The organism is Sporosarcina sp. FSL K6-1508 (assembly GCF_038007465.1).
Taxonomy (GTDB): domain Bacteria; phylum Bacillota; class Bacilli; order Bacillales_A; family Planococcaceae; genus Sporosarcina; species Sporosarcina psychrophila_B.
In genome coordinates this window covers 2110343-2341028 of sequence record NZ_JBBOXF010000001.1, presented here as the reverse complement: position 1 = coordinate 2341028, position 230686 = coordinate 2110343, and the positions used below count along the sequence as shown (strand labels likewise).

The window sequence follows — 230686 nt, the reverse complement described above, 5'->3', positions numbered from 1 at the left end:
TAGTAGATCGCTTCCCGCTATAAAAGACTGAACAGCTGCTTCAGGAATTGTATATCCATTCGCAATCGCCCCCATCGATAAGTCGTCTGTTATGATAACCCCTTCAAATTGCATTTCTTTCCGAAGCAATTCCGTGATAACAGCTTTAGAGAGCGAAGATGGATAATTAGGATCCAATACTGGGAATAAAATATGAGCTACCATAACTGCATCAACACCCTCGTCTATTGCTTTTTGAAATGGAACTAGTTCTATACTTCGAAGCCTTTCCATAGTCGTTTCCACTTTTGGCAATGCCTTATGTGAATCGACAATAGTGTCGCCATGACCCGGAAAATGTTTAACAACAGGAATAATGCCATTGTCCATCATTCCATGCATTGTCGCTATGCCTATTTTAGCAACTTGATTGGAATCTGATCCGAATGAGCGATCCCCGATTACTGGATTTTTCGGATTACTATTAACATCTAAAACAGGTGCAAAATTCATATTATAGCCGAATTCGTTGAGTACCTCAGCCAAATAGGCGCCTGCTCGATAACTTAATGATTCATCATTAAGTTTGCCGATTTGCGCACTAGTTGGTAATTTGGCGATGCCGGCCGGCAGTCGGGAGACACGTCCCCCTTCTTCATCGACAGAAAGAAATAAAGGATTTTTATTCGATTCGTTCGCTTCTTTGATAGCGTTAATCAGTTCTAACATTTGGGGTGTTGTCGTTATATTTTGTCCCATTACTATAACGCCACCCACATGATAATTACGAACGAGATTATCCATTTTTCTGCTAAAGGAAGTACCTTTCACGCCAATCACTAATAACTGTCCGACTTTCTCTGCCAGTGTCATTTTGTCAATCATTGAATCGACTATTGCTTCCTTATTTAATGGTGCTGTAGTCAGCGGGTTTTCCGAAACTTTTTGTCCGGTATGCAAACATCCTGACATCACTAAAATGCTACAGAGAGCTAACAAAATGAACTTGTAGTTACGATTCACCGTCACTCCCCTTTTCCTGCTGTTTCATTTCCAACGTTCAATCGCAGCCTCAATATTCCTAAGCGATATAGACCCTTTCTGCATAGGAGGCGGACAGGATTTATTGTATTCGAATACTTTTTCGTTTATACTTTCTATCCGTGATTCCAAGTCTGTTGTACTATCGGCTGCATGAATAGCTGCAATTTCGATTACTTCATCGCGAATTTCATGCTGCAGGTTTAGCCAATGCGGCTTATAACCTGCATCTTTTGCGATTCGTTGAAAATGTTGGAAGGTATCACCAGAAAAGTACTCTTGCGATAATGGTTTCCCTTGTCCCGGTAAATTATCCATGCCACCTTTTTTTGTATACTCTTTCAATATGTCGCCGATCAAATCGTTGTATGGCGGGTTTAATTTATCGTCGCTCATACTCATTCACTACCTTTCCTCTATATTTTCACAATTTCATTTTTCCCAGATGTATAGTCGAGTTTCATTTGTTCCAACTCAATTTTCATCTTTTCTGTTTCCATAATAAAATTTTGTTGTTTTAGCTTTTCCAGCTCGATTTCATCGCGCATAAATTCTCCTTTGATTTTCACAACTCTACGATTATGATCTGTAATAATTGCAGTAATCGGCACACTCATGACAATTCCAACTATCAGTACGGCAGTCAACATTATTATCGCCCCTTATTCATGTAGTTAGTTCAATTATACATTATTGCAATTGTCTGTCATGAAATTTCAATTCACTTTGTTCAACTTTCACAGGGTACGATAAGAATAATTGGGTATACTTTCAGAATACGTTGTAGGAAATGAGGTTATCCAATTGAATTTCACACTTGAGGAAGCCGTAAAAAAGTATGCACTTCCTTTCGACTCCGAGGATGATCTTACATCTATTCTCGAAGCTATCGGGGATGCAAAAATTGTCCTGTTAGGAGAAGCAAGCCACGGAACCTCGGAATTCTATTCAGTCCGAGCGAAGCTGTCCAAGATGCTGATTGAACAGAAAGGTTTTTCAGCCATTGCAGTTGAAGGTGATTGGCCATCTGCTCAACATGTTAATCGTTATATAAAAGGATATGGTGAAAGAAAAGAAAATGTCCAAGAAGTATTGAAGGCTTTTGGTAGATGGCCGACGTGGATGTGGGCGAATGAGGAGATTGCAGCGTTCATTGATTGGTTAAAAATACTGAATGACAATAGAATTCCCGATCTAAAAGTAGGATTCTACGGGATTGATATGTATAGTCTCTGGGAATCGATGGAAGAAATCGTACGCTACTTAACGAAGTCCAATCCAGCGGGAGCCGATCTTGAACTGGCGAAAAAAGCTTTTTCCTGCTTCGAACCTTTCAATGAAATGCCGGATCATTATGCCATCTCCACAGCACATTTTTCACAAGTATGCATTGATGAAGTGAGTGAGTTATTATCGTCAATTCGTTCGCACAAAGAACGCTACGAGGATAAGCATGAAACTAATCTAAATTTAAAAGTGAATGCACTCGTGACTAAAAATGCTGAAGAATATTACCGTACCATGCTTCAGGATAATGCATTATCTTGGAATATTCGCGATGAGCATATGGTTGAGGCAATTAATGAAGTGATGAATCACTACGGGGATGAAGCGAAGATTATCGTCTGGGAACATAATACGCATATCGGAGATGCACGGGCAACAACTATGAAAGATGATGGAATGGTCAACGTCGGTCAACTACTTCGCGAACAGTATAAGAAAGATGAGGTCTATGCAGTAGGATTTGGCACGCATCGTGGTACCGTAATCGCGGCTGAAGAATGGGGAGTACCTTTCAAGAAAATAGACGTTCCTCCCGCCCGGCAACATTCATGGGAAGATCTATTGCACAAATCAGGTGCTTTCGATAAACTATTCATTTTCAAAGAAGAAAACCGAAAATATTTCACGGATTGGATTGGACACAGAGCAATTGGAGTTGTCTACAACCCTGAGAACGAGCAATTCGGTAATTATGTACCGTCTCAAATTGGTAATCGATACGATGCGTTTATATTTATTGATCAAACAAAAGCGCTAGAACCGCTGAATACTGGCGTAATGGTAACCGATAGTTAACGTTATGATATCTGAAATAAAAAAATATGATTGACGAGTTATAATCTGCATAGGTTATAACTCTTTCCTATTGGTATATCGGGTCAGGATATTATTTGCCAAGAAAAAACATCAAACAATTAAGTTCAGTGAGTTTATCCCTTATTAAACTAAATGAAATAGGGAAATCTTCTTTACTGTTCAATAAAAATTGTGAAGCTAAGTTATTGATTCCATTCTAAACCGCTTCGATGCTTTGTGGATGCCTCCCGCGATAAGCCAGAAAGGAGATTACTTTCAGTCTTATCGCTCCGGCTACCACGTAGTCGCGCCTTCGCTGGATGGTGGTCAATGTGAGAAAGTCCATTTCGTTATCGGGGATGAGACCTGCAACCTGGAGTGCCATAAATCGATCGAATGTGATCAACGAATGTCCCAATACATGAGGAATGAATCAGAAATCCTGCTAATACCGCTTCGACGCTTTGCGGATGCCTCCCGCGATAAGCCAGAAAGGAGATTACTTTCAGTCTTCTCGCTCCGGCTACCACGAAGTCGCGCCTTCGCTGGATTGTCTATGTGAGAAAGCGCATTTCGTTATCTGTGATGAAATCTGCAATCTGGAGTGCATATTTCTTGAGTATAATTAGTATCAACTAGTAATCACATTAAAATCTCGGCATATACATCTCAACATCACATTTCTCTCAATATTGAACACCCTAGCGCAGGCGCGGCAAAGGGGTCGCCGAAGCCGTAAGACTGGATGCGAAGCGCCAATCCAGGCTTACGGTGAAAGGCATCCCCAAAGCGCCAAGCGATCTACTATCCCCCCGAATTACAACTCCCGAATTAGTGAGCGCCACAGCATATTCAATGAGATTCTTTAATTCAACATATAAAGTGAAACAAATCAAAAAGACTCTTCTAATAAAATAACAATAGTTTTAAATGATGAAGGGCTGCCGACTTCAATGTATTTATTCCTCGCTTTGTTCGTTTTCAATAATGTCTTTAAGCGTGGAGAGTTTATTGCCCCAATATTGTTCATAGAAGGTAAGCCAAGATTGTAATTTTTTCAGCGGCTTAGCTTCCAGACAATATAACTTTTCACGGCCCCTTTTTCTTGAAATAACGAGTCCAGCCGATTCTAATACATGTAGATGCTTTGTTATGGCAGTTCTACTCATCGTAAAGTGGTTACTGATTGTTGAAATTGACAATTCTTCACCTGCGAGCAGTTCAAGCAATTTACGTCGAGTCGGATCAGCGATTGCTTGAAAAACATCATATTTTTGAAGTTCTTCAGCCATTTACGCTTCAACTACGTGCTTCAGTTTTAATACAAGACCATCCCATCCGCCGGACATACGTGAACGTACCTCTGCATGGGACTCACCAAACTCTGTCTGATTTTCATCGTTCCATCCCCCGTGAATCAGTGTTAATTCGGTCTGACCGTCTACTTCTTTCAACTCAAACGTGATCAGCCATTCCTTCCCCCACTCGAAAGATAGGCGATTTGGTGGATTCACTTCTGTCACTTTACATGCCGAGTTGCCCCAAGGTCCCGCTTGTAGTATAAACTCTTTCCCTTCAATTGGTTGCATATCATTTGGCATGAACCAGGTACCAATTCCTTCAGCTGTAGCGACATATTCCCAAACTTTTTCAATTTGAGCATTGATGAGTATATTCTTTCTTACTTCTTCGAAACGTTCGTTTTCATTAATTGGCACATACATTCCTCCTGAATAAAAAGTAAAACCATTTGGTTGCATGTATAATTATATAAAACCAAATGGTTTCATGTCAACGATTCATAGGAAGATCGTTTAAATTAATTCAATAATTTCACTATCGAACAATATGAAAAGCAAAAAGCGGCACAACGAATTTAATCGCTGTGCCACTCGATATATGATTAGATGCTTTTACTTTCAAAGCTATTCTTGCGCAACTTAAAGATCTCTTTTTCATTTCTAACTGTTTTATGAGAAGTGAATTCCAGTTCTTCTTTAATAGTTGCAACGGATCCAGTTAACGCTGTCAAGTCGCCACGCATATGATGAACGTCCATAGCTAGATTCTCAAGTTTTGCATCACTTTCTTCTTGACGATCACGGATAACTTTAACAATTTGCGTATTTTCATTAAGCTGTGTTTTCACACTAGTCATTTCTGTCTTAATGTCTGTTATTTCTATCTTGATTTCTTTCATTTCAGCTAAAATTTGTTCTAAAATTTTTTCATTCATAATTGTTTCCTCCCACTCGTTTTTAATTACGTTTCACGATTTTTTTCTGGACGAGGAAGTTTTTATCTTTAGTCACTCATTGACTCTTATATTCATCTCTAAATTATAACATACGTTCGTATAACTAGCAAAAATTATTTCATATTTGAATTGGATAAATAGATTTCCAAGTTTACTCTTAACTCCCTATTTTAAAACCGAAAAAGCTGACTGCACGCGGCAACCAGCTTTTCACTCTCTTTTATTTACTTGCGAAGGTTGCTGGCATGACAACAGCAACGACTTCCCCCGTTGCAACCACAGTGTCATCCGCAAATACTTCGACAGCCACTTTAAATTTTTTCGGATGGATTTCTTCCACTTTTCCAACTGCTTTTAACAAAGTTCCTTGCTTAGTCGGTTTCAAATAATTCACGTTTAATGACGCTGTAACGAATCGCGGCGGTTCTTCTCCGCTTCCCGGCTCATGCCCATTTTTCCGGTGCAGTGCAAGTGCAGCCGAGCCTGTCCCATGACAATCAACGAGCGAAGCGATCAACCCGCCATAAACAAAACCTGGAATCGCGATATGCTTTGACGACGGTTCATAGTATGTCACCGTCTCTTCCCCTTGCCACCCCGTACGGAAATGGTAACCGTCTTCATTTAAGCGGCCACAACCGAAACACCAAGCGAAATCATTCGGATAGTCGTCTTGAATTGCGTTTACTAATTCTTTCTCCATTCCACTCTTCCCCCATTTCAAAGTTCCACATAATCATTGTAACATTCCGACAATCCATTAATCTTCTAAAATATCTTTTAGAAACTTTTCTCGATGATCCAGGAAATATTTCGTAATCTGATAGTGCTCGGTCATTTCATATTGAGTTTCTTTTATTTCTCCTTCATCAAAACTTAAGATTGTCGCATTAGGATAGCCTAAAATAATTGGTGAATGTGTTGCGATAATGAACTGACAATCTTCGTCCCGAACTAGGTCATGCATAATCCGCAAAAATGTCAATTGCCTTTGTGGTGATAGTGCAGCTTCAGGCTCGTCAAGGAGATAAATCGCCTTTCCAGTAAACCGATTCAAGAACAATGACAGAAAAGATTCGCCATGTGATTGTTCGTGTAACGATTTGCCGCCATAGCTTTTAAGTACGCTTGGCCCTAATTCATCAATATGCGAAGCAAAATGATAGAATGATTCGGCTCGTAAAAAGAATCCATTCGTCACTTTCGGCATCCAAGACAATCGAAGATGTTCACTTAATGCACTTTCGGCTGCATCCACGTTATATGTATTATTCCTGCCACCTCCAGCAGAATTGAAACCGCATAAATCTGCAATTCCCTCCAATAATGTCGACTTTCCCGAACCATTTTCTCCAACAAAAAACGTAACTCTTTCCGTTAAATCTACTTCCGTCATTGATTGAATTGAAGGAATAGAAAAAGGATAATCCATTTTTGACGTAGTCTTATTATGAAGAAGTGTTATTTTTTTTAAAAACAATTGACGATACCCCCTCTCTCCAAATTTCCTCATAGGATTTTGCATAGATTACTAAAGGACAAGCCTGATTTCCTACATCTTCATCCGCGTATACTAAAGAAATGAATTACAGGAGGAATAGAACATGAAAATAAGAGCAATATTATTGATTGCTATTATGATTATGGGCACATATGCAATGATCCAACTTTCCCTGGGCTATGACAAGAAAGAGCTTACAAAGGTTCTTGGAGTCACGGAATCTCCGTTTAGTTTACTGACCTTTTCGGAACCGTCCCTTTCAGGTGCCGACCCCAAAATTTGGAAGGTTGATGATGAATCTGAAATTGAAAGCTTACTTGAATTCCTTCAAGATTATCATGTTAGAAAATTAAAGCCAAAGAAAATCAATAAGATTGATGACATCAATCAGTTCATTATTAATTTAACAGATAAAAATGGAGACAACTTTAGCATTATTGTGAATGAAAATCTAATCATCCAAAATTCTTCGCTATATTATGAAATCGTCGACGGTCCATTAGACATGGATTGGATTGTTCAATTTTTCATCAGCAATAAAATTTAAACAATCTAACACGAGGACAAGAAAGTTTTTCTATTCTTGTCCTTTTTAATTCATTTATTTAATTGGATTAATAATAAATAGCCAACATTAAATAAAAAACAAGAAAAATTAAATACTTTTTGCTCGGTCGTCCATTGTATTTGTCCTTTTTTTTTGTTATATTCAGCATCCTTTTCAGACACCGCTCCCTCAACGTCCTGCGATAACAAACACAATACCACTGATAATTAGTTCTTTCATTTATCCCATGCACCACTTTCGTAAAATCAACTAAAAATATTGTACAAATGAATACCCATATTAGCTGAGCAAAGGCGCCTTACAAGGAAAAGCGAATTTAATGGTATTCTTTATTTCTAGATATATAGTCTATCATTCATTAATAAATCACTGTTCCTAGTTTTATATCCCTAAGAATTTTCCCATTTCGTATATACTTAATGAAAGAGGACTTAAAAGGAGTTGATTACATGGAATTTAAAAGTATTGATGCGCAAGTCATTCAAAAATATCAACAAGATGAACAATTGATGATTCGGTTGTTTGTACAATGGTGTGCGAATAATGAAGTGAATCCACATGACTTATACAGACGCGCATACCCCGAACAACAAGAAAATGAGACGATGAAGAAAATAATAGAGGAAGCTAAATACGAAGAAGAAATAGAGATTGATAATGAAACGATGCTTGATGTCCTGCAACTTTTCGGCAATGATAACCTTTCCTTTATCCTAACAGATGAAATTGAACGTCTTTCAAAAAATCAAAAATAACGCAACCTATCTGAAAGTTACCAAAAAAGGGATTTGTTTTTTTACTTTTACTCTATTGTACTATATACTATTATTTAGTTCGACATCCGTAATAAAAGGGAGAGATTATATTGGTTAAAAGTATGCCGCCGCGTTCAGAAGTAAAGACAGAAGAAACATGGAATCTGCAAGATCTTTTCAAAACGGAAGAGGAATATGATGCTGCGATAATTGAATTGGTAAAAGAAGTCGATGCATTTTCCGAAAAATTCAATGGCAACATTAAAGATGCTAAATCCGTAATCGAGGCATTGAAAGGCTTTGCGGCTGTTTATGAAAAAGTGGTTCCTGTTGGCACGTATACGAGTTTGTCGTCAAGTACAGACCAAACAGATGACGAAGCACAAATGCGTTCAAGCAAGTTTGGTTCCACTGCCGCGAAAATAAACAGCAAACTATCATTCGTCAACAGTGAGCTTTCTGAGTTACCCGTAGATGTTTTGGAAAATGCAATGAAACAATCAGGTGATTTTAAAAATTACTTGGAGAAATTGATACGCAAAAAAGAGTACCAATTACACCCTGAAGTTGAAAAAACATTAGCTGCTTTCTCTTCCACATTCGATGGTCCATACGGCTTGTATAACACGACTAAAATGGTTGATATGTCATTCGATGATTTTGAAGTAGATGGGGAAAAGTATCCGCTTAGCTATGTGTCATTTGAAGGTGATTGGGAGGGCGAAACGGATACCGCCAAACGTCGTGCAGCATTTGATGCATTTTCCGCTAAGCTAAAAGACTACCAATATACAACAGCAAAAACATATGACATGCATTTGCAAACTGAAAAAACCACGGCTGATCTACGCGGTTATAATACAATTTTTGACTACCTATTATTCAATCAGGAAGTTGATAAATCCATGTATGACCGTCAAATTGATTTAATCACGAAAGAACTAGCGCCCCATATGCGGAAGTACGCAAAACTTCTTCAAAAAGTCCATGGACTCGATAAAATGACGTTTGCTGACTTAAAGATTTCGCTCGATCCGACATATGAACCTAAAATTACTATAGAAGAATCGAAAAAGTACATTGATGATGCACTCGCTATAATGGGTGATGATTACATGGATATGGTGGATCGTTCATACAAAGAACGATGGATTGATTTTGCTCAGAATAAAGGAAAATCAACAGGAGCATTCTGTTCTAGCCCTTATGGCAACCATCCCTATATCCTAATTTCATGGACAGGCAGTATGAATGATGTATTCGTCTTAGCTCATGAATTAGGGCATGCGGGCCATTTCTACAATGCGAACCGTGAGCAAAACGTATTCAATGCACGCCCATCCCTATATTTCATCGAAGCACCTTCGACGATGAATGAAATGCTCGTGGCTAACCACCTATTAGAAAACTCAAATGATCCGAAATTCAAGCGTTGGGTCATTTCATCAATTGTTGCACGCACGTACTACCATAACTTCGTGACACATTTACTAGAAGCCGCATACCAGCGAAAAGTTTACGAACGCATTGACGCAGGAGGCAGTGTCAACGCAGGTGTACTGAACAACTTGAAACGCGGCGTTCTTGAAGAGTTCTGGGGGGATGATGTCGAGATTAATGAAGGCGCTGAACTTACATGGATGCGTCAGCCACACTACTATATGGGCTTATATCCATACACATACAGTGCCGGACTCACTATCTCCACGCAAGTGTCTAAACGTATCTTGGAAGAAGGTCAGCCAGCCGTCGATGAATGGCTTGAAGTATTGAAAGCTGGCGGTACAAAATCCCCTGCTGAACTTTCAAAAATGGCGGGTGTTGATATTACAACAGAAAAACCATTGCATGACACAATTGCTTATATCGGTGATTTGATTGATCAGCTAGTTGTGTTGACGGAAGAAATTGAGGCAAGCGAAACGGCTAACGTTTCACAATAAGGACAAAAAAAGCTGATGAAACCGTAATGGTCTCGTCAGCTTTTTGACGTTGCTAGCTAGATTTCACTTCATCCACGCTGGTTTGCCAAAGCCTTCAAAATCTGAATCAATTACTTTTTCAAATTCTGCAGATTCTACTACTTCAATAATATCTTTAGCAAATTGCTTTTCAATATTTTCTGTTTTTACAGCAACCACGTTTCTATAAATATCAAGCATGTCCTCTAGTGCCAGCGCATCCAATAAATTCATACTTGCAGCCAAGGCAAAGTTTCCAGGAACTGCCGCTAAATCAGTACCATCAACTGAACGTGGAAGCTGACCCGCTTCGATAGGTTGAAACACCAAGTTCTTCTTATTCATTGTTACATCTTTTTCAGATACCTTTAGCACTTCTGCATTTGGATCTAATTCAATTAGTCCTTCATCCTGTAATACTAAAAGCGCGCGGGCTCCGTTAACTGGATCATTTGGCAGAGTAATTTTCGCTCCATCTTCAATGGCTTCAATTGTCTTGAATTTATTCGAATAAATGCCCATTGGAGCTGTTGGAACGATAATAAGTGGTGATAACTCCTCTTTCGTTTCTTTAACGACATTTTCTAAATAAGTCGTGTTTTGGAACAGGTTTGCATCAATATCGCCACTTGCTAGTGCATTGTTCGGCTGAATATAATCACTAAACTCAATTAGTTCAACTTTATAACCTTTTTCTTCAAGTCCAGGAATAATCGCCTTTTTCAACATATCACTATATGGACCAGCGGTTGCACCAATTTTCAAGGATTTGTCATCCGAAGCTTTTTCTTTGCCACCGCAAGCAGCAAGTGCGGTTCCAAGTACGAGTACTAATACGACTAATAGAAACTTTTTCATAATTTTTCTCTCCCCATCATCTTTTATCAATTACTTTTGAAATCCGATCTCCTGCAAATTGAATAACTTGTACAAATAGTATTAATATCACCACGGTCACTACCATTATTGTATTGTCGTAACGGTAGTAGCCGAATCGAATTGCTAAATCCCCGATTCCCCCACCACCAACAACACCAGCCATAGCTGAGTAGGCAACCAAACTAATTACTGTAAGTGTCACGCCTTGAATAATACTTGTTTTTGCTTCTGGCAATAGTACATCTTTGATAATCATCCACGGAGTTGCACCTACAGCGATTGCAGCTTCGATAACACCTTTATCAATTTCCCTTAGTGAAGTCTCCACAATTCTTGCGAAAAAAGGGATTGCTGCTGCAGATAACGAAACACTAGCAGCCCCAGGGCCTATCGGAGTACCTACTATTAGAATCGTTAAAGGGATTAACGCAACGAGTAAAATAATAAACGGTACAGAACGGACCATATTGACGATAAAGCCAATAACTGAGTTCAATGCCCGATTTTCTAAAAATAATCCTTTATCGGTAGTGAACAGCAAAATCCCTAGCGGAAGACCAATAACAAGTGCAATAACGAGAGAAATACTTATCATATAAAGCGTTTCTCCAAATGCTTTTGTAATATCAGGCATTAACTCTAAAACGTGTTGAAAATCAATTTCCATTGTCGATTACCTCCACTTGAGCAGCTCGTGATGACATATAGGCAATTGCCTTTTCTATTTCGTCATCTTCTCCTTTTAGTTCCATCAGGAAAGTACCAAGTGGCCTTTCTTGAATATATTCAATGGAGCCGTGTAGGAAATTACCTTGTATAGTAAATTGCTGCACGGTATCTGAGATAATTCCATCGCCTGCAACATCACCTTTAAACATGACCTTGACCAGTTTGCCCGTGCACTTGCTCAAAATCATTGCCGGTACATCAAATGACACAACACTACTGATAAATTCTTTCGTTAATTCTTCTTGAGGATTTGAAAATATATCATATACTTGTCCTTCTTCGATCACTTTTCCATCTTGCATAATTGCCATACGATCACAAATTTCTTTCACGACATTCATCTCATGTGTTATTAGAACGATTGTAATCTGTAATTCTTTATTTATTTTCTTCAACAGCCTTAAAATAGATAGCGTCGTATTTGGATCTAATGCGGATGTTGCTTCATCACACAGTAACACTGAAGGGTTATTCGCTAGTGCCCGGGCAATACCTACCCGCTGCTTTTGACCACCACTTAGCTGTGCAGGATAGACATCCCGTTTATCAGAAAGACCTACCATTTCCAGTAAGTCCGTTACCCGGCTGCTAATTTTATTGGTAGGTGTTTTTGCAGCCCGTAAAGCAAATGCAATATTTTCATATACAGTCTTTTGGCTGATTAAATAAAAGTGTTGAAAAATCATTCCTATTTTCAAACGTGCCTGACGGAGATTATTACCCCGTAACTTCATCAAATTTAATCCATCTACTAAAATCGTTCCGCTCGTTGGTTTTTCCAACAAATTTAGACAACGGATAAGAGAACTCTTCCCTGCACCTGAGTAACCTACGATTCCGAAAATTTCTCCCGTGTTAATGTCTAGTGAAACATTATCAACACCAGTCACGATTCTTTCTTTTGTTTTGTATACTTTTGACACGTTTTGAATTTGAATCATGCAATTCTCCTCTTTCTATAAATAGAAGTACGAAATCTCAGATGTCTGACCATATAAAAATGCTTCTCTCATATATGAAAGAAGCACCGAAAAATAAAATGGTTTCAGCTCATCTTTCAGAATGAAGTTCACTCTGTAGGAGTTAGCACCTTCCTTACATTACGCAAGGGGTTGCTGGACGTCATCGGGCCTATCCCTCAGTCTCTCTTGATAAGTACTATTATGTAATTGTTTTGATTGATAAGTTTCATAATAGTATGTCCCCATAAGATTGTCAATATAATAATATATTTGAAACTTCAAAAGTCATTATCATTTTCTTTTCATTCCATGTATACTGACATTAAGAAAAGTACTGGAGCCTAGACACTGCTCCAGGTGATAAATTTATACTTTCTTACCTTTTAAAATAAAAGTTGTGAGTACATAGAAAAGAGGTTATTACATGACACTATCAAATCGACTAAAGAATTTACCACCGCATTTTTTCGCATCACTTGTTCGAAACGTTCAGGAAGCACTTTCGGAAGGGCGTGATGTTATTAACTTGGGGCGTGGAAATCCAGATCAACCGACTCCTCCACATATTGTAAAAGCACTTCAAGAAGCAGTTGAAGATCCAACAACACACGGATACTCCCCTTTCAGAGGGACTGCCGAATTAAAACAGGCCGTTGCCGATTTTTATAAACGTGAATACAATGTTCATATTGATCCTAAAATGGAAGTAGCAATTCTATTTGGAACAAAGCCGGGATTGGTCGAGTTACCCCTCGCGATTATGAACGATAATGAATTACTCTTATTGCCAGATCCGGGATATCCAGATTATTTATCGAGTGTAAGCTTGGCCAATATTAAATATGACTTAATGCCATTACTTGCAGAAAACGATTTTTTACCTGATTACTCTGCTCTCTCCGATGAACAAAAAAAGCAAGCAAAATTAATGTATTTAAACTACCCAAATAACCCAACGAGTGCAACCGCAACGCTTCCATTTTTCGAAGAAACAGTTACTTTGGCAAAAGCCAATAATATTGCAATTTTGCATGACTTCGCCTATGGTGGAATCGGTTTTGACGGGGCAAAACCTATCAGCTTCCTACAAGCAGATGGTGCAAAAGAAGTTGGAATTGAAATGTACACATTGTCAAAAACCTATAACATGGCAGGATGGCGGGTCGGTTTTGCCATAGGAAATGCCGAAATCATTGAAGCAATCAACTTATTACAGGACCATTTATTCATAGATATATTTCCAGCAATTCAGCGTGCAGCAACAGAGGCATTATCGGGAAACCAGGACTGTGTGGATGAGCTTGTCTCACTTTACGAAAGCCGTCGAAATGTCTTAATTTCCGAATGTAAACGAATCGGCTGGGATGTCGTTGCGCCTACTGCCTCCTTCTTCGCTTGGCTTCCTATCCCAGAAGGATATACAAGTGAATCTTTCACCAAATTACTATTGGACAAAGCAGACATCGCTGTAGCACCAGGCCACGCTTTTGGAAAGTATGGGGAAGGGTATATCCGTGTAGGCTTATTGGAAAATGAGGATCGCTTAAAAGAAGCAATAGTACGGATTGAAAAACTCAATATTTTTCCACGATAAGATAGCTAGAACCGGATTTCACATCAAAAAAGCCTGGAGTAGCAACTCCTGGCTTTTTTGAATTAACTCTAGAAGAGAAATCAATTGTTCACTTTCTTATCAACCTCTTCCGCTTTCTTTTCATAAAAATCCCGTTCAATTTTATGATTCACATCTTCTATCTGAAGCCAAGCTGTACAGAATCTGCAATTCGTTTGTAGCCAATCTCCTGGTAGATTTTATTTGCTGTCGGATTCATTAGATCAGTATAAAGCACACAAAAATCATATTTTTTTAGAAGTTCTTTTGTTCCAGCAGCGACCATTGTTCGAGCATAGCCCTTCTTTCGCTGTTCCTTTGGTGTAAACACTAGGGAAACAGTTACGCCATGATTCGTTGGACGAGCTTTTTTCATCATCGAAACGACAACTTTATCATGCTCCCACAAAAATATTTCTTGGTTGGCCACAAATGATTCAACTCGTTTTTTTACATCTTTCTTTGCAGTAAGTGGCAATCCCGCGTCTTCTTCAAACAAATTGAACCACTTTTCGATAAGCGGACAATCTCCCTGGAGCGCAAACCGCCACGAACCCGGACTGGGCACCAATGTTTCATCGACTGTATCCAATCGATACAAACCTTGATCCATTAACACTTTACGAGTCATACCTGTTTTTACTTCCCACTTCTCGCTAAAAAGGTATGCCCATGGTTTTAAGCTAATGATGGAATTCATTTCAATTTCAAGTTCCAATAGGTTTCTTATTAACAAATCCATACATTCTTCCAAACGTTTGTCATTCGTAAAAATAAGGTTCAACGGATGTGGAGGAGTCATTTGAAATAAGGCGAGCACCTGCCCCTCCTCTTCAATCGTTGCCATAAAAGGGGTATCGTATCGACCTGCTTTAATTGCCTGCAGTACACCGAAAAAAAGACTGTATACATCTTCCCTTTCCGATACAACCGGTTCTGCTTTCACTGCAAATTCTTGCACATCCTGATAGTGTCTAAATTCCATCCCTACACCCCATTCGCATAAAAATAATTGCCATCAAAATAATATAACAATTCTACCACATTTAACCTATATGCTGTATCCCTGTTTGAAATCCATCGGTTAGTGGAAAGCTTTCCTTATTGAAAATAACATTAAAGTGAGCTGAGATTAATGCCTGACTTCTGTCCCAATATACTGTTAGAGGAACCAACCCCTGATCACCTTAAAAATTGCCGGGATTGCGGCCTATACGAGCAAGGGACACGGATGGTATGGGGTGAAGGCAATCCGAAAGCGCCGATTATGATTATTCTAGATAATCCTGGGGCACGTGAAAATCGTGAGGATGAGGCATTTCTTTGTGGAACGCGGCAAACACTGCAAGAAGTTGCGAATGAAGCAGGCTTGAATATAGATGATCTGTACGTCACTTTTATCCTTAAAAGAAAACCTGTGCGTGCATATGACAAAGACTTGGTGCGGCAAATTTGTATGAGGCATTTGGAACAACAGCTTCAAGAAAAGAACCCCTCTCTAATTCTTTGCTTAGGGAACGTGGCGGTCCAAGCTTTTTTTCAAGATCCCGAAGCCGAAGTCAAATCATTGCGAGGCAGTTGGCACGATGTACGAGGGTTTCAGACTGCAGTCGCCTACCATCCGCTTGCGGTTAGGCGTCGTCCTAACTTACGGCACTTATTTTTGGAAGACTTGGCTTTCATTGCGAAGCGTTTTCATAATTTGAGCTTCTAACTACGATATAAAGTTTTCAATTCCCGAAATTACTATTTAAACAAAGCTATATGGGTTCATGATTTAATCAGATAGGGTTGGGAGAATTCAAAAAAACAGGACATGCTCTTGAGCATGTCCTGTTACCGAATCAGATAGTAGGCTGTTTAGATGTATTTTCTATATCTAGTTCTTCTTTACTTCCTACGTGATCAAGTTCTTTATTTTTTTCAATCTCATGCATGTCAAGAACATGTTGGGTAGGCGGGATTAATAAACTTACCACGACAATTGTAATCCCGGAAAAAATCACACCCGAGAAAACAGGTGCTAGCCATAAATCGCCCAATAAGCCCAAAAACCCATCCGATTGAATGTTTGGCCCCGGAACATGAGTAAGTGACGTAATAACATAATATACGAGTCCAACAGATATACTAGCCCATACAGCCGGAGTACTTACACGTTTCCAAAACGGTCCTAAAACAATCGGCCAGAACAACGTAACAAATACAACATCCCATGCTAAATAAGCTAAATCGATAACTTTTTGAGCACTTAGCGCTAGGATTAAACCTAACAAAGCACTTGCAAGAATCACCATTCTGGAAAAAAATAATAGTTTTTTCGGATCAGGATTTTTATTAATAAAATCTAAATAAATATTTTTAGTAACAATTCCCGAGGTTGCTACATAACATGCCGCAACAGTCGACATACCCATCGCAGCCATCGCCGTTAAAAAGATAGCAGATAAAATCGGTGGGAAATAGCCTTGTGCAAAAACAAGCATTAATGTTTCGGGATTGGAACTGTTCGGGTAAATAGATTTAAATGCTTCCCCTAACATTCCAGGTATCCAACTAATAGCAATGATTACTGAACCTGCAATAATCATACTAAGCTGTGCGACACGCGGACTTTTTGCGGCTGCAACTCGTTGTCCTAAGTCCACTGCTGGAATATCACCAAGTGCTAGAACTAAGTAGAGCGTCCAGAATTCAACTCCGCCCCTACTAAATAGTTCATTTACATTCCACCAATCAGGGTTAAATGTAACATCGGGATAATAGAATAAAACAAATATGGTTATCCCAAGGATTCCTGCTACCGCTAGAGCCCCTTGGACAATTTCGGTATAAGCGACAGCCCATAAGCCTCCAATAACGGAGTAGAGCGCCGTTAATGAAACAAATAATAGTGCGGCTGGAAGAAAATCAATTTGGAAAAGTTGTTGGATAATATATGTCCCCCCAACAGTGAGAGCCGCAGCATTGAAAATACCAAATGCAACGGCCATCACGATTCCCGTGTATGCGCCTAATTTTTTACTGCCATATCTCAGTCCATAATAATCGGCTAAAGTCCATCCTCTTAACCGTCTTAAAGGCTTAGTCCAGATTAAAGCGCCTAAAATCATACATGTACCTAAGCCGCCCATTGTTGCTGAACCTTCAAAACCTCCACTTGTATAACCTGAGCCAACAGCTGCAAAAAAGAACGGAGCAGCTAATAACGCAGCAATTAAACTCCCTGTTACCACTGATAATGGCATACTCCATCCTGCTACGATTAGGTCTTCAGCTGTTTTAACACGCTTATACCCTTTATAACCAATGTAATATATAAATATTAAATACAAACAAAACACGACAATATTCATCAATTCAAGTGCCCCTCATCTATATCTTTATCCGTTCATAACTACTCCACCGTTTGGAGTCAATATTTGACCTGTATAAAAGTCTGCATTTTCTGACGCTAAAAACAACACAGTTTTGGCGATTTCCTCGGGTTGAGCCAAGCGCTTTAATGGGTATTTCGCTGACTCTTCTGCGATATAATTTTCGCCGAACGCTTCCAGGATGCCAGTATGTGTTCCGCTTGGCGCCACAGCATTGACTAATATATTCGGCGCCAATTCTCTTGCCAAAGCTTTTGTAAAAGCATTAATACCACCTTTTGCCGCTGAGTAATGGGTAAATTCTTCACACCCTAGACTTCCAATATCTGAAGAGATATTAATAATTTTACCTTTATTTTTTTCCTTCATTCTTTTCGCCGCTTCTCGACAATTATAAAAGTTTCCATAAAGATGAACTTTTATCATTTTGTCCCACTGCTCATCAGTTAAATCTGTAATCGGAGCATTCTGTGCAAACCCGGCATTGTTTACAAGAATATCAATTGCCCCTAGATGGTTGTCCATATACTGGAACATATCCTTAACTTGTTGAGAGTCAGATACATCTGCACAATACTTTAAAGCATTCACACCATGATCTTTCGCTTGTAGGCGGACTGTTTCGGCCTCTTGATCGCTGCCAATATAGTTTATTAAAATATTTGCTCCCTGTTCAGCAAAAGCCAAAGCAATTGCCTTGCCTATCCCCATACTCGAACCTGTAATGAGAACATTTTTACCAGTAAGCTTTAAATCCATTAATCTTCACTCTCCAATTTGAAGTTTGTAATTAGGGATTGCAACTTCTCTGCAGTTTGGCCTAATGAAGCAGATGCTTCTTTCACTTCCTGCATCGATACCAATTGTTCTTGTGTTGATTGTGAGACACTCAATGAAAACTCGGTAGATTGTTGAGATGTTTTCTTAATATTATTAACGGATGCCACGACTTCTTCAGACGATGCAGATATTTCTTGAGAAGCCGCAGAGATTTCCCGGATTTGATCTGCCACTTCGTCTGCAGATTGTACAATCCTTTTAAATATCTGACCTACTTCATTCGTATAATCCATTCCCACTCTTACGTCTTCTTTCCCTTTTTCCATCACAGTTACAGAGGCATTAGAATCTGTTTGGATCATATGAATTAATTGGAATATTTCTTTAGCTGACTGTGATGATTGTTCAGCTAATCTCCTTACTTCATCTGCAACAACAGCAAAGCCTTTCCCATGTTCACCAGCTCTAGCCGCTTCAATTGCAGCGTTTAGTGCTAACAAATTTGTTTGCTCCGCTATTGCAGTAATAATATTCACAATGTCGCTGATCTTGTTAGAATTAGCATGTAAACCATTAATAGTTTCTTCTATTTGCTCGACAGATGTATTAATTAATTGCATCTGAGCAATCACCTGTTGAACAACTTCATTTCCTTGTTCAGCAGCAAGTGATGCTGAAAGAGACGATTCAGAAGCAGTATTGGCTGAATCAGCAATTTGTTGTATACCGCCTGCCGTTTCTTCCATTGCAGCGGCTGTTTCTTCAGTCATTACCAAAGAAGTTTCAGCGTTTTGAGCGATATTCTTCATTTCTTTTGAAACGTTTGTAGAACTAATATACGATTCTGTCGCATTCATAGTTAGCTGATTAGCTGATGATGCAACGTGATCAGATGTATTTCTAATGTTTAATATGACATGTTGCAAGTTTGAAACCATTGTTTTTATCGATTGTGAAAGTTGTCCAACTTCATCATTTGTAATCTGAAGATCAACATCGTTCAATTCTCCATTTGCCACTTGGTCTGCAACAATGACCACTTTTTTGAGTGGTAATAGAAGCCGATCAATTGTAAAATACAGTAATACTAATAAGATTGAAATTCCGATTACTGCAATAATAATCTGTTTTGTAACACTTTTTTTAATGATGGTGTCAATATAATCCGCAGAGTAATCAATTCCTAACACGGCAATTGTATTTCCACTTTCATCTTTAAGAGGGCTGAAAACTGTTCGCCATGATCCAAATGAGTCCTCAAAAATGCTTGTTACCTCTGATTGATCATTTTTAATCGCGAGCTTAGCAGTATCTACATGGACAGGAGCAAGATCAGTAAACAATTCCCCTGCTTCATACGCTTCATTCAAATTTTCCGTATAGCCGATAGGAGTGACACCATCGTCCTCCATTTTCCATATATAACTCCAAAACATAATTCCTTGTTCTTCTCTTATTTCATCCAAGGTTCTTTGCATTTCTAAAAATTCAGAATCGCCTTCACCTTGAACTGTCAATAACCCATCTATATCTTTGGAATCGAGGTTCCTAGCTGTCAATAAGCCAACACTTTTCAATTCTTGTTCAAGGTCATTCTCTAACTGACCGTTCAATTGAGAGATACTCTGTGTCGTTAGAACAGCAAAAAGTGCTAAAACAATGACAGATACTGTGAGTAACAACTTATACTTCAGTGACATGTTCTTAAAAAAACGCATAATGATTATTTCCTCCACTTCTACTTATGTTTGTTTGTTTCTTTCTTTCAAAAAAAAAAGCCTATTTCACATTGAAATAGGCAAATAAAAAAAACTAGACTATTATCTAGCATTTCTTGAGCAGCTCAGCCGTCATAGTAATAATTACTTTAGACCCGTAGCTTTGCGTCCCTATTTTTCAATAAGTTTGCCTATAACCATCAAAAAATATACCACATAGTCTAATAGATGGCAATAAGAAGTACTAAAAGTTTCATAGATTACTATAATAACTCTTCATAATGCACTACTTAAAAAATGCCCAAAAGAGTATATAGTCATTGGTGAAAAAGAAGATGAGAGACTTTACTACCCCGCCCAATTTATGTTTCGTTATTTTTAATCGTTACATCAAATTCTTTTACAAAGACTGCATTACCAGTAATTTCAATATTAAATGTTTGATTATTTTTGATTACTTCAACTTGTACTCTTCCATCTTTGTCAATTTCAATACCTTGTTCAATTAACAAGGTTAATTTAGTGTCAAAGTCATTTTTAATATTTTTGGCATAATAAGCTCCCATTACACCTGAAGCAGTGCCTGTCACCGGGTCCTCTATTGTACCGGAAAATGGAGAAGAGAAATGGCGGGCATGCATATCTGCATTAGAATCATGCGTTTCAAGGCAGAAAGGGTGGACAGACGCTTTTGGCATTTCTTTTAAAATCGTTGGAAACTGTTTATTGTTGGGCTTCATCTTTTTGAATGCTTTAAGCTTTCTTATAGGAATTAACAAAGTCCATATGCCTGTACTTCCATATAAAATTGGTAAGTCAGTTTCTATATCATCTATACCAATCCCGATTGACCTAGCTAAATCTTCCTTGGAACCTTTAAACTCTTCAAACTGCGGAGATGCCTGTTTCATAGTTATGTATAGTTCATTTTCTATAGTCGAACTTATCCTTATTGGTAAAATTCCCGCTTTTGTTTCTATTGTTAACTCCGTTTTCTCCCCTATTAATCCTTTTGATTTTAGTGCATAAATAGTTGCCATAGTTGCGTGACCACACAAATCCATCTCTCTCCCTGGCGTAAAATAACGAATCCTAATATCGGCAACGTCTGAATGCATAGGAAAAGCTGTCTCACTAAAACCCATATCTAAAGCTACTTCTTGCATTTCAATCTCCGTTAGTTCATCGCCATCCAAAACTACTCCTGCAGGATTTCCTTTATTCGGTTTGTTACTAAATGCATCATAATGATAAACTTTTACAGTTTTCATTTTTAACAACTCCCTCTCAATTTTCATTCGTAATCTCTTGTGTATTAAATAGCTTCAATCGAAAATATATTGCAGATAAAGGTTTATAAAACTTGTACATTGATATCCTCATACTATGATTTTGGATATAACTAGTGTATACCTTATCAATAGTATTTCAGGAAACTTTAAAAAACAGACCATTCCATGCCAATTCGTAGCAATTGGTATGCTTAAATAATTCAATGCAGTATGTTTCAGAAGTAAGATTACTGCCTTCACTCTTGAGGAAGGAAGAAAGGAAGCCATAAATACAAATATTTCACTAATGAGGTAAAATAGTGGTAGGAGGGGATTATTATGTTAAAAGTTAGAGCTTTGGAAAATAGGGATTATGAATTAATTAAGGCTGCAGAAGACGTAATAGAAAAAAATTATAGATATGGACGACACCACATTGGTTCATCGGTCAGAACTACATCAGGTAATATTTTTGCAGCTGTACACGTCGAAGCAAATGTTGGCAGAATAACGGTATGTGGAGAAGCAATGGCGATTGGAAAGTCAATATCAGAAGGAGACCATGAGTTTGAAACGATTGTAGCAGTTGCTCATCCTCATCCACAAGAAGACATTGAAAAATGTTGGGTCGTTGCACCATGTGGCATGTGTCGCGAGTTAATAAGTGATTACGGTAAGGATACTGACGTAATCATTCCCTACAATGGTGAATTAGTAAAATGTAATGTAATGGAGTTACTACCGGAAAAATACTCAAGTGATTTAGAATAAAGAATACATCGGGATAGCAAAAGAAATGGTTCAGTCTTACATTTAAATAAAAAAGGAGGATTTTATGGACAGATTTCAAAATGATTATATAACTCCAGAGAATTTCGGAGATTCTTTTTTACATGGAAAACCAGAATCCATTTACAAACAATGTATTAAAGATTTTAAAGAGATAGTATCGCTCCAGCAATTTAAAGAACTAGTACAATCGATTAATAAGAACGTTGAAAGCTTCCAATTAATTGAGACATCATCTTTAGGGTATTATATACAATATTTATGGTTAGATAGCCATAAAGAAAAAGTGATTTGTGTTGTATTCGATTCGACTAATAATATCCATCGTCTTTTGATAAAACCTTATATAATCTTTCCAAAGAGTGACAGACCTTCTTCAAAAAACTTATATAATATGCCTATTAAAGATGAATGGTTTGTCTTTTGGGGCGGAAAAAATGAATTTCTAAATTATCATTATGTTTATGAATCACAGAGATACGCATATGATTTAGTTGTCATGAAAGATAATCAAACGTATAAAGATAAAAAAATGCGTAATGAAAATTACTATGCATTCAATAAAGAGGTTGTTGCACCAACTGATGGCAAGATCGTTAAAGTGATCAATAATATAATCGATAACGTCCCTAGTGAAATGAATGAATTACAGCCGGCAGGCAATTATATCGTTATAAAGCATTTCAATAACGAATATAGCTTATTAGCTCATTTCAAACAGTATTCTATAATGGTAAAAGAGGGAGAGGACGTTAAACAAGGTCAAGTTGTCGGATTATGCGGGAATTCCGGTAACTCATCAGAGCCACATATACACTTTCAGGTAATGGATTCGCCTGATATTAATAATTGTAAATCAATATGTATCCGTTTCACGGATGGTATAGTGCCAATTCAAGGCGATATAGTTACACAAGGTACTCCAAATAATAATACGGATAGTTCGAACTCGCGTTCATTAGATAAATTTGACAAAGCTGAACTTGCATTTTCTTTAACAGATGCTTTGTTAATAATTCCTCGTTTTATTGGTTCATTATTTAAGTGATATGCTAAAATTCTAATTAATGATCAACCAGGTGAGTTGAATTCTTCAATATATGAATTTTTTATTTAAATGAGTTAATTTCATAATTCTCAGCCCATACGCACCAATGCTTTCTAGACATTAAAAATAGAGTACCTCCCCAAATCTTGTATAATGTAGTCACCACAACAAACATTACAGACTGGAGAGATACCCCTATGTCTATTGTACGACAACAAAGCCTTTTTGACATGCATGAACTATATGATATTGAACCTACCCATCGTTTTAACGCCATTTTTTCAACGTTAAACCTTGAACCTGTCTGGACTTTGTTCGATAAAAACACAAATGTAGGTGCGCCGAGAGAATTAAATTATGGGGCCATGGTCTATTCGTTAATCGCTCGTGTGGTGGAGCGAATTCCGACGGTGAAGGACCTTGTGAAACGTCTTGGAAATGACCCTTTTTTTCGATATGACTGTGGCTTTCTCCATTCGGATACGGTCCCATCCGAAGTATCTTATTCACGAATGATTGGACTGATTAGTGAATCAGATGCGATGGTACGCGTGCATGATGAACTCCTTCTGCTTGCGATTGATGAAGGATATATTACTGAAGAAAACATCGCCATTGACGCAACTCATTTTGAAGCGCGAGATCGCGCTTGGCCATCGGAAAAGAAAGAAAAACCTGCACCGAAAAAGCGGGGACGTAAACCGAAAGCAGAACATGAACAATGGTTGAAGGACAAACAAGTCGAAGAAGCAACACGCTCGATTTATGAAAAAGAGATTGTTCACCAACTATCCGAATCTGTGGAAACGTTATATACAGAGGCCCCGATCGATCCAAAGTGGGGAATCAAGAAAAACAGTGATGGGAAAAACTTTTCATGGTTCGGTTACAAAGCCCACTTAGCTGTCAGCACAAAGAGTCAATATATTCTTGCGGGGCTGATGACATCAGGTAATCTAAATGATGGAAAAGCAGCGATTCCCTTATTAAAAAAGATTGAACAGGATCTTCCGGATTTATTTACCGCAGGTCTTTTCGATGCAGGTTATGATTTTAAAGCGGTTTATCAGCAAGCAATAGATCAAAACTTACAAGCCGTCATTCCTTATAATCCTCGCGGTGAAGGAGAGGTAATTGGATACGATGCCCACTTCGCGCCAACATGCGTCCTGGAACATTCCTATCGTTACGACAGTTTTGACGCGACATACAGCACGCTGAAATATACCCGACCAAAAGAATGTGCAACTTGCCCATTACAACATGATTCACTTTGTCAGAAGACGTATAAAATCAGGCAGTCCGTGGATATCCGGAAATACACTTCCCCAGCGAGAGGGTCAAAAAGATGGACTGAACTGTACAAAGAACGTACAGCCGTTGAACGTGTCAATGCATATTTAAAGGAATACTTCGGCCTTACTAATGTCCGGCATCGAACTGGAAAGAAAGCGAGACTACACTTCCAATTGGTGACGCTTGTTTATAATGCCTCAAGATTAGCCACGGATCGGATTAGAGTAGAAATGAAACAACAGTCGTTACAAGCGGCCTAATTAAATCGTAATTCTATTTTTTAAAAAACTGAATTTCATTAAGGGGTTACTCCACGTATTTTTAAAAACGGCAATTATGAAATTAACTCAAATATTAGAATTATAACCATTCTTTCACATAAGAAACTAATCCAAAAAACGCAGCTATATATGTTGAATAAATGAATACCACGTATACGCTTTACAAGGGCTTTTGGGAGACCACTGAAAAACTCCCGATATTTGGATTTAATTAAAATTCCCGCTAATATCGCTTCGACGCTTTGTGGATGCCTCCCGCGATAAGCCAGAAAGGAGATCACTTGAGAGAGATTGAACTGCATCCCTCCTTGCTCTTATCGCTCCGGCTACCACGAAGACGCGCCTGCGCTAGATGGCTTTTTTGAGAAAGCGCATTTCGTTATCAGGAATGAGAACTACAACCTGGAGTGCCATAAATCAATCGAATGTGTTCAACGAATGTCTCAATACATGAGGAATGAATGAGAAATCCTGCTAATACCGCTTCGACGCTTTGTGGATGCCTCCCGCGATAAGCCGGAAAGGAGAGCACTTTCAGTCTTATCGCTCCGGCTACCACGAAGTCGCGCCTTCGCTGGATGGTCTATGTGAGAAAGAGCATTTCGTTATCTGTGATGAAATCTACAATCTGGATTCTGGTTTTCTTGACTATAATTAAATATGTAGAAATATTGAATCCAGAGTATAAACTGAGCGAAGGCATCCCCTAGCGCCGTAGCGATTCAATGGGATTCTTTCATTCAACGTATATAGTGCCACACCCCAAAAAATTCAATAACTTGTTTTCGTTTTCATAATATTACAATTGTTTGAAGATAGCCAAGGAAATGCATCAGCAAACGCCAGGTGATTACCACTGCAAATCTTCATGTTGATTAAAGGTGAAACACCATACATATTCCGAATTACAAATGTTATGCTTGTTGTACTGATTTGATTAATTTCCAATAAGAACTGTCTTCAACAAACAGGCTTGATTATTGAATAGTTATTTTATAACTTAGATAAGTAATTCATTCGATAGGTAATAAAAATGAATAAGTCTAGAATATTAAGTAGGTGAGGTTGTATGGAAGTGTTACTTTATGGTGTAGATTCATCTTTTTGGTTGAATTTCTTTCTATTTTTGCTCCTTATAGGGCTATTAATGTTTTTATTTAATGCGATTGTAAGAAAGATCCTTAAAGTGAAAAAAAAGAAGGCGTTTTCATACAATCATTTGAATGAGCAGCATAAAAAGATTGACTGGACAATTAGAATTGTCTTTGTTGTTGCTATTATAGTTGGAGGTATTATCAATGCTTCAAGACTGCCATTGATTCCAATTTTGTTTTTGGAACCATATTTTTTATTATTTATAGTAATCTTTTTAACTGAAATCGTAACAGCGTTTATGGAGTGGAAATATGCAGAAAACAGAAATGCTTATATCTTTACGGTTCTTCAATTAATATTTATGGCAATACTCCTACTCTCGATATATATAACTGATTTTTTTGGCTTGTTTGGATAGGAATAGCTTATTCAATTGGTTTAACTATTCGGGTGCGATTGTTGTAGATCGAAAGCTTAATTCTACGTCAAAAAGAAGCGGGAATTAGGCTTTTTTATCGCCCATTATTTTAGTTATTCCCAATTAGTAAATGCCGTGGCAACAAGCGGTATGTTTTCTGACCATCATTGGTAAAAAGATGACAAAAGTGATACATTCTTATGACCGTAATTATTGCTACTTTTATCATTTATAATACTATCCCTACTTAATGAATTTATACTCTATACGATCATGAAAATCAGTTTTAATAAAATTAAAAAAAGGTGTAGTATTGAACGAATTGAATTTACAATTCCACATGCACCATAAAAAAATCTAGCTATCCAAATTAGAATTTTTTTCTGGTAGTTTTTATTCATCCTGAAAGCCGGAGTACTTTAGTTTTTTCTATATTAGTTTCGGGCTTTTTCGATGCTTTGTTGCTTGTTCAAATGCATAACCAAGTTTGATTAATATACCTTCACTAAAGGCAGCACCTGCAAATGTTATACCAAATGGCCTTCCACTATCTTTGTACCCAGCAGGGAGAGCAATCGATGGATACCCAGCTTTAGCAAATATTGTCGAACCTATATATGAAGGGAAAAGAATTGCATCAAGGTCATATTTTTTTAAGGCAAAATCAATTCCCGTCTGTGAAAAATATAAATCATCCAGTTTTGCATTCAAATAGTCAGGATTCCTTAACGTATTGGGTAATCCCACAATTTCCTCCAACTTATTCTGTCCATATTTCAATGCTCTATCTGCTGTACTCTTATTAAACTGAATCAGTTCGGATATAGAATGTACAGGTAATTGCGAAGGAAGTTTGACAAGATAATTTTCTAAGCTATGTTTTAACTCAGATAGTAATACTGTCCTTTTCCACTCTCTGTGAAAAGAAGGGATTTCTATATCTTCAATGACCAAAGCCCCTTCTTCATTTAAGGTCTGTATGGCATCCTCAAACAATTCCGCATTGTACTCCTCAGATTCATAAAACGCTTTAGAGCCATTTTGAAATACACCAATTTTTGCTCCTTTTAAACCCATAGAATCCAAAAAAGATGAATAATCCTGTTGTACCCTTCCTTCGCATTTATGGGTAGCAGCGTCAAGTTCATCAACACCAACTAAAGCTCCCAATAGAATAGAGGCGTCCGTAACGGTTCTAGCCATTGGTCCTGCCGTGTCTTGAGAATAGGTGAAAGGAATGATACCCGTGCGGCTAATCAATCCAACAGTAGGTTTTATACCGACCACGGCGTTTGTAATGGCTGGACTTAGAATAGAAGCATCTGTTTCAGTACCAACGGACAATACTGTAAAATTTGCAGCAACTGCCACAGCTGAACCTGAACTGGATCCCCCAACAAAAAGGTTAGCATCGCCATATGGATTTAATACTTGACCTCCTCTGGAACTATAGCCTGCCCACATTGTACTAGACATCCCATTCGCTAGTTCTGTCATATTAGCTTTGCCTAAAATGACTGCACCTGCGTTACGAAGCTTTTTAACAAGGAATGCATCCTGACTACTACTATGATTCTCTAATGCAAGTGTTCCTGCACTGGTATGCATTGAATCATTTGTTTCGATACTATCTTTGAGAAAAACCGGAATACCATGTAAAGGGCCCCTAACGCCCCTTGTTATCCTTTCATAATCTAATGCTTCAGCAATGAAAATTGCGTCAGGATTTATTTCAAGAATAGAATTTATTTTCGGTCCGTCTTGGTCATACTTTGCTATTCTGTGAAGGTAATACATAACCAATTCTTTTGAAGTTACTTTTCCATCTTCCATAGCTGCTTGAATAGCATGAATCGTTAGTTCTTCTCTAAAAAAATCATTAAACTTAATTTCCATATAACGCTCCTTAAATGCTACAGTATTTTCATTTATAAGATAGTATTCTCCATAAACCCCAAAATCCCTTGTTCAACTTGATGGTATCGAGTATACATAGCGATTAACATAACACTAGTTTAGGACTAATATTTACCTTTCACGCTTTTGTATGGTCGACAGTAAGTTGGACAACGGTTAGTAGATCTGCTCTCTATGCTTGAACGATCTTTTTAATTGACTGTTCCCTTCGTAGAATCCCCTAGATATGTTGAGATAAAGAATTACATTGAACCGCTACAGCGCTAGGGGATGCCTCCCGCCATAAGCGAAGCCACTGAAAAAGTTCTTTTTTTAGTAAGAACTAATTGATTGTAGTGGAGAGCGGCGACTCCAGCGGGAACAGCACGAGCTGAAGACCCCGCCGGAAGAGCCGTTACGAAGAACGGCTTTTGCGAGCAAAAGCGCTAGCGTTGGGAGCACGGGGCAAGAATGCCTTAATTTCTGCAAAGAACACAGAAATTAAGGCCAATCGAACCCTTCGTAGTTCGATTGGCTGAAGCCGTGCCCGCGGAAACATACTAACATTAGTAGCACAAACCATGGCCATGGTTTGTGCTACTATTTTTTATGGTAGAAGTGAAGCGAAGTCGTGCGGACGCTGGAATCTTTGAATTCGTATAAGGAAACCGACTCACTTCACATCCTTATTTGAATCAGTTTAGTATGTTGGATCTTCGAGATCGTGTATAAGAAAGTGGAATCGATAAGGCAATGTGAAGGCTTCTATGAAACATAAGAGGAGGATGTAGGATGAATAATGTAGTTGCTTTTGACGTGAGTATGGGAAAAAGTACAATGGTGGTGTACGATCACAATCAACATTGCCGATTCGAGGGCGAAATGGAACATACAGTCACTGGGTTCATGTGGCTAAAAGAGAAGTTGAACAATTTGAAAGAACAATCTGGCAGAACACCTGAGATCGTGTTTGAAGCTACCGGGGTCTACTCACAAGGACTGGAACGCTTTCTTAAGGAGGAATGTTATCCATACAAAAGGCTAAATCCCCTACAAGCGAAGCTGCAAATGGCCTCTATGCGCAGAAATAAGACAGACATTAGTGACGCACATGAGTTAGCCAAGTCCCATTTTAAGGTTGACCGTGAAGAAACGTATGTCCAGGAGGCCTACTTTGAACAAATGCGTGCGTTGGGGCGTTACTACGACGATGTTGAGAAAGAGATTCAGCAGTATGCGAATCGATTACACGCCTTTCTACAGCTGAGTTTTCCAGCACTGGAAAAGGTGTTCTCCAAAAGGTCGGTCTTGTTTTTAAATGTGGTTCAATTGTATCCCCATCCAGATTGTCTAAAAGGTCAGTCAAAGGAAGAAATTGCGAAAAACATCAAACAAGCCACTTATAAGCACCTCTCGATTCACAAAGCAGAAGAGAAAACGATGGAACTGCTCATTGCCGCAGAAGACACGTATCCAGCTATCAAACAGGACGATGTTCGGTGCCTGCACTTAAAAGAAGACGCAGCCCGTATAGCAGAGCTAAGACAAAAGAAGAATGAAATCATTAAGCAGATGGTGGCACTCTCCAAAGAACGTGTAGATTTCCAAGTACTTGTATCCTTTCTGGGCATCGGAACACCTACAGCAGTCCGGCTTATCGCAGAATTGGGGGATATCCGTCGCTTCAAGAATCCGAAACAGGTAAATGCCTACGCAGGAATTGATATCCAACGGTATCAATCCGGGAAGCTGCAGTACCAGGATCGGATAAATAAGCGAGGGAACCGTAGGTTGAGAAAAATCCTATATTTCATGGTGATGTCCATGATTTCTTTGCGACAACGAACGAAGAATACCATTGTAGACTATTATGATCATTTAAAAAAGCAACCTCAGAGGAAACCTCATAAGGTTGCGGTCATAGCTTGTGTGAATAAGTTCTTGAAAGTCGCATTTCACCTTATTCAACACAGAGTCCTTTTTGATTACGAAGCAGCCCAAACCAGTTCGTAATAAGGATATCCAAACTATAGCACAGAAGACCTTTCGAAAAAATAGATAATCGTCAGGTTTATTTGTGCTACTTAAATTCTCTAGCGGAGACCCCACGTATTCCTATCCTTTCTTGATTTCTCTCTTGTTGCTTGTAGTGGAAGCGCTCGACTCCTGCGGGAATAGCATGAGCCTTGAGACCCCGCAGGGAGCGAAGCGGACGAGGAGGCTCAAGCCATGCCCGCGGAAAGCGAGCGCTGGAACGAAAAGCAATTGCCTTGGGCTATTCTTTATTCCCCCACCAATTTTTTTAGAAATTACTTGACTAGAGGTAAGAAAGCGTCCGCTCGGAACGGAAATCAACGGGATTGAAGGAAATCGTACTTTTTCAGTCCCCTCCCATAAGCCAAGCAGCTTCACCGCCAGTCTTATGGCTTCGGCTACCCCTTTTAAGGCGCCTTCGCTCGCTTACACACCGGATTCAATACTTCAACTTTTATAGATTGTCGGTAAAATAGATTGAATTGTTTTTAATGCGTAAAACAAGACATAATACCATTAATTGTTTTATATTCTTTCGGTATTTCTACATACTATCTGGGTATACTGATGGGTACGAATTATGCTTCTTTGTTTCATTATCCATGTAACATTTCTAAAAAATTAATGCTTATAACCGTCTTTATGTAAAATTTCAAGGAGGATTTTTAGTTTATGTATGATGTTGTTATTATTGGCGGTGGCCCGTGTGGCTTATCAACGGGTCTTGCCCTTCAAGAAAAGGGATTTTCTTATGTAATTATTGAAAAAGAGGCGATTGTCAATTCCATTGTCAACTGTCCATTACATATGACTTTCTATAGTACTTCAGATCGTTTAGAAATTGGCAACATTCCATTCCTATCACAAGATGTACGACCAAATCGAACGGAACTATTAAAATATTATCGCCTTGTAGCTGAAAGACAAGAAATTAATATTAAGTGCTATCAAAAGGTTAATTCTATTTCAAAGAACGCTGCATCCTTTACTGTCCACGCAGAAGATCTCAATGGCAACACCATTCCCTACGAAGCGAAGATGATTGTTATCGCAACCGGAATTTTCGATACGCCTAGACAACTAGGGGTAGACGGAGACAATTTAGCGAAGGTCTCACATTATTATAAAGAAGGTCATCTTTATTATGGACAACATGTTACTGTTGTCGGCGGTAAAAATTCAGCAATTGAAGCAGCTATTGATCTTTATCGTAACGGAGCCCATGTTACACTTGTGCATCGTGGAGAAACTGTCTTGGAGGGTATCAAACCATCCTTATTATTAGATATGCGTAACCTTCTTAAAAAAGGAAGGATTGATTTTCATCCCAATTCCAGTATTGCTGCTATCGATGAATCAACCATTCGTATAAACTCTTCTGAAGGAACAGTTACACTTCAAAATGACTATGTATTCTCCCTTATCGGGTATCAACCTAATATCTCACTGCTTCAAAGCATCGGAATTCAAACTGACCTCTCTTCATTAGTTCCTTCCTTTAATCCAGAGACATATGAATCAAATGTTAAGAATATTTTTCTTTCTGGGGTTGTAACGGGTGGCATTACAAATCGTGTTTACATTGAAGACGGACGCTTTCATGGCATGAAAATCGCAAATGAAATTGCACAACGTCTGTCCTATGTTCAAAATAATTTATGATGTTAAAAGCTCTCCAAACCACAATTAATGTGATTTGGAGAGCTTTTTTCATAATACTTTCTATTTGTAGGTGCTGGTCTATATTTTTGGATTCCGCAGCCTATCATTTTCACACCCCCTCACTCTTACTAGATGACTACTTTCAAAAAGGTATCGAAAATATTAATAAAAGAATACGCCCACTGATCCCGGTAAGTAGTAATAGGTTAACTCGTCACAACAGCTCGCGCGTTTACAGTAAGCTATGTGAAAATAAAAATCAAAAAAGACATGCACCGGTTAGATGCACATCTTTTTCTATGTATCGTGGGTTATCTACCAAAGCATCGGTTTTTGAACCATGAGCCAGAGCATGATTAGCATAAGACCGATATAAAGCCATGAAGTATTATTTAAACGATCAAGTATCTTATTTTTATCAGCATCTGGATTTTTAAACTTCCGTAGTACAACCGTAAATCCCCTTGCTAGAAAAACTCCAGATAGCAGTAAAACAGCAAGCGTCATGATTACCCACGACGTATACCACGGCCAAGGTCCAAATATCAATAAGAGGACACCTGTGTAGACGAGGGCATGTCCTGCATGCATGACCAAGCGAATGATGGCATTGATAATAGACAAGAAAGCCTGCTCAATGCCTGTTTCAACGCTACGCAATCGCTTTATAATCGGCATTAATATAAATAATGGACCTATAGCGAGGACAGCACTAATAACATGCAAAAAGACAATCGCACCATAGACTCCTGAATTCATTCAGAACATCATTTCGCTACAGGGCTATATTCATGCACCCAGACACTCATCGTCGGTAACCATGGCATTTTATCATGCATCGCAAGAATGGATTGTTTATATTCTTCCATCGTTGTGTAGCCTTCTTGTTGTGCGTGTTCATCCGTCATTTCACCAAGCGTCTGTGAATAGATTGCATCTACTTTGAATTCTTTACCTTCAAGTACCATCACTTCTCCAAGATCTGCATAAACACCATTGCGGCGAGTAGCTGTCTTTTCGCCGTTCAGTACTTTTTCAACATCTTTTGGAATCGTAACAAGCCTCTCGATTGAACATGTTTTTTTAGGTAATACGACATTTGATTGTTCACTCATGTAAATCCCCTCATTTCATAAAATAGCATCCCTTCCATCATAACTATTTTCAACAAATTTAGCGAGACTTCCGATTATCACCTAATACAAAAATAACCGGTCCCTTACAGGCTAACCAATTATCTCACCTTGTTTATTAGTCATGAAATCAAATTCAAAAATTGTTTAGTTCGTTCTTCTTTTGGATTTGTAAAAAGTTCACTTGGTTTGTTTCGCTCAATTACCTTTCCCTCATCTATAAAAATGACCTCGTCGGCTGCGTCCTGTGCAAAACGCATTTCGTGTGTAACAACGACCATTGTCATGCCTTCATTGGCAAGATCTTTCATAACCTGCAACACTTCGCCCACTAGTTCCGGATCCAGAGCGGACGTAGGCTCATCAAACAACATTACTTTCGGCTCTAATGCCAATGCTCTTGCAATCCCCACTCGTTGTTGTTGACCTCCTGATAGTTGGAAGGGATAGAAATCGAACTTGTCACCTAACCCAACCTTCTTTAACAAACTCTCTGCTTTTTTGCGTGCTATATCTTTGGCTTCTTTTTTTACGATGACCGGCCCTTCCATCACGTTTTCAAGAGCGGTCTTATGAGGAAACAAATTATAGTTTTGAAATACCATACCTGTTTCACTTCTAAAATAGTCAATTTCCTTTTTCGCTACTCGTTTCGCGAAGTCCGCTTTATGACCATCAAGCGCTATACTTCCGGCTGTGGGGACTTCCAGTATATTCAAACACCTAAGCAGTGTCGTTTTACCAGAGCCCGACGGACCTATGACAACAACAACTTCTCCTTTTTTCACTTCCAAATCGATACCCTTTAACACTTCAAGTTCGCCAAACTTCTTATATAAACCTTTTATTGAAATCATGGTGTACACCTTCTTACAATTGTTTTTTTCAGCTCATCACTTAGCCACATATCGATCCAATCGATGCTCGACTCTGTCTTGAATTAAGGAAAGGATAAAACAAATGAGCCAGTAGATGATAGCAGCTTCAGTATAAAGAAGTAAGAACTCATAGTTTGCAGAAGCAATTTCTTGAGCTCTTCTGAACATTTCTGTCACTAAAATAAGAGAAGCCAGCGAAGTATCTTTCACAAGACTGATAAACGTATTCGATAAAGGAGGAATAGATACCCTAGTTGCTTGTGGCAATATGATTCGCCTTAATGTTTGAGCATAATTCATGCCAATCGTATGCGCTGCCTCCCATTGTCCTTTCGGAATCGATTGTATGGCTGCACGAATAACTTCAGAGGCATAGGCTCCTACGTTTAATGAAAATCCGAAGACAGCCGCTGGAAATGGGTCTATAATTATTCCAATCGTTGGTAATCCAAAAAACAAAATAAATAGTTGAACGAGTAACGGCGTTCCACGTATTGCGGATACATAAATTCTTGCAATAATTTGCAGCGGCTTGCTTGTAGATATTCTTGCCAATGCAGTTAATACTGCTAGAATAATCCCGAAGAAAAAAGAAATAAACGTTAATGGTAGCGTATAGTAAAGAGCTCCCTCCAGCAATGGCCGAAGGGATGTCAGGGCAATATCAAGTAGTTTTTGTACTTTTTCTGGGTCAGCTAAAATATTAGTTAAGTACATCTTCACCAAACCATTTCTCAGAGATTTTTAAGTATGTGCCGTCTTCAATCATTTCTTTTAATGCTTTATTCACCTCGGTAATGAGTGTTTCATTACCTTTTCTAAACATTAAACCGCTCTGCGATACATCATCTGCTGTATCTACAATCTCTACCGCTGCATCCGGTTTATGCTTTTTGAAATCTAAGAACGACATTTTATCATTTATTGTTACATCGACACGTTTAGAATTGATGAGCTCAATGGCTTGATTAAATCCTTCAACACCCACAATTTCTGCATCATACGATTTTGCAACGTCTGCATAGTTGCTCGTTAATGACTGTGCGGATTTTAACCCTTTAATATCTTCAAAACTTGTTACATCTTTATTATTACTATTCGCTATAAGCACAGCTGCCGAGGTAATATATGGTTCCGAAAAATCGTATTTCTCAATACGGTCCTTACGAATCCCTACTTGGTTAGCAATCATATCGAAACGTTTGGAATCAAGCCCTGCGAAAATTGCATCCCATTGTGTTTCTAAAAATACAGGTTCTACCCCAAGGCGTGTTGTTATTTCTCTTGCAATTTCTACATCGAAACCAGTGAGCTCCCCTTTATCATCATGAAATGTAAATGGCGGGTATGTTCCTTCCGTTCCGATTACTAACTTGCCTTCATCCTGTACTTTTGTAAGTAAGTCTTCAACTTTCTTTCCTGAATCACTGTTTCCTTTAGTTGCTTCACTACCGTTCGTATTTTCTTTATCTGTTTTCCCGCATGCCGTAAGCAAAACGATTGCAGTTATTAATAGAAGTAGCCGTAAACTTAATTTCTTCATATCTATTCTCCTTAATTCATATTAACTTACTTGGTTATTAGTATCATACAATATTTTATGCAGGCGGTCAAAATAAGTGCTGTCTATCTTGGATAACTGAATGCTATATAAACTGAGTGAATATGCCTTACAAGGGGTAGTCGTAGCGGATTCGATGGATTTTTTTATTTCAACATATATCTGAAAAACAGGACATCGCGCTAAGGGATAAATTTGAATTTGTGACATTTTGCTTGCCCCACTTCGTTCGGTCCCAATGCTAACGACTAAAACTAAGACAGAGACTTCTGCTAAAAACCTACACTTTCTTATCCTGCCCAAAAAGCGCTGATCCTAATATAGGATCAGCGCTTTTATACTAGTATTTCATTAGATTCTTTTCGTAAAGTTGTAGTGTAATTCTTTACATTAACCTATGACTTCATACTATTTAACCGCATTAATCCATTCAACAACTTCAGCAGTAAGAGCATCCCAATCGTTGTTTTCAATAAACGAACTGTTAAGTAATGAACCGCCCGCACCGATGGCAACTGCTCCGGCCTGCAAATAGCTTTGCGCTGTTTCCTTTGTAATACCGCCTGTACACATAATAGATACGTTGGAAAGAGGTCCTTTCACATCTTTAATGAACTGTGGTCCTAATACCGAAGCTGGAAATACTTTCACCATTTCTGCTCCGTATTGAGTAGCTTGAACCATTTCACTTGGTGTAAACACACCTGGTATAACTAATAGCCCAAGTGACACAGCATATTTAGTAAGATTCACATCAAAATGCGGAGAAACGATAAACTCAGCACCCGCTTCAATTGCATGATCACAATCTACTTGACTCATAACAGTTCCAGCACCCACTAGAATCTCGGCACCATATTTCATCTTTGTTTCTCTTATCATTTCAACAGCTTTGTCCGTATCCATCGTAATCTCAATTACTTTAATTCCGCCATCTATCAAGCTTTGAATAATTGCTTCACTTTTATCGTACGGAATTTTTCTTAACACAGGTATGATAGGTACTTTAGAAAACAACTCCATATTCATTCAATCCTTTTCCCTTCATGTACAGCTTATATTATGTCTATCGCTCGATTACATCCTTCAATCCTAAGAAAGCTTCTACCTCTTCAAAATAAGGTAATCCTTCGTTATCTCCATTTACTTGGACTACCATTGCGCCGATTGCATTCGCAAAATTTAATGACCTCTCAATTGGCCAATTATTTAACATGCCAAATAAAAATCCAGCATCAAATCCATCGCCTGCACCCACCGTATCGACGACTTTTTTTACAGGATGACTTTGTTGAAAAATCCACTCATTATTCTTCAAAGCATAGGAACCAGCTTCACCATCTTTTATTACAACTTGCTCAAAATTATATTCATTTAGCGCTGTAATCAGCTCATTCTGATTGGCTGTTTCAAATAGAAGTTCAAGTTCTTCTCTGCCGGCCAATAAATAATCAACATACGGCAAGTAAGTTAACAAGGTGCTCCTAGCTTCTTTTTCAGACCATAATTTAAATCGAATATTTGGGTCTAATGATACTTTCACATTATTTGTTTTCGCTATTTCCAATGCTCTCAAAATTACTGCCCGATTGTTTGCCGTAATAGCTGGAAAAACGCCAGTTATATGTAGTATTTTCGCATTTTTAATATACTCTTCGGGAAGCTGCTTGGGTAATAACATTTCTGTTGGAGACTTTTGGCGATAGTAAAATGTTTTTCCATCGCCCGATTCTTGTATTTCTTTAAAATTAATAGATGTGGGGTAACCCTCTTCTAATTTCACTTCTGAAATATCAATACCTTCACCGCGAACAGTATTTACAATATGACGGCCGAATTCATCTTTACCTAGTCTGCTGATCCAACCAGCTTGTAGGCCTAAACGCGCGCACCCGATTAATACGTTTAACTCGGCACCGCCTATTTTTCGTTCAAACTGATTTACAAATCGAAGAGGACCTTTGGTATTCGGATTAAAGGTAATCATCCCATCTCCTATAGAAATAACATCCATGACAACCATCCCCCACTTCTTAATTATCTACCCATCCATCCGCCATCTACAACGAGGACGTGGCCATTCACATAATCCGAAGCTTTGGAACTTAAAAATACAGCTGCTCCCACCATATCTTCAGCTTCACCCCAACGATTTGCCGGAATTCTATCTAATATTGATTTGCTTCGTGCTTCGTCTTTACGGATTGCTTCTGTATTATTCGTCTCGATGTATCCAGGTGCAATGGCGTTCACTTGTACCCCTTTACTTGCCCATTCATTTGCTAGTGACTTCGTTAAACCAGCGACTGCATGTTTACTAGCCGTGTATGCCGGCACGAACAGGCCACCTTGGAAAGATAGAAGTGAAGCGATATTAACAATTTTTCCGGCTCCATTTTCAATCATTTGTTTCCCTATTAACTGTGACAAAATAAATACCGAGTTAATATTTACATTCATAACACGATTCCACTCATTAATATCATAATCTGCTGCCGGCTCACGATAAATGGTACCAGCGTTATTTATCAAAATATCAATTTTATGCTTCTCAAGAACGGGAGCCAGTTTTTCTTTAATTGAATCGACTTCACTCAAATCAACAATTAGCGTTTCACATGAACCGTTAATTGTTTCAATTTGTTCTTTCGTTTCACCGAGGTTATCGCGATGTCCAAGCAATAATACATGGGCACCTGCTGAAGCCAGCCCAATCGCAATCGCTTGACCGATTCCCGTTCTCGCTCCTGTTACTAATGCCGTTTTGCCTTGAAGTGCAAAGAAATCTAATGTGAATGACATTTCATCCATCTCCTTATCTAATTTTCAATCATTATTTATTAAATTCGAAAAGAACTTTAACTGCTCCAGTTTGGTTAATCAAATCATCAAAACCCTGGGCCGCCTGCTCCGGTTGATAGACATGCGTAACAACACGATCGATTTCATCACTTTTCTCCAATATATTTAATGCGATTTTAAAATCAACAGGGGTATAGACCCTTACAAATTGTATCGATAATTCCTTGAACATTCCTTGTAACAGATTGATTTCTGCAGGATTTTTGTAGGCCGCAACAATAACAATTTCGCCTTTAACTTTCACAATATCAGTCAAATACGGTAATACTGAAGGATGTCCCGCGCAATCAAATACTATGTCTGCACCTTTGCCTTTTGTCCACGATTCTATTTCCTCAGAAACATTTTTGATTGTTGGATTAATCGTATTAAACCCAAATTCGCGTGCCTTCTCAATTCTTTTTTCATTTGTTTCTATCAACGTAAGATCCGTACAACCAAAGTGTTTTAAACAAAATGCAACACAAAGGCCAATTGTGCCAGCGCCAAAAACAACAGCCGAATCCCCAGGCGTATATCCACCTTGTCTAATTGCATGAATCGCAACAGCGATTGGTTCACTTAATGAACCTTTTTTCAAAGACACCTTTTCGGGTAAGGCAACAACACAATGACTTGGCACACTAACAAAATCCGACATTCCGCCATCGGAGTCAATGCCCACTAATTTAAGCGATTCACAAACATGGCTTTTCCCCTGCAGACATGCGTTACATTCACCGCATGTTAGTAACGGATTCACAGTAACCTTTGTCCCTTTAGATAAATGGGGATGCCCACTTTCCACTACCCCGGAAAACTCGTGCCCAAGTACTAAAGGTGCTTTCGCTCTAGGATGAGAACCTACAAAAATATTCAAATCCGTTCCACATATTCCTGCATAAGCAGTTTTTATTAACGTAAAGCCTTCAATTGTTTGCGGCATCGTGATTGTATTTAGATTCACTTTGTTCGGTCCTCCATAAACAATGGCCTTCATGATACCCCTCTTTCCATCACGTATTTTCAAACACCAATTCTTTATTTAATCAAACCTAATAACTCAGGTATGAACAATGAGATTTGCGGGATATATGTAACAATCATTAATACCAATACCGTTACTAAAAAAAATGGAATTAAAGGTTTAATGACATCTTCAATTTTCAAATTGGCAACTCTTGCTCCAACAAATAGAACTGGTCCTACTGGAGGAGTAATTGTTCCAATAGATAAGTTAAAGACCATCATAATTCCAAAATGCACAGGATTCATGCCAAAGCTTAAAGCAATCGGTAAAAAAATCGGTGTGAATATTAGTACTGCTGGCGTCGGATCCATAAACGTTCCTACAATCAATAAAACAATGTTCATGATAAGTAAAATGACTAATAGATTGTCAGTTGCGGCTAGTAATGCATCCGCGATAATCCCTGGGATATTTGTGAATGCCATAACCCAAGACATAATCGAACTTACACCTATTAAGAAAATAACAATGGCCGTCGTCCTAGTAGACTCCAAAAATATTCTAGGTAAATCTTTAACTTTAATCGTTCGATATACAAATGATAGAAAGAGTGAATAAACGACTGCAATTGCCGATCCTTCGGTGGCTGTAAATACACCTTTAATAATCCCACCAATTACAATCACAATAAGTAAAAGACTCGGAATCGCATCTAAAAATACACGAACTCCCTGTTTAAACGTTACTCTTTCTGCGCTTTTATAGCCCCTTTTTCTTGCCATAAAGTAAGCGACAACCATACAAGCTAGACCCCACATAATCCCGGGAATATATCCGGCCATAAAGAGTGCAGCGATAGAAGTTCCTCCACTTACTAAAGAGAAGACAATCAACGTATTACTAGGTGGAATTAACATACCCGTCGGGGCTGATGCAATATTTACTGCGGCACTAAACTTCCGATCGTATCCTTCTTTTTCTTGTAACGGAGACATTGTACTACCTACTGCAGCGGCTGCCGCAACCGCGGATCCGCTAATCGAACCGAATAGCATGTTTGCAACGATATTAGTATGTGCTAATGAGCCCGGCAATCTACCACTAAGAACCTTCGCGCAATTAATGAGCCTAATGGCAATACCACCGTTGTTCATGATAACTCCTGCTAGGATAAAGAATGGAATTGCCAAAAGTGTAAATGAATTCATACCCGAAAACATTCGTTGAGCTGAAGCTAACAAACCGTTATCAAAGCTCACAATTGAAAACATAGCTAGCGCAGAAGAAACACCTATACCCACACTTATGGGAGTCCCAATAATGAGGAAAAATGCAACACCTACAAATAGTATTAAGGCTGCCTGAACTGCAACATCCATTTGTTTAACTCCCCTCGTGCAAATTAATTTCTTCTAAAGGTTTCTTTTTCTTGGATATAATATAGATGTTGTATACGCAGTAATACATTGTGAAAATTCCACTTAGTGGGATTGCTAAATACAAATAACCCATCGGTAAATTTAGTGATGCATTCATTTGATTCCAAGCAAGTGAAGTGGCGGCGAAGCCGCCCTTCACAAGAATCAGCGCGGAAAAAGCGAATATGACAACTTCTATAAACACTTCTGTGATCATTTGTAATGTTCGTGGGAATTTGTCCTTTATGAAGTCAATCGCCATGTGACCGTTTTCTCCAAATACAAACGCCGCGCCAAATAGTACCAACCATACAAATCCATACTTCGCTAACTCTTCAGAAATAGCACTTGGATTATTAAAGAAGAAACGGGTGATTACTTGCCATGTAACAAGAACGACCATTCCGCTAAATAGAATCGTACATATTGTAGCTAATATTTTATCTAATGCATTTTTTATTATTTCCATATCATCACTCCACTTTTATTTAGCTGCGTCTCTAACCTTTTCATAAAGAGCTTTTGCGGAATCAGAAGTTAATTTCTCTTCTACTAGTGGTTTAACTGCATCTTGGAATAGTTTAATATCGGGTCTGTTAAATTTAGCTCCACCTTGTTCAGCGATTTCGATAGCTTTGGCAACTTCTTCATCCCACAGCTTAACTTCCATATCAATCGCTTCTGCCAGTTCTTTTTGAAGAATTTCTTTATGTTCATCGGACATATCGGATAGAATATCCTGATTAATTATTAGATAATCAGGAAACATTAGATGTTGTGTATACGAGTAGTAAGGTGCGATTTCACTATGTTTTAGGTTTGAATAAATAAGTTCGTTATTCTCCCCGCCTTCAAGAACACCTGATTGAATAGCCGTATAAACTTCACCTTGACCCATTGGTGTTCCAACTCCGCCCATGAGCTTCATCATTTGAACATTTGTGTCACTTTCAATAATTCTTATCTTCATTCCTTTTAAATCTTCTGGATTTTCAATTGGCTTCTTATCGTTATATACGTTCCGGGATCCTGAATGAAAAGCCCCCAAGACATTTATACCGTCACCTTCTAGCGATGTATATAAATCTCCAATGATATCGGGATTATTAACTACTGACATTTGATGCTCTGTTGAATCGAATACGTAAGGAAGATTGAATACAACAAAGTCTTCATTAAGATTTTCTAATAACCCACCTACTACAATCGACATTGCAATGGTCCCTGTTTGAACAAATTCAATTGTTTCACGTTGAGCACCAAGTAATTCATTTGGATAAAGTTCAATCTTATAAGCTCCATCAGTTGCTTCATAAAACTTTTCACTTAAATCTTCCATCGCTTGATATTGTGGATGTGTCTCCGGTTGATTAAATGCCATTTTCAACGTCGTTGTCTTAACCTTTACATCTTTTTTTGTTCCGTTCTCCTCACCAGAGGCATCAGATCCACAAGCAGAAAGAATAGCGAGCATCATAAATACAATTGTTAATAATGTTAAGCTTTTCATTTTCTTCATCTAGTTTCACTCCCTATTTTTTAATTTGTTTACAGGATAATGTAATAGTTGACCATCTAGAAACCTTACTGATTCTTCAGCCACTTTTCTTTTCAGTTCTTTTGCAGATTGTTCTGAATACCAGGCCATATGTGGTGTGCATAAGAAATTATCCCGTAACAATAGAGGTGACTCTTTTGCTATGGGTTCTTGTTCAGCAACGTCCAATGCAGCTCCAGCAATCCATCCATTTTCTAATGCAAGGTTCAAAGCTTCTTCATCAATAATCCCGCCCCTTGAAACATTGATTAAATATGAGGACGGTTTCATTTTCTGTAACTCTACTGTACTGATTAATTTCTGTGCCGAATCTAGAGGACAATGAATAGAAATCACATCAGACTCCGCTAACAATTGATCAAATGATACAAATTCAACTTGATTGTTAAACCCGTAACTACTATTCTTATTTCTATTCGGATCATAAACAACCACCCTACAACCAAGTGCAAGCACGCGTCGTGCAAATTCAGTTCCTATCCTACCCAGTCCGATAATGCCTATCGTTTGTGCAGAATGCCTATAAATCGGAATTCCTTTTTGATAATCCCATTCTCCATTCTTCACAGAACGATTCATTTTGGAAATCTTTCTTGTTAGAGACAACATCAATGCAAGCGCATGATCTGCGACTTCTTGCGTACCATAATCGGGAATATTACACACTTGAACCCCATGCTCTGTCGCTGCATCTAAATCGACATTATTAACCCCAACACCATAACGAACGACAAGTTTTAAATCCGGACAGCTTTCAATTACATTTTTTGTTATTGGGGCATACTGATTGATCCAAACAGATGCACCTTGGCATTCCTCAATTAAATCTGATTCTGTCTTACATTGCTTCAAGACGAATGTCTTGTTTCCAAAAGCTAATATTTCTTTTTCGATGGTTATATTTTCATGATCACAGTCCGTAATTACAATTTCAAAATTAGTCATACGCTTGACCACCACCTTACTTTTCGATTAACGAAGATCCTTCATCTCAACAAAATCCATATCATCAAAGTCTATGTTTTCTCCACACATTCCCCAAATAAATGTATAGTTCTTCGTGCCGATACCAGAATGGATTGACCAACTTGGTGATAAAACAGCTTGCTCGTTCTTCATGACGATATGTCTTGTTTCATGAGGTTGTCCCATTAAATGAAATACTCTTGTGTCTTCTTCCATATCAAAATACAAGTAAACTTCCATTCTTCTTTCATGCGTGTGACATGGCATCGTGTTCCAGCCACTGCCTTCTTCAAGAATCGTCATCCCCATACTTAACTGACAAGTTTCCAAGACATCCGGATGGATAAATTGATGGATCGTACGTTTATTCATGGATGCTTCTCCACCTAAAGGCCTCGCAATCGCTTTTTCCAAGTCTACTTTTACAATTGGATACTGTTTATGTGCAGGGCATGAGTTCAGGTAAAACTTCGCAGGTTTTGCAGGATCATTTGAGTGGAAAACAACTTCTTTTACACCTCTGCCTACATAAATCCCTTCCCGGTTATTTACTTCATACTTTTCACCATCCAGTACGAGGTATCCATTTCCACCAATATTAATGACTCCTAATTCTCTTCTTTCCAGGAAATAAGAGGCTGCCAGTTCTTTTCCGGCATCTAATGTAAGCGCTTTATCTTTTGGCATAGCTCCCCCATAAATAATGCGATCTACATGGCTATAAGTGAGAAGAACTTCGTCTTCCACAAAAATAGATTCCATCAAAAATTGTTCGCGCAATTTCTCAGTTGTATAACTTTTTACGTCCTCCGGATGATGTGCATACAATGTTTTCATAATTTATTACACTCCATTCATGATTTTTATTACTGTAAGTATTTTTATCCCCATCAACCGTTCCACATTGTGGGACGGGGTTCCATAATAATGATAACATGAGGTTAAATTTTTCACAACAGTAAATTTTAAGACTATTTACAAATCTATTAGGGTGCTATACCATTATTTATACATTCAAATACTTGAACCTTATGTGGAGGAGTTATCTTGTCAAATGTTCAATCAGTAGAAAGAGCATTAACTTTATTAAATGTCATCTCAGAGTACCCCGATGGTATTCAAATTGCTCGTTTAGCAGAACAAGTCAATCTTTCAAAAAGTACGATTCATCGACTGCTATCGACGCTTTATAATATGAATTATGTAGTAAAAGTACCTGAGACCGATAAATATAAACTTGGTTATCAAGTTGTTTATTTATCCCGAAATGTCTTAAAAAGTGACAGCGTGAAGCGCATTGCCCAACCCTATCTTGAAGAACTTTCAAGCGATGTAAATGAAACAATTCATTTATGCATTGAGGATATTGGCGAGGTTTTATATATCGATAAAATCGAAAGCAATCAAACTATCCGGATGTTTTCACGTGTCGGTAATAGGGCTCCAATGTATTGTACTGGGGTAGGGAAAATCTTACTATCAGGATTGCAATCCGAAGAATTTGATGAGGTTATACGTAATACAGACTTTATCGCGAAAACCGCGAAAACAATTATCACAAAGGAAACACTAATAGAAGAAGTTGAAAAGGTCACATTGCAAGGATATGCCTTAGACAATATTGAAAATGAAGAAGGTATACGTTGTATTGCGGCCCCTATTAAAGATTATCAAGGAAATATAATTGCTAGTTTTAGCATTTCGGGTCCTAGTAATCGAATTACTATGGAACGTGTTCACGATGAGCTTATTTCAAAAATCAAGAAAACTTCATTAGCTATTTCACAACAACTGGGTTTTACAAATATATAAATGTTTATATTTATTTTCACAATAAAAAACCAGCTATAGATGTTGAACAAATGAATATGGCGTATGCGCTTTACAAGGGCTTTTGAGAGGCTACTGAAAAAGTCCTAATACTTAGGAGGGATTGAGCTGTATACCTTCTTGTTCTTTTCGCTCCGGCTACCACGGAGTCGTGCCTTCGCTGGATGATCTAGTTGAAAAAGCTCATTTCATTAGCTGTGATGAAATCTACAACCTGGAGTGCGTCTTTCTGGAATATAATTAGTATCAACTAGTAATAACATTATAAAATCGGCATATACATCTCAAAATTACATTTCTCTCGATAATGAACACCCTAGCGCAGGCGCGGAAAAGGGGTCGCCGAAGCCGTCAGACTGGATGCAAAGCGATAATCCAGGCTTACGGCAAAAGGCATCCCCAAAGCGCCAGCGTTCTACAATCCACGCCCGAATAACAACTCTCTCATTATTGAGAGCCCCAGCAAATTCAATGGGTTTCTGTATTTCCACCTATATGTATTCTATTTTTATAAAACAAAGTATAAAAAAATCAGCTCAAAATAAATGAGCTGATTTTTCTTAGTTTCAATAATCGAACCATGCAACTAACTTACATCTGTTTCAACAAATTCGCCATCTCAATTGCAGCATTCCCTGCATCCCATCCTTTATTGCCTGCTTTCGTTCCAGCGCGTTCGATTGCTTGCTCAATTGTATCTGTCGTCAGGACACCGAAGATGACCGGAATGCCTTCTTGCAGATTGATGGCTGCAACGCCTTTTGCTACTTCATTGCACACATAATCGAAGTGCGGTGTTGCACCGCGGATGACAGTGCCTAGTGTAATGACAGCATCGTACTTACCGGAAGCCGCCATTTTCTTCGCGATTAGTGGAATTTCATAAGCACCTGGTACCCATGCAACCGCAACATCACTGTCGGCAACTCCATGGCGACGCAAAGCATCTTCCGCTCCGCCTAGTAATTTACCTGTGATGAATTCATTAAACCTTGCAACTACGATTCCAACTTTAAGCCCAGTCCCAACTAAATGTCCTTCATAAATTGTGCTCATTATTATTCCCCCTCAATTATGCAATAAGTGTCCCATTTTATTTTTCTTCGTTTCCATATAAACTTTGTTCTCCACTTTAACAGGCATTTCGATTTGAATACGCTCTGTTATTTCTAACCCGCGTCCCGCTAGTCCAGCAATTTTACGCGGATTGTTTGTTAAAAGGTGAATAGAAGTTAGGCCAAGATCCCGCAGTATTTGTGCACCGATGCCGTAATCTCGAAGGTCATCTGCGAATCCTAATTCTTCATTGGCTTCAACAGTGTCGAATCCTTCTTCCTGTAGCTTGTAGGCCTTCATTTTATTAACGAGACCAATGCCACGCCCTTCCTGACGCATATAGAGCAGGACGCCTCTACCGGCATTTTCAATCTGTGCAAGTGCAGCTTGAAGTTGCGGACCACAATCACATCGACATGAGCCAAAGACATCACCTGTCAAACATTCCGAATGAACGCGGACAAGGACATTTTCAGCGTCTTCGATATCGCCTTTTACCAGAGCAATATGTTCATGTCCTGTTTCTTTTTCAACGAAAGCGATCGCTTTGAAATCTCCAAAATCTGTTGGCAGATGAATATCTACAATACGCTCAACAAGTTTTTCATTGATTCGCCGATAAGAAATTAGTTCCTGAATTGTTAAGATAACAAGATTGAATTGATCAGCTATCTCTTTCAACTGTGGGCCTCTCGCCATCGTCCCATCGATATTCATTATTTCACATATGACGCCGACCGGTTCTGCTCCCGCAAGCTTTGCGAGATCTACAGCAGCTTCTGTATGACCTGAACGCTTTAAGACGCCGCCAGACTTCGCTATTAGCGGAAAAATATGTCCCGGTCTTCTAAAGTCTGTTGGACCTGCTCCATTCCCAAGCATCTTTAAAACTGTCTCCGACCGCTCAAATGCAGAGATTCCAGTATGGCAATCCGCGTGATCAATGCTAATCGTGAATGCCGTTCCGTGAGCATCACTGTTATTTTCTGTCATAAGTCCTAATTCAAGCTGTCGCGATTTCTCTTCATCTATCGGCACGCAAATCAATCCACGGCCTTCTGTCGCCATAAAGTTAATCATTTCAGGTGTAGCGAATTCGCCAAGTGCAACAAAGTCTCCTTCGTTTTCTCGGTCCTCGTCGTCAACGACAATAATCGCTTTTCCTCTTTTCAGCTCTTCGATTGCTTTTTCTACGGTAGAGTACATTTATTTTTCCCCCTTAACTGAGGAATCCATTGGCGACGAGGGCATCCATTGTTAAACCGCCAGTTGGATTCTCTTTGTTCGTAGTCAGTAGCCGTTCAATATATTTTGCGAGCATATCACATTCTACGTTCACTCGATCCCCGGCCCGTTTTCGGCCGATGATGGAGTCGTCTTGTGTAACTGGAATTAATGAGATGATAAAACCTTTACCCGTCACACCGAAGACGGTCAAAGAAGTTCCATCCACAGTAACTGAACCTTTTGGGATAAAATATTTCAATAATTCAGTTGCAATACTGATTTCCATATAGATTGCATTTTCTTTTTGTCTAACCGAAATGATTTCGCCAGTGCCATCAACATGCCCACTGACAATATGACCTCCAAAACGACCATTTGCCGCCATCGCACGCTCTAAGTTAACCGAACTTCCTGTACGCAATGCTTGAAGCGTTGTCGCTTTAACAGTTTCAGGCATGACATCAGCTATAAATTGATTGCTTGAGAAATCTGAAACCGTCAAACAGACACCATTTACCGCCAGACTATCGCCTTTTTTTACATCACTAAGCACTTTGTTACAACGGATTGATAGTTGCAATGAATTCGTCGCTGGCCTAACCGCTGAAACTGTTCCTATTTCTTCAATAATTCCAGTAAACAACTGCTGTCAATCCTCCTTTAGAAACCTGGCATGCAATCGGATATCAGCCCCGATTTGTCGCATATCTAAAAAACGAAGGGATTCGCCTTCTGCCATCAAGTTCCGAGTATCGTCCATGAACAAAGAAGCACCGTTGCCGATTAATTTCGGAGCCATATACAAATACAGTTCATCTGCGAGACCTTCATTGATGAAACTGGAATGAACTCTGCTACCGCCTTCAACGAACAACGTCATGATTTCTTTATCAGCAAGACGTTTTAAAACTTCGTTCAAAAAAGATACGTTTTCTGAAATCCTTTCAACTGAAACGAGAGGATGATCAAAAAAAGCAGTTTCCGATTCTGTTGAATCGAGTGTGAATATAATCGTTTCTGCAGCGCCATCTGTAACGACATTCGCTGTTTTTGGCGTCCTAAGATGCCGATCTAAAATAACTCGAATCGGGTTCTTTCCACCATGGGGCAAACGGGTGGTGAGGAAAGGGTTATCGTGAAGTACGGTTTGTACGCCGACCAAAATAGCATCATGGGTATGGCGGAGGTGATGGACATCGGTTCGCGATGCAGCCGAAGTTATCCATTTGCTGTCCCCGTTCTGCGTTGAAAGTCTACCGTCAAGAGTTGCGGCGGCTTTCAAGGTAACGTATGGTTTCCCGTATTTGATGAAATGAAAAAATGCTTGGTTTAACTGCTCTGCCTCTTCCTGTAAAATGCCGGTAATGACTTCAATTCCAGCATCCTTAAGAAGTCCAATTCCTGTTCCATTGACGGAAGGATTCGGATCGATAGACGCAACAAATACACGTTGAATTCCAGACGAAATAATGAGATCTGTACATGGAGGTGTTTTCCCAGTATGGGAACACGGTTCCAGTGTCACGTATAAATCCGCACCACTAGAAGCCGAACCTGCCATTGCCAGTGCATGCACTTCAGCATGAGGTGTCCCAGCTTTCAAGTGCGCACCAGTCCCTAAAACTTGGCCGTCTTTCACACAAACAGCACCGACAATTGGATTCGGCGAGGTTTGTCCTTGTGCGGTACGCGCCAGGTCGAGAGCAATTCTCATATAATGTTGAGGATTCATAAGCATTCCCCCTTTCGATAATGAAAGGGCAGAGCCTGCAAGCATAGCACGTATAGCCAAAACACTTCTCCCATCCAGACTGTAACTGTCGGTGCCGGAATTTCACCAGCTCCACCGCCTTCCAAACGAGGAAGGACGGGTCACGGACTGACGAGCTATGCTCGATCACCGCCGGTAAGGAATTTCACCTTGCCCCGAAGAGTTTGTTTATACGTGCCGCTTTAAAGTTATCATACTACTTCCAGTAAATCAAAAAAAGACTCAGCCCGATTGAACGGAACTGAGTCTACTATCTATATCAGATTAAACAATCCCATTGATTCCGCGTCGTAGCTCTGGGGCGCTCCCCTGTTTATACGCTTTCGCCTAGTACATATAAAGCAATCATCATTAATTGTTCAAGTCCTCAATTTTTGTGATACCCATATACTTCGGCACTACAAGACCGACTTTAACACCTTCCATATTAACACCAAGTTCTTCGAATTCACCTTCGAACTTATCGGCATATGTTTTAGCGGTCAACGGCAACCATGCTGCAAGAGATGCATCCGCGCTACCATCCGCTACCGCCGTCCATAGCGGACCACTTTCCACTTGCATCAAGGTCACTTTATGGCCCATATCCTCTAGAACGAGTTTCATAACATTATGACTTGCGATTTCACTATCCCATGCCACATAGACAAGTTTAATCTTGTCGCCATTTACTTTGTCCACACCAGCCGTCCATTGTGCAACTTTATCCGCATTGGCATCAATCCAGCTTTGCGCCGCCACTGCTTCTTTTTCGCCTTCTTGAATAGCCTTCATTACTTCACCCATGTCCGCTTCCGTCCACTTGAACTGGGAAAGAATTTGGTGTGCTTCTGGCAAGTCATCCGCTAACCCAAGCCTTCCAATTGTGCGAATTTGTTCTTCTCCCCCGTACAGCCCCTTCGGATCATCAAGGAAATTCAAATCAAACTTTGCAAATTTCCAATGCGGAGTCCATCCGATTACAACAATCGGCTGTTCTTTATCATAGGCTTTTTTCAAAGCCGCAGTCATCGTCGCACCCGTACCTGAAATAAGTTTATAGTCTTTCAACCCATATTCCTCAATCACCTTTTCTGTGGTGGTCATAATGGCTGCCCCCGGATCGATTCCTATAATCTGATAATCAAGCGATTCTCCGATTGATTTTTCTTTATCCGTTACGGCTTTTCCAGCATTGCTACCACAAGCCGTAAGAACGACCGCAAGCAAAACAATCGCTATAAGTCCACCTACTTTTTCTAGAAATCTCATGATGTTATTCCCCCTAGTTTTTCTTCCTATATATGTTGAATATATGAATAACAGCGTAGGCGCCTTTCAAAGGGTAACCGAAGTCATAAGCCAGGTGCGAAGCTGCCTGGCTTATGACGAAAAGCATCCTCATCCCCTTGCGCCGAAGCGGGTTCAATAAAGTTCTTTATTTCAACATCTGCAATTGCCATTCAATTGAATTTACAACATACAATAAACCCGGAAAATCACTGTGAATTCCAGCGTTCTTCCGGGTTTATTGTCCTAGTGCCCGAGCTTAAATAGCACTGACATTCTATTATTTATTTTTTCAAGTCTTCAATCGAATCGATGTCCATATACTCCGGCACAACAAGACCGACTTTGACACCTTCCATGTTAATGCCAAGTTCTTCGAATTTACCTTCGAATTTATCAGCATACGTTTTATGTGTTAATGGCATCCAAGCCGCAAGCGATGCATCTGCACTTCCGTCAGCAACCGCTGTCCATAAAGGACCTGCTTCAACCTGTGTTAATGTCACTTTATAACCCATATCCTCTAAAACAATTTTCATGACATTATGGCTAGCAATTTCACTGTCCCATGCAACGTAGGCAAGTTTGATCTTGTCACCGTCCACTTTTTCAACGCCTTCTGTCCATACAGCCACTTTATCTTCGTTTGCATCAACCCAGTTTTGTGCTGCTACGTCTTCTTTTTCACCCTCTTGAATTGCTACCATTATTTCGCCCATATCCTCTTCAGTCCAGTTGAACTGTGATAAGATTTGATGCGCTTCTGGCAGGTCTTCTGCTAAACCGATTCGTCCAATTGTACGGATTTGTTCTTCCCCACCGTATACGCCTTTTGGATCTTCAAGATATTTCAAATCGTATTTCGCAAACTTCCAATGCGGTGTCCAGCCAGTTATAATGATTGGCTGCTCTTTGTCATACGCTTTTTTCAGTGAAGCTGTCATTGCAGCCCCTGAACCCGTTGTAAGCGTCCAATCTTTAAGGTCATATTCTTTAAGCACTTTTTCAGTTGCTTCCATGATACCTGCACCTGGATCGATACCAGTAATTTTATAGTCTACTGATTCGCCTACAGATTTCTCAGAATCTCCGCCTGTTTCTGTTTTACCTTTGTCATCGTCATTGCCACATGCAGCAAGTCCTACTGCAAGCAGAGCGACCGCTCCAAGTCCTAATACTTTTTTAGTTAATTTCATCGTGTAATTCCCCCTTGTTTTTTCTTTCCTGCGTGCTGCGTGATGCGATCTAAAATAATTGCTACGATCACGATGGACAATCCGGTCTCAAAGCCGACGCCCGTTTTCAATTGTGTAACGGCCCGGTAAACTTCTTCACCAAGCCCAGGTGCACCAACCATGGAGGCGATAACAACCATGGATAGGGAAAGCATAATGCTTTGATTGACACCCGCCATGATTGTCGGCTTGGCAAGTGGTATTTGCACCTTGCTCAACCGCTGCCATGTCGTGGAGCCGAAAGCTTCAGTCGCCTCGATTAAATCCTTCGGAACTTGCTCAATACCGAGCATTGTCAAACGGATTGTTGGCGGCATTGAAAAGATGACAGATGCCACAACGCCTGGAACAACTCCGATATTGAAGAAGAAAATGGCAGGCAACAGATAAACGAATGCCGGCATCGTCTGCATTAGATCCAATATTGGATTAATAATTTTCCTTGCTGTCGCCTGTTGTGAACCCCAAATACCGATTGGAATACCAATCACCAAGGCAAAGAACACGGAGGTGAGTACAAGCGCAAGCATTTGTAGCATTGGATACCAATAACCCAAGTAGTCAATGAATAACAAGCCGATTAGTGTGAACAAAGCAATGCGTCGGGTGGAAATGAACCACGCGAGCAAGGCAAAAAGCACGGCAAGTAAAATGGAAGGCACCATATCGAGCCATTCTACCGATCCCTCAACAATTCCTTTGAGAAAATTTGAAATCCCGTCAAACAATGTACCAAACGTCACTACAAGCCAATCAACACCATTGTCTATCCAATCTGCAAATGGCAAACGAGGTATAAGCTTATCCATGCGCCTTCACCCCCGTATCCGTTTGTTCGTCGGAATCGATTGTTCCGTTATTATTAATAAACTGATTGTCACCTGATAACGCCCCAATCAGTGCACCACGAATAATAATTCCTTGAATTTTTTTATTATCATCTACGACGACAACCGGTATAGCAGCTGTCGATACGACATCAAACAAATCGGTCAGCACAGTATCCGAAGTAATCATCGGAAGATCAGAAATTATTATTTCTTCAAGCGACTTCCCTGTTTCAATAGCTGAACCTGCATCTTGGGCCGTGACCGCACCCATTAGACGGTTTGCTTTGTCAACAATGTAAATCGAAGATATCCCCAACTGTTTCATCATACGGAGAGCAACCCTCGCCCCACGGTCGACTTGAACCGTATCCGCTTTTTTCATAATATGTCCCGCCGTTAACACTTTGGAAAGATCCACGTCTTCAACAAAACGTTCTACATATTCATTCGATGGACTCATTAATATCTCTTCAGGTGTACCAACTTGAACGATTTCTCCGTCTTTCATCAAGGCGATCCGGTCTCCTATACGAAGTGCCTCGTCTAGGTCATGGGTAATGAAAATAATTGTTTTCCCCATATCATTATGAAGCTGTAGCAATTCGTCTTGCATATCTTTCCGAATTAATGGGTCAAGTGCACTGAATGCTTCATCCATCAGTAAGACATCGGGTCCGTTGGCAAGCGCTCTTGCTAAACCGACACGTTGCTGCATTCCACCACTTAACTGGCTTGGGTATTGATCTTCATACCCTGCAAGTCCAACTAACCCTAAGGACTCTTTTGCTTTGGCTTGACGTTCTACCTTTGCAACTCCCTGGATTTCTAGGCCGTATTCTGCATTTTCAAGAATCGTTTTATGTGGGAAAAGCGCGAAATTCTGAAATACCATCCCGATTTTCTTGCGTCTCACATTACGAAGCTGTTCTTTATTCATCTTAACGATGTCTTCACCGTCCAACAGGATATTGCCCATCGTCGGATCGATCAACCTGTTCAACAATCTGACCAGCGTTGATTTTCCGCTGCCTGACAATCCCATAATGACGAATATTTCACCTTCGTACACATCGAACGATGCATTCTTCACGCCGACAGTTGCGCCAGTCGCTTTCAAAATTTCATTCTTTGTTTTTCCTTCATTTAGCAGCTGCGAAGCCCGCTTCGTGTTTTTGCCGAAAATCTTTGTAGTGTTTTTCACTTCGATTTTCTTACTGGCAATCTGTTCACTCATACATACACTCCTTACGATTTCAAAACTTGCGAATGTCTACTAGTATAGTCGTAATATAAATGTAATACAACCGTATTTACAAATTAAATTGTTTGAACGGAAAAAACTGTTTGAAATACTATTGCTCCAAATTGCTTTTTCGATTAGGATATAATACGCTATAAGAAAATAGCGAAAAATAACGAAATCGGTTATTCTGTACCGATAGCAAGTGGAGGGGTGACGTTTATGGACGGTAATATAAAACTTGAAAAAGCCCGTGAGCGAATCATTGAGACAATCGCACAAAATATACATCTTTACGGTCTTACACCTTCTGCTGGGAGACAATATGGCACGATGTTTTTTCATAATGAACCCTTAACTCTGGATGACATGACAGAAGAACTCGGGATGAGCAAAACAAGTATGAGCACATCCGTCAGAGCACTATCTGATTTAAAGTTAGTGGAACGTGCTTGGAAAAGAGGCGTCCGAAAAGATCTTTATCAAGTATCAGACGATTGGTATCAAAGCTTTATCGATCTATTTTCAATTAAGTGGAGAAAATCCGTCTCCCAGCATTCGGGTGCCATTAGAAAATCATTGACTGAACTGAACGAATTGATGAATGACCCTGCAATTAGTGATGAATTGAAAGCAGAAGTAACGATAGATATAGATAAACTGCAGTATATGCGAGCTTATTATAAATGGCTAGATCGGCTAATCGATGCATTTGAAGATCATGATATTTTTGATCTCGTACCGATGAGCAATCAGCAAAAAGATCCTTCCGATAAATGAACTGATCAAAAACTCTTGCTAGACGATGGATTCTAGACGTGTAATCTCTATGTAGAAAGTACTCATAAATACAAGATTTTATAATTCCCATTGCAATGAAAAAAGACAGCATTCACACAAACTGTGTATGCTGTCTTTTTCATTACTTATTATACTTTTTTGAGGCTATTGTATCCATTTTCCCCGTATGGCTTTATCACTTCTAACCACTTATCCAACTGCTTTTCAAGAATTTTCTTTTTATTAGTCCCTCTCCAATCCTTTTCATCTATCGTTTCAAGTATTTCAATTTCAAAATTATCTTTTCCATGTTCACTCCAATCGGTTTGGAGTTCTTTATTGCTATGCCCACCGGTATTTAACATGAATTCCAATCCATTTAATGTTTTGAAATTCGGTGTCGAACTGACAAATAACTTCCCATTCTTCACATTCTTGATTTGAAAAATCCCGTAACTCGGTTTCTCTTCCTTCGCTTTCAACTTCATTTCTTTTTTAAAATCCATTTCTTCTCCATCTCCATTTTCATTTTTGCAGTAAAGTCGGTATTCACTGCCCTCAGTGTTTCGCGTCAACACACCACGGTCAACCATCTCCCGGCGCAATAACATATAATCTTCAAAAATCGGTTCTAAAATTACGTTGATTTCACTTTCTGTGTATACTTTTTTCGCATTTAAGAAAAGGGCAATTGCAGCCAATAAATGGTCTTTTTCTTGCTCATTTAAGCGGAGTGTTTTCAAACGACCATCTTCTTTTGAAAAATAGCGTGCTAATTCCGCCGGAGGTTCAAATGATTTCTCAATCGTCCCATCGTTATCCGGTTCTTCTGTTATAACTTCTTGTCGCTGTTTCAATAAATTCATTAAAACTAGAAGTGTTTTTGCTTGTTTTTCTTTTTTTCGTAAGGAGAAACGATGATTACGAATCGTCGACATGCTTCCGATTTTTAATTCTTTTTGAATTTCTTTGTCTGTCTTTCCTTCGTAAATCAAAAAAAGCAGTTTCGTTTGCTGATCGGACAAGCCCGTCTGATCCTTACCACCCGAAAGTAGCAGTTCAAAAACGGAACCATGAGCTTTCTCGATATGATGTTCCATAAAACGCCAATCTTCGAAAAATACGTCCCCTACAGGATAAATCACTCCTTTTTCAACCTCTTCGCCACAAAGTAAGCAACAATAATGACGATTTTCTTCACGGTAACCTTTCTCTATAACTTCCACCGGGTAATCTAGCGACATATTCATTTGATTATAAACACCTTTCAATATAGTTTAGTTTTATATAAACAAATATACGCTTCATCTATGAATTATTCAACATTATTTTTATCGCATGAAAAAACCGCACTCTATTGAGCACGGTTATCCATCATTTTATCATTCTATTTTGTTACAGTTGCGTCCAACTCAATTTCTACATTCCCTTTGACCGCACGACTGATCATGCAGGACGTTTCTGCTTTTTCCGCAAGCTTCAGCGCTAGTGCTTCATCCTTTTCAGTCGCATCCTGCTTCAAGACAATTCGTGGTTTATGGATAATCTTTTTGTATGTTATGACGCCATTCGTTACGTCGACAACGCCGACAGACTCCATGGTTAAGGCCACTTTCTCAAGTTTACTGCGCTCCATCATTGCGGCAAGCGTGATGATATAACATGTCGCCGCTGCTCCTAACAACATTTCATCCGGATTCGTACCAATTCCAGGTCCATCCATTTCAGGTGGGATAGACACTTCAGTCTTTAAATTCCCTGCATCAATTGTTCCACTATCATTCCGTAAACCCGGCCAATCCGCTTTTAAATGGAAGTAGTGTTCTGCCATCCTGATCTCCCCTTTAACTATGTATATTAGTTGAAATTAAGAATTCCATTGTATCGCTTCGGCCACACCCGATTCAATACTTCAACTTGTTAGTTACTTTTAGTATACAGTTTAACATCCACCCTTTCAGTAAAACGTAAAGCTATTCACGATGAATGTGGATAGCTCTTCAATATCGCGATGTATTCGAGGGCTTTATAGAAGTTGTTCAATCCAAAGCAATCCAAAAAGCAATTATACACGGAGTGTCTAGTAGTTGATTAATTTCATTTTGATTTTTTGGTAAATCATTACTCGAGCAAAAAAAGTGCCTTCTTAACCTAATTGTCAAGAAAACACCATTCACTCTATTATTTACCTACATTGATTGAACGCATTATTTTGTAAACCGAGCCCGCACGCTACTTCTTATTAGCTCATATAGATAGGTGATGAACAAACAGTTGCAGGGGGAAATTAATATGCAATGGCTGACTATATTATTAATAGGGGTTGCGGCTAACATTGATAATTTAGTAATAAGTGTTTCATATGGTCTTAAATTCAACAAAATTCCTTTACTATACAATATACTTATTTCCCTAACTTCTATTATCTTTGCGTTTATCTCGATAACAGCAGGTAGTTATTTATCCAATTACTTTTCACAATCATTCGCCAACTATATGGGAGGCTCCCTAATTATCGGTCTTGGTGTTTGGTTTATCATAACCTCACCCTTATTTGATAGAAATAAGTCAAACCGAATAACAGATACGCGCTCCGTATTTGTAAGTTTAAATAAAGCGAAGAAAATCACTTTAAGAGAATCTATTTTCTTAGGATTTGTGCTTGCGCTAAACTGCTTAACGATTGGTTTTGGTGCGGGTATCACAGGCGTCTCTCCACTTTTCACTTCCATTTCAATTGGAATATTCTCCGTAATTTCAATTGCACTCGGTGTTATGCTTGGCAATAGAATCGGCAATACGCTATTCGGGCAATATTCCAATAGCATCGCCGGACTCTTGCTAATCGTAATTGGCATTTATGAAATGTTTTTTTGATCCTATTTCAATTAAAAATGGAACCTCCCGCCTTGTAAGGCGAGCAGGTTCCATTACTTTTCATTTAACTTCTAGTGTATGTTCTTCATGTTCATGTAATTCTTTATCGTCTTCTACATGGATTTGAATTTTGTACGTATCCGCTTCCTCAAAAGTATAGGATGTTGCATATTCACCGGCAGTTGATTCGTCGACATCGACCCAATCGTGTTTTTCAGGATTTGTTTCGTTCCAGATTTCGTATCGTACACGCGCTTTTTCAAATGGTTGGCCATCTACTTCTAGGTGAACTACGAGTTTCGCTGATTCTCCGGACTTCATATTTTCAGGATTCATAAAATGCATTGAAAATCCATCAGCATGTTCATGTTCGTGTTCTACTTCACCTTCGTCAGCTTCTTCATAATGCCCGCCATTACCAACGATTACTTCTTTTTTCGGCATTGTATGTAAAGCTCTCGCTGATACATGGACTTGAACGTGAAAAAGACCATCATGGTCGAACGCAGTTTCAGCTGTATACAAACCGTCTTTTTCATTTGCAGCCTCAATTTTGAAGCTCTCGTCTTTTTTACTTTCTTCCCAGATTTCAAAAACCACTTCATCCGCATCTTCTATTTTTTCATCGCCCTGTGAAACAACCGCTGCCATTTCTACAGTGCCATCCACTTCGGCTTGTTCTGTCACAGTCAAATCCACCTCAAGCGGAAGAGGCATTTCTCCATCAGTATTTATCCCCTCTTCCTCTTTACCGCATGCTGCCAACGTTGCCAACATGAAAACCATAAGGTACAATCCAATTCTTTTTTTCATTAAGATTCCTCCATTGTCTTTTTACTTAACGTAATTCGTTATATTCGTTATGATTATAGAAGATAAGTTAGAACTAATTGTGAAGTGCTGTGCTTCACATGATTTTCACATCTATCCAGGAAAATGAGTACGATTAGCAATTTATAAGTGAAGTGAGGTTTTATCTTGAATTCAGCTACCATTATGATTATAGACGATGAACCGCAAATGAGGAAACTGATTAGAATGTTCCTAGAAAAAGAAGGCTACACTGTTGTTGAAGCAACGGACGGTATCCACGCACTTTCATTGATAGCCAAAGCAGCCCCTCAGCTGCTAATCGTTGACGTTATGATGCCTTATATGGACGGCTTTACATTCGCCAGAGAAATAAAACGCACATCAACGATCCCTCTCATCTTTTTATCAGCAAAAGGGGAGGAATGGGATAAAATACAAGGTCTAAAACTAGGCGGCGATGATTATATTGTCAAGCCCTTCTTACCAGGCGAACTTCTTGCCCGAATCGAATCCGTACTAAGAAGATCTTATCTAACTAAACCTGCTGCCGATAGTTTAAAAGTCGGGCCACTTCTCATTGATAATTCAGCACATACAGTGCTGTTAAATGGAAAACCTTTATCATTAACACTAAAAGAATTTGGCATGCTCTATATCCTTGCGAAAAATAAAGGACGAGTCTATTCTAGGGAACAGTTGCTCCATATCGTTTGGGGAGAAGATCATCAAAGTAGTGAACGGACAGTCGATACGCATATTAAAACACTACGGCTCAAAATGGGCACTGATGGAGAACGAATAGAAACAGTTTGGGGTATTGGCTATAAATTCGAGGTGTGAAGATGAGGAAACTTACATTAAGCAAAAAAATACTAGTGGTACTGATTTCAAGTATCGCATTTACGATTCTCTTTTCCTTTTTCTTTATTCATTATCTTTATTCTGAATTGTATATAGCAAGTATTGAGGATTCCATTGTGTATCAAGGTAAAAGAACGGCCTCTCACTATCACTACGGTGAATTAAGTGATGAAATCATTGAGAAAATCCAATGGTATAATATCGTTTCGGAATACGAAATTATTGTTGTTGATAACTTAGAGGATCTCACCTCCTATTTCCCTTATAAAATCAATTACGAAACACTTGTCGATGCAAGTGACCGGGCAACATTGGAAAAAGGATCCTATGTACTAAAAGAGGGATTCGTACAGGAACTTGACCGTGAAATTCTAGGAGCTATTTTTCCAATCAAAGGTGAAAATGGGCTCATCGGTTTTATCTATATCTATGTTCCGCTCGCAGCCGTACAAGATGTATTCCGGGGAAGTATCCCAATATTGTTAACCATCGGTTCATTTTTTTTCCTCACACTCTTTTTAGTCGTTAATCAAACATGGCGTTCCCTATTCAGACCACTTCAGGATCTTCAACAACTTTCTTATGAAGTATCCAAAGGGAACTATTCAAATCGGGTTAAAAGTGATCGGGATGATGAGATTGGCCAATTGACGAAGGCATTCAATTTGATGAGCCTTTCACTTGAACAACAGGAAGAGCGCAAGAAGGAGTTCTCTTCGAATATCGTTCACGAACTACGAACCCCACTGACATATATCAGCGGTTACACACATGTTCTAAAGAATAAAATATATTCGTCACCTGAAGAAGCACAAAGCTATTTGACGACGATTGAAAAAGAAACAGAACGATTGTCTAAATTGATTACTGACCTTGTCGAATTAAATCATCTGCAAGAAGAGTTGTATACGATTGACATGCAGCCCATTGCCATTGCTCAATTACTGCTAGATACGATCACTCTTTTCACAATTCACATCACAGAAAAAAAGTTACTCCTCGAATTAAACATCGAAGAAGAACTTATTATGACTGGAGATCCGAAAAGAATCCAACAAATCTTTTACAATACAATAGACAATGCCATAAAATATTCCGTTACTAGCGGCATCTTAGTAATTGAACTAACAAAAAAAAGGAACTTACTCCAATACCGAGTGACAAACGACGGGATCCTAATTGACGAAGAAGATATCGAACGACTTGGCGATCGTTTTTTCCGGACAGATAAAGCCCGAAATCGCACCACGGGCGGCACAGGCTTGGGGCTCTCTATTGTAAAAGAAATCATTCGACTACACAATGGAACGTTTGAGATGACCAGCGACACAGCAAGAGGTACAGTCGTAACTATTGGATTGCCGGGCTTATCCGGTGATGAAAAAGAAGAGGTGTAATTTGAAAAAAACACGATATCTACTTATTTCACTTGCCCTAATTATACTTATTTCTGCCTGTGGTTCTGAGCCTCAAAACTCAAAAAAGATTGTTCCCTTTTCTTATTCAGACCAAAACGGAAAACCATTCGGCACGGAAGAGTTAGCAGGTAAAGTCTGGATTGCCGATTTCATCTTCACAAAATGCAAAACCGTTTGTTCACCGATGACGAATGAAATGGCTTCTTTGCAGAAAAAAATCAAGGGAGAAGGCATTCAAGTCGAATTCGTATCGTTCACTGTCGACCCAACAATCGATTCACCAAAAGCATTAAAAAACTATCTTCTTCAGTTCACAGATGATGAATCGAATTGGCATGCATTGACAGGCTATACACAAGAAGTAATCGAAGTATTTGCAAGGGAGCAATTTCAAACAATTGTCCAAAAGCCCACCACATCCAATCAAGTCATTCACGGAACAAACTTTTATTTAATTGATCAGCATGGTCGTATTGTGAACGAATACAATTATGTAGATGCATCCTATGTTAAAGAATTAATGAAGGATATAAAAAAATTGCTTAAGTAACGAAAATCACCGAGAGTCTCCGTATACACGGAGACTCTCGGTGATTTTGATTTTGATTCTACTTCACAAACTTAAAAAACGGCGCTACTTGCTGATGAATTATAACTTAAAATACCTCCTGAGCATCATCCGCTCAAGAGGTATTTCCTTGTTAGCAATACATTCATTATTTCTTCAAACGGCTCTTTAAAACACCGATAATAGCAGGCAGAACAGACACAAATATAATTAATAAAAGAACAGTGGAGAAGTTATCTTTAATGATAGGAATATTCCCGAAGAAAAAACCTGCAATTGTGCATATTCCAACCCATAATACTGCTCCCACCACATTATAAATGAAAAAGTAGCGGTAATTCATGCGACTTGCCCCTGCAACAAAGGGTATGAATGTACGAATAAATGGCATAAAACGAGCTATCACTATCGTTTTACCACCATGCTTATTAAAGAAACCCTCTGCTTTATTCATTTTTTCTTGATCGATGACTCTACCAATCAAGCTATTAGGCTTAATTGCTGTTCCAACTTTTTTACCGATTTGATAATTTACTGTATCGCCAATGACGGCTGCAGTAAAGAACACGATAAGAAGAAGTACAATATTGAAAGCCCCCATTGCAGCAAGAGCTCCACTTGCAAACAGTAATGAATCACCCGGCAAAAAAGGAAAAATTACAAGACCGGTTTCAACAAACACGATTAAAAATAATAATACATATGACAATGAACCGAAATTTTGGATAATTTCAACCAAATGTTCATCAATATGTAATATGAAACTAATTATATTTTGAATGATAGTCATACATAAACTCGCTTTCAATAGTATTTATCAGCTAACTGATGGAAACAACCTTATTCATCATACTTCTTTCTGTGAAAGTTGTCACGAAACAGAAAAAATCGGTTGTACCGGACAGAAATCCCGTCTCCCTCTTCCGATTAATTATTCCCACTTCTTAGTAGACTTGTATATAATAGTTTTATGCTATGAAATGGAGGCTATAAGATGCTTACAGATGACCAATTAAACAAAATTGAAACCCTTCAAAATGAGTGTGAGCAAGTTGATGCCATCCGACTAAAGTTAAATTGGGACATGTTACGACAGAGAGATGATCAAAGCATGGATTTCTTTCATGAAGAACACGGAGAACTCGTCGCTTATTTGGCATTATACGGTTTCGGATCGACAGTTGAAGTGTGCGGGATGGTTAGGCCGTGCGAAAGAAGGAAACACCATTTTTCTGCTCTTTGGCTAAGGGCAATGCAATCAATTCAAGAGAAGGGGTTCCAAAAGATTTTATTGAACGCACCCGCTACTTCAATTTCCGCAAAAGAATGGTTGGCTAATCAGCCGTGTGCGTATACTTTTTCGGAGTTTCAGATGGGTTGGGAAGAACAACTTCTTGAAGAAAGCAAAGATATTTTCTTGCGCGAATCGCAACCGGAGGACTCCAATTTCGAAGTACAACTCGACGTTCTCGCTTTTAACATGACTGAAGCAGATGGAAAGCTTCACAATGAACGTGTTAAAAAAAATCCTGATGAACACCATTTCATCATTGAAGTGAATAGTAAAAAGATTGGTAAAATCCGAGTGAGCAGAAAAGATGAAGAAGCCTTTATTTATGGCTTTGCCGTGTTGCCAGAATTCCAAGGCCAAGGGTATGGCGGAAAAGCACTGCGCAATATTGTGAAGAAAGAACATGAAGCAGGATGCAGTGTCCAGCTTGAAGTAGAGACAAAAAATGAACACGCCCTTCGACTCTATCAACAAATCGGTTTTAAGACACTCCAAGGCCAAGACTATTATTTATGGGCTGAACAATGACCCAACATAGACAAGAGCCCCCTACTTAATCGGAGGGGACTCTTGTCATACGTTTATTTTCGTTTACGAAGTATTAGCATCATAGCTGTAATGAACGTAAAAGCAATGAGTGCCAAAAAAGGAATAGTTACAAAACCAAACCAATTAATATATTGCCCTGAGCATGGTACTCCGCCCGTACATGCACTAAATTCATGCAATGAGGGTATTTTTTGCAGCGCATAATGATAACTAGAAATAAGCATGCCTAGTATTGACATCGGAAGCACGTATTTGTAGATATCGCGGTCATTTCTGTAAAAAGCAATGCCTAGAAAAAGAACAAGGGGGTACATGACAATCCGCTGATACCAGCAAAATGTGCATGGTACAAAGCCCATCCGTTCGCTAAAAAACAAGCTTCCTACCAGCGCTGTAATCGATACTAACCAGGCAAAGAAGAGCGGTTTATTTACCACTAGCAGCCGCCTCTTCCACCATATCTGTGAAGTCTTTTAACGTTTTTCCTACGAATTGCTTACCGTCAATAAAAATTGTCGGCGTTGACGAAACACCTAAGTCTTTTGCCATTTTCATATCTTTTTCCCACGCTTCTTTTCCCTCGTTTTCTCCGAACGCCTTCATTACTGTTTTCGTTTCTTCTTCAGTTGCGACCTCTGCTAATACCTCTTCCAAAAACGACTCCGTATATAGGTCAACATTTTCGAAAGTTAAATCATCTGGTTGTTTACTAAATAATAATTCATGGAAAGACCAAAACTTTTCATTTCCTAGCTCTTGATAGACTGTTTCTGCAAATTGAGCAGATCGATTTGAATCGATATTAATAAAGGAATAATTCATAAAATAAAACTTTGCTTCCCCAGTTTCAACTACTTCCTTATTAATAATTGGCAAGAGGTTATCATTGAAATCTTTACAAGCTGGACACTTATAATCACCGAATTCAATAATCTCGACTGGCGCTGACTCTTCACCTAAAAACGGTTGTCCTTCTAAATCTATAACGACTGACTTTTGGTCAACATCCGTTAAAACAATAACGCCTACAATACAAATAACTACTAATCCAACAATCCAAAAGATTTTCTTTGACAAAGAAAAACACTCCTAATTTGAACTACGCAACGTAGTGTGATGGGTTAAAAATTTACGCTAAAGCGTAAATAAATAGTGCACAGATAAGACTGAAAATAGTTAACGACATAAGCGTAACGATTAAAGGGAGTTTTATTTGAATTTCCCTTACTGGATTTAAGATATAATCAATTCGATAATTAACGGATGTATCAGCAAATGACGCATAGGCAAAAGGCATTTTTTGATTTTTGCTCACTTTAAGCATTTTTAAAAGTGCACTCCCTAAATTTACAGACGTCTCTTGTTTTTCGATTGCATATTCATCTGCTAACAATTCCTTCATAATTCTATAGTTCTGATTAAACCATTTTAGAATCGGAAGATACCACATAGTGGATGAACAAAGTGACATCAAAAAAATGTTGAAAGGGTCTTTATTTTCTTTATGGTACATCTCATGAGAAATGACGGCTTTTAATTCCTCATTGTTTAAGAGGCTTATTAATCCCGTCGATAGTACAATTTTAGGTTGAACAAAACCCATTGTAATCGCAAGTGGTGATGGATGTGAAATCACGATGAATTCATCTTCTCCATTGCTATAAGTCTGATTCATTTCGATTGAGAGCCCATTTTCTTTATATTGCTCAAATCTTTTTTTCATTCGTGAAGCATAATACAGTTGTGATCCGATTTTCCAACTAGTAACTAACAATGTATAAACGACGAAGGCATCGAGTACATATTCAAGAGACGACAACCCGATTGTTCTCATCCAACCGTGGCAGACGACAACGAGATTATACCCAACATCCCAGCCTGCTACTATTGAAAGAAGATACAAGCCCATCTGAAAAAAAATTATTGCCGAAATTGCGAGTGATATGATAAACATGCTAGATGATTGGCGTTTGTACATACTACATACCCTTTTTCAATTCTTTGATTTTTTCCTCGAGCTTGGCGACGAGAGCATCATCTACGTCTTCTAGAGCATCCAGCATGTGGCTTACGACAACGTTCCCAAATTCATCCATCAGCTCATTTGTCATTTCTTTCGACTGCGTAGACAAAAATTCCTCTCTTGAAAGAACTGGTTTATATAAAAACGATCGTCCATCTGTTCTTTTTCGAAGAATTTCCTTGTCCACTAATCGATTCATAACCGTCATTACAGTGTTGAAATTCGTCGACTTTTCCCTTTCAAGTACCTGCTGAACATCTTTGATTGTCATTTCAACATCATTCCATAAAATGTCCATTATCTTAGCCTCAAGAGGTCCAAAAAAGCGGTTCAATCCACTTTCATTCAACTTGAATTTCCGAATTCTCACGCCCTATTCACCTCACATTACTCATTGTAGTGCGAGTGAATTATCCAGTCAAGAAATCTCTTTTGTAAAAGTTACAATTAACAATTCTGTAACATTTATTGAGCAAAATTCTCATTATTGATATTTGATTCTACTGGAATAATAATCCACAAAAAATCTCCCAAGCACATATGCCTAGGAGACTTTCAACACCATTTTACATAACCCATTCATTGGAGCAATACAGTAGTTATCTTTTATCTTCAAATTCAATTTTTGTTCCGTCTTTAAAGCGGATTTCCACCTCAAATTCTGTATAATCTTTTGGTAAATTGAATACTTTCATCACTTCTTGAATTGCATCTTGTTTGTTCGTTTGTTGCGTAATTGTCAATTGTTTCACCATTGGATAAAGTTCATTAAATGCTTCCGATCCCTTTTTCTTCACATTATTAAGCGAATCCTCTATTTCTGCATCGATCGAATCATCACTGTTCTTTTCAAGTTCCGCCTCATATTCTTGATGATCCGCATAATCAACCCCTAATTCAAAATCGACATACTCAAGGTCACCCATCTTTTTTTGCATATCATCTTGATTTGCCACAGTATTATTTTGTTCCGTTTTTGTACTCTCAGTTCCCTTGGGCTGGTCCGTTACATCATTTGTTGTTACATCATTTATTGCTCCATTACTTTTCTCACCCGTAACAGGTTCGTCCACTGCCTGATTATTATCCTTTTCAGCGTTCCCGCAAGCAACAAGTACGAAGGAAAATGCCAAGGTCAAGATGAAAACAGAAATTTTCTTCATCATATCTACCTCCTTATACAGTCCATTCCCCGTTGACGAACTTTCACACATACAAAAATTCCCGCTTTTAGTATTATTGATAAATACCTGTTAGGATGGGGATAATGATAAGTACAAATTGTAATCACGGAGGAATCTCAATGAAGGAATCAATCAAGCAAACTGTTGCCACACTTACATATATTTCAGTCGAACGAATTATGGGTTGGTATGACCAAAAGACAGAGAGAACCGTACATAGCATCCACTTATATGCTGACTCGATTTCAACTTCACGAAACACCTTCAAATTAGAACACGTACACGATATGTCCTATAAGCCGTTTTCCAGCGGAGCAGGCTTCTTCTATTTACATACAACCCAAGGTGTCTTCACTTATGAAGTCGATACAGACCCAACTTATTTCATCCACATCTATAAAAATTTACGCAGTTGATCAGCACTTTCATTTTTTTGTTTAGACCTTGCCTTTTGGAGGTATATAAAAAAGGAGATAAAAAAATGGAGGTAATTTTAATGACTGTACAAAAAACCGTTGAAAACGCCGTTCAGGCAAAGAAAGAAATCGAGGATTTGGTAACACAAGGATATACTCATGATGAAATTTATGTTTTTGCACATGACAAAAAAAGAGGAGACCACATCACGGATGCTCTCGATACAGAAAAAGCCGGTATGAAAGAACAAGGTTTCTTGGATAGCATGAAAAATATGTTCTCTTCACGCGGCGATGAACTACGCAGTAAGATGGAAGGCGCAGGTCTTTCAAAAGAAGAAGCTGCTACCGCTGAGGAAGAACTCGACCAAGGTAAACTTGTCATTGTCGCAAAAAAGTAATTAATGAATGAATAAATCCCGCTTTCCTAATTTGGAAAGCGGGATTTTCACATCCACAATGCTTTCATTGGCATAATCACCTCACTATTCGATATGATGAATAACGAAAGTAGGTGGGATTTATGTTAAATAGATTATGGAAGATTGGTTTTTTCTCCGGACTTACAAGTTTCGTCCTTCTTATAGTAGGTGTACGTACGATTCTAGGCCAAACACTGATTTTTAAAAACTACTTAACGTTTGGTGTTTTTGGATTAACCATTGGGATTTTCTCTTTCTTACTGTTGTTTTACAATTTGAAGATTGCTTTCAGAATTTTTATGGTTGGTGTCGTTCTTGCTTTTGCAGAGTTTTTCCGAAGTTTAATAGTGAACACGAACGGAATGGGAGATGTACTGGGAATCTTATCTTTATTCATCATTTCCTCCTTCGGTTTGGGACTGGCGTTCATTGTGCAATTCATCGTGATTTTAATGCGAAAGGATAAGTAACCAACTTTAATTGGCATTCGACTAAAAACTAAAGGTTAAAAAAGAACGTGTAGCTCCTATAGAATAGGAATTACACGTTCTTTTCATTTTATATACTGCTTTAAAAGTGGCTCAATACCTGGATAGCTTTCATTTTGTACCGTGGAGAGTAATTGTTCACTGTCAATAATATGGTACGTCATTAACTGATGTAGTGCCGTTGCTAAACATGTTTCAGCACTGATTTCTTCAACTACATAAAACGGTTCAGACTTCAATAATGCTACTATTTCAAAAAAATGTTCCGCCTCGGCTAAAGAAAACACTAAATTGTCTACATTTCCTTCTTGCACAAGCAGCTGAAGTGCTAAGTCTAAGCACTTTTTTTGGGCCTGCAACGTTGCATCATCTACAATGCGGATAACAGGTGGCTCCGGAGGGCGTGCATGAAGGAGAGTTTGATCAAAAGCCCAGACGTAAACACCCTCTCGATTAAAGTAGCTTGGATCTCCAAACTGTGTCACGCCGCCACAATGCGTACAAACTGCCGTATAGTTTACATGAAACACATCAATACCTGGATTTTCCACATTTCTGTAAGTTGTGTACGGAATAAATACATCATGCTCGCAAAAAAGACAAATGAGCGGTCGGTTCAAAATCGTAATTTGACTTTCCTCACAGCTTAAATCTTCTACCATATCTAATCTACCTGTATGTAAACGATATTCGTTTCCACACCTTTCGTTAGTTGTTGGAACTGCTGAATATTACCACAATCTTTACATGTAAAAGACTGCAGTGTTAATTGCTGCTTTGGATCTTCATCAACAAACCGTGCTACATCCATATATACTTCCCGATGACTATAAATAGTCCCGTCACAGAGGGGACAGCTTAGCGGTTTGCCCACAACCTGTATTTCAAAATAACCGCGCCTTCTGACCAACTTATGACACCCACCTTATTCTACACTTTAGTAATTTCCAAAATACTCCTTTTAGTTAAACAAAAATAATGAGCTGTATTGCAACTCAATGATCTTCCACTAATGCACCCGTTAGTTAATCAACATTATGAATTTATTTTGATGTTGTAGTAATTGGTGATGTATTTTTCTCCCAATCATTCCGTCCCTCATTAATTTCAATATACTTCCGCCAATATTCTGCTCTTTGTTTATCAAATATAATGATGTTATTATCATTCGGTGAGATTAACTCATATCTAAATTGTTCTTCCTATATTTCATTGACCGGATCAAATTTTAATGACTTTGAAATAAGCCAGGAACCTAAAACAATATATATTCCTAAGGTTATAATAGATAAGGACATAAGGTTTTTAATCATTTTTATCCCCTTCATTTGATTATATTTCATTTATACCATTCAAAGTAAACTTAATTTAATAATTCATTATCCAACTACGGTTTATAGAGCTAATTTAAGAAAATAATTCCTGATATCTTTTTGCAATTCATCAGCTGCTATCACTTCTAACCTTTTTGTGCCTGGTGAAGTCATAATTTCAAAAGTTCTTACATCATATTCAAAAAGAGTGAATTGACTTATGCTATTTGGAGACGTATCCGATCTTTTTATAAACTCAAAGTCTTCTTCCTTGAGATTACCTTCATACCCCTCTAACATTAGATTTTTTACCCCTTCAATATCATCTGCAAATGCAAGTGCTCGATATAGTTCTAGTGAATTTTTAGGGGTATAGAATAAACCATAATACGTTGCTCCACCAACAATTTACGAAAACTGTTATTAAGATCATAATCCACTCTTTCGGGCTCTTTTTCTTAGAGATCCCCACGATATTACCTCCCTCCTTAATCCCATCTTTACAACAAAAGTTAACACTCTTGTTGTATTAACCTGCCCTTATGTTGAATAAAATGATATACAAAACTTTACAATGACCATTTTTCGTCTGAATTTAGGTGGCTTAGGTGAAATCTAAACCGTTACGGTTCTTATCTACTGAAAAATTAGGGAAACCTGAATAATGGTTTCCCTAATTTTATTTTCCAGGTTCTTTTTTAGGTGCCTGTATGATTGGTTGCTCGGCTACTGTAGAATTTTCTTCTTTAGCTCTTTTTACTTTTAGTTTAAAATATTCGTCTACAGCTTGCTGGATAATCTTATTTTGAGCGCCATTCGTGTGGTCTCCTGGCTTTGTAGTAATGTTCGGGATAAGGACCGCATAAGCAATTTCCGGATTTTCGTAAGGAGCAAACCCGACATGGGATAGATTGATTGTCGATTTCCCTGAACTGAAGGCTTGTGCGGTTCCCGTCTTCCCTGCCCCATCATAGCCTTTTCCATCGAAAATTCTCGGTGCCGTTCCTTTAGGTGCATAATACACATAATGCATTCCACGCTTCACTTGATCAATTTCTGCATCTATACTCTGAATTCTGTTTAAGACATTGATTTCTGTTTCTTGAATTAGAGATCCAAGAATTTGACCGTCCTCAGATGGTTCGCGTATTTCTTTTAACACTTTCGGAGCTATACGATACCCGCCATTTGCAATTGTTGAGACGTATTGGGCCAGTTGAAGTGTTGTATAAGTATCGAACTGTCCAATGGATAAATCCATTAAAATACCTATTGAATCGCTATCGCCAATTAGACCGCCTGACTCCCCCGGTAAGTCTATGCCGGTTTTTGTTCCAAGTCCGAAAGACGTAAAAGATTGTCGGAACGTATCATATGCATTTTCAATACTACGTTCCGATTCTCCAGAGCTATTGTTAGAATTCGCCATGGCCATTGCAATACGGAACATATATACGTTCGAAGATCTACCGATTGCTTCAATATCCGTTACAGCTTCCCTAGAGTTTTGATTAAACAGTGATCTTTTTGTAATACCACCGATTCTAATTGGTTCATCTATTTTCGTTTCGCCGATACGTACCACATTTTCCTGATACCCCGTAAGAAGCGTCGCCATCTTAACTGTTGATCCCGCTTCATGATTTGCAGTAAACGTCCCAAATGCGTAGTCCCATATTTCGAGCTTGCCTGTTTCTTTATTCGTCATGACCTGCTTGCCTACCAGTGCTAACACTTCACCGTTATTCGGGTTCATCATAACTAGGAAAGCCCTGTCCAATTCTCCTGTATTTGGTCCCCTTTTCAACTCTAACAGCTTATTCGATACGATATTTTCAAGTGTCTGTTGCAGTTCACTATCAATCGTCAGAATAAGATCCTTGCCAGGTTCTCCTTGTCGAATTGTTTTCGTTTCGACGACACGGCCGCTACGATCTTTAATATTCTTGACGATTGTTTTCTGTCCTTTTAACAAATCTTCATAATATTGCTCAATATAACTTTTTCCGACCCGGTCATTTCTCGAATAATTTCTTGCCAAAAAATGCTTCTCACGTGATTTCGGAAGTCCTTCAATGGGACTGGTGTAACCGTCAAGTAGAATTGAGCAGTTTTCACAAATTAAGTTTGATCAATTTTCCACAATTAAGTTTGAGCACTTACTTCGGGAAACAAAGTCTTTCTGTACTTCATACGCATACTTTCTTCGTCTTCTCCGAAGGAAATCACCTCACTTCGATGTAGAAGGCGATCCAATATAGCGGTTGTCAGTGAGGTATCTCCTAAAAATTTACCCCATTCATTTGGACCCTTATTCGAAGTTAATATAAATGCGGTTTTATCATACATGTCATATATAAACTGGAAAAACAGGCTTGCTTCCTTTGGATCTACAGTCATATACATAACATCATCAATAATTATTAAATCTGATGTTGTAATACGTTTATAGCGTGTCTTTGATTTACTAACGTAATCACTGCTTTTTAAAATATATATTAGTTCTCCCATTGAAACGAAGGTCACTTGATATCCATGTTCAATAGCCAAAGTGCCTAGTCCTACGGACAAATGTGTTTTGCCTGTCCCAGGTGGGCCCATTAGAATTAGGGTAAACATCTCTTCAATCCAATTTAAATCTTTTAATAATTTAAACTGTCTCTCGCCAATCGCATTTTGTTCTTCCAGTCGATAATCTGCCAGTGTTTTTGGATAGGGAAAGTCTGCCCATTGCATTAGTCGATGAATGGTCTTTTTTTCTCTGCACACCATTTCATGGGTAAGGAGTTCATTAATAAACTCGTGATAAGTCCAACTGCCCGATTCTGCATTACGCAAAAGAGCGGGAAGCTCTTTTGCGGTTTCAGCGAGTCTCAAGGTTCTACATTTTTCTTGTAATAGTTCAATAGGAGAGGTCATGACCTTTTACCCCCAGATAATAAATCGGTGTAGTAATCTTCTGATCGTTCTGCTGCCTTATATTCTTGATATTTTGGTGAATTGGTAATTACTTCTTTTACTTGCATCTGTGATTCTTTATGTAGCGTGAAAGCGACATCTCTGAAGTCATTAGCACTAATCATATGCAAAGTTTTCACAGTTTCCAGCGCTTCATTTATATGCTCTGGATGATTTCGAATGACCATTTGTAATACTTTCAACTGGTCTAATAAGTGTCTTGGATACTTCTTATTCAATTCATCTAAAAACCAACAAATCAATTCTTTATTAGAAAACCTAATCACAATTTCGTCTCTCAATAGCGTTTTCTTTGGACTTGGTTTCTTATGATGAGTTGGATCATAAACTAATTGTCCTTTCGAACTACAGAGTAAATGTCTCGCGATTAATTCTCCAGATGTCTGTAATCGAATATTTAGGTGGTCATCTGTGGTTACTTCTAAATATGCCATGTTTTTAGTTTTCGCATCGTACGTACCTGTAGGTACGGAATAACGATTGGATTCAAAGCGTATGACATTGTCCTTTTGAATTGTTCTTGTTATACTTTCTATTAGGGAATTCTCGAAAGAGAATTTTGAAGAGACTTTTCTTAAGTGCAGTTTTTCGACTGTATGCACTTCAGAAGGTCTTTTTTTTGTATTATGATGCACTTTGTAGTTTCCGGTTCTCTCAAGCCATTGAATGGCTTGTTGATTCCACAAATGGATGTCTTGAAACTCACGATTCTTCATGAAGTTATGCTTCACGAACTTGACGACTTGTTCTATTTTCCCTTTTGATTCGGGATCGCTTTTTCTACATAAATAAATAGAAAATTTTCTTAGTTTACGGTAATTATCAAATTCCTTGGTAAATAATAAGTCACCCGCATTTTCACTTACAGCTAGTAAAGCATCTTGGTCATATACCATTTCTTCAGGCATGCCTCCAAAAAACTCAAAAGCATTTTCATGACAGCGGACTAAATCTCTTGTATGGAAATGTCTATCTAAGAATTCAATGTACTTATACCTAGAATTGGATAATACAAACCCAATAAAATAAAGCCTTCTTCTCTTTCCGTCATTACAAGTCACCAAATCTTGACCGAAATCTACTTGTGCTTGAAAACCCATCGGACTATCCGGAACTGCTTCATAAACTCTTTGTTCAGACACTTTTGGTATATGATATGCAGCACGTAACTCATTCACATAATTCCTAGTAGTATTCTCCACAATATTATCTTCATTCAACCCCTGATTCTCTTTCAACCAGTCGTAGACCTGGGCACTACTCATATCAGGATATTTCTTCAACCATCCAACAATGACATCCCTGTAGGGATCCAACTTCTTTTTACGTGATTGTAAGGAGACTAAATAATCCTCAAATTCTTCAGATGTACTCTTTAGATATTTAGAAACGGTATTTCTTGAAATGTCCAACTTTCTCGCAATTGCCGACTTAGAAAAGCCCATTTCGGATAACTCGCAGATTTTCATATAAATCATGATTTTCTTCACTCCAGTTTCCTCACTTCCTTTTACAAGTTTAGTATAAAGGAAGTGAATTATTTAGAGGAAAACTGCTCAATCTTATTTGTGGAAAACTGCTCACTTTAGTTTATCGTTTACAACTGGTGGTTGTTCCTAGAATCGTATTTTCTGATCTCCTCATACGTTCCCAATCTATCGTTGTATCCACACCCGGCAATTCCCCAAGACGTTCAGACACTATCGCGAATTCCTCTTTGGTGACATTTCCACTTTTCACAATTTGCGGGGAATACGCATAGCCTGCCATCATTTCTCTGTAAATTGCAAGTACTTCCAGCTCCTCATCTGTGAATGAACTAGTTTCCTCTTTTGTTACACGCTCTCGTGTCAGCGTATTGATTTTACTTTGCATTTGTGTTCTTGATAATGAACTATCCTTTTCAATTGCAAGCAGTTCCTCTTTGGAAACTTTTTTAAGTGCTTCCTTCGAATTTTTCAAAATCCAAAAGTCCCTTTTATCCCCCGGGGTAATCCTTTTCGTATCTTGTTCAATCAAGACTGCAAGTTTCTCAGCAATTTCAAGCATATCTCTGGAACTCGTCGAGGTCATTTTCGTATATGTAATGGCGTTTTGCGGATCATTATCAACAAGTACATGTCCCATGCGGTCAAATATTCTTCCTCTTGGCACACTTGTGTTGACACCAATTTCCTCCCTTCTTTCAAGCTCTTTGGAATAATCTTCGCCCTTGACGATTTGTAAATAGCCAAGACGTAAAATGAGCAATGAAAATAGGACGAAAATTGAAAAGAATAGGAAGTTCATCCGGAATGCGATATTTTTTCGTTGGTGTACTTTAGCTTGGTTCGCTTTACGTATCTGTTTTTTCATAAATATCCCTCCATAAAAACAAGTACGAATGGCAGCAAACTCTTTCACATTTAATTACTACTATTTGAATACCTACGTTTCCAATATATACCTATACAGTTTAGCATAATATTCAGTTCTATTCCAACTAACAAATAATCCCTCCCTCTAAAGTTAAAGAAGGGGACCAAAGCAATTCTTTAACTTGTGGAAGTATTGAAAAGTAGATACTTCACTTCAGCGAATGACAAAAGCATAGTTAAGTGGGCTTCAACGCTATCTTGATATGCAGAAGAGTTAATATTGATATTTTCGAACTTGATTCGAAAATAGAATTACAAAAAAATCGAATTCCTGTACAGTAATGGAATCGACTTTTCTTAATTAACCATGTCGTATTAAAGTAGCAGGCTATCATTAGAAGAATTTGCGAGTCTTGCATAGTTGACACATATTGCGAAGTGTAGAGTTTTGTGTATGTTAGCAGGTTTTTAAATTTGGCTATTCAATAATGGTGCTGCTAAAGAATTTTGTTTATGGCATGTGTTAGGGAATCTGATGTAAGATTTTAGAACAAAGTTTAATGTGTGGGATGAATAGGATGGAATATTGTTCGAGGAAATTGAAATGGGAAGAAAATTGGATGGAAAGACCTCTTCCAACAGCTATATTGTAATAAATCTTGATAAAACGTGGATTCATAAAATTATCAAAATCATGGAACGCCATGAGCATTGGGGTTAAATCTCACTTCGAGTAAGAAAGATATCATCATCTATATCCCATGATTATGATTCTTTTTACCACTCGAATTTTTAAGAGTATTTAGTTCTGTTGTTAAATAGTTAATTTGCTTTTGCATATCTTTAATTTCATTATTATCATCTTTTTCTTGTGTTGCTTCTTCTAATGCTAGTACAGCTGCCAAAGTGGATATCGCATCACCGAGAATAGTAATGACTCCACCAATTACAGCAAGTTTGGCAGCTTGGTTTCCTTTATCAAGATTAAAACCATTTTGATAAAAATTCTCATTGCTTTTATTCAAAATTTTAACCCCCAGTACTTAATCATCTCCAATTTATTCTATGCGTCATATACTCTTTGGTGCATAGATCAACTATACTACGCGGCAATCCTAAGTGAAAAAAGTTGGGGCGTCCCAACAACCTATCCCGTTAACGCTAGTACAAGCAGAGATGACTTATTGTTGTTCCAGTAAAATACTCAGTTAGAATAATATAAATTTTTATATTGAATAAACCTATCAATCTATACTTTTGAGAAATCTTCAATGATTTCTACCACTTCAATTAGTCCGTTAATCAAAAGCTCAGGAAGTTCATTTCTGTCATTCCCCTTCCAATATTCTCTAGCCTGTTCAATTTTTTCAGAAAAAGGGACCCCATCCTCCTTTGGTAGAAGTTTCCCATCTCCCTCAAAAGCATCACCAATAACTCGCAGTTTAACAATCTGCAAAACCTTCCGATTGTATGAATCAAATATTGCTTTCCATTTCAAAGTATCTTCATAACTTTTCGCAGCGTATAAGCAACACAACCTTGAAGGATAGTCAGGATATTCTTGTAATCTAACCATCTCTACTATAACTTCCCTAATAGCTCTGATTGTTTGGTCAACATAATTTAAAGCTACTTGGGCATTTTCATTATCCAAGTTCAAGCCTTCATTAGTATAATGGCCTTGTAAAATCTGAATGAAGTCTTCACCTTTAGAATTCAATTGCTCTCTCTCAAAAAAGAATCGGTATAAGGTATTCTTTTGGTTTTTGTCGAAGTTGATTATCTGCCCTAGACTCATTTTTTTCTTAGTAACGATATGATAAACATACAAGTCGTTATTCCCCATAGTTTCCCTCCTGTTGTCCTTTATCATAATGGTTTTATTTTTTGAATTCCTCTACCCACTATAAATGATAGTCTAAATATGTACATAAGTGCTTGAATAGATATGTACATATCCGAGTCACTTCTTCATACTAATCAAGAGGTGATTGGTGTGTATTTGCAGCTAGATATTCAGACGGAAATTGAAGTGAAGAATCTTTTCGATCTACCAAAACTACAGCAACTAATGGGGAATTTAAAAATGAAAATAAATAAAAGCCGGTTGGCTAGAGAATTAAATGTAGATCGTCGAACGATTGAAAAATATTTAAACGGTTTCACACCAAAGGAAACTAGAAATAAAGCTTCTAAAATTGACCAATACTATGAAGTCATCGCGTTACTTTTATCCACCGATTCCAAACAAATCTTTTATTACAAGCGAGTTTTATGGCAATATCTTACGGATAATCATGATCTACAGTGTTCGCAATCTGCTTTCCGTGCATATATAAATCGAAAACCAGAATTCAAGGCCTACTTTGATGATGGAAAGCGTACAACATCAAGTGCTTCATCTGGGATTCGTTATGAAACGAAACCTGGTGAACAAGCACAGCTGGATTGGAAAGAGAGTATTCGCTATGAAATGAAAGATGGTGAAATTATCTATGTGAATGTGGCAGTGCTCCTACTTTCTTATTCAAGATTTAGAGCCTTTCATCTAAGTATTTCAAAATCTCAAAGTGTCTTATTGTCATTTATGACAGAAGCGTTTGAAGTATTTGGAGGCGTACCAAAAGTGATTGTGACAGACAATATGAAAACCGTAATGGATGAGGCAAGAACAGATTATTTCAAGGGAGTTGTGAATAACAAGTTTACTCAATTCGCGAAGGATTTCGGCTTCAAAGTCCAACCTTGTGTTGCAGGAAGACCTAGAACAAAAGGCAAAGTAGAAGCACCTATGAAGCTGTTGGATGAGATTCATGCTTATCAGGGGAAATTCAACTATGAAGAGTTACATCAATTCATACAGAAGCTCTGTACACGTATTAATCAAAGTATCAATCAAGGGACGAATAAGATACCACTATTTGCGCACAAACAAGAAAAGAACCTCTTACTCCCCCTACCACAGGACAAAGTAAAAGATTCTTACAGAATCAAGCACACACTTGTAAAAGTCAATGCTTCAAACATGATTACCTACAAGTCTAACCAATATTCGGTTCCAGCCAAATATCAAGGGAAGACGGTCGGGTTACAAGTATATGATGATCAGTTATTTGTCTACTATACCACGGAATTAATTGTGCAGCATCAGATAACTACATCGAAATTAAATTATAAAGAGACGCATTATAAAGATACGCTAGCCAAAGCAATTCCCTATTATCCAGATATCGATGCTTTAGCCAAACAAAATCTAGCAGCAATCGGTGAGGTGTATAGCGATGAAGAATAGTTATCAGCAATTAATCCAAAACTTAGAGTACTTAAAACTGAAACAAATGACGCAACATTTAGGAGAAGTCGTGGACTTCAGCATTAAAAACGAATTGTCATTTATAGATACTTTAGTCAAACTTACAAATTATGAGATTGATGTGAAAGAACAAAATATGATTCACTCAATGGTTAAAGTGGGTGCCTTCCCACACCGAAAAGAAATCACTGAATTTGATTTTGAATTTCAGCCAAGTATAAATAAGCAGCAAATTTCAGATTTTATTTCATTACGCTTCCTTGAGGCGCAAGAGAACATTGTATTTTTAGGCCCCAGCGGGGTCGGCAAAACTCATTTGGCGACATCGATAGGTATAGCGGCCGCAAAGAAACGTACCAGCACTTACTTTATAAAGTGCCACGACTTAATCCAGAACTTGAAGCGTGCAAAGATAGAGAATCGCTTAGAAGTCCGTTTAAAGCATTATACGAAGTATAGACTATTGATTATTGATGAGATTGGTTACTTACCAATTGAAGCAGAGGATGCGAAGATGTTCTTCCAGCTCATTGATATGCGTTATGAAAAAAAAAGTACGATTTTAACGACGAATATTAACTTCAAAGCATGGGATGAAGTTTTCCAGGATACCAAATTAGCGAACGCCATATTGGATCGTGTTCTGCATCACGCAACAGTTGTAAGTATCGTTGGACAATCCTACAGAATAAAGGATCACCTCAAAAAAGAAGATGAGTGATTTTGTACATTCTTAAACAAGCAAAACTGTACATGTTTAGATTGACATTTATAACCCACTGGCTAAAACAAAAAATTGCCAATCAATTTGATTAGCAGAGTAGTGACAATAACTTTTTTTATTTCAGAAGGTAAATCGTACGTAGCTCTAATTTCTTTTTAGCATGTTGCTTTGATATTAAGTTGGATCGCAAGATGAAGGATAAGTCATATTACATAATCACTATATTTAATGAAAAAATTATGTTCCTCATCTACACCTAAAACTATTTGGTTTTCAATTGTTATTTTCAATGGAAAAATTTTAGATTTCTTTTCTGAGAACAGCCACCTTCTACCTATGCTAGTTAAAATAATAAAAACACCATTTTTATTATTTTGCATGAAATTTAAAGAAGAATTAGTAATTAGATCACTTTCACTATCAAAAATATTAATTTCCTTAAATTGCTCGCCGACCATTGGTGCATCTTTTACAATTAAACCAATCTCGCTAATATTCAAAATGTTATTTACTGAAAATGGCGTATCACTATTTGCATTCACATTATAACGGGCAATGAGTTCTACTATATTTCCCGCTGGGTCTTCAAAATAGCAAGCATGTGCTGGCCAAAACGAGAAATTTGCCTCGTCTTCTCCGTCTTCTAATAAAAGCGTTGTTTTTCCTTTCAACCATTCCTTTGCTTCCTGAAAATGATTGGAGGGAATATTAAATGCAAAATGATAATATGGTTCTCCTGTTACATTTAAATTAGTAAATTCCAAAGTGCTTGTTCCTATTTGAATTTGAAAGCTATTTTGACTCTCCCTACAAATAGAAAATCCTAAATATTGCGTATAAAATTCTTTCATCATTTCCAATTCTTTTGTTTGTAATGTCAGTAATTTAATTTCCATAAATAATATTCTCCTCATCAAGAAAATTTAATTGTTCAATTGTTTAATTCCACATCACTTTTCCACTTATAATGGGTGTAAAATAATTGAATAGACAAAGTAACTATTATTGCCGAAGTAAATACAATCTTTAGTGGATCAGTGGCCTCCGAAATGAGTAGCATTACAATCAAAATAATACTAGGTGGTATCATCCATAAGGTTCTAATAAACTTTTTTCTATAATTTAACTGCCAGTAAATCAAACCGCTATTACGACCATTTTCCAATGTAAACGCCTCCGTTAAAGACTAATTTTTTGTTCAACTAAAGAACCGTTACTTGAAGAGATAAAGGGTATTCTTGCTTATTGAAGTAATGTCCCCCTTTAGTTAAGTAAGTGGAAAGCTTGGTTACTTTTTTAAATAATTTTCTAATTCTTGTTCAATTTCTTCATTGCTTATCTTTTCTATCATTTCTCTCTCTTCAACTTTAACATTAAGATGTTTAGAAACACTTAATAGAATTAAAATATCAATCAGTGCACCTGTTGCAATTGGAATAAATATATCTGTCGGTGGTATTAATGACTGCTGGTGCCAAAGCATCGAGTATACTATACCTGCAACACCAAAAATAAAAGTAAAAAGCATATCATCCCTCCTTCTTTTACAATTCTTCATTTAGATTTATTTTCCTTATTGGACTTATCTTTCCTTTAGTTGAAAAAGGATATATTCTACTAACTATATATGTTGAACAAATGAATACCGCCTATGCGCTTTACAAGGGCTTTTGAGAGGCCACTGAAAAAGCTCTAATACTTGGAGTGAATTAGAATTTCTACTAATACCGCTTCGACGCTTTGTGGATGCCTCCCGCGAGAGAGCATTTCATTATCTGTAATGAAATCTGCAATCTGAAGTGCGTCTTACTTGACTATAATTAGTATCAACTAATAACCACATTATAATCTCGACATATACAACTCATAATTACATTTCTCTCGATAATGAACACCCTAGCGAAGGCGCGGCAAAGGGGTCACTGAAGCCGTGAAACTGGATGCGAAGCGCTAATCCAGGCTTACGGCGAAAGGCATCCCCAAAGCGCCAAGCGACCTTCAATCCACACCCCGAATTACAACTCTCGCATTATTGAGCGCCACAGCAGATTCAATGGGATTCTTTTTATTCAACATATATAGTACATTTATTATCATCAAAGAATTCCATTAATTCAATGGCTGAAGTATCCGTGTTAGCTTCAATAGACCAATAATCATTTCATTCAATATATCTAAGTCCGAATCCACTTTTCAATAGTTGATTTCACTGTTATGACAATCATCGCTGTAAAACTATACCTATAGTCTTTTACTCATAATTTTCCAACTTCTATAATTCCAATTTACCACAAGAATCCCTTAGATTAAAAGATTATTTGCCATCGTCATTAAAACAACCTACTGTCGAAATACATATTCCGATTTAAGAGTTTCGCCAACAATAATTTTTAAATTTGAATAAAGCAACGCTGCATGGGCGTTGCTCATTTTTAGTAATTGAACTCATTTAGTTTAAGTTTCCGTTTTATTTATCCTTGTCTAAATCATCCTCAAGAACCTCAAGAATAGTTTTTTTGTCTTCTTTAATCCCGTACTTCTTTTCAAGTACCTGACCAATAATTGAATTGTTAATGCCTTTCCTGACTGCTCTTTCAATAATTAAATAGAGAATATATAACGACAAAATATAAAAAGCAATGGATACTCCATCGTACTGCATTTAAAAACCTCCATAACTAAAAAGTTTATAATAAAAATATAACATTTTTTAAAAGTTGCCTACCCGTTGGTAAAAATGCACCTCTACTTGTTAAAGAAATGCATCAAGTTAGCTTAAAAAGTATAAATTGCGACAAACAATATAAATGCGGAAGCAAGGATCGAAATTATCGCAATTGTTTTCCGTTTTGCTTGTAGTTCCAAAACCCCTATAACTAATATAGACACGCCTAAGAACAACATCATATAGGGCATAAACTCAAAGTTTTTAGTAATTAGACCATAACTTGCTAATGCAATAACAATAAGTGATGAAATCAACCTTACTATTTTTAACATTTTTCTCTCCCTCCAGTAAGTTCCTGTTCAAGTCCTTGTTTAATCATATCATTTTGAACTCTATTTTTTGTTATAAAAATGGAATTCCTTACTCCTCTAATCTGACTGTTAGTTCTCTAACCCGTAGTAAATATAAGATATCTCTTAATCATTAATTTATAGCACTAAAAAAAGGAGCTGCTTGGGCCCCCTTTCCTTACTTCACTTCACCAATAATATAGTTACAATCTCATCCAGCCCTAATGTTTGAACAGTCGTCCATCGTTCACTTGCATTACGCAGAAAATCTTCTGCTTCAGCTGGACGATTCGTCACGAACGAACTTTCTTTTCTTTCTACTTCACCAGGAATAGTCGGCAATTCAAGTGGATGTGAAAACCAATATCGTTTATGCGTTTCAATTAGCTCCTCTTTTTCAAACTGACCTAACATATAGCCGTCTCTCAAAACGACTAGATAGTCCGCCAGTTTCTGTATATCCTCTACTTGATGTGTCGCGAGAATGATTGTTCTTCCTCCCTTATCCATCCACTCTATGAGTAGTTCATTCAGGATTTGCTTGGATGGTATATCAAGATGTGCAGTCGGTTCATCGAGAATGAGCACCGAAGCATTTCTCGCGATAACAAGTGCTAAAATGGCTCTCCAATAAATTCCAAACGAAATCCAGATGAGCGAAAACGACATATTGCGGAATCGTCAAAATTGCGTGTTGTTCAAAATGAAAAGACGCATCCTATTGGTCGGATGCGTCTTTTTTGTGATTAATTATTTAATTGGATCAGACAGCTTTTTCTTTCTTGATTTGCTTACTTCGTAACTGACCACAAGCTGCGTCGATATCTGTGCCGTGTTCAAGACGAACACCACAATTTATGCCTCTTCTTTTGAGTGTTTCGTAAAATGCTTTAATGTCTTCCGGTGTGCTACGGCGATACTGGTCATGTTCGTCAACTGGGTTGTAAGGAATCAAGTTGACATATGACAGATGACGTTTGTTTTCAAGCAGTTTTGCAAGTTGCTGCGCTTCTAGAACGTGATCATTCACATCATGCAACATAATATATTCAAACGTTATTCTGCGGTTTGTCGTTTCCAAATAATAATCGATGGAGTCCATCAACTTTTCAATTGGGAACGCTTTGTTAATTTTCATAACGCGTGTACGAAGATCATTATTTGGCGCATGCAATGAAACAGCTAGGTTAATTTGGATATTTTCTTCCGCGAATTCCTTGATCCGTTGCGGGTTACCGCTTGTTGAAACGGTAATATGACGGGCACCGATGGAAAGTCCTTTTTGATCATTGACGACACGAAGGAAATTCATCAAATTCGAATAGTTGTCGAATGGCTCGCCAATTCCCATAACAACAATATGGCTTACGCGCTCATCTTCGGCTTTTGCATCAAGGTGATGTTGCACTTCCATGATTTGCTCCACAATTTCTCCAGCAGTCAAATCACGGCTCTTTTTCAACAATCCGCTCGCACAGAAACTGCAGCCGATGTTACAGCCGACTTGTGTCGTTACACAGACTGATTGGCCGTAAGGGAACTTCATCAATACGGTTTCAATTAAGTTGCCATCCTGCATTTTAAATAGGAACTTGATTGTCCCGTCTTCTGATTCCTGCTTAACTGTCTGCTCCAACGTTCGGATGACATAGTTTGCATCCAGTAATTCAATACATTCTTGACTAATATTTTTCATGTCTGCAAAGTTTGTGACACGCTTTTTATATAACCAGTCCCAAATTTGTGCAGCACGGAATTTTTTTTGTCCTTGTTCCAATAACCATTCTGTTAGTTGTTCAATCGTAAGACCGTATATCGAGTTTTTCATTAGTTTTCCTCATTTCAAAAAATGCAATTCACACATTATACTACATGAAATTAGAAATGGGAACAACTAATTTAATTCACTGATTTCTTTTTTAGATACGAAAAAACCGTCAACCTATTTCCCTGATGACTTAACGGAAATGGGTTGACGGTTTTTATTTTCAAACTGTACGTTTATCCATATTAATGAGGACATTGAAGCCAAAGCAGAAGATACCAATCAGTGTTGCAGCCCCTCCTGCTGTTGCGATTGGGAAAAATATATTGCCTGCGCCTAATATGGCCAAAGCAATGGCAATCATCATGATTGGCAATCCGATGTTATGAAGCCAAAAATGCCATTTCGCCAAAAATGTCTTCTCTAAATTTGGATATAAATGATAAAATATTCCTATGAGTGCTAATGACATCCATCCCAATAAATTGATGTGAACATGAACCGATGTCAACGTAAAGATGTGTGTGAGCGACATGTACAGGCCGAACGATATCCCAAGCATGAAATAGACAACCGATAACTTAAGAAGCGTTTTACCCACGTTTCCCTTCCCTTCTCTATATTTTTTTATTGAAACGCCCATGCTAACTTCTTATCTTATTCTATGTTTTCTGGATTTCAAATAGTCTATGCTCAATCATTTTATTTCTTTATTCCCTGCCCTTTTCTTTACAGAAAAGACTAGGCATCCTCCATATTTCTCAAGGATGCCTAGTCTTTTGTCACTTCTTATTTAAACTCAGCGTACCTCTTCTTTCGCAGCTTTGTCCTTCTTCACTTTCATAACGAGCGTTAATATATTCAGTAAAGCAAGTACCATGAAAAAGGTTCCATAGCCAAATTGTCCAGTTGAGAAACGTGTAATTGCGAAATACCCCATGAATAATATAAGTGCAAGATCAATGTATTTCGATCCCATATCGATAACCTCCTCTATATGCATATTACTAGTATATCAGCTTAACCCCAACGCACAATCTCCGATTCTATTTTGAAAGTAACTGACCGCGTTATCATCCGGGATAAATTTTCGAAAATTCAAATATGTACTTGCCTTCATATTATTCAATCGTGTATAATTTATTCAAATATGGATATTATCAAAAAATTCAATACTATTGGAAAGGAGAACTTATGGCAAAATTCCATTTAACCCCGAATTCAGTACAAGAAATACTAGAAACCTACGATGAAGACGTCATTGTTACAAATCGCGAAGGCATTATTATTAAGGCAACACGAATTAGCGGACAACACTACGGCATAGAAGTGGAAGAACTGATCGGTAAATCTGTTTATGAATTGCAGTCGGCAGAAATTTTTTCCCCGGCCATTACACCATTGGTCCTTCGCCAAAAAAAGAAAGTGGTCACGATACAAAAAACACCCTCTGGCGCAAAAGTGCTAATTACTGGCATGCCCTTTTTCAACGAAATTGGAGAAGTAGAATTCGTAGTCAGTTATTCTTATGACGTTTCAGAATTACTTGTCATCCAGGAATATATGAAAGAGCAGGAATTTGAAATGTCAAAAGTGCAAGAGGAATTACAACTTTTACGAAAAAAATCGTTCTCTATGAAAGGCCTAATAATTGAAAGTAAAGAAACACATGAAGCATATGCGGTAGCTCATAAAGTTGCCCCGCTCGATGTTTCTATTGTTCTTTATGGTGAACAAGGAACGGGCAAGACGACAATGGCAAAAAGGATTCATAAAGAAAGTTCTAGAACCAATGGCCCCTTCATCGAACTAGATTGTGCAACGATTCCAGAATCAATGTTTGATAAAGAACTGTTCGGCGAGCAAATAGGTATTGGCAAAACCGCAACCATTTCGCCAGGACTTCTATCGATTGCAGAAGGTGGCACATTATTTTTAAAGAAAGTGGATCGATTGCCTCTTCACTTACAAGGGAAGTTGTTGAAAGTATTGAAAGATGAGCGCTTAAAGCCACTTGGTAGCGAAGAGACCCTCTCCTTAGACATCCGTCTCATCTCTTCTGCTGAAACGGAACTATTTCAAGCAACAACAGAGAATCGATTCCTAAAAGAATTTCATTATTTTCTAACGATTATTCCGATCCATCTACAGCCCTTACAAAGTAGAAAGGAGGATTTAAGCGCGCTTATCACTTATTTCTTGCATTATTTTTCAGCAAAGTATAATACTGAAAAATCATTATCGGATAGCGTATTCAATCTGCTGTTAAAGCTCGAGTGGAAAGGTAATATTCATGAACTACGTAACGTAATCGAGCGCATTATTGTTCAGAGTCCGGAACAAATTATCGGGATTAACGACTTGCCTCCTGAATACCGAATGCAATTTGAAGAGGGGCTAACCGACATCGATCTTGACGGTCAAACGCTTCCGACTATTTTAGAACATGTAGAAAAAAAAGTACTGAATAATGCTCGTCAACGTTATAAAACAACGACTGAAATGGCAAAAGTACTTGGTATTAGCCAGCCTTCGGTAGTCAGAAAGTTAAAAAAGCACACACTACCTGATTAAGCGATTTTTATAAAACGAATAAAAATTAGTATTGATTTATAAATATACACTCGTGTATACTAATTGCATAACTATAATCAAATTTGAATAACTATACAACATTGGAGGATTCATTATGCAAAATCAAATAAAAGAACAACAGGACTGGCTTCACATGGTCGATTCCATAGGTAACTTCCTTGCTCCAAGCATGGCAAAAGATCACCCAAATCTTCCGGTTATCAAAGCGGAAGGATGTTACTACTATGGTGCCGACGGAAAAAGGTATTTGGATTTCACATCGGGTATTGCAGTGGAAAATGTCGGACATCGTCATCCAAAAGTCGTACAGGCGATAAAAGAAAGCGCAGATCATTTAATCCACGGGCCATCTGGAGTCATTATCTATGAATCTATTTTAAAGTTAGCTGCGGAGTTGCAAAAAATACTTCCACCGAAACTCGATAATTTCTTTTTCGCTAACAGTGGAACAGAAGCGATTGAAGGGGCGTTGAAACTTGCTAAATATGTAACAAAAAGACCTTATGTCGTTTCTTTCACTGGCTGTTTCCACGGCAGATCCATTGGTGCGCTCAGTGTCACAACATCTAAAAGTAAATATCGAAAACATCTACAACCTGCGTGGCTTACTTACCAACTGCCCTATGCCCTTCCCGAATATCTTCCCGAAGGAGCAGACCCGGAAATATATTTCGCTGAAAAACTTGAGCGTGACGCACAGAAATTATTCAATCACCAAGTGGATCCTGAAGAAATTGCGTGCATGATCATCGAACCGATTCTTGGTGAAGGTGGCTATGTTATACCCCCTGCATCATGGTTGAAGAAAATACGTGAAATATGTGATCGCCATGGTATTCTTCTTATTTTCGATGAAGTTCAAACTGGTTTTGGCCGTACCGGGAATTGGTTCGCTGCACAAACATTTGATGTCAGACCGGACATCATGGCAATTGCAAAAGGAATTGCCGCAGGACTACCACTTAGCGCAACCGTCGCTTCTAAAGAATTGATGGACCAATGGCCACTCGGTTCACACGGGACAACATTTGGCGGGAATCCAATTGCATGCTCAGCTGCCCTTGCCTCCTTAGAAGTGATTCATGAGGAAAAACTGCTTGAAAACACGAAAGAGATGGGTGCCTATGCAATCGCTCGTTTGTTGGAGATGAAAAAGGAATTCCCAATCATACGGGATGTCCGTGGTGTCGGACTCATGATTGGAATCGAACTTGGGGATCCGCAAACCGGGGAACCTTCCGGAAAAACCGTCATGGAAGTACTCGACTATAGTCTTAAAAACGGTGTGCTCTTCTATTTATGTGGCAACTCGGGAGAGGTCATTCGGATGATTCCACCACTTACAATCAACAAAGAGCAAATTGATACAGGTCTTAATGTATTGAAAGCTGCTCTACAAACTTATTCAACCTAAAGAAATGTTCGAAATAGTAAGAGTCTAGACTTTGAATTGGGGGAAATGAAATGTCTGTTGTATACAAAGGGGAAACTGTTAAGACAAAAAATGGGGTATGGAAATTTTTAATTCCTTCATTCATAGGAATTCTTCTATTTCTAGTTCCGATTAAACTGAATGGTGAAGTAACAATTGGGGTTGGGGTCCTTGCCTCGTTACTACTAAAAACGTTTGGAGACTGGATTCCACAGTTTATTTTGATCATGTTGGGATTCACTGTTCTTATGACTTTCGTGACCATCATGATTAAACCTGCATTTATCATGAATAATTCTTTCTTAAAAAGTGTATTCCATGTAGGCCTTTTTGGGATTACAATGCGTATGATCGGCTTTGCAGTCGGATTTATGGCGTATTATCAAATCGGCCCCGAATTTATCTCTTCCCGCACTACGGGTGGCGTTGTCCTCTTTGATTTGGCACCGGTCCTCCTAACTTGGTTCCTCTTTGCAGGAATTCTACTACCACTATTAGTGGAATTCGGACTGATGGAATTTGTTGGGTCCTTAGTAAAAAAAGTGATGCGTCCATTGTTCACTCTACCGGGTCGTTCATCCATTGATACGATGGCATCATGGATGGGTGCAGGAACAGTCGGTGTCCTTGTGACAATGAAACAATATGACGAAGGTTACTACACAAAACGCGAAGCAGCCGTCATTGCGACAACGTTTTCCATCGCATCCGTGGCGTTTTCACTTGTTGTTGCCAAAGTCGTGGGACTAGGTCACTTATTCATTCCATTCTATTTAACAATTTCGGTTGCAAGTATCGTTGCTGCTATCATTATGCCGCGGATTCCACCTTTATCACGTAAGGCAGATACGTATTACGAGCCAGTCGGCCAACAGATAGACGAATTTCAACCTGAAGGTATTTCAAATCTGCAATGGGGATGGAAACAGGCACTCGATAAAGCAAACACAGCTAAAAGCCCAAAAAAACTTGTCCAAGATGGCGTTGAAACTGTTCTCGATATCTGGCTTGGGCTCATTCCGCTCGTCATGAGCCTCGGGGCAATCGCACTGATCGTCGCTGAATATACACCCGTTTTCAACATTATCTCTTATCCGCTTGTTCCGCTATTGGAATGGATGCAACTCCCTGAAGCTGCAAAAGCCGCTCCAACAATGCTCGTCGGATTCGCTGATATGTTTTTACCAGCGGTCATCGGAAGTGGAATTGAAGCTGAAATTACAAGATTTGTTGTCGCTGCCCTCTCCCTGTCTCAACTTGTTTATATGTCGGAAATCGGGATACTAATTTTACGGTCGAATATCCCTGTCAGCTTCCTTGATCTGTTCATCATCTTCATACAACGAACAATCATCACACTTCCAATCATTGTACTTATCGCACATTTTATAGTCTTTAAATGAAAGAGATATTCTTTCTTAATCAGGTTGAACATTACGAACTAGAATGGTGGGTACACGATGAAAACAACGGAAGATCTGATTCCGAATTTCGAAAACCATTTGGAATCACATGCATATCAGAAACTTAGGAAAGAAGCCTTCGATTACATTGCAAGAGGAGCCGGTGCAGAGGCGACGATGCAAGCAAACCGTCATGCATTCGACAAATGGAAAATTCGCCCGCGCGTTTTGCGCGATGTGTCCAAACGTGACCATACTGTTTCACTCTTCGGTAGGACAATGAAGACGCCAATCCTGTTCGCTCCAATTGGTGTCCAACGAATCGCCCATCCTGATGGGGAACTCGGTTCAGCAAAATCTGCAGGGGCACTTGAGGTTCCATACATTGTCAGTAGTGCGGCATCGTATGCAATGGAAGAGATTGCACGAGTGAGTGGAAACAATATTCGTTGGTTTCAGCTCTACTGTTCTCTTGAGGATTGTGTCACAGAAAGCCTTGTCAAACGTGCGGAAGCGAGCGGTTACTCGGCGATTGTCATTACGGTCGACACACCGTTACTAGGCCTTCGAAAAGCTGATAGTCGAAATGGCTATTCCCCTCTTTCCGAAGGCAATGGCTGTGGAAACTACTTTTCGGATCCTGCATTTTGTGGACTGTTAGAAAAGTTACCTAACGAAGATCTTGAATCAGCTTTAATGAAACAAATTGAAATCATTGATCGACCAAGCCTCAACTGGGGTGATTTTAAAAAAATACGTTCATATACGAAATTACCGATTCTACTAAAAGGGATTCTACATCCGGACGATGCACAGCTCGCACTTGAACACGATGTAGATGGGATTATCGTTTCCAATCACGGCGGGCGGCAATTGGACCATTGCATTTCATCATTGGATGCGCTTCCAGACATTTGTCAGGTTGTAAATGGTCGTATCCCTGTCCTGCTCGATAGCGGAATACGTAGCGGTGTCGATGTTTTTAAGGCAATTGCACTTGGCGCTGATGCAGTTTTACTTGGTCGCCCTTATATTTATGGATTAGCCATAGATGGTGAAGCAGGAATAGCGCGTGTTATCGAGGATATTCTGCATGAATTAGACGTGTCAATGGCACTGTCTGGCGCACGTTCTCTATGTGACATCAATTCGCATCTGCTTGTCGAAGCGTAAGCTCATGAGTTGAAAAACTTATATATTTTTTCAAAAAACTGTAAGCCCTTCGAATACAAAGGGCTTACAGTTTTTATTTAGGTAGTGAAGTTAAACCGCTTAGCCTTGGTTTACTGGATTTAGCGGTGACGATGGACTAACGTATCCTATTATGCTCGCCATGGCATGAATTATGCTCACCATAGGGTTGTTTATGACCGCCATGAAGCATCTTATGCTCGCTATACATTCTATTACGACCAACACATCGTTAAATGAATAAGAAATCTTTCGTTCTCCTTATTTAGTAAGAATTGCTTTCAATTTCCTCACTAGCCGTTCCATCTGCTGATCCGTGCCGATTGTTATGCGCAAATAGTTATCAATACCAGACTTATTAAAATACCTGACAAGCAAACCTTCTTTCTTCAATTCATTGTAAATAAACTCTGCCGGAACGCTCTTGTGCGAGGCGAAAAGATAATTTGCTTGTGAAGGAAGAACGTTAAAATCGAGCTGTTGTAACGTTTCAGACATCGTTTCTCGTGTTGCAATGATTTTCTGCGTCGTCTCAGTGAAATAGGCTTCATCCTCAAATGCTGCTTGTGCACCCACTAGCGCAAGTCGATCTAACGTATACGAGTTAAAGGAGTCTTTAATACGGATTAATGCATCGATCAACGAGGAGGCCCCCATTGCAAAACCTACGCGTAAGCCTGCCAATGAACGTGATTTGGATGTCGTCTGGACGACGAGCACATTATCGTATTTTCGGATTAGTTCAGTTGCTGATTTCGATGCAAAGTCGATATATGCTTCGTCGATGATGACGACTTGGTCGGGATTATTTTTTACAATTTCTTCAATATGCTCAAGTTCAGCATAGATGCTCGTCGGTGCATTTGGATTCGGTAAAATGACCCCGCCTTCAGACTGAAAGTATTTATCCACAGGCAATGTGAAATCTTTATTTAATGGAACTTCTTCATAAGGGATATCAAATAACTTTGCATAGACTGGATAAAAACTATATGTAACGTCTGGAAATCGAATTGTCTTGCCTGGTTCAAAAAACGCCATGAAGGAGAATGCTAGCACTTCGTCTGAGCCATTTCCGACGAACACTTCGTCGGCGGATAGTCCATATTGACGCCCGATCGTTTCACGTAACTCAGTCGCTGTAGGTGATGGATATAACTGAAGGCTACGTCCCATCTCTTGCTGGATTGCCGCTATCACTTTCGGACTAGGTGGATATGGATTTTCATTGGTATTCAGCTTAATGATATCCTTTTGTTCAACTTGCTCCCCCGGCACATACGGTTCGGTCCGTTTTACCATGGTGCTCCAAAACTTACTCATCCCGTAGCACTTCACTTTTAGGGCGTCTTTTCCGCAATTCGTTTTTGACATCCTCAACACTTACCCCTAACTCTTCCATTAACACGAGAGAGTGATACGTCAAATCCGCCAATTCGCTCGTCACTTCAGCTTTATCACGATTTTTTGCGCCTATGACAACTTCAGTCGTTTCTTCTCCGACTTTTTTTAAGATTTTATCCAACCCTTCACGGAATAAATAAGATGTGTATGATCCTTCGATTGGGTTCGCACGTCGATTTTTAATTTCATCTGTTATTTCATGGACGATTGACCGATTCAGGATATTATCATCGAAGACCGTATCATTGAAACAAGTTACTTCTCCTGTATGACAGGCTGGTCCTAGGGGCGTGACTTGTATTAATAGGGAATCATTGTCGCAATCGATTGAAAGGTTTTTTACAATTTGTCGATTGCCGGATGTTGCCCCCTTGTTCCATAGTTCCTGTCTTGATCTGCTGAAAAACCAAGTCTCTTTCGTATCAATCGTTTTCTGCAGCGACTCTTTATTCATATAAGCTAGCATCAGCACATTCCCCGTTCGGTCGTCTTGAACAATTGCTGGAATCAGACCATTTTCGTCAAATGCTAGTGTATCAATTAGTATTGTCATAGTGATTCATTCCCAACAGATGTATTTTTTTCAGCTAAATATGTTTTTAATGCACCGATATTAATGTCTTCAAAATGGAATACGGATGCTGCAAGCGCAGCGTCAGCTTTTCCTTCAGTCAGTACAGTATGGAAATGTTCAGGTGTGCCTGCTCCACCGCTCGCTATGACGGGAATGTTGACTGCTTCCGCAATCGCCCGCGTCAATTCGATGTTATAGCCATCTTTCACGCCATCCTCACCTATGCTATTAACGACGAGCTCACCAGCGCCAAGTTTCTCACCTTGAATCGCCCATTCAATGGCATCCAAACCAGTGTCTTTCATACCGCCATTAGAAAATACTGACCACTTAGAGGGTCCCACTTCATTAACATCCATCGATAGAATAATGCGTTCAGAACCGAATGTTTTTGCCGCTTCCTCAATCAATGTGGGATTGCTGAGCGCCGCACTGTTAATGGATACTTTATCCCCGCCTGCATCGAATACCTTTTGGATGTCCTCTATAGACCGGATTCCTCCGCCTACAATAAAGGGCACGGGTACTTCTTTTGCGATTTCCGCAATGAGATCGAGGAACATAGCACGGTTTTTCGTTGAAGCTGTGATGTCGTAAAACACTAGTTCATCTGCACCGTCAGCTACATACTTTTTTGCCAATGTAAGTGGATCTGCAACTTCTTTGACTTCCAAAAACCTTTTTCCTTTGACGACTTTCCCGTTATCAAAATCTAGACATGGTATTATCCGGTTGCTTGTCATCCTCGTCGTCCCCCTAGTATTTTTTCCAAAGACAATTTACCGTCATATAAAGCTTTACCGATAATTGCACCGTATAAATTGAGTTCTCTCAACTGAACAATATCCTCTTCTGTTGAAACACCGCCTGATGCCACGATATCGATTGACGACGCTGTGTCCATCATTTCCAGCTCGTGAAAGTTAGGTCCCTGCATCATCCCGTCTTTCATGATGTCCGTATATATAACCGTTTTTACGCCTGCCGCTTCAAGTTCACGCAATAAGTCGACTGCTAGCACATCACTTGTTTCCGTCCAACCGTCCGTTGCAACAAACCCTTTTCTTGCGTCGATGGACACTGCAATTTTCTCGCCATACTTTTCAACAGCTTCCATTAGAAACGGTTTATCCTGTATCGCTGCTGTTCCGATGATCACCCGGTTTACACCCGCTTCAATATGTGCGTCGATGATTTCCATCGTTCGGATTCCGCCGCCGACTTGCACAGGTATCGAAACACTCTTGGCAATCGCCTGGATTGCGTCACGATTCAAGGAGTTGCCTGTTTTAGCACCATCCAAATCGACGACGTGAATATATTCAGCACCTTGCTTTTCCCATTCCTTTGCCATCGAAGTCGGTGAATCATTGTAGATGATTTCTTGATCATAATCGCCCTGTATTAACCGAACACATTTCCCATTACGAATATCGATTGCTGGAAATAAAATCATGACAGTTCCCCCTTTTAATAATGTATAAAAATAAAGATTTCCACTTAATCCGCTATGACGCTCGGGGATGCCTCCCGCCATAAGCGAGGATACTGAAAAAGAACGATTTCCTTCAATCCCGTTGATTTCCGTTCCGAGCGGACGCTTTCCGCGGGCACGGCTTCAGCCTCCTCGTCACTCCGTTCCTGCGGGGTCTTCAGCTCGCGCTGTTCCCGCTGGAGTCGCCGCTCTCCACTACAATCAACTAGTTTTTACTATAAAAAAGAACTTTTTCAGTGGCTTCCCATAAGCCAGACAACTTCGTCGTCAGTCTTATGGCCTCGGCTACCCCTTATAAGGCGTCTTCGCTCAGTTTCTTTAGGTATTCATTTGTTCAATTATATAGGTGCTAACAGAAATACTCTTATAGCATTCCCTTTGTTGAAGGTACTCCTTTTACATCCGGATTGATTGCACTTGCTACACGCAATGCACGTCCGAATCCTTTAAAAATTGATTCGATAATATGGTGACTGTTTTTTCCATACTGCAGATTAATATGCAATGTCACTTTTGCATGGCTTGTGAAAGCTTGGAAAAATTCTTCAACAAGCTCTGTATCGAATTCTCCTACTTTATCTTTTAACCCATCTACGTTATAGACGAAAAATGGACGCCCGCTAATATCGATCGAAACTGTTGATAACGCTTCGTCCATCGGTGTTGAGACTGTCGCGTAGCGCTCGATGCCTTCTTTTGTTCCCATACTCTCGTAGAAAGCCTGTCCTAATGCGATGCCGATATCTTCGACGGAGTGATGCTGATCTACTTCGATGTCTCCATCACAACTGACTTTCAAATCGAATCGCCCATGATTCGTGAATAACGTCAGCATATGATCCAAAAAGCCGACCCCTGTTTTTATCGTTGAATTTCCGCTGCCATCAATCGTAAAGTCTAATTCAATCTTTGTCTCCGCTGTCTGTCTTGAAATCGATTTACTTCGCATAAAAATTCGCCTTCCTTACCTGAATTGAATTTGCGTGAGCTGTTAAACCTTCCGCATTCGCAATTGTGATGATGTCATCTGAAACTTCTCGCAGTGCTTGCTCTGTATAGTGAATGATGCTCGACTTTTTCATAAAGTTATAAACACCTAGCGGCGATGAGAACGCCGATGTCCCGCTTGTCGGCAATGTATGGTTGGGACCTGCCATATAATCGCCCAATGCCTCTGGTGAGTAATTCCCTAAAAAGATTGCTCCGGCGTTACGAATGAACGGCAATTGTTCCATCGGGTTTTCGACCATAAGCTGTAAATGTTCCGGCGCGAGTTGATTAACAAAGTTATAAGCTACATCCATTGAATCCACAAGAATGATACGCCCGTTAGCGGTTATCGAAGCTTCGATGATGCTCTTTCGATCCGCTTGTTCAATTTGATTTATCACTTCTTTTTGAAGCGCTTCAGCAAATGATCGGCTTGTCGTCACACAGATTGCAGTGGCACGTTCATCGTGCTCTGCTTGTGATAACAAGTCGGCCGCGACAAAATTGGGTATCGCACTATTGTCTGCTACAATACAAATCTCACTCGGTCCTGCAATCATATCGATGGCAACATCCCCGAACACCCATTTTTTTGCACGTGCTACAAATGCATTTCCCGGACCCGTGATTTTCGCTACTTTTTTCACCGTTTCTGTTCCGTATGCCAATGCCGCAATCGCTTGTGCACCGCCAATTTTATAGACAATGTCCACCCCTGCTTCTTGAGCTGCCACGAGGACATGGGGATTCACTTTTCCGTCTGCCTGAGGCGGTGTCACCATGGCGATTCTTTCAACTCCCGCAATCTTCGCCGGGACGGCATTCATCAGAACCGTTGAAGGGTAGGCCGCTTTTCCTCCCGGTATGTAAATACCGACACTGTCCAACGGCGTTACTTTCTGGCCAAGAACAATTCCATTTTCCTGATTGACAACCCACGTCTCTTCCAATTGTATTTCATGGAAGACTGTGATGTTGTGCTTTGCTTTTCGCAAGGCGCTCAAGAACTCGGCTGTGACTAGCTCCTGTGCCTCGGTAAACTCTTCAGCTGAAACGATCAGGTCATTTAGCTGCACTCCGTCAAACTGCTCGGTATAGCCTTTTAATGCCTGATCTCCATCTTCACGGACTGTTTCGATAATTCTAAGTACAGTTCGGTCAAATTCAAAATTAGTTGTTTGTACTGCCGTTTGCTGTTCTAGCTCATCGGTATATTGTTCCAACGTTACAATTCGCATAATTTATCACTCCAATACAGCTTTTAAGTCCGATATGAATTGCTGAATCTGGCTCGTTCTTGTTGCATAGCTCGCTTTATTAACAATTAATCGTGCACTGACATCTGCAATTGGTTCCAAGACGACCAATCCATTTTCTTTTAACGTCTTGCCCGATTCCACAATATCTACAATGACATCTGCCATACCGATCAGCGGAGCCAATTCGATGGAACCGTTCAATTTGATGATTTCAATACGAATGCCTTTGCTGTCAAAATAGGCTTTTGTCACCGCTGGATACTTTGAAGCGACTGTCAGCAATGCACTGCTCGGAAATTGCTTATCCGGAAATCCTGCAACCGCAAGCTGGCATTTTCCAATACCAAGATCTAACAGTTCGTAGACATCTACCGGGTCTTCCATAATTGTATCTTTACCGACAATCCCGATATCGGCTGCTCCTTTTTCCACATAAGTCGGTACATCGACTGCTTTCACAAAAATAAGTTTCACTTTATTTTCATCATCGAATAGTACTAGCTTTCTGCTTTTTTCATGAAAATCTGAAAATCGGATGCCTGCTTTATCAAAAAGGGTTAATGCTTTGTCCGCTGTACGCCCTTTCGCCAAGGCGATAGTTAGAGTAGTCATTTCTGGTCGATCCCCCCTACGAGTAAACCCAGCAACTCTTTCAAATCTAAGAATGAAGTGGTTTTATCTTTATATAGAAATGAATTACTCTCTTTTTCCAAACATATCGAGTAAATACTTTGTCGTCGATCTGCCTGTTCCTTGTTCGTTGAAAATAAAAGAACGCTAAAATTCCGTTCGCGCAGTTCATTGGCAATGGCAATAGCTTGTTCTAATTGATCGGCTACATAAATGATTTTAACGTCAATCGGAAATCGGGAAATGATGTCTTTGCTTTCAGTTGCCTTTACCAACGATTCAATTTCACACGCAAAACCAATTGCCGGAAGTGCAGTACCAAATTCATTTCCCAACTCATCGTAGCGGCCGCCCATCAAAACAGGTTTCCCAAACTTCTCGACATAACCTTGAAAAATAACACCTGAATAATAACCCATATGATTGATCAGCCCTAAATCGATAACGATATAGTGTTCCAATCCGTACATTTTCAATATACTGTAGACATCCATTAAGTAATCGAGTGTCTGTCTCATTTTTTCCGTAAGGGCAATTCCTTTCATACGCTCGCTCACATCTATAGCATTGCCATATAAAAAGGGAATCCGTTCGATTACTTCTCGAACTTCATCGTCAACTTCCAATTTTTTAAGAAAGGGACCAATTTCCACTACATTTTTTGCTTGAATCAATGACTTCAACTGGTTGACTTGTTGCAATGTGAGCGGCAGGTCTTGGACAAGTTCATTGAAAAAGCCTGCATGCCCCAATTCAATTTTGATATCATTGAACCCTAAATCTTTCATTAAGTGACAAGCAAGGGCAATCACTTCTGCATCAGCTTCAGGCGAACTATCGCAAAAGTATTCAATACCCGCTTGTGTACGCTCAACACTGTCATTTTTATCAAATGGTTGGCGGAAAACTTCTTGTACATAAAAGTATCGAAGTTCACTTGAAAGATCGGGGACGTTTTGTACCAATTCGCGTGTGATTGGAATGGTAACATCAGGGCGTAAGACTAATACTTCCCCTGTATGATCAATTACTTTTATCATTTCATTTTGATTGATCGAACTTTTCACTCTTGAATATAAATCATATTGCTCGAAAGCAGATGTTTTGATTCGTTTGTAGCCATACGTTTTAAAGCGTTTATTAATGCTTTTTATGATTCTTTCAAACTTTTCATTATCACTTAACATCTGTTCTGGATACTCTTCATTTCTCACCATTTTCAACACCTCTACTTTATCACTTTACTACACTAAAGTTATTTAGTACTATAAGGGTATACAGAAGAAAAGTCAACAGGAGGATTGATTAGTAATGTTTGATTATCACATGCACAGCTCTTTCTCAGCAGACTGCCCTGTTCCAATGGAAGATATGATTAAAGGAGCCATTCAAAAAGGGCTGACTGAGATTTGTTTTACGGAACACATCGACTATGAATATCCGGACGATACAATCGTTTTTGATTTTGATAAGAAGGAATATGCCAGTAAATTGAAAGAGATGCAGAACAAATATGAAGGGCGTATAGTTATTAAAAAAGGCATCGAAATCGGTGTACAACCTCATATATTAGACAGATACGATGAACTAATGGACAAGGAAAAATTCGACTTTGTCATCTGCTCCATGCATACCGTGGAGAAAAAGGGATTACATTACGGGGAATTTTTTGAGGGGAAAACAATAGAAGAAGCTCATGGCATTTATTACAAAGAATTGTTATACTGCGTGAAAAACTATAAGCAATTCAATATTCTTGGTCACGTCGATCTGGTGAAACGCTATTCAAAAATACAATGCGAGAAACCTTTCCATGATGAATTAACTGACCTTTTTAATGTTATCATTCCTGAAGGCAAAGGAATCGAGTTAAATACTTCCGGCGTCCGCTATGGATTGGCGAGCGGCATGCCGAGTAATGATGTTTTGAAGCTTTATAGACAATGCGGTGGTGAAGTCATCACACTTGGTTCTGATGCTCATAAACCCGAAGATATCGCCTTCCAGTTTGGCGAATCACTGCAATTACTTGATTCGATTGGATTTAAATATATCACTACATTTAATAATCAAAAACCCGAATTCCATTCAATTTCGCATTTGCTTTGATAGAAAACGGTCTCGCCTTCTGACTAAAGAAGTACGAGACCGTTTTTTATTATCTGGATTATTTAGCTTGTTTACTGTTAGAAATGAAATTAACAAACATTTTTGCAGCTTGTGCACGTGTTGTAGAATTGCTCGGCATGAATTTACCTTCGAACCCGTTTGCAATGTTCAATTCGTGGAGCATTGAAATGGCATTGACCGTTTCTGCACCGTAGTTTCCTAAATCAGAATAAGGAGCTTTTTGAGCCGAAGTGTATGGAGCCCCCATTACGTGCTTATATGACCGTTCAATCATCAAAGCAAGCTGCGCGCGCGTTACTGCTTCGGTAGGTTTGAAGCTGCCATAGTCCCCTTTGACAATACCATATTTATACGCTGCATTGATTTCAGCTTTCGTTTGAACCGCATAGTTAGTGATATCCCCAAATGGAGCCACTTCATCCGTTTTCAAATTCAGTGCACGAACAACCATTGTTACAGCCTGCACGCGTGATAAGTTTTGATTTGGCTTAAAAGTGCCATCCGCGTAGCCACCAACGATTCCCACCGCTGTTGCTTGAGCGATATAGCTCTCCAACCCGTGACCGGCAATATCCGTATATAGTGTTGGTGTAGTTGAACCTGCAACCGTTACACTGATTGTCGGGTTATGAATACTCTTGTTTCCCGCTTGATCTACCGCGATTACTGATAAGATATTTGTTGTATTATCAACAAGATTTTCGACTTTATAAGTAGAAACGTCTCCATTTACCGTTGCCAGTTTTTCTTCCCCATTGTAAAGTTCATAACTCGTTACGGCTACATTATCACTTGCTGGTTGCCAGTTTAAGTTAACCGAATTTGGACCCGCCGGATTGGCGACGAGGCTGCCAGCCGTGTCCCATGGATTAGCTGCTAGCATATTCGGCCAAAATAGCTCCGTCACTTTTTTATAGCCTGCTTCACTCAAATGGATATTTTCCGGATTCGGAAGGTAGACCTTGTAGTCTGACGCAATTACATCGCCAGTTGGTACGAAGATTGCTTGCGTACCTTCCAGCCCTGTTGTAATTGTTTTATTCAACACACTTAGCAACTGCTTCAGGAGCGGCTGCAAGTCTTCAGACATATAAGGAAACGGATTGTAATAACCCATTACATATACTTGCGCATCCGGGTTGATTTGGTTAATTTCGGTCATAATTGCTTTATAATTACTCCCTACTTGCTGGAGACCTGTCACTAGCGCCTTCTGATCAACAGTCGTTTTACCTGTAGTCGGATCTTTTTTGATAAGCGGTAATACATCATTGGCTCCAGCGCTAATTGTTATAATCTCTGCGTCTTTGATAGATTTTTGAAGTTCGGCGGTCTTTGCTATATAGCCAAACCCATAGACATCCTTCGTTACATTCTGTTGGATATCGTTTAAAACGTCTGTCGACTTATACCCCGGGAAAGAAAAGCCTTTGTTATACGACTTCAAAGTTCCTATCTCTTGAATTGACTCGGCTAAAAAATCTGCATAGCCTTTTCCTAATTCATTATTTGGAGTGACGCCCGCTGCCAACGAATCGCCTAGAGCAAGATAGTCGATTGGTACTGTCCAGGAAGGTGCACTCGTATCTATTTCTGCCGCGGAAAAATGGTACGGCACTACAAGCATTTGAATCATCAGTGCTACTGCAAAAAGCAATCGTAATTTCATCTTCTTTTTCGCCATATTATGCCCCCTAGTTAATGTTTTTTGGACCTCTTTCATTTGGTAACGCTTCTTGTCATCCACTTTCGACTTGGAAACTATCAAACCTGAACTATCTATACTAATTCGCCACGGAATACTAGTTCTCCTCCACAATTACTTCTTATATAACTTCATTAAACCGCTGCGCTACTAGTCTTAGGGCTTCGGCTACCCCTTAAAAGGCGCCTTCGCTTAGTTTTTATAGCCATTCATTTGTTCAACATATATAGTCGATTAGTATTGGAAACACTTGCTTACGAAAATGAAAAAGTTATTCTTTTCCGGCTTTCAAAATAAATAAGCAACCGCCAATATGACAGCGGTTGCTTGTTTACTTTCCTAAAATATATGTTTTCACAAGGGCAATGCGCTCCCGCATAGTCAATTTTACAGCTACTATTTTGGGGGTTACAGCCGCTACTGCATCTGATTCGAGATTAAGGCTGGCCGCAATTTTCCGCGCTCTTGCCAGATGATAATCACTAGTAATAATTGTGACAGATCGAATTTCAGTTGGCATTAATTTTTTCGAGAATAAAATGTTTTCATACGTGGAGGTAGACGCTGTCTCTAAAATTAGACGCTCCGAGGCAACACCATTCTCCGTTAAAAACTGCCTCATCGCTTCCGCTTCACTGATATGCTCATCGGGACCTTGCCCGCCGGATAAGATCATTTTCACGTGTGGATGTTCATTGGCGTACCGTAGCGCAGCATCCAAGCGATATTGCAAAGACAGTGAAGGGGCTTCTCTTTTTACTTTAGCGCCAAGCACAATTGCATAGTCATTCGTGCCATCTGCTGAAGGTTCCAATCCTTCATCCATCCATTTCCCTGTTAACCACCATAAAAAGATGCCAGAAACAGCGATTGCGATTATAAAAAAGACTGCTACTTTCTTTGACTTTTTCAATACACTCACTCATTTCAACTGTTCTACGGAAATTTCATTCTTCGTCAACAAGTCTATGTAAAACGAATCCTTTCCGATCGAATAAACTCTATCGCAAATAGTTGTAATTTCGTCCATATCATGGGATGTATACATAATCATTTTCCCTTGCTGTTTCGCCAATTTATGCAAATACGTTCCAATTTCCATTTTGGATTTAAGATCAATGCCGACTGTAGGTTCGTCTAGCAACAGTAAGACTGGATCATGGAGCAGGCTGATGGCCATGTTCAATTTCCTTTTCATGCCGCCAGATAATGACTGAACACTTTCTTTCCAATGAGTCAACTGCATTTCTAAACAAAGTTGCCGACATTCCTCTTTTGTCCGTTTTTTCCATGACAGCTTTTCAAAAAATAGCATGTTCTCTTCAATCGTGAACTCTTCCCAAACAGATATGTCTTGTGGAACATAACCGATTATCCGTCTAATTTTTTTCACATCATTTACGTAGGATAGATCATTTAATTGAATGTCGCCTTGTGTCGGCTGCATTACTGTTGCCAATAGTTGAAGCAATGTTGATTTACCGGCTCCATTTTCCCCAACAAGACCAACAATTTCTCCAGGCTTCATTTGAAAAGATACATCTTCCAAGACAAGCTTTTCCTTGTAGGTTTTCTGCAGTCCCGTTACGTTAAGCATTTACCTTCCCTCCTTTATAGATCCAGGCAGCAAGCAGAGCGACCGTCATGAAAATCCATATGTACGGTATTGTCCCATTCAATAATGACTGGACCGGACTGAGTTGTTCAATCCACGGCCACTTTCCTGTTAACCCATCCAACGGTATGATCGATCCGCCTACTACAACCAGAAGCAGAGCAATACCCAGGCTACTAATATAGTACATGAATAATTGCTTATAAACGCTTGCAAGCAAAAACGCAAGCAAATTTATCGTCAGCCGGAAAGCAAAAAGTGAAACCAGAACTCGGATTGTCAGTGCCTCCTGGAATAATGAAGAGAAGAGGAACGCTGTGACGAGATCCATGAGGAAAATACTCACTGTAAAAAAGGATAGCGATACAAGTGCATATTTTTCAAACGTTATTTCTGTAAATAACCAACGCTGGCGCATCGATGGCCGGTTCTCTTTTAACATCCAGTCGAACAGGAAAAATGTCGTTATGATTGCGAAGAATGCCCAAACACCCCATACGTTCACCAGTGGCGGCGTTTGTTCTAACGCTGTATGCTCCATATCATAATAAGAAAAACTCGATTGGAGTAGCGCTTCGCTTTTTTGTTTCTCTCGGCTACTGTCAATAATTTCTTCGTAGTTCCATTTAGCTATCATGCCGTAATCTGAGAATAATTGTTTGATGACAAAAGCTGCTTTTGAGCGGGCCGCATCTTGCTGAGCATAAGACGTAATCGTTTCAACTACTGATTGGTATGCAAATGATCGATTAGAGGAATATGCCTCGATAAGCTGGTTTCGACGGTTTGTAAGTATATTATCCTCATACCCTTCACGAATAACGAACACACTATCCAACTCATGCTGTTCCAGTTTATGAAGTGCTTCATTCAAGGAAAGGAACTGAATATGGAGAAGCTCAGTACTCGCTATTTCCTCCACTAGATGTACTGCCATGTCAGTTTGTTCTTCAACTACAAGCGCTATCGGCACTTTCATTTCCTCTTGCCACGTTTCAACACTTTGCATGATTAGTACTGTCATACTAACCGGTAGAAGTAACCAACATATAAGGCTTTTCCATTCTTTTTTCAAACGCATCCATCGTGTGGCCATACTATTCTTCATCGGATTCGCCTCTCTTTTCCGACTGTTGACAACCATAGAAGAAGTAGACCCATAGCTGCGAAGACTGCCAATGTTGTAAAGTCCGCATAGTTTCGCTCTTCTAGCACGATATCAATCATCCAATTCAAGCTTATGTTTGAAAAGAAATATGGTAAGACACCTTGGAAAGCTTGTGGAAAATAAAGTGTCGGGATAACTGCACCACTTGCAAAAATCATCATAAATGTATATAGACTTTGCAATAGAAGAACAACTTTCCGGGATACAATCCATACATCGATTAGCGCTATGCCGACTAAAAACAGCAATGCATAAAAAATAGTGAATATGCTCAATCGTAAATAATCCATAGAAAGCAGTTCAAACCCAATAAACTTATTTGCGATGAAAAATACTACCGCCGCAACAACAAGGCTAAATCCCAAACAGATAAGAATTCGTGCTATGATACGTTGCCACATTGTTACACCGAATAATTTCATCCGAATTAGCATTGAGGAATGCTCCTCTTTCCCTAAAACAGTATAGATAGCGAACAGCCAGACAGACATGGTTATAAACCAGCCTGCTAATATGTAATAGTGGGTTGGTGATGAAGTCGCTACATTTGTAATCACTTCTTCATCAAGTAGCTTATCTTTTCCAAGGGTATATAAACTGAAGTCCATAAACTGTTGAAACATCATATCCTGACGTTCTTTTTTCGGCATATCTGTCTTTTTTGCATACTCATTGATGGTCAAAATATTCGACTGGGCCGCAGCGATATAGCGCATCATACTCTCTACTAACTCTTTGACGAGAAAACTGTCTGTCGGACGCAATGGATTTCCGTAAATCGGGATTGTCACAGACTCCCCTTCATACAAATCTTCCGTAAAGCCGCTTGGAAATTCGAAATAGGAACTGATTTCATTTTGCTCCATCAGCTGTTCAGCAATGTCCTTCGTTATCGATACGATTTGGATGAATTGATTACCTGAAGCTGTTTCTTCCAGCAGACCACTAAACAGCATCGTTTCCTTCGTTCTGTCTTCATCAACTAAAGCTATTCGAATTGGCGAATTTTCTTCGGGCAACAGCAAACCAGCCACCAGACCCAGAAGTAAACCAATCAAAAAAATTGGAAACAGAAAAAGAAGAAGAAGTGTTCCCCACTTCTTCTTCAACTGTTTATTATATTGACGCATGAAAAATAATATTCTTCTAATGGACAGCAAATTAGTCACTTCCATTCTATCAATTACGCAGGACGCGTCAATCTTAGTGAGTTCTCCCTATTCAGTCTAGGTTTGAGCCATGCTGAATGAAATTAAAACTCGCCTATTTCACCTTGTAAATCTTCCATAAACCCGAACGCCCATTCTTGGACTTTCACCAAGGTTTCTTCCGCGAAGACTTCAAATTCTTCCTTACTCATTTTCCCAAGATTTATTGTGTCTTCAGTTTCTGCTGGCATATCTACTTTTTTCACAATTTTTCCTTGCTGCTTCAGAACTAGGTTGAACATATTATCGCCCATTGTTTTTTCGCTGAAAGAAAATTCATGATTTGCTTTCATTGAATCGCTTTCGTGTGTGGCATTCCCTTTCCAAATAATAGCCGGGTCCATATCTCCATCCGAAAAACCAAATGAACGTGTGAATGTCCGTTTTTTACCTTTTAATTCTTCTTTTCCTTTGTAGATGAATTTCACATCATCCATCGATAAAGTAATAGTATCAGTAGATTTTTGATCTTTCCACGCCAAATCACCTTTTACATTGACGGTATTTTCATCACCGAAGGAATCTTTTGCACCAAACACGAAGTCCCACTTCTGCTCAGCCTTCTCTAGCAATTGAGTTCCACTAACCATTAATGTATCAAGATTTTCCTTATCTTCTCCAACGCCCATTGTGAATTCGCGTTTCACAATTTTGTTTGAACGATGCCAGATTGTAGACTGCAGTCCGTTAGGCAGCTTTATAGAATCCACACCCTCAATCGCTTCGTCAAGTCCGTCTTCAAACCCATCCATGATTGTCGCAATTTCGTCGTCGGAAGTATCGCCAGCGAATGTAGATAGTGTAAGCTGTTCTTTTAATATAGCTTTAAGTTTTTCATCTTTTTTCGCTTTCTCCAGTAAGTTTTTCAGCACTGTTTTCAGTTGCTGTTCTGTAAGATCCATCTTAACTTTTTTTGTCTTCATTTTTTTATCATATACTGTAATTTCTTCTTTTTCACTTGTAAATGCTTCCTCAGGAATCTCTTTCATGAGATACGCAAGATACTCTTTTTCGAGATATGTACGTGATTCTTCCGTAACTGAAAAGCCATCTTCAAATAACTGAGATAATCCTAAGTTTTCATTTCCATCATAATCTTCATCTTCAAACTCTCGCATCATCTTCCCGAAGTCTTTATCATCGAATCTAACTAATTCATCGAGAAAAGGTACGGAAGCTACAAGTTTCTCCGTTGTTACAAATAAAGAACCAAAGTCCACTTTCAAACTCCCTAGTTCTCCTCTGAGGTCCACTTCTATTTGTTTTTTTACTGGGTCATAGACTTGTTTGCTGGAAATTTTAGTACTGTTGACAATGCTCTGTATTTCTTGCATTTCATAGTCAACAGATGGGTCATTCCATTCGCCTGACAAGTCAAAATTTGTTTCAACCGGTTTTTTCTTCTGAACTTCCAACCAATTTAATTCATTCTTATAACGATCTTCAATGATTTCACCCATTTGCTTAAACGATTCAGCTTCTGCTAAAAAATATTGTACTTTCGGTGATTTATTCACTAAGAAAAATGCCGATACACTGCCACCCACAACTACTAGTGCGGTCAAAATCATAATCACTAACAACTTCGGCGACTTTTTCTTTCCAACTTTTTCTTCCAAACTTTTCTCCCCCTAAATTAAAATCATGAATTATACAAGTTTCTCCAAAGTTGAGACTTTTATATAATCACATTTTTTCATACTATCATATGCTATGTCTTTACTCAAAAACAATTTGGAGAAAATCGCCTTTCATGGATAATTGGTAAAATATAACTAGGGTGCTTCCTCCCAACCAAGGTATCACTCTATATAAAGAACCTTCTACTATTCTAAAGTAGAAGGTTCTTTAAAGGACAGCCAATTATCTCCACCTATATATGTTGAATAAAAGAATCCCATTGAATCTGCTGTGGCGCAGTAATGAGAAAGATGTAATTCAGGGTGTGGATTGTAGATCGCTTGGCGCTTTGGGGATGCCTTTCGCCTTAAGCCTGGGCTAGGGTGTTCATTATCAAGAAAAATGTGATTTTGAGATGTAGATGGCGAGAGTATAAGGTGATTACTAGTTGATACTATAAAAAATTCCATTGAACCGCTGCGGCGCTAGGGGATGCCTCCCGCCATAAGCCGAGCAGCTTCGCCGCTAGTCTTATGGCTTCGGCTACCCCTGTAAGGCGCCTTCGCTCAGTTTATACACCGGATTCAGTATTTCAACATATAGAATTATACTCAAGAAAGACGCACTCCGGGTTGCAGATTTCATCCCAGATAACGATATGCGCTTTCTCAAATAGACCATCCAGCGAAGGCTCGACTTCGTGGTAGCCGGAGCGATAAGAGCAAGGAGGGATGCAATTCAATCCCTCCCAAGTGCTCTCCTTTCCGGCTTATCGCGGGAGGCATCCACAAAGCGCCGAAGCGTTATTGGCAGAAATTTCAATTCACTCCAAGTATCAAGACTTTTTAGTAGCCTCCCAAAAGCACTTGTAAAACGTATAAGTCGTATTCATTTGTTCAATATATATAGGTTGATTATCTAAAGTTGACCAGTAAATGACTGCTTACTTTTGTTATAAACCACTAAATGCCCTTTACAGGTGCTTTATTTAAGAAAGTGTTTAATCAATATATGTCAATTACTTTTTCACTGTTTGCTTTTTGTTAACCATGCTATGCACTTCTGTCGGCAAGCCCCAAAGCTTGATAAACCCTACTGCCGCAGATTGATCGAACGAATCATCAGAGGTATACGTCGCCAAGTTCATGTCATAAAGTGAATTTGCTGACTTTCTGCCTTCAACAATTGCATGCCCTTTGAATAACTTCACGCGCACTGTTCCATTAACATACTGCTGCGTGTCTTTAATGAATGCTTCCAAAGCATCTCTAAGTGGTGAGAACCAAAGACCATTATAAATTAACTCACTCAATTTTTGTGAAATGATTGGTTTGAAATGAGCCAGTTCTTTAACAAGTGTTAGATCTTCCAATTCCTTATGTGCTTTCAGCAATATAATTGCTCCTGGACATTCATATACCTCACGTGATTTGATACCAACAAGGCGGTTTTCCACATGGTCAATCCTTCCAACTCCATGTTTTCCACCAATATCATTCAATTTCAGAATCAGTTCACCGAGCGGGTATTTCTGCCCATCAACACTAACAGGTACTCCTTTTACAAAATCAATTTCAATGACATCAGAAGTATCAGGTGCATTTTCAATTGAAACCGTAAGACCAAATGCATCTTCGGGCGGTGCCGCCCAAGGATCTTCCAAGATTCCGCACTCATTTGCACGTCCCCATAAGTTTTGATCGACGGAATAGGGGCTATCCAAATCGATTGGAATCGGTATATTCTTCTCTTTAGCATAAGCGATTTCCTCTTCACGTGACCAGCTCCATTCACGGACAGGGGCAATGACTTCCAATGAGGGATCTAACGCTTTGATTGCCACTTCAAAGCGGACTTGATCGTTCCCTTTACCAGTACAGCCGTGTGCAACAGCTGTAGCGTTTTCTTTATGCGCTACCTCGACGAGTTTTTTTGAAATCAACGGACGTGAAAGAGCCGACACAAGCGGATATTTGTTTTCATAATAAGTTTGGGCTTGAAGTGATAACAATGCATATTCCTGTGCAAATTCTTCCTTGGCATCGATGACATAACTTTTCGCTGCACCGACTTGTAATGCTTTTGCCTGTATAAAGTCCAAATCTTTCCCTTCTCCGACATCAAGGCAACAAGCAATAACATCGTATCCTTGTTCCGTTAGCCATTGTACCGCCACTGATGTATCTAAACCGCCTGAATATGCTAAAACCACTTTTTTCTTACTCATAATTTATAACCCCTTCCATTCATCTATTTGCATCTTTATGCACCATTAAGTATTTTTATAATAACATGTTTTCAAATTAACACAATAGTTTTGATCGATTTTGTTCAAATAAAAAAGAGTACACAAGCAATATCTCGTGTACTCTTCTTATTGGGCTGGCATAAGCTTAACTAAGACCATGGGCTACCATTGCATCTGCTACTTTTAAAAACCCTGCAATATTCGCACCGATTACCAGATTACCAGGATGGCCGTATGTTTTTGCGGCATCCAAACAACTCGTATAAATATTTTTCATAACATCTTGAAGTCTCTCGTCAACCTCTTCTACCGTCCAGGATAAACGCATACTATTTTGAGACATCTCCATAGCTGAAACGGCAACACCGCCCGCATTCGCAGCTTTTGCAGGTGCAAATAATACTTTGTGTTCGTGGAATACAGACATAGCCTCCAGCGTGCAGGGCATATTCGCACCTTCTCCAATTGCTTTTACACCATTTGCGATAAGTATACGCGCTGCTATCTCATCAATCTCATTTTGCGTAGCACATGGCAGAGCAATATCACATGGAATCGACCAGATTGCGGAACAATCTTCATGATACTTAGCATCCGGATGTTCTTTAATATATTCCGAAATCCGTTTGCCCTCGACTTCTTTCAAACGCTTCAACGTTTCAAGATTAATTCCATTTTCGTCATAAATATAACCGGCTGAATCACTGCAAGCTAGTACGGTTGCACCTAACTGCATTGCTTTTTCAATTGCATAAGTGGAAACATTGCCTGACCCTGAAACAATAACCTTTTTTCCTTCAAAACTTAAGCCTGCTTCTTTTAACATCTCTTCAACAAAATAGATGGTCCCATAACCTGTTGCTTCTTTCCGTCCTAGGCTACCGCCATGATTTGGATCTTTCCCGGTGAATACGCCTGCCTTGTACCCACCTTTCATGCGATTATACTGGCCAAACATATAACCGATTTCTCTTCTGCCAACACCAATATCGCCAGCGGGAACATCAATATCCGCACCAATATATTTACTTAACTCAGTTATGAAGCTTTGAGTGAAGCGCATAATTTCACGGTCTGACTTTCCTTTTGGATCAAAGTCAGATCCGCCTTTGCCTGCACCAATCGGTTGGCCTGTTAATGCGTTTTTAAATATCTGTTCAAATGCCAGAAACTTCATGATGCTGCTATTTACGGACGGATGGAATCGGATGCCCCCTTTATAGGGGCCAAGATCACTATTAAACTGAACACGGAATCCTCGGTTCACATGAACTTTTCCTTTATCATCTTCCCATGCAACCCGGAAAATTATAATACGCTCCGGTTCTGTAATACGTTCCAGAATACCATTTGAAATATAGTCGGGATGCTTGGAAAAAACAGGTCGAAGTGAATCGAAAATTTCTCTTGTTGCTTGTAAGAATTCTTTTTCATCTGGATTTCTTTTCTTGATCAATTCATAGACTTCATGGACATAATCATTTGCTCTTTTTTTATTGTCTGTATGAGTTTCATTCAACTTCGTCATTCGGCGCTCATCCCTTCCTTGTATAAGTTAAAGTGGGAACCGCTTAACCCCCACTGTCCTAATAAAAAGATAGTTCTAAAATTTTATTCATTTTTAGTATTATCTCTGAAATCATGAATTTACACAACATTATTTTGAAGTGGAGTCAGTAATTATACATCATTGTGTCTTAAATATGAATGAGAAATTAAATTATTTACTTTGTTCTAAAGGGAGAGTATTATTTAGTTATTCATTTAACAGTTGATGAAGCATATATTTAACAATGTGGCTGTCAGGTGTTATTGGAAAATTATAACTAGGAGAAAGAGGGAGAAGGTTTATGGGAATTAAAAAGATACTGCGTGCATTTATAGGCGCGAATGTGATGTTACTAATGACTTTCGCTTTCTTGCCTGTTTTAATTTTCAATCCAGACGTAGAGTTGCTGACAAATGTCATCAATTATATCAATAAAGACTAGGTAAATGAAAAATGAACCGCGGTTGCCTTGGCAATCGCGGTTCATTTTTTTAGTCAACTTTACGTATGTTAAAGTTATCTTTTAATAATAGCCAATTTTGAGGGAATGCTAAGCCTAGCTTCCAATACATAATTCCGCGTAAGTTGAATTCTTTAATCAAATCAAATTTTGCTTGAATGCTACGAGCATCCTCAAACCATACTTCATGGTGTACGCCTCCTTCGGTATACGTGAAATGAGGTGCCTGCGCTACATAGTCGTATTGGATATCGACCTCTTGCGCAATCGCTATCGCAAGCGCCTGTTGCGGACTTAGCGCTTTGGCGGGAGAACCGCCTTGGCTCGGATAAGGTGAAGTCCAGTCGTAACCATATAAATTTTGCCCTAAGAATATTTTTCCGTTTGGAATTTGACTAACTGCATATTCAATGACGTTCCGAACAGGACCAATTGGGCTGACAGCTTGCGGATCGCTGTACGTATAGCCCCATTCATAGGTCATCAGAGAAACAAAATCTACAATTTCTCCATGTGCATGATAATCATGAGCCCCGTAAATTCCTGTTCTGACGTCACTGGTCATTGGCGCAAGTGCGGTAGAAATTGTGAATCCTGCCTGATGAAAACGATCTCTTGCCTGTCGCAGAAAACTGTTATACAGTTCGCGATCCTCTGGATATAATAATTCAAAGTCAAAATGAATGTCTTTATAACCGACTTCGTTAGCCACTTGAATAAGATTACCGAATAAGCGATTTTGAGCCGCTGCATCCGTAAATAATACATGTGCAAGATCCGCATTAAATGCAAAATTCTCCAAGTTACTTACAACAAGTGCATTCGCTGCACCCGCAGCACTCGCTATTGCCGGGATATCATCGAGCGGGGGTGCCTTTAATGATCCATCCCTTTGTGCCTCATAGCTGAACATAGCAAGATAAGTCAACGAATCTACTCTTTGTCTAACTTCGTCAATCATCGTTTGTGTGACTGGATTTCGAGGTTCGACATACAATAATGCTTCAGCTGTCGTTTTCGGTTTTTGCGGAATATAAAGGCGTTGACCAATACGCAGGTTTTGCGATATGGACAGCCGATTGATTGTTGCGAGCTCATTGACTGTCAAGCCGTACATTCCAGCAATCACATAAAGCGACTGACCCGGCTGAACCCAATGATAACTTCCAGTAATCGGTATGACTAATGCTTGGCCTACAACGATACGTGAAGGATCCGGTAATTCGTTCGCTTGCGCAATTTCCTGATAATTAATGCCATACGCTTGAGATATTCCATACAAACTTTGTCCTTTTTGAACCACATGAATCTGCATACTTATCATCTGCCTTTCGTTGACAAAAATGTCCTCTACCTAAGACTATTTTTGTCAGAAGGATATTATGCATAGATTCTTTTTGTTTCACAACTTTCACGCATAACTTTCTCACTAATAACCATACTGACATTGATGAAAATTAATGAAAACAAGGAGGAATTTTAGAAGTGACACAAAACCCATTCGACCAATCGCATCAACAAACTCACCAAAACATGCAAACAGGCACTGTTCCCCAACAAATGAATCACGGTGGGCATGAACTATTCGACGTTCATGAGGCATTATCTGGAACTGTTGCATGCCTCAACCAAGCAATGTTGCTGCGTCCACACGTGAAGGATCCCGAGTTACTTGATATTCTGGATCGTCAATACCGTTTCTCTTTAGACGAATATAATATTACAGTCGAATGCTTTAAATCCGGGCAGGATCCTTCGCACCCTACTGGAAGGTATGAGATGAAACAAGGTAACGACTTTGTGTATGGCATGAAGCCTTCACAACCTAAAAAACCGATGCAGTCTACAGCGGATATTTCCGATGAAATCATTTCAGGATTTTTGCTAGGTTCTGCCAAAGCCGGCGCATCGATGAAGACAATGGCTGCAACAGAAACATGCAATCCGGTTGTCCGCCGTGTACTTGCTGATTCTGTGCCGAATTGTATAGAAATGGCTTATGAACTGTCGATTTATCAAAACAAGCATCATTATTATCAAGTACCGCAACTTGCTGAACAAGATATGCAACAATTATTGAATTCGTTCGCTTCTTCACAAGGACAGCCTGGTATGCCGTCCAACAATATCCAATAACAGCAAAAAAATCAGGTGTTGACTACAATCGTGGTCAACACCTGATTTTTCGGTCTATAATTAACTTCACTATTTACAACTCCGCATGACAGTAAAAGTTATTCTTTATAAACGTTTATTGATTTGCGATAGCTAAATCGTTTCTGGTTATCATTTCCGTGGCATTCATACGATTATTTCAAAATCGAATTAACGAAATGTCGCGGTGAATTTTCAAAAAAAGATAAATAGTGCATTGGATGACTTTTTGGAAATAGTTTTTGCCTTATCGCATGTGGGCCCATGCCTTGATTGTGAAGTGATTGAACTTGTAATTGTACCTTTTCCAAATACCCAAGCTTATTCTCAATCGCTTGCCTGCCATTGATTTTAACTCCTGCATGAGAACAAATATATGTTTCAAAATCATACGTCAATATTTTTTTTAATGACGTAATGATCTCGGGAACAGATTCAAATGCAAATAAGCTTTTCGGGGTGGGTTGTATATACAAATCGCCGCCAAACATCCAACCTTTTTCTTTATTAAACAATGCGACATGATCGTGTGCGTGACCAGGTGTATGAATAATATCCCAGTTATGGTTAACTGAAGTAATCGTATCCTTCAATGCAATAGGTTGAAACGGCTTTCTTTCTCCCCAGAAAACCTTTCGATAAAAGGGTAACTTCATACGCTTTTCGCAATCTGTGATTCCTGACTCGTGAATATAGATTGGGACTTTCTTATTTTCTTGAAGCCAATAGGCCAGCCCCGTATGATCTTCATGGTGGTGCGTTAAGATTACTTTCGTTATATCCCACTGGTCAAACAAGGGCAAGAGCTGTGCTTTCATTTTTGCTGGTCCAGTATCAATTAATAACCCATCTATCTTAAAGATCGATACGGACATTTTTTGCTTGCCAAACGAGAGTACCATCTCCGCCTGCTCTAAATCATCATATGAAGTGATTTTCATGAATACACCAACCGATCATTTTGACTTAGCAATAAGTGAAGTAGGCACATCCGCCTTAAAACGGACAAGTTCCCCAGTTCGCGGATGCAAAAGTGCCAATGCTGTTGCATGCAGGCCGATCCGTTTGATGGGATTAACAGTAGAACCGTATTTCTTATCACCAACAATTGGGTGACCAAGGTCTTCCATATGAACCCGAATCTGATTTTTACGTCCTGTTTCAAGTTGAACTTCGAGTAAAGTGAAGTTACTATTCGACTGTATCGTTTTGTAGTGGGTTACAGCGTGTTGCCCCCCATTGTCAGTGGGATTTGAGTACACCTTAAATGTTTTACTTTCTTTTAGCCATGATGAAATCGTACCTTCTTTTTTTCTAACGACACCTTGAACAAGTGCAGTATATACACGTTCTTTTACCACATCGCTCCAAGCAGCCTGCAATGCGTTTTTCACTTCCTCATTTTTGGCGAATAACATTACACCCGAAGTATCCCTGTCCAGACGGTGAACAATATAAACCCGGTTCCGTTGATTGGTTTCTTTCACATAATCCATTAGCTGTCTATAGGCAGTCATGTCTTCAGGGTTTTTCGAAGCGACCGATAACAGACCTGCTTCTTTATTAATAACGATAATATCATCATCTTCGTGCAAAATTGTTACACCGACGAGCGTGTCCTCTTTCATCGCTGCCTTGTTTTTAAGTATTTCAACACGTTGTCCAGGTATGAGTGGATGATTATGTTGTGTTACCATTCTTCCATCAACTGTCACTTGCCCGCGTGTCAGTATTGACTTCACTGAATTCCTGCTACTTTTAGACATCATTTCCAATAAAAAAGGCAATAATGTTATCGGTTCTTTCACTGCATAAGCAGAAGTATCTTCTGCCCTGCTTGCTGAGTTCTTATGGTTTTTTTTCATTTTAATAAACTCCTCGCTCTCTCCCCTTATTATCCTCAAATTGCCTCTACAATACAAACGCTGTATGATGAAACGAAGGAATTAATTACAAATTACAAGAAAAAGGGGATTTTTATGCGAGTCGCGATATTCGATTTTGATGGAACACTCTATTCAGATGAAACTTTTCAATTATTAATGGGCCATTTAAGATACCATCCCGTCTATCATACTAATTACAAACAATTTTACCGGGCCATCCTTCCGCCTTTTATCGGGCATAAGTTAAAGCTGGTTCCAGAAGCCAAAATGAAAGAACGTTCAATGCAAATCTACTTAAACGCTTTGGGGATAATGTCCGTAAAGGAATTAGATGCCTATTTCGAAGAATTGACCGATAAGGTACGACAAGGCTTTAATCTTGAAGTCATTAGACGTTTGAAACAACATGCCGCTGAAAATATACATATCATGCTTGTCTCCGGTGCATACACCTCTCTTTTGCAATCTGTCACAAAGGAATTGCAGTTTGACACAATCATCGGTACTGAAATCCCTATGAAAGCTGGTAAAATTGATAATCGAACACCGATTTATCATATACAGGGGTCACGAAAAAATGAAAAGATCAATGAAGTGCTCGAAGGCAAAAAAATCGATTGGCAAAATAGCTTCGCGTACGGGGATAGTCTTTCCGATCTGTCTGTCCTAGAACTTGTGGGGAATCCTGTTGCTGTTCGACCAGAACCACGATTACTAGCAATAGCCGAAAAACGCAAATGGGAAGTACTCTGAGAAAAACGTAAAATGCCGGACCCTAGACTATAAAAAAACGTACTTCCATGAACTCGAAAGTACGCATACTGGTAGCCGGTATTATAAAACTAGAGTTATGCAGGACCTTGATGGCAAAGGGGACGATGACAGTCCCTATGCCGAAAGGTCCCCAATGATAAAAATCCAACTCCCAACAGTGAGTCTTACACTCCTCGAAAGTTCCGTATATTTCATACTCCAAGGCCGTGCACCTTACAGGACATGCCCGCTAACTGCAACACACCAACGATTAAGACTTTTACATATGATACTCTTCTACTTTCAGTTCATGCCTTTAAAACACCGGTTTTCAACAAAAAAGTTCGCTATCAGATAAACATTATAACAAAGGCAATGTAAGCGCTCCACTTTCAAAACTATCAAACCGATTCAAATTTTCTGACTTGTATTTTTTCCTTGTTCATGCTAATAATTTATAACAACAGATAAAAATACTGATTGGAATGGGGTATGTTCAATGACGGGTCATTATCGTTCTTCATTAGAAATGCATCGACTTCATAACGGAAAAATGGAAACCGTGTCAAAGGTCCCGCTTGAAAACAGTGTAGATCTCAGCTTAGCATATTCTCCCGGAGTAGCAGAGCCGTGTTTAGAAATCGCTAAAAACCCCTCTGCAGTATATGATTATACCATCAAAGGGAATCTAGTGGCAGTTATTACCGACGGAACAGCCGTGCTAGGTTTGGGTGATATAGGACCCGAAGCAGCACTTCCCGTAATGGAAGGGAAAGCCCTGCTATTAAAAAGATACGCCAATATCGACTCTTTTCCAATCTGTTTAGGCACTAAAGATGTAGATACCATCGTACAGACCATCAAAGCCATCAGCCCGACATTCGGCGGCATCAATTTAGAAGATATTTCGGCTCCGCGCTGCTTTGAAATTGAAAAAAGGCTACGTGAAGAATGTGATATCCCTGTCTTTCATGATGACCAACACGGTACTGCAATTGTTGTTGGTGCCGGATTATTAAATGCGTTAAAAGTTGTCGGTAAAAATATGAATTCGGTTAAAATAGTCGTTAATGGGGCTGGAGCTGCCGGGATCGCAATTGTCAAACATCTGCGGAATATCGGTTTTGAACAAATCGTCATCTGTGATTCAAAAGGCATCATTTACAAAGGACGGCCAGAAGGCATGAATCCGACTAAAGATGATATCGCTGAAATAACAAATCCATATGGCTTAGAAGGTTCTTTACGAGTTGCGATGACGGGTGCGGATGTATTTATTGGTGTTTCTGCCGCCAATATTTTAACAAAAGAGCTTATTAACTGTATGAATCATGATTCGATTATCTTTGCTTTAGCCAATCCTGACCCTGAAATCGAGCCAGCAAAAGCACTGGATTATGGAGTTCGCATTATTGCGACAGGCAGATCTGATTATCCAAATCAAGTGAATAACGTCCTTGCTTTTCCTGGTATTTTCAGGGGGGCACTGGATGTCAGGGCATCGGAAATAAATGAAAGTATGAAATTGGCAGCGACTTTTGCCATCGCTTCATTGATTAGTGAATCCGAATTGCGTGATGACTATATTGTGCCCGATCCTTTTGATGAACGGGTTGTAACTGCCGTCACACAAGCGGTAAGTAAAGCAGCAATTGAGACAGGTGTCTCTGCAATTATGTGCGCTGTTCAGTAAAATTGAATACCATAAGAGAAACGTCGTAAAACCGGGTTGACCCCTTTTTACGACGCTTCTCATTACTTTGCTTCCTCGGATTTCATATCGATATGAAGACTCCCATCTGTTTGGACTTCAGCAAAAAATATACTTTCAACTTTTCCGATGCCTTGCTTTTTCAATTGTTCGTACAACCACTCTTCTGTCAAGTTAAGTTCCGTTAAATTCTTGTTCGTTAGCTTACCCTCTGCTATTACTTCAGTCGGAATATACTTGGGTGGTGGTGCAGGGGCATTTACGTCCTTTTTCGTTGCCGGTTCTTCTCCCGCTTTTTTCATGACACTTAACTGTCCGTTTGTTTCTAGTATTGCATAATGGACATCTTTAATTGAAAAAATGCTTTGTTCACGCAGCATCATACTCAAATCATTAAGATGGAGACGCAACTTCTTTAGGGATTGTTCAACTATTTTCCCTTCATACACTACGATAGTAGGCTGATCATCAAGAAGAATCCGTGCTTTTTTAGATTTAAATGCAATGTAGCTCATCAACATTGTCAGAATCGCCCACCAAATCATCGCTACGAGTCCATCCAAAAATGGGGTTCTGGTTTCACCAGCGATATCTGCCGCAATGGAACCAATTGTAATACCCGTTACATAATGGAAAAATGTCAGCTGGGAGATTTGTTTCTTACCCATAAAACGCGCGAGTATGAGCAGGACAATAAATGTAACTGTCGTCCTCATAATCATTTCCCAAAAGTCCACTTCAAAAAAGTCATCCAAGTTCACACCTCCGCTTTCCAGGAAGTGTTCCACTATTACGCGCTGCCTATACATATAGATGACTTGAGGTTTACTAAAGTAAAACGTAAGGCTCCTGGAGTCTAGGCACTGTTCCAGAATAAAAGTCTAATACTTTCGTACCATTTTTTTGAAAAAGAGAGCTCTTCCAACAGCCATGTGTGAATGACATTCTGGACAGCTCTCTTTATTTTAAATCGCTTGCATTTTGTTTTTCTTCAATATTCCCGCGAGTAAACCTGTAACCACTGCGCCAGCGATTATTGCTAATGCATACAGCAACACCTTACCAACGCCGCCTTCCACAAGTCCCATAACGAAGACACCGCCATGTGGTGCACGTAAACCAATATCAAATAGCATTGTAAGCCCACCGGTCAATGCAGCTCCGACTACGGATGCTGGAATGACGCGTGCCGGGTCTGCAGCCGCAAATGGGATGACTCCTTCCGTTATAAAGCAAGCACCAAGAACGTAAGCCGTTTTCCCTGCTTCGCGCTCTTGTTTTGTAAAACGTTTTTTGAACAAAGTCGTTGCAATTGCCATGCCAAGCGGTGGCACCATTCCAGCTGCCATGACTGTTGCTATAAATTCAAAGTTTTGTGCATCGAGCATTGCAATACCAAACGTATAGGCAGCTTTATTTATCGGACCGCCCATATCAATTGCCATCATTGCGCCTAATAAAATTCCGACAAGCACTTGGTTTGTTCCACCAAGGCCTTCCAAGAATGCGGACATACCCGTATATAGTTTAGTCAAAGGAGGATTGATTAGCATCATGATAAGACCCGTGATTGCTATGCTGAATACGGGATAGAACAACACCGGCTTCAATCCTTCAAGTGCATCAGGTAGTACCGCGAATGCTTTTTTGACGAGAACTGTTACATAACCAGCTAGGAAACCGGCAATGATACCGCCAAGGAAGCCGGATCCACCACTAACACCGTCCACGCCTGTAACCGTAATCGCTATTAACCCTCCAACCATACCTGGTGCAAATCCGGGCCGTTCCGCAATACTCGACGCGATGAAACCTGCCAACACCGGAACCATGAGGAAGAACGCATTTCCACCGCCGATTGTATTCAACATTGCTGCGAACGCATTATAGTCTGCACTATTCGGATCGCTTGAGTTAATCCCCCAGAAGAATGATAGCGCAATCAAAATTCCCCCGCCAACTACAAACGGTAGCATATTGGAAACGCCGTTCATTAAATGCTTATAAAAGCCATTCTTAGTTTCTGATGTTTCGGCAGTATCTTTTGACTTATCATGTTTGTAAATCGGCGCATCTGCCCTGACTGCGCGAGTCAATAATTCTTCAGTTTCATAAATCGCCTTGCCCACTTTCGTCTGGATAACCGGTTTGCCGTTAAAACGGGCCATTTCAACTTTCGTATCCGCTGCAACGATAATGGCATCGGCTCCCTCAATCTCGGCGTCTGTTAAACGGTTTTTCACGCCAGACGAGCCATTCGTTTCCACCTTAAGCGAAATGCCCATCTCTTTCGCTTTCTCGTTCAGTTTTTGCGCTGCCATGTACGTATGCGCAATCCCTGTCGGACAAGCAGTAACAGCGAGTATTTTCGATGCTGATACACGGAATGCCTCATCTACCTCTTCAGGTCCGTCCAGTTCGGCTTCCTTGTCGTTTACCGCTTGTAAAATTTCCGATTTTGAAGTTGCTTTTAGAACTTTCTCCCTAAAATTAGCATCCATTAAAAACGTTGCAAGTCTCGAAAGTGCTTCGAGATGGTCGTTGTTTGCCCCCTCGCTAGCCGCAATCATGAAAAACAAATGAGCCGGCTGACCGTCCAATGAAGCATAGTCGATACCTGGCAAAGATCGTCCGAACGCGATCCCTGGCACCTTCACCGCAGCTGATTTTGCATGTGGAATGGCAATACCATCACCGATTCCCGTTGTACTTTGTTCTTCACGGGCCAAAATATCTTTTGTAAATCCCCCTTTGTCATTCAAGTTGCCAGCACGCTCGAACTGATTGATTAGTTCCGTCAATACATCCTGTTTAGAAGTTGCTTCCACATCTAAAATAATCGTAGCTTCAGTCAATAATTGTGTGATTTTCACCATTTCACATCCTCCCCATCTAATGAGCTAATCAACACTTTGTCCATCAATGCTTGTACATCTTTTTTCTCACATAGATCCGATTGAAAAGCAGTTGCACTTCCACTTGCAATACCTGTCCGGAATGCCTTAACTGTATCCCCATCTTTTGTGAAAGATGCAAGGAACCCAGATACAAGTGAATCACCGGCACCCACTGTATTGACAACTTGACCTTTCGGTGCTTCCGCAGAAATGGCCATATCTTTTGTTACAAGCAGTGCTCCTTCTCCGCCCATCGAGACGATTACATGTTCAACCCCTGTTGCAACTAATTTTCTTGCGAAATGGAGGGCTTGCTGCTTATCCGTTATTTTCGTATTGAATAATTCACCGAGTTCCTGCTCATTCGGTTTTATAAGAAATGGTTTCATGTCAATCAACTCTTTTAGCGCAGGACCCGATGTATCAAGGACAAAACGAATGCCGTTGTCATTGCAAATCATTGCAAGTTGGCGGAAAAAGCTTGGCGGAATCGATTCAGGAAAACGTCCTGCAAGAACGAACCAGTCGTCTCGTTTCATTCCCCGCACTTTTGAAACTAATTGTTGTTGCTGTTCTAGGCTTATGTCAGGACCTGGCCCATTCAGTTCTGTTTCTTCACCTGCTTTAATTTTTACATTGATGCGTGTAATTTCTTCTGTCTGAATGAAATCCGTATAAATTCCTTCTTGATGTAGATAATGTTGAATGTAATCACCAGTGAAACCGCCGGCAAAACCTAAAGCGATGTTATCCACTTCCAATCGACGTAACACACGCGAAACATTAATTCCTTTGCCTCCGGGATAATAATGCACTTCTTCAGAACGGTTCAGTTTCCCGCTCCTAAATTCGGGTAAATACGTAGTATAGTCAAGTGAGGGCGTGATTGTGCATGTATAAATCATGTGGTCTCCACCTTTACTGTCGTCTTTTGTTCCAATAATTCGATAGCTTGTTTCTGAAAATCACTCACAATCAACGCTGCCTTATCGAGCGACATAATAGTAGAAAAACTGACTTTGTTATATTTCGATTGATCGGCCACAACAAATGTTTTTCGAGCAAGTGTAGATGCAAGTCTCTTTACAGCCGCTTCTTCCGGATCAGGTGTCGTATATCCATATTCCACATGGAAACCGTTAACACCAAGAAAACATTTGTCGAACTGATAATCACTTAACGTTTGTATCGTTTGTGGGCCAATGAGGGCACGCGTACTGGATTTTACATAGCCACCTGTCAAATAAGTCGTGATCTCAGATTCCATTAATGAATCGACATGTGTCAATCCATTCGTCACCACCGTCACCTTTTTGTTTTTCAAATAAGGAATCATCTGCAGTGTTGTAGTCCCTGCATCTAGAAAAATACAATCTCCCTCTTGAACGAAAGAGGCAGCAAAACTTGCAAGTTTAATTTTCTCATGAAGGTTTCTGGACGACTTATCTAAAATACTAAGTTCTTTTGTAATACGTTCATTGATGGTAGCACCTCCATGAACCCTATCCAATTTGTTAAGATCTTCAAGATCGTTCAAATCTCTCCTGATTGTCGACTCTGAAGCTGCTGTAGCGTCAACCAATTCTTGAATTTTAACTGTCTGTTTCTCTGCCAATAAATTTAAAATTAATTCATGTCGTTCATTTGTCAACATATGAACACCGCCTTGTAATTAGCTGTAAATTCATATTACTTGAAATAACATTCAAAATCAATCATAATCAATCAAGAACTTTCACTACGCACCAAATTACATTGAATATAGGAGGAATTATATAATGGTTGAAAAACAATACGAAATTACAAGTTCAGCGGGGTTACATGCACGTCCAGCATCGGCTTTAGTCAGTGCAGTCACTTCATTTATAGCAGAAGTTACTTTGGAGCATGCAGGTAAAAAAGTGAATTTAAAATCGATTTTAGGTGTCATGTCCCTAGGTATCACTTCTGGAGCCGTTATCACAATTTCAGCAGAGGGGGAAGATGAAGTAGAAGCATTAGCAAAAGTCGATGAAATTATGAAAAACGAAGGCCTTGCAAACTGATGCCTTCCATACTAAAACAGAGAAAATCCACGGGCGGTATAAATTACCGCCCGTGGATTTTCTCATAGACTTCTGACTTAATCGAGTTTCACTTTAAGAATCGCACCTGTAGTTGCATCAACTTTCACTTCATACTTATAGCCATCTGCCGTTCTAATGTCAATTTCATACACTAACATTCCATCGTCGTAATCTAATTCTGCCTTTACAACTTGACCTGGTACACGTCTTACCGCGATATCCATCGCCTGTTCTATTGAGATCCTTCGGTACTGCGGGTTTTGATAATGTTCATGCCAATGATGATTTTGGTTATATCGATTATGATTCGTCACCCTATCTCCTCCAATTCGATTATCATGTTATCCTTTACATTCTATTCAAGTTGCGTGGATATGTGCCTAAGTGTAAGCCATCACTTACGTCTAAGACTTTTACCCTTCAGCTCAAAAACAGTTAAGCAGATCCCACGTACATGATTAGTACGTGGGATCTGCTTATTGAAAATCGTATATTTAGCATTATTTTCATCAATCAACGTTCTTCTCTTTTTCTTCCTGCTTTTGATTCAACATAAAGGAAACTTGATCTGACCCGGTCAGTAATTTAGATATATAAGACGATGTCATGCTAAAACTGCCTTCTATCCTTTCTGATAAAAAGTTGGTTCGCTCGTATAGAACCGAGCGGAGATAATCCAGTTGTCTAATTACTTTTTCTAATAATCCTTCTTGTTTGTCCAACCTGCTGGATACATCTTTTTGAAGTTCCTCTTGCTCCAATAATTGTTTTGACAATACCTTTTGATAGTCTAATTGTTCATTTATTTTAGCTGAAATTTCTTCATAGGAAGAAGTCAACGTTTCGAAACGATCTGCTATTTCCTGATTCGACTGGCTGACGTCGTTTACTTTCGCTACGAATTCTCGATTTAGAATTTGCTCATGAGTCAATGTACGATGCAGCATTCTATTTTTTGTTTCTACTTTTGCTAATGACTTCATGACATCTTTCTCAAATTGCTCATGCCGAAAATCACTTTCTTTGATTTCGTTTAAACGATTACGAATTGATTTCAATTGATTGGATTGTGTGCTTTTTTGCTGCTTTAGTAACATTTCCATGATATTGAACTGATGACTGACTGAGTGATTCGCTTCCCTTTGTTCTTTCATCCATTCTGCTATTGGATCTATTTTAAAATGTTCTTGATTCTTCCCCAAAGACTCTGCATCAGTTTTAAAAACATCCGGGTGCCCATTTTTGTTAATAAACAACCCCATCTCTCTTAACCCCCTTGTCGTAGTAGCTTATGCTGTCTACCACAAAAGGGTCATTGAGCAGTTATTCCCATTCATAAGGCGTTTCTTGGTATACATAATAATTCAGCCAGTTAGAAAAGAGCAAATGCGTGTGAGAACGCCATGTATTCAGTGGCTCTTTGGATGAATCATCATTCGGAAAATAATTTTCTGGGATATCAACAGATACTCCTTTTTTCAGATCACGCGCATACTCTTCTGCAAGTGTATCCGCATCGTATTCCAAATGCCCTGTAATCATAATATGTTTACTATCTTTAGAGATGACGATGAAAGCTCCAGCATCTTCTGATTTTGCTAGCAGGTGTAGACGAGGATCATTTTCTATTTCTTCTGTCGAAACGGATGTATAGCGTGAGTGCGGTGCTTTGAATTCATCATTAAAGCCACGTGCAAGATTATTCGTCGGGTCGGAAAGTCGATGTGTAAATACACCTGAGCACTTTTTCGGCAACTCAAATTTTCCAATTCCATAATGATGATATAGCGCTGCTTGGGCACCCCAGCAAATATGTAAAACAGAAGTTACATTTTCTTTTGACCATTCCATAATCTCCGTCATTTCTTTCCAGTAATTAACGTCCTCAAATTCCAAATGCTCAATCGGGGCACCTGTAATGATCAATCCGTCGAAACGACGATGCTTCACATGTTCAAATGTTGTATAAAAAGCATTCAAATGTGTTTTACTAACATTTTTCGAATCATGTGTTGCTGTGTTCAGAAAGGTAACATTCACTTGCAGTGGAGTATTTCCCAATAAACGCAGAAGCTGTAGCTCAGTTCTTTCTTTTTCTGGCATCAAATTCAAAATTGCAATGGTCATTGGACGTATATCTTGTGACGTTGCACGTTCTTCATCCATCACGAATATTTTTTCTTTCTTTAACAGTTCCCCTGCCGGTAATTGTTTCGGTATGTTGATTGGCATTTTTGTCTCTCCCTTTTTAAATTGTTATGTATGATTTTATTTCAAAATAAAAAACCCACTTTTCTGTAAGATAAGAAAAGAGGGTTAACCTTGGGCTCTCTGTTCTTATCTCTCAAGAAAAAATCTTGTTGGAGGTAGCACCTTCCTGACTATGTCAGAGGTTGCTGAAGCTTCGCAGGGCCAATTCCCTCAGCTTCTCTTGATAAGAATATTTAATTAACTTCCATTATACTACTTAACTCATTATTGTAAATGGTCTTTTTCTTTTGCAAAAATTTTCATCGGATAAATTCTCTCTGTAAAGCCACATTAACAAAGTACTTACTAATTGAAAGGAGCTGTTACAATGGGAAGAGATGACGACAAAACTGGTGGGAATAATGCGCGTTCGTTGCCGCAGACACCAAAAAACCAAAAAATAAAACCTGGTGACATGGAAGCAGAAATGGCCCGCGAGTTTGCTGAATTGAGTTCCCTAAAACCAAAACGTGAACGAATGAATCCAAATGCAAAGAAAAGAAAATGAGTAACCTTGGCAACAGCGCTAATTAAAGCGTTGATACCTCTCGCTAGTATGATACTAGCGAGAGGTATTATTTATATTCAACCTAAATTAGATGCTTTCTTCAATTCCTCCGTCATTTGCCCGACCAAATCAGGTCCTCGGTAAAATTGTGGTAGTGTATTTTGGAAGTGATCTACATGCCATTCATCATTTTCTTTTCTGCAATTATCGTTTGATGATATCTTGTCCAGTTGTTTGACTACAGTAAAATCCTGTTAGTTTTCCTAATTCTTTAAACTGATTACCCGTGTACTTTGTTCCTCATTCCCTATAATCGCTCGGGATGCTGCCTTGCTTTGCTACTTCCACATTCCATGCAATAATTGTTGTACTGTCTCGTACATTCTGTCTTTCGATTTCCATCAACAACTGCGAAATACTTACATCAAGTTCTTTTTCATTCAGTGCAACAACAAGATTTGTCGGATCCAAAAAAGGTTCCCCTGGGCTTTCAACCAAACCATCAGTCGTAAGGAAAATGAGGTTGTTCCCTTTTCTTAATTCCCTTGTCCCTGACGTGTAGCATGGTACTTCTTGCTCAAACGTATTCACTTGGCCAATCCACTCGAAGAATTGCCTTTGGTTGAGTTGGAATTGGTTAAGAGCAATTAATTCCGGATGCAATACATATACTAAGCAATCTCCAACCGAAAACCACCATACGTAATTATCTTTCCTAACGACGATAAGACAAGCCGTTTCTCCCGTGACACATCTGCATTTATTCAAAAATTGTTCAGATTGAAAAATCCCAAGTAACTTCCCTTCCAAACGTTTAAATTCTGGAGGACCTTTCATTTCTAAAATCTCCACCAATTTTTCTTTATGCTGCTCGATTGTTTGAATGACAAGTTCCGCACTTTCGGCACTTTTATGTGCATCCAAAATAGCCGCGAATTCCCAATCCTCATTTTGCCAAACGATGCATCCATCTTCGTTCTTTGTTTGTCCCGCTGAAGAATTACCTCCAAAACGACCAACGACGATACGATTAATCCACCGAACATCCCGTTCATCGACAAAGTCCTTTTCACTTCCAACCCAAGAAAGGTTATTCATGAATGTTCAACCAATCGGTAAGGCCTCATTTCATAACTTTCATAAGCAATCGAATCGCTAATTCGAGCATTATTCACTCTAGACATAAATTGCGGACGTTTAATCCAATCTCCTACCTGTTCTTTATTAAAGTCGACAAATTGTACGTCAATCGTTTTGGGAGGTTGCGCAACAGATTTACCAGCTATTGCTCTTCCACGGAAAACCATGCAGATGATGCCTGACGTGATATTTTGATAAACTCCGACCCTATCACCTATTTCAGAGTGGATACCGGTTTCTTCCCGCACCACTCGTTTAACCGCTTCTTTCAACATTTCACCTGGCTCAACCCGTCCGCCTGGCATTTCATATGTATCATTCCGATGATTGTTCCGTACAAGCAATACGTGTCCTTCCTCATTTACAATGCAGCCACTAACAGCAACAATCTGTTTAGATTGTCCGTAATCTCCAGTCGAAGTGAAAAAATCTTCGTTTGATGAAATGAATAATGGAGTTAACGATTTCCGATAGTTTTGTGCTTCAACATGCATTTCCGATGCCCGAATGCCAGCGTCCACTGTCTCGTAATGAACCCTATTATCGTATGACCACATTGCCATGATCTCCGTCTGTTCTTCATTGACCCACCGTCCAACCAGCTGCGCACCATGCGTCAGCTGATTCGGAAGTAAATAGGTGTGAAATAAGTGCGTAAATGTTTCGTACATCGATGGTTCGATTGTGTATGTTTTTCTGCGGTACAACATTCAATCATTCCCTTTCGGACAGGCTAATTTTCAACGAGTCTTTTTCAATAGCCAAACTAGGCCCAATGTAAAAACAGCAACTAGTGTCAGGGTGAACTTGAAGTCGATAATCGGTCTGAATTTCACTTTCTCCGAATCAATTTCATAAACGCCTAAAGGCTTGACGGAGATATGCCCTCCGCCTCCCTCCCCTTGGCCTGCTGAAGAATTTCCTGATTCCTCGGAAAATCCTCCACCCCCACCAACAATATAATTGATCTTTGCTACAGGAAGGACTTTTTTATTTTTAAAACTAATCGGTTCACCATAAATCAATGATACGTCTTGTTGCCGCGAAAACTTGTCAAATATCCTTGCAATCGGTGATTGATAAGTAGCAGCTTTTCCGGTCTCCATATTTACCCACCCCTTAAATTTTTTAGTTATCATTTCTAGACTTCCAGACAGATACCAGTCCCTTTTTTATATTTAATTTCAATATTGAAACTGTACTTTTACAGTAGCGTTAATCGTAATTTGCCCTTGTTCGATCGGTGTAGACACACTCATTTCTTTGGCGGCAAATGTACGATATGTAGCGGGTTCTGCTGTCACTTCTTCACGAATCTTGAGCGGTGTAGGGTCAATATGAAGCTGCATTGTCTCGGCAATCGTCTGTGCTTTGGCTAACGCGTTTTTTAGTGCCAGGCTCAATGCTTGTTGATAATAAAGCTCTTCATCTTCTAAATGGAACTGAATATTTGATACTCGATTGGCCCCGTTTTGAACAGCCACATCTATCACACTTCCGACTTGATCAATAGCAGTGATTTTTACTGTAATTGCATTTGTAACTTTGTATCCTTTAAATACTTGTTCGCCATCTATATAGTTATATTGCGGATTGATGTTGTAAGAAACCGTTTGAATATTCTCTCTGTCTATGCCTAATCTCAGTAACGAATCGATGACCTGATTCATTTCATACGAATTTTCTTTTTGCGCATGATTAAGTTGATCGTTTTCGGTACTTACCTCCAACTGGATTTGAGCAATATCCGGCGCAGCTGTAAGGTTTCCAATTCCCGTAACAGTCATATTGCGCTGTTCTTGGTGGGTCATTTGTTGTACATAGGGATAATACATTAGCATCCACCTTCCTGAGTATCTCATTATGCTACCTTAGATAGTATGCTGATTAACTAGAAAAGATAAGTGCAATCATGCTTAATGAAAATTCGGCCGTCGAATTGCTTGACCTGTACGACAGACGAGTAACTATACGACGAATACTGTAAAATCCATGACTACCGAAGATACATCCATTTTTTCAGCGCCTCAAAAACGTCGCAGGTCACTTGCTCCCCTATATCCTTCGCACTCAACATGATGTAAAATGATTTCAAAAAACTCTTTACTGTTCTTTTAACATGATAAGCATCAATTGAACCTTTATTTTCATCCAATTGAGTTTCGACCATTCCGGTCATGTCTTCAATCCATACTCGTATCTCCTGTTCAGCATGTTGATGCTTTATTAAGGAAATCGGTATTATAGCAAGCCGGTCTTCCTCTTCATCTAAATAATCCACTTGCCTGAACAGGGCATGTTGAACTACGTGAAGAATTCGACTGATATCCTCTTTTTTTAAAAGGGGATGTTTTGCCAACGCATCCACAGCATCAGCACCATGTGCAATCGCATGTGCCCAGCCGTTCTCATGAATAAACCCCTTATATCCTTTTCTTCCAGCATATATTGAAGAACTTTATTCGTTGTATAAAATATAATATCGGGATTCGCTATTCTTTTCTTGAGATCATATTCAATAACCGCAGCAATCACGAGTGCGGAGAAGGAGCGTGTAAAAACCGAATCAGTTCCAGACTCGCCAATTCTGTAAAAAAGATAGTCCTCCTGTACAACCTTTTCTAGTAATTCAAGAAGTTCTTCGGAATTTAATTGATCAGAAAAAATCATTTTCACGAAGCTTTGATAGATTAACTTGTCACGCAAATAACTATCCGGATTTCCGATTTGCGTCAACATCTCTTGCCTGACTTCTTTCGACAGCTGTAGCATACTATTATCTAGATAACTTTCTAAAGTTGTTGCTAACATGACTATTCCCCCAATACGATCATTTATTATTATCCTGCACATCAATTAGGATAAATCGTTCACAAACAAGAAGCATGTCCTCAGAAAACTTAAGCCCAACTGGTTGTAATTCACCCGTAAAAAATCGCACATGAGCTAATTTCCAATCTTCATATGAACCTTCCCCTTCTGAAATCGCAAATTCTTCCGTAACCTTATTCATCGGTACAAGCGATACTTCAACAGTCTTAATAATGGCAACCGGTTGTTCATCTTTATTTAAAATAATGCTGTAATCGTCTGTCGTCGGCAAAGGCTCATTTTCCAATTCATATAAAGCATAACTTGAACAAGTCGCTGTCTTTTTCCCATCAATTACGAGTTGTGCTAGCTCATCAGGTAAACCTCCAAACATCCACGCGTTGACAGAAGCCGGCTTCTCATCGTTCCTCCAAAATTCATCCCAATAGGTCTGTGCTGCTAAATTCATTAAAAAAACCCCTTTCGCTTCTAAATAAATGTAAATGTTCTATCTCCCCCCCTAGTGGGGAATTCATTTCAGTAAGATCGCACTGGCGAAATCAGATGGAGGCAAGTTGAATCATTTAGCGGCTGAATGACAATCGGCTTCATCAAACCATCAAAACGTATCGTTACATTTTCTTTTTGTATCCTTTTTAATGCGTCCAGTACAAAACGACCATCGAATGACATTTGAATGTTATTCTGTCCTTCGATTTGTATGATTTTTTGAATTTCTTCAATCATCCCAATTTCTGTAGAATTTGATGATATTTTGATAGTTGCTTCATCTATAATCTCCAATTGGACGTTATTGTGTTTCCATTCTGTCGAAAATACACAAGCCCTGTCAATTCCTTCTATTAATGTTTGGGTATTCATAGTGATTTTTACTTTCGATTCTGTTGGCACCAAGGATCGTGTATTAGGATAGATGCCTTCGATTAACCTTGAATAAAGTTTACTGTCAGCAGTTCCAAACACTATGAAATTATTCGTATAAGAGATGTCTACGATTGAGGAATCTGCCACTTTTAAATGCGTCAATTCTGACAAGCTTGTACTCGGGACAACAAATGTTTTTATCATTTCCGATTCTATATGTAGTTCATGACGCGCTAATCTATGTGAGTCTGTTGCAGTACAAACAAGCTTATTCCCCTCAAACTCCATCTTCACGCCGGTTAGTACTGGTTTAGCTTCGCTTTTTGAAACTGCAAACGCAGTTTTTTTTATAGCCTCTGCTAATTTCCCAAAAGGGATTTTCACGTTATTATTGCAATCCATTTCAGGAAGTTTTGGAAAATCATTCGCATTAAAACCGGTTAGTTTTGTTTCAATATCCCCTGACTCTATTATGATTGAATCATTGCGTCCTGATTTAACACAAATATCACTCGGAAGCTTTTTAACAATTTCGTTTAAATAATTTGATAAGACAACCACACTACCGAATTCTTTGATTTCCACAACCTTTACTCCATCAATTCGTAAAGGAATTATTCTTTCAATACTAATATCCGAATTGCTGCCAGTTAGCTTAAGACCATTCTCATTGGCTTCTATTTTTATTCCAGAAAGTATTGGAATAACGCTTTTTGAAGAAATAATTTTGTTTATATCAGAAATCGCAGTTATAAATGAAGCGTAGCTTACTGTAAATTCCATACGAACCCTCCTAATTACTGTCCACCCCTATAATTTCAACCTTATTCCATACAGCTTGCCAATTCTTTTTCCGAATTCTTTCTTCGTAAATCTTTATCTGTTCTTTCTTCTCATGAAAAGTAGGCGTTGGTGTTACTCTCAAATTTACAACGTCAACTATGCCATGCGGCGCTGTTAAGACTAGATTTTCTCTGTCATCCAATTTCACTCCTAAAGCTGTTGCTGTTTCAGGAAATCTTGATATCGCATTAATAGACGAAGTATAGGGTGGACTATTACTGACACTATGCATTCTTGCCTGATTCTTAACTGACCAAGGGATTGCAGGTAGAAGCCTTTTCAATGCTTCCTCGTGTTTCTTTTCCGTACTCTTTTCACTATTTGTTCGATCATAATAGATTACGTCAATATCTGGGATCGTCGTTCTTACATCGAATCCATGCAACACATCCCAAATTTTAGACCGAACAAAACCTGCACAAATCCACCAATCTGGTAAATTCAGTGATTTGGCGCATTTCAGTAGCTCCATCATCCATTTGTCTTCACGAATTAACCATAGAATATCTTCTTCACTTTTGATTAGCATGAACTATTTCCTCGCACCTTTTAAATGTAATGTCAAAATGAATAAGTTCGTGCTTTATTTTGAATCCAGCGGCTCGATAAAGATTAAGGGCTCTCTCATTTTCGTTTTCAACGCATAAGGAAATTTCTTCAATTTCCTTATGCGTGAAAAGATGAGCTAAAGCAAATTTTATTAGCTTTGTTCCGATGCCCTGTTTTCTATCGTTATTAGAAACAGCGATATATTCAATCGAGCCCTCACCATGTTGCGGCTGAGCCTCCACATAGACATATCCTTTAATATGTTGGTCATCATTTGTCAGTACAAATAACCGATTCATATCAGTCAGCCGACTAAGAATTTTTTGCGTACTATAATATGTACTAGGAAATTCGGTCTCATGAAGAGCAGAAAAGGTTTTTTCATAAGACGGGCTATATTCCATAATTCCTTCAACCTTAATTTCCCCAAGTTCATCGCGGTGAGCCAGCAAGTTGGAATGATGTCCTCTTTCAACTCCCCCGTGTTTCAAGACAAATTCTTTTCCACGGGTATTTTCCTTATTCAGAAAAAAACTTAAATGCTTTAGCTGAATTGATGAATTAGAGATCACTGTTTTCAAAAGCTTATCAACAATATATGAATCATCTATTTTATCGCTAATAAAAGGTCCCCATACTTCCGCACTAAAGCGATCTTTATCAATATCCAACCCAATGGCGCCGACGATACTTCCATTATCATAAGCAACTGCAAAGGACTGAGACAAATCCAAATCCGAGAAATCATCAAGAAGTGTTTGATAAATTCCCTCTCTGTCTTCACCACAGTAGCCAACGTGGCTGCTTGAATCGTTATTCATATTCTCTAAAAAAGCTGCAAGATCTTTTATATCGCTCGGTGGAGTTATTGTGATAGTAGTGGTCATGTTCCTCATCCTAACTTTGATTATTTGAATAGAAATTTAAACTATAGATGTTGAAATAAAGAATCCCATTGAACCCGCTGCGGCGCTAGGGGATGCCTCCCGCCATAAGCCAAGCAGCTTCGCCGCTAGTCTTATGTCTTCGGCTGCCCCTTGTAAGGCGCCTACGCTATACTCATTTGTTCAACGTATATAGTCCAATTATTTATTTGTCGACGTACGTATACAAAGTTTCCGACACTTCGTACAAAAGCGACTTCGCTATGTGCAGTGAATAGGGACATGTGGAGTCCACTTCTTTTTCGATGTACGCAATTTTTTGTTCATTCGCATCGTGAAGTTGTTTACTCAAAATGACATCCAATAGAACCATTTCCTCGCTATTGGCTACACCTATCCAGCCAAGCTCCCAACTATATCCCTCACCTTCATACATCAAACTAAAAGCAACTACGTTATTTCCGTTTACTACAACATAGCTACTTGAGTCGATAAGATCATCAAGGATGACACTTTCCCAACTTAAAGTAGACAAGTCAGCAACAGGGTTATCTACATGGGTCTCTGTATATGTTTTTTTGCATATCTCAATTAGGCTGGACAGTAAAATTGGGTCTTTTAGAATCTGCTCAACGGTTTTAATCTCTTTATTCCTAATATCATTTTCAGTAGAACAACTTTCAGGTTTAATGTTGATTACTTCCGTCTTTCTAATTAATCGGAAATCTTTTTGCAAAAGTAATTCACCTAAACGACTAAAACGATCTTCAATCAAAACAAATAAAGGCTTCTCAAATTCATCTTTTAGGAACTCAATCATGAAGTGAATTGCGCGTTCATCAACACAATTGAAATCGTAAGCAAAACGTACATAAACGCAATGAGGATGCCAAGTGGAATAGTGCGTTGATGCAGCGACCACGATTCCATTTTCATCAGCGACAGAATAGATACCCTCATTCATTTTACTTCCCATACACACGTAAAAATTCCTCAGCAAATCTTTATGTTCACCTAAGACCTTTTCAACAAACAAATTCATATCTTGCCGTTCCACATTTCTATGTATTTGCATGTGTTTCCCCTTTAACCCAATACTGCTTTCCATCATCGCTTCGAGTCATGAAACGATAGTCTATAAGAAATCGTCTTATAGTTGCAAAGTCGGGATAAAACGTTACCAATAGGTCATTTATCTCTTTTTCCATATATATTTTATCCGTATCGAATTTCTTAATTATTTCTTGGGCAATAATATACTTCCTTTTTTCCTTACTCGGAAATACGTCAAGCCGACCTTGTAACCCTTGTTTAAAATAATTTTTTAATACTTTTTCTCTTTCTACATCCGTAATTAAAAATTGTTCTTCCATCATTATCTTCCTTTCACTGTTGCTGTATATGTTGAAATAAAAACCCCACTTATTAGGCGCCTATGCTGACTTAATTTTCACTCCTGAGAAATGTATCAATCTCTTTTGCAATAAGTTCGGGTTCCCAGGTATGGACATAATGTCCGATATCTAAGTATAAAAACTGACCGTGCTCAAGTTGACCGCTATAATCAGAGAGCATCTCCCGCCAATTCGGTATTCCGATTTCATTTCCATCTGAGATGAAGAAATACATTGGAACTTCATTAGGTATCCCCGCTTGTCCGACTTTTTCCGCGTTTGCTTGGACTTGTTTCATTTCTTCAAGCATGTTGTAAGTGAGGGTCCTTCGATAGAAAAGCGAACGATATGTCGCAATATCTTCCGCTGACAAATAGCCCGATTCAATTGCAGCAGAACTATTTACGATAGATGGAACCAACCTGATCATCCCGGTGCGGGCAAATAATTTAGCCGCTTGAATGGATAGTGCCGAAGGAAGCGGCAAGACTTCGTAAGTTACGGGAATCGCGGGATCAAGACCGATAATCGCATCCACTTCTTCCGGATACTTTTGGGTCCAACGGATAGCTTCCAATCCTGACATTGAATGAGCAGCCAAAACATATGGCGGCTGAACATCCGCGAGTTGAAGCGCTGTTCGGCTTTCGTCAAGAATGATGTCAATCTCCCTTGATACTTCCGCAGTATCACTCCAACCATATCCGGCTTTTTCTACAACCGCGATTTTATATGTAGGAGCTAATTCAGACCAAAGGGGCTTAAAATCCAACACAGGTGCACTCGTTCCCACACCCGAAAGGAACACAATCGTTTGTTCTCCTTCCCCTTCCGTGTAAACATGCATTAAATGACCCTTCACGTCCACCAGCAATCCTGGCGCTGGTGTTGAGGCAATTTCTTTTTTCATAACTGTCGAATGATAAACCCAAGAGCCCGAAATCACGACAACAAAGAAAATGATGATTGAAAGAATAATAATCTTGATAACTCTTTTCAATTTCTGCATTTTCTCATTCCATTCTTAAACGATTTTATTTCGTTATTAAATCAGCTATTTTATTCCATCCATAAGCAACTTCACTCAACTTCTTGCCTGCAATTTCGATTTCTACCGTGTCAACTCGCTTCCCGCCTAACGCTTCATAAAAACGGCAAGCCGGATTCTCTTCTATCGCCCATATGAGCATCGAGTTTAAGTTCTTTCCTTTTAAATCATTCACAACAGACTGAATGAGTGATCGCCCTATTCCTTTTCCCTGATACTCTTTCAAAAGATAAATTGCATATAATTCCCCTGTATGTGCTTCATATTTTCCAGTACGTTCTTTTCCACCTGTAGAAAACCCGATGATTCGACCATTCTCATTTTCCGCTATGTATACGTGATTCTCTTTTATCCCCTTTTTCCACATCAGCTCGCGTTGTTCATAAGAAAGACTTTCCAAAAAGGTGTCTGGTACAATCCCTTTGTATGTCGTCCTCCAGCTATCCACATGGACTTTTGCAATTCCTTTTGTATCCTCTATCTCGGCTTTTCTAATTAACATTTCAATTACCCCTTTCAGCGACGTCAAAAGATTGGGACAACAAATCAAAATGAGACATCGTCATCTCCTTTAATTTCAAACAACCATCTGTCAGTTCTAGTTTAAGTCGATCAAATTCAGTCCAAGCTAATTCATACTCCCAGGTAGAAATTTCTTTGTTCTTCAAAGCTATTTCCAACTCATCAATATCCTTTTCAATGATTTTCCCAGTCGGTAATACAATGAGATCCAAATATAAATCATCCATCCACGGTCCGTTCTTGGTACAATACCCAATACTTTTACATATATCGATATACCATTGCACAATACCACCCGAGGAATTAAACACCGTTGTAACTGAATAGTTCTGCCCTTCCGGGAAATGTTGCATCCAGTAATATCCGTCATCTGCAATGCAAACGGTTCTCTCCTCGTAGCTCATGTATAAGGGCTCTCTTACTTCTTTTAGATGAAGCAAGCTCACATATCCCTTGAAGGATGAATCTGAGTCGATATAAAGCTCCGTATAAGCCCTTTCCGTTACTCGTTTCCAATCATACCTACTTCCATATTTTCGTTTCAGCATTAATGCCCCCTCCTTACAACATTTCCAACACATAAACTAGTTATCTCGGGCGTGCTTCATAGGGATGAATTTGACCTATTATCCCCACTTCTTCATCTATCCTAATTTGTTTAATAACTCCATTCGCAATCTCATCGTGTGTAAGCCACCGTGATCCACTCTCTTCAATTACAAATCCTAAATAGATTTTCCGGTAGTTGCACCGGCTATGAATACGGATAGACTCATCTTTGAAGTACCGTAAGCTACCCTTTACATGGAATAAACGAAACGAAGCGTTCCCATGGTTCATTTCACAAATACGCTCAAGCACCCTGTAATTTGATGTCCAACTGATAATAAGATCAAACGGACCTCGTTCTTGAATCGCTTTATTAACTTCTTCATCTACATCATCGGTATCGTAATCAGTCAAAAGAGGAAATATAGAATTAGGCTGACTGTCAACATGTAATTGTTTAAACTTCGAAAATGTACGCCCAATGACAGATACTGAATAATCTTCACGTGCAAGGTAAAGACAAACTCCGGTGAGCATCCCCGTTCCGCCAATGACTAGAGCATGATTAGTACGCTTCATACGCTCACCTCTTTTCATAGAATTCTTATGGGAATTATCGAATAATCCACAAAAAATGTAATCAACACTAACTGAAGAAAATCAGAAAACTCATTGAACCCTCTTCTACTACGCGGCGTCTAGTTACTGACACAATTAATGTATATACGTATACATGGATTGAATATATAGCGATTAGTTATACTCCGCTATATCATTCCAACCATATGCAATTTCTCTCATTTTTTTGCCACCAATTTCGATTTCCCGCGTATCAATTCTTTTCCCACCTAAAGCCTCATAAAAGCGGCAAGCTGGATTTTCTTCTATGACCCAAATAAGCATTGTATTTAACTTCTTTTTCTTTAAATCATCGACTACAGATTGGACCAATAATCGTCCAATCCCTGTTCCTTGGTGTTCTGCCAAGATAAAAATCGAATATAATTCGCCTGTATACGCTTCATAATTCCCTGTTCGTTCTTTTCCGCCTACAGAAAACCCGATTACTTGCCCATTCTCAACTTCTGCTATGTATAGATTATTTTCTGTTATCGCACGTCTCCAAACCGGTTCCCGTTTAGCATAGGAAAGGCTATCCAAAAAATCGTCCGGCACGATCCCCTTGAACGTCGTCCTCCAACTATCCACTTGGACTTTTGTTATACCTGGTGCATCCCCTATATTTGCAGCGCGAATTAACATTTCAATCCTCCTAGAATTGACCATATAAATAAGAATCGTTTCCATGCAAGGCACAGAAACGATTCCACTGACAGATGCTACAATTTCATCAAATGCGTCGTCTCAGAAGCGGAGTCGTCCAGTTCGAATCCGTTTGCTCTATAAAAAGCATCCGCTTTCGAAGATTCAGTTCGCACCGTCATTTCATTGAAAGTGCCACGGGAATAATCCACGATTTCTTTTAGTAAAAGAGAACCTACACCTTGACGCCTCGCATCATCCAACACATAAAATCTTTGCAAACGCGCAACATTCGTATCTTCAGTGAATGGCGATTGATTCACTCCGCCTATTGCTACTACTTCGCCATCTCCATTGTGAACAGCTAACAGCGCTTCGCCCGGTTTGTTAAACGTGTTTGTTCCATCCTCATAATCATTGACTAGTCGTGTTAAAAATCGGTACCCTTCCGTTTCGCTTTCTTTTACTAAATGAGAAATATCGATTGCTTTTAGATCCTCAACTTGCTCCACCTTGTACGTCATTTCTATTCCTCCTATCAATCAAATGATTGCAACATACAGTTAATTTCGACAAATGGAGGAGAAAAACCTTTATAATAAACAAAAATGACCTGTATGCGAAATTTCCGCAACAGGTCACATTTAACGATTTCATTTCACGTTATCTTCATCAAATTGCGCTTTAGAAAAGCCACGACCGAGTATTTCGGAAGCATTCAGAAAGATGACAAAGGAGGTAGGTTCTTTTGTTTGGAGCAGTTTTTTGAAGTAAACGGCCTCTGATTGTTCGACGACACAGAGAATCATTGTTTTCTCTTGATTGGTATAGCCGCCAATTGTTTTAATTTTTGTTAATCCGCGATTGATATCATTTTTGATAATACCTTGGATTTCCTCTTCTTTATCCGTAATGATGAGTACCAATTTGGTCGGCGACGTTTGCAACTGGACAAAATCAATCACCTTACTCGTAACATAAATTGCTATCATTGCGTAAAGTGCAAGCTCAAAGTTGAAGACAAATGCTGAAGTAACGACTACTAGTCCATCTACAAGCAATTGCGAAAAACCACTTGACAGGCCGGTGTATTTCTTGACCAATTGAGCAATTAAAGCAGTACCCCCCGTCGAACCATTTCCTCTATATACGATGCCAAGGCCGACCCCCAGCATAATTCCTCCATATATTGCACTTAATAGTGGATTGTCGACAGACAGCTTCATGTCGGCTGATAACCAGATGACAAACGGAACGAAAAACGTGCCGACAAGCGTTTTTAAACTGAATTCTTTACCGACAAGTAAGACTCCGAGCAATAATAATGGAATATTAATGAGCCATTGCACATAGGCCGGATTAAATTGAAATAGTTCATATAAGATTGTACTGATCCCTGAAACCCCGCCTGCGGCTAACTTGGAAGGCAACAAGAAAATATTGAAGGCCAATCCAACGAGCGCAGCACCAAAGATAATTTGTATATATTCAAATAAAATCGTTTTTCGAAACTTTTGTATTGCCATTTTTATGCTCCCTCTCTTTCACCTTTTCCATTCTAACAAAAAGCAGGCTATGACATCATCTTTTTTCAAAATCAGCTTCAATTATAAGTAGTAACTGAATGCTTTGTATCCGAAATAAAATGATAGGAGCGATAAAATGCTGAACACAATGTTTTCTACCCCGCCGCCAGTTCTTGTCGTCAATGGAAAGCGTACCGTCATGCTGAGTGGGAAAAGTAGTTTGATACCATTTTTCGTCGCCATATCCAAGATATAATGGCTTACCATTCCCGCCAAAAATCCTGCCTTTACAGCCTCGTTTGGAATGAATGCATTCAGTAAGGAAGCGACGATAACTAGAAATAACAAACTATGTGTAAATGTGCGATGTCCAAATAGCATATTAATCAGTTTTGATAATAGCGGTAATTTTCTTCCGATCTTACTGCCGCCGTGACAGATGTCAGGAAGCAACGCCCCGATCACCCCAGCCCCCAGCATGATAACCGGATCATGATTTGTAATTTGTGCATAAGCAAGACTTGCTGCAATGCCGCCTACGATGTGTGTTTTCCCTGTCATGCTTATTCTCCTTTTCATCTAAAATCTATCCTTAACCAGTATAAACGTTGTTACGTTGCCTGGCACGCAAACCATTCAAAAATTTCTCGATTGATTCCCAACAATTTCATTTGAAAATACGAATCGGATGATGTACACTATGTTTACAAGCTGCGTTGTTCGTATACCCATTAAGTTTTAACCTTTAAGCTGTAAACGGGAGTTTTACCTAGAAACAGGAATGGCATAACCAGTTCTTTCGATAACTGGGACATACAGGATTGTTTCTGCGAACACCCACTTGGAGAAGTGGTGGTTTAAAACTTTCTAAGACCATACGGCAAAGGCGGCTGATCTTTACAAAGCTAAAAAAGTTTCCACTATTTTCATTTGATAATACACTTTGATTGTTATATACTCTATATAGAAGCTGCGTTGTTCGTATATACATTAAGTTTTAACCTTTAAGCTGTAATCGGGAGTTTTACCTAGAAACAGGAATGGCATACCCAGTTCTTTCGACAACCGGGACATACAGGATTGTTTCTGCGAACACCCACTTGGAGAAGTGGTGGTTTAAAACTTTCTAAGACCATACGGCAAAGGCGGCTAAGCTTTATAAAGCTATTAGCACCAATGATGCATCATCCTTCACTGGATGATGCTTTTTATATTTCTAAAAGAAAAAAACAGCAGTAGAAGCTCACTGCTGTTAGCTATTTACTATCAATAACCTGAGTCTTCGGATGTAAGATTATCAATCATTTTATAATCATATTTTTGTAACGGTTTTTCAGCGGGACCTTCAATTACTTCGCCTGTAAATGAAAATCGAGAACCATGGCACGGGCAATCCCAAGTGCGATCACCATTGTTCCATTCGACTTCGCATCCGATATGGGTACAGGTTGTATCTACGATATGCAATTTGCCTTCATCATCTTTATAGGCACCTTTTCTATGACCTTCAAGCGTAATAACGGCACCTTCCCCGTTAGATAAGTCTTCCGGCTTTGTTTTGGGTGAATCTAACTTTCCTTTAATTATTTGGCCGACAACATTCGCGTTCTCTACTAAAAAGTTTTTTAAACTTGGATGTGCATAGAAACGTGAAGGCGTATATAATTTTTCAAAAGTGTTCTCTTTACCCAAAATCATATCCCGGAATAATAGTGCAGCTGCCGTTCCATTGGACATTCCCCATTTCCGAAACCCTGTCGCAATCAAGATATTCGGTTGTCCAGATGTTAATTCACCGATATAAGGCAGTTTGTCTAACGTCACTAGATCTTGGGCCGACCACCGGTAGACAATCTTTTCCAGCCCAAAAACTTCCTCACCAAAACTCTCCAACGCCTTGTAATGTTCCATCGTCTCTATCCCTTGACCAGTCTTATGACTTTCCCCGACAATGAGCACCATTTCTTCTCCGTTAACCGTTACAGATCGGAGTGAACGTGTTGGCTGATCGGCACTTATATATATTCCATCGGGAAATTTCTTTTTTGTTTTGACTGTAAGGGCATAGGATCTATCTGCATGCATCCTTGTAGAATAAAGTCCAAGTCCCTCATAAAACGGAAAATGAGAGCAAGCAAGAACATGATTGGAAGTAATACGAGGACCCTCACGGGTAAGTACGACTGGTTGTTCTCCAGTCTCAATATTTACCGCAGTTGTGTTCTCAAAAATTAATCCGCCTTTTTCCGTGATAAGTTGAAGTAGGTGGACCAGATATTTTGTTGGATGAAACTGCGCTTGTTTTTTCATAACAAGTACCTTTTGGAAATCTATTTCAAAAGGAATACTATCAACCAATCCTCCCTCTATGCCGATCTTTTCATAAGCTTCCGCTTCCTTTTCAATCTTGCGCGCGTATTTCTCGGTAGTAGCGTATATGTACGCATCTTGCGTGCTAAAATCACAATCAATTTTATGTTGATCCACTGTTTCTTTGATAAAGTTAAGCGCTTCCGTGTTCGCCTCATAATATAAACGTGCATTGCTTCTTCCGATATTACGAATAAATTCATCGTATATTAAATCATGTTGTGCTGTGATTTTGGCGGTCGTGTGACCAGTTGTCCCATTCAACACTTTTCCCGCTTCGATAATAGCGACCTTCAAGCCTTCATTCACTAACAGATAAGCGGATGTAATCCCCGTAATTCCCGCCCCTACAATAATGACATCAACTTGAATATCCTCCTCTAAACTTGGAAACTTTGGAAATTCAATATCCGTCCTCCAATAGGATTCAGTATCCAGTGGTAACTTTCCATTTTCTTTATTAGTATGGGTCACAATAAATCCTCCATTCAATACTCAGATAGTAGTAGGATTCCCGTACGCCTTCGGATTATACAAAGTTGGATTTATTAGTCGTGTCTGTCGTTAATAGTTATGAAAAACAATTTCCTAACTATGAAAAGCCATAGATAAAACCCGCGAAATCGCGCCGGCATTAAAAATGGGCCGATTCAGGGAATCTATGGCATAAATGTTCTTTTTCAAATTTTAATGGTGTTTTAAGCGTCTTGTGGCTTTGAGATACTGATTCACCATGGGATATTGGCTAAAAATACGCTACGAATAAAAAGTTATTATGTTATAATCTCTTCCTCCAAGTTTCTCCATAAATGATGGGCTTCCCTGGCTATATGTTCTAACAAATCGGGTGGAGATGTTGTAGCGATAGCACATGTTTTGATTAGCTCATCTAGTTCTAATTTAAATTCTTCTAGACTCTTAGCCTCCTTAATAATCATTTCCTTGAAATGTGTTAAAATTGGCAGCGTTTCATTGCGCGGTTTGCGTATCATAGTTTTAAGAGCGGTTGCCTGCATTAATAGCCGTTCAAATTTTTGCATCATATTTGTTACTTGAAAGTTCACTTCATAATTCGATACATCTGAATAATGACGTATATAGCCTAAATGATCTGCCATTTGTCTCAACCAAAATACAGTTTCATGTATAATAGCGTCTGAAGGTGAAACTCGACCGCCACTTTCCATTAGCTTAAAGACCCTTTGGGACTCTTCGGCCTCTCGAACCATGTGATCCAGAAGAGATACTGGCGTTGAAATAATAACATCACAGTGTAATGACCTATCCATTGTATCGGCCAGCAGACTGTGAAATTCACTCGTAGCATGTTGAGCCTCATTAATTAATGTACCTAGATCTCCTTTTTTCGACTCTGCCTTTTGCCAGATAATTCCCAAGCGCTGAATATTATTTAGGTTTGCACGAGCCAGTTCTGTTTCATAATGGCTTATTTCTCTATCCAAAAATCGACCATGGTCATAATCGTTCCGTAACCAAAAAGCGATAATCCCATAGGCATCTCTTTCATAGTTATCCGTGTACGCCAATTCAACACTCCATTCCAATTAGTAATTACACTGCCATGATATGCTAGGCGTTTCCTAAAATGTACCTATGGCAATTTCTTTACCAATCTTTCTACAATGAGTAAGTTAGGAAGAGTACCATGAATGCAAATGCTTATCTTTAAAAAAAGTAAGGCTACACGGATTGCGTAGCCTTACCTCTTGACATTCAATCCAATAAACGATTGTTTTCATCGACAGCCATTACCCTTGTTTCTTGAATATCATGTTCGGTATAAGACATTATGACTGAATTACATAAAGTACAATGGTATTTCCATCCTTCATCATCAGAAAGCAGTCCTGTTCCATCGCAAGCTTTACACATATTTTCACCTCCACTCATTGGTATCTCATCCCTCTGAAGAATTGTTTACATTTAGGATGGACGACATATGGCAATTCATACAAAGTTATTACATGGGTTGCTGCTGGCTTTTCACCCAGTTAATCATGCCGCCTTTTAACATGATGTCAACCTGGCGTTCTGTGAGCGTATGTTTAACTCGAATGAATTGATCAGTTCCTTCAATCTTAATGTCGAATTCATTGCCTTCTTGTATTTTGCTTCTCAAATTAGATAATCCCAAGATATCGCCTTGTTTCAATCTGTTATAATCGGATTCATTTACGAAAGTTAATGGTAAAATCCCAAAGTTCACGAGGTTTTGCCAATGAATCCGGGCAAAGTCTTTAACTAGAGCGACACGAAGCCCCAAATATCTCGGGGCTAGCGCTGCATGTTCACGGCTAGATCCTTGACCGTAGTTAAAACCGGCCATGATTGCGTGACCTCCATACTTAACGCTTTCCATCCCACGCTCGTAATAGGTTTTATCAATCATTTCAAACGCAAATTTACTTATTTCAGGTAGATTACTGCGAAAAGGTAAAACACGTGATCCACCTGCAAGTATTCCATCTGTGGAGATGTTATCGCCCATTTTCAACAAGATTGGCACTTGAAGATTATCCGGCATTTCATCCATAATTGGAATGGAGGCAATGTTTGGCCCTTTGTGCATAATCACTTTTCTTGCTTCTTCAACTGGCAGGGGCGCATCCAACAAATTCAAATCGACTGTCGGATTTTTTATCGCTCGAACTTTTGGCGCACGAAGACCTAAGGTTCTTGGATCTGTAATTACTCCGGATAAGACAGATGCTGCCGCTGTTTCAGGCCCGCATAGATAGACACTATCTTCAACTGTTCCCGAACGCCCAGGGAAATTTCTTGGTGTTGTTCGCAAACTGTTACGGCCTGTCGCAGGTGCTTGTCCCATGCCAATACAACCGTTACATCCAGCTTGGTGCAAACGGCCTCCTGCTTGTATGAAGCTTGCAATATGTCCTTCAGTGAGTAAGTCTGTCAACATTTGCCTAGACGTCGGGTTAATATCAAATGAAACACCGTCCGCAATTTTTTTATCTTTCACGATTTCGGCTGCTATCGCAAAATCAGCATAACCCGGATTTGCTGAGGAACCGATATATGACTGATAAATAGGAGTCCCGGCAATTTCAGTCACAGGGACTACGTTTCCGGGACTTGACGGTTTTGCAACGAGCGGGACTACTTCAGCTAAATTTATTTCTTCATAAATGTCATATGTTGCACCCTCATCCGCAATTAATTCAACCCAATCATCTTCTCTGTCCTGTCTCTTCAAAAATCTCTTAATTTCACCATCCGAAGGAAATACCGTGCCTGTAGCCCCAAGTTCTGCCCCCATGTTTGCAATAACATGTCGATCCATTGCACTTAACGTATCCACTCCAGGACCGTAATACTCAATTACTCGTCCAATCCCGCCTTTCACGTCATGCCTACGTAACAACTCTAAAATAACATCCTTCGCACTTACCCATTCTTGGAGTTCACCTGTTAATTTGACTCCCCATACCTTAGGCATCCGCAAATAAAATGGCTCACCGGCAATCGCTAAAGCAACGTCAAGTCCCCCTGCCCCCATCGCAAGCATTCCCATACATCCATTTGCACAAGTATGACTGTCTGATCCTAGAAGCGTTTTTCCCGGCTTTGCTAATCTTTGCATATGAACAGGATGACTTACCCCATTTCCAGGCCGACTGAAATAAAGACCAAATCGTTGAGAAGCACTTTGTAAAAAAAGATGGTCGTCTGCATTTTTGCTGTCCGATTGAATAAGGTTATGGTCAACATATTGAGCAGATGCTTCTGTTTTTGCAGTGTCCAACCCCATTGCTTCAAGTTCTAACATAACCATCGTTCCTGTGGCATCTTGCGTTAATGTCTGATCTATCCTTAGTGCAATTTCCGTACCTGGTATCATTTCTCCTGAAATAAGATGACTCTTAATTAACTTTTGGGTACTATTTAATGCCAACTAAATTCCTCCTATATTTAATACTTATGAAAGATAGGACAACTGCATTTGATAGATGATTCCAATCCTTCCTACTTTGTATCTTCATCTTAAGCATATTCCGTAGGTATTAGACTTTTTTGTGGAATAAATATCCCCTTTTATTTTAAATGTGTGGAAAAGAGGGAATGACTAGAATGTCAAGACATCATATATGAATTTTTAAAAGGAGTGGGAATAGACATGAAAATGCCTGTTGATAAGGGGTTAGACAATACGTTCAATCTATTGACGGAGGGGTATTCTTTCATCCAAGAGAGATCTGAAGCACTCCAATCAAAAGTATTTGAAACGCGGTTGATGGGTAAGAAAATGGTCTGCATGACAGGGAAAGATGCAGTCCGTCTATTTTATGATACAGATCGTTTTCAGCGGGAAGGCGCGGTTCCGAAACGGATTCAAAAAACACTTTTCGGACAAAATGGTGTACAAACACTGGATGGTGAGAAGCATAAAATACGTAAACTCATGTTCCTATCACTCATGACGGAATCAGCGTTGAACCGACTTACTGCTATTACGACAGAACAATGGAGATTGAAGGCTCAACAGTGGACAGGACAGGAAAATGTGGTTCTCTTTGATGAAACGGAAGAAATTCTTTGCCGCGTTGCTTGCTTATGGGCAGGCGTTCCATTGAAAGAACCAGAAGTGCAAAGCCGTGCGTATGACCTTGGAGCGATGATTGATGCAATCGGAGGCGTAGGACCGCGCTATCAAGAGGGAAAAATGGCGAGAGAGCGTACAGAATCATGGATTAGCACAATCATCGAGAAATTTCGTGATGGCGCTATGGAAGCAAAGGAAGATACCGCAATCCACACGATTGCTACACACCGCGATGAAGCCGGTCGCCAACTCAATACACAGATAGCCGCAGTAGAACTCATTAATATACTCCGACCGGTAGTCGCTGTTGCCAGATTTATTACGTTCGGCGCACTTGCTCTACATGATTATCCAATGTACAAAGAGAAACTTAAAGAAGGCGATGCCGAGTTCTCGGAAATGTTTGTTCAGGAAGTCCGCCGCTATTATCCGTTTACCCCTTTTCTGGGCGCGATGGTCCGTTATGATTTTGAATGGAACGGATTTCATTTCAAGAAAGGAACAACGGTTTTAATTGATTTACATGGTGTGAATCACAATCCCGAACTTTGGGAAACACCATATGAATTTCGACCGGAACGCTTCAAAGATAGAAAAAAAGATCTTTTTGATTTTGTACCGCAAGGCGGAGGTGACCCAAAAACCGGGCATCGTTGTCCAGGAGAAGAAGCAACTGTTAAAATAATGAAAGCAAGCTTACATTTCCTTGTCAATGAACTGAAGTACGACGTACCAAGTAATCAGGATTTTTCTGTAGACCCTATTCGGATACCAACTTTACCAAAAAGTAAATTTGTCATACAAAATGTTTCCATTCTAGAGTAAGGATCATTAGAGTTATCTCTTCACTATATATGTTGAACAAATGATACGGCATAGGCGATTTAAAATGGATTGAATCAGAATTCCTGCTAATACCGCTTCGGCGCTTTGTGGATGCCTCCCGCGATAAGCCAGAAAGAAGAGCACTTTCAGTCTTATCGCTCCGGCTACCACGAAGACGCGCCTTCGCTGGATGGTCTATGTGAGATAGCGCATTTCGTTTTCGGGGATGAGACCTACAACCTGGAGTGCCAAAAAGTGAAACTTAATCAGGTGGCGTTTTACTGCCCGTTAATACGAAATAAATCAAGCGAATGTGATCAACGAATGTCCCAATACATGAGGAATGAATTAGAATTCCTGCTAATACCGCTTCGGCGCTTTGTGGATGCCTCCCGCGATAAGCCAGAAAGAAGATCACTTTCAGTCTTATCGCTCCGGCTACCACGAAGTCGCGCCTTCGCTGGATGATCTTTTTGAGAAAGCGCATTTCTTTTCCAGGGATGAGGCCTACAACTTGGAGTGTGTCTTTCTTGACTCTAATTCTATATGTTGAACTATTGAATCCGGTGTATAAACTGAGCGAAGGCGCGGCAAAGGGGTAGCCGAAGCCGTAAGACTGGATGCGAAGCGCTAATCCAGGCTTACGGCGAAAGGCATCCCCAAAGCGCCAAGCGATCTGAAATCCACACCCCGAATTACACCTCTCTCATTATTGAGCGCCAGTTTCCCCAAAATGGCACGTCCAGCACCATGTATACCTGTCACACTATCTGATTCTTAGTACGTTTTTAAAATTACGTACGCATAGAAAAACCTCTACTCGATTGAGAAGAGGTTTGTTAAAAAGTATAGACTCCGGAGGTAGGAATCGAACCTACGACCGATCGGTTAACAGCCGATTGCTCTACCGCTGAGCTACTTCGGAATAGTAAATAACCTTACAGAACTCATTCTAACCAAATAACTTATCGTTATTCATTTTTTCTCTAGGCGTAAATAACTTCCAAAAGAGCTTTACTTTAGAAAAACCGACAGAAGCATAACGCTTCTGTCGTCAGATGATCTCCAATAACTAAACCTGCATCTTTTTTAGAAACGGTTTTTGCGGGCATTATTATCATTATTCTTACGCTCTTTGTCCGTGTTTCGTTCCTTAAGCTGATTGACATCAAAATCAGTCCCGAACTCTGTACGATCTTGGTTGTTGTTTTGATTCCTGTTCTTGTTGTCGTTCTGGTTTCTATTTTTATCGTTTGTCATGGATATTCACCTCCGTCCAAACTAATATGTGCAAAGAAAGTTTTTTTAGTCATTGGAAGTTTTTTCATCTCTTTTTATTGAGTAAACAAAAAAATTATGAGTTGATGTAGTAAATGCTAATATAAATCAACGCAAGCGCCTTTCATGTGGCAGCCGGAGCGTTGAGTCTGGCATGTAAATACTTGCCAACGCTAAACCTGAAAAGCCTCACTGTAGTAAAGAGTGCTTTCATGCTAAAATCAGGTGAAACAAGCATTTATTTATATTGCAAAAGGGGCCGGTAATCATTTTAAAACGATTGGTCGTCACAGGTTACAAACCGCATGAACTCGGTATATTCGATGACAAGCATCCGGGAGTACGATTCATTAAAAAAGCATTGAAAAAACGGCTTGTCGCCTTGCTCGATGATGGTTTGGAATGGGTTATTATCAGCGGTCAGCTGGGGATTGAGACGTGGGCAGCGGACGTCGTCATCGAGTTAAAAAAAGAATATACTGAGTTGAAATATGCTGTTATCACTCCTTTCAATGAACAGGAGAAAAATTGGAACGATATGAAAAAGGAAAAATATCATACAATCATTGCCTTGGCTGATTATCATACGAGTCTAACGAATAGGCCCTATGAAGCTCCTTGGCAATTCATCGAAAAAGACAAGTTTTTCATGCGTAATTCTGATGGAATACTCATTGTCTATGATGAGGAAAATGACGGCTCGCCGAAGTTTGTAAAAAAAGCAGCAGAAAAGTACGCGGAACGTTTCGATTACCAAGTCCTCACAATTAGTGCAGATGATTTGCAAGTGATTGCTGAGGAAGAACAAATGAATGAATGGCAATAAGATATATTATCCCTTGACGCTTCCCTATTCTTATGATAAGATGATTCTTGTTAACAATAAGGTAATGCTTAAGATTTGAATATCTGGCATTCTACGTACTGTTTTTGAGAATACTTATTCACACTGGCGCGGCTAAAGGGTCGCAAGGACGTAAAAGTAGGTAGGGTTTACGTTGCTTAAGTTAGAAAGCACCCAGTGGAACAATGACCGCGGCACTGAAAGCTTATCCTTTCTATGGAAATTATTCCCCGAATAATCGGGATGAAAAATTAAGTTCAAAAGTATAGTGTTACCTGAAAAATAAAGGGATGCTCCTCAAATGGGAGCATCCCTTTTCCAATTTCATTTTTTCCTAGTTATAAAATTGCCTTGTTGTAAAGTTCATATTACAATACAGAAAAAAGAAGGTGGTTATGAATTGGATATTTACGCACACAGGGGTTCATCGGGCACACATCCGGAAAACACGATTGCTGCCTTTTACGAAGCTTCCCGTCTTCCCATTTACGGTGTAGAATTTGATGTTCATTTAACTAAAGACGGTGAACTCGTTGTCATTCATGATGAAACAATCGATAGAACTTCGGATGGTATGGGATTTGTGAAAGATATGACGTTTGCTGAATTAAGGACTTTTGATTTTGGTAGCTGGTTTTCTAATAAGTGCCAAGGTGAATTGATTCCGACGCTACGTGAAGTCCTTGACGTTTTTTCTAAGACTTCCCACCATTTGAATATCGAACTAAAATCGGATATTTTCCCTTATGAGGGAATGCCGGAGAAAGTTGTTGAAATGGTTCAGCAGTTAAAACTCGATACACGGGTCGTCATCTCATCATTTGATCACGGAGCAATTCGGGCGGTGAAAAAAATCGCGCCTCACATCGAAACCGCCGCTTTGTTCATGGAAGTATTAGTCGATCCGCTCGATTATCTGGGTAATATACCTGCAGATGCACTCCATATCTCATTGCCTTCCGCAGTCCGTTCATCAATGAGAAAAGTAGTAGAGGAGGACGCAGTCGTTCGAGTCTTCACAGTCAATGAAGAAAAATATGCAGCAACACTAAGAAAAATCGGTGTCACCGCAATTTTTACAGACCACCCAGAGAAAATGATGAATTATTTGGCTCGAAATAGTTGAGCAGATGACCCGGCTTTTTTATTCCATCATACTCTAGATTGTGTTGTCATCTTTCTGATAAACATAATTTACATCCATCTGTCTGTTGCATAGTTTGCCGAAAATGTTCCGAACTTGATGAAGTGTTGTCTACTTTTCACTCTGCGTTTTAAACGTTCCAGTAAATTTTGATGACTTTCACCGAAATAGTGGTTACTTCTAGGATAACGTTGTCTTCTAGTTATTTTCCTTAATTAGCACAAGCGCGGATGAAACCTTCAAATATACGCAGGGAGGCCGCATCCCCTTTGACCGACAGTAGCTCAGGATGCCATTGGACTCCTAATACGAATTGTTGGTCAGTACCTTCAATTGCCTCTATAATTCCATCGTTCGCCACACCCGTAACTGCGAAAACTGGCGGTACGACTTTCAACGATTGATGGTGGTACGAATTCACTTGAATGCGTTCACTCCCTGCAAGCGTTTCAAGTAAACTTCCTTTTTCTACTTGAACATAATGTGAAGAATGTGTATTAGGTGCTTTTTGCATGTGCTGAAGAATCGGACCTTCGTTTTGTTTATGCAAATCTTGATACACAGAACCTCCAACTGCGACATTCAATACTTGAAGCCCCCTGCAAATACCTAGTATCGGTTTTCCTGTTTTTAACATTCGGCGTGCAAGTTCAAGCTCGATAGAATCTCTGCTCGGTGAGACTTCTCCGAGATATGCATGAGGCTCTTCATTAAACAACATCGGATTAATATCATTTCCCCCGGATAATAAGAGACCGTCAAGTATTCCGATCAATTGATCTACATCCTTCTCAATCCCGACTGGAACAATCAACGGCAAACCACCTGCACGGATGATAGCACGGACATATTCGCTATTAAGGAAGTACTTATCGTTTATCTCCACATCTGCCGTAATTCCAATAACTGGTTTCATCAACAAATCCCCCTTGAACTTACTCATCAGTTTTCATTCACGCGTATAGTCCGCGCATGCCCTTCCCGCTTGTCTTCCGGAAAAAATACAGCCTCCAAGAAATGTCCCTTCCAACGAGCGATAGCCATGGACTCCGCCTCCGCCAAATCCGGCCACTTCACCCGCCGCATATAGTCCCGGTATCGGATTTCCAATCACGTCGAGAACCCGTCCTTCTAAGTTAGTTTGCAAACCGCCAAGCGTCTTTCGACTAACAATGTGTAACCGCACTGCTATTAACGGCCCTTTTTTCGGATTAAGTAGCTTATGAGGAGACGCAACTCTTATTAACTTATCCCCAATATATTGGCGTGCTCCACGTAAGGCCGCAATTTGTAGATCCTTCGTAAACTTATTATCCATTTCCCGATCTCTCGCAATGACCTGCCGTTCGATATCGGCTAGCTTCACTAAATTATCACCCGTTATTTCATTCATTCCAGCGACAAGCTCTGATAATGTATTGGCTACAACAAAATCTTCGCCATTGTCCATGAAGGCTTTGACGGGAGCAGTCGGCCCCGGTAGAGCCCTTTGCAGCACCATTCTAATACTTTTTCCTGTTAAATCCGGATTTTGCTCAGATCCGGATAACGCAAATTCTTTTTCGATAATCGACTGTGTCAAAATGAACCATGAATAATCATAGCCGGTTGCCCGTAATGCCTCTAGTGTACCTAATGTATCGAATCCCGGAAAATTCGGGGATGGCAACCGTTGTCCCTTGGCGTCCAACCAAAGTGAGGAAGGGCCTGGAAGTATACGGATTCCGTGATTTGCCCAGATCGGATTCCAATTTTTCACACCTTCCGTATAGTGCCACATTCGGTCTCTGTTGACGATTCGGCCGCCGGCTTGCTCCGTAATTGCAAGCATCCGACCATCCACATGTGCAGGGACCCCCGAAATCATATCTTTCGGGGGTTCCCCTAAACGGGATGGCCAGTTTTTCCGGATCAGCTCAAGGTTTGCTCCCATACCCCCGCTCGTTACCAATACTGCTTTCGCATAAAACTCAAAGTCACCGATGACTTCCCGTGAACTCGCTTCACCGCGGGCCGCAGAGCTAGGTACAAGTACAGCACCACGTGCTCCCGTAACCGCCCCATTTTCAGTAATCAATTCATCGACACGGTGGCGTGGAAGATAGTCAACTAACCCTTTCTCCAGCGCAATCCTCATTTTATCCTCAAAAGGTTTGACAATTCCGGGCCCTGTCCCCCAAACAATATGAAAGCGGGGGACCGAATTACCAGGCCCTTCAGCTAGATGCCCGCCGCGTTCCGCCCAGCCGACAACGGGGAAGAATCGGACTCCTTGCGCGTGCAGCCATTCTCTTTTCTCGCCTGCCGCGAACTTGACATAGGCTTCAGCCCACTTCTTTCCCCAGTAATCTTCATCCTCATCACGATCAAAACCAGCAGTCCCCTGCCAGTCCTGCCAAGCAAGTTCGTGCGAATCTCTAATACCTAACCTCCGTTGTTCCGGTGAATCAACCAGAAATAATCCACCAAAAGACCACCAAGCCTGCCCGCCAAGAGAAGCCTCCGGTTCTTGGTCAAGCAGAAGAACCTTTTTTCCCTCATTTGTAATTTCTGCTGTTGCCACCAATCCTGCTAAACCGGCACCCACAACAATGGCATCATAGGTCATCGCATTGCCCCCTATCCTCAAGCAGATAAAGTGAAACTCAATCAGTGGGCGTTTTCCTATTCCCCCACTGATTGTTAGTTGAACCATCCGGGCTTATACGGGCAGCTTATCCCCCGCTAACTCTTCTTGTTTCGTTGAAGACGTGAAGTGGGGACCTCACTACCCGTCAATGCGGGATAAACTGTTAATAAATTCTTCAATCTCAGCCTGTGTTTTACGGTCCTTGCTTACAAAACGACCCGCTTCAACACCGCTATGGAACGCTATAAAACTTGGAATTCCAAAAATAGAAAGCTCTCCACACAAATCGATAAATTCATCTCGATCTACATAGTAGAAATGATATTCTGGATAATCTGCTTCGATTCCAGGTAAAATCGGCTCAATCACCCGGCAGTCCGGACACCAATCTGCGGAGAACATAAAAATTGTTCGCTCCTCGTTTTTTAGCTTCTCAAATTGTTCCATTGATTGTAGTTTTTCCATTTGTAATCACTCCTATTTTTAGTTAATGGATACGATTTAATTGTATCATTACCGGAACCACTATTTCATATCTTCAGTTAATTTCCTAGCTACTAACCGCGAAAAAGTATTGGGTACCTGTCACCAAGTCAATTTGATGTCGAATCAACTCTCTTTAATTTTTTATGGATTAGCTTACCATATGAGGTTTCCATTGCGCAATATGAAAAGGACCCTGTCAGCTTAATGACAAGATCCTTTTCACTTCTTTATTAACTTGGGGAGTTTTTATGAAGCGGCGGCGGTATAATCCAACCTTTTGCTTTGTTCAAATTCAGTAATTTAAAGCCAAACAGCATTCTATCTGCATGGAATTTACTAAACATCATTGCAACATCTTCCCGCAGACATTGTCCCATTACTTCACTGCATGACACAAGGCCTTGTCCGACATTAATTGAAACGGCTCCACTGATTTCCGGATCCATAAAACGCGCGCCGACAGGTATATCCTCCGCTTTCGCTTTAGGGCGTTCCGGTAATGACGGTGGCAATGCTAATCCATTCTCTTTTAAAACTTTTTCAAGTTGTTTGTTTTCCGATTGCATCATTTTTACTGCCTCTTCCAAAAGTTCGATGAGATCCTTGTCACCTGCATGATTGACAAATGCCTCATAAGCACTGATTAATCCGTTATTCGCACCAATGAATGCCCATGCTCCTATAACTTCCCCGTAATGTAATGGTTCATCTTTCGGGTTTCCATTTAATATGCCCAAATTCAATCTCCTCTTTTCTTCACATTTTTTATGCATTTCAAAAGTATTATGTGTAGAAAAGCAATTTATATACTCAATTGTGTACTTAAAGGTGACAGTCACCAAGTCAAATTGGAAACAACTCAGAATTGTTTTTAGAACTAGTTCAATTATGAATCAATCCATTTGGGGAATTCTATCTAGACGTATTAAAAGGAGGTTTTTTTGTGCGTCACTGGGTTATTTTACCGACATATGTAATCGCGTTATCACTGCTGTTCTTGGGTGTAGTGTCAGCAAAAGAGGAGCCAACTAAAGAAAAGATTTTAGATGAACGAATGCATTATTATTTACAGTTTGAGAACGTAACTGTCCCATGGTATCATTTAGCCGCCGTTGATCAGTTTGAACGCAATATCCAACAGGTTCGAACTGACATACCAAAGAAAGATGGTCCCGTCGCTATTCAGTTTTTACCGGATTATTGGGTGGGTGCTCTTAATCCCAATAAACAGGATACATCTGCCGAATCGATTGCCTACTTTGGCGGGTATGGACTTGATGGCAATGACGATGGTTTTGCTGATTCAAATAACCCAGAAGATATCCTTTACACCATTGCAACTTATTTAAGCGAATACGGACAGGCTGAAGAAGATTTCAAATTAGCTTTATTGGATTACTATAAGCGCGAAGAAACGGTTACACAAATTATGACGATTGCAAAACTGTATAAACACTTCGAAACATTGGACTTGGACGAACATGCCTTTCCTGTTCCAACGAATTACAATTATAGTTATAAAGGAACATGGGGTGCAAGTAGAGGATGGGGTGGCAGAAGGATTCATGAAGGGACCGATTTATTCGCAGGGTATGGCACTCCCGTTCGAGCCACATCTTACGGAGTAATTGAAATAATGGGATGGAATGAATTTGGAGGTTGGCGGGTGGGTATTCGCGATACGCATAATACGTACCACTATTTTGCCCATTTAGCCTATTTTAATAAAGATATCAAAGAAGGCGATATCGTTGAACCAAGAACCATCATCGGTTCAGTTGGCAGCTCAGGGTATGGAAAAGAAGGAACATCGGGCCGATTCCCTCCCCATCTGCACTATGGAATGTACAAATATAACGGGCGGACAGAATGGGCTTTCGATCCATATCCTTCGCTTAGACTTTGGGAACGACAAGATAAGCAAAAATGAAATCAGTGAAAAGCATGGGTGTGATCACCGATGCTTTTCACTGATTTCAAAGCCATTTTAATGGGATTCTTTATCTAAACCTAACTAATTTCCTTATCCATTTTTCGTTACTTTTATTATAAATGTTGCAGGCACTAATTGAGCTTTTTGAGTTGTGTACCATCCCGTGGGATTATCTGAAATGCTGTTATCAGGTATCACGACATCATCTACTATCTTTTCAATTGTGAAACCGGCTTCAATTAGCGTATTTATATATGTACTTAATTTCCGATGAAATATTACAACATCATTATGCCATGCTTCGTTGTATTCTGGTCCTTCTGTAGTATAAGATTTATTGAAAGTAAACGATGACTGTTCATAAGTCAAACGATCGTGAATAGGATGTTCCCAACTAAATATAAAAATACCGCCTGGTTTTAAATAGTTATGGATATTTGACAATGTACGCTGTAAATCAACTGTCCATCCTAATGCATAAATTGAATAAGCAATATCAAAGTAACAGTTTGGTAATCCTGGGTTTTCCTCCATTGGAGACTCGAATAATGATACGTTGACTTGTTGATTTGACAACAATTTAGTAGCTGTTTCTATTTGTTTTGTTGTTAGGTCTAAACCCCATAGTTCCTTTGCTCCACGGTCACCCATGTATTGTAATGAATGCCCACTACCACACCCTATATCTAATACCTTTTGGTTTGAAATATCACCAAATAAGTTTAGATGTTCTTCATTAGCAGAAAAGGGTCCATATTCTGGAAGAGCCGTTCTTCCAAAAAAACGTTCTGCTGATTTCTCCCAACTTTCCTTATTCAATTTCAAAATTTCATTATTTGCTTCGATGATTAACACTTCCTTTGATTATTCTCAAACTTGCTAACACCCACTAAATCCTATTTTTTACCATCCCTTCTTCAAGCACTGCTGTTGATTAGCTATTTTCTCACATGAAATACTTGGAAGGATTTAATTAATATCACCGACATAAGTTGCAGCCTTTCCACTTTCAAAATAAGAAATTATATGAGTTCGTAAAGCTCTGGGAAATAATTCATATTCCAACAACTCGTTAATCGGTAACCATTCTGTCCCTATTTGACCCTCGTCTGGACTCGTTCCGTTATTAAATAGATCTTGATTGACATTACATATAAACATAAATTCAGTTTGATGTGCATGAGAATGATAGGCAGCTAGTTCATGATTTTTTCCAATGTATTCACGTACAAATAGCAACTCTCTAATTTCAACTTCCGCACCTAACTCTTCTTTGCACTCTCTTTCTAATGCTTGATGAAGATTTTCACCATGTTCTTGACCACCACCTGGAAGAATATAATACGTTCCACCATTTTCATGCATTTTTATCGTTAATAACTTTCCCTCTTTAACTACAATTGCTTTTGCCGAATTTCTTATTCCCATTTTTAATACTCTCCTATCAACGCTCAAAATTCGTTCATTGTACTAATTCACCGGAATAGCTATCCCCTAACCAAAATGGGACCTATCCGCTCTTGCGAATAGGTCTATGATCTTTCCTTTCAGTTTTTTCGTCCCCATCAAAAGAACCCGCTACAATTAGATCGGTGCTATTCCAAGTTAAACTTCAACTCCCAATGTTTTAAACAAGAACGAATACATATCCGTCTGTTCTTCAATGATTTTCACAGTCGGTTTACCCAGTCCGTGTCCGGCATTCTTTTCCACCCGCAGAAGGATTGGATTATTTCCTTGTTGTTCCGCCTGTAACGTCGCAGCAAATTTCATCGCGTGCCATGGAACCACACGGTCATCCGTATCAGCTGTCGTCACAAGTGTCGGTGGATATTCGACCCCTTTTTTGACATTATGAAGCGGCGAATACTTGTACATGAACTCGAAATGTTCCTTGTTTGTTTCAGCATTTCCGTAATCGGTCACCCAATAGCGCCCGACCGTAAATTTATGATAGCGCAGCATATCAGTGACAGGAACGAGGCAAAGTGCCGCCCCGTATAGATCAGGCCGCTGGGTAACGCATGTCGCGACGAGCAATCCGCCATTACTTCCGCCCATAATGGCAAGTTTCTTGCTGTTCGTATAGTTTTGTTTGATCAGCCACTCTGCCGCCGCAATAAAGTCGTCAAAGACATTCTGCTTGTGTCCTAAAGTCCCCGCTTTGTACCATTCTTCGCCGAATTCCCCACCGCCACGCAAATTCGCAACCGCATACACACCGCCAGCTTCAATCCACATGCGTTGTGATGGAGAAAATGCTGGAGTCAAGCTGACATTAAAACCGCCATAGCCATACAAAAGAACAGGATTTTCTCTTGTCAATTCCAACCCTTTCCGGTGTGTCAGGAACATTGGAATACGCGTTCCGTCTTTTGATGGATAAAATACTTGAGTAGTCTCATATCCTGCCGTTTCAAATAACTCCGATGAATTAAATACAGTTTCCAGTTCATCTTTTTCAAAATCATAGTGTGCGATGGTTACCGGCACTAAGTATGAGGTATAGCCAATAAACATCGTAGACGCGGTTTTCTTGCCAGTCAATTCAGAAATCGAAATGTAATCTGGGAGTGACACTTCTTTTTGAAACTGTCCTTCCAAATCATACATACTCAACTTATAATGAGCATTATGCAAATAGCAAACGACAAACTGTTTGTTAAAGATTTTTGCGAATGAAAGAACATCTTCCTGTTCTGGAATAATATCAATCCAATGTTCTTTCCCTGGTCTATCCAAATGAACAGCAATAATTTTTTCCTTCGAGGCCCCATAATTTGTCGTGAAATAAAAGAGCTTCCCTTCATTTCCTATAAATGAATATTCACCATCATCATCTGCCAATAAATGAACGAATCCCGCTTCAGATTGTTCATCACGATAGTAAATACGACTTTTATTTTCTGTTCCTTTCCATACTGATAATATCAAATAACGATAATCATCAGACATTATCGGATTGAAGGATAACTCTTTGTCCGTAGCGTCTTCATAGATTAGGACATCTTCCTCTTGGACCGTGCCGACAGTATGCCAATACACACGGTTATAGTTACTCTCCTCTTCAGGATCTACAGTACCCGGTTCAGGGAATCGATTATAATAAAACCCGCTTCCTTCCTCATTCCATGCAATGCTACTGAACTTGCACCATTTGATAACCTCGGACTCATCCTTGCCTGTCTGCAAATTACGAATCCGTATTTCCTGCCAGTCACTTCCGTTGAAGGAAACACCGTAAGCCAGGCGGTCCCCATCTTTCGTAAACGCAAGATTCGTAATCGCAGCGGTCCCTTCTTCATTCAACGTATTCGGATCAATAATGACTTCTAAATCAGTAGACTTCAAGTCTTGCGTCCGATAGAAAACAGCCTGATTTTGCAATCCATCATTTTTATGAAAATAAATATAGTTGCCTTCTTTTTGCGGTACAGAATACTTTGGGTAATTCCAGGACTTCCTTAATTTCTCTTTTACTATTTCCCGTTCCGGGTACGTTGCTAAATAGTTTTTAGTCTTTTCATTTTGATCGTCTACCCAATTTTTCACTTCTTCAACGTCCGAATTTTCAAGCCAGCGATATGGATCTACAACATCTGTTCCATGAAAATTTTCGATAACTGTTTCAATCTTTGTCATATTGCTCACTATAACTCCCCCTAAATAAACCTCTATCAGCTATATTTTACCATACATTCAATTGATTTGAATGACTCTTCTGAATTTAAACTATACATATAAAAAAACCACAACCCGTTTTCCAGGTTATGGTTTTCAATCTATTCAATCCATCATTTCTGCAATTATTTCATAAGAACGCAAACGGTCTTCCTGATTAAAAATTTGAGAATTGATAATCAGTTCATTTGTTTTGGTTTCTTGAATAAAACTTTCGAGCTTCCGTTTGACCGTTTCAGGGCTACCGACAATTGTTGTTCGTGGATCGAGTGTTTTCTCAATAGATGCCCGTTGATGCGACGACCAAATTTCATCCATATTATCGACAGGTGGCTTTAACTGAGAAGGCATGCCTGTAGTTATGCCGAGGAATTGCAATTGTTGGGAAGTTGCCAACCATTGTGCTTTTTCATCCGTCTCCGCTGCGATGACATTGATACCTAGCATTGCATACGGCTCTTTAAGATATTTGGAAGGCTTAAAGTTTTGATGATACAGCTGCATGGCAGGCAAAGTATAGGCAGGCGCAAAATGACTTGCAAAGGAAAATGGCAACCCTTTCTGTGCCGCCAGTTGTGCACTGAAACCGCTCGAACCAAGGAGCCAGATTGGAATATCGAGTCCTTCACCGGGAAAGGCGCGAACACGAGCAGAACTGTTCGGTTCAAAATAGGCTTGTAATTCAGCTAACTGTTCCGGAAAATCATCTCCGCTGCTTTGCAATGTGCGGCGTAGTGCATAGGCTGTTGCTTGATCCGATCCGGGTGCACGGCCTAATCCCAAATCGATTCTTCCCGGATAAATTGATTCGAGTGTTCCAAACTGCTCAGCGATAACAAGAGGTGCATGATTCGGTAACATGATACCGCCCGATCCTACACGAATCCGTTTTGTTGCTCCAGCAATATGACCGATTAGTACTGAAGTTGCTGAACTTCCAATGCCCGGCATATTATGATGTTCAGCTAGCCAGTAGCGGTTGAATCCTAATTTTTCAACATGCTGTGCCAAATTCGCACTATTTTTAAAAGATTCTCCTGCGTTGCTGCCTTCATTTATGGGTGATAGGTCTAAAACTGAAAATGGAATTGAGTTGAATTTCTTTATTTTATCACTAGCCAAATCTAATCCTCCTTATTTTGTTCTCATAAGAAAGGATAACGTTCCTCCCTAGATTCTTCTACCAATTGGACTCCGAAAAACCTGATTTCCACTAAAAATATACTTGACATTCGTTTTTCATTTGTTATGATTAGTTCTAATTCCATAACGAATCTAACTATTTTGATGGAGACACACTTTATTTATCGAAATCTCAAGAGAGCTGATGGGTGGTGCAAATCAGTGATTTCGCAGTAAAGTAGCACTCTGGAATAGATAAACTGAAACTTTTAGTAGGTTTATCCGACACATGCCCGTTAAGCATGCTAACCAAGACTGTCTATCTTTTTTGACAGTAAAAAGGGTGGTACCGCGTGAGTATTTCAGCTTTTCGCCCCTTACATTTATTTGTAAGGGGCGGAAGGCTTTTTTTATTTTTTAAAATCGAGAGGAGAATGAAGATGTTACAAGATCAAATGCTACTCCGTATTCCAGGTCCAAGCCCGATACCGCCAAGTGTACAACGGGCCATGAGTCAACCAATGATCGGCCACCGCGGACAAGAGACATCGAATATGCTTAGAAATATCGCGCCGGGTCTGCAACGAAGTTTCGGTACGACACAAGATGTTGTTATTTTAACAGGCAGCGGAACAGCTGGTTTGGAAGCTGCCGTAGTCAATATTGTGAATCCTGGCGATGAAGTTTTGGTCGTTGTAACAGGTGCCTTCGGCGAGCGTTTTACAACGATTTGTGAAGCTTACAATATCAAGGTTCATAGCATAGATGTCGAATGGGGACAAGCACTGGATCCATTGCAGATTAAACGCTTTTTACAAAATCATCCTGAAATCAAAGCTGTATTTTCTACATATTGCGAGACATCAACGGGCGTATTGAATCCTGTTAAGGAGCTGGCACACGCGGTCCGTGAAGTGTCAGAAGCCTTACTCATCGTAGATGGCGTTTCCTGTATCGGCGGTGTTGAGACTAAAATGGATGATTGGGGAATCGACGTCTTAGTAACAGGTTCTCAAAAAGCATTCATGCTACCTGCGGGACTCGCATTTATTGCAGCAAGTGAACGCGCATGGACAATTATCGAGAACAATCCACAGCCACGCTACTATCTAGATTTAGTTAGATACCGCGACAATTTGTTAAAAGATACAACTCCTTTTACGCCTGCGTTATCTCTGTTATTTGGCTTGGAACAGGTACTTCAGCTTATCGAGAACGAAGGCATCGAGCAAGTGAATGCACGTCATACATTAATGATGAACATGACGCGCGCTGCTTTTCGGGCTTTAGGAATCCCTTTATTAACAAGTGACAAAGATGCCTCCCCTACCGTCACTGCCGTAAAACCGGAAGACTTCGATGCGGAAGCTTTCAGGAAAGTGATTAAGCAAGAATTCGGTTTAATTGTAGCAGGCGGGCAACAGCATTTGAGCGGTAAGATATTCCGCATTGGTCATATGGGGTACTGTTCACCGGCGGATGTTCTTCAAACAATTAGTGCGATGGAAATCGGCTTGCTCAAAATCGGCAAAGAGATTGAATTAGGTAAAGGTACTGCTGCTGCACAGCAAGTCTACTTAAACGAAGGAGTGTTGGTCTAAATGACTTTTAATATATTAATCAGCGATCCGTTAAGTGAGGATGGTATTTTCCCGTTAAGACAAGCTGAAGGTTTGAACATCGTTGTTGAAACAGATTCTTCACCAGAACAATTAGCTGAAAGGATCAAAGACTATGACGCCCTGCTCGTTCGCAGTCAAACACAAGTGACGCGTGAAATCATTGAAAAAGCAACGAAGTTGAAGATTATTGGACGCGCGGGTGTAGGTGTTGATAATATCGATTTGGATGCAGCGACTGAACATGGTATTATCGTCGTCAATGCTCCGGACGGCAATACGAACTCCGCTGCTGAACATACAATCGCTATGCTTATGGCTCTTGCACGGAAAATTCCACAGGCATTCAATTCTTTGAAAAACCAACAATGGGACCGTAAATCATTCATTGGCGTTGAGTTGAAAAACAAAACCCTTGGTGTGGTAGGACTAGGGCGAATCGGGGCAGAAGTTGCTGCAAGAGCAAAAGGACAGCGAATGAATGTAATTGCGTATGACCCTTTCCTAACTGAAGAGAAAGCGAAGAAAATGGGTATTACCGCCGGTTCTGTTGATGATGTATTGAAAGCGGCAGATTTTATTACCGTCCATACCCCACTTCTAAAAGAAACAAAGCATATGATCAATAAAGAGGCGTTCGACTTGATGAAGGACGGCGTTCAAATTATCAACTGTGCGCGCGGCGGTATTATCGATGAAGATGCATTGTATGAGGCAATTGTATCCAAGAAAGTTGCAGGAGCTGCACTAGACGTGTTTGAAACAGAACCATTTGTCGGGCATAAACTGTTGACTCTTCCCGAAGTCATCGCGACTCCACACTTGGGTGCAAGTACGATTGAAGCGCAAGAAAGCGTTGCAATCGATGTTAGCCGCGATGTTGTCACCTTCTTAAACGGCGGCGCTGTGCAAAATCCAGTTAATCTCCCTTCTGTTTCAAAAGAAGCATTAGCGAAAGTGGAACCTTTCTTTGACCTAGTGGAAAAGTTGGGCGTGTTCCTGTCCCATTTGGCAGAAGGTGTTATCGAAGAAGTAAACATTTACTATTCAGGGCAACTTGCAGAATCGGATGTCCGTCCATTGACTCGCAACACCTTGAAAGGGCTATTGAAACGTAACCTCGGCACACATGTGAATGATGTCAATGCGAAGTTTTTGGCAGACCGTATCGGTATAAAGATCAATGAGCATAAAACCTCTACATCTAAAGGCTTTTCAAATTTAGTAACGGTGGAAGTGTCCACTACAAATGGGTTTAGACGCGTTGCAGGAACATTGCTCAACGGTCTAGGTGCTCGTATTGTAAAGGTCGACGATAATCTTGTCGATGTCACGCCTGACGGCCACTTACTATTCATTAAACATAAAGACCAACCGGGTGCAATTGGGCGAGTTGGAACATTACTGGCAATCGAAAACATCAACATCGCAACGATGCAAGTGGGTCGGTCAACTGTCGGCGGCAATGCAATCATGATGCTGTCAGTTGATAATCATGTTGAGAAGGTTAACGTTGAACGCATGAAAGAGCTTGAAGATATCTTTGATGTTATTGCGATTGACTTGTAAGCACAGATCTAATTGCGTTTAATATTTTAGTCATTAAACAAATGGATAGGGTCATCAGATACCATCTGATGACCCTATCCATTTTACTTTTCGGCTTTGTTAAAGAACTATGTTGATATTTGATTAAACAAAATTACTGTTCTATAATATAAAAAAAGAACACTAGTTCCAATTATTTAAAATGACGATAAAAGAATTAATAAAAGTAGAATTGTGAAAAACCAGTTCGATAAGGCTATTGGTTCTAAATTAGCATCGGACAACACACTTTGTACCGATGCTCGGAGGGCTTTTTCTACCTATGCTCAAAACAAAGGATTGGGACATTATCGAATTAAATCGAATGGTGTAGAGCGTGTCAAAGGGCTGTATCACATACAACAGCCTTAGATTATCAGTGTTTACCTATTGATATATGGAGGTATAAATGAAAAGTTCAGATTCTCAGTTAAAAAGTCGCGGAAAGATTACATTTGAAAATTTACAGCACTATAACAATCACTCAGAGATTGAATTATTAGAAATAATAAAATCAAAAGAAGCTTATAAAAGAACTATCGCTATAAGGTTATTATCAGAGAAAAATGATTTAAATCATGAACTGATTCATTTGTTTCTACAAACTCTTACACAAGAAAACAAACTTTATACAAAAATCGAATTATGTGATGCACTTTCAAAAGGGAATGTTCAATCCGCTAAGATTATGGTCGAATATTTAGGCCAGATAGGCAATAATCAACAAAAAGTATTACCTACTAATGGTTTCAATAAGAAAAGTTATCCTTTGCCAAGGGACATTATCGCTAGAACTTTAGCTCATATGAAAAAAGAAATTCTACCAGTTTTATTGGATGTACTAAAGACAGATAATACTCTTGCAATTAGAGAAGTCATTGATGCAATAGGCTTTATGTGTTTTTACAACAAAATACATTCTGACAATCAAATTATTGATGTACTTCTACTTTGTTTAAAGACTAATTACAAAGATGATATTACTCGATGGAAATTGGTTAGGGCTTTTGAAAGTTTTAACACCATTAATGTTATTCAAACGCTTATGGACATCGAAAGAAATGATAATCAACCGATTGTTAGAAATGAAGCCAAAAGATCATTGGAAATAATAATTAACCGAACTGAAAAATCGAGTAGGAGGGAGTGATTAACTCCCGACCTCTCACACCACCGTACATACCGTTCGGTATACGGCGGTTCAATTAAGATTGATGACGCAAAATTTCGTAACGTGATAGTAGACTTTTGAGCCCTTGGGAACTCCAATAGGAGTTTCCGAGGGTTCTATGTAATACAGGACTTTTAGAAATTCTCCAGTAACTTTTACGCGAGTTACCCCATTCGTATGCCTTATCTTTCGGCGCACCTAATCCAATGAGCTTCCTCACCTTCGTACTTGGTTTCTTCCAGTTTTTCCACATACACATTCGAAGTCTTCTTCTAATCCATGAATCGAAAGCTCTGAAAACGCTTGGCGTATCCGCCAATGCAAAATAACCGCACCACCCCATAAGGTATTGATTTAGTTTCTTGATTCGATAATCCATCGGATAGGGTTTCTTCCTAGAGGTTATCTCTCGGATTTTATTCTTCATCCGTTTCATACTTTCTTTGGCAATCCGAACCTTTGGTTCTTTATGTAAAGTAAAGCTGAATCCAAGAAACTTCCTCTTCCAAGGGCGGTCTACCGCAGATTTATTCAGGTTAACTTTCAACTTAAGCCTTCCTTCAATAAACGAAGTGACAGAACCCATGACTCGATTTCCTGCTTTCTTTGTTTTCACATAGATGTTGCAGTCGTCAGCGTATCGGACAAATTTATGTCCTCTTTCCTCCAATTCTTTGTCTAGATCATCAAGGACAATATTGGAAAGTAATGGACTGAGTGGGCCACCTTGCGGCGTACCTTCCTCATTGGTTGTCACGATACCATTTATCATAATTCCTGATTTCAAATAGTTACGGATTAGCTTAAGCAGACGTTTGTCTTCGATTCGTTTCGAAAGTGTTCCCATTAACCTGTCATGGTTCACTTTGTCAAAGAATTTCTCCAAGTCTATATCGATTACCCACCGATTACCTTCCTGCATATATCCTTTCGCTTTCCTTATTGCGCCGTGGGCGCTTCGCTTTGGTCGAAATCCATAGCTATGTTCTGAAAACGTTGGATCATACAAAGTAGTTAATACTTGGGCAATGGCTTGCTGAATGAGACGATCCGTCACGGTAGGGATACCTAATAACCGCACGCCACCGTCAGGTTTCGGGATTTCGACCCTGCGGACAGGTTGCGGCTTATAAGTACCCTCAAGAAGTTCCATTTTCATGGATTCCCAGTGTTCCAAGATGTGCTTTCGTAGGTTTTGTACGGGCATTTCATCTACACCATGGCTCCCTTTATTGCGTTCTACCCGTTTCAGGGCAGAAAGCAGATTTTCACGCGACAGTATTCGTTCCATCAACATTGGTTACGCCTCTTTCCGTGAACAACGCTTCTTCTTATGCCAGCTCTGCTCCACCATCTCGAAGTCCCCCATGGGATTCACCACTTCCTCCTTCAAGCATGCCTTATCGGTTATCTGTGTTCTTCGCAGGTTACTGAATGCCAAGATGTTGTTCTCTCTTAATTGTTCAGCCCTTCCCATTCTGCTCGAGTTCGAATGGTACTATGGCTTCTGCTGACTTCTGATTGTTCAGCTACCCATCACTGAGTAGGTTACCAAGTGTACTCGGCGTTTCAATCAGACCTCCCCAGGTAAGAACGTAGTCTTTCCCTCCACCTATCTGCTTCATTTACTGCATATGACCTTCGGCAGAAAGGGCTTTGTTTTGTTAAGCAAACTCACCCAATCATACACAGCCTTATATGAAGTTCGTGTTCCTCAGACCGGAGGTTTGCCGCTCGCTTCCTTCAGATTCCACGTCGCCATGGACACCCTTGCGTTAAGCTAACTGTTACTTCTGCCTTCACAGTTCGGGACTTGCACCCTATAGACTACGCCCATGCTGGGCGCACTTGAAAAATGACTTATCCTGTTGATAAGTCATTTTTATTCGCAATTATTAATATTAAAATTTACAAGGCTTATTTTTTAAAAGGTTTAGTATAGATTGATAGCGCTTGAGCAAAAATAAAGTTTTAGGCTATCAAAATTGTGCTAGTAACGCTCAGAGATAATAAAACTATAAATATTGGATTACTAAATGATACCCGGAAGTTATAGTGCAGAAGTGATAAAAGAAAAAATCAACTGTGCATGTTTAAATAAAGAACTCCATTGAATTCGCTACCCCTTAAAGGCGCCTTCGCTCAATTTATAGGGGATATCTTTATTTCAACTTAAGTGAGTCAATTTCATTAATACCTTTTCCAATAAAAACGCGAAATTTTATAGGATTACTTATTCTATTGTTCGTAGAAATAAAGTGCTAATCTCGTTGATTGTAGCGGAAGGCGGCGACTCCAGCGGGAATAGCTTGAGCTGAAGACCCCGCAGAAGCGAAGCGACGAGGAGGCTGAAGTCAAGCCCGCGGAGAGCGTCCGCCTGAAGCGTAAATCAACCTCGTTCAGATTTCAAGGCTTATTGTTCTTTTATAAATTGACTCAAGTAGTTTGTCCTCTCAATTCCCCATATTTCAAATTAAACGAATTACTTATTGAACAGCCTGTTTCTTGTTCAACTCTTCAAGGATAGTATATATTTTTTCTAAATGATTGATTTCATAAGTCGGTACAACTTCTTCACTCATCAGTTTATTCTCCCGATTAATCCAGACAGAACGCATTCCTACACGTGATGCCCCTAAGATATCCGTCATTAGATTGTCGCCTACCATCATTGCTTCATCTGCAGTCACGCCGCTTTCAGTTAGGACATGTTGAAATATGGATGCGTCTGGCTTCCCTATTCCGAATGCTCCCGAAATAACAATTGAGTCAAAGTAAGGGACAAGTTCAGATGTAATTTCAAGTTTCGTGTATTGTAAACTTGGTGAACCATTCGTTAATAGAACGAGTTTATATTTATCTTTCAGACAGTCCAGCACTTTGAACGTTTCTTCATATAGATAGGGATGCTTTCTCCGTTCCTGTGGGAATAATTCTGCTAACGTGCGGCCAAGGTCAGCATCATTAATGCCGATTCGCTGAAGTCCATTTGTCCATGCTTCCTTACGATAGCTGGGAACAATTTCTTTCATCTTTATGAAGAAATCTCCTTCATCCTCAAATGTTCCCCAAAGGCCTTCGAATGGGTTAATGCCAATCTTCTGTGTAAATTCATAGGTATCATAGGATTCGTAAAGCATTCTTGCCTCCATTCTTACAGCTTCTTCAAGCTCAACTGGATTAAGATTATGTACTTGAGCCGCGTGTTCACATGTTTTCCTGAATGCAGTTTCTACACTTTTCTTATCCCATAACAATGTATCATCCAAATCAAAAATAATCGCTTTTATCACAACTGACCCTCCCTTTCCTACTTTGTAAACTAGTATACATGAGTTCAGACTAATTAGACGAGTACTAAAAACGCAAGTATCTTAGATAAAGATAGACCATAAAATAAACAAAGTAAAACCGCTCCGTCTTGCATGTCGGAACGGCTCTGGATGCCTGCTATTCAATTATAAATTGCTCTGTTCCAAAATCGTTGTTGCGCTATCGCTTTTACAAAATCAGTGTCAAAATCGGGATTGTCACTAGCAAACACGATACCGGGTCCTGCTTTTGCGTTTGACGCTTCAAAGAAAGGTACGCCCGACGACGCAATCCCGATCGGTTTGTAATGTTTGAATGCCTCGTCTATGAAATACTCGATATCATAATCAAATTTCGCCTGATTTTCAGCTGTACCTCCGACGACGTACAAAGCATCAAATAATACGGGATCCATCGTTAAGAAGGTTCCATTCACGATTACAGACAGACCATCTGCACCTCTCACTTTACCCAGTTTTTCACCGATAATGTCCACTGTGACACCATATTTCCTTAACGTCTTGACGACTTTTTTTACTTCAGCGCCATTAAAATCGTTACCGATCAGCACACCGACTTTTAATGTATACGGGACTCTAATCGTATTTTCCTGACTGAGTGCCGGCGAAGATGCATTGACATTCACTTGTTCACCCGTTGGGCGGTCCACCCCTATACCGTCTGCGACTCGGACTGCCAGTTCTTTATCTATATTAACCAACATATCAGCGACTTGCTGTCTTACACTTTTGCTATTCACTTTTCCAAGTTCGAAGATGAAAGCATCAGTAATATGCTGCTTCTCTGGTGGCGACATACTGTTCCAAAATAGCCTTGCCTGAGAAAAGAAATCTTTGAAGGAATCGCTACGTGCTTGAATGATACGGCCTTCTACTTTTTCTGCGTAATGGACGAATCCGCCCTCTTTCGCAGTAGAGGTCGACGGCGTATTATCCGCAAGCGAGTTTTTATGGTAACTTACTTGACCAACATCAATTCTCTGCCGGCTATAGCCATTTCGCTGATTATTATGGAATGGACAGACAGCACGGTTGATTGGAATTTCAGTGAAATTCGGCCCTCCGAGGCGAATGAGTTGTGTATCTAAATAAGAAAATAATCTACCTTGTAGAAGTGGGTCATTTGTGAAATCAATTCCAGGTACGACATTCCCCGGGTGGAAGGCTACTTGCTCCGTTTCCGCGAAGACGTTGTCAACATTTCGATTAAGTGTCATCTTGCCCAATATTTTAACAGGCACGATTTCTTCCGGCCAAAGTTTCGTAGCATCTAGTATATCGAAATCGAACATAAATTCATCTTTTTCATCAATCATCTGTACACCAAGTTCATACTCTGCAAAATTGCCATGTTCAATTGATTCCCATAAATCCCGTCGGTGGAAGTCTGGATCTTTTCCTGAAATTTTCTGTGCTTCATCCCATACAAGCGAATGTACACCAAGGATAGGTTTCCAGTGAAACTTCACAAAATGGGCTTTTCCTTCTGCATTGACAAAACGGAATGTGTGAACGCCGAAGCCTTCCATCATTCGCCAACTCCGGGGAATCGCACGATCTGACATCAGCCACATGACCATATGCGCCGATTCTTGATTGTTGGCTATGAAATCCCAAAACGTATCGTGGGCAGAGGCAGCTTGCGGCATCTCGTTATGTGGTTCGGGTTGGATCGCATGGATAATATCAGGGAACTTCATTCCATCTTGGATGAAAAAGACGGGAATATTGTTGCCTACAAGATCATAGTTTCCTTCTTCCGTATAGAACTTAACGGCGAATCCTCGCACGTCCCTTACTGTATCCGCAGATCCTTTGCTTCCTACGACATTTGAGAATCTCGTAAAAACAGGGGTTTTCGTTCCGGGCTCCTGTAGAAATCCTGCTTTTGTAAATTCCTTCATTGATTCATATAATTCGAAAAACCCGTGTGCAGCATATCCTCTGGCGTGTACAACCCGCTCTGGAATCCTTTCATTGTCAAAATGGGTCATTTTTTCACGAAAATGAAAGTCCTCCATTAGTGTTGGACCACGAACACCAGCTTTCAATGATTCTTCGTCGTTCGAAACTTTCAGCGCTTGATTTGTTGTCATTCTTGTACCTTCATTATTCACTCTGAATTGTTCCAACTGTTTATCTTTACTGTTTTCATCTATGAAGTTTTTGTGATTTGTCGATGATTTTTCCACACAATCCCCTTCCCTTATTCATTTAGTAATTGCCTATTAAGAGTACTAGGCGCTTCCCTACTATATGCAGGACTTCCCGAACTGGATACAAAGAAAAGCGCTGGAGCTAGACACTGCTCCAGGTTCAAAACCCTATACTTTCTTATCTATAGAAAAAGGATAGCACCTTGGAAGGGCTACCCTTTTCTTCATACAGTATAGAAAGAACCGTTATACTTTTACCGCGTCAGTGACTTCAACTACCCAACCGAATGGATCTTCCACTTTACCGGTTTGAATACCTGTTAATGTCTCATAAAGTTTCTTAGACAATTCGCCAGTCTCATTATTATTAACGACCATTATGTCATCGCCCCAATTAAGCTCTCCAATTGGCGAAACAACTGCCGCAGTTCCTGTTCCGAAAGCTTCCTCTAAAGTACCTGCCTGGTGTGCCGAACGAAGTTCTTCCATAGATATTTTACGTTCAACAACCGGAATGTCCCAATGTCTCAGTAATTGAAGGATTGACTTCCTCGTAATTCCTTCCAAAATACTGCCATTTAAAACAGGTGTAATGACCTCACCGTTAATTTTGAAGAAGACGTTCATGCTTCCGACTTCTTCTATATACTTTCGTTCTACCCCATCAAGCCAGAGAACTTGTGAATACCCTTTCCTACTTGCAATTTCCTGAGCTCTTAAACCTGATGCGTAATTCCCAGCAGTTTTCGCTGTACCTGTTCCACCTGTCACTGCACGCACATATTCATTTTCGACGAGAATTTTAACAGGGTGGATTCCTTCTTTATAATATGATCCAACCGGCGAGAGAATAATAATAAATTTATACTTTTTAGATGGTGCAACGCCGAGATATGGCTCAGTTGCAACCATGAATGGTCTTATGTAAAGGGATGTCCCTTCTGTCGCGGGAATCCAATCTTTATCGACTAGAATAAGTTTATTTAAGGCTTCAAGTGCAATTTCCTCATCAAATAGCGGCATACAAAGCCGATCACTCGATTTGTTCATGCGGCGCATATTTTCTTCCGGCCTAAATAGGAGAACTTGTCCATCTTTGCCTACATACGCTTTTAGTCCTTCAAATATTGTCTGGCCATAGTGAAAAATAGTTGCCGCCGGATCCATTTCAAGAGGCGCATAAGGGACGATTCGATGATCCGTCCAACCTTGTCCTTCGCAATAGTCAGCAACAAACATATGATCTGTAAAAATCCTCCCGAACTCTAATTGTTCGGTTAATGGTTTTTGTTTTTTCGATTCGCTCAATGTGACTGTAATTGTATGGTTAGTCATGATGTGTGCATCTCCTTATTCCTAATTTTAGACCGGTTTTTGACCATTTCCGTTAATTTGTTTATTAAAAAGGAATATCAAGATAAGCATAATTAGACAGCTTACATGATATCCCTTCATCATATCCATTACGGAAAGCATTTTCTAATAATATTGATTATATCAACTTCTTCGAAATTAAGCTATCTAATCACAAAAATATTTATGATGGAAAGTAGTTCAAATAGAAGAGCTGGATTTGACTTGAACCTGTGATTTCAGGCTACAATAATGGAGAATAAGTTATTTGACTCATAAGGGAGGATCAGTAATGCAACAGCATTATTTTATTGGGATTAAGGTCCCCTCGACTTTCAAAGATCAAGTCGAGGATTTCAAGAAGAAATACGAGCTAGATGCAACCTATAAAGTTATTCCGCATACAGAGGATTTACATGTAACATTGTTTTATGTAGGTGCCGTGGGAGAACAATATTTACATACTCTCAAGAAGAGTCTTGCAGAAGTTGCAGCTGCCCATTCTTCATTTTCAATATATATGGATGGACTATCTTATTTTGGGCCTTCTTCGGGTCCCCGAGTCGTCTATTTATCAGTTGGGCAATCTCCAAAATTGTCAGCCTTGCAGAAGGAAGTTGAAAGTACTGTTGCCAAACAACTGGATATGCCTATCTCAGACCGATTCACTCCCCACGTTACCATCGCAAAAAAACGGAAGACGGCGGACAAGCTCTCGATTCAAAAAGAAGACTTCAAGCCGATTGAAGTACAAGTCTATTCGTTTTCCCTCTTTACTATACACCCAGAGAGGTCTCCGAAATACGAGGCGATCGAAACGTTTCTGCTTCCAAAAGAGTACTGAAATATTTGCAACAATCTCTTTTTCATTTGCTTTCTTATCGCTCGGTAGTAGTCACTTTACGTAAAAGTAGGTTCACCTTCCCGCTGGACTGCTAGCCGCATCCCTTGACAAAGTTTAAGATGCCTTGTAATATTACCTTGAATTCAAGATAATCATTTAACTACTTACCAATATGAGGGGATTGATCAATATGAACGTAAAAGGCATTCACCATCTAACTGCGATGACTGGAAGTGCGGCGAATAACTTTAAGTTTTACACTGAGGTACTTGGTATGAGACTTGTTAAGAAAACAGTAAATCAGGACGATACAACTGCTTATCATTTATTTTACGGTGATGAAAGAGGAAATCCGGGAACTGAACTGACATTCTTCGACTTTCCTAATGCAGGACCAAAAAGAGCAGGCGTCAGCAGCATTTCCAATTCGTCGCTTCGTGTAGCAAGTGACAATGCGCTAAAGTATTGGATTGAACGTTTTACTGAATTCAACGTTAAACATGCACCGATTACAGAGTTTGCCGGTCGCAATGTGATTTTCTTTGAAGATGCAGAAGGTCAGCAATTGACACTTGTATCCGATGAAAAAAATTCAGTCGCTGCAACTGGAAATCCATGGGATAAGAGTCCGGTTCCAGTTGAATTCGGGATTACTGGACTAGGCCCTGTCAGACTAACTGTCCGCACACCTGAACCCACACTTGCTGCACTTCAGATTTTAGGATTTACGGAGAAGAACCGAGTCCCCGCTCTTGTCGAAGGACAAGCTGACATCATCGTCATGGAAGTCGGAGATGGCGGGTCAGGTGCTGAAGTGTTTGTCGAGCCCCGCAATGATTTACCTACGGAAGTCCAAGGCGTAGGCGGCGTTCACCACGTAGCTTTCCGCGTAGATGACGAAGAGGAACTGCATGCATGGATTGATAAAATTAACAGTACACGCTTGCCAAACTCCGGGTTTGTGGAACGATTCTATTTCCGTTCTTTATATTTCCGCGAGCCGAATGGTATCTTATTTGAACTTGCAACAGACGGCCCTGGATTCGCGACAGACGAGCCACTTGAAACACTAGGCGAATCACTCGCATTGCCGCCATTTTTGGAAGGTAAACGGGCGGCAATTGAAGCGAACATCAAACCGTTAAATACAAAAAGATAAGAGAGATTCGTGCAAGGTTAACGGCCGTCTTCGTATATTAGGATTTCAAAAAAAGTAACCACCGTTTCGGGTGGTTACTTTTTTTGGGGGGAAAACATAATTTGATGGTTAAACATAAAAATAGTACTTAGCAATTATTTCGAGTAATCGATATTTCCTACAGAAATAACTATCAGTTTGTCACAATAAATCTGTCAATTCATGTTACGATATAATGAAAGTCGATTCAATTTTTTGATAATGAATCTGACAGTCGTTGCAATCCGAAAGCGAGGGCTGTTTATAACGAATAAGAACACATGGAGGATTTATGACAAAACTCACGACCTTATTAATAGGCCCTACGATTATGATCTATTTAGGTTTAATAGTGTTCAAAAGTGTCCCAATTACTTTCATCCTATTCTATGGTTGGCTTTTATTTGTTCCGTTATTATTATACATAAGAAATAAAAGTCTACGATTGGACCGTAAAAAGCACCTCAATATCCAGTCGTTTATAGTTGGGCTTATTAGTGGGATTTTTTGTTTAGGGACTATTTACGGTGCAGTTGCACTGCTACATAATTTCATTTTTGATCTTAACTCACTGAAACAAGTTTTAATAGAGTGGAATTTCACAGGAAGTATGCTTTTCTGGTTAATTATTATCCTCATCTTCATTAACCCGGTTTTGGAAGAATTATATTGGAGAGAATTTATGTATAAGCGCCTTATAGAACGAGTGGGTGTGACTCAAACGATTATGATTACATCATTTTTTTATAGTCTATATCATTTAGTTTCTCTCTATTCAATTTTTGCATTACCTTTTAATATCATCGCTGTTATTCCAGTATTTATAGCAGGCCTCATGTGGGGCTTCTTTAGATACAAATTAAATTCAATCAGCGCACCAATAATTAGTCATATCCTAGCTGATCTCGGAATTATGTTAGTCTACTTGAACTATATTTTGTAATAGGTCATACCCAACATTTCAGTTTTCCGATTCAGCTACTTTTTTTACTCGTTGTACAAATTCCACAACAACTTTGTCGGTGGAAAACAGTAAAAATAATTTCATAAACCATTTTAATGGTCGATTCGTCGTTGTATACTTTAAAGAAGTTTTATGATCATTGAGCTTGACCAACTTGTAACACGCCGTAATATCAAACATATTAGCAAGTGTAAAACCGACCTTCAACTTTTTTTCATTCGGCGAATTGTTATATTCTAACGTTTCTACTTGATATTCCATAACTCGCTTACCTTCTTTATATTTTTGTAAATACACACTTCCAACCATTCCATCTTTTATTGTTATAGGTGTATTCTCTACGACTTGCGGCATAATCTTTTGCATATTTTCTAAAGGTCCATCAAAAAGTTTCCACACTTGTTCAATTGGCGCATTAATCTCTATTTCCGTCGTCCACTGTTTTATAATAAAAACCTCCTCATATATATTCACTTTATCATATCTAGAGGATTAATGATTATTTCCTTCATAAAAAGGAAAGCAGTATAGCGAACATAGTCGCTCGTCTGCTTTCCTTGGTGCTTGTTGGAAAAATCAACCTCGACTATAGCACTTTACTTAAAAACACCTTTGTTCGTTCATGTTTAGGTTCATTAAATACCTGTTCGGGTGTTCCCTCTTCAACCAGAATCCCTTGGTCCATGAATAGCACACGATCTCCCATCTCTCTTGCGAAGCCCATTTCATGTGTCACAACGACCATCGTCATCCCTTCAATGGCGAGCTGTTTCATAACATCCAACACTTCTTTCACCATTTCCGGATCAAGTGCAGAAGTCGGTTCATCAAATAACATGACTTTGGGCTGCATTGCCAAAGCCCTTGCAATCGCAACTCGCTGCATTTGGCCGCCCGATAACTGTTCGGGATATGCATTCGCCTTATCAGCCAGTCCTACCTTTTTCAGTAATTGGTGAGCTAGTTGTTCTGCGTCTGCAGGATCCATTTTACGGATTTTCCGTGGAGAAATTGTTATATTATCGATTACTTTCATATGCGGAAACAGGTTAAACTGCTGAAACACCATTCCTACATCTTTCCGAATTTCATTGATATCCGTTTTTGGATCGTTTACTTTGATACCATCAATAAAGACGTTACCAGCCGTAATATCTTCCAACAGATTTATGCACCGTAAAAATGTACTCTTCCCGGAACCACTTGGGCCGATAACGCAAATGACTTCTTTTTCTTTTACTTCATAATCAATTCCTTTTAAAACCTTTAACTCTCCAAAAGATTTATAGAGACCTTCCACTTTAATCATTTGATCACCTTCCTACCTAACTCCGAGTTGAGAACATTTTCTTTCTCTGTGTGGGAACATAACTATTACTGAACCGATTTTCCACATACGAAATAATTTTTCCGAAAACATAAGTTAGGCATAAGTAAAGAATGGCAACCGTAAGATAGGGCTCCCAAAATCTAAAACTAGCACCTGCAACTACTTTCCCAGCATACAATAAATCATTTGCAGCGATGATCGTTACCAAAGATGAATCTTTTAGCAACGCAATCAGTTCATTTCCAAGCGGTGGAACCATCCTTCTAAAAGCCTGCGGCAGAATAATGTTTTTCATCGCAATATTTTGCGTCATTCCGAGGGATCTTGCCGCTTCCATTTGCCCTTTTTCAATCGACTGAATACCTGCACGGATAATTTCCGCATTATATGCAGCACTATTTAAAACTAGCGCCAATGTACCAGATACAAAATAACCTAAAGAATGACCAAAGATCCCTGGGATAAGCGCTGAGTGAATCAATAATATTTGAACTAATAATGGCGTCCCACGAAAGAAGTCGACATAATACTTAGAGGGATAGTAAATCCACTTTTTTTTGGATAGTTTGCCCATACCAACGAACAAACCTAATACAAAGCCCCCTAAGTAGCCGGCAGCGGTGAGTGCTAAAGTGACCCCCATTCCGCGAATGAATAATTCACGATAATCCCAAATCATATCTAATCGTATATCCAGGAAATCCAATTTAATCACTCCCATTTGCTGATTTGGTGTTGTGGAACCGTTTTACAATAAAAAACGATTACTTAACATCAAATCCTGTGATTTCCTTCAATTTCCCGTTTTCTTTTATTAGCTTAATACCTTCATTCAACATATCAAGAATTTCTGTATTTCCTTTTTTGACCATCAGTCCATAATACTCTTTTTCGAAGCTGTCATCTTCTACTGTCTTCACTTTTACATTTGGGTTGTTCGCTTTGTAATCGATAATGACTGCATTATCCCCTACTGCTGCATCAGCATTGCCATTGATCATTTCGCTAATTGCCAGTGGCATCGATTCTGGTGCTACGATTTTGGAACTCGTTTTCCCTAAAAGTTTCTTTGTCACAGTATGACCTGTTGTATTGATTTGAACAGAGACTCTTTTATCTTTCAAATCTTCGAACTTGGTAACTGTTGAATCCTCCGGTACAAGAATCAGTTGATTTGCAATAAAATATGGATCTGAGAAATCGAATGATTCTTGACGTTCCTTTGTGATTGTAATCGATGAAACGGCGAAATCAACTTCTCCGCCATCTAGAGCCGGGAATAAAGGCTCCCAACCATAGTTTTTAAATTCAACCTCGAATCCTGCCGCTTCTGCAACCGCTTTCACAATATCAATATCAATCCCTACGATTTCGCCTTTCTCATCCATAAACTCCATAGGTGCATATGTTGCATCCGTACCTACAATTAGCTTTGTTTTTTTGTTATCTGTGCCTTCGGACGAGCCGGAGTTATTCGATGTACCGGAATCCTTCGCTGTTCCGCAAGCAAACAATAGCATGCTTACACTTGCCAACAGTAGTCCTAATGATAAGAAGCGCATTCCTTTTTTCACTGTTGTTCCCCCTTATTAGTTTAAGTTTCCGCACACAAATCACTAGAATTATCCGAAAGTTCTGGATAGTAACTTTATTATATACGAGCCGTCCTCCCTATACAATAGAAAAAAAGAAGCTATTATATAAGAAAGCCACTGAAAATCTTCCGTTTTTAAACCAGCAGAATATAAAAATGCGAGACTCCGTTCGATGGTGAACAAAGTCTCGCATTTTCCAATCAATATTTTTGTCCTGATTCATTTGAGACTGACCGAAAATAGAGCTCTTGTAACTTGTTTTTGCAAACCATAAATACCTGCAAATGATGCTACATCATACCCGTTCCTATGTTTCAATTCACTATTTTGAAACGCTTCTTGATCTTTGTGTTCTGTAGATTAAATTGTCTACTTTAAATGGATGAATAAGATGCCATCACTATACCCGGGATGAACCAGCGTAGGCGCCTTTTCGGTGGTGAGCATCGCGATAAGACTGGCAGTGTTTTATTGGAGAGCCCCAAATTTTTCATTTAATATTCTTATAGGGTATTAAAGCATTAATACAATAAAAAAACCTAATTTCTCCCATGACTGAAGTCAGAGGGCTCCTTGGTTTGTTCATAAATTAATTAATGAGTATTATCTTAGGCCTTCAAACAACAATACTCTTGCCGGCGAAGCATCAGTTCCCGTTAACTTTAGGGGTGCAGCTACCATAAAATATTCCCCTTGTTCAATTTCCTTTAAACGAAGTCCTTCAATAATGATGATTTCGTTTGCAAACAAACTTTTATGGGTTGGGTGCCCTTCTTGACTTCTTTCAATTCCAAGTGTATCTATCCCCACACCACGAACACCTATCTGGGACAGATATTCCGCTCCGTCTTGTGCAAGGTAAATAAAGTCAAAATTAAATTCTTCCTCAAAAGAATTTTTGGTTTTAAATAAAACAAAATCACCCTTTTCAACGTCGAATTTCTCCAAATCTACTTTTGAAATTCCATTTTCTACATCTGTTAAATCTAGCACTTTACACTGTCCCACAAGGTTTTCCATTGAGATTGTTTCAAACGTATCGCCGTCCACGACCATGTGAAGGGGTGCATCGATATGTGTCCCTGTATGCACATCAATCTCCAGGCGAGTTTCAGTTACATATCCATTCGTTACCCGATTCAATTTTGGTTGTTTTTCAGGTTTGTTTTTATAAACAGTCATACCTTCATGAATAGTTCCCGTCACGTCATACATTTTCATTTTATCAACCCATCCTTTATCTTTTATTGTTCATCTATAAAGCTATCCTCGCATGTTTTTTAGTCAGCAGTCTAGTAAAATTACTTTAATTATCCAACAATTCAATCAAGAGTCCTAATAAAACCATTTTTCATTTCATTTATTGCCTTAGAACGATGCTCCGATTAATGATATACTTAAAATAGTTGCAATTGTCATTCAGATGAATCAATTTCATAAATCATCTTTTTCAAGAGCTTAGACTTCTCCCGTATCAAAATTTATGCTTTTAAAAATTAAGCCGCTTTACTTTTTGTTTGTAATAAGGCATCCATTCGATCGACAGCCAATTTGCAGGCATTATAAATAAACGTCACAAGGTTGAAGTGCAGTTTTGCTTTTTTACCTGTTCGGTGACGGACGTTGTTCAATTGAAAGTATTCTTTTAAATAGGCGTTGACGCGTTCTACTGCGGTACGTTCTTTATAAAGTTTCTTCCATAATTCTGAGCCACGTGCTGGATACGTGTATTTTCGAATATCCGCTTCACATTTGATTTTGAACACCTTTTGACAGAGTGAATCCTCTCTCAATGGACATGTTATGCATTCTTTCGGGCGGGTAAATTTTAATGTATGGTATTTTTCATCGAAGCTGTCGTAACAGTAGCTATGCTCACGTACACAAGTTGGGCGAAAGTGTTCATCGAATCCTATATATTCGCCTTCATTTCGAACATTGTATGGAATCACGACACGCATCGTTTGCGCTAGTGCTTGTTTATAGATCGATTCATAATCATAACCCGCATCGAATAGCGCTGTCGTAAAATGTTTTGGCAAAAGGGTAGCTACCTTTTTTAGCAGTGGAATGGCCGCTTTACTGTCAGATAAATTACCCGACGACATAAGGCGCCCTACAATATACTGGCTTTTCGATGAAACAGCCAGATGTCCCTTAAAGCCGTACCAGAACATATTTTTCCCGTCACTATTTTTCTTGATGCCCCACTTCGGCTCAATCGGTATGTCCTGCCAAAGTGTTTCAGCTGAAATCGACAACTGGGCTTCCAATTTCTTTTCGTAGGTTGTTAAATTCGCTTCGATTTCTGCTTGTTCAGCGAGCCAAGCTGCCTGTTCTTCTTTTGCTTTACGTCCACGTTTCTTCGGCGGCTTAGCCTCTTTTTTCTCAGAAGGTTTTGAAGCGTCACGTGCTTCGAAATGCGTGGCATCAAAGGCAAGGTGTTCATCGCAAAGAAAGCCTTCTAAAAAGACCATTTGAATCAGTTCATCCTGCATGTTATCAAGCACATCAGACTGACTAATTACACCGATCATACGTGAATAAGATGCCTCTGAAGGTACAGAATCTGAGACAAGAAACCCGCAATCTAGACGGAATAAAGGATCGTTGACTAACCGTTTTATTAAATCCTTTACGGTTGGGATACGTTCTACAATACGAATTATCAATGATTGAATCATCGCACCATAATTACATTCACGCGGAGCACCACGCAGCGTCTTTTTAGAAAACAGATGAAAGATTGGTTGCACATCGAAAGTGGAAAAAATCGCTTCAAAACGGTACGAACTTTCCATTTCGAATAATTGTTGGATGTCAAACAGGCTAATTTGTTTTATAATAGTCATGAGGCATTCACTCCACTCGGTTAGGTTGTTTAGTCGCTACCATTATACCGGATTTGGGGAGGTGCCTCATTTTTATTGAATTGAAACCCTTGATACTAAAGGGATAGGAATTATGAAATCAACTCAGATCTATAAAAAGAAATTATTTTTTATATTGGAGGAAACGGAAAATGGCTATCGACATACCCTCAGATGAATTAAATGTAAAAAATCAGGTAAAGGATTTCCAAACAGAATGGTCATTGGAAGACATGACCTTTGTTTTATTTGGAGCGACTGGAGACTTAGCACAACGTAAATTATTTCCAGCTTTATATAATTTGTATCTCGATGGAAAATTGCCGAATTCCCTCTCTATAATTGGTTTAGGAAGAAGCTATTTTTCACATGAAGATTTTCAATCAAAAGTCGAACGCGCACTCAAAGTATATTGTAGAAGACCTCTTCAAACTACTGGATTGGATGATTTTTTAACTAAATTTCGTTACTGTACATTTGATGCGACAAAAAATGATTCCTATCAAAACCTGCATGAACTTATTCGTAATAGAGAAATAGAATTAAGCTTACCGGAAAATCGTTTCTTCTATTTATCGGTTGCACCAAATCTGGTTGATGTAATTACAGCAGGTCTTAATACAAGCGGAATAAGTCAATCGAAAGGTTGGAAACGACTTATTGTCGAGAAACCGTTTGGAAGCGACCTAAAGTCGGCACGCCAATTGAACACGAGTTTGAACAACGCTTTCAGTGATGAGGAAATTTATAGAATCGACCACTATCTCGGAAAACCTATGGTCCAAAATCTTGAAACTATTGAATTTGCAAATCCCGTATTTAAATCCTTATTAGATCATAAACGAATTGCTAATGTACAAATTACAGCATGTGAAACGGTAGGAGTAGAAGCACGTGCCGATTATTACGATCAAGCAGGCTCAATTCGGGATATGGTGCAGAATCACCTTCTTCAATTAGTAATGATGACAGCATTGCATCTTCCAGAAAAAAATACAGCCGAAGAAATTCGGGAACAGAAAGTTAGCATCATGGAAGCTCTTCGACCTATCCATAAAGAAGATATAGCACGAGACGTTGTGCGCGGTCAATATGATTCAGGGGAAATCTTTGATACTCCAGTCGTTGGTTATACAGAGGAGCCTGGGGTTGATGCTTCCTCAATGAATGATACTTATTTCGCAGCTCGGTTATATATTGATAACCCAACTTGGAGCGGAATTCCCTTTTATATACGTACTGGAAAACGGATAGGTACGAAATCCACCAAGATTGTCATCGAGTTTAAGAATAAGGTAAAAGAAACAGACGTCCCCCCAACTGACGGGATAATTCCAAACTTATTGATAGTCGAAATCAGCCCGAATGAAGGTATTTCTTTAAGAGTGAATATGAAAAATCCTTCTAATAAACAGTTTGAGCCTGCTTTCATCAATTTCTTCACCAGGTCGGAGGATCAGCCAGAAGCTTATGAACTTCTTCTGTTTGATGCAATACGCGGTAATGCAACATTTTTTGCCAATTGGAAAGAAGTTGAATTATCTTGGAAATGGATTCAACCAATATTAGAAGCGTTTCAAGAGAATACATTGCCTTTATATCCTTACCCGGCCGGTTCAACCGGACCGGAAGCCGCTTGCCAACTGTTACAGAATGATCAATTTAAATGGTGGTAAAACAATTAAAGTATAACTAATTGAACTTGAAACAAAAAACAGCCATTTTCTTATTTGGCTGTTTTTTTGTTGGAGTCTATGTAATTGAAGTAGTTACCCTATCTGTTATGTTGCAGGCATCTGAGCTTTGTAAAGTAAGCGAAACTGAATTCATCAATCGAATCCCGTCCATCGATTTCATATTTCTGTTACCGCTCGTTTGATGGTCCGTTGGCAATCACTTATTTTATAGCCAATTTTTTCTCCAACACAATTCTATGAATTCCTTCATCATCCTTGAATGTTTCCACTATGTCAAAACCATTTTTAATGTTAAGGATGAGCATACTTCGCCACATATTTCGTGTCTTTGTTTGAACAATTTGATAGCCCAATTCTCCTACTAAATGATGCTGCTGCTCCATTAGCATCGATGCGATTCCTCTACCTCTATATTCTTCATGAACCGCTCCGTACCAACTATAATACGTATTTGAGTCAAGCTCGTAACCTATTTTATAACCGACCACTGTTGATTGATCTAAAGCTACATTAATTATAACTTTTGGTTTTCCCTTTATTTTCTCCACTAATGTTTTGGAATCTTTGAAAATAACTTCATGTAATTGTAAAATCCCAGTAATGATTTTATCTTCGGGAATCTCTAAAAACTGTTTAAAAACTAACATTGCAAACCTCCCATAAAAATAATTCAGAATAGTTTTCGATTTGTAGTGGTGACTGTCACCTAGGCAATTCCACTGTCTCCCCTACAATATGCAGTTCATGCATTGGTCTTGTCATTGCTACGTAGAGCAACTTTCGGTCGATTGGATGATCGCGGAACGGCTCGTCGAATGCCGTGACAATGACCGCATCGAATTCCAATCCTTTCGCTAAATGACTAGGCACAATCAATAAACCGTGTTCACTGATTCCCGATTGATCTCCGAGTAATTGGACAGACAGACCGAACTCCTCCAAATAGGCATGAATCTTCTTCGCATCCTTCCGTGTTTTGCAGATAAGCGCAACCGATTTATGTCCGCGATCGATGATCCCCTTATAAATCGCTCCCATTTTAGCGGCATCAAAAGCATGCATTTCATAGAATTCCGGTTCTCTCCCATGACGGACGACCGGTTCTACTAGCGGTAAGTCCTCATCCATTTGGGCCAATACCTTATTTGCCAGATTCATTATTTCAATCGTCGTTCGGTAGCTTTTTTGAAGCGTCGTATATGTCGCTCGCGGGAATAGCGCCCTTATTGGTTCCCATGAAGTTAACGATCTATAGCTATGGATTCCCTGCGCCAAATCTCCGACCATCGTAAACATATCCGTCTCGAGCCCATCTTGTAATGAAGCGAGCTGAAACTCGCTGTAATCCTGTACTTCATCAATGAAGACCACTCTCATCTTCCAGTTATCCGCAACACCTTTCAGTAAGGCATGCAAGTAATAAAGGGCGGCTAAATCCTCGACTTCCCAGGCTTCTTTCTCATGGGCCTTAAAAAATGCATCCCTTTCATGCTCGGACCATTCTTCAGCAAGCTCGTTTTGCAATTCGCTGTTTGTTAACCAGTCTCGATAGAGTTTCTTTACATTGTACTTTTTGAATTTGCGCATGTAAACGGATGCCGCCGTTTTACCTTCCTTTTCAATCGCAGGTAACCTCTCGTCTCGTTCCTCCAAAATTCTTGTCAGCTTCAGTTTCCTTTTTTCATCATCTTTTATACCATATAATGCTTTATCAAGTGCGGCATCGTATTTTTCCCTTAGCATATCCATCAGTTGTTTTCGTTTCCGCTTGACGTCGCTTTGAATGATAATTTTAATTCTATCTAGTCTTTTTTCGACTGGCATATATGAAAACTCTTTCAGAAATAGCTGTTTCAAACGGGATGCTTTTATAATCCTGTACTTTTCAATATGGACATCATCAAATAACTGTGCCATATCTAGTTCTAGTTTACTTACATAGCTACGCATAATCTCTCTATATTGAAGGGAGCCCTTCACGCGTGTTACAAAAAGCAAATTGGAATTCAGCATATCTGATTCTGTCAGTTGTTCCAACTTAGCGTCTGGATCGGTCAGTTTCATTTTCAATCCTGTTGCACTTAAGACATATTCAGTATAGGTCGTCTGGCAGATACGACCCACCCCAAGTTCTGGCAATACATCAGCAATATAGTCCATGAACAATTTACTTGGTGCTAAAATCATCAGTTTATCAGAGGGGAAGTTTTCTCCCATTGTGTAGAGGAAATAGGAAATACGGTGAAGAGCAATCGTCGTCTTTCCACTCCCAGCGGCCCCTTGTACAATAATAGGTTGTTTCAAATTTGCACGAATGATCGCATTTTGTTCAGCTTGAATGGTTGACACAATTTCAGTCAGTCTCGTATCTGCCTTACCAGCGAGCGCTTCCTGAAGAAGTTCATCATTGGTCGTAAGGTCGACGTCACGGATATCAAGAAGGTCTCCGTTTTCAATCCTATATTGCCGTTTTGAATACAGATGGCCTTCGAACTCTTCATCACGCACTTTATAGGAGAGATTGCCAAGCCTTCCGTCGTAATAAACATTCGCGACAGGAGAACGCCAGTCCACAATGATTGGCTCCTGTGTTTCACGGTGAAATAATGAGGTCTTACCGATATAGAGCAGCTCATCCGCCTCATCTTCCTTTTGGAAATGAATGCGGGCGAAATAGGGTTTTTGCTGAATGGCTTCCAACCCCTCTTTTTGAGAGCGGGCCATTTCAAAAAAACGGGCGTTGGTCAAAATATTGATGTAGCTTAAACTGGAGTCCAAATAATCTAAATCGGCCATTGACTGACGAATCTGGTCTTGAGAGGATTTTACGTCACGAAGTGATTCTTCCAAAAGTTTTTGCATGTACTGTTTTGTGTACTCGAGGCGTTCCATTTCAAATTCGAAATCAGGATGTTTCTGCATCATACAGGTCCTCCATTTTACGTATTTGCGTCCTATGATTTCTATAGTTATGAAGTTCAGAAATTTTGAACAGTATTCCATACTATCACTGTTGCTGGGTCAGCGCAATCCATATTCTTAATATTACAAAATGATTCAAAGCAGGAATGAACACAGTCCAGAAACTGAGCGGCGACACCTTACAAGGGGCAGCTGGAGTCTCTCCAAGTAGAAGTATTTACCAACGCACTTTAGAATTCTAACCTGGTATTCACTTGTTTAATTTCTGTAAAGTGCACGAAAATTATATCAACCGAACCCTTTGCTGTTCGGTTGATAGCGAGGCAGTCAGGCTTATGGCGGAAAGCATCCCAAGTGCGTCGAAGCGTTATTAAAGAAAATCCTTTCCTCAAATTAACTAGACGATGATTTCCTTTTGAAAATGAACAAACCCCTGTTTCTCATCAAACTCTCATCTTCGTCACATTGTCCTTTAACAAAGAATCGTTATTCTAATTAGTAGGACAGGTTGAACGCTAAATGAGCGTTTTTCAAGGGCTCTATCACAAAGGTGTTAGCAACCGATTTATTCCACAGACATTAAATGAACTTAATACTAAGCAATTACGACAACTTGAGTACACCGTCACCGATAGAATGGCCATGTTTTTTTATAAAGCTTTGTTCAACTTTAAATTAAAAAGGTGCTTTCTCATCAAACTCTCATCTTCGTCACATCTCCCTGTAATTTAGAAACGTTATTCTATATAAGCAGAGCAGGTTGAACGCATAACGTCAAGCTTGCCGCGAAATAACCAAGCAGTAAAAACCGTTCTATAAACTAAAAAATGGAGGCCACCACTATGTTAACTAAACTTCAAAAACGAATTCATGAATGGGTATCTTTAAATTTCCAAGGGAAAGATCTTTCTTGGCTCTCCCAAAATGCAGTCACCAACTGGTTTAACCCAAACCCATTAAGCAAACATGAAATACGACAATTACAAAATGCTAGAATCAAAGCAAATGCAAAAATGCACAACTTCATTTAACAAGCTTGGTGATCAACTCAAAAGCAAATACACTTTCTCAGCAAAATCGTATTAAGACTTTTTAAAGAACAAACTAAAAAAACGGAGGCTATAATTATGTTAAAACAATTTCAGATTACAAAAGCGTTATTCCAGAACCAAGTTAATGAGCGTTTTTCATTTTCATTGAACTATAAAGGTAATGATTTTCAGGGAATCTATCATGAAGGGGTTATCAACTGGTTCAACCCACACCCATTAAATAAAATTGAGAAAGAACAATTAGGACAAGTTGAATCCAGTGTAGCGGATAACATGCACAAGTATCTTGTCTCCATGTAAAATAGCATAACGCGTAAAACAAGCTGATTGCACTTGGCAATCAGCTTGTTTTCCTTCTAGCTTATTCAACTTTAAATTGTCCCATATCCTTTTGAAGTTGTTCTGATAACTCGGCAAGTAATTGTGAACTTGAAGAAATCTCTTCATTCGCAGCTAGCTGCTCTTCTGTTGCTGCACTCGTTGACTGTGCTTCTTCAGAAGATTGCATAGCCAATTCTTGCACTTTTGACGACCGATCCGACACTTCATCTGTCATCGTCCGGATTTGTTCAATTGCCGCAGAAACAGTAGCAACTTTTTCACCAACGTCTCCCGCCGCTTGTTCAATCTTATTGAACACGGCTCGTGTGCGCTCTGTCACCGCAAGCCCTTCTTCAACACGGCGATTGCCATCTTCTGTACTGGAAACTGCTTGGCCTACGTTACCAATCATTGCGTCAATCATCTGTCCAATCTCTCCCGCAGACTGTTTCGACTGCTCGGCGAGATGGCGCACTTCTTCCGCTACAACCGCAAAACCTTTACCGTGTTCTCCAGCGCGGGCCGCCTCTATTGCTGCATTAAGCGCCAACAAATTGGTCTGATCAGAGATATCGGTGATCAGAGATGTTACTTTCCGAATTTCTTCAGAGCGACTAGCCATATCCGTCATTATTGTTGCTGACTGACCAATTGTTGTATTAATAATAGTCATTTGGCCGGTAACATCCTCCATAAGTGATGCACCCTCTTCAACCAAACGTGCGACATCCTCTGATGAAAGCAGCATTGCTTCATTATCTTCCGTAATCCTATCGATACCCGTTACCATTTCTTTCAAAGCGATGACTGTTTCATTGACAATTATTACTTGAGATTCACTTCCTGCAAGATTACGTTCCGAAATTTCTGCAACCATTTCAGAAGCTGCAAGACTTTCTTCTGAGCTTGCGGATAACTCTTCCGCCTGTACTGCGAGTTGAACAGCGGAATCATTCGCTCGCTTGATAATACCACGCAGATCACCAGCCATACTATTCAGTGCAGTGGCCATATCGCCAATCTCATCCTTATTACGAATAGTTACCGGTTCTATCGCAAGATTGCCATCTGCAATTTCAGTTAGCGCTGTTGTCATTTTTCCAACTGGGCGTGCGATGCTACGACTAATCACAAGGGCAACCGCGATGCTCACAAGAACGGCAATAGCGATCAATCCAGACGTTAACACACGTGTATCTTTCATTAAATTTTGAATTCCTTGATCTGCCTGATCCGTTTGCTCGCCTTGGAACACAATCAGTTCTTCAATTTTCTCCATGATTAACGCTTGAAAAATAGTGGCATCAGATGCAATATTTAATGCTTTTTCTTGGTCGCCATTATCAAATTCACTTATAGCCATATCAGTGCTTTCCATATAACTTGTACGTGCCTCTTTTAATTCCTCTAGCAATATCCGTTCTGAATCCGTTCGTGACATTTTTTCTAATCTTCCCCATTGACTATCAAAGTCTTCACTCAACATCGCCCGATTCTTCAGATATGAAACTTCCTTAAACAATAAAAAGCCCCGTACATCATTTGAGCTCTTATACTGCGTAGATGATATTTTTTCAAGCAATACCGTCTTTGCTATTTGATCCTCCAACATATGTCGATACTCATCATTCATTTTAGAAAGCGACCAAAAACTAGCTGCTCCGATAATTACCATTAAAAGAAGCACTGCTAAGAATCCGCTCCATATTTTTTTCCCCACTGTGAATTTCATGATGTCCCTCCTACTTTTAAACCCTTCATTAGTATATCTCAATAAAATATAGGCGTATAGTTGTAAGATATAATAAACTACTTAATAGGTACTTTTATTCACAAACGACATCAATACCAGTCATAATTAATAACTTTCTCCACCGAAAAGTCCTATTTCACACAGTTAAGTGAAATAGGACTTTACTTTGCCGGATGCTTTTACTCTATTCATATTATCGCTCAAAGCGGACTACCCACTGGTCAGCTGTCTTGTCAATTCCAATACCGATCCAGCCATCTTTAAAATAGCGCTGTTGTTCTTCAGTATTTCCCATCAAAACATAGTGACATTCCAAGGCATCATATTCTTTTAAGGGGCTTGTTAAGTCTTTCATCATTACATATCTAAGTAAGTCGCCGTATTTCACTTTTAAAGCTACCATTTGCATACCGTGTGCAAATTTGTCTTTTAAACTTGCAATGTTAAACGGAGCAACGGTTGTACAAATGTAGCGGAAACGTTGTTGGTCTACTTCCTTCAATAGAAGTTTCCCCAATAACACTTGTAGACCATTCCCTTGGAAGTCCGGATCCACATTCGAGATTTCCGAATATAATACAAGCGGCCATTCACCCTCAGGCAAGCCTGCATCTTTACCCAGATGCTCCTCATCCACTTCAGGCTCAAGCAATGCCCGGAATGCAATCAGTTGTTCTTTATAAAATGCACCCACCATTAGCCCTTTGCCGCTTAAAATATAGTTAAACTCCTGCTCCGTCAATGGTTGTAAAAAAGAATTAGTCGATAATGATTCAATCACTTTTTGCTGAAGAATTAGGATATCCTCTAGCTGATTCGCTGTTAACTGCTCGATAATAATTTCAGATCCATTTTTCAGGAAATACTGTTGTTTCATCCGATGACCTTCTCAGAGAATACAGTAAGTTCTTTCAGCACTTGTTCATCCACTTCAATCCCTAATCCAGGCTTACCATTCAAGTAAATAAAAGGTACATCATAGTGTAAATCTCCAACATCCTTACTGAATTTAAGCGGTCCAGTTAATTCGACACTCGTGATAATCTTTTTCGAAAAAGCAGTATGGAAGCCGGCAGCTGATCCGATTGAGGATTCAACCATCGAACCAATCTGACACTCGATACCCGCCATTTCTGCCATATGGGCAAGCTTTGTAGCGGGATAAATACCGCCGCATTTCATCAACTTGATATTCACTTTGTCAGCAGCACGCTTTGCAATGATTTCCCTCATATCTCGCATGCCCCGCAACCCCTCATCTATCATCATCGGAACAGTTGATTTAGATTTCACTTCCACCATGCCATCGATATCGTCAGCGCGTACAGGCTGTTCTAACCAATCAAGCGAACAGTGTTCAAGCTTTTGAAGTCCCTGCAGTGTATTGGCGCTCGTTTCCCAACCTTGGTTCACATCGACACGTATCGCAATTTCGTCACCTACACGCTCTCGTACTGCCTGGATTCGCAATACATCATCTGCAACTTTTGTGCCAACTTTCATTTTCATCGAACGATATCCAGCAGCTACACGCTCTTCGGCTTCTTTCGCCATTGCTTCAGGAGAGGCGATGCTTAACACATGCGTAATCGGAAACTTCTCATGATATCTTCCTCCAAGAAGATCATACACAGGGACGCCCAAGGCTTTTCCTGCTGCATCATAACATGCAATATCGATTGCAGCTTTGGCTGTTGGCACACCGTAAATTTCAGAATCCATCAATTCATGGATGCGTTCTATATTCACCGGATTTTCACCTATCAGCTTTGGAGCAATTGTATTTTTCAAGATTGCAAAAGTACTTTCCCAACTTTCTCCTGTTACATGTTCATCTGCAACCCCTTCTCCGTAGCCGATGACGCCCGTGTCCGTTGTAATCTTCACAATGATTGAAGGCATGTAATCATAAGTAGCGTAGCTGATAACAAAGGGTTCATAAAGTGGCAAGTGAATCGCGTAAATTTCTATTTCAATAATTTTCACAAGTCAAAATCCTTTCTATTGGCAAATTCTTTTATTCATTGTATCATTGTCGTTAAATAGTCGCTAATAATTGGAGGTTTATTGTGAAGATTAAAATTGCAGTTATCGGCTCATCTGATTTTTGCCAACATACAGAACAACTGGCCGGCGCTCGAAAAGATATTGAACTCAATTGGTATCACTATGATGAACCCAGTGAAGCGCCTTTGTTATTGCAGTCGCTCAAACCATGTGATGCCATTCTATTTTCAGGTTCACTTCCGTTTTTTTATTCGAAGAAGCTGCTTGATAACCTCTCCATCCCAGTCGTTTACCTCCAACAAGACGAAACCGCTGTGGCCATCACATTGCTCCAACTATCTGTACAGAACCAGCAGGACTTGAGTCGTGTATCCATCGATGTGCGTGAACAAGCCTATATTGACCATGTATTAAATGATTTAGGACAAAGCATCAAATTACCTTTCGTTCATTTACTGCAAGATGATGAACAAATAACTAACATAACATCCTTTCATAAAACGCTTTCTTTACAAGGCAAAACAGATATGGCGATTACAAGTGTCCATGCCGTTTTTGAACAGCTACAGCACCAAAACATTCAAGCGCGAAAAATGATTGACCCTGAGAGTACAATTCTTCGTAGTATTGACCAGGCAAAACAGCAAGTGTTATTACAAAAAAGTAACTCTGCTCAAATTGCGGTCGGAATTGTGAAAACAACTTCCCAACAACGAGATATTGAAGCATCCATCGCTAAAATAGCGACAATTATGCAAGCACGCTGGAGTGTACAGAGCGGGAATTACACATTATACACATCTATGGGAAATATCGAATCCGCTTTAAAAAACAAGGATTTCCTATCTGTGTTTCAGAAACTTGATGCCACAGCCAAAATGGCATTCGGTTGTGGTGAATCTATTATAGATGCAACCGTTAATGCTGATTTCGCACTCAATTTCATACAGAAAATTGATGGGCATTGTTTTTATGTACTAGATTCAAACAAAAAATTGCATGGTCCATTTCCACAATCTGACGTAACCGTCGAGATGAAAACCACTGAGCCCGTCCTTGTCCAAATGGCCGAAAAAACAAAACTCAGCCCTGCTAATATTTCGAAATTGATACAATACAGTCAGACACGCCAAACAAAGCAATTTTCCGCAAATGATTTAGCGATCTACTTAGTTGTCTCACGCAGGACAGCAGAACGAACGTTAAAAAAGCTTGTCGAATTTGAATATGCAAAAATTATCGGGGAAGAAATGACTTACCGCCAAGGCAGGCCGCGCGCATTATATGAGTTTACCTTTCCCGCATATTATTAATATATGAAAAGCGCAAACGCCTTGGTAGATTCGAAGAGCGCTGAAGCTAGACACTACTCCGGTTGAAATACTGATACTTACCTTTTTAAAAATGGAAAGTTCACGATACTGATGTGAACTTTCCATTTTGCCATCAAGCTAGATTTACTTCTTCATTCATTTTTTCTTCTACCAATTCTTCTTCCGCTATCTTTGCCTTTTCTTGCTCAGTCAGCTTCACAATCGTAAAGCCTGTTATTGCATAAAGTATCGAAATGAATGGTATAACCAAATTCAGTATTGCATATGGACCGTATTGTACGACACTAACACCCAATGTCCCAAATATGAATACACCGCATGTATTCCATGGGATGAAAACAGAGGTCAATGTTCCGCCATCCTCAAGGGCACGCGATAAATTTTTTGAATGCAGCCCCATGTTTTGATATGCTTTACTGAACATCCGCGATGGGACGACGATTGAGATATATTGCTCTGAACATGATGCATTTGTTATAAAACAAGCTCCAATCGTCGAAACAATAAGTGATGCAGAAGACTTCACAACTTTAAGCAATTGATTCATCAATGCCTGCAACATCCCTGAAAACTCCAATATGCCACCGAATGTCATGGCAACAATTGTCATGGAAACGGTATACATCATCGAATCCAATCCGCCTCGGTTAAATAATTCATCTACCATTACATTTCCTGTGGCAATTGTAAATCCACTCTGTAATGCTTCTATCCCCCCAACGAGAGAGCCACCTTGTATAAGGATCTGTGAAAGAAATCCTAGGACAATACCAACAACTAGTGCGGGTATTGCCGGTACCTTCAAAGCAACCAGCACAATCACAGCCAGTGGCACAATCAAAAGCCATGGTGAAATAAGAAAACTTTCCTGTAACACTTTTGTTGTCTGTGCAATTTCAGCCACTTCAATATTATTTGCTGCAAAGCGTTTCCCTAAAAACGCATAAACTCCAAGTGCTATAACCAATCCGGGAATCGTTGTATAAAACATATGCTTAATATGATCGAATAAATCCGTCCCCGTCAACCCAGCCGCCAAATTCGTCGTGTCTGATAAAGGTGACATTTTATCTCCAAAATAAGCCCCAGAAATAATCGCGCCCGCAATCATTCCTGCAGGAATCCCCATACTCAAACCGATGCCCATCCCAGCTACGCCAATCGTTCCCATCGTCGACCATGAGCTGCCAATTGCTAACGCCACAATTGAACATATGATACAAATTGTAACGAGAAACCACGCAGGCGTGATGATTTGCAAACCATAGTAAATCATTGTTGCGACAATTCCGCCACCCATCCATGCTCCGATTGTCAGTCCGACCAATATAATAATAACGACTGCTGGAAGTGCCAAACGAATCCCCTTATACATCATTTCCTCAATTTCTTTCCATGTGAATCCCGCTTTCCAAGCGACTATAGCCGCTGTTGACGTTCCGATTATCAATGGTATATGTGGCCCTTGCTTTAATTTAACAACTGTATAGATCATGACAATAATCATGACGACTAACGGAAGCAAAGCCATCCAAAAGCCAATCTTTTTTTCCTGCTGCTGTTCCATATGTAATCCCCCCAGATTTAAGTTTTCTTAAAATTACTAAATGTCGCTTAATAGTCGTTAATAGATATAGTAAGTGTAGGATGCATCAAAGTCAATAGAATTTCCAAGTCTATTGTAAGCGGATTCATTTATATTTTTTATATGAATATAGATCGCTTTCACTATTCATTTATAGATGGGTTACCCACAACAGTATTCTGTTTCTTGATAACCTTCTAATAATTTTGTTGACATTATGAATGGAAAACGCTTACAATAGATAACAGGTATTAGTAGATAGGTATTCATGAAAAAAAGTAGGTTTTCGGTTATGAATCAAGAAATACTTATTGGTAAATTAGCAGTCTTATTAGCTACATTGGACGAAAATGAAGTGTTACATTTTCAATCACAACTTAAAGATGTTGACTATTGTACCGGTAAGGTGGGTGCAATGAATATGGAAAAAGTAATTGCCGCAGTCGAAACAGCAGCCAAACGTGAAAATATCATTACAGAAGGTCTTTATCGCGAAAACCATGCCTTATATCATACAATCTTAGAAGCACTTGAAGGTGTAACTAGGGGGCAATTTGCAATTGGAGATATAAAACGTACTGTCGGGCTTCGTTTTGCGATTGTAAAAGGCAAACCCTATCTGAATAAGAATGAGGGTGAATGGTTAGCTGTCGCTTTCTACGGTACAATTGGTGCCCCGATAAAAGGGTTGGAACATGAAGCGTTCGGATTAGGGATTAACCATATGTAAAACTAATGGGCTGAAGTCTGGCTTTGGACTATCACCTTTGGCAGGTTATCCTTAGTCCGCAAACTTTCTAGTTTTCTAAGTAAAAATAAAAATAAAATACTTTTGTCATTGCCTATAGTGACTAGTTATCAGGAGGCGATGACGGCATTTCCATGTGCCGTCATCGCCTCCTTTTGCTGTTTTCTCCGGCGCCAACGGGCAATATGCTCTCACTGATTAAGTTTTACTTTTTCAAGCTATAACACCAAACAAAAATACACAGGAGGTTTTCATCATGATAGAACTTACAGGTAATTCATTAACATTGGAACAGATTAGAAAGGTTTGTTATGAAGGTGACACAGTCCAGGTCGCAGCAAGTAGCATGGAAAAAGTACTGGCAAGTAGACTCGCTGTAGAAAAAATTGTAGCAGAAAAGAAAACCATTTATGGAATTAACACAGGGTTTGGTAAATTTAGCGATGTTACGATTGCTGAGGATGATGTCGCTCGCTTACAGCTCAACCTAATTCGTTCGCACGCTTGCGGCGTTGGAGAAAACTTCCCTGAGATTGTCTCAAGAGCGATGATGTTATTACGATTGAATGCGTTAATTAAAGGATTTTCCGGTGTTCGTCCCGTTTTAGTCGAAAAACTCGTTGAGCTATTGAACAAGCGCGTACATCCTGTCATTCCTCAACAAGGTTCACTTGGAGCTTCTGGTGACTTAGCACCGTTATCACATCTTGCGCTTGTCTTAATTGGCGAAGGCGAAGTATTTGATAATGGTGTCGTTTGCGGAAGCAAAATAGTGCTGGATCGAGAAGGTATCGAGCCTATCGTATTACAAGCAAAAGAAGGCCTCGCTTTAATAAACGGAACACAGGCTATGACTGCAATGGGTGCTATCAATTACTTGGAAGCGGAAAAAATCGCCTATCAAAGTGAGTGGATATCTGCTATGACAATGGAAGGTCTTGAAGGCATTATTGATGCGTTTCATCCGGCCATACATGAAGCACGTGGTTACATTCAACAAATAGAAATTGCTAAAAGAATGAGGGCTATTCTTCAGGATAGTAAACTTACGACGCGCCAAGGGGAAAAGAGGGTGCAAGATGCCTATTCCTTGCGCTGTATTCCACAGGTGCACGGCGCTTCTTGGCAGGTGCTTGATTACGTGAAAGAAAAGTTGGAAATCGAAGCAAATGCAGCCACGGATAATCCATTAATTTTTGATGATGGAGAAACAGTGATTTCCGGCGGTAACTTCCATGGGCAACCTATCGCCTTTGCAATGGACTTTTTGAAAATTGCTATTGCGGAATTGGCAAATATTTCAGAACGCAGGATTGAACGGCTTGTAAATCCTCAATTAAATGATTTACCTCCATTTTTAAGCCCGGAGCCCGGCCTACAGTCCGGAGCAATGATCATGCAATACGCAGCTGCATCTCTTGTTTCGGAAAATAAAACACTTGCCCATCCCGCCAGTGTCGATTCGATTCCATCATCAGCAAATCAGGAAGACCATGTAAGTATGGGAACAATTGGGTCCCGTCACGCTTCAATGATCATTCAAAACACTAGAAATGTTCTAGCCATCGAATGTATTTGCAGCTTACAAGCAGCTGAATATCGCGGTGTGGAAAATATGGCATCCCGTACACGTGAAAAGTTAAATTTACTGCGTGAAGTCGTCCCTTCAATTACGCAAGACCGTATCTTCTCCAACGATATAAAACAAGTTGCGGAATGGCTTAAAATAAACGAGTGATTCAAATAGATCCAGTAATCCGTCTTGGTAAGGAGAGAGTTAAAGCAATGACATGACATAACACTAAAACTTCAAATGGGGTGCAATGATATGTTGGGAAATGCTGTATTAATAAGTGTAATTGTAATGGTTGTTCTCAGTTTATTACGCGTTAATGTTTTATTTGCTATATTAATTGCTGCAATTACGGCTGGACTTGTCTCTGGCATGGGCTTTGTCGAAACTGTTAACGTCCTCGTCTCAGGAATGGGTGGCCAAGCAAATACAGCATTAAGCTATATTTTACTCGGGGCATTCGCTGTTATGATTGGCATATCAGGGATTACGGGAATTTTGGTCAATAAAATGCTGACTGTTTTCAGCGGCAAACGAACATTACTTGTATTAGCAATTGCAGGGATTGCAATGTTATCGCAAAATGCAATTCCTGTTCATATTGCATTTATCCCTATTTTAATACCTCCATTACTTGGACTGTTCGATAAAATGAAACTGGATCGTCGGGCTGTTGCAGCAGCATTGACATTTGGATTAAAAACACCGTATATGACGATTCCACTTGGTTTCGGTCTAATTTTCCAAGGAATCATCCGAACTGAAATGGAAAAAACGGGATGGCTATTGCTTTAACAGACGTGACATTATCAATGCTTCTTCCCGGAGCTGGAATGGTAGTCGGGCTTTTCGTTGCTATCTTTATTTCCTATCGCAAAGACCACGTTGCCAAAGAGTCCAGTAAACTCAATATGCCAGACATCGATATGGCAGACAGTCTAGTAGAAAATCAATCCGCAACAAAGTGGAGTATTCAACACACGATGACCGTACTTGCAATCATTGCAGCGTTAGGTACTCAACTTTGGACGGAAAGTCTTGTACTAGGAGCACTTGCCGGAATCATTATCATGTTTGGTACTCGAGTGGTTAAATTGTTTGAGGGTGACCGGGTTGTCAATGAAGGAATTGGTATGATGGGAATGATTGCTTTTGTAATGCTTATCGCTTCAGGCTATGCAACAGTTTTAAAAGAGACAGGTTCTGTTAATGAATTGGTTGAAGCAACAACAGGAATTATTGGTACATCTCCACTTCTTTTGGCCATCGTCATGTTATCCGTTGGACTCATTATCACAATGGGGATCGGCTCATCATTTGGAACTGTCCCGATTCTGGCAGCCCTTTACGTGCCAATTTGCCTTGCAGCAGGATTGTCGCCGATGGCTACGGCAGCCTTAATTGGAACTGCAGGTGCTCTGGGAGACGCGGGTTCCCCTGCATCGGACAGCACACTGGGTCCTACAGCTGGACTTAATGCGGATGGCAAACACCATCATATCTGGGATACATGTGTCCCAACCTTTTTACATTATAATATTCCATTATTTATTTTCGGAATTATTGCAGCACTTGTTTTGTAAACGTGTATGGCATTGCTTATTGACCAAATATAAAATAGGGCTACCCTCTAATTCGATTAAATTTCGAATTGGCTGGTAGCCCTTTTTTACGTTTATTTCGCTATTTTCACCCACTTAGCTATTGACAGTTTGCACTTCTATTATCGAACCCCATACAACTTATCATTTGCTCAACCTACAACTTTCTTTCCTTTTTTCCATACAGATTTCACATGATTGATGCCAAAGAAGTATTGAATTTCTTGGTAGTTTTTTGCGTTCCATAATACGATATCTGCCTGTTTCCCCACCTCAAGTGAGCCCACTTTGTCTTCACTTTTAATTGCACAAGCTGCATTGTACGTTGCAGCTGTCAATGCTTCTGCCGGTGTAAGTCGCATGGAAATGCAAGCTAGGTTCATGACAAGCGTCATGGACGTCGTTGGTGATGATCCTGGATTGCAGTCTGTAGATATCGCAACGGCAACACCTTCATCAATCATTTTTCTTCCTGCCGCCGCTTCCTCACGTAAGTAAAGTGCAGTTGCCGGAAGAAGACAGGCGATTGTACCCGCTTTCGCCATTGCTTGAATGCCTTCATCAGAAGCTTTGAGTAAATGCTCTGCTGAAATTGCGCCTACTTTTGCCGCAAGCTCCGCTCCACCGTACGATTCGATTTCATCGGCATGAATTTTCGGAATTAAGCCATGTCGTTTTCCTGCTTCTAGTACGCGTTCCGATTGCTCAGGCGTAAATACGCCTTTCTCACAAAACACATCGTTAAATACAGCAAGTTTTTCATTTGCGATAACAGGTAGCATTTCATCAATTAGCAAATCGACATATTCGTCTTCCCGGCCTTTGTATTCACTTGGAACCGCATGGGCCCCCATAAAAGTCGGTACAATATCGATTGCGTGTGTTTCTTGTAATTTCCTCATGACACGAAGTTGTTTCAACTCCGTCTCAAGATTCATGCCGTAACCACTTTTTCCTTCTACAGTTGTTACGCCATGTTCAAGGAAAAGATCCAAACGCTTCGTTGTTTGTTCTATCAATTGCTCTTCAGTTGCTTCACGCGTCATCCGTGTAGTTGCATGGATGCCGCCGCCGGCATTCATAATATCCATATACGTTGCACCTTCTAGACGCATCTCAAATTCACGTTCACGACTTCCACCGTAAGCTACATGCGTATGGGGGTCTACTAAGCCAGGGGTCACAAGATGGCCCTTAGCATCTACAACTTCCGCTTCATGCTGTCTATCGGCATATTGTTTCTCAAGTTCTGATGTCTTTCCAACTGCTTTAATAACTCCATCCTCAATCCACAAACTGCCGTCCTCAATCAGTCCAAGATCAGACATCGCATCTTTTATGCGAGGCCCTTTTTTGTCATTGGCTAATGTTGCAAGTTGCGTTGCGTGTATAATCCAAAGTGGTTTTGTCATTGTTTATCCCGTCCTTTATCAAGCATTGGAATGTTGACGCCTTTTTCAAGTGCTGTTTTTTCAGCAACTTCATAACCAGCATCTGCATGGCGTGCAATTCCCATTCCCGGATCCGTTGTCAGTACGCGTTCAATACGAATTCCCGCTTCTTTTGATCCATCTGCAACTATGACTATACCCGAATGGATTGAGTACCCCATCCCAACGCCACCACCATGATGGAGCGATACCCAAGTGGCGCCCCCGACTGCATTGATCATTGCGTTTAAGATCGGCCAATCGGCAACAACATCCGAACCGTCTTTCATTGCTTCTGTTTCACGATTCGGCGAGGCAACGGAACCTGAGTCGAGGTGATCACGGCCAATGACGATCGGTGCACTTAATTCACCGCTTGCAACCATGTCATTGATGATTTTGCCAAAGCGTGCACGTTCCCCGTACCCTAACCAACAAATCCGAGCTGGAAGGCCTTGGAATTCGATTTTTTCCTGTGCCAACCGAATCCAATTACAAAGATGCTCATTATAACTGAACTCTTTTAAAATGGCTTCATCCAATTTATAAATATCTTCCGGATCACCTGATAAAGCTACCCAGCGGAATGGTCCTTTCCCCTCGCAAAACTGCGGACGGATATATGCGGGAACAAATCCCGGGAAATCGAACGCATTTTCAACACCTTCATCTTTTGCAACTTGGCGAATATTATTGCCATAATCAAATGTAATCGCGCCTTTGTCCATTAATTCCAACATTGATTGGACGTGTTTTGCCATAGATGCTGTTGAAAGTTTCACATATTCTTCCGGGTTGCTCGTACGAAGTTGCTCGGCTTCTTCTAGGGACATTTTAGACGGAATATACCCGTTTAACGGGTCATGTGCAGATGTTTGGTCTGTCAATACATCTGGTATGAAGTTGCGGTCTATCATCTCAGGTAAAATATCTGAGGCATTCCCCAACAATCCGATAGATAAAGCTTTACCCTCTTTTTTTGCATCTTCCGCTAGTTTGATTGCTTCATCCAATGAATCGGTTTTGACATCGGTATAACGGGTTTCAATACGGCGATCGATCCGTGTCTCATCAACTTCAATTCCGATACAAACCCCGCCTGCCATCGTTACTGCAAGTGGCTGTGCTCCACCCATGCCACCAAGTCCTGCAGTTACTGTAATCGTCCCCTTCAAACTGCCATTAAAATGTTTTTTGGCGAGTTCCACAAATGTTTCATAAGTGCCTTGTACAATCCCTTGTGAACCAATGTAAATCCAGCTTCCCGCTGTCATTTGCCCGTACATCATCAATCCTTTTTTATCAAGCTCATGGAAGGTCTCCCAATTTGCATAAGCGGGAACGATATTTGAATTTGCAATCAGGACACGTGGTGCGTCCGAATGCGATTTGAAGACTGCCACTGGTTTGCCCGATTGAACAAGCAGCGTTTCGTCATTTTCCAATTCTTTCAGTGACTTTACAATCGCATCAAAACTCTCCCAATTTCGGGCAGCTTTCCCGATTCCTCCATAGACAACTAGCTTATCAGGATGCTCCGCTACTTCCGCATCTAAGTTATTCATTAACATACGAAGAGCGGCCTCTTGTAACCAACCTTTTGTGTTCAATTCTGATCCTCTATAACGAATTACCTTTTCCTCTGCAATCGCTTTCATAAAAATTACCCCCTTTTATTGTTATCTTCATTATAAATGGAAGATTTAGATATCTAGTTATAATCTAGTTGTCTTTTTACTTTTTGTTGATTAATAATTACTTGTATTCAAGTTTTTTATAATTTGTTGCACATAAAAAGATCCTTGTCACATTTGTGAAAAGGATGTTGCTAAACTAAACCCATACGGTAGGCAAAAGGGGTTGTCTTTTCAACTTGTTTAAACTTCGCAGTAAAGTAACTTTGATGAGAATAGCCGACTAAACGGGAGATTTCTTCCATAGATAGGTCTGTTTCTTGGAGTAACCGTTTTGCTTCCTGTATGCGCACGTTATGCAATATAACCCGAAAGGACTGTTTTGATTCGGCCGCAAATCGGCGACTCAATGTACTTTTATTGATCCGCAGAGATTCTGCACAATCGGTTAGTCCCCATTGGGCATTCCAGTAATTCGATTCGATTAAAGCATTCGTTTTTTCAACTAATGACTGCTCGCCATCTCGTAAATGTAAGTTCAGGGATTCCACTGATATAAGATGTGTCGTAAATGCCAACAACTCTTGTACAATTTCATAAATAATCGGGCTTTTAAAGATTTGGTGAAATACGCCATAATAAGCTGTTTCCCAATCGGCCGTCTGGATATTATAAGATTTCATATATCTCCGAATTTGTGCCAGTACACTTGTTAGGCGCACACGTACAATTTCGGGATCAGGGTAGGGTTTTTTATAGGTAAGAAACTCATTTTCCACCCAATCGCAAATTCCCTTCGCATCCCTTTTCTCCAACATTTCAATCCATTCCCGCTGTTCTAACGGTGTAAGAAAAGGGTCCATCGCCAGCCAATTAACTTGCTTATCATTCGACAGAATAATGTCATATCCTTCGAAAAAAATTTCTTCTGTTAACTTTTTTGTTTGTAAATACGTTTCTTTTACCGAATGATGCGGTAAGGAATCATTGCTTACAATTGACAGCGGTTCACCGACTTGCTCTTTCCATTGCACGAGAAACGCACGGTATTCTTCATGAAAAAGCGTTACATCATTTGTATCATGGACACAAAGTACAAACCCCGATAAGGCGAAAAGCTTGTTCGCTTTGGTAAACGTAAATCTTTTTAAAGCATCGTAAACAAGCGGTAGCGTATCCGTATTTCTCATCAAAAAAGCTGACATTGTAATCTTCTTTAAGGGAACGCGCTCTAGAAAGAACAGATCCGCATAATCAATTGAAAAATCAACTACTTCACTGCCCAGTCTTGTATTTTCACGTTGTGCATTTCTAAGCTGATAGCGGACTTGTTGAATCTGTTTGATTAAATCCGTTGGAGAGAATGGGCGGAATAACACATCTTCCGCATGAAATCGAAGCCCGCGATACGCTGTTTGAAATATGCGTTCGGAGGAGAGCCCTAACCAGCGAATATTCATTTTTCGCAGCAATTCCCCGATTCCATCATTTTCATTTACCCATGTATCCATATCCAATAGGAGTAAATCGGGGATGGTATTTTTAAATTGACAGACATAGTCTTCCACTGTTTCAAATGCCGTCATAGTCGCTCCTGTTAAATGGGTTTCAACAATCCAACGAATCCCTTCAGCCTCTAACCTATCTTTTGCAACCAAATGAATGTGCAACTTCATCATCTCACTTTTACGCTTAGTCTATGTTTCCCAATGTAAAATCTGCTGTTAACAAGTACTGTTGTCGGTTTATAACCGTTACACCCATTTTTTAGAGGACATATTATCAAAGAAATCTAACTTTCACTGCTTTACTTGTATAGTAACACACAAAAAAGCGCCTTCGACCTTGCCTCCTTTAAAAATACATTTTATTACGTTCTCAGTCCCCTAAGCAGGCAATTTTAATAAAATAAACGCGTCAGTTTAAACTTTCTATTTGTGTGGTTGCAAAACTCCATTTAAATCTCCATGGGCACTAATTCAGCCTGCATTTGTTATACTGCTATATGTAGAGACTATTCATAGAAGGAGTGTCATTTATGCAAATTATAAAGGGAAAAAACGCTATTATTACTGGAGCAGGCCGTGGAATCGGTCGTGCAACGGCAATTGCATTTGCTAAAGAAGGCATAAATGTAGGACTTATCGGAAGAACAGCTGAAAATCTTGAGAAAGTAGTAAAAGAACTCAGCGAATATGATATAGTAGTGACGATGGCTACCGCTGATGTATCGGATAATGAATCCGTCATTGCTGCGGTTGAACATATCAAATCGGAACTTGGTCCAATTGATATCCTCATTAACAATGCAGGGATTGGTAAATTCGGCAAATTCCTTGAACTGTCACCTGAGGAATTCAAAAACATTATCGATGTCAACTTGATGGGCGTTTATTATGTCACTAGAGCTGTTTTACCGGAAATGATCGAAAGAGAATCAGGGGACATCATTAATATCTCCTCTACTGCCGGTCAAAAAGGCGCACCTGTTACAAGTGCATACAGCGCATCAAAATTCGGTGTTCTCGGACTTACAGAATCACTAATGCTTGAAGTGCGAAAGCATAATATCCGTGTAAGCGCGTTGACACCAAGTACAGTCGCTACAGACTTGGCGTTCGATGAAAACCTGACAGATGGTAATCCCGACAAAGTAATGCAACCGGAAGATCTTGCTGAAGTAATGGTTGCACAGTTGAAACTGCATCCGCGTATTCTTGTTAAATCCGCTGGTTTATGGTCGACGAATCCTTAATCAAAACGATGCAAAGTGAGTGTATTCCATCTGATTGTAAATTACCGGCCTGAGACAGTTTATTACCTGTATAGGTTGGTCTAGCACCGACTTACACCCATTAAGCGCTACACATAGATGAAATCAAAAAAGCGTGTCCCACTAGTCTATTTTCAGATCAGTGGGACACGTTTTTTATTGTGTGAGTACTTGGTACCCGACATTTCAGCTAAAAATTCTTTTTTACTAGCACAACTAACTTAATAGTAAGGAGAAATCAGGATATACACCAACACACCAGTAAAACTGACATATAGCCAAATTGGCATTGTCCACCTAGCAATTTTCTTATGGCGCTCGTTCTCCATATTCCATGCCCGCGCCACACTCGTCAGCGCAAGCGGAACAATAGCTGCCGCAAGAATGATGTGTGTAATCAGGATAAAGTAATAGAATCCGGCCATAAAACCTTCTCCGCCATATGGCGTGGATGGAGCTAGATAATGATAAGAGACATACGTGACCAAGAATAGCGATGTCGTGACAAACGCTGCATATATAAAGCGGCGATGAACGGTTATATTCCGTTTAAGAATAGCGATTAGAGCACAAACCAAGAACACAAAAGTAAAACTGTTCAAAATCGCATTTGTCAAAGGCAGGATTGTTAGATCAAATGCATCAAAATCTTTTTCCCCTCGCATCCCAGACAGGGCACCAATGGCACCTATCAAAATGATGGAAATTGCAATAATCCACGGTTTATAATTACGTTTTTTAAACGTTTTTACAGAACTCTCATTATTTTTCATGACACTTATTCACTCCATTACTATTTAAATAAAACACTATCCTTTAATTGTATAGTAAGAAGCAAGATGGTGCCTTATGAAAAAGCACTTTTTTGTGAACGGATGTCCGCTTCCTCCCCCGCTTTGCCCCTGTTCACTACCAGCCATGGTCTAGATTCTCTCCATTGTACACTGACAGGAATCCGGTATGTTTCGCTTAGTAGCTTATCATTTATTACTTCTTCTTTTGCTCCTTGCGCTACGATTTTTCCTTCTTTAAGAAGAAGAACATGCGATATCCCCGGGACAAGCTCTTCAATATGATGAGTTACGTAGACAATATGACAGCCTGTTCCCATTATTCCATCTAAAGATTGCAAGAACTTTTCACGTGAAAGAATATCCAATCCTGAACAAGGTTCGTCCAATACAAGCATTTTAGGGTCACTCATTAACGCACGTGCGATGAGCACCCTCCGTTTCTCTCCTTCAGAAAGCTTTTGATACGTCTTTCCTTTCAAATATATTAAGTGTAAACTTTCGAGTAAAGAATCCGCTTTCTCCAAATCTTCTTTTTTCACTTGTTCATAAATACCGAAACTCGCAAACTTCCCACTTACGACAACTCTTTCAATCGTTTCGTTATTGAAATACTCCGCAAAGCGATCCAAAGAACTGCCGACAAAACCGATTTCTCTCCGCAGTTCCGGCAAATTGGTTTTTCCAAATAGATTTCCCATTATAGTAACTTCACCATTTGAAGGGAAATTAAATGCGGACATGATATTGAGAAGGGACGTCTTCCCTGATCCATTCAAACCAAGTATTCCCCAATGCTCATTTTGTCTAACGGTCCAATTAATAGCCTGTAAAATTAGCCGATCTCCTCTACTGAATGATACATCCTTAAACGAAACTATTTTATTCATAATAAAAACCTCCCATTCTTCATTTTGTTTGTACACCATTATAGTTGAATAATCCAAATTCTGCTATGCTAGTAACAGGTCATAATGTTGGAGTTGAACCTTAATGAATTTAATATTAATTATTTTACCTGTATTTATTATCTTTTTTATTGGATACATAGGACAAAAGTTTATTGGCTTTGATATTAAATCAATTTCAACAGCAGCCCTTTATTTAATGTCTCCTTTTTTAGCATTTCGGACATTTTATTCCAATGAATTAACGATGGACTATTTTTATATTGTCTTATTTAGTTTAACCCTTACAAGCGTCCTACTTGTTATCGTTTGGATTACAGCACTGATTATGAAGGCAACACGGTCTCAGCTATCGGCAATGATTCTTGGGGGCGTGTTCATGAATAGTGGGAATTACGGAGCACCCGTTGTCCTCTTTGCATTCGGAGCAGTTGGGTTTGACTATGCAGTCATTATGATGGTGTTTCAATCGTTACTAATGAATACTGTAGGAATTTTCTTTGCGTCTATCGGTGGAGAAGAAAAGTCTACATTACGCCAGTCCGCTCAGCGAGTGATTCGCATGCCGCTCATTTACGCCGCCTTTTTAGGCATCGGGCTTCAACTAGTTTCAGTAACTGTTCCAAGCGCTTTAATGGAAGCCATCAGTCTTGTTGCTGATGCATCCATTCCGACGGTGATGCTCGTACTCGGTATGCAGCTTGCAGCTATTTCAAGAAAAAGGGTTGCTTATCGCTATGTTTCTGCAGTCAGTATCATCAGAATGGCGGTCTCCCCTTTGATAGCCGCAGGAATTTTATATTTCATGCCTGTCAATGACCTTCTAAAGGCGGTTATTATTGTACAAGCCTCCATGCCTGCAGCAGCGAACACAACAATGCTTGCACTACAATTTGGGACAGAACCGGATTTAGTATCCTTTACAACATTTATCACGACACTAATAAGTATCCTTACCATTCCCCTTGTACTGTTCTTTCTGGGCGTCTAGCGTTGAATTACTCGGAATTTTCTTCATGGCAGATTCACTATTCCTATCCGTATAACTTTTACCTTCAACGGTTAGATTGACAGTAGCCTGCATTTGATATGGCGGGAAAGGATGACCCAGTTGAAAGTGATGAGAAAAATACTAATCGTCACCATTATTTCTTCTATAGTTCTGATTGTCGGTTGTAGCAATAAGAACTTAGTTACAGAACCCGATGCGTCCAAAGAGCCTTTTGGGGAGAAATATGGCTTCACTTCTTTCGATATAACAATCGATACAAAAGAATTAAAGGAAGCGCTTATTGCTAACTATAATGAAAAGCGTGATAAGACAGAGGCAATATACAAAAATCAAGCGGAGGATCTTTACTTGAATGGTAATAAAGCAATGAAGAAACTCGATACACTATTCGAAGAACTCTCCCTGGATCCCGACATGGATGCTGAAGATATTATCAAGAAAGCATCAGAAACGTTCGGTATTATCGATTATAAAACCCTGAAATTAAAAGTGCAGTTCAAAGGCCATGACAAAAAAGAATTAATGATGACGAAGTAATAAATAATAGTCGTGTCTGTTAATATATTACGTTAACCTGTTCCTTCTTTGTGGGAATGTTAAATGAAAAATGACGACGAATCATTATTGATTCGTCGTCATTTTTATATTATCCGATTGTATTAATACCTACTAAGCCATACATCAAACACAAGTTAACTCAATTTAAAATCAGATACCAAGTCCTGCAGTTCTGCAGACATTTCGGACAAAGCTCTAGAGGCATGCGCCATTTCTAGCATAGAGGCATGTTGCTCTTCAGACGCTGCAGCGACATTTTGCGTATAACTAGCTGATTGTTCCGTAACATCTCTTGTTTTATCTACTATTTCAACTAGATTTTCCGTATTACGGTTAATTTCCTGAATTTCATTTGAAATATTTGATAACTTATTTGTAATCGAGTTTATGTCAGTTGAAATCGTTTTAAATGTACTTCCTGCATTTTCGACGGCCTTCATTCCATTTTCGATTACGATTTCTCCTTCATTCACTAAGTTAACTGTATTCTTCGTATCGAATTGAATTTCGTTAATCAAAGTAGATATATGATTCGCCGCATTCCCTGATTCCTCAGCTAACTTCTTGACTTCATCCGCTACAACGGCAAAACCTTTACCATGTTCACCAGCACGGGCTGCTTCAATCGCAGCATTTAAAGCAAGTAAGTTCGTTTGAGCAGCAATGTTCGTGATTACATTGATGATTTCATCAATCTCACCTGATTTGCGTTCTAGTACATAAATTGCTTCTGTTGTTGACGCATTCTGTTGTCTAATTTGTTGCATTTGTTCTACAGTCTTTTTAATGACTTCATTACCCGAAAGAGAAACAGTAGTTGTCGCAGTTGATAAATCGTTTAATTCTTTAATATCCATTGTGATTTGTGTAATACTTGAAGACATTTGTGTGACAGATTCTTTTGCTTCCTGCATTCCCAACAACTGGTTTTCTTGTCCCATTGCTACTTGCTGGGTGGATTCTGAAATTTCCTCAGAAGCCTTACTCGTTTCCTCACTACTAGCAGTCAACTGTTCTGACGTTGCAGCTACTTGTTCCGCAGAGTTTGAAACGGAATCTATTACGTTTTTCAAATTATCTACCATCGTATTTAATCCTATTGCTAAATCACCAAGTTCGTCTTTGTTTTTGACTTCAATCCTATCAATAGAGAGGTCTTGTTCGGCGATTTTTTGTACGCTTTGCTCGATTCGTCTAATAGGAGTCGCTAAATGCCTCGAAAATAATAGAATGACGACTAATCCTACAAGTGCACTCGCAACAAGCGTAATCAGTATAGTGTTCAAAATAGCATTGGCACCCTTATTAAAATCTTGCATGTATGTGCCTGCGACGATAACCCATCCCCAATCCGGATCTAACGCGCTATATGTAACCTTTGTCGATTCTGTGCCTGGTTGGTTCGGTAGCTCCCAAGTATAATGAGTAAAGCCTCCACCATCTTGCGCAGCCTTTATAATTTCTTGAACCATATAAATCCCATCTGCATCTTGATGGTCCCATCCATTCGTGCCCTCTATAGAAGGATGTGCAATTTCCAACCCATCCTGTTCGTAAACCGCAAAGTAACCACTACCCAAATCTACTTTCGAGGTAATTGAACGTGTACCATCATTTTGGCGTTCACCGATTAGATATTCTTTCACTTTTTCTTGTGCTTCTTCCAATGGTATGTCGCCTTGCTCGACAGCGTAATTCATCGAATCAATTACTTGAAGTGCCATCTCAACACCATTTTTCAGCGTCGTTTCACCTAGTTCATCTAGATTATCTTTTGCTGATAAATAACTACTGAATCCAATAATTAAACTTGGAATTAACAGTAAGCAAAATGAAATAATAAATAATTTCGACCGAATTTTCATGCAGGTATTTCCCCCTATCCCCAAGATTCAACATCACACCTTTTGACTATTAAATAATCGACAATCAAACAGGTACTTATATCATACCTGTCACAGAATTTCTTGCAACATAAAATTGTAATTTTAAATTCCTTCGATGTATTTACTTCTCAAGTTATTTGGACAATTGCTTCATGAAAGGTTAAAGACCTTTTAACAATATTACAAACGCCATTATAGTTCACGGCAAAATTGCGTAACAATCATTATTCAAGTATAATTTAAAGTGATAGACATTAGATGAGAAGCTATGATAGTTAAAATAGGGCTACTTCTAATTTTTTTGACGCCGTTTCTAGACATAGGTCAAGCATTACTATAAAACAACAAAAATAGGGACATATTTCACTTTTTTTAAGTCTTTTTTAATTTAACAGTCTTTTCCAAACTAATCGTGGTATCATAGTATTTTCGGATAGTTGATAAAATGGTCATAATTTATTCAAATATTTCTTCGGATATTGATAGGAGGTGTACTATGTTTTTACCTGATTATGTTGAACATTCCAAAGTTAAAGCACAGTTAGCCAATGCAATTACTTTGATGAATCTTAGTTTTGGTGTTATTGCTATTATTCTAATTATAAAAGGCTTAGGTCATATGAGTTTACTATTCATCTTCCTTGCTGCATTATTCGATCGTTTCGACGGAATGGTGGCAAGACATTATCATGCGGAATCTCTTTTCGGCAAAGAGCTCGATTCGTTATGTGACCTGGTTTCATTTGGTCTGGCGCCTGCGTTATTAATTTACGAATCAATACTTTACGAGAAGCCACTGCTTGGAATCATTGTTACTGTTTTTTACGTATTGGCAGGTGCTGTTCGTCTTGCCCGCTTTAATGCAAGTGAGTTTGATGGCGCATTTTACGGTGTTCCAATTACAGCAGCAGGTGTTGTAATGACGTTAAGTTTCTTCCTCATTCCCTATATGGGAACATTATTTTTTGTCATATTAATGCTGATTATGTCAGTCTTAATGATTAGCAATATTCGTATTGCAAAAGTATAAATGAAATCTACAGGAGATAAAAAAATGAAAAAAGCACTATTTAAATCTTTTGTCGAGTTGACGGGAAATCCTTTTTCTTCTTCTCTTTTAAAATCGTTTACAAGCGCCCGGTTAAGTCGACCGTTCATCGGACCATTCAGCAGGGCTTATCGCCTCAATATTGAAGAAATGGAATATCCGATTTCCCACTATAAAAGTCTATCAGAACTCTTTACACGTTCCTTGAAAGAAGGGGCTCGTCAAGTGGACCCTTCTCCAAGCATACTTACTTCACCGGTGGACGGTATCGTAAGTGGAGTAGGAAGAATAGCTGCCGATCAAACATTTCTCATTAAAGGTCATCAGTACCGATTAAACGAAATAATGGGATCAGAAAGGAAAGCAGCTCCCTATAAAGACGGCTTCTACTATATCTTTTACCTATCACCCAGCCATTATCATCATTTCCACTATCCAGTAGCCGGGGAATTGGTTTCACGTTATGCACTTGGCGGTGTATCCTATCCCGTGAATAATTTAGGCTTACGCCTTGGACAAAGCCCTTTTTCTACGAACCATCGTCTTATTTCAGAAGTGAAGATGGATTTTGGAAATGTCGCGATTGTAAAAGTTGGTGCTTTAAATGTAAATAGTATACAGCTCTATAGTTCATCAAAAGAATGTATTAAAGGAAATGATTTCGGCTTTTTCAGTTTCGGCTCTACCGTTATTCTTTTTATAGAGAATAACTCACATTTCACGACGTCAGTTGAGTTAAATAGTGAAGTTCAGGTGGGACAACCCGTTGGTAATTGGATTTAGTAAACAAAAAAAGCAATTCTTGATCAGTGTATATGCTGATCAAGGATTGCTTTTTTATTGAAAATTATTTATTTGCTTTGTGCACTTTCAATAACTTTCCTTTAACGGTTGTCGTTTTCATTTCATTCAACACTAACTTCCCTTTGCCGTTTAGGATATCGATATATGTCACGGTGTCCTGGATTTTTATGATGCCAATGTCTTCTGCGGTTACGCCAGGGATATTTGTAATTGTACCGACAAAGTCAACTGCGCGAAGTTTTTTCTTTTTACCGCCATTGAAGTAAAGCTTCATGATATCTTTGTTCACTAATTCATTTTTATTCTTTTTCAATTCTGGCAGGCTTTCCAACTTTTCAGTGAAGGCTTCCTTTGCAGCGGAAACTGCTGCCTTTGAAGGTGCATTGCGCTGTTGAATCTCAAAACCGATATACGCTTCGATTTCATCTAGAAAGTGGTTTTCATTAGGCGTGACGAATGAAATCGCTTTTCCTCTTTTACCGGCACGTCCTGTTCTCCCTACTCTGTGCACATAACTTTCAGTCTCTACAGGAAGGTCATAATTGATAACATGCGTTATACTGTCGATGTCAATGCCGCGTGCAGCAACATCTGTAGCAACCAAGTAACGGAACTCACCGCGTTTGAATTCATCCATGACAGAGAAACGATCTTCCTGCATCATGCCGCCGTGGAGTTTATCGCAAGTGTAGTGCAGTTTTTCAAGTTGTTCAGTTACACTGTCTACCTGATCTTTTGTCCGGCAAAAAATAATACAGCTATCCGGGTTTTCGACTACAGTCACTTCGCGCAGCAAGTCAAATTTCTGAGGATCCCGTACGATAATTAGTGAGTGGTCAATTTGATCCGTCAGTGTAACAGTTGAAGCGATCTCAATATTTTCTGGATTGTTCATATATTTACTACTTAGTTTCCCGATTTTTTCCGGGAGTGTCGCCGAGAAAAGCATAGTCGTTCTGTTTTTCGGTAATTTATTAATAATCGATTCAACTTGGTCAATAAAGCCCATATTTAGCATTTCATCCGCTTCATCAAGTACTAGATAGTCGATTTTATCAAGCACAAGTGAACCCCGCTCAATATGATCGAATACACGTCCCGGCGTTCCGACAACTACGTGGCATTTCTGCTTCAGCTCTTCTTTTTGATAAGCATATGGAGATTTACCGTAGACAGCGGCAGCTTTAATACGCTTAAAACGGCCAATATTCGTAATGTCTTCTTTGACCTGATCTGCAAGTTCACGTGTAGGTGTTAAAATTAGCGCCTGTGGTTTATTCTCGTCCCAGTTCACCATTTCACAGATAGGGATTCCAAAAGCTGCCGTCTTCCCGCTGCCCGTCTGTGATTTAACTACTAAGTCATTTTTTTTAAGGGCCGCAGGAATCACTTTCTCCTGCACTTCAGTGGGTGAAGAATACCCAAGCCCGTCCAGCGCCCGTGTAATCTCCTTGCTTAAGTTATAATTTTGAAATGTCATTGTAATCAGCCTCTCATTCTAAGTGTATTATCTCACAAACAGGGACCATTCGTCAGTTAAGGGAGTATTATGATTTTTATTCCGAAAAGCGCTTGGAGTAAGACACCAGTCCAGGTTAAAAAACTTATTCCTTCTTATCTTTAAAAAATCCCATCATCCTTTTTAAAAGGATAACAGGAAGTTTCATTACTTACTTTCTTCAATAAGCTACTATACTTTTCTCATCTTCTAAAGTCAGTACACCATCGGTCATGTTATAGATCTTGTCACAATAGCCAACGAGGCGGATATCATGTGTGACCACAATGGTCGTTGTATTTTTATTCTTGGTTTCATTTTTCAGAAGTTCCATCACTTCATAGGCACGATCTGAATCAAGGGAAGCTGTTGGTTCATCAGCTAAAATAATAGATGGATTGCTGTATAGCGCTTTGGCGATTGCAACACGCTGACGTTCCCCCCCTGACAGATCTGCAGGGTATTTACCACGTAAATTGCTGATGCCCAAGTCCTCATATAACTCTTCCAGTTCTTTTTTGGTCATATTTCCTTTTTTCACTTGGTCTAATAATTTCAACTGATTGGCCACTGTCAAGAATGGAACTAGGTTGGACGCCTGTAAGATGAAGCCGATTTCTTTCAGTCGGATCTTTGAGCGTTCCTTTTCGTTCAGCGCTGCTAAATTCTTATCATTGATGATGACATCTCCTGAAGTTGGTGAGAGAAGGCCACCTACAATCGTAAGGAATGTGCTTTTCCCCGAACCCGATGGCCCAATAATTGCGATCAGTTCTCCTCTTTCAGCGAGGAAGTTCGTTTCCTTCATCGCTTCCACTTGTGTATGACCGCTGCCAAACGTCTTTTTGACTTGTTTTAATTCTAAAACTGCCATCATTTATCCTCCTATCGCTTTCAATGGATCGATTCTAACTATGGTAAGGACTGAGAATACTGCGCCTGCGATAGCAACGATAACTAACACCAAGCCATAGATAAGCATCGTTACAAGGTCAAAAGCGACAGGCACCGCGCTTGGTAAAAATGCTCCCGTTAATAACGCCAATCCAAATCCGACAGCTACACCAATTGCTGCCAATATAAATGTCTGTGCGATGACCGAACAGGACAGATACCTATTAGAGATACCTTGTGCTTTCATAACACCAAACATACTTATTTTCTGTACTGTCAAAACGTAAAGGAAGATTGCTACGATAACCGCTGAGATACCAAACAAGAAATAAATCATAAGATTCAATGTCAAATTCTGTTCCGTGTAACCTGGTAAATTACGTATGAATGTCTCAATCTCAATTGCTTCAAGCGAATCATTCTGAGTAATAGCCGTCGCATCACCTGTACGGACAACAATTCCATTTATACTTTCTTTGTTTAGATCGGCAGCTTCTCCGAATTTAACCCGTTGGAATGTGGAGAGGTCACCATAAAGCACTGGCGCTGCATTAAATCGTGCGTTGTCTGTAAAACCTACGATTGTTAACACTTCTTCCGAGGAAGATAAGTGCAATTCATCCCCCAATTTGAAGCCTTCTTCTTTTAATGAATCACCTGCAATAACCTCATTCGCTTCAGAAAACGCTTTACCTTCCGTCACTATCGGCATAATGAATTCATCTTTAAGAATGCCAAAAATAGAGACGTTTTTCTTTTCCTCACCATTGCCGGCAATGGCATTAATTTGACCGATTACAGCGATATCTTTGGCATCGACGTCGTCCACATCAGCAAGTGTCATCGAGGATTGAGACATACTCTTATCGGACTCATCAGTTAAAACGATTGATGTCGCTTTCCATTTGTCGACGGATTCCCGATTCATATTTTCCAAGCCGTTTGCCAGACCGGATAGAAAGAATACTAAATAGGAAACGAGCATTAAGACGCCGATGATTAACGTAAATCGCAACTTATTCTTTTTAATTTCATTCCAAGCTAAAAACATCATTTCACATCCTTTTATTTTATCTATATACTTTGAAGCGTAAGCACGAAGCGAATTTGAAGGAATTCTTTATTTCAATTTATATAGTAATATACCATAACTCTTCTCACAGCTGCTTTTTAAACAGCTTTGCAAGTTGCCCATTTTGCTAAAAAAACCGAGCACAGAAACCTCATGTTGATAAAGCTCGGCAAAGCAAAAGGTACCAGCTTTGAACGCCAGTACCTTATACTTAAAGTTCAATTATATGCGGTTCCTCACCTTTTTTATTCATCAATCGGATTGTCACCGGTTCAACTCTGAGTATGACGAGATTGGGGTCTTCTGGTCCACTAAACCAAGGTTTCATATGTTCATTCCATACTTTTTCCTTTAAGCTATCATCATCTGTAATGCTGACAGTTCCTTCAATTTCTAGAAAATCGTCTCCGAAACCTTCCCCATCGTAGCCGATTAATATATGTGTGTGGGGATTCGCTTCAAGTTCTTCTACCTTTTGCGTTTGTTTCGATGTTGCTGTATAAAGCGTAAATTCGTCATTGAAAAACGTCATGTACCGCGTATGAGGCTTATTTTGTTGAATCGTCGCCATCGTGCCGACGAAGCTTTCCTTTAGTATTTTTAGTGCAGTTTCTTTTGCATTCATAATGATCTACTCCCTTTTTCAATGTTATTAGAGTTTACCTCTCTTAGCAGGAACTTAAACAACGTTGAAGAAAGTAGAAATACAGTGGTCAAGGAAGTGAAAGTATGAGTTTGACGAAGAAAGGTTTTAAAATTACAGTTATATATGGAGTAATCTCCGGATTGGTCTTAGCAGCATTGCTGAAACTTGTGGAACTGATGACTCGCTTAAAAGTTTACACACTGTTATTAAACGTCGATTATATTCCTTTTGTCAACACGGTTGCTTTCCCAGAATTAATCGAACTAGGCTTCCATCTAATTGTCTCCATAGCATTGGCGGTTAGTTTATATCTGTTGATAATTTATAGAAAGATTCAAAATAAAAAACAACTCATTCTCGTATGTACTGCTGTCTGTTTCATCATAGGAGCCGCTCTCTTCCCTACGACAGCATTCTCAGACCGAACGCCCGACTCTAAAAGTATGCTGTCCTTTGCATATTGGATTGTAGGACACATACTTTATGGATACTTATTAGGGGTATTGTTTGCCAGACAAATCAATCAGCGGAAAGTTAGGTTCTAAGTTAACTTAAAACCCTACTTTCCGTTGATAACCATCATGGGATAAGTACTAGTTTCCCCATTGTTTTTCTTCCTTGCAACAGTCGATGTACATCTGCCGCCTCTTCTAAACGATAAGTCCCGCCAATTGTCAGCTTTAACTCGCCGCTTTCAATAAAACCAAGTAATTCCTTGAAACTAGCTTGATACATATCATAATTACGCATGATTTGAGGCAAGAAAAATCCAATCACCGATTGATTGCGACGCATTAATTCACCTGCGTAAAGGGCTGACTGTTCTCCGCTTGCTGCACCAAATACCACAATACGTCCAAATGGAGCCAGGCATTTAAGTGTATTGCGGAATATATCCCCGCCGACCATTTCAAGCGCAACGTCCACACCTTTGCCATCGGTCAGTTCACGGACTTTTAGTTCCCAGCCTTCTTCTGTGTAATTAACGAGATGATCTGCACCCATTTCTTTTGCATGTGCCAATTTCTCATCACTGCTTGCTGTCGCAATAATCTTGCCTGCCCCAAAGATTTTTGCTAGCTGGACCGCAATTGCACCAACTCCCCCTGCAGCTGCATGTACAAGAACCGTTTCCCCTTTTTGAAGGCGTCCCATTGTCTTCAAAATATGGTAAGCCGTTTGACCTTGTAGCGGCAACGCGACTGCACTTACAAAATCAACGCCGTCAGGTATAGGTGCGAGTGCCATCTCATGAATGGTCACATACGCAGCATATCCTGCCGATTCAATTAAAGCCACAACACGCATACCAGGTTTATAGCGTTTGACGTCTTTACCTACTTCCGTAATAACACCTGCAACTTCAGCCCCGGGAATGAACGGCAGCGGAGTCGGCACGACGTATTTCCCTTCGCGACGCGCTGTATCTGCATAGTTCACGCCAATCGCTTGCACTTCGACTAACACTTCTTGATCACCAATTACTGGTTTATCAATTTCTATTTGCTGTAACACATCCGCACTTCCGTATTCTTCAAAAATAATTGCTTTCATCTATAACTTCCCCCTTAAGATATATATTGCTTAGATTTGTTAATTGCTTTAGCAATATCCCTTTTTGTTTGTATCGAGCCTTCACGTGCAAGTTCACTCAATCGATTCATTACATCAGCAAGTGTTGTCTTACGTTTTTCACCCGTCGTCATGCCTGAAATCACTTTACGTGCCCTCATTTCAACTTCTAACAGCAAGTCGTCAATCAAGGCTTCTGACAGCTTCACCTTAAGCAACGATTTTTCTCCCCCATTTTTTGCGAGTGATTTTTCACTCCGTAATACAGCAGATTCAGCAGCGTAGAGCGCAATTGCAATGTCAGCCAGTTTCAAGAGAGTTTCCTGCTCATCTACAATACGAGATTGGAACGTTTCATAGGCAAGTCCAAAGGTGAGTAAAAACACATTGCGTATTGTTTGGATTGCTTTCTTTTCACGGGCAAATCTTTCATTCGATAGCCCGGTTGGTTGTTTCAGTTCTGCAGTAGCTCGAGCCACGAGATTCGGCAGTGGAACCGTTCCTTTTCCCACCTGTTGCAAGAGGGACATCGGTATTAGCAGGCGATTGATTTCATTCGTTCCTTCGAAAATACGATTAATACGTGAATCCCGATACACTTGTTCAACCTTATACTCTTTTATAAAGCCATAACCACCGTGAAGCTGGAGCGATTCATCGGCAACGTAATCGAGTGTTTCAGATCCGTAAACCTTGCTTACAGCAGCTTCAACTGCATACTCTCTCATACGACTTGCAATAAGTTTAATATCACGAGACTCATTTAATTCACCGAGTGCCTCTTCCAGATAGGAAGCAGTGCGGTATTGAAGCGACTCCGACGCATAAATACGTATTGCCATATCCGCGATTTTTTCTTCCGTCGCTGTAAATGATGCAATCGTTCTGCCAAATTGTTGCCGTTCACTTGTATAATCAAGTGCTAATTCCAAACTGTACTTTGCCGCCCCTGTACAGGCAGAACCAAGATTGAACCGGCCCAAATTCAGTACATTCAATGCAATATGATGCCCTTTTCCAATTTCGCCTAATACATTTCGGACAGGCACTTCGCAGTTTTCAAAAAACACAGCTGTCGTTGATGAACCTTTAATACCCATCTTCTGTTCTTCAGGTCCAAGTGCTAAGCCCGGAAAGTCCTTTTCAACGATGAATGCCGTGAACGCCGTACCATCTACTTTTGCATAGACAATGAAAGTATTGGAAAATGAAGCATTTGTAATGAATATTTTTGAGCCATTCAAGATATAGTGTGTTCCCTCGTCATTCAAAATTGCTGTCGTCGTCGCGGCTAATGCATCAGACCCCGCGGATGGTTCAGTAAGACAGTAAGCTCCGATAAATTCACCAGACGCCAGTTTTGGCAAATACGTTTCCTTTTGCCATGCTGACCCGAAATACGTAATCGGCAACGTTGCGATGCATGTGTGATTCGAATGCGCAACGCTATATCCGCCTGCAGCACCGACAATTTCACCTATGAGTCCCTTTGTGATTTTATCGAGTCCAAGCCCGCCATACTTCTCAGGAATACTATGGGCAATTAAGCCCAGATCTCCCGCTTTCCCAAGGAGCAACCTGACAAGTTCGAAGTCTCCTCCTTCTATTTGGTCGTTGTGGGGCCTTACTTCTTTTTCAATGAACTTCCTGGCGGTCTCTGCAATCAGTAAGTGTTCAGCCGTGAAGTCCTCTGGAGTAAAAATAGTTTCGTGTTGCGAAGAGCTGTGTAAAAATGAAGCACCGCGATAGGTTAGTTGATCAGTCATCAATTGCTCCATCCCCTTTCACAATCATTATTCCGTTATCAAATTCGGGTACGACGTCATTCATTCCTTTATCTGCAGAAAAGAAAATATCTTCCTCCTGATTCACTTTCATAAGCATTTGACCTGTTAAGGACGTTTTAAGTATTGAAACAGCATTTTCCTTCTTTCCTCTATATAGATAAAGTGCGGCTTTTGCAGAATCGGTCAGTTCCCAGGAGTCACTTCGCTGAAGTAATTCATCAATAAAATAGCCTGCCCCGTAAAAATCCTCCAAGGAAAGCTGTCTCATAGTTCCTGCACAAATTAAGATGATCGAATCATCCTTATGTTCAGTTGCGACTTTTTTGGCAACAGCATGTCCGTTAACCAGTGAAGCGGCATATACCTTCTTGGCGTTCGCGACAGTTCGAATGGCAACCGTGCCATTCGTTGTTGAAAGAATAATTGTTTTCCCTTCAGCCACTTGTTTAAGTTGGGTGGGAAGCGGATCGGCAAAGCCCTCGATGGTCAATCCATCAGATTCACCAGCAATAATCGTTGTCGTTTTTTCATGATTTCCGGCTACTTTTAATGCTTCCGCTTCGTCCATTACAGGGATAACTTCCTTTGCCCCATGGTTAAGAAGTGTGGCGATTGTCGTCGTCGCAAGTAAAATATCAAACACGACGGCCACTTTATGGTTATCAATCAGTTCTGGCAAAATAGCTTCTTTTTGAAGGATGACATGAAGTTTAGGTTGGGTTTTCATCATTATTTGGTCGCCCCGGTCATCGCTTGCTTCATAAGCGTCTCAACAAATTTATCCATATTAGCAAATCGCGGATCTTTTGTCTGCCCATTTTTATAGCGGTAGAAAATTTGTTGACAAATGACTGCCAGTTTAAAGTAAGCAAATGTACTATAGTAATTAATAGCTGTCATATCACGGCCACTCTTTTCCGCGTAGCGAGCTATAAATTCGTCCCGAGTAAAGAAACCTTTTTTAATTGTAATCGGCGGTTTGCCAAGGCCATTCAGTAACATGGCAGGATCATCTGCTTGCATCCAATAACTGAGGGCCGCCCCGACATCTGCCAGGGGATCTCCTACAGTCGCCATTTCCCAGTCAAACAATCCTGTCATTTCAGTATAATTAGATGAAAACATCCCATTATTTAATTTAAAATCATAATGAATGATTGTCGGTTCGGCTGATTCTGGCATATTCCATTGAAGCCAGGCCGTTAATGCCGCGACTTCAGGAATGTCGGACGTCTTCGCTTTTTCATAACGCCCAATCCAGCCCTGCACTTGCCTTTCCAAGAAACCATCCGGCTTGACCATATCGGCAAGTGCAGTTTTTTTATAATCAATTGCATGTAATTCAACGAGTTTATCGACCATGATTTCAGATATTTTCCGTCCAATTTCTTCAGTCATTTCAGTACCATCCGGAAAATCGGTATCGAGAACAATGCCGCTCCTTCTTTCCATGATGAAAAATGGACTGCCAGTAATGGATAGTTCATCCGAAAAAATAAGTGGCTTAGGTGCCGTATGAAAGACAGGATGAAGTGCTGAGAGCACATTAAATTCCCGCTCCATATCATGTGCTTTTGCGGCAACAGGACCGAGTGGAGGACGTCTGAGCACTGCCTGCCAAGTTCCCATTTCGAGTTCATAAGTTAAATTCGAATGGCCCGATCCAAACTGCCGGATTTTCAGTTCTCCTTCAGGTAAACCCTCAATGCTTCTTCGAAGAAATTCAGTCAAGATTTCGGCATCCAATTCTTCCCCACTTCGGACAGGTATTGTATCTATACTCGTTTCTATCAACCTTTTCACTTCCTTTTTTTAGTATCTATTAATACGTATAGAAACCTTGCCCCGTTTTTCTCCCTAAATGACCTGCTTTGACTTTATCCACAATACATGTAGCAGGCTTGTCTTCCTGATTGCCTGTTTCCGCGTATTGTTGTTCCATAACGAAATTGACAACATCCGCGCCAGACAAATCAATGACTTCAAATGGGCCCATAGGATGTCCAAGCGACTTTTTCACGATTATATCTATATCCTTAAAGTCGGCAATACCTTTGTCATAAAGTGCGATTGCTTCTTTATGAATTGCGCCTAATATTCGATTTGCGACAAATCCCGAAATTTCTTTTCGAAGGATAATGCCTGTTTTACCGATTTTCTCGCAAACTGCTAATGTCGTCTGTGCTGTTTCTTCTGCCGTTTCTTCACTCATAACGATTTCCACACACTCCATAACCAACGGCGGGAAGAAGAAATGCATATTGCAAACTCTGTCTGAACGCTCCGTCACTTCTGCCAGGTGCGAATTCACAATCGTTGAACTGTTTGAAGCTAAGATTGCATGTTTCGGTGTAAGACGATCCAGTTCCCTGAACAATTTCTGTTTACTAACTAGTTTTTCCACAATCGCTTCAATTACAAAATCTGCATCTTTCGCGGCTTCGTTTAGATTATCCGTGAATATGAGATTTTGAAAAGCAGTTTCCTTGCTACTCGCAGTTAACTTCCCACTTGCAACCCATTTATCCATACGCTCTTTCAAACTCTTTTCTGCATCTTTCAGTGCTTCACTATTTACATCCTGCAGTGAAGTCCTATATCCCCCAAGCGCGCACAGCATAGCAATTTGATGTCCCATTTGTCCCGCTCCAACGACAAGAATATGCTTAATTTCATTCGCACTCATCATTCATTCCCCCTATATCTATTCCGTGTAGGATGAAATCCATATACATAGTCGCAAGCTCTTTCGGAGATATATTACCGGATGGGTCGAACCATTCATAACTCCAATTTGTAACTCCTAAAATAGCAAAAGTAGTCATTTTAGGTTTTAGATTTTCTCGAAATTCCTTCTTTTCTATACCTTCCTTAATGATTTGCTCAATAGTAAGGTGGAACAATCTTCGTTTATCTTTTATAACCCTACTGTTTTCCTCTGATAAATGACGCATTTCCCTAAAATAGACACGAACATTGGAACCTTGCGTCTGTATATCATTTATGAGCATCTCAACAATTTCTGCAAGCTGCTTTCCACAACTTGCATTGCTGTTTAAAACCTTCTGTTGTCTACTTAATAAATCGTCGATATAACTAAGATGGATGTCCATAAGAAGTGTTTCTTTACTTGTGAAGTAATAGTAAAAAGTCCCTTTCGTCACGCCCAGCGAATCAACAATGTCCTGGACAGATGTTGAATTAAAACCTTTCCGTTCAAACAACTGAATGCTTTGTCTAGTAAGCTCTTCTTTCATAATGCACTCATTCCACCGTCGACTAGCAGAATATCTCCCGTCACATAGTCAGAAGCTTTCGATGCAAGGAAAAGAGCGACACCTTTTAAGTCTTCTTCTGAGCCTAAACGGCTTAACGGTGTGGAATTCAAGATATAATCATGCCCTTGTTCAATTGTGACTTTCGACATTTTGGTTGGGAAAAATCCGGGTGCAATCGCATTGACGTTAATATTGTGCTGGCCCCATTTAGCAGCAAGATCTTTCGTAAACGTAATGATCGCCCCTTTGCTTGTGTTGTAGCCAATCGTATCCATAAAATTCGGATGCGTCCCGCCAAGTCCCGCGACGGATGCGATATTAATGATCTTTCCGCTTCCTTGCTCAATCATGACTTTGCCCACTTCCTGACTCATCAAAAAAGTGCCATTGACGTTTACGTCCATTACTTTTTTCCATGCCTCGTAGGGCATGTCAACAACAGGTGCACCCCATGTCGCTCCGCTGTTGTTGACAAGTATGTCTATCGTGCCAAATAGTTTCTTCGTCTCTTCCACTACTCTTTTTACGTCTACCTGCTGCGTGACGTCACATGCTAGTCCAATCGATTGGACACCTAATGCTTCCAGTTCTTTACTCATTTCAATACACGCTTCAACATTGCGTGAACACAGCACAACATTTGCACCTGCTTCCGCAAATCCTTTTGCAATCTGTGACCCAAGTCCTCTGCCACCACCTGTAACAATTGCTGTTTTCCCTGTTAATCTAAAAAGGTCAAGTACTGTCATAATTAGTTCCCCTTTCCGTGAGTTGCATATTTTTTAAGTTCCAAACGTGCGATTTGATTGCGGTGTACTTCATCGGGTCCATCTGCGAGACGCAACGTTCTTGAATTCGCCCACTGCGCCGCCAATGTATAATCTCCGCTTACGCCCGCTCCACCGAATGCCTGAATAGCGCGGTCGATTACACGCAGTGCCATATTTGGCGCGGTCACTTTAATCATTGCGATTTCTGCTCTCGCTTCTTTATTTCCAACCGTATCCATCATGTAAGCTGCTTTTAACGTCAAAAGGCGTGCCTGTTCGATATCAATGCGCGATTCTGCAATCCATTCCCGAATGACGCCTTGTTCAGCAATTGATTTACCGAATGCAGAACGTTGTTGGACACGAATACACATTTCTTCAAGCGCACGTTCAGCAGCGCCAATTAACCGCATACAATGATGAATTCGGCCAGGTCCTAGACGGCCTTGCGCTATCGCGAATCCTTTCCCTTCACCCCACAACATGTTTTCAGCTGGTACACGAACATTGTCAAATGTGATTTCCGCATGTCCGTGAGGGGCATGATCATAGCCAAATACGGAAAGCATTCTTTCTACTTTTACGCCTGGTGTATCGAGCGGCACTAAAATCATCGACTGTTGTTCATGTTGTGCAGCAGTCGGATCATTCTTACCCATAAAAATCGCAATCCTACAACGCGGATCGCCCGCGCCGGAAATCCACCATTTACGCCCATTTAATATATACTCGTCCCCGTCCCGGATAATGCTTGACTGGATATTTGTTGCGTCACTTGAAGCGACATCTGGTTCTGTCATTGCAAAACATGAACGGATTTCGCCATCTAAAAGCGGTTCGAGCCATTGTTTTTTCTGCGCTTCCGTACCATATCGGACAAGCACTTCCATGTTTCCTGTGTCAGGTGCACTGCAGTTAAATACTTCCGGCCCCATTAAAGAACGGCCCATAATTTCGCAAAGCGGGGCATAATCCACATTGGTAAGACCCGCACCCAGTTCACTATTCGGGAGAAATAAATTCCAAAGACCACTTTCGCGTGCTAACGCTTTCAACTCTTCCATAATTGGTGGATTTTGCGTCCAGCGATTTTCCTGTGCATTTAACTGTTCGTCAAAAGTCTTTTCATTTGGATAAACAAATTCCTCCATAAATGCCGTCAACTTCTTTTGCAATTCAATCGTCTTTTCCGAATATGAAAAGTTCATTGTCATCATCCGCCTCTCACTCTATAAACCAAATTTATACTAACCGGTCGGTATGTTCATAATATACTGATTTATTAATACATTAACTCTCCTCTCTTTAATAATCAAGTGTGTTAATTTCGTAAATACCTTTTCCAAATAAAAATGCGGAAATTTATAAGATTACTTGCTTCATTGTTCGTAAATATAAAGTTCTAATCTCGTTGATTGTAGCGAAAGCCGTCACGAAGAACGGCTTTTGCGATCAAAAGCGAAGCGTTGAGAGCAGTAAACAGATGCCTACGCTGTCCGATTGGCTGATGCCAACCCGCGGAAAGCAATCTCGTTCGGATTTTAAGGCCGGTTGTTCTATTATGAAATTGACTCAAGTAGGTAAAGATTCTTAATTTGAAATCATTGGGTCCCCACTTGTTAGTTGTATATGCCGTATCGCTGGTGGCATTCACGAAGTGCCAAAGCATGGAGTATGGGAAACTATTCATTTCAACTTAATACAGTTTTCGGATTGCTTTTCGTTTTGATAGACGTTGCAAAAAATGGCATCCCAGCTGCATTTTCATAACAGAAGAGCTTATTTGTTCCAGATACCTATCTCTTATTCTCTGCATACTTTTTTTCATAAACACTAGACCTAACTCATACGAATAATAGTGGAAAGAGGAGGTCACTTTTTGGATAAATCGTTTCAAGAGGATGCACTATTTGAACTTCATTTTTGGCTACAAATTTTGGGAGACCATAGCCGTTTCATCCATGATTCCTTATCGCCCAGTGAAATTGAAAATATCAAGATTTCGAATACGTTCATAGAGAAATTCGACCAACTGCTTACAACTTCTAGACAGCAATTAGATGAGCAACAACTTCTCACCCTGCTTCAGAATGCAAAAATGGCAAGTGAGGAAATTCGTACATTTAAATTGCAATTAATTCAGGAACAGTTAATCGGAAATATAAAAATCTCTTTACCTCCATCCTTCATCAACCATATGGTCAATGAAGTAGAAGAAGCGATCCGTCTCTTTTCCTATTTGGAAAAAGGACAGATAGCACCGGCCGTCCACCCGCTCCATCATGATTTGCTTTGGTTACTTGACGCCGCCGGTCATGCAGGTGCCATTGACGCAAACCTGGATCGAGTTGAAAAACCACTGCATGAGAAAAGCCGTAAATTCACAAAGGAATGGGAAGATTTCTATTTGAAAGCAATAGAACTTGCTGGTTTCTTACGAACAAACATCATGAAATTCCCTGCTTTAGAAAAGTTCCATAATGATGTTCATTTGGAAATGACAATTTTTCAAGTGTTTTTGCAGGAATTAGAAGAAATGGAACTGAATAAAGAAGCGCTGGGAACTTTCACTGCACTTATGGCTGATCATATGGCTCGAGAGGAAAGTTATTATTTAATGAAATTGGCGGAATCAGCCGGAACGCCACCCCCGACAAGTAATCCTGCAAAACCTCGAATAGAAGCATAAAAATGGTTAACAAAAAAAGGTACCAGTATTCAGCACGATTAAAATCGTATTGATCGCTGGTACCTTTTGCGATAACCGTATAGGGGACTTCAAGATTTAAACATCCTCAGCCAACCCTTATATTTAAATAATGTCAACATAGCTAGCCCAATTACAAGCATGACGCTTAAGGCAATGATATAGCCATAGCGCCAATGAAGTTCGGGCATGAAGTCGAAGTTCATGCCATACACACCCGCAATGAATGTGAGAGGTATAAATACCGATGATACAATCGTCAGTATCATCATAATCCGATTCATTTGATTGGAGTTTATGGACAGTTGGCTGTCTCTAATATCTGCAGTTAGTTCCCGGTTGGATTCCAGTATATCACCGAGCCGCAATAGATTATCATAGATATCACTAAAGTAAGCTTTCTCATTTGCTGATAACGTCAGCGATTCGGAACTAATCATCCGGTGTAAAAGATCGCGCATCGGTATGATTGTCCTTCTTAGTCGAAGCAAGTTGCTGCGGACGTCGAATACAGAATCCATGGATAAATGAACGGTTGACGGTGCAAGACTGTCCTCAATTTCATTCAGATGATCTTCAATTTTATGAAGTACTGGAAAGTAGTCATCCACAACTTTATCGATTATTTGATGTACAACGAAGATATGTCCCTGTTTCCATTTATTTGGAGTATCAATAATCCGATTCCTAGCATTTTCTAACTCTTGAATTATTGAATGATGAAAGGTTATAACATAGTTTTTCCCCAGAAATAGATTCAACTCTTCGGCTTTTAGATTATTATTGCACAAAGAATGTAATACAAAAAAAGCATATTCTCCATAAAAATCTACTTTTGGTCGTTGCAGGCCGTTCAAACAATCTTCAATAGTAAGCGGATGAAAATGAAAAAATGAATCCAATAAGATGATTTCTTGTTCATCAGGCTGATTGAAATCAATCCAATACCACTTGAATCGTCGGATATGAATATCGTTTAGCGGAAAATCAAAAATTATTTCATTTTCTTCAGAAAGTCCTATCGTCCGAATCATCCGAACCCCTTCTTTCTTTCCAACATCCCCAGAACCTACTGTTTAGTACAGTATACGAAAGAAAACACATTCTCCGCATCTTTTTGCTCTTTTTAGAGGGTTTAATCGCTTTAAATTTCCCCATCCTAGTTTTACGACACTTACTCTAGTCGGAGAGGAGGAACCCATAACATGAATGCGAAGCTTTTCTTTACAAGCCGTCATAAACTATTCGTTCCGGGGATTGCCCTTTTACTTTTAGCCACTGCCGATTCCTTTTTCACCGACTTCGGCATTCAACAAAAACATATTACCGAAGCAAACCCGCTAATGCGCGTCATTTATGATTGGAGTATTTTGGGGTTCTATACCATTAAAATCTGTTTACCGTTAGTATTGCTAATTATATTAACGATGATTGAACCCAGACGATATTTCCAGATTTTAATCGTATCCAGTCTTCTTCTTTATAGCTTTGTATTTTTCAAGCATATTTTATGGATTTCTTTAGTTTTATGAATCATAAGATTTATTCACCAGATTCGATACTCCAACTTATAGAGCTTGAAAATAAACACCACCTAATCGGAGTTCAATTAAGTAGTGTTTACTTCGGCATGCTTGTCTTATTTCAGCTGCTGTCTATAATCAGAGAACTCCTGCTTAAGTGCCGCGATCTCTTCCGGAGCCGCCGGGGAAAACGGGCTCCAGCCATGCTGGAACTGCAGGTCTAACAACTTGCGATGTTGTTGGGTTGTTTCCTTAAGCAGGTCTAAAAGTAACGAATAAAACATCTTCTGACTCACTTCCTGCAAAGTAGTTACATAACTGTTAGTCAAGTTTTTTTCGGTTGCTAGTGCGGCGCTTAACAAGTCATAGTCATTGACTCCAGTCTTTTGTGAATGTGGGGTCTTTTGGTTTTCACTTTTTTTTGAAGAAGTCACTGAGCATTACCTCCATTTCCCTCCAATAGAGTTAACAATTTATCATACTGCGACAAATGCAATTGACCCGCTTCTTCGAACTGACACTTTAAATCAGGCAACTGACTGTTTTGAGCGGCTTGCCGGTATTGTTTCACTGCAAGTAAATTAGCGCTCAGCAAATTTCGCAAAAAGCCGACTTGTATTGTGGATAATGCTTTCGGAGGCTCAAAATAAATGGAAGATTCCTTCGCTATTTCTGGTGTTTTGGGTGGCGCTTTTTGTTCTTGCGGCTGTGGATCGCTAGGGGTTGATTGTGTCGGCTGTTTCGGATCCGGTTCTGCTTGAGTTTGTGTTTGCTGTGATTCTTCTTTTACTGGCGGTTGCTCCTGCGTCGGTGCTGATTCTTTTTTCTGACTTTCTTGTTGTTGAAGCTGTATTTGCAGTTCGAGCTGTTGCAGTTGAATTTGCAGTTGTTTTAATTGCTGAAGCTGTTGTTCAGATTCCACTCTTTTCTCTCCTCTCATAAAATTTGTAGTTAGTATGATTCCGGCGATAGGAAATATACGATAGGACATCATTTATTTTTACGTAAATTGTAAATATGTAAAATTTTCTTAGCAGTATCCACCCCTCGTTATTTCGGATTCCGACATTGTAAGTCTTTTTTTAAAAAAATGAAATCTATTTGATGTACTAATTATAATGAACAAATGTATCTGGCGTATGCGGTTTACAAGAGCTTTTGGGAGGCTAATGAAAAACCTCCACTAATTAAAGCTAATTGGAATTCCCACTATTACCGCTTCGACGCTTTGTGGATGCCTCCCGCGATAAGCCAGAAAGGAGACCACTTGGGAGGGATTGAACTGCATCCCTCCTTAGTCTTATCGCTCCGGCTACCACGAAGACGCGTCTGCGCTGGATAGTCTATTTGAGAAAGCGCATTTCGTTTTCGGGGATAAGACCTACAACCTGGAGTGCCATAAATCGATTGAATGTGAACAACGAATGGCCCAATACATGAGGAATGAATTAGAAATCCTACTAATATCGCTTCGACGCTTTGTGGGTGCCTCCCGCGATAAGCCGGAAAGAAGAGCGCTTTCAGTCTTATCGCTCCGGCTACCACGAAGACGCGCCTGCGCTGGATGGTCTATTTGAGAAAGAGTATTTCATTAGCTGTGATGAAATCTACAACCCAGAGTGCGTCTTTCTTGACTATAATTATATATGTTGAACAAATGGATCCGGTGTAAAAACTGAGCGAAGGCGCCTTAACAGGGGTAGCCGAAGCCATAAGACTGGCGGCGAAGCTGCTTGGCTTATGGCGGGAGGCATCCCCTAGCGCCGTAGCGGTTCAATGGAGTTCTTTAATTCAATATATAGTATCGAATAGTAATCAAATTATAATCTCGGCATATACATCTTAAAATCACATTTCTCCCGATAATGAACACCTTAGCGCAGGCGCGGCAAAGGGGTCGCCGAAACCGTAAGACTGGATGCGAAGCGATAATCCAGGCTTACGGCGGAAGGCATCCCCAAAGCGCCAAGCGTTCTTAAATACACACCCCGAATTATAACTCTTTCATTATTGAGTGCCACAGCAGCTTCAATCGGATTCTTTATTTGAGCATATATAGTAAAGTGAATTTTTCCGGAATCTCTGTATAACAAACAATTTTAGGAACAACCAATAATTTTTCTTTCTACTTTAGTAAAGAGCAGCAGGAAAACAGTTGTTTTATTTTATAAACACGGGAGTCTAGAGAGTTGACCACAAGAGTGCTTGCAAAATGAGGACAAAATAATCGGTAATACAATTTCTGATGGAGCGTATACTAGTAAAAAGGAGAATTTAAGTGAATCCATTTTTCTCAATTTGGACTCAGCCAAGCAAAACGATTCGGTATATAATTGATCATAAATCAATTGTATACTCATTCATGCTTATCTCCATTTCCGCTCTTGCAAATAGTATATTTGCATTTGCAGACTTAGGTTTTTTTGAAAGTTTCAACTTACCAACCACAATCGTTCTCATTCTTTTTATCGGCTTACTTTCAGGACTCGCCGGATGGGGAATTGCAATAGCAGCTTATACATGGATCGGCAAAATACTAGGCGGTACAGGGACAATGCGAAAAATGAGTCTTGCAACCGGCGCTAGTGCAATTCCTGCAATTTGGACAGCGCCTATAGGAGTAATTGCAATTTTCTTATATGGCAAGCAGCTTTTTGACGCACCAAGCGGACCGTTCGGAACAAATATGTCTATTGGCTTTTTCTTCTTACAAACGTGGGTCGTGTTGGGAGTCTCTATCTTTGCGCTTATAGTTCAAAGTAAGGGAATTGGGATTGTCCATAATTTTTCCTCTTGGCGTGGATTTGGAACAATCGTATTATTTTCTGGCTTCATGTTTATTATTTCAATTATTATTCTCATATCCTTGTTTTCGCTCTTTATTTATACCTGATCTAGTTATTTCCGATTCCATAATAACGAAAAAGCCATTCCGCAGAGGGAATGGCTTTTTGCATGTCTAAATCGGTACGAACTCGATTGATGATTTCCTGCAATTAACCTAAAATGAATGCTCCTTATTGGATAGCACTTTCACTTAATTTGAACACATCACTCATGCAATTCGATGTCAATGTCACCATTAATATAATTCGGATAAGCAAAGAAATCGATTCTCAGCGGCTCGGCAAACTGAGCTTGCGTAAAGCTGATGCCATAATAGTTATATTCAGTGTCTCTCCAAGCTGATTGACCAGTTGTTTCAATACTTTCTCCATTTTCATTTTCAACTGACGAAAATAGGAAAAAGTTGAATTCTTCCTTGCCCGCCGGCATCCGGATTTCAATGTTATTTTGTGTAATTTTTGAAACTTCGATTTTTCCGACTGAAGGTTGTTTCAATACTTTCTTCGTTTCCACATCTACAAGCAGAAATGATTCTTCCTTCGGCAAAGCTTGGATTTTATTAAACTTGAAATGAAGTTGTTTCGGCTGTTCAAAATAATTACTTTGCAAATAAAGTATTTGCTCATTTTCTCCTGGGCCCAAACCATTTACGCCATTTTGGATTTTACTCCAAACTTCTCCTTTTTCATCTTCAATCCGCATGTCTTCAAAATTCAATATTTTCATCGCATTCAATTCGTCAAATGCAATTTTCACTTCAACTCGCAGTGGATGGACCGTGACTGATAGGATCATTATTTTTTGATTTTCAACTTCGACTTTTTGATTTACTGTATAAACTTTTCCTTTTTTCACATCTTGCGGCACATTAAAAGGCAGTGAAAAAGTAGTTTTCTGAGTATTATCTACTTCAATTTCCAGTACAAAGTCCTGTGTGGCATATTCTTGTTTACCGTTAAATAAAAAGTTAATCACATCTTCTTTACGGTTGTCATGCTTTTGATCGGGTTCGTTATATGACATAGCGGCGTAAGGAATTTCCTCACCGTTTTGGAACAACTTAATCTTTTTATAGTTAATTTGTTCGAGCGAAAAGGGTGCTTCAAGTGTATAGGAAATGACCATTCCTGTTTCATCCAATATAACGCCATCAATTGTGATTGTCAGATCATCCTTCATCTGGCTGGCATGAACGGATTGATAGTAATCATTATCCACAATTGCTTGCATCCCTTTATCATATTGAAGAAGCTCGATAATTTTCCCCATCCCAGGTATTGCAGAAACGGCATTTGCAAATGCTGGCGAAATTCGGATCGTTGTTGCAAAGGCAAGAACAAGTATGGCAACAGTTGCAAATGACCATATGAATTTCCTCCTCTTCCGTTTCATTTCTCGGACATCCGCTTCAGCTATATGAACACCCATTTCGATTGCTTTATTCAATTTGTCGGCTTGGATGGGCACTTCCTCCAGTTTCGCTCGATACGCTTCCAACTGCTTTTTTTCATGTTCAAACATGATCTGATTCCCCTTCCTCTGAAAGGTATTTTCGCAATGCTTTTAATGCATGATGCAATCTCGATTTGACCGTTCCTTCCGGTATGTTCTCACTGACGGCTATGTCTTTATTTTTAACATCTTGAAAATACTTCAGGTGAATCAATCGTTGTCCCGCGTCTGGTAACTTGGAGAGGGCTTCTTCGATTTCAAGATGTGTGAAATTGAGTTCAGCTTCGATTTCATATAATTCTTGGCTAAAGGTAAAACGCTGTTTATATTTTAGTTGGTCTTGGCAGTAGTTCATCATGATTCTGACAAGCCAAGTCTTCATATACTTTGGCTCTTTCACAGTATGTATTTTTTTATAGGCGCGCACGGTTACTTCCTGAAGTGCTTCTATGGCATCATGCTCATTTTTCAAAAATGAAAAAGCCGTTCGGTAAAGCGTTTCTTTATAAAGAGCCATCAGCAATAAAAACGCTTGTGTATCATGTTTTTTAGCTCTTTTCGCTAGGTCGATTTCATCCATACAATCCCCCTTTTCAACCGTTCTTATGAATTAGACACAACAGCATATGAAAAGGTTCATTTTACTTTAAGTTAAGGCAGACATCCTCAATAGTACTTAACCTCTGTATTCATTAGAGACGTTTTTATAGAATAATCGTAACAGGCTCACCCCCTCTTAACTTGTTGTTTCAGCTTTCTCGGGTATTTTATGCTCACACTTTGGGAAACATGGGACAGACAGGACTATTACTATCCAAATCAAGTAAGTCGACGTTGAGAACAAGCTGTCAATCAGAATTTCAGTCGTTTACATAAAAAGATATGCGTTGATATATGTTTGCTCTTCCCTCACCCCCTCCAACGACTTAATATTTTCCTCATAATATTGAATAATTGAATTAATAAAAGGGAAAGTGAATTACAAGATTATAGGGAGGCGATTCTATGAAGAATGCATGGGGAATATTTACTTCAGACATCAAAAATACAAGTAAGAATTGGATGGCAGCAATTCTTATAGGCGGACTTATTTTCCTCCCTTCCCTCTATGCATGGCTAAATATCATCGCATCATGGGACCCTTATTCACAAACCAGCCAAATGCCAATTGCAGTTGTCAATGAGGATAGCGGGGCAACTGTACGCGGAGACCGAATCGATGTTGGAGAACAGCTTGTTGAAACATTAAAAACGAATAAGGATATGGGATGGATATTCACTAACAGGAAGGAAGCGATGGAGAAAGTGGAGTACGGTGATTACTTTGCCGTCATTATTATTCCTGAGGATTTTTCCGAAAAGTTGTCTTCCGTCATTACCGATAGACCCCAAAAAGCAGAAATGGATTATTTTGTTAATGAAAAGATTAATTCCATTGCCCCGAAAATCACTGAAAAAGGCGCTAGTGTTATTGTAGACCAAATGAGTGGAGAATTCATATCGACAGTAAATGGCGTCATTTTTACTATTTTCAATGAAATAGGCATTGAAATTGAAAATGACTTGCCGGACATTCAAAAATTTGAGCGGTATATTTTTGATTTGGAAAAAAATCTACCTGTTATCAATAAATTGCTGAACGAATCATTAACCGATACTAAATCTGCACAAAAGATCATTCGTAAAGCGCAGAACCTAATGCCTGATGTTCAACGGTTAACAGCCGACGGGCTTTCGAAGCTCAATAGCACCGCAGACTTTCTTACGAAGGCTGAAAAAAAACTGAATGAAATGGCTCCGAAGATAAACAAAGATTTAAAGACCGTACAAGAGATTTCTGCCGAATCCAATGACTTTCTAAAGAAAGTTCAATCTGTTGACCTTAATTTCACTGAATTGGAAAATGTAAAAAAACAGCTTGAACAAAGAATGCTACAAGCAATTGATACAGTTGGAACTGTCGAAGCGGATTTAAAACTTCTTAGCGACATGAATGCTTCGCAATCCTCTCCGTCAACAGACGAAGAATCTTCTGCTATTACTTCTTTTAGAGGGCAAGAGCAGCTTGACGAAGCCATTCAAAAAACTGCAGTCCTAAAAAGTTACCTTCAGGAAATTCAAGGAAATGTGCAAAATGTCAACGCAATCGTTCAAGGCAAACAGCAGCAATTTAAAGAAGCTATTGACGAATTGCAGAAAATCGCTGCTACTACTTCTATCAAATTAGATGCATTCATTAAAGAATATAAGCAAACAATAGAACCTCGGGTACTCGCTGAAATTGGAAACGCAAAGAACACAGTGCTCGAAGCTAAAGGAATATTAAATGGTATTCATTCGACCCTTCCTGAGGCCATTCAGATTATCAGTAATACAGACGTTCATGTCGGCGATGGAAAGAAAATGATTGAAACTGTCCTTGGGGAATTTCCTTATGTTAATGACAAGGTAAAACAACTTGCAGAACGTATCCGAAAAGTTCAAGGCGAAGTGGAAATCAATGAGATCATACAGCTTCTCCAAAATGACCCGCAAGCGGAACGTTCCTTTTTTGAAGAACCGATCGTTTTGAATGAAAATAAATTATTCCCTATTGAAAACTACGGCACAGGAATGACCCCTTTCTATACAGTGCTCTCCATTTGGGTCGGCTGTTTATTGCTCATTTCCTTACTTGCAGTTGACACAATGCAAGGTGACAATTATATCGTTAAGGAGATATATTTCGGACGTTTTCTCACGTTTTGGGCAATTGGATTTCTCCAGACCTTGATTGTGACGATCGGAGACATCGTCCTGATTGGTGTAAAGGTCCATAATCCATTTTGGTTTGTCGTATTCGGGCTATTTATCAGCCTTATTTTCGTTTCAATTGTCTATACACTTGTTTCCGTGTTTGGGAATGTTGGAAAAGCCCTTTCCATCATTATGCTTGTTTTGCAAATTTCCGGATCAGGCGGGACTTATCCAGTTGTTTTACTACCGGAATTTTTCCAATTTATTAATCCCGCGCTTCCATTCACATACGCCGTTGACTTAATGCGTGAAGCAGTGGGCGGAATC

224 protein-coding genes, 1 tRNA gene, 2 other RNA genes, 3 pseudogenes, 4 riboswitches and 1 other annotated feature (2 of these 235 cut by a window edge) are annotated in these 230686 nt (G+C 39.6%); of the genes and pseudogenes, 66 read left to right on the top strand and 164 right to left on the bottom strand.

Going from position 1 to position 230686, the window contains the following annotated elements; translation table 11 throughout:
- The 3 genes in view from nagZ to MKZ11_RS11750 are tightly spaced (at most 24 nt apart) and all read right to left on the bottom strand, a layout consistent with a single transcriptional unit that may run on beyond the window.
- Positions 1 to 1002, bottom strand: the 5' portion of a protein-coding gene (gene nagZ, locus MKZ11_RS11760; protein WP_340794618.1) for a beta-N-acetylhexosaminidase. 210 nt of this gene lie to the left of the window's left edge; only the first 1002 of its 1212 coding nucleotides appear in the window; its start codon is at positions 1000 to 1002; its stop codon lies off the left edge, out of view.
- Positions 1003 to 1026: 24 nt separating this feature from the next.
- Positions 1027 to 1416, bottom strand: a complete 390-nt coding sequence (locus MKZ11_RS11755; RefSeq protein ID WP_340794617.1) for a DnaJ family domain-containing protein — start codon at positions 1414 to 1416, stop codon at positions 1027 to 1029.
- Positions 1417 to 1436: 20 nt separating this feature from the next.
- Complete coding sequence (locus MKZ11_RS11750; RefSeq protein WP_340794616.1) at positions 1437 to 1670, bottom strand: hypothetical protein; 234 nt, start codon at positions 1668 to 1670, stop codon at positions 1437 to 1439.
- A gap of 154 nt (positions 1671 to 1824) precedes the next feature.
- Between MKZ11_RS11750 and MKZ11_RS11745 the strand changes: the two genes are divergently transcribed.
- The gene (locus MKZ11_RS11745) at positions 1825 to 3102 is read left to right on the top strand and encodes an erythromycin esterase family protein (protein WP_340794615.1); all 1278 of its coding nucleotides are present in this window, start codon (positions 1825 to 1827) and stop codon (positions 3100 to 3102) included.
- 959 nt (positions 3103 to 4061) lie between these two features.
- Here the strand turns inward: MKZ11_RS11745 and MKZ11_RS11740 are convergent.
- From MKZ11_RS11740 to MKZ11_RS11720, 5 genes are all read right to left on the bottom strand, one after another.
- Positions 4062 to 4394: an ArsR/SmtB family transcription factor gene (locus tag MKZ11_RS11740; RefSeq protein WP_340794614.1), complete on the bottom strand. Its 333-nt coding sequence runs from the start codon at positions 4392 to 4394 to the stop codon at positions 4062 to 4064.
- Entirely contained in the window at positions 4395 to 4826 is a 432-nt protein-coding gene (locus tag MKZ11_RS11735) for an SRPBCC family protein (protein WP_340794613.1), read from the bottom strand.
- Between the two features lie 179 nt (positions 4827 to 5005).
- Positions 5006 to 5338: a hypothetical protein gene (locus MKZ11_RS11730; RefSeq protein WP_340794612.1), complete on the bottom strand. Its 333-nt coding sequence runs from the start codon at positions 5336 to 5338 to the stop codon at positions 5006 to 5008.
- 241 nt (positions 5339 to 5579) lie between these two features.
- The gene (locus tag MKZ11_RS11725; protein ID WP_340794611.1) at positions 5580 to 6062 is read right to left on the bottom strand and encodes a PaaI family thioesterase; all 483 of its coding nucleotides are present in this window, start codon (positions 6060 to 6062) and stop codon (positions 5580 to 5582) included.
- A 57-nt stretch (positions 6063 to 6119) separates the two neighbouring features.
- Complete coding sequence (locus MKZ11_RS11720; RefSeq protein WP_340794610.1) at positions 6120 to 6839, bottom strand: AAA family ATPase; 720 nt, start codon at positions 6837 to 6839, stop codon at positions 6120 to 6122.
- Between the two features lie 124 nt (positions 6840 to 6963).
- Between MKZ11_RS11720 and MKZ11_RS11715 the strand changes: the two genes are divergently transcribed.
- The 3 genes from MKZ11_RS11715 to pepF all read left to right on the top strand — a co-directional run bounded on the left by MKZ11_RS11715 (position 6964) and on the right by pepF (position 10126).
- Complete coding sequence (locus MKZ11_RS11715; protein ID WP_340794609.1) at positions 6964 to 7407, top strand: hypothetical protein; 444 nt, start codon at positions 6964 to 6966, stop codon at positions 7405 to 7407.
- Positions 7408 to 7877: 470 nt separating this feature from the next.
- Complete coding sequence (locus MKZ11_RS11710) at positions 7878 to 8183, top strand: hypothetical protein (RefSeq protein WP_340794608.1); 306 nt, start codon at positions 7878 to 7880, stop codon at positions 8181 to 8183.
- A 110-nt stretch (positions 8184 to 8293) separates the two neighbouring features.
- The gene (gene pepF / locus MKZ11_RS11705; protein WP_340794607.1) at positions 8294 to 10126 is read left to right on the top strand and encodes an oligoendopeptidase F; all 1833 of its coding nucleotides are present in this window, start codon (positions 8294 to 8296) and stop codon (positions 10124 to 10126) included.
- A 63-nt stretch (positions 10127 to 10189) separates the two neighbouring features.
- On the opposite strand, the gene MKZ11_RS11700 is transcribed toward pepF, so the two are convergent.
- From MKZ11_RS11700 to MKZ11_RS11690, 3 genes are read right to left on the bottom strand one after another with little or no spacing between them, the layout of a single operon-like run.
- Positions 10190 to 11002 carry a MetQ/NlpA family ABC transporter substrate-binding protein gene (locus MKZ11_RS11700; RefSeq protein ID WP_340794606.1) on the bottom strand — a complete coding sequence of 271 codons (813 nt, stop codon included), beginning with the start codon at positions 11000 to 11002 and terminating at the stop codon, positions 10190 to 10192.
- A 16-nt stretch (positions 11003 to 11018) separates the two neighbouring features.
- Positions 11019 to 11690, bottom strand: coding sequence for a methionine ABC transporter permease (locus tag MKZ11_RS11695; protein WP_340794605.1), 672 nt, complete (start codon positions 11688 to 11690; stop codon positions 11019 to 11021).
- Positions 11680 to 12693: a methionine ABC transporter ATP-binding protein gene (locus MKZ11_RS11690; protein WP_340794604.1), complete on the bottom strand. Its 1014-nt coding sequence runs from the start codon at positions 12691 to 12693 to the stop codon at positions 11680 to 11682. Before MKZ11_RS11690 ends, MKZ11_RS11695 begins: the two co-directional genes overlap by 11 nt.
- A gap of 106 nt (positions 12694 to 12799) precedes the next feature.
- Positions 12800 to 12910: riboswitch (SAM riboswitch) on the bottom strand.
- A gap of 228 nt (positions 12911 to 13138) precedes the next feature.
- Here MKZ11_RS11690 and MKZ11_RS11685 point away from each other — a divergent pair.
- On the top strand, positions 13139 to 14308 hold the full coding sequence (locus tag MKZ11_RS11685; protein ID WP_340794603.1) for a pyridoxal phosphate-dependent aminotransferase: 1170 nt from the start codon (positions 13139 to 13141) through the stop codon (positions 14306 to 14308).
- Between the two features lie 157 nt (positions 14309 to 14465).
- Here MKZ11_RS11685 and MKZ11_RS11680 read toward each other — a convergent pair whose 3' ends face one another.
- Positions 14466 to 15311: a GNAT family N-acetyltransferase gene (locus MKZ11_RS11680; protein WP_340794602.1), complete on the bottom strand. Its 846-nt coding sequence runs from the start codon at positions 15309 to 15311 to the stop codon at positions 14466 to 14468.
- 246 nt (positions 15312 to 15557) lie between these two features.
- Here MKZ11_RS11680 and MKZ11_RS11675 point away from each other — a divergent pair, with 246 nt between their 5' ends.
- A complete protein-coding gene (locus MKZ11_RS11675) occupies positions 15558 to 16040 on the top strand; it encodes a uracil-DNA glycosylase (RefSeq protein WP_340794601.1) in 483 nt (160 codons plus the stop codon).
- Between the two features lie 130 nt (positions 16041 to 16170).
- On the opposite strand, the gene MKZ11_RS11670 is transcribed toward MKZ11_RS11675, so the two are convergent.
- From MKZ11_RS11670 to MKZ11_RS11655, 4 genes are all read right to left on the bottom strand, one after another.
- Positions 16171 to 17682 carry a sodium:solute symporter family protein gene (locus MKZ11_RS11670; protein WP_340796985.1) on the bottom strand — a complete coding sequence of 504 codons (1512 nt, stop codon included), beginning with the start codon at positions 17680 to 17682 and terminating at the stop codon, positions 16171 to 16173.
- A 27-nt stretch (positions 17683 to 17709) separates the two neighbouring features.
- Positions 17710 to 18462 (bottom strand): SDR family NAD(P)-dependent oxidoreductase, encoded by a 753-nt coding sequence (locus MKZ11_RS11665; protein WP_340794600.1) that lies wholly within the window; start codon positions 18460 to 18462, stop codon positions 17710 to 17712.
- Positions 18462 to 20183: a methyl-accepting chemotaxis protein gene (locus tag MKZ11_RS11660; RefSeq protein WP_340794599.1), complete on the bottom strand. Its 1722-nt coding sequence runs from the start codon at positions 20181 to 20183 to the stop codon at positions 18462 to 18464. Before MKZ11_RS11660 ends, MKZ11_RS11665 begins: the two co-directional genes overlap by 1 nt.
- A 134-nt stretch (positions 20184 to 20317) precedes the next feature.
- Positions 20318 to 20403, bottom strand: a riboswitch (cyclic di-GMP riboswitch).
- 160 nt (positions 20404 to 20563) lie between these two features.
- The gene (locus MKZ11_RS11655; protein WP_340794598.1) at positions 20564 to 21472 is read right to left on the bottom strand and encodes a PhzF family phenazine biosynthesis isomerase; all 909 of its coding nucleotides are present in this window, start codon (positions 21470 to 21472) and stop codon (positions 20564 to 20566) included.
- A gap of 339 nt (positions 21473 to 21811) precedes the next feature.
- Between MKZ11_RS11655 and MKZ11_RS11650 the strand changes: the two genes are divergently transcribed.
- The 4 genes from MKZ11_RS11650 (at position 21812) to MKZ11_RS11635 (ending at position 26399) form a co-directional block, all read left to right on the top strand.
- On the top strand, positions 21812 to 22243 hold the full coding sequence (locus MKZ11_RS11650; RefSeq protein ID WP_340794597.1) for a cytidine deaminase: 432 nt from the start codon (positions 21812 to 21814) through the stop codon (positions 22241 to 22243).
- Between the two features lie 64 nt (positions 22244 to 22307).
- Positions 22308 to 23309 carry a M23 family metallopeptidase gene (locus MKZ11_RS11645; protein ID WP_340794596.1) on the top strand — a complete coding sequence of 334 codons (1002 nt, stop codon included), beginning with the start codon at positions 22308 to 22310 and terminating at the stop codon, positions 23307 to 23309.
- 197 nt (positions 23310 to 23506) lie between these two features.
- The gene (locus MKZ11_RS11640; protein WP_340794595.1) at positions 23507 to 24865 is read left to right on the top strand and encodes a transposase; all 1359 of its coding nucleotides are present in this window, start codon (positions 23507 to 23509) and stop codon (positions 24863 to 24865) included.
- 1090 nt (positions 24866 to 25955) lie between these two features.
- Positions 25956 to 26399: a DUF4181 domain-containing protein gene (locus tag MKZ11_RS11635; RefSeq protein ID WP_340794594.1), complete on the top strand. Its 444-nt coding sequence runs from the start codon at positions 25956 to 25958 to the stop codon at positions 26397 to 26399.
- 429 nt (positions 26400 to 26828) lie between these two features.
- On the opposite strand, the gene MKZ11_RS11630 is transcribed toward MKZ11_RS11635, so the two are convergent.
- Positions 26829 to 28295: an amidase family protein gene (locus MKZ11_RS11630; RefSeq protein WP_340794593.1), complete on the bottom strand. Its 1467-nt coding sequence runs from the start codon at positions 28293 to 28295 to the stop codon at positions 26829 to 26831.
- A 792-nt stretch (positions 28296 to 29087) separates the two neighbouring features.
- Here MKZ11_RS11630 and MKZ11_RS11625 point away from each other — a divergent pair.
- Together MKZ11_RS11625 and MKZ11_RS11620 are read left to right on the top strand one after the other, a co-directional pair.
- Positions 29088 to 30308 (top strand): IS110 family transposase, encoded by a 1221-nt coding sequence (locus MKZ11_RS11625; RefSeq protein ID WP_340794592.1) that lies wholly within the window; start codon positions 29088 to 29090, stop codon positions 30306 to 30308.
- Positions 30309 to 31001: 693 nt separating this feature from the next.
- On the top strand, positions 31002 to 31991 hold the full coding sequence (locus tag MKZ11_RS11620) for a YpdA family putative bacillithiol disulfide reductase (RefSeq protein WP_340794591.1): 990 nt from the start codon (positions 31002 to 31004) through the stop codon (positions 31989 to 31991).
- 315 nt (positions 31992 to 32306) lie between these two features.
- On the opposite strand, the gene MKZ11_RS11615 is transcribed toward MKZ11_RS11620, so the two are convergent.
- The 14 genes from MKZ11_RS11615 to kduI all read right to left on the bottom strand — a co-directional run bounded on the left by MKZ11_RS11615 (position 32307) and on the right by kduI (position 44153).
- Positions 32307 to 32750: a hypothetical protein gene (locus MKZ11_RS11615; RefSeq protein ID WP_340794590.1), complete on the bottom strand. Its 444-nt coding sequence runs from the start codon at positions 32748 to 32750 to the stop codon at positions 32307 to 32309.
- A gap of 8 nt (positions 32751 to 32758) precedes the next feature.
- A complete protein-coding gene (locus MKZ11_RS11610) occupies positions 32759 to 33106 on the bottom strand; it encodes an ASCH domain-containing protein (protein ID WP_340794589.1) in 348 nt (115 codons plus the stop codon).
- A 140-nt stretch (positions 33107 to 33246) separates the two neighbouring features.
- The gene (locus tag MKZ11_RS11605) at positions 33247 to 33981 is read right to left on the bottom strand and encodes an amino acid ABC transporter ATP-binding protein (RefSeq protein WP_340794588.1); all 735 of its coding nucleotides are present in this window, start codon (positions 33979 to 33981) and stop codon (positions 33247 to 33249) included.
- Positions 33982 to 34017: 36 nt separating this feature from the next.
- On the bottom strand, positions 34018 to 34719 hold the full coding sequence (locus MKZ11_RS11600) for an amino acid ABC transporter permease (RefSeq protein WP_340794587.1): 702 nt from the start codon (positions 34717 to 34719) through the stop codon (positions 34018 to 34020).
- A complete protein-coding gene (locus MKZ11_RS11595) occupies positions 34706 to 35545 on the bottom strand; it encodes an amino acid ABC transporter substrate-binding protein (RefSeq protein ID WP_340794586.1) in 840 nt (279 codons plus the stop codon). The genes MKZ11_RS11600 and MKZ11_RS11595 overlap by 14 nt, the downstream gene beginning before the upstream one ends.
- A 426-nt stretch (positions 35546 to 35971) precedes the next feature.
- A complete protein-coding gene (locus tag MKZ11_RS11590) occupies positions 35972 to 36586 on the bottom strand; it encodes a bifunctional 4-hydroxy-2-oxoglutarate aldolase/2-dehydro-3-deoxy-phosphogluconate aldolase (protein ID WP_340796984.1) in 615 nt (204 codons plus the stop codon).
- A 43-nt stretch (positions 36587 to 36629) separates the two neighbouring features.
- The gene (locus MKZ11_RS11585; protein WP_340794585.1) at positions 36630 to 37577 is read right to left on the bottom strand and encodes a sugar kinase; all 948 of its coding nucleotides are present in this window, start codon (positions 37575 to 37577) and stop codon (positions 36630 to 36632) included.
- A 23-nt stretch (positions 37578 to 37600) separates the two neighbouring features.
- Positions 37601 to 38365 (bottom strand): 2-dehydro-3-deoxy-D-gluconate 5-dehydrogenase KduD, encoded by a 765-nt coding sequence (gene kduD, locus MKZ11_RS11580; protein ID WP_340794584.1) that lies wholly within the window; start codon positions 38363 to 38365, stop codon positions 37601 to 37603.
- A gap of 31 nt (positions 38366 to 38396) precedes the next feature.
- Entirely contained in the window at positions 38397 to 39404 is a 1008-nt protein-coding gene (locus MKZ11_RS11575) for a zinc-dependent alcohol dehydrogenase (protein WP_340794583.1), read from the bottom strand.
- 41 nt (positions 39405 to 39445) lie between these two features.
- Positions 39446 to 40753, bottom strand: coding sequence for a TRAP transporter large permease (locus MKZ11_RS11570; protein WP_340794582.1), 1308 nt, complete (start codon positions 40751 to 40753; stop codon positions 39446 to 39448).
- A gap of 4 nt (positions 40754 to 40757) precedes the next feature.
- Entirely contained in the window at positions 40758 to 41261 is a 504-nt protein-coding gene (locus MKZ11_RS11565) for a TRAP transporter small permease (protein WP_340794581.1), read from the bottom strand.
- Between the two features lie 15 nt (positions 41262 to 41276).
- Positions 41277 to 42311 (bottom strand): TRAP transporter substrate-binding protein, encoded by a 1035-nt coding sequence (locus MKZ11_RS11560; RefSeq protein WP_340794580.1) that lies wholly within the window; start codon positions 42309 to 42311, stop codon positions 41277 to 41279.
- A 6-nt stretch (positions 42312 to 42317) separates the two neighbouring features.
- On the bottom strand, positions 42318 to 43295 hold the full coding sequence (locus MKZ11_RS11555) for a C-terminal binding protein (protein WP_340794579.1): 978 nt from the start codon (positions 43293 to 43295) through the stop codon (positions 42318 to 42320).
- Between the two features lie 27 nt (positions 43296 to 43322).
- Entirely contained in the window at positions 43323 to 44153 is an 831-nt protein-coding gene (kduI, locus tag MKZ11_RS11550) for a 5-dehydro-4-deoxy-D-glucuronate isomerase (protein WP_340794578.1), read from the bottom strand.
- Between the two features lie 210 nt (positions 44154 to 44363).
- On the opposite strand from kduI, the gene MKZ11_RS11545 reads away from it, so the two are divergent.
- Positions 44364 to 45128 (top strand): IclR family transcriptional regulator, encoded by a 765-nt coding sequence (locus tag MKZ11_RS11545; protein WP_340794577.1) that lies wholly within the window; start codon positions 44364 to 44366, stop codon positions 45126 to 45128.
- 609 nt (positions 45129 to 45737) lie between these two features.
- Here MKZ11_RS11545 and ribH read toward each other — a convergent pair.
- The 8 genes from ribH to MKZ11_RS11505 all read right to left on the bottom strand — a co-directional run bounded on the left by ribH (position 45738) and on the right by MKZ11_RS11505 (position 53768).
- Complete coding sequence (gene ribH, locus MKZ11_RS11540; RefSeq protein WP_340794576.1) at positions 45738 to 46202, bottom strand: 6,7-dimethyl-8-ribityllumazine synthase; 465 nt, start codon at positions 46200 to 46202, stop codon at positions 45738 to 45740.
- A 12-nt stretch (positions 46203 to 46214) separates the two neighbouring features.
- Positions 46215 to 47408 carry a bifunctional 3,4-dihydroxy-2-butanone-4-phosphate synthase/GTP cyclohydrolase II gene (locus MKZ11_RS11535; RefSeq protein WP_340794575.1) on the bottom strand — a complete coding sequence of 398 codons (1194 nt, stop codon included), beginning with the start codon at positions 47406 to 47408 and terminating at the stop codon, positions 46215 to 46217.
- 13 nt (positions 47409 to 47421) lie between these two features.
- On the bottom strand, positions 47422 to 48072 hold the full coding sequence (gene ribE, locus MKZ11_RS11530; protein WP_340794574.1) for a riboflavin synthase: 651 nt from the start codon (positions 48070 to 48072) through the stop codon (positions 47422 to 47424).
- Between the two features lie 6 nt (positions 48073 to 48078).
- Complete coding sequence (gene ribD, locus MKZ11_RS11525; protein ID WP_340794573.1) at positions 48079 to 49221, bottom strand: bifunctional diaminohydroxyphosphoribosylaminopyrimidine deaminase/5-amino-6-(5-phosphoribosylamino)uracil reductase RibD; 1143 nt, start codon at positions 49219 to 49221, stop codon at positions 48079 to 48081.
- Positions 49220 to 49367: riboswitch (FMN riboswitch) on the bottom strand. (Overlaps the previous gene by 2 nt.)
- A gap of 184 nt (positions 49368 to 49551) precedes the next feature.
- Positions 49552 to 50451, bottom strand: coding sequence for a glycine betaine ABC transporter substrate-binding protein (locus tag MKZ11_RS11520; protein ID WP_340794572.1), 900 nt, complete (start codon positions 50449 to 50451; stop codon positions 49552 to 49554).
- Between the two features lie 302 nt (positions 50452 to 50753).
- On the bottom strand, positions 50754 to 51665 hold the full coding sequence (locus MKZ11_RS11515) for a glycine betaine ABC transporter substrate-binding protein (RefSeq protein ID WP_340794571.1): 912 nt from the start codon (positions 51663 to 51665) through the stop codon (positions 50754 to 50756).
- Positions 51662 to 52513, bottom strand: coding sequence for an ABC transporter permease (locus MKZ11_RS11510; protein WP_340794570.1), 852 nt, complete (start codon positions 52511 to 52513; stop codon positions 51662 to 51664). Before MKZ11_RS11510 ends, MKZ11_RS11515 begins: the two co-directional genes overlap by 4 nt.
- The gene (locus MKZ11_RS11505) at positions 52506 to 53768 is read right to left on the bottom strand and encodes a quaternary amine ABC transporter ATP-binding protein (protein ID WP_340794569.1); all 1263 of its coding nucleotides are present in this window, start codon (positions 53766 to 53768) and stop codon (positions 52506 to 52508) included. The genes MKZ11_RS11510 and MKZ11_RS11505 overlap by 8 nt, the downstream gene beginning before the upstream one ends.
- Before the next feature lie 228 nt (positions 53769 to 53996).
- Here MKZ11_RS11505 and MKZ11_RS11500 point away from each other — a divergent pair, with 228 nt between their 5' ends.
- Positions 53997 to 54554, top strand: coding sequence for a GbsR/MarR family transcriptional regulator (locus tag MKZ11_RS11500; protein WP_340794568.1), 558 nt, complete (start codon positions 53997 to 53999; stop codon positions 54552 to 54554).
- Between the two features lie 149 nt (positions 54555 to 54703).
- Here MKZ11_RS11500 and MKZ11_RS11495 read toward each other — a convergent pair whose 3' ends face one another.
- On the bottom strand, positions 54704 to 55804 hold the full coding sequence (locus MKZ11_RS11495; protein ID WP_340794567.1) for a DUF2087 domain-containing protein: 1101 nt from the start codon (positions 55802 to 55804) through the stop codon (positions 54704 to 54706).
- A 137-nt stretch (positions 55805 to 55941) separates the two neighbouring features.
- Entirely contained in the window at positions 55942 to 56385 is a 444-nt protein-coding gene (locus MKZ11_RS11490; RefSeq protein WP_340794566.1) for an OsmC family protein, read from the bottom strand.
- 461 nt (positions 56386 to 56846) lie between these two features.
- Here MKZ11_RS11490 and MKZ11_RS11485 point away from each other — a divergent pair, with 461 nt between their 5' ends.
- A complete protein-coding gene (locus MKZ11_RS11485; protein WP_340794565.1) occupies positions 56847 to 57431 on the top strand; it encodes a manganese efflux pump MntP in 585 nt (194 codons plus the stop codon).
- Positions 57432 to 57491: 60 nt separating this feature from the next.
- Here MKZ11_RS11485 and MKZ11_RS11480 read toward each other — a convergent pair whose 3' ends face one another.
- On the bottom strand, positions 57492 to 58244 hold the full coding sequence (locus MKZ11_RS11480) for a FixH family protein (RefSeq protein WP_340794564.1): 753 nt from the start codon (positions 58242 to 58244) through the stop codon (positions 57492 to 57494).
- Positions 58245 to 58424: 180 nt separating this feature from the next.
- Between MKZ11_RS11480 and MKZ11_RS11475 the strand changes: the two genes are divergently transcribed.
- Genes MKZ11_RS11475 through MKZ11_RS11465 form a run of 3 tightly spaced genes read left to right on the top strand, consistent with a single transcriptional unit; the run spans position 58425 to position 61073 of the window.
- Complete coding sequence (locus tag MKZ11_RS11475) at positions 58425 to 59084, top strand: response regulator transcription factor (RefSeq protein ID WP_340796983.1); 660 nt, start codon at positions 58425 to 58427, stop codon at positions 59082 to 59084.
- A 2-nt stretch (positions 59085 to 59086) separates the two neighbouring features.
- A complete protein-coding gene (locus tag MKZ11_RS11470) occupies positions 59087 to 60502 on the top strand; it encodes a sensor histidine kinase (protein ID WP_340794563.1) in 1416 nt (471 codons plus the stop codon).
- Between the two features lies 1 nt (position 60503).
- Positions 60504 to 61073 (top strand): SCO family protein, encoded by a 570-nt coding sequence (locus MKZ11_RS11465; RefSeq protein ID WP_340794562.1) that lies wholly within the window; start codon positions 60504 to 60506, stop codon positions 61071 to 61073.
- Between the two features lie 166 nt (positions 61074 to 61239).
- Here the strand turns inward: MKZ11_RS11465 and MKZ11_RS11460 are convergent, their stop codons facing one another.
- A complete protein-coding gene (locus MKZ11_RS11460) occupies positions 61240 to 61881 on the bottom strand; it encodes a VTT domain-containing protein (RefSeq protein ID WP_340794561.1) in 642 nt (213 codons plus the stop codon).
- Positions 61882 to 62085: 204 nt separating this feature from the next.
- On the opposite strand from MKZ11_RS11460, the gene MKZ11_RS11455 reads away from it, so the two are divergent.
- On the top strand, positions 62086 to 62910 hold the full coding sequence (locus tag MKZ11_RS11455; RefSeq protein ID WP_340794560.1) for a GNAT family N-acetyltransferase: 825 nt from the start codon (positions 62086 to 62088) through the stop codon (positions 62908 to 62910).
- A 53-nt stretch (positions 62911 to 62963) separates the two neighbouring features.
- On the opposite strand, the gene MKZ11_RS11450 is transcribed toward MKZ11_RS11455, so the two are convergent.
- The 5 genes from MKZ11_RS11450 to MKZ11_RS11430 all read right to left on the bottom strand — a co-directional run bounded on the left by MKZ11_RS11450 (position 62964) and on the right by MKZ11_RS11430 (position 66117).
- Complete coding sequence (locus MKZ11_RS11450) at positions 62964 to 63368, bottom strand: disulfide oxidoreductase (RefSeq protein ID WP_340794559.1); 405 nt, start codon at positions 63366 to 63368, stop codon at positions 62964 to 62966.
- Positions 63358 to 64008, bottom strand: a complete 651-nt coding sequence (locus tag MKZ11_RS11445) for a DsbA family protein (protein ID WP_340794558.1) — start codon at positions 64006 to 64008, stop codon at positions 63358 to 63360. The genes MKZ11_RS11450 and MKZ11_RS11445 overlap by 11 nt, the downstream gene beginning before the upstream one ends.
- A gap of 52 nt (positions 64009 to 64060) precedes the next feature.
- The gene (locus tag MKZ11_RS11440; protein WP_340794557.1) at positions 64061 to 64909 is read right to left on the bottom strand and encodes a M56 family metallopeptidase; all 849 of its coding nucleotides are present in this window, start codon (positions 64907 to 64909) and stop codon (positions 64061 to 64063) included.
- 1 nt (position 64910) lies between these two features.
- Positions 64911 to 65324 (bottom strand): BlaI/MecI/CopY family transcriptional regulator, encoded by a 414-nt coding sequence (locus MKZ11_RS11435; RefSeq protein ID WP_340794556.1) that lies wholly within the window; start codon positions 65322 to 65324, stop codon positions 64911 to 64913.
- A gap of 229 nt (positions 65325 to 65553) precedes the next feature.
- Positions 65554 to 66117 carry a YusW family protein gene (locus tag MKZ11_RS11430; RefSeq protein WP_340794555.1) on the bottom strand — a complete coding sequence of 188 codons (564 nt, stop codon included), beginning with the start codon at positions 66115 to 66117 and terminating at the stop codon, positions 65554 to 65556.
- 140 nt (positions 66118 to 66257) lie between these two features.
- On the opposite strand from MKZ11_RS11430, the gene MKZ11_RS11425 reads away from it, so the two are divergent.
- From MKZ11_RS11425 to MKZ11_RS11415, 3 genes are all read left to right on the top strand, one after another.
- Positions 66258 to 66554 carry a hypothetical protein gene (locus tag MKZ11_RS11425; RefSeq protein ID WP_340794554.1) on the top strand — a complete coding sequence of 99 codons (297 nt, stop codon included), beginning with the start codon at positions 66258 to 66260 and terminating at the stop codon, positions 66552 to 66554.
- Positions 66555 to 66634: 80 nt separating this feature from the next.
- Positions 66635 to 66955, top strand: coding sequence for a general stress protein (locus MKZ11_RS11420; RefSeq protein WP_340796982.1), 321 nt, complete (start codon positions 66635 to 66637; stop codon positions 66953 to 66955).
- Positions 66956 to 67077: 122 nt separating this feature from the next.
- Positions 67078 to 67446 carry a hypothetical protein gene (locus MKZ11_RS11415; protein ID WP_340794553.1) on the top strand — a complete coding sequence of 123 codons (369 nt, stop codon included), beginning with the start codon at positions 67078 to 67080 and terminating at the stop codon, positions 67444 to 67446.
- An 83-nt stretch (positions 67447 to 67529) separates the two neighbouring features.
- Here the strand turns inward: MKZ11_RS11415 and MKZ11_RS11410 are convergent, their stop codons facing one another.
- The 9 genes from MKZ11_RS11410 to MKZ11_RS11370 all read right to left on the bottom strand — a co-directional run bounded on the left by MKZ11_RS11410 (position 67530) and on the right by MKZ11_RS11370 (position 75959).
- Positions 67530 to 68126 (bottom strand): hypothetical protein, encoded by a 597-nt coding sequence (locus MKZ11_RS11410; RefSeq protein ID WP_340794552.1) that lies wholly within the window; start codon positions 68124 to 68126, stop codon positions 67530 to 67532.
- Between the two features lie 2 nt (positions 68127 to 68128).
- Positions 68129 to 68275 carry a hypothetical protein gene (locus MKZ11_RS11405; protein WP_340794551.1) on the bottom strand — a complete coding sequence of 49 codons (147 nt, stop codon included), beginning with the start codon at positions 68273 to 68275 and terminating at the stop codon, positions 68129 to 68131.
- A 583-nt stretch (positions 68276 to 68858) separates the two neighbouring features.
- Entirely contained in the window at positions 68859 to 69077 is a 219-nt protein-coding gene (locus MKZ11_RS11400) for a hypothetical protein (protein WP_340794550.1), read from the bottom strand.
- 379 nt (positions 69078 to 69456) lie between these two features.
- On the bottom strand, positions 69457 to 70881 hold the full coding sequence (locus tag MKZ11_RS11395; protein ID WP_340796981.1) for a peptidoglycan D,D-transpeptidase FtsI family protein: 1425 nt from the start codon (positions 70879 to 70881) through the stop codon (positions 69457 to 69459).
- Positions 70882 to 70922: 41 nt separating this feature from the next.
- Positions 70923 to 71696, bottom strand: a complete 774-nt coding sequence (istB, locus tag MKZ11_RS11390) for an IS21-like element helper ATPase IstB (protein ID WP_340793833.1) — start codon at positions 71694 to 71696, stop codon at positions 70923 to 70925.
- Positions 71693 to 73246 carry an IS21 family transposase gene (gene istA, locus MKZ11_RS11385; protein WP_340793835.1) on the bottom strand — a complete coding sequence of 518 codons (1554 nt, stop codon included), beginning with the start codon at positions 73244 to 73246 and terminating at the stop codon, positions 71693 to 71695. The genes istB (MKZ11_RS11390) and istA (MKZ11_RS11385) overlap by 4 nt, the downstream gene beginning before the upstream one ends.
- 100 nt (positions 73247 to 73346) lie before the next feature.
- A complete protein-coding gene (locus MKZ11_RS11380) occupies positions 73347 to 74111 on the bottom strand; it encodes a hypothetical protein (protein WP_340794549.1) in 765 nt (254 codons plus the stop codon).
- Positions 74112 to 74865: 754 nt separating this feature from the next.
- Positions 74866 to 75138, bottom strand: coding sequence for a hypothetical protein (locus MKZ11_RS11375; protein ID WP_340794548.1), 273 nt, complete (start codon positions 75136 to 75138; stop codon positions 74866 to 74868).
- Between the two features lie 224 nt (positions 75139 to 75362).
- Entirely contained in the window at positions 75363 to 75959 is a 597-nt protein-coding gene (locus MKZ11_RS11370) for a DUF2441 domain-containing protein (protein ID WP_340794547.1), read from the bottom strand.
- Positions 75960 to 76109: 150 nt separating this feature from the next.
- On the opposite strand from MKZ11_RS11370, the gene istA (MKZ11_RS11365) reads away from it, so the two are divergent.
- Positions 76110 to 77405, top strand: coding sequence for an IS21 family transposase (gene istA, locus MKZ11_RS11365; protein WP_340796980.1), 1296 nt, complete (start codon positions 76110 to 76112; stop codon positions 77403 to 77405).
- Positions 77395 to 78147: an IS21-like element helper ATPase IstB gene (gene istB / locus MKZ11_RS11360; protein ID WP_340794546.1), complete on the top strand. Its 753-nt coding sequence runs from the start codon at positions 77395 to 77397 to the stop codon at positions 78145 to 78147. Before istA (MKZ11_RS11365) ends, istB (MKZ11_RS11360) begins: the two co-directional genes overlap by 11 nt.
- Before the next feature lie 206 nt (positions 78148 to 78353).
- Here the strand turns inward: istB (MKZ11_RS11360) and MKZ11_RS11355 are convergent, their stop codons facing one another.
- The 9 genes from MKZ11_RS11355 to MKZ11_RS11315 all read right to left on the bottom strand — a co-directional run bounded on the left by MKZ11_RS11355 (position 78354) and on the right by MKZ11_RS11315 (position 83912).
- Positions 78354 to 79046, bottom strand: a complete 693-nt coding sequence (locus MKZ11_RS11355; protein ID WP_340794545.1) for a VOC family protein — start codon at positions 79044 to 79046, stop codon at positions 78354 to 78356.
- 35 nt (positions 79047 to 79081) lie between these two features.
- A complete protein-coding gene (locus tag MKZ11_RS11350) occupies positions 79082 to 79315 on the bottom strand; it encodes a hypothetical protein (protein ID WP_340794544.1) in 234 nt (77 codons plus the stop codon).
- Positions 79316 to 79438: 123 nt separating this feature from the next.
- On the bottom strand, positions 79439 to 79678 hold the full coding sequence (locus MKZ11_RS11345; protein ID WP_340794543.1) for a hypothetical protein: 240 nt from the start codon (positions 79676 to 79678) through the stop codon (positions 79439 to 79441).
- Between the two features lie 939 nt (positions 79679 to 80617).
- Positions 80618 to 80812 carry a hypothetical protein gene (locus MKZ11_RS11340; protein WP_340794542.1) on the bottom strand — a complete coding sequence of 65 codons (195 nt, stop codon included), beginning with the start codon at positions 80810 to 80812 and terminating at the stop codon, positions 80618 to 80620.
- Between the two features lie 113 nt (positions 80813 to 80925).
- A complete protein-coding gene (locus tag MKZ11_RS11335) occupies positions 80926 to 81150 on the bottom strand; it encodes a DUF3953 domain-containing protein (protein WP_340794541.1) in 225 nt (74 codons plus the stop codon).
- 201 nt (positions 81151 to 81351) lie between these two features.
- The gene (locus MKZ11_RS11330) at positions 81352 to 81837 is read right to left on the bottom strand and encodes a hypothetical protein (protein ID WP_340794540.1); all 486 of its coding nucleotides are present in this window, start codon (positions 81835 to 81837) and stop codon (positions 81352 to 81354) included.
- Between the two features lie 94 nt (positions 81838 to 81931).
- Positions 81932 to 82996, bottom strand: coding sequence for a 23S rRNA (adenine(2503)-C(2))-methyltransferase RlmN (gene rlmN, locus MKZ11_RS11325; protein WP_340794539.1), 1065 nt, complete (start codon positions 82994 to 82996; stop codon positions 81932 to 81934).
- A 160-nt stretch (positions 82997 to 83156) separates the two neighbouring features.
- The gene (locus tag MKZ11_RS11320; RefSeq protein ID WP_340794538.1) at positions 83157 to 83534 is read right to left on the bottom strand and encodes a cytochrome-c oxidase; all 378 of its coding nucleotides are present in this window, start codon (positions 83532 to 83534) and stop codon (positions 83157 to 83159) included.
- Positions 83535 to 83732: 198 nt separating this feature from the next.
- Positions 83733 to 83912: a hypothetical protein gene (locus MKZ11_RS11315; RefSeq protein WP_340794537.1), complete on the bottom strand. Its 180-nt coding sequence runs from the start codon at positions 83910 to 83912 to the stop codon at positions 83733 to 83735.
- 215 nt (positions 83913 to 84127) lie between these two features.
- Between MKZ11_RS11315 and MKZ11_RS11310 the strand changes: the two genes are divergently transcribed.
- From MKZ11_RS11310 to MKZ11_RS11295, 4 genes are all read left to right on the top strand, one after another.
- Positions 84128 to 85507, top strand: a complete 1380-nt coding sequence (locus MKZ11_RS11310) for a sigma 54-interacting transcriptional regulator (protein WP_340794536.1) — start codon at positions 84128 to 84130, stop codon at positions 85505 to 85507.
- A gap of 115 nt (positions 85508 to 85622) precedes the next feature.
- Positions 85623 to 86942 (top strand): aspartate aminotransferase family protein, encoded by a 1320-nt coding sequence (locus tag MKZ11_RS11305; RefSeq protein WP_340794535.1) that lies wholly within the window; start codon positions 85623 to 85625, stop codon positions 86940 to 86942.
- A gap of 50 nt (positions 86943 to 86992) precedes the next feature.
- Positions 86993 to 88363: a YjiH family protein gene (locus tag MKZ11_RS11300; protein WP_340794534.1), complete on the top strand. Its 1371-nt coding sequence runs from the start codon at positions 86993 to 86995 to the stop codon at positions 88361 to 88363.
- 57 nt (positions 88364 to 88420) lie between these two features.
- Entirely contained in the window at positions 88421 to 89536 is a 1116-nt protein-coding gene (locus tag MKZ11_RS11295) for an alpha-hydroxy-acid oxidizing protein (protein ID WP_340794533.1), read from the top strand.
- Between the two features lie 279 nt (positions 89537 to 89815).
- Here MKZ11_RS11295 and hisC read toward each other — a convergent pair whose 3' ends face one another.
- The 8 genes from hisC to hisZ form a co-directional block, all read right to left on the bottom strand.
- The gene (hisC, locus tag MKZ11_RS11290; protein ID WP_340794532.1) at positions 89816 to 90877 is read right to left on the bottom strand and encodes a histidinol-phosphate transaminase; all 1062 of its coding nucleotides are present in this window, start codon (positions 90875 to 90877) and stop codon (positions 89816 to 89818) included.
- Positions 90870 to 91517, bottom strand: a complete 648-nt coding sequence (gene hisIE, locus MKZ11_RS11285) for a bifunctional phosphoribosyl-AMP cyclohydrolase/phosphoribosyl-ATP diphosphatase HisIE (protein WP_340796979.1) — start codon at positions 91515 to 91517, stop codon at positions 90870 to 90872. Before hisIE ends, hisC begins: the two co-directional genes overlap by 8 nt.
- Positions 91508 to 92275 carry an imidazole glycerol phosphate synthase subunit HisF gene (gene hisF / locus MKZ11_RS11280; RefSeq protein WP_340794531.1) on the bottom strand — a complete coding sequence of 256 codons (768 nt, stop codon included), beginning with the start codon at positions 92273 to 92275 and terminating at the stop codon, positions 91508 to 91510. Before hisF ends, hisIE begins: the two co-directional genes overlap by 10 nt.
- The gene (gene hisA, locus MKZ11_RS11275) at positions 92272 to 92988 is read right to left on the bottom strand and encodes a 1-(5-phosphoribosyl)-5-[(5-phosphoribosylamino)methylideneamino]imidazole-4-carboxamide isomerase (RefSeq protein ID WP_340794530.1); all 717 of its coding nucleotides are present in this window, start codon (positions 92986 to 92988) and stop codon (positions 92272 to 92274) included. The genes hisF and hisA overlap by 4 nt, the downstream gene beginning before the upstream one ends.
- 403 nt (positions 92989 to 93391) lie before the next feature.
- On the bottom strand, positions 93392 to 93976 hold the full coding sequence (gene hisB, locus MKZ11_RS11270; RefSeq protein ID WP_340794529.1) for an imidazoleglycerol-phosphate dehydratase HisB: 585 nt from the start codon (positions 93974 to 93976) through the stop codon (positions 93392 to 93394).
- Positions 93966 to 95255, bottom strand: coding sequence for a histidinol dehydrogenase (gene hisD / locus MKZ11_RS11265; protein ID WP_340794528.1), 1290 nt, complete (start codon positions 95253 to 95255; stop codon positions 93966 to 93968). Before hisD ends, hisB begins: the two co-directional genes overlap by 11 nt.
- A 6-nt stretch (positions 95256 to 95261) precedes the next feature.
- A complete protein-coding gene (hisG, locus tag MKZ11_RS11260) occupies positions 95262 to 95888 on the bottom strand; it encodes an ATP phosphoribosyltransferase (RefSeq protein WP_340794527.1) in 627 nt (208 codons plus the stop codon).
- Positions 95885 to 97123, bottom strand: coding sequence for an ATP phosphoribosyltransferase regulatory subunit (gene hisZ, locus MKZ11_RS11255; RefSeq protein WP_340794526.1), 1239 nt, complete (start codon positions 97121 to 97123; stop codon positions 95885 to 95887). The genes hisG and hisZ overlap by 4 nt, the downstream gene beginning before the upstream one ends.
- A 94-nt stretch (positions 97124 to 97217) precedes the next feature.
- On the opposite strand from hisZ, the gene MKZ11_RS11250 reads away from it, so the two are divergent.
- Positions 97218 to 98015 carry a histidinol-phosphatase HisJ family protein gene (locus tag MKZ11_RS11250; RefSeq protein ID WP_340794525.1) on the top strand — a complete coding sequence of 266 codons (798 nt, stop codon included), beginning with the start codon at positions 97218 to 97220 and terminating at the stop codon, positions 98013 to 98015.
- Positions 98016 to 98073: 58 nt separating this feature from the next.
- Here the strand turns inward: MKZ11_RS11250 and MKZ11_RS11245 are convergent, their stop codons facing one another.
- The 8 genes from MKZ11_RS11245 to gdhA all read right to left on the bottom strand — a co-directional run bounded on the left by MKZ11_RS11245 (position 98074) and on the right by gdhA (position 109128).
- Complete coding sequence (locus MKZ11_RS11245; protein WP_340794524.1) at positions 98074 to 99720, bottom strand: S-layer homology domain-containing protein; 1647 nt, start codon at positions 99718 to 99720, stop codon at positions 98074 to 98076.
- 352 nt (positions 99721 to 100072) lie between these two features.
- Entirely contained in the window at positions 100073 to 100654 is a 582-nt protein-coding gene (locus MKZ11_RS11240; RefSeq protein ID WP_340794523.1) for a YdcF family protein, read from the bottom strand.
- A 9-nt stretch (positions 100655 to 100663) separates the two neighbouring features.
- Complete coding sequence (locus tag MKZ11_RS11235) at positions 100664 to 101338, bottom strand: ABC transporter ATP-binding protein (protein WP_340794522.1); 675 nt, start codon at positions 101336 to 101338, stop codon at positions 100664 to 100666.
- A complete protein-coding gene (locus MKZ11_RS11230) occupies positions 101331 to 102464 on the bottom strand; it encodes an ABC transporter permease (RefSeq protein ID WP_340794521.1) in 1134 nt (377 codons plus the stop codon). Before MKZ11_RS11230 ends, MKZ11_RS11235 begins: the two co-directional genes overlap by 8 nt.
- Positions 102461 to 103654 (bottom strand): ABC transporter permease, encoded by a 1194-nt coding sequence (locus tag MKZ11_RS11225; RefSeq protein ID WP_340794520.1) that lies wholly within the window; start codon positions 103652 to 103654, stop codon positions 102461 to 102463. The genes MKZ11_RS11230 and MKZ11_RS11225 overlap by 4 nt, the downstream gene beginning before the upstream one ends.
- A 122-nt stretch (positions 103655 to 103776) precedes the next feature.
- The gene (locus tag MKZ11_RS11220) at positions 103777 to 105351 is read right to left on the bottom strand and encodes a DUF6583 family protein (RefSeq protein ID WP_340794519.1); all 1575 of its coding nucleotides are present in this window, start codon (positions 105349 to 105351) and stop codon (positions 103777 to 103779) included.
- Positions 105352 to 106370: 1019 nt separating this feature from the next.
- Positions 106371 to 107582, bottom strand: coding sequence for an argininosuccinate synthase (locus MKZ11_RS11215; protein WP_340796978.1), 1212 nt, complete (start codon positions 107580 to 107582; stop codon positions 106371 to 106373).
- Positions 107583 to 107745: 163 nt separating this feature from the next.
- Positions 107746 to 109128: an NADP-specific glutamate dehydrogenase gene (gene gdhA, locus MKZ11_RS11210; RefSeq protein WP_340794518.1), complete on the bottom strand. Its 1383-nt coding sequence runs from the start codon at positions 109126 to 109128 to the stop codon at positions 107746 to 107748.
- 322 nt (positions 109129 to 109450) lie between these two features.
- Here gdhA and MKZ11_RS11205 point away from each other — a divergent pair, with 322 nt between their 5' ends.
- Positions 109451 to 109591 carry a hypothetical protein gene (locus MKZ11_RS11205; protein ID WP_340794517.1) on the top strand — a complete coding sequence of 47 codons (141 nt, stop codon included), beginning with the start codon at positions 109451 to 109453 and terminating at the stop codon, positions 109589 to 109591.
- A gap of 49 nt (positions 109592 to 109640) precedes the next feature.
- On the opposite strand, the gene MKZ11_RS11200 is transcribed toward MKZ11_RS11205, so the two are convergent.
- The gene (locus tag MKZ11_RS11200) at positions 109641 to 110924 is read right to left on the bottom strand and encodes a LysM peptidoglycan-binding domain-containing protein (protein WP_340794516.1); all 1284 of its coding nucleotides are present in this window, start codon (positions 110922 to 110924) and stop codon (positions 109641 to 109643) included.
- 218 nt (positions 110925 to 111142) lie between these two features.
- Here MKZ11_RS11200 and MKZ11_RS11195 point away from each other — a divergent pair, with 218 nt between their 5' ends.
- Entirely contained in the window at positions 111143 to 111745 is a 603-nt protein-coding gene (locus tag MKZ11_RS11195) for a spore coat protein (protein WP_340796977.1), read from the top strand.
- A 173-nt stretch (positions 111746 to 111918) separates the two neighbouring features.
- Here MKZ11_RS11195 and MKZ11_RS11190 read toward each other — a convergent pair whose 3' ends face one another.
- Both MKZ11_RS11190 and MKZ11_RS11185 read right to left on the bottom strand, forming a co-directional pair.
- Entirely contained in the window at positions 111919 to 112704 is a 786-nt protein-coding gene (locus MKZ11_RS11190) for an MBL fold metallo-hydrolase (protein ID WP_340794515.1), read from the bottom strand.
- A gap of 15 nt (positions 112705 to 112719) precedes the next feature.
- Positions 112720 to 113628, bottom strand: a complete 909-nt coding sequence (locus tag MKZ11_RS11185) for an RluA family pseudouridine synthase (RefSeq protein ID WP_340794514.1) — start codon at positions 113626 to 113628, stop codon at positions 112720 to 112722.
- Here MKZ11_RS11185 and MKZ11_RS11180 point away from each other — a divergent pair.
- Positions 113614 to 114402, top strand: a complete 789-nt coding sequence (locus MKZ11_RS11180) for an HAD family hydrolase (protein WP_340794513.1) — start codon at positions 113614 to 113616, stop codon at positions 114400 to 114402. The genes MKZ11_RS11185 and MKZ11_RS11180 overlap by 15 nt on opposite strands.
- A gap of 499 nt (positions 114403 to 114901) precedes the next feature.
- Entirely contained in the window at positions 114902 to 116095 is a 1194-nt protein-coding gene (locus MKZ11_RS11175; RefSeq protein WP_340794512.1) for an NAD(P)-dependent malic enzyme, read from the top strand.
- A 62-nt stretch (positions 116096 to 116157) separates the two neighbouring features.
- On the opposite strand, the gene MKZ11_RS11170 is transcribed toward MKZ11_RS11175, so the two are convergent.
- The 4 genes from MKZ11_RS11170 to MKZ11_RS11155 all read right to left on the bottom strand — a co-directional run bounded on the left by MKZ11_RS11170 (position 116158) and on the right by MKZ11_RS11155 (position 120664).
- Positions 116158 to 116868, bottom strand: a complete 711-nt coding sequence (locus tag MKZ11_RS11170; protein WP_445326991.1) for a YetF domain-containing protein — start codon at positions 116866 to 116868, stop codon at positions 116158 to 116160.
- Between the two features lie 210 nt (positions 116869 to 117078).
- Positions 117079 to 118986: a PTS fructose transporter subunit IIABC gene (locus tag MKZ11_RS11165; RefSeq protein WP_340796975.1), complete on the bottom strand. Its 1908-nt coding sequence runs from the start codon at positions 118984 to 118986 to the stop codon at positions 117079 to 117081.
- Complete coding sequence (gene pfkB, locus MKZ11_RS11160; RefSeq protein ID WP_340794511.1) at positions 118983 to 119915, bottom strand: 1-phosphofructokinase; 933 nt, start codon at positions 119913 to 119915, stop codon at positions 118983 to 118985. The genes MKZ11_RS11165 and pfkB overlap by 4 nt, the downstream gene beginning before the upstream one ends.
- Entirely contained in the window at positions 119912 to 120664 is a 753-nt protein-coding gene (locus MKZ11_RS11155) for a DeoR/GlpR family DNA-binding transcription regulator (protein WP_340794510.1), read from the bottom strand. Before MKZ11_RS11155 ends, pfkB begins: the two co-directional genes overlap by 4 nt.
- Before the next feature lie 124 nt (positions 120665 to 120788).
- Between MKZ11_RS11155 and MKZ11_RS11150 the strand changes: the two genes are divergently transcribed.
- A complete protein-coding gene (locus tag MKZ11_RS11150; RefSeq protein ID WP_340794509.1) occupies positions 120789 to 121055 on the top strand; it encodes a phosphocarrier protein HPr in 267 nt (88 codons plus the stop codon).
- Positions 121056 to 121132: 77 nt separating this feature from the next.
- Here the strand turns inward: MKZ11_RS11150 and MKZ11_RS11145 are convergent, their stop codons facing one another.
- From MKZ11_RS11145 to metA, 3 genes are all read right to left on the bottom strand, one after another.
- Complete coding sequence (locus MKZ11_RS11145) at positions 121133 to 121390, bottom strand: PepSY domain-containing protein (protein WP_340794508.1); 258 nt, start codon at positions 121388 to 121390, stop codon at positions 121133 to 121135.
- 195 nt (positions 121391 to 121585) lie between these two features.
- Entirely contained in the window at positions 121586 to 122338 is a 753-nt protein-coding gene (locus MKZ11_RS11140; protein ID WP_340794507.1) for a hypothetical protein, read from the bottom strand.
- A gap of 61 nt (positions 122339 to 122399) precedes the next feature.
- The gene (gene metA, locus MKZ11_RS11135; protein WP_340794506.1) at positions 122400 to 123308 is read right to left on the bottom strand and encodes a homoserine O-acetyltransferase MetA; all 909 of its coding nucleotides are present in this window, start codon (positions 123306 to 123308) and stop codon (positions 122400 to 122402) included.
- Positions 123309 to 123410: 102 nt separating this feature from the next.
- A riboswitch (SAM riboswitch) is annotated at positions 123411 to 123517 on the bottom strand.
- 137 nt (positions 123518 to 123654) lie between these two features.
- Here metA and MKZ11_RS11130 point away from each other — a divergent pair.
- On the top strand, positions 123655 to 123834 hold the full coding sequence (locus tag MKZ11_RS11130; RefSeq protein WP_340794505.1) for a hypothetical protein: 180 nt from the start codon (positions 123655 to 123657) through the stop codon (positions 123832 to 123834).
- Positions 123835 to 124134: 300 nt separating this feature from the next.
- On the opposite strand, the gene MKZ11_RS11125 is transcribed toward MKZ11_RS11130, so the two are convergent.
- The 19 genes and pseudogenes from MKZ11_RS11125 to MKZ11_RS11035 form a co-directional block, all read right to left on the bottom strand.
- A complete protein-coding gene (locus tag MKZ11_RS11125) occupies positions 124135 to 124932 on the bottom strand; it encodes a protein phosphatase 2C domain-containing protein (RefSeq protein ID WP_340794504.1) in 798 nt (265 codons plus the stop codon).
- Positions 124929 to 125684: an NUDIX hydrolase gene (locus MKZ11_RS11120; RefSeq protein ID WP_340794503.1), complete on the bottom strand. Its 756-nt coding sequence runs from the start codon at positions 125682 to 125684 to the stop codon at positions 124929 to 124931. The genes MKZ11_RS11125 and MKZ11_RS11120 overlap by 4 nt, the downstream gene beginning before the upstream one ends.
- 30 nt (positions 125685 to 125714) lie before the next feature.
- The gene (locus MKZ11_RS11115) at positions 125715 to 126080 is read right to left on the bottom strand and encodes a spore germination protein GerW family protein (RefSeq protein ID WP_340794502.1); all 366 of its coding nucleotides are present in this window, start codon (positions 126078 to 126080) and stop codon (positions 125715 to 125717) included.
- Between the two features lie 78 nt (positions 126081 to 126158).
- Positions 126159 to 126785, bottom strand: a complete 627-nt coding sequence (locus tag MKZ11_RS11110) for an SIMPL domain-containing protein (protein WP_340794501.1) — start codon at positions 126783 to 126785, stop codon at positions 126159 to 126161.
- A 185-nt stretch (positions 126786 to 126970) separates the two neighbouring features.
- Positions 126971 to 127644 (bottom strand): annotated as a pseudogene (locus MKZ11_RS11105) (DUF2785 domain-containing protein).
- 160 nt (positions 127645 to 127804) lie between these two features.
- The gene (locus tag MKZ11_RS11100) at positions 127805 to 128254 is read right to left on the bottom strand and encodes an ASCH domain-containing protein (protein ID WP_340794500.1); all 450 of its coding nucleotides are present in this window, start codon (positions 128252 to 128254) and stop codon (positions 127805 to 127807) included.
- A gap of 68 nt (positions 128255 to 128322) precedes the next feature.
- Positions 128323 to 129453, bottom strand: a complete 1131-nt coding sequence (gene dnaN, locus MKZ11_RS11095) for a DNA polymerase III subunit beta (RefSeq protein WP_340794499.1) — start codon at positions 129451 to 129453, stop codon at positions 128323 to 128325.
- 10 nt (positions 129454 to 129463) lie between these two features.
- On the bottom strand, positions 129464 to 130042 hold the full coding sequence (locus tag MKZ11_RS11090) for a nucleotidyltransferase family protein (protein WP_340794498.1): 579 nt from the start codon (positions 130040 to 130042) through the stop codon (positions 129464 to 129466).
- Positions 130026 to 130949, bottom strand: a complete 924-nt coding sequence (locus MKZ11_RS11085) for a GNAT family N-acetyltransferase (protein ID WP_340794497.1) — start codon at positions 130947 to 130949, stop codon at positions 130026 to 130028. The genes MKZ11_RS11090 and MKZ11_RS11085 overlap by 17 nt, the downstream gene beginning before the upstream one ends.
- 202 nt (positions 130950 to 131151) lie before the next feature.
- Entirely contained in the window at positions 131152 to 132021 is an 870-nt protein-coding gene (locus tag MKZ11_RS11080; protein ID WP_340794496.1) for a hypothetical protein, read from the bottom strand.
- On the bottom strand, positions 132008 to 132319 hold the full coding sequence (locus MKZ11_RS11075; RefSeq protein WP_340794495.1) for a DUF2087 domain-containing protein: 312 nt from the start codon (positions 132317 to 132319) through the stop codon (positions 132008 to 132010). Before MKZ11_RS11075 ends, MKZ11_RS11080 begins: the two co-directional genes overlap by 14 nt.
- 70 nt (positions 132320 to 132389) lie before the next feature.
- Entirely contained in the window at positions 132390 to 133349 is a 960-nt protein-coding gene (locus MKZ11_RS11070) for an alpha/beta hydrolase (protein WP_340794494.1), read from the bottom strand.
- Between the two features lie 25 nt (positions 133350 to 133374).
- A complete protein-coding gene (locus MKZ11_RS11065; RefSeq protein ID WP_340794493.1) occupies positions 133375 to 133890 on the bottom strand; it encodes a GNAT family N-acetyltransferase in 516 nt (171 codons plus the stop codon).
- Between the two features lies 1 nt (position 133891).
- Complete coding sequence (locus tag MKZ11_RS11060; RefSeq protein ID WP_340794492.1) at positions 133892 to 134458, bottom strand: DUF402 domain-containing protein; 567 nt, start codon at positions 134456 to 134458, stop codon at positions 133892 to 133894.
- Between the two features lie 40 nt (positions 134459 to 134498).
- Positions 134499 to 135038 (bottom strand): short-chain dehydrogenase, encoded by a 540-nt coding sequence (locus MKZ11_RS11055; RefSeq protein WP_340794491.1) that lies wholly within the window; start codon positions 135036 to 135038, stop codon positions 134499 to 134501.
- Positions 135039 to 135212: 174 nt separating this feature from the next.
- A complete protein-coding gene (locus tag MKZ11_RS11050) occupies positions 135213 to 135722 on the bottom strand; it encodes a GNAT family N-acetyltransferase (RefSeq protein WP_340794490.1) in 510 nt (169 codons plus the stop codon).
- 77 nt (positions 135723 to 135799) lie between these two features.
- Positions 135800 to 136246 carry a GNAT family N-acetyltransferase gene (locus tag MKZ11_RS11045; RefSeq protein WP_340794489.1) on the bottom strand — a complete coding sequence of 149 codons (447 nt, stop codon included), beginning with the start codon at positions 136244 to 136246 and terminating at the stop codon, positions 135800 to 135802.
- Positions 136247 to 136375: 129 nt separating this feature from the next.
- Positions 136376 to 137248 (bottom strand): YitT family protein, encoded by an 873-nt coding sequence (locus MKZ11_RS11040; protein ID WP_340794488.1) that lies wholly within the window; start codon positions 137246 to 137248, stop codon positions 136376 to 136378.
- 81 nt (positions 137249 to 137329) lie between these two features.
- Positions 137330 to 137809, bottom strand: a complete 480-nt coding sequence (locus tag MKZ11_RS11035) for a metal-dependent hydrolase (RefSeq protein ID WP_340794487.1) — start codon at positions 137807 to 137809, stop codon at positions 137330 to 137332.
- 144 nt (positions 137810 to 137953) lie between these two features.
- Here MKZ11_RS11035 and ssrS (MKZ11_RS11030) point away from each other — a divergent pair.
- Positions 137954 to 138145: non-coding RNA, 6S RNA (ssrS, locus tag MKZ11_RS11030), on the top strand.
- A 67-nt stretch (positions 138146 to 138212) separates the two neighbouring features.
- A non-coding RNA gene (gene ssrS / locus MKZ11_RS11025) (6S RNA) lies at positions 138213 to 138404 on the top strand.
- 110 nt (positions 138405 to 138514) lie between these two features.
- Here the strand turns inward: ssrS (MKZ11_RS11025) and MKZ11_RS11020 are convergent.
- From MKZ11_RS11020 to MKZ11_RS11005, 4 genes are all read right to left on the bottom strand, one after another.
- Positions 138515 to 140092 carry an FAD-dependent oxidoreductase gene (locus MKZ11_RS11020; protein ID WP_340794486.1) on the bottom strand — a complete coding sequence of 526 codons (1578 nt, stop codon included), beginning with the start codon at positions 140090 to 140092 and terminating at the stop codon, positions 138515 to 138517.
- A gap of 299 nt (positions 140093 to 140391) precedes the next feature.
- Positions 140392 to 141183 carry a DUF2935 domain-containing protein gene (locus MKZ11_RS11015; protein WP_340794485.1) on the bottom strand — a complete coding sequence of 264 codons (792 nt, stop codon included), beginning with the start codon at positions 141181 to 141183 and terminating at the stop codon, positions 140392 to 140394.
- A gap of 169 nt (positions 141184 to 141352) precedes the next feature.
- Positions 141353 to 141529, bottom strand: coding sequence for a hypothetical protein (locus MKZ11_RS11010; protein WP_340794484.1), 177 nt, complete (start codon positions 141527 to 141529; stop codon positions 141353 to 141355).
- 70 nt (positions 141530 to 141599) lie between these two features.
- Positions 141600 to 143552: an aconitate hydratase gene (locus tag MKZ11_RS11005; protein ID WP_340794483.1), complete on the bottom strand. Its 1953-nt coding sequence runs from the start codon at positions 143550 to 143552 to the stop codon at positions 141600 to 141602.
- Between the two features lie 216 nt (positions 143553 to 143768).
- Here MKZ11_RS11005 and MKZ11_RS11000 point away from each other — a divergent pair, with 216 nt between their 5' ends.
- Positions 143769 to 145025, top strand: coding sequence for a cytochrome P450 (locus tag MKZ11_RS11000; protein WP_340796974.1), 1257 nt, complete (start codon positions 143769 to 143771; stop codon positions 145023 to 145025).
- A gap of 853 nt (positions 145026 to 145878) precedes the next feature.
- On the opposite strand, the gene MKZ11_RS10995 is transcribed toward MKZ11_RS11000, so the two are convergent.
- Positions 145879 to 145950, bottom strand: a tRNA-Asn gene (locus MKZ11_RS10995).
- A 164-nt stretch (positions 145951 to 146114) separates the two neighbouring features.
- On the bottom strand, positions 146115 to 146285 hold the full coding sequence (locus tag MKZ11_RS10990) for a hypothetical protein (RefSeq protein ID WP_340794482.1): 171 nt from the start codon (positions 146283 to 146285) through the stop codon (positions 146115 to 146117).
- A 286-nt stretch (positions 146286 to 146571) separates the two neighbouring features.
- Between MKZ11_RS10990 and MKZ11_RS10985 the strand changes: the two genes are divergently transcribed.
- Positions 146572 to 147129, top strand: coding sequence for a DUF1273 domain-containing protein (locus MKZ11_RS10985; protein ID WP_340796973.1), 558 nt, complete (start codon positions 146572 to 146574; stop codon positions 147127 to 147129).
- Between the two features lie 418 nt (positions 147130 to 147547).
- Positions 147548 to 148273, top strand: coding sequence for a glycerophosphodiester phosphodiesterase (locus MKZ11_RS10980; protein ID WP_340794481.1), 726 nt, complete (start codon positions 147548 to 147550; stop codon positions 148271 to 148273).
- Between the two features lie 229 nt (positions 148274 to 148502).
- On the opposite strand, the gene MKZ11_RS10975 is transcribed toward MKZ11_RS10980, so the two are convergent.
- The 4 genes from MKZ11_RS10975 to MKZ11_RS10960 all read right to left on the bottom strand — a co-directional run bounded on the left by MKZ11_RS10975 (position 148503) and on the right by MKZ11_RS10960 (position 152143).
- Positions 148503 to 149207 (bottom strand): gamma-glutamyl-gamma-aminobutyrate hydrolase family protein, encoded by a 705-nt coding sequence (locus tag MKZ11_RS10975; RefSeq protein ID WP_340794480.1) that lies wholly within the window; start codon positions 149205 to 149207, stop codon positions 148503 to 148505.
- Positions 149208 to 149240: 33 nt separating this feature from the next.
- On the bottom strand, positions 149241 to 150899 hold the full coding sequence (locus tag MKZ11_RS10970; RefSeq protein ID WP_340794479.1) for an FAD-binding dehydrogenase: 1659 nt from the start codon (positions 150897 to 150899) through the stop codon (positions 149241 to 149243).
- A gap of 159 nt (positions 150900 to 151058) precedes the next feature.
- Positions 151059 to 151385 (bottom strand): thioredoxin family protein, encoded by a 327-nt coding sequence (locus tag MKZ11_RS10965; RefSeq protein ID WP_340794478.1) that lies wholly within the window; start codon positions 151383 to 151385, stop codon positions 151059 to 151061.
- A gap of 251 nt (positions 151386 to 151636) precedes the next feature.
- Entirely contained in the window at positions 151637 to 152143 is a 507-nt protein-coding gene (locus MKZ11_RS10960; protein WP_340794477.1) for a DUF3231 family protein, read from the bottom strand.
- A gap of 206 nt (positions 152144 to 152349) precedes the next feature.
- Here MKZ11_RS10960 and MKZ11_RS10955 point away from each other — a divergent pair, with 206 nt between their 5' ends.
- On the top strand, positions 152350 to 153336 hold the full coding sequence (locus MKZ11_RS10955; RefSeq protein ID WP_340794476.1) for a M23 family metallopeptidase: 987 nt from the start codon (positions 152350 to 152352) through the stop codon (positions 153334 to 153336).
- A gap of 93 nt (positions 153337 to 153429) precedes the next feature.
- On the opposite strand, the gene MKZ11_RS10950 is transcribed toward MKZ11_RS10955, so the two are convergent.
- The 4 genes from MKZ11_RS10950 to MKZ11_RS10935 all read right to left on the bottom strand — a co-directional run bounded on the left by MKZ11_RS10950 (position 153430) and on the right by MKZ11_RS10935 (position 158142).
- Positions 153430 to 154194, bottom strand: a complete 765-nt coding sequence (locus MKZ11_RS10950) for a class I SAM-dependent methyltransferase (protein ID WP_340794475.1) — start codon at positions 154192 to 154194, stop codon at positions 153430 to 153432.
- Between the two features lie 114 nt (positions 154195 to 154308).
- Positions 154309 to 154767, bottom strand: a complete 459-nt coding sequence (locus MKZ11_RS10945) for an NUDIX domain-containing protein (RefSeq protein ID WP_340794474.1) — start codon at positions 154765 to 154767, stop codon at positions 154309 to 154311.
- A 177-nt stretch (positions 154768 to 154944) separates the two neighbouring features.
- The gene (locus MKZ11_RS10940) at positions 154945 to 156981 is read right to left on the bottom strand and encodes a prolyl oligopeptidase family serine peptidase (protein ID WP_340796972.1); all 2037 of its coding nucleotides are present in this window, start codon (positions 156979 to 156981) and stop codon (positions 154945 to 154947) included.
- A gap of 144 nt (positions 156982 to 157125) precedes the next feature.
- Positions 157126 to 158142, bottom strand: a complete 1017-nt coding sequence (locus MKZ11_RS10935) for an LLM class flavin-dependent oxidoreductase (RefSeq protein ID WP_340794473.1) — start codon at positions 158140 to 158142, stop codon at positions 157126 to 157128.
- Positions 158143 to 158295: 153 nt separating this feature from the next.
- Positions 158296 to 158523: a binding site (T-box leader), on the top strand.
- 59 nt (positions 158524 to 158582) lie between these two features.
- Between MKZ11_RS10935 and MKZ11_RS10930 the strand changes: the two genes are divergently transcribed.
- From MKZ11_RS10930 to MKZ11_RS10915, 4 genes and pseudogenes are all read left to right on the top strand, one after another.
- Positions 158583 to 159743, top strand: a complete 1161-nt coding sequence (locus MKZ11_RS10930; protein ID WP_340794472.1) for a pyridoxal-phosphate-dependent aminotransferase family protein — start codon at positions 158583 to 158585, stop codon at positions 159741 to 159743.
- Positions 159744 to 161330 carry a phosphoglycerate dehydrogenase gene (gene serA, locus MKZ11_RS10925; RefSeq protein ID WP_340794471.1) on the top strand — a complete coding sequence of 529 codons (1587 nt, stop codon included), beginning with the start codon at positions 159744 to 159746 and terminating at the stop codon, positions 161328 to 161330. It abuts the gene before it with no gap.
- A gap of 195 nt (positions 161331 to 161525) precedes the next feature.
- A pseudogene (locus tag MKZ11_RS10920) lies at positions 161526 to 161711 on the top strand (IS1595 family transposase); the annotation flags it as partial.
- A gap of 46 nt (positions 161712 to 161757) precedes the next feature.
- A complete protein-coding gene (locus MKZ11_RS10915; protein WP_340794470.1) occupies positions 161758 to 162498 on the top strand; it encodes a HEAT repeat domain-containing protein in 741 nt (246 codons plus the stop codon).
- Between the two features lie 55 nt (positions 162499 to 162553).
- Here the strand turns inward: MKZ11_RS10915 and ltrA are convergent, their stop codons facing one another.
- The 4 genes from ltrA to MKZ11_RS10895 form a co-directional block, all read right to left on the bottom strand.
- Positions 162554 to 163816 carry a group II intron reverse transcriptase/maturase gene (gene ltrA, locus MKZ11_RS10910; RefSeq protein ID WP_340792415.1) on the bottom strand — a complete coding sequence of 421 codons (1263 nt, stop codon included), beginning with the start codon at positions 163814 to 163816 and terminating at the stop codon, positions 162554 to 162556.
- Between the two features lie 1189 nt (positions 163817 to 165005).
- Entirely contained in the window at positions 165006 to 165812 is an 807-nt protein-coding gene (locus tag MKZ11_RS10905; protein ID WP_340794469.1) for an HAD family hydrolase, read from the bottom strand.
- 161 nt (positions 165813 to 165973) lie between these two features.
- Positions 165974 to 168043: a catalase gene (locus MKZ11_RS10900; RefSeq protein ID WP_340794468.1), complete on the bottom strand. Its 2070-nt coding sequence runs from the start codon at positions 168041 to 168043 to the stop codon at positions 165974 to 165976.
- Positions 168044 to 168253: 210 nt separating this feature from the next.
- Positions 168254 to 169342, bottom strand: coding sequence for a branched-chain amino acid aminotransferase (locus MKZ11_RS10895; RefSeq protein WP_340794467.1), 1089 nt, complete (start codon positions 169340 to 169342; stop codon positions 168254 to 168256).
- Positions 169343 to 169652: 310 nt separating this feature from the next.
- Here MKZ11_RS10895 and thpR point away from each other — a divergent pair, with 310 nt between their 5' ends.
- From thpR to MKZ11_RS10880, 3 genes are all read left to right on the top strand, one after another.
- Positions 169653 to 170204, top strand: a complete 552-nt coding sequence (gene thpR, locus MKZ11_RS10890; protein ID WP_340794466.1) for an RNA 2',3'-cyclic phosphodiesterase — start codon at positions 169653 to 169655, stop codon at positions 170202 to 170204.
- 190 nt (positions 170205 to 170394) lie between these two features.
- Positions 170395 to 171363 carry a ring-cleaving dioxygenase gene (locus MKZ11_RS10885; protein WP_340794465.1) on the top strand — a complete coding sequence of 323 codons (969 nt, stop codon included), beginning with the start codon at positions 170395 to 170397 and terminating at the stop codon, positions 171361 to 171363.
- Positions 171364 to 171673: 310 nt separating this feature from the next.
- The gene (locus MKZ11_RS10880) at positions 171674 to 172324 is read left to right on the top strand and encodes a CPBP family intramembrane glutamic endopeptidase (RefSeq protein ID WP_340794464.1); all 651 of its coding nucleotides are present in this window, start codon (positions 171674 to 171676) and stop codon (positions 172322 to 172324) included.
- A gap of 18 nt (positions 172325 to 172342) precedes the next feature.
- Here the strand turns inward: MKZ11_RS10880 and MKZ11_RS10875 are convergent, their stop codons facing one another.
- From MKZ11_RS10875 to MKZ11_RS10845, 6 genes are all read right to left on the bottom strand, one after another.
- Positions 172343 to 172819 (bottom strand): SRPBCC family protein, encoded by a 477-nt coding sequence (locus MKZ11_RS10875; protein ID WP_340794463.1) that lies wholly within the window; start codon positions 172817 to 172819, stop codon positions 172343 to 172345.
- A 112-nt stretch (positions 172820 to 172931) separates the two neighbouring features.
- Entirely contained in the window at positions 172932 to 173654 is a 723-nt protein-coding gene (locus tag MKZ11_RS10870) for an amino acid ABC transporter ATP-binding protein (protein ID WP_340794462.1), read from the bottom strand.
- A gap of 16 nt (positions 173655 to 173670) precedes the next feature.
- On the bottom strand, positions 173671 to 174381 hold the full coding sequence (locus tag MKZ11_RS10865; RefSeq protein ID WP_340796971.1) for an amino acid ABC transporter permease: 711 nt from the start codon (positions 174379 to 174381) through the stop codon (positions 173671 to 173673).
- A 58-nt stretch (positions 174382 to 174439) separates the two neighbouring features.
- Entirely contained in the window at positions 174440 to 175237 is a 798-nt protein-coding gene (locus MKZ11_RS10860) for a basic amino acid ABC transporter substrate-binding protein (RefSeq protein ID WP_445327046.1), read from the bottom strand.
- A 636-nt stretch (positions 175238 to 175873) separates the two neighbouring features.
- The gene (locus MKZ11_RS10850) at positions 175874 to 176491 is read right to left on the bottom strand and encodes a cyclase family protein (RefSeq protein WP_340794460.1); all 618 of its coding nucleotides are present in this window, start codon (positions 176489 to 176491) and stop codon (positions 175874 to 175876) included.
- Positions 176492 to 176766: 275 nt separating this feature from the next.
- Positions 176767 to 178122, bottom strand: coding sequence for a transposase (locus tag MKZ11_RS10845; RefSeq protein ID WP_340794459.1), 1356 nt, complete (start codon positions 178120 to 178122; stop codon positions 176767 to 176769).
- Between the two features lie 242 nt (positions 178123 to 178364).
- Here MKZ11_RS10845 and zwf point away from each other — a divergent pair, with 242 nt between their 5' ends.
- Positions 178365 to 179816: a glucose-6-phosphate dehydrogenase gene (gene zwf / locus MKZ11_RS10840; protein ID WP_340796970.1), complete on the top strand. Its 1452-nt coding sequence runs from the start codon at positions 178365 to 178367 to the stop codon at positions 179814 to 179816.
- A gap of 26 nt (positions 179817 to 179842) precedes the next feature.
- Entirely contained in the window at positions 179843 to 180019 is a 177-nt protein-coding gene (locus tag MKZ11_RS10835; protein ID WP_340794458.1) for a hypothetical protein, read from the top strand.
- Positions 180020 to 180037: 18 nt separating this feature from the next.
- Here the strand turns inward: MKZ11_RS10835 and MKZ11_RS10830 are convergent, their stop codons facing one another.
- Together MKZ11_RS10830 and helD are read right to left on the bottom strand one after the other, a co-directional pair.
- Positions 180038 to 180484, bottom strand: a complete 447-nt coding sequence (locus tag MKZ11_RS10830) for a GNAT family N-acetyltransferase (protein ID WP_340794457.1) — start codon at positions 180482 to 180484, stop codon at positions 180038 to 180040.
- Between the two features lie 55 nt (positions 180485 to 180539).
- Positions 180540 to 182762 carry an RNA polymerase recycling motor HelD gene (gene helD / locus MKZ11_RS10825; protein WP_340794456.1) on the bottom strand — a complete coding sequence of 741 codons (2223 nt, stop codon included), beginning with the start codon at positions 182760 to 182762 and terminating at the stop codon, positions 180540 to 180542.
- A gap of 839 nt (positions 182763 to 183601) precedes the next feature.
- Here helD and MKZ11_RS10820 point away from each other — a divergent pair.
- Complete coding sequence (locus MKZ11_RS10820; RefSeq protein ID WP_340794455.1) at positions 183602 to 183790, top strand: hypothetical protein; 189 nt, start codon at positions 183602 to 183604, stop codon at positions 183788 to 183790.
- 96 nt (positions 183791 to 183886) lie between these two features.
- Positions 183887 to 184111 (top strand): DUF5342 family protein, encoded by a 225-nt coding sequence (locus tag MKZ11_RS10815; RefSeq protein WP_340794454.1) that lies wholly within the window; start codon positions 183887 to 183889, stop codon positions 184109 to 184111.
- 61 nt (positions 184112 to 184172) lie between these two features.
- Here the strand turns inward: MKZ11_RS10815 and MKZ11_RS10810 are convergent, their stop codons facing one another.
- The 3 genes from MKZ11_RS10810 to MKZ11_RS10800 all read right to left on the bottom strand — a co-directional run bounded on the left by MKZ11_RS10810 (position 184173) and on the right by MKZ11_RS10800 (position 187871).
- A complete protein-coding gene (locus tag MKZ11_RS10810) occupies positions 184173 to 185864 on the bottom strand; it encodes a methyl-accepting chemotaxis protein (protein WP_340794453.1) in 1692 nt (563 codons plus the stop codon).
- Between the two features lie 214 nt (positions 185865 to 186078).
- Positions 186079 to 186762 carry a GNAT family N-acetyltransferase gene (locus tag MKZ11_RS10805; protein ID WP_340794452.1) on the bottom strand — a complete coding sequence of 228 codons (684 nt, stop codon included), beginning with the start codon at positions 186760 to 186762 and terminating at the stop codon, positions 186079 to 186081.
- Complete coding sequence (locus tag MKZ11_RS10800) at positions 186759 to 187871, bottom strand: mandelate racemase/muconate lactonizing enzyme family protein (RefSeq protein WP_340794451.1); 1113 nt, start codon at positions 187869 to 187871, stop codon at positions 186759 to 186761. Before MKZ11_RS10800 ends, MKZ11_RS10805 begins: the two co-directional genes overlap by 4 nt.
- Before the next feature lie 83 nt (positions 187872 to 187954).
- Between MKZ11_RS10800 and MKZ11_RS10795 the strand changes: the two genes are divergently transcribed.
- Positions 187955 to 189205, top strand: a complete 1251-nt coding sequence (locus tag MKZ11_RS10795) for a hypothetical protein (RefSeq protein ID WP_340794450.1) — start codon at positions 187955 to 187957, stop codon at positions 189203 to 189205.
- 133 nt (positions 189206 to 189338) lie between these two features.
- On the opposite strand, the gene nhaC is transcribed toward MKZ11_RS10795, so the two are convergent.
- Positions 189339 to 190793: a Na+/H+ antiporter NhaC gene (gene nhaC, locus MKZ11_RS10790; protein WP_340794449.1), complete on the bottom strand. Its 1455-nt coding sequence runs from the start codon at positions 190791 to 190793 to the stop codon at positions 189339 to 189341.
- Between the two features lie 310 nt (positions 190794 to 191103).
- Between nhaC and hutP the strand changes: the two genes are divergently transcribed.
- From hutP to MKZ11_RS10775, 3 genes and pseudogenes are all read left to right on the top strand, one after another.
- Entirely contained in the window at positions 191104 to 191541 is a 438-nt protein-coding gene (gene hutP / locus MKZ11_RS10785) for a hut operon transcriptional regulator HutP (RefSeq protein ID WP_340794448.1), read from the top strand.
- 274 nt (positions 191542 to 191815) lie between these two features.
- Positions 191816 to 193297 carry a histidine ammonia-lyase gene (gene hutH, locus MKZ11_RS10780; RefSeq protein WP_340794447.1) on the top strand — a complete coding sequence of 494 codons (1482 nt, stop codon included), beginning with the start codon at positions 191816 to 191818 and terminating at the stop codon, positions 193295 to 193297.
- 90 nt (positions 193298 to 193387) lie between these two features.
- Positions 193388 to 194715 (top strand): annotated as a pseudogene (locus MKZ11_RS10775) (Na+/H+ antiporter family protein).
- A 170-nt stretch (positions 194716 to 194885) separates the two neighbouring features.
- Here the strand turns inward: MKZ11_RS10775 and hutI are convergent.
- The 3 genes from hutI to MKZ11_RS10760 all read right to left on the bottom strand — a co-directional run bounded on the left by hutI (position 194886) and on the right by MKZ11_RS10760 (position 199473).
- Positions 194886 to 196145: an imidazolonepropionase gene (gene hutI, locus MKZ11_RS10770; protein ID WP_340794446.1), complete on the bottom strand. Its 1260-nt coding sequence runs from the start codon at positions 196143 to 196145 to the stop codon at positions 194886 to 194888.
- A complete protein-coding gene (gene hutU, locus MKZ11_RS10765) occupies positions 196142 to 197821 on the bottom strand; it encodes a urocanate hydratase (protein ID WP_340794445.1) in 1680 nt (559 codons plus the stop codon). Before hutU ends, hutI begins: the two co-directional genes overlap by 4 nt.
- A 170-nt stretch (positions 197822 to 197991) precedes the next feature.
- On the bottom strand, positions 197992 to 199473 hold the full coding sequence (locus MKZ11_RS10760; RefSeq protein WP_340794444.1) for a helix-turn-helix domain-containing protein: 1482 nt from the start codon (positions 199471 to 199473) through the stop codon (positions 197992 to 197994).
- A gap of 362 nt (positions 199474 to 199835) precedes the next feature.
- Here MKZ11_RS10760 and MKZ11_RS10755 point away from each other — a divergent pair, with 362 nt between their 5' ends.
- Positions 199836 to 200552, top strand: coding sequence for a 3-ketoacyl-ACP reductase (locus tag MKZ11_RS10755; RefSeq protein WP_340794443.1), 717 nt, complete (start codon positions 199836 to 199838; stop codon positions 200550 to 200552).
- 239 nt (positions 200553 to 200791) lie between these two features.
- On the opposite strand, the gene MKZ11_RS10750 is transcribed toward MKZ11_RS10755, so the two are convergent.
- Positions 200792 to 201343, bottom strand: coding sequence for a DUF420 domain-containing protein (locus MKZ11_RS10750; RefSeq protein ID WP_340794442.1), 552 nt, complete (start codon positions 201341 to 201343; stop codon positions 200792 to 200794).
- Positions 201344 to 201417: 74 nt separating this feature from the next.
- Positions 201418 to 202251: an ABC transporter ATP-binding protein gene (locus MKZ11_RS10745; protein WP_340794441.1), complete on the bottom strand. Its 834-nt coding sequence runs from the start codon at positions 202249 to 202251 to the stop codon at positions 201418 to 201420.
- Between the two features lie 103 nt (positions 202252 to 202354).
- On the opposite strand from MKZ11_RS10745, the gene MKZ11_RS10740 reads away from it, so the two are divergent.
- Both MKZ11_RS10740 and MKZ11_RS10735 read left to right on the top strand, forming a co-directional pair.
- Positions 202355 to 203260 (top strand): AEC family transporter, encoded by a 906-nt coding sequence (locus MKZ11_RS10740; protein ID WP_340794440.1) that lies wholly within the window; start codon positions 202355 to 202357, stop codon positions 203258 to 203260.
- A 129-nt stretch (positions 203261 to 203389) separates the two neighbouring features.
- Entirely contained in the window at positions 203390 to 203818 is a 429-nt protein-coding gene (locus MKZ11_RS10735) for a YusW family protein (RefSeq protein ID WP_340794439.1), read from the top strand.
- Between the two features lie 155 nt (positions 203819 to 203973).
- Here MKZ11_RS10735 and MKZ11_RS10730 read toward each other — a convergent pair whose 3' ends face one another.
- On the bottom strand, positions 203974 to 205704 hold the full coding sequence (locus MKZ11_RS10730) for a methyl-accepting chemotaxis protein (RefSeq protein ID WP_340794438.1): 1731 nt from the start codon (positions 205702 to 205704) through the stop codon (positions 203974 to 203976).
- A 517-nt stretch (positions 205705 to 206221) separates the two neighbouring features.
- Between MKZ11_RS10730 and pssA the strand changes: the two genes are divergently transcribed.
- On the top strand, positions 206222 to 206755 hold the full coding sequence (gene pssA / locus MKZ11_RS10725; RefSeq protein WP_340794437.1) for a CDP-diacylglycerol--serine O-phosphatidyltransferase: 534 nt from the start codon (positions 206222 to 206224) through the stop codon (positions 206753 to 206755).
- 24 nt (positions 206756 to 206779) lie between these two features.
- A complete protein-coding gene (gene asd / locus MKZ11_RS10720) occupies positions 206780 to 207556 on the top strand; it encodes an archaetidylserine decarboxylase (protein ID WP_340794436.1) in 777 nt (258 codons plus the stop codon).
- A gap of 64 nt (positions 207557 to 207620) precedes the next feature.
- Here the strand turns inward: asd and MKZ11_RS10715 are convergent, their stop codons facing one another.
- The 4 genes from MKZ11_RS10715 to MKZ11_RS10700 all read right to left on the bottom strand — a co-directional run bounded on the left by MKZ11_RS10715 (position 207621) and on the right by MKZ11_RS10700 (position 211666).
- On the bottom strand, positions 207621 to 209066 hold the full coding sequence (locus tag MKZ11_RS10715) for a DEAD/DEAH box helicase (RefSeq protein ID WP_340796969.1): 1446 nt from the start codon (positions 209064 to 209066) through the stop codon (positions 207621 to 207623).
- A gap of 190 nt (positions 209067 to 209256) precedes the next feature.
- The gene (locus MKZ11_RS10710; RefSeq protein WP_340794435.1) at positions 209257 to 209949 is read right to left on the bottom strand and encodes an ABC transporter ATP-binding protein; all 693 of its coding nucleotides are present in this window, start codon (positions 209947 to 209949) and stop codon (positions 209257 to 209259) included.
- A 3-nt stretch (positions 209950 to 209952) separates the two neighbouring features.
- On the bottom strand, positions 209953 to 211020 hold the full coding sequence (locus MKZ11_RS10705) for an ABC transporter permease (protein ID WP_340794434.1): 1068 nt from the start codon (positions 211018 to 211020) through the stop codon (positions 209953 to 209955).
- A 232-nt stretch (positions 211021 to 211252) separates the two neighbouring features.
- Positions 211253 to 211666 carry a pyridoxamine 5'-phosphate oxidase family protein gene (locus MKZ11_RS10700; RefSeq protein WP_340794433.1) on the bottom strand — a complete coding sequence of 138 codons (414 nt, stop codon included), beginning with the start codon at positions 211664 to 211666 and terminating at the stop codon, positions 211253 to 211255.
- Between the two features lie 104 nt (positions 211667 to 211770).
- On the opposite strand from MKZ11_RS10700, the gene MKZ11_RS10695 reads away from it, so the two are divergent.
- On the top strand, positions 211771 to 212232 hold the full coding sequence (locus tag MKZ11_RS10695) for a hypothetical protein (protein ID WP_340794432.1): 462 nt from the start codon (positions 211771 to 211773) through the stop codon (positions 212230 to 212232).
- Positions 212233 to 212266: 34 nt separating this feature from the next.
- On the opposite strand, the gene MKZ11_RS10690 is transcribed toward MKZ11_RS10695, so the two are convergent.
- From MKZ11_RS10690 to MKZ11_RS10655, 8 genes are read right to left on the bottom strand one after another with little or no spacing between them, the layout of a single operon-like run.
- Positions 212267 to 213241, bottom strand: coding sequence for a quinone oxidoreductase family protein (locus tag MKZ11_RS10690; protein WP_340794431.1), 975 nt, complete (start codon positions 213239 to 213241; stop codon positions 212267 to 212269).
- Positions 213242 to 213255: 14 nt separating this feature from the next.
- Positions 213256 to 215025: an acyl-CoA dehydrogenase family protein gene (locus MKZ11_RS10685; protein WP_445327045.1), complete on the bottom strand. Its 1770-nt coding sequence runs from the start codon at positions 215023 to 215025 to the stop codon at positions 213256 to 213258.
- Entirely contained in the window at positions 215018 to 215776 is a 759-nt protein-coding gene (locus MKZ11_RS10680; protein WP_340794429.1) for a 2-phosphosulfolactate phosphatase, read from the bottom strand. Before MKZ11_RS10680 ends, MKZ11_RS10685 begins: the two co-directional genes overlap by 8 nt.
- On the bottom strand, positions 215776 to 216837 hold the full coding sequence (locus MKZ11_RS10675) for a phosphotransferase family protein (protein WP_340796968.1): 1062 nt from the start codon (positions 216835 to 216837) through the stop codon (positions 215776 to 215778). The genes MKZ11_RS10680 and MKZ11_RS10675 overlap by 1 nt, the downstream gene beginning before the upstream one ends.
- A gap of 31 nt (positions 216838 to 216868) precedes the next feature.
- On the bottom strand, positions 216869 to 217732 hold the full coding sequence (locus MKZ11_RS10670; protein ID WP_340794428.1) for a 3-hydroxyacyl-CoA dehydrogenase family protein: 864 nt from the start codon (positions 217730 to 217732) through the stop codon (positions 216869 to 216871).
- Positions 217719 to 218303 carry a TetR/AcrR family transcriptional regulator gene (locus tag MKZ11_RS10665; RefSeq protein WP_340794427.1) on the bottom strand — a complete coding sequence of 195 codons (585 nt, stop codon included), beginning with the start codon at positions 218301 to 218303 and terminating at the stop codon, positions 217719 to 217721. Before MKZ11_RS10665 ends, MKZ11_RS10670 begins: the two co-directional genes overlap by 14 nt.
- Positions 218300 to 219073 carry an SDR family oxidoreductase gene (locus MKZ11_RS10660; RefSeq protein ID WP_340794426.1) on the bottom strand — a complete coding sequence of 258 codons (774 nt, stop codon included), beginning with the start codon at positions 219071 to 219073 and terminating at the stop codon, positions 218300 to 218302. Before MKZ11_RS10660 ends, MKZ11_RS10665 begins: the two co-directional genes overlap by 4 nt.
- 2 nt (positions 219074 to 219075) lie before the next feature.
- The gene (locus MKZ11_RS10655) at positions 219076 to 220302 is read right to left on the bottom strand and encodes an acyl-CoA dehydrogenase (RefSeq protein WP_340794425.1); all 1227 of its coding nucleotides are present in this window, start codon (positions 220300 to 220302) and stop codon (positions 219076 to 219078) included.
- A 671-nt stretch (positions 220303 to 220973) separates the two neighbouring features.
- Here MKZ11_RS10655 and MKZ11_RS10650 point away from each other — a divergent pair.
- Complete coding sequence (locus tag MKZ11_RS10650; RefSeq protein ID WP_340794424.1) at positions 220974 to 221783, top strand: DUF2935 domain-containing protein; 810 nt, start codon at positions 220974 to 220976, stop codon at positions 221781 to 221783.
- Between the two features lie 89 nt (positions 221784 to 221872).
- On the opposite strand, the gene corA is transcribed toward MKZ11_RS10650, so the two are convergent.
- Entirely contained in the window at positions 221873 to 222835 is a 963-nt protein-coding gene (gene corA / locus MKZ11_RS10645; RefSeq protein ID WP_340794423.1) for a magnesium/cobalt transporter CorA, read from the bottom strand.
- Between the two features lie 171 nt (positions 222836 to 223006).
- Here corA and MKZ11_RS10640 point away from each other — a divergent pair, with 171 nt between their 5' ends.
- Positions 223007 to 223333 carry a DUF5658 family protein gene (locus tag MKZ11_RS10640; RefSeq protein WP_340794422.1) on the top strand — a complete coding sequence of 109 codons (327 nt, stop codon included), beginning with the start codon at positions 223007 to 223009 and terminating at the stop codon, positions 223331 to 223333.
- 107 nt (positions 223334 to 223440) lie between these two features.
- On the opposite strand, the gene MKZ11_RS10635 is transcribed toward MKZ11_RS10640, so the two are convergent.
- Both MKZ11_RS10635 and MKZ11_RS10630 read right to left on the bottom strand, forming a co-directional pair.
- Entirely contained in the window at positions 223441 to 223758 is a 318-nt protein-coding gene (locus MKZ11_RS10635; RefSeq protein ID WP_340794421.1) for a spore coat protein, read from the bottom strand.
- On the bottom strand, positions 223755 to 224246 hold the full coding sequence (locus MKZ11_RS10630) for a hypothetical protein (RefSeq protein ID WP_340794420.1): 492 nt from the start codon (positions 224244 to 224246) through the stop codon (positions 223755 to 223757). The genes MKZ11_RS10635 and MKZ11_RS10630 overlap by 4 nt, the downstream gene beginning before the upstream one ends.
- 1356 nt (positions 224247 to 225602) lie before the next feature.
- Between MKZ11_RS10630 and MKZ11_RS10625 the strand changes: the two genes are divergently transcribed.
- Entirely contained in the window at positions 225603 to 226217 is a 615-nt protein-coding gene (locus MKZ11_RS10625) for a YIP1 family protein (protein ID WP_340794419.1), read from the top strand.
- A gap of 158 nt (positions 226218 to 226375) precedes the next feature.
- On the opposite strand, the gene MKZ11_RS10620 is transcribed toward MKZ11_RS10625, so the two are convergent.
- Both MKZ11_RS10620 and MKZ11_RS10615 read right to left on the bottom strand, forming a co-directional pair.
- Entirely contained in the window at positions 226376 to 227692 is a 1317-nt protein-coding gene (locus MKZ11_RS10620; RefSeq protein ID WP_340794418.1) for a DUF4179 domain-containing protein, read from the bottom strand.
- Positions 227685 to 228203 (bottom strand): sigma-70 family RNA polymerase sigma factor, encoded by a 519-nt coding sequence (locus MKZ11_RS10615; protein WP_340794417.1) that lies wholly within the window; start codon positions 228201 to 228203, stop codon positions 227685 to 227687. The genes MKZ11_RS10620 and MKZ11_RS10615 overlap by 8 nt, the downstream gene beginning before the upstream one ends.
- A 425-nt stretch (positions 228204 to 228628) precedes the next feature.
- On the opposite strand from MKZ11_RS10615, the gene MKZ11_RS10610 reads away from it, so the two are divergent.
- On the top strand, positions 228629 to 230686 hold the 5' portion of the coding sequence (locus MKZ11_RS10610; protein ID WP_340794416.1) for a YhgE/Pip domain-containing protein. The gene runs 147 nt beyond the window's last position; only the first 2058 of its 2205 coding nucleotides appear in the window; it begins with the start codon at positions 228629 to 228631; its stop codon lies off the right edge, out of view.

Coding starts and splice junctions, on each gene's coding strand:
- MKZ11_RS11755 (WP_340794617.1), bottom strand. CDS start 1,416: ATGAGCGACGATAAATTAAACCCGCCATACAACGATTTGATCGGCGAC.
- MKZ11_RS11750 (WP_340794616.1), bottom strand. CDS start 1,670: ATGTTGACTGCCGTACTGATAGTTGGAATTGTCATGAGTGTGCCGATT.
- MKZ11_RS11740 (WP_340794614.1), bottom strand. CDS start 4,394: ATGGCTGAAGAACTTCAAAAATATGATGTTTTTCAAGCAATCGCTGAT.
- MKZ11_RS11735 (WP_340794613.1), bottom strand. CDS start 4,826: ATGTATGTGCCAATTAATGAAAACGAACGTTTCGAAGAAGTAAGAAAG.
- MKZ11_RS11730 (WP_340794612.1), bottom strand. CDS start 5,338: ATGAATGAAAAAATTTTAGAACAAATTTTAGCTGAAATGAAAGAAATC.
- MKZ11_RS11725 (WP_340794611.1), bottom strand. CDS start 6,062: ATGGAGAAAGAATTAGTAAACGCAATTCAAGACGACTATCCGAATGAT.
- MKZ11_RS11715 (WP_340794609.1), top strand. CDS start 6,964: ATGAAAATAAGAGCAATATTATTGATTGCTATTATGATTATGGGCACA.
- MKZ11_RS11710 (WP_340794608.1), top strand. CDS start 7,878: ATGGAATTTAAAAGTATTGATGCGCAAGTCATTCAAAAATATCAACAA.
- MKZ11_RS11700 (WP_340794606.1), bottom strand. CDS start 11,002: ATGAAAAAGTTTCTATTAGTCGTATTAGTACTCGTACTTGGAACCGCA.
- MKZ11_RS11695 (WP_340794605.1), bottom strand. CDS start 11,690: ATGGAAATTGATTTTCAACACGTTTTAGAGTTAATGCCTGATATTACA.
- MKZ11_RS11690 (WP_340794604.1), bottom strand. CDS start 12,693: ATGATTCAAATTCAAAACGTGTCAAAAGTATACAAAACAAAAGAAAGA.
- MKZ11_RS11685 (WP_340794603.1), top strand. CDS start 13,139: ATGACACTATCAAATCGACTAAAGAATTTACCACCGCATTTTTTCGCA.
- MKZ11_RS11680 (WP_340794602.1), bottom strand. CDS start 15,311: ATGGAATTTAGACACTATCAGGATGTGCAAGAATTTGCAGTGAAAGCA.
- MKZ11_RS11675 (WP_340794601.1), top strand. CDS start 15,558: ATGGTATGGGGTGAAGGCAATCCGAAAGCGCCGATTATGATTATTCTA.
- MKZ11_RS11670 (WP_340796985.1), bottom strand. CDS start 17,682: ATGAATATTGTCGTGTTTTGTTTGTATTTAATATTTATATATTACATT.
- MKZ11_RS11665 (WP_340794600.1), bottom strand. CDS start 18,462: ATGGATTTAAAGCTTACTGGTAAAAATGTTCTCATTACAGGTTCGAGT.
- MKZ11_RS11660 (WP_340794599.1), bottom strand. CDS start 20,183: ATGTCACTGAAGTATAAGTTGTTACTCACAGTATCTGTCATTGTTTTA.
- MKZ11_RS11655 (WP_340794598.1), bottom strand. CDS start 21,472: ATGAAAACTGTAAAAGTTTATCATTATGATGCATTTAGTAACAAACCG.
- MKZ11_RS11650 (WP_340794597.1), top strand. CDS start 21,812: ATGTTAAAAGTTAGAGCTTTGGAAAATAGGGATTATGAATTAATTAAG.
- MKZ11_RS11645 (WP_340794596.1), top strand. CDS start 22,308: ATGGACAGATTTCAAAATGATTATATAACTCCAGAGAATTTCGGAGAT.
- MKZ11_RS11640 (WP_340794595.1), top strand. CDS start 23,507: ATGTCTATTGTACGACAACAAAGCCTTTTTGACATGCATGAACTATAT.
- MKZ11_RS11635 (WP_340794594.1), top strand. CDS start 25,956: ATGGAAGTGTTACTTTATGGTGTAGATTCATCTTTTTGGTTGAATTTC.
- MKZ11_RS11630 (WP_340794593.1), bottom strand. CDS start 28,295: ATGGAAATTAAGTTTAATGATTTTTTTAGAGAAGAACTAACGATTCAT.
- MKZ11_RS11625 (WP_340794592.1), top strand. CDS start 29,088: ATGAATAATGTAGTTGCTTTTGACGTGAGTATGGGAAAAAGTACAATG.
- MKZ11_RS11620 (WP_340794591.1), top strand. CDS start 31,002: ATGTATGATGTTGTTATTATTGGCGGTGGCCCGTGTGGCTTATCAACG.
- MKZ11_RS11615 (WP_340794590.1), bottom strand. CDS start 32,750: ATGAATTCAGGAGTCTATGGTGCGATTGTCTTTTTGCATGTTATTAGT.
- MKZ11_RS11610 (WP_340794589.1), bottom strand. CDS start 33,106: ATGAGTGAACAATCAAATGTCGTATTACCTAAAAAAACATGTTCAATC.
- MKZ11_RS11605 (WP_340794588.1), bottom strand. CDS start 33,981: ATGATTTCAATAAAAGGTTTATATAAGAAGTTTGGCGAACTTGAAGTG.
- MKZ11_RS11600 (WP_340794587.1), bottom strand. CDS start 34,719: ATGTACTTAACTAATATTTTAGCTGACCCAGAAAAAGTACAAAAACTA.
- MKZ11_RS11595 (WP_340794586.1), bottom strand. CDS start 35,545: ATGAAGAAATTAAGTTTACGGCTACTTCTATTAATAACTGCAATCGTT.
- MKZ11_RS11590 (WP_340796984.1), bottom strand. CDS start 36,586: ATGGAGTTGTTTTCTAAAGTACCTATCATACCTGTGTTAAGAAAAATT.
- MKZ11_RS11585 (WP_340794585.1), bottom strand. CDS start 37,577: ATGGATGTTATTTCTATAGGAGATGGGATGATTACCTTTAATCCGAAT.
- kduD (WP_340794584.1), bottom strand. CDS start 38,365: ATGTCATTCACATTAGATTTCTTTGCACTTCAAGGCAAAACGGCATTA.
- MKZ11_RS11575 (WP_340794583.1), bottom strand. CDS start 39,404: ATGAAGGCCATTGTTTATGGAGGACCGAACAAAGTGAATCTAAATACA.
- MKZ11_RS11570 (WP_340794582.1), bottom strand. CDS start 40,753: ATGGATGTTGCAGTTCAGGCAGCCTTAATACTATTTGTAGGTGTTGCA.
- MKZ11_RS11565 (WP_340794581.1), bottom strand. CDS start 41,261: ATGGAAATAATAAAAAATGCATTAGATAAAATATTAGCTACAATATGT.
- MKZ11_RS11560 (WP_340794580.1), bottom strand. CDS start 42,311: ATGAAGAAAATGAAAAGCTTAACATTATTAACAATTGTATTTATGATG.
- MKZ11_RS11555 (WP_340794579.1), bottom strand. CDS start 43,295: ATGACTAATTTTGAAATTGTAATTACGGACTGTGATCATGAAAATATA.
- kduI (WP_340794578.1), bottom strand. CDS start 44,153: ATGAAAACATTGTATGCACATCATCCGGAGGACGTAAAAAGTTATACA.
- ribH (WP_340794576.1), bottom strand. CDS start 46,202: ATGAGCACAATTTATGAAGGACATTTAGTTGGGACTGGGCTTAAAGTT.
- MKZ11_RS11535 (WP_340794575.1), bottom strand. CDS start 47,408: ATGTACTCTACCGTAGAAAAAGCAATCGAAGAGCTGAAAAGAGGAAAA.
- MKZ11_RS11520 (WP_340794572.1), bottom strand. CDS start 50,451: ATGAGATTTCTAGAAAAAGTAGGTGGACTTATAGCGATTGTTTTGCTT.
- MKZ11_RS11515 (WP_340794571.1), bottom strand. CDS start 51,665: ATGAAATTAACTAAAAAAGTATTAGGACTTGGAGCGGTCGCTCTGCTT.
- MKZ11_RS11510 (WP_340794570.1), bottom strand. CDS start 52,513: ATGGATAAGCTTATACCTCGTTTGCCATTTGCAGATTGGATAGACAAT.
- MKZ11_RS11505 (WP_340794569.1), bottom strand. CDS start 53,768: ATGAGTGAACAGATTGCCAGTAAGAAAATCGAAGTGAAAAACACTACA.
- MKZ11_RS11500 (WP_340794568.1), top strand. CDS start 53,997: ATGGACGGTAATATAAAACTTGAAAAAGCCCGTGAGCGAATCATTGAG.
- MKZ11_RS11495 (WP_340794567.1), bottom strand. CDS start 55,804: ATGAATATGTCGCTAGATTACCCGGTGGAAGTTATAGAGAAAGGTTAC.
- MKZ11_RS11490 (WP_340794566.1), bottom strand. CDS start 56,385: ATGGCAGAACACTACTTCCATTTAAAAGCGGATTGGCCGGGTTTACGG.
- MKZ11_RS11485 (WP_340794565.1), top strand. CDS start 56,847: ATGCAATGGCTGACTATATTATTAATAGGGGTTGCGGCTAACATTGAT.
- MKZ11_RS11480 (WP_340794564.1), bottom strand. CDS start 58,244: ATGAAAAAAAGAATTGGATTGTACCTTATGGTTTTCATGTTGGCAACG.
- MKZ11_RS11470 (WP_340794563.1), top strand. CDS start 59,087: ATGAGGAAACTTACATTAAGCAAAAAAATACTAGTGGTACTGATTTCA.
- MKZ11_RS11460 (WP_340794561.1), bottom strand. CDS start 61,881: ATGACTATCATTCAAAATATAATTAGTTTCATATTACATATTGATGAA.
- MKZ11_RS11455 (WP_340794560.1), top strand. CDS start 62,086: ATGCTTACAGATGACCAATTAAACAAAATTGAAACCCTTCAAAATGAG.
- MKZ11_RS11440 (WP_340794557.1), bottom strand. CDS start 64,909: ATGTACAAACGCCAATCATCTAGCATGTTTATCATATCACTCGCAATT.
- MKZ11_RS11430 (WP_340794555.1), bottom strand. CDS start 66,117: ATGAAGAAAATTTCTGTTTTCATCTTGACCTTGGCATTTTCCTTCGTA.
- MKZ11_RS11425 (WP_340794554.1), top strand. CDS start 66,258: ATGAAGGAATCAATCAAGCAAACTGTTGCCACACTTACATATATTTCA.
- MKZ11_RS11420 (WP_340796982.1), top strand. CDS start 66,635: ATGACTGTACAAAAAACCGTTGAAAACGCCGTTCAGGCAAAGAAAGAA.
- MKZ11_RS11415 (WP_340794553.1), top strand. CDS start 67,078: ATGTTAAATAGATTATGGAAGATTGGTTTTTTCTCCGGACTTACAAGT.
- MKZ11_RS11410 (WP_340794552.1), bottom strand. CDS start 68,126: ATGGTAGAAGATTTAAGCTGTGAGGAAAGTCAAATTACGATTTTGAAC.
- MKZ11_RS11405 (WP_340794551.1), bottom strand. CDS start 68,275: ATGGATGTAGCACGGTTTGTTGATGAAGATCCAAAGCAGCAATTAACA.
- MKZ11_RS11400 (WP_340794550.1), bottom strand. CDS start 69,077: ATGTTAGAGGGGTATGAAGGTAATCTCAAGGAAGAAGACTTTGAGTTT.
- istB (WP_340793833.1), bottom strand. CDS start 71,696: ATGACCTCTCCTATTGAACTATTACAAGAAAAATGTAGAACCTTGAGA.
- MKZ11_RS11380 (WP_340794549.1), bottom strand. CDS start 74,111: ATGAAAAAACAGATACGTAAAGCGAACCAAGCTAAAGTACACCAACGA.
- MKZ11_RS11370 (WP_340794547.1), bottom strand. CDS start 75,959: ATGGGGAATAACGACTTGTATGTTTATCATATCGTTACTAAGAAAAAA.
- istB (WP_340794546.1), top strand. CDS start 77,395: ATGAAGAATAGTTATCAGCAATTAATCCAAAACTTAGAGTACTTAAAA.
- MKZ11_RS11355 (WP_340794545.1), bottom strand. CDS start 79,046: ATGGAAATTAAATTACTGACATTACAAACAAAAGAATTGGAAATGATG.
- MKZ11_RS11345 (WP_340794543.1), bottom strand. CDS start 79,678: ATGCTTTTTACTTTTATTTTTGGTGTTGCAGGTATAGTATACTCGATG.
- MKZ11_RS11340 (WP_340794542.1), bottom strand. CDS start 80,812: ATGCAGTACGATGGAGTATCCATTGCTTTTTATATTTTGTCGTTATAT.
- MKZ11_RS11335 (WP_340794541.1), bottom strand. CDS start 81,150: ATGTTAAAAATAGTAAGGTTGATTTCATCACTTATTGTTATTGCATTA.
- MKZ11_RS11330 (WP_340794540.1), bottom strand. CDS start 81,837: ATGTCGTTTTCGCTCATCTGGATTTCGTTTGGAATTTATTGGAGAGCC.
- rlmN (WP_340794539.1), bottom strand. CDS start 82,996: ATGAAAAACTCGATATACGGTCTTACGATTGAACAACTAACAGAATGG.
- MKZ11_RS11315 (WP_340794537.1), bottom strand. CDS start 83,912: ATGGGATCGAAATACATTGATCTTGCACTTATATTATTCATGGGGTAT.
- MKZ11_RS11310 (WP_340794536.1), top strand. CDS start 84,128: ATGGCAAAATTCCATTTAACCCCGAATTCAGTACAAGAAATACTAGAA.
- MKZ11_RS11305 (WP_340794535.1), top strand. CDS start 85,623: ATGCAAAATCAAATAAAAGAACAACAGGACTGGCTTCACATGGTCGAT.
- MKZ11_RS11300 (WP_340794534.1), top strand. CDS start 86,993: ATGTCTGTTGTATACAAAGGGGAAACTGTTAAGACAAAAAATGGGGTA.
- MKZ11_RS11295 (WP_340794533.1), top strand. CDS start 88,421: ATGAAAACAACGGAAGATCTGATTCCGAATTTCGAAAACCATTTGGAA.
- hisC (WP_340794532.1), bottom strand. CDS start 90,877: ATGAGTAAGTTTTGGAGCACCATGGTAAAACGGACCGAACCGTATGTG.
- hisF (WP_340794531.1), bottom strand. CDS start 92,275: ATGACAAGCAACCGGATAATACCATGTCTAGATTTTGATAACGGGAAA.
- hisA (WP_340794530.1), bottom strand. CDS start 92,988: ATGATTTTATTTCCAGCAATCGATATTCGTAATGGGAAATGTGTTCGG.
- hisB (WP_340794529.1), bottom strand. CDS start 93,976: ATGCGAAGTAAATCGATTTCAAGACAGACAGCGGAGACAAAGATTGAA.
- hisD (WP_340794528.1), bottom strand. CDS start 95,255: ATGCGAATTGTAACGTTGGAACAATATACCGATGAGCTAGAACAGCAA.
- hisG (WP_340794527.1), bottom strand. CDS start 95,888: ATGACTACTCTAACTATCGCCTTGGCGAAAGGGCGTACAGCGGACAAA.
- hisZ (WP_340794526.1), bottom strand. CDS start 97,123: ATGGTGAGAAATGAAGAGTATCCAGAACAGATGTTAAGTGATAATGAA.
- MKZ11_RS11250 (WP_340794525.1), top strand. CDS start 97,218: ATGTTTGATTATCACATGCACAGCTCTTTCTCAGCAGACTGCCCTGTT.
- MKZ11_RS11245 (WP_340794524.1), bottom strand. CDS start 99,720: ATGGCGAAAAAGAAGATGAAATTACGATTGCTTTTTGCAGTAGCACTG.
- MKZ11_RS11235 (WP_340794522.1), bottom strand. CDS start 101,338: ATGCTTAACGTAACGGGACTGCAGAAAACCTACAAGGAAAAGCTTGTC.
- MKZ11_RS11230 (WP_340794521.1), bottom strand. CDS start 102,464: ATGAAGAATAGTATGGCCACACGATGGATGCGTTTGAAAAAAGAATGG.
- MKZ11_RS11225 (WP_340794520.1), bottom strand. CDS start 103,654: ATGCGTCAATATAATAAACAGTTGAAGAAGAAGTGGGGAACACTTCTT.
- gdhA (WP_340794518.1), bottom strand. CDS start 109,128: ATGACGAAGTTGAATGAAACTCATACAGACAATAAAAAAAGAGCAAAT.
- MKZ11_RS11205 (WP_340794517.1), top strand. CDS start 109,451: ATGGGAATTAAAAAGATACTGCGTGCATTTATAGGCGCGAATGTGATG.
- MKZ11_RS11200 (WP_340794516.1), bottom strand. CDS start 110,924: ATGCAGATTCATGTGGTTCAAAAAGGACAAAGTTTGTATGGAATATCT.
- MKZ11_RS11195 (WP_340796977.1), top strand. CDS start 111,143: ATGCAAACAGGCACTGTTCCCCAACAAATGAATCACGGTGGGCATGAA.
- MKZ11_RS11190 (WP_340794515.1), bottom strand. CDS start 112,704: ATGAAAATCACTTCATATGATGATTTAGAGCAGGCGGAGATGGTACTC.
- MKZ11_RS11180 (WP_340794513.1), top strand. CDS start 113,614: ATGGTTTTTTTTCATTTTAATAAACTCCTCGCTCTCTCCCCTTATTAT.
- MKZ11_RS11185 (WP_340794514.1), bottom strand. CDS start 113,628: ATGAAAAAAAACCATAAGAACTCAGCAAGCAGGGCAGAAGATACTTCT.
- MKZ11_RS11175 (WP_340794512.1), top strand. CDS start 114,902: ATGACGGGTCATTATCGTTCTTCATTAGAAATGCATCGACTTCATAAC.
- pfkB (WP_340794511.1), bottom strand. CDS start 119,915: ATGATTTATACATGCACAATCACGCCCTCACTTGACTATACTACGTAT.
- MKZ11_RS11155 (WP_340794510.1), bottom strand. CDS start 120,664: ATGTTGACAAATGAACGACATGAATTAATTTTAAATTTATTGGCAGAG.
- MKZ11_RS11150 (WP_340794509.1), top strand. CDS start 120,789: ATGGTTGAAAAACAATACGAAATTACAAGTTCAGCGGGGTTACATGCA.
- MKZ11_RS11140 (WP_340794507.1), bottom strand. CDS start 122,338: ATGGGGTTGTTTATTAACAAAAATGGGCACCCGGATGTTTTTAAAACT.
- metA (WP_340794506.1), bottom strand. CDS start 123,308: ATGCCAATCAACATACCGAAACAATTACCGGCAGGGGAACTGTTAAAG.
- MKZ11_RS11130 (WP_340794505.1), top strand. CDS start 123,655: ATGGGAAGAGATGACGACAAAACTGGTGGGAATAATGCGCGTTCGTTG.
- MKZ11_RS11125 (WP_340794504.1), bottom strand. CDS start 124,932: ATGAATAACCTTTCTTGGGTTGGAAGTGAAAAGGACTTTGTCGATGAA.
- MKZ11_RS11120 (WP_340794503.1), bottom strand. CDS start 125,684: ATGTTGTACCGCAGAAAAACATACACAATCGAACCATCGATGTACGAA.
- MKZ11_RS11115 (WP_340794502.1), bottom strand. CDS start 126,080: ATGGAGACCGGAAAAGCTGCTACTTATCAATCACCGATTGCAAGGATA.
- MKZ11_RS11110 (WP_340794501.1), bottom strand. CDS start 126,785: ATGACCCACCAAGAACAGCGCAATATGACTGTTACGGGAATTGGAAAC.
- MKZ11_RS11100 (WP_340794500.1), bottom strand. CDS start 128,254: ATGAATTTAGCAGCACAGACCTATTGGGATGAATTTTGGAGGAACGAT.
- dnaN (WP_340794499.1), bottom strand. CDS start 129,453: ATGGAATTTACAGTAAGCTACGCTTCATTTATAACTGCGATTTCTGAT.
- MKZ11_RS11090 (WP_340794498.1), bottom strand. CDS start 130,042: ATGCTAATCAAAAGTGAAGAAGATATTCTATGGTTAATTCGTGAAGAC.
- MKZ11_RS11085 (WP_340794497.1), bottom strand. CDS start 130,949: ATGACCACTACTATCACAATAACTCCACCGAGCGATATAAAAGATCTT.
- MKZ11_RS11080 (WP_340794496.1), bottom strand. CDS start 132,021: ATGCAAATACATAGAAATGTGGAACGGCAAGATATGAATTTGTTTGTT.
- MKZ11_RS11075 (WP_340794495.1), bottom strand. CDS start 132,319: ATGGAAGAACAATTTTTAATTACGGATGTAGAAAGAGAAAAAGTATTA.
- MKZ11_RS11070 (WP_340794494.1), bottom strand. CDS start 133,349: ATGCAGAAATTGAAAAGAGTTATCAAGATTATTATTCTTTCAATCATC.
- MKZ11_RS11065 (WP_340794493.1), bottom strand. CDS start 133,890: ATGTTAATTAGAAAAGCCGAGATAGAGGATACAAAAGGAATTGCAAAA.
- MKZ11_RS11060 (WP_340794492.1), bottom strand. CDS start 134,458: ATGCTGAAACGAAAATATGGAAGTAGGTATGATTGGAAACGAGTAACG.
- MKZ11_RS11055 (WP_340794491.1), bottom strand. CDS start 135,038: ATGAAGCGTACTAATCATGCTCTAGTCATTGGCGGAACGGGGATGCTC.
- MKZ11_RS11050 (WP_340794490.1), bottom strand. CDS start 135,722: ATGTTAATTCGCGCTGCAAATATAGGGGATGCACCAGGTATAACAAAA.
- MKZ11_RS11045 (WP_340794489.1), bottom strand. CDS start 136,246: ATGACGTACAAGGTGGAGCAAGTTGAGGATCTAAAAGCAATCGATATT.
- MKZ11_RS11040 (WP_340794488.1), bottom strand. CDS start 137,248: ATGGCAATACAAAAGTTTCGAAAAACGATTTTATTTGAATATATACAA.
- MKZ11_RS11035 (WP_340794487.1), bottom strand. CDS start 137,809: ATGACAGGGAAAACACACATCGTAGGCGGCATTGCAGCAAGTCTTGCT.
- MKZ11_RS11010 (WP_340794484.1), bottom strand. CDS start 141,529: ATGAGTGGAGGTGAAAATATGTGTAAAGCTTGCGATGGAACAGGACTG.
- MKZ11_RS10990 (WP_340794482.1), bottom strand. CDS start 146,285: ATGACAAACGATAAAAATAGAAACCAGAACGACAACAAGAACAGGAAT.
- MKZ11_RS10975 (WP_340794480.1), bottom strand. CDS start 149,207: ATGAAACCAGTTATTGGAATTACGGCAGATGTGGAGATAAACGATAAG.
- MKZ11_RS10970 (WP_340794479.1), bottom strand. CDS start 150,899: ATGACCTATGATGCCATTGTTGTGGGTGCCGGTTTAGCAGGATTGGTG.
- MKZ11_RS10965 (WP_340794478.1), bottom strand. CDS start 151,385: ATGGAAAAACTACAATCAATGGAACAATTTGAGAAGCTAAAAAACGAG.
- MKZ11_RS10945 (WP_340794474.1), bottom strand. CDS start 154,767: ATGGGAATAAGAAATTCGGCAAAAGCAATTGTAGTTAAAGAGGGAAAG.
- MKZ11_RS10940 (WP_340796972.1), bottom strand. CDS start 156,981: ATGACAAAGATTGAAACAGTTATCGAAAATTTTCATGGAACAGATGTT.
- MKZ11_RS10930 (WP_340794472.1), top strand. CDS start 158,583: ATGTTACAAGATCAAATGCTACTCCGTATTCCAGGTCCAAGCCCGATA.
- serA (WP_340794471.1), top strand. CDS start 159,744: ATGACTTTTAATATATTAATCAGCGATCCGTTAAGTGAGGATGGTATT.
- MKZ11_RS10915 (WP_340794470.1), top strand. CDS start 161,758: ATGAAAAGTTCAGATTCTCAGTTAAAAAGTCGCGGAAAGATTACATTT.
- ltrA (WP_340792415.1), bottom strand. CDS start 163,816: ATGTTGATGGAACGAATACTGTCGCGTGAAAATCTGCTTTCTGCCCTG.
- MKZ11_RS10895 (WP_340794467.1), bottom strand. CDS start 169,342: ATGACTAACCATACAATTACAGTCACATTGAGCGAATCGAAAAAACAA.
- thpR (WP_340794466.1), top strand. CDS start 169,653: ATGCAACAGCATTATTTTATTGGGATTAAGGTCCCCTCGACTTTCAAA.
- MKZ11_RS10885 (WP_340794465.1), top strand. CDS start 170,395: ATGAACGTAAAAGGCATTCACCATCTAACTGCGATGACTGGAAGTGCG.
- MKZ11_RS10880 (WP_340794464.1), top strand. CDS start 171,674: ATGACAAAACTCACGACCTTATTAATAGGCCCTACGATTATGATCTAT.
- MKZ11_RS10870 (WP_340794462.1), bottom strand. CDS start 173,654: ATGATTAAAGTGGAAGGTCTCTATAAATCTTTTGGAGAGTTAAAGGTT.
- MKZ11_RS10860 (WP_445327046.1), bottom strand. CDS start 175,237: ATGCGCTTCTTATCATTAGGACTACTGTTGGCAAGTGTAAGCATGCTA.
- MKZ11_RS10850 (WP_340794460.1), bottom strand. CDS start 176,491: ATGAAAATGTATGACGTGACGGGAACTATTCATGAAGGTATGACTGTT.
- MKZ11_RS10845 (WP_340794459.1), bottom strand. CDS start 178,122: ATGACTATTATAAAACAAATTAGCCTGTTTGACATCCAACAATTATTC.
- MKZ11_RS10830 (WP_340794457.1), bottom strand. CDS start 180,484: ATGTTAGTTTTTAAACAGTTTTTAGAGATTCCCGAAGATAAAATCATT.
- helD (WP_340794456.1), bottom strand. CDS start 182,762: ATGATGCAGAAACATCCTGATTTCGAATTTGAAATGGAACGCCTCGAG.
- MKZ11_RS10820 (WP_340794455.1), top strand. CDS start 183,602: ATGTTAACTAAACTTCAAAAACGAATTCATGAATGGGTATCTTTAAAT.
- MKZ11_RS10815 (WP_340794454.1), top strand. CDS start 183,887: ATGTTAAAACAATTTCAGATTACAAAAGCGTTATTCCAGAACCAAGTT.
- MKZ11_RS10810 (WP_340794453.1), bottom strand. CDS start 185,864: ATGAAATTCACAGTGGGGAAAAAAATATGGAGCGGATTCTTAGCAGTG.
- MKZ11_RS10805 (WP_340794452.1), bottom strand. CDS start 186,762: ATGAAACAACAGTATTTCCTGAAAAATGGATCTGAAATTATTATCGAG.
- nhaC (WP_340794449.1), bottom strand. CDS start 190,793: ATGGAACAGCAGCAGGAAAAAAAGATTGGCTTTTGGATGGCTTTGCTT.
- hutP (WP_340794448.1), top strand. CDS start 191,104: ATGAATCAAGAAATACTTATTGGTAAATTAGCAGTCTTATTAGCTACA.
- hutH (WP_340794447.1), top strand. CDS start 191,816: ATGATAGAACTTACAGGTAATTCATTAACATTGGAACAGATTAGAAAG.
- hutI (WP_340794446.1), bottom strand. CDS start 196,145: ATGACAAAACCACTTTGGATTATACACGCAACGCAACTTGCAACATTA.
- hutU (WP_340794445.1), bottom strand. CDS start 197,821: ATGAAAGCGATTGCAGAGGAAAAGGTAATTCGTTATAGAGGATCAGAA.
- MKZ11_RS10760 (WP_340794444.1), bottom strand. CDS start 199,473: ATGAAGTTGCACATTCATTTGGTTGCAAAAGATAGGTTAGAGGCTGAA.
- MKZ11_RS10755 (WP_340794443.1), top strand. CDS start 199,836: ATGCAAATTATAAAGGGAAAAAACGCTATTATTACTGGAGCAGGCCGT.
- MKZ11_RS10750 (WP_340794442.1), bottom strand. CDS start 201,343: ATGAAAAATAATGAGAGTTCTGTAAAAACGTTTAAAAAACGTAATTAT.
- MKZ11_RS10745 (WP_340794441.1), bottom strand. CDS start 202,251: ATGAATAAAATAGTTTCGTTTAAGGATGTATCATTCAGTAGAGGAGAT.
- MKZ11_RS10740 (WP_340794440.1), top strand. CDS start 202,355: ATGAATTTAATATTAATTATTTTACCTGTATTTATTATCTTTTTTATT.
- MKZ11_RS10735 (WP_340794439.1), top strand. CDS start 203,390: ATGAGAAAAATACTAATCGTCACCATTATTTCTTCTATAGTTCTGATT.
- MKZ11_RS10730 (WP_340794438.1), bottom strand. CDS start 205,704: ATGAAAATTCGGTCGAAATTATTTATTATTTCATTTTGCTTACTGTTA.
- pssA (WP_340794437.1), top strand. CDS start 206,222: ATGTTTTTACCTGATTATGTTGAACATTCCAAAGTTAAAGCACAGTTA.
- asd (WP_340794436.1), top strand. CDS start 206,780: ATGAAAAAAGCACTATTTAAATCTTTTGTCGAGTTGACGGGAAATCCT.
- MKZ11_RS10710 (WP_340794435.1), bottom strand. CDS start 209,949: ATGGCAGTTTTAGAATTAAAACAAGTCAAAAAGACGTTTGGCAGCGGT.
- MKZ11_RS10705 (WP_340794434.1), bottom strand. CDS start 211,020: ATGTTTTTAGCTTGGAATGAAATTAAAAAGAATAAGTTGCGATTTACG.
- MKZ11_RS10700 (WP_340794433.1), bottom strand. CDS start 211,666: ATGAATGCAAAAGAAACTGCACTAAAAATACTAAAGGAAAGCTTCGTC.
- MKZ11_RS10695 (WP_340794432.1), top strand. CDS start 211,771: ATGAGTTTGACGAAGAAAGGTTTTAAAATTACAGTTATATATGGAGTA.
- MKZ11_RS10690 (WP_340794431.1), bottom strand. CDS start 213,241: ATGAAAGCAATTATTTTTGAAGAATACGGAAGTGCGGATGTGTTACAG.
- MKZ11_RS10685 (WP_445327045.1), bottom strand. CDS start 215,025: ATGACTGATCAACTAACCTATCGCGGTGCTTCATTTTTACACAGCTCT.
- MKZ11_RS10680 (WP_340794429.1), bottom strand. CDS start 215,776: ATGATGAAAACCCAACCTAAACTTCATGTCATCCTTCAAAAAGAAGCT.
- MKZ11_RS10670 (WP_340794428.1), bottom strand. CDS start 217,732: ATGAGTGCGAATGAAATTAAGCATATTCTTGTCGTTGGAGCGGGACAA.
- MKZ11_RS10665 (WP_340794427.1), bottom strand. CDS start 218,303: ATGAAAGAAGAGCTTACTAGACAAAGCATTCAGTTGTTTGAACGGAAA.
- MKZ11_RS10660 (WP_340794426.1), bottom strand. CDS start 219,073: ATGACAGTACTTGACCTTTTTAGATTAACAGGGAAAACAGCAATTGTT.
- MKZ11_RS10655 (WP_340794425.1), bottom strand. CDS start 220,302: ATGAACTTTTCATATTCGGAAAAGACGATTGAATTGCAAAAGAAGTTG.
- corA (WP_340794423.1), bottom strand. CDS start 222,835: ATGATTCGGACGATAGGACTTTCTGAAGAAAATGAAATAATTTTTGAT.
- MKZ11_RS10640 (WP_340794422.1), top strand. CDS start 223,007: ATGAATGCGAAGCTTTTCTTTACAAGCCGTCATAAACTATTCGTTCCG.
- MKZ11_RS10620 (WP_340794418.1), bottom strand. CDS start 227,692: ATGTTTGAACATGAAAAAAAGCAGTTGGAAGCGTATCGAGCGAAACTG.
- MKZ11_RS10615 (WP_340794417.1), bottom strand. CDS start 228,203: ATGGATGAAATCGACCTAGCGAAAAGAGCTAAAAAACATGATACACAA.